This is a genomic window from Virgibacillus siamensis (genome assembly GCF_900162695.1).
Taxonomy (GTDB): Bacteria; Bacillota; Bacilli; order Bacillales; family Amphibacillaceae; genus Lentibacillus; species Lentibacillus siamensis_A.
On the sequence record NZ_FUIH01000007.1, the window covers coordinates 1 to 230686 of the forward strand.

Annotated in this window: 261 protein-coding genes, 14 tRNA genes, 2 rRNA genes, 9 pseudogenes and 2 riboswitches (1 of these 288 cut by a window edge); of the genes and pseudogenes, 226 read left to right on the forward strand and 60 right to left on the reverse strand. The window is 39.1% G+C overall.

Annotated features, from left to right (window positions below):
- The 20 genes from B1K71_RS03410 to B1K71_RS03510 form a co-directional block, all read left to right on the forward strand.
- Window positions 1–213: ribosomal RNA gene (locus tag B1K71_RS03410) — 23S ribosomal RNA — on the forward strand; the annotation flags it as partial.
- Window positions 214–353: 140 nt separating this feature from the next.
- Window positions 354–469, forward strand: a 5S ribosomal RNA gene (gene rrf / locus B1K71_RS03415).
- Between the two features lie 139 nt (window positions 470–608).
- A tRNA-Asn gene (locus B1K71_RS03420) sits at window positions 609–683 on the forward strand.
- Between the two features lies 1 nt (window position 684).
- Window positions 685–776: transfer RNA gene (locus B1K71_RS03425), tRNA-Ser, on the forward strand.
- Window positions 777–791: 15 nt separating this feature from the next.
- Window positions 792–866 (forward strand) — tRNA-Glu (locus B1K71_RS03430).
- Between the two features lie 9 nt (window positions 867–875).
- Window positions 876–951, forward strand: a tRNA-Val gene (locus B1K71_RS03435).
- Between the two features lie 14 nt (window positions 952–965).
- A tRNA-Met gene (locus B1K71_RS03440) sits at window positions 966–1042 on the forward strand.
- A gap of 22 nt (window positions 1043–1064) precedes the next feature.
- Window positions 1065–1141 (forward strand) — tRNA-Asp (locus B1K71_RS03445).
- Between the two features lie 98 nt (window positions 1142–1239).
- Window positions 1240–1315, forward strand: a tRNA-Phe gene (locus B1K71_RS03450).
- 7 nt (window positions 1316–1322) lie between these two features.
- Window positions 1323–1407: transfer RNA gene (locus B1K71_RS03455), tRNA-Tyr, on the forward strand.
- 9 nt (window positions 1408–1416) lie between these two features.
- A tRNA-Trp gene (locus tag B1K71_RS03460) sits at window positions 1417–1490 on the forward strand.
- Window positions 1491–1503: 13 nt separating this feature from the next.
- Window positions 1504–1579: transfer RNA gene (locus B1K71_RS03465), tRNA-His, on the forward strand.
- A gap of 16 nt (window positions 1580–1595) precedes the next feature.
- A tRNA-Gln gene (locus B1K71_RS03470) sits at window positions 1596–1667 on the forward strand.
- Window positions 1668–1675: 8 nt separating this feature from the next.
- Window positions 1676–1750: transfer RNA gene (locus tag B1K71_RS03475), tRNA-Gly, on the forward strand.
- A 20-nt stretch (window positions 1751–1770) separates the two neighbouring features.
- A tRNA-Cys gene (locus B1K71_RS03480) sits at window positions 1771–1844 on the forward strand.
- 7 nt (window positions 1845–1851) lie between these two features.
- Window positions 1852–1933, forward strand: a tRNA-Leu gene (locus tag B1K71_RS03485).
- Between the two features lie 174 nt (window positions 1934–2107).
- On the forward strand, window positions 2108–3097 hold the full coding sequence (locus B1K71_RS03490) for a tyrosine-type recombinase/integrase (protein WP_077324625.1): 990 nt from the start codon (window positions 2108–2110) through the stop codon (window positions 3095–3097).
- Window positions 3098–4347: 1250 nt separating this feature from the next.
- On the forward strand, window positions 4348–4893 hold the full coding sequence (locus B1K71_RS03500; protein WP_077324627.1) for a GNAT family N-acetyltransferase: 546 nt from the start codon (window positions 4348–4350) through the stop codon (window positions 4891–4893).
- Window positions 4894–5004: 111 nt separating this feature from the next.
- Window positions 5005–5400, forward strand: coding sequence for an NUDIX hydrolase (locus B1K71_RS03505; protein ID WP_077324628.1), 396 nt, complete (start codon window positions 5005–5007; stop codon window positions 5398–5400).
- A gap of 130 nt (window positions 5401–5530) precedes the next feature.
- Window positions 5531–5935: an HNH endonuclease gene (locus tag B1K71_RS03510; RefSeq protein ID WP_077324629.1), complete on the forward strand. Its 405-nt coding sequence runs from the start codon at window positions 5531–5533 to the stop codon at window positions 5933–5935.
- 1018 nt (window positions 5936–6953) lie between these two features.
- Here B1K71_RS03510 and B1K71_RS03515 read toward each other — a convergent pair.
- Window positions 6954–7844, reverse strand: a complete 891-nt coding sequence (locus B1K71_RS03515; RefSeq protein ID WP_077324630.1) for a tyrosine-type recombinase/integrase — start codon at window positions 7842–7844, stop codon at window positions 6954–6956.
- A gap of 415 nt (window positions 7845–8259) precedes the next feature.
- Here B1K71_RS03515 and B1K71_RS03520 point away from each other — a divergent pair, with 415 nt between their 5' ends.
- From B1K71_RS03520 to B1K71_RS03550, 9 genes are all read left to right on the forward strand, one after another.
- Window positions 8260–8541, forward strand: coding sequence for a helix-turn-helix domain-containing protein (locus B1K71_RS03520; protein ID WP_077324631.1), 282 nt, complete (start codon window positions 8260–8262; stop codon window positions 8539–8541).
- 3 nt (window positions 8542–8544) lie between these two features.
- Entirely contained in the window at window positions 8545–8958 is a 414-nt protein-coding gene (locus B1K71_RS03525; RefSeq protein WP_077324632.1) for a phBC6A51 family helix-turn-helix protein, read from the forward strand.
- Between the two features lie 35 nt (window positions 8959–8993).
- Window positions 8994–9617: a hypothetical protein gene (locus tag B1K71_RS03530; protein ID WP_077324633.1), complete on the forward strand. Its 624-nt coding sequence runs from the start codon at window positions 8994–8996 to the stop codon at window positions 9615–9617.
- 188 nt (window positions 9618–9805) lie between these two features.
- A complete protein-coding gene (locus tag B1K71_RS03535; protein WP_077324634.1) occupies window positions 9806–10138 on the forward strand; it encodes a hypothetical protein in 333 nt (110 codons plus the stop codon).
- A gap of 29 nt (window positions 10139–10167) precedes the next feature.
- Window positions 10168–10785, forward strand: coding sequence for a hypothetical protein (locus tag B1K71_RS03540; protein ID WP_077324635.1), 618 nt, complete (start codon window positions 10168–10170; stop codon window positions 10783–10785).
- Between the two features lie 3 nt (window positions 10786–10788).
- The gene (locus B1K71_RS19785; protein ID WP_175631819.1) at window positions 10789–10953 is read left to right on the forward strand and encodes a hypothetical protein; all 165 of its coding nucleotides are present in this window, start codon (window positions 10789–10791) and stop codon (window positions 10951–10953) included.
- On the forward strand, window positions 10953–11126 hold the full coding sequence (locus B1K71_RS19790) for a hypothetical protein (RefSeq protein ID WP_175631820.1): 174 nt from the start codon (window positions 10953–10955) through the stop codon (window positions 11124–11126). Before B1K71_RS19785 ends, B1K71_RS19790 begins: the two co-directional genes overlap by 1 nt.
- The gene (locus B1K71_RS03545; RefSeq protein ID WP_077324636.1) at window positions 11126–11359 is read left to right on the forward strand and encodes a hypothetical protein; all 234 of its coding nucleotides are present in this window, start codon (window positions 11126–11128) and stop codon (window positions 11357–11359) included. The genes B1K71_RS19790 and B1K71_RS03545 overlap by 1 nt, the downstream gene beginning before the upstream one ends.
- Before the next feature lie 168 nt (window positions 11360–11527).
- The gene (locus B1K71_RS03550) at window positions 11528–11734 is read left to right on the forward strand and encodes a hypothetical protein (RefSeq protein ID WP_077324637.1); all 207 of its coding nucleotides are present in this window, start codon (window positions 11528–11530) and stop codon (window positions 11732–11734) included.
- Window positions 11735–12065: 331 nt separating this feature from the next.
- Here B1K71_RS03550 and B1K71_RS03555 read toward each other — a convergent pair whose 3' ends face one another.
- Entirely contained in the window at window positions 12066–12245 is a 180-nt protein-coding gene (locus tag B1K71_RS03555; protein ID WP_077324638.1) for a hypothetical protein, read from the reverse strand.
- Between the two features lie 1062 nt (window positions 12246–13307).
- Between B1K71_RS03555 and B1K71_RS03560 the strand changes: the two genes are divergently transcribed.
- Entirely contained in the window at window positions 13308–13655 is a 348-nt protein-coding gene (locus B1K71_RS03560) for a hypothetical protein (RefSeq protein WP_077324639.1), read from the forward strand.
- A gap of 188 nt (window positions 13656–13843) precedes the next feature.
- Window positions 13844–14500: a hypothetical protein gene (locus B1K71_RS03565; protein ID WP_077324640.1), complete on the forward strand. Its 657-nt coding sequence runs from the start codon at window positions 13844–13846 to the stop codon at window positions 14498–14500.
- Window positions 14501–14514: 14 nt separating this feature from the next.
- Here the strand turns inward: B1K71_RS03565 and B1K71_RS03570 are convergent, their stop codons facing one another.
- The gene (locus B1K71_RS03570; protein ID WP_077324641.1) at window positions 14515–15714 is read right to left on the reverse strand and encodes a hypothetical protein; all 1200 of its coding nucleotides are present in this window, start codon (window positions 15712–15714) and stop codon (window positions 14515–14517) included.
- A gap of 19 nt (window positions 15715–15733) precedes the next feature.
- Window positions 15734–16207 (reverse strand): hypothetical protein, encoded by a 474-nt coding sequence (locus tag B1K71_RS03575; RefSeq protein WP_077324642.1) that lies wholly within the window; start codon window positions 16205–16207, stop codon window positions 15734–15736.
- A 672-nt stretch (window positions 16208–16879) separates the two neighbouring features.
- A riboswitch (SAM riboswitch) is annotated at window positions 16880–16980 on the forward strand.
- Between the two features lie 99 nt (window positions 16981–17079).
- Here B1K71_RS03575 and B1K71_RS03580 point away from each other — a divergent pair.
- The 7 genes from B1K71_RS03580 to B1K71_RS03610 all read left to right on the forward strand — a co-directional run bounded on the left by B1K71_RS03580 (window position 17080) and on the right by B1K71_RS03610 (window position 25260).
- Complete coding sequence (locus B1K71_RS03580; protein ID WP_077324643.1) at window positions 17080–18129, forward strand: homocysteine S-methyltransferase family protein; 1050 nt, start codon at window positions 17080–17082, stop codon at window positions 18127–18129.
- 155 nt (window positions 18130–18284) lie between these two features.
- On the forward strand, window positions 18285–19388 hold the full coding sequence (locus B1K71_RS03585) for a methionine biosynthesis PLP-dependent protein (RefSeq protein ID WP_077324644.1): 1104 nt from the start codon (window positions 18285–18287) through the stop codon (window positions 19386–19388).
- A gap of 15 nt (window positions 19389–19403) precedes the next feature.
- Window positions 19404–20603 carry an aminotransferase class I/II-fold pyridoxal phosphate-dependent enzyme gene (locus B1K71_RS03590; protein ID WP_077324645.1) on the forward strand — a complete coding sequence of 400 codons (1200 nt, stop codon included), beginning with the start codon at window positions 19404–19406 and terminating at the stop codon, window positions 20601–20603.
- A 277-nt stretch (window positions 20604–20880) separates the two neighbouring features.
- On the forward strand, window positions 20881–21591 hold the full coding sequence (locus tag B1K71_RS03595; RefSeq protein WP_077324646.1) for an ABC transporter ATP-binding protein: 711 nt from the start codon (window positions 20881–20883) through the stop codon (window positions 21589–21591).
- An 18-nt stretch (window positions 21592–21609) separates the two neighbouring features.
- Window positions 21610–22074: a DUF4242 domain-containing protein gene (locus tag B1K71_RS03600; RefSeq protein ID WP_077324647.1), complete on the forward strand. Its 465-nt coding sequence runs from the start codon at window positions 21610–21612 to the stop codon at window positions 22072–22074.
- A 186-nt stretch (window positions 22075–22260) separates the two neighbouring features.
- Window positions 22261–23325 carry an acyl-CoA dehydrogenase family protein gene (locus tag B1K71_RS03605; RefSeq protein WP_077324648.1) on the forward strand — a complete coding sequence of 355 codons (1065 nt, stop codon included), beginning with the start codon at window positions 22261–22263 and terminating at the stop codon, window positions 23323–23325.
- Between the two features lie 327 nt (window positions 23326–23652).
- The gene (locus tag B1K71_RS03610; protein ID WP_077324649.1) at window positions 23653–25260 is read left to right on the forward strand and encodes a glycine betaine uptake BCCT transporter; all 1608 of its coding nucleotides are present in this window, start codon (window positions 23653–23655) and stop codon (window positions 25258–25260) included.
- Window positions 25261–25339: 79 nt separating this feature from the next.
- On the opposite strand, the gene B1K71_RS03615 is transcribed toward B1K71_RS03610, so the two are convergent.
- Complete coding sequence (locus B1K71_RS03615) at window positions 25340–26020, reverse strand: phosphoribosylaminoimidazolesuccinocarboxamide synthase (protein WP_077324650.1); 681 nt, start codon at window positions 26018–26020, stop codon at window positions 25340–25342.
- Between the two features lie 164 nt (window positions 26021–26184).
- On the opposite strand from B1K71_RS03615, the gene B1K71_RS03620 reads away from it, so the two are divergent.
- Window positions 26185–26988, forward strand: coding sequence for an arginase family protein (locus tag B1K71_RS03620; RefSeq protein ID WP_077324651.1), 804 nt, complete (start codon window positions 26185–26187; stop codon window positions 26986–26988).
- 60 nt (window positions 26989–27048) lie between these two features.
- On the opposite strand, the gene B1K71_RS03625 is transcribed toward B1K71_RS03620, so the two are convergent.
- Window positions 27049–27390: a hypothetical protein gene (locus B1K71_RS03625; protein ID WP_077324652.1), complete on the reverse strand. Its 342-nt coding sequence runs from the start codon at window positions 27388–27390 to the stop codon at window positions 27049–27051.
- 143 nt (window positions 27391–27533) lie between these two features.
- Here B1K71_RS03625 and fabF point away from each other — a divergent pair, with 143 nt between their 5' ends.
- The 6 genes from fabF (at window position 27534) to B1K71_RS03655 (ending at window position 33648) form a co-directional block, all read left to right on the forward strand.
- A complete protein-coding gene (gene fabF, locus B1K71_RS03630) occupies window positions 27534–28763 on the forward strand; it encodes a beta-ketoacyl-ACP synthase II (RefSeq protein ID WP_077324653.1) in 1230 nt (409 codons plus the stop codon).
- A 32-nt stretch (window positions 28764–28795) separates the two neighbouring features.
- Complete coding sequence (locus B1K71_RS03635) at window positions 28796–30529, forward strand: class I adenylate-forming enzyme family protein (protein ID WP_077324654.1); 1734 nt, start codon at window positions 28796–28798, stop codon at window positions 30527–30529.
- Window positions 30530–30554: 25 nt separating this feature from the next.
- A complete protein-coding gene (locus B1K71_RS03640; protein WP_077324655.1) occupies window positions 30555–31025 on the forward strand; it encodes an acyl-CoA thioesterase in 471 nt (156 codons plus the stop codon).
- Between the two features lie 41 nt (window positions 31026–31066).
- Entirely contained in the window at window positions 31067–32188 is a 1122-nt protein-coding gene (locus tag B1K71_RS03645) for a 5-methyltetrahydropteroyltriglutamate--homocysteine S-methyltransferase (RefSeq protein WP_077324656.1), read from the forward strand.
- A 78-nt stretch (window positions 32189–32266) separates the two neighbouring features.
- Window positions 32267–33328, forward strand: coding sequence for a calcium/proton exchanger (gene cax, locus B1K71_RS03650; protein WP_077324657.1), 1062 nt, complete (start codon window positions 32267–32269; stop codon window positions 33326–33328).
- Between the two features lie 47 nt (window positions 33329–33375).
- Window positions 33376–33648 carry a DUF3219 family protein gene (locus B1K71_RS03655; RefSeq protein ID WP_077324658.1) on the forward strand — a complete coding sequence of 91 codons (273 nt, stop codon included), beginning with the start codon at window positions 33376–33378 and terminating at the stop codon, window positions 33646–33648.
- A gap of 161 nt (window positions 33649–33809) precedes the next feature.
- On the opposite strand, the pseudogene B1K71_RS03660 reads toward B1K71_RS03655, so the two are convergent.
- Window positions 33810–34325: pseudogene (locus tag B1K71_RS03660) on the reverse strand (SDR family NAD(P)-dependent oxidoreductase); the annotation flags it as partial.
- Window positions 34326–34472: 147 nt separating this feature from the next.
- Between B1K71_RS03660 and B1K71_RS03665 the strand changes: the two are divergent.
- From B1K71_RS03665 to B1K71_RS19795, 3 genes are all read left to right on the forward strand, one after another.
- Window positions 34473–35057 carry a TetR/AcrR family transcriptional regulator gene (locus tag B1K71_RS03665; RefSeq protein ID WP_077324659.1) on the forward strand — a complete coding sequence of 195 codons (585 nt, stop codon included), beginning with the start codon at window positions 34473–34475 and terminating at the stop codon, window positions 35055–35057.
- A 126-nt stretch (window positions 35058–35183) separates the two neighbouring features.
- The gene (locus B1K71_RS03670) at window positions 35184–35834 is read left to right on the forward strand and encodes an SDR family oxidoreductase (RefSeq protein WP_077324660.1); all 651 of its coding nucleotides are present in this window, start codon (window positions 35184–35186) and stop codon (window positions 35832–35834) included.
- Between the two features lie 271 nt (window positions 35835–36105).
- On the forward strand, window positions 36106–36270 hold the full coding sequence (locus B1K71_RS19795; RefSeq protein WP_175631821.1) for a hypothetical protein: 165 nt from the start codon (window positions 36106–36108) through the stop codon (window positions 36268–36270).
- 150 nt (window positions 36271–36420) lie between these two features.
- Here B1K71_RS19795 and B1K71_RS03675 read toward each other — a convergent pair whose 3' ends face one another.
- Both B1K71_RS03675 and B1K71_RS03680 read right to left on the reverse strand, forming a co-directional pair.
- Window positions 36421–37629 (reverse strand): MFS transporter, encoded by a 1209-nt coding sequence (locus B1K71_RS03675; RefSeq protein ID WP_077324661.1) that lies wholly within the window; start codon window positions 37627–37629, stop codon window positions 36421–36423.
- Window positions 37626–38021 (reverse strand): MarR family winged helix-turn-helix transcriptional regulator, encoded by a 396-nt coding sequence (locus tag B1K71_RS03680; protein WP_342742108.1) that lies wholly within the window; start codon window positions 38019–38021, stop codon window positions 37626–37628. The genes B1K71_RS03675 and B1K71_RS03680 overlap by 4 nt, the downstream gene beginning before the upstream one ends.
- 195 nt (window positions 38022–38216) lie before the next feature.
- On the opposite strand from B1K71_RS03680, the gene B1K71_RS03685 reads away from it, so the two are divergent.
- From B1K71_RS03685 to B1K71_RS03695, 3 genes are all read left to right on the forward strand, one after another.
- On the forward strand, window positions 38217–38759 hold the full coding sequence (locus B1K71_RS03685) for an NADPH-dependent FMN reductase (RefSeq protein WP_077324662.1): 543 nt from the start codon (window positions 38217–38219) through the stop codon (window positions 38757–38759).
- A gap of 84 nt (window positions 38760–38843) precedes the next feature.
- Complete coding sequence (locus tag B1K71_RS03690; protein WP_077324663.1) at window positions 38844–39407, forward strand: GNAT family N-acetyltransferase; 564 nt, start codon at window positions 38844–38846, stop codon at window positions 39405–39407.
- A gap of 143 nt (window positions 39408–39550) precedes the next feature.
- Window positions 39551–40174: a DUF3889 domain-containing protein gene (locus B1K71_RS03695; protein WP_245799142.1), complete on the forward strand. Its 624-nt coding sequence runs from the start codon at window positions 39551–39553 to the stop codon at window positions 40172–40174.
- An 85-nt stretch (window positions 40175–40259) separates the two neighbouring features.
- Here B1K71_RS03695 and B1K71_RS03700 read toward each other — a convergent pair whose 3' ends face one another.
- Window positions 40260–40631, reverse strand: a complete 372-nt coding sequence (locus B1K71_RS03700) for a DUF1360 domain-containing protein (RefSeq protein ID WP_077324664.1) — start codon at window positions 40629–40631, stop codon at window positions 40260–40262.
- 213 nt (window positions 40632–40844) lie between these two features.
- Between B1K71_RS03700 and B1K71_RS03705 the strand changes: the two genes are divergently transcribed.
- The 8 genes and pseudogenes from B1K71_RS03705 to B1K71_RS03740 all read left to right on the forward strand — a co-directional run bounded on the left by B1K71_RS03705 (window position 40845) and on the right by B1K71_RS03740 (window position 49409).
- Window positions 40845–41858, forward strand: coding sequence for a TRAP transporter substrate-binding protein (locus B1K71_RS03705; RefSeq protein WP_077324665.1), 1014 nt, complete (start codon window positions 40845–40847; stop codon window positions 41856–41858).
- A 135-nt stretch (window positions 41859–41993) separates the two neighbouring features.
- Window positions 41994–42491 carry a TRAP transporter small permease gene (locus B1K71_RS03710; RefSeq protein ID WP_077324666.1) on the forward strand — a complete coding sequence of 166 codons (498 nt, stop codon included), beginning with the start codon at window positions 41994–41996 and terminating at the stop codon, window positions 42489–42491.
- 4 nt (window positions 42492–42495) lie between these two features.
- Window positions 42496–43776: a TRAP transporter large permease gene (locus tag B1K71_RS03715; RefSeq protein ID WP_077324667.1), complete on the forward strand. Its 1281-nt coding sequence runs from the start codon at window positions 42496–42498 to the stop codon at window positions 43774–43776.
- A 97-nt stretch (window positions 43777–43873) separates the two neighbouring features.
- Window positions 43874–45112, forward strand: a complete 1239-nt coding sequence (locus tag B1K71_RS03720) for an MFS transporter (RefSeq protein WP_245799144.1) — start codon at window positions 43874–43876, stop codon at window positions 45110–45112.
- A gap of 26 nt (window positions 45113–45138) precedes the next feature.
- Window positions 45139–46355: pseudogene (locus B1K71_RS03725) on the forward strand (M20 family metallopeptidase).
- A gap of 304 nt (window positions 46356–46659) precedes the next feature.
- Window positions 46660–47808, forward strand: a complete 1149-nt coding sequence (locus tag B1K71_RS03730; RefSeq protein WP_077324668.1) for an NAD-dependent epimerase/dehydratase family protein — start codon at window positions 46660–46662, stop codon at window positions 47806–47808.
- An 18-nt stretch (window positions 47809–47826) separates the two neighbouring features.
- Window positions 47827–48954, forward strand: a complete 1128-nt coding sequence (locus B1K71_RS03735; protein WP_077324669.1) for a glycosyltransferase family 4 protein — start codon at window positions 47827–47829, stop codon at window positions 48952–48954.
- Between the two features lie 11 nt (window positions 48955–48965).
- On the forward strand, window positions 48966–49409 hold the full coding sequence (locus B1K71_RS03740; protein WP_077324670.1) for a GtrA family protein: 444 nt from the start codon (window positions 48966–48968) through the stop codon (window positions 49407–49409).
- Between the two features lie 34 nt (window positions 49410–49443).
- On the opposite strand, the gene B1K71_RS03745 is transcribed toward B1K71_RS03740, so the two are convergent.
- The gene (locus tag B1K71_RS03745; protein ID WP_245799146.1) at window positions 49444–49992 is read right to left on the reverse strand and encodes a DUF3231 family protein; all 549 of its coding nucleotides are present in this window, start codon (window positions 49990–49992) and stop codon (window positions 49444–49446) included.
- A 373-nt stretch (window positions 49993–50365) separates the two neighbouring features.
- Here B1K71_RS03745 and B1K71_RS03755 point away from each other — a divergent pair, with 373 nt between their 5' ends.
- On the forward strand, window positions 50366–51007 hold the full coding sequence (locus tag B1K71_RS03755) for a YczE/YyaS/YitT family protein (protein WP_077324672.1): 642 nt from the start codon (window positions 50366–50368) through the stop codon (window positions 51005–51007).
- 45 nt (window positions 51008–51052) lie between these two features.
- Here B1K71_RS03755 and B1K71_RS19800 read toward each other — a convergent pair whose 3' ends face one another.
- Complete coding sequence (locus B1K71_RS19800; protein WP_175631822.1) at window positions 51053–51220, reverse strand: hypothetical protein; 168 nt, start codon at window positions 51218–51220, stop codon at window positions 51053–51055.
- An 85-nt stretch (window positions 51221–51305) separates the two neighbouring features.
- Window positions 51306–52418: an NAD(P)/FAD-dependent oxidoreductase gene (locus tag B1K71_RS03760; RefSeq protein WP_077324673.1), complete on the reverse strand. Its 1113-nt coding sequence runs from the start codon at window positions 52416–52418 to the stop codon at window positions 51306–51308.
- 160 nt (window positions 52419–52578) lie between these two features.
- Between B1K71_RS03760 and B1K71_RS03765 the strand changes: the two genes are divergently transcribed.
- Window positions 52579–53133: a hypothetical protein gene (locus B1K71_RS03765; protein WP_077324674.1), complete on the forward strand. Its 555-nt coding sequence runs from the start codon at window positions 52579–52581 to the stop codon at window positions 53131–53133.
- Between the two features lie 69 nt (window positions 53134–53202).
- A complete protein-coding gene (locus tag B1K71_RS03770) occupies window positions 53203–54135 on the forward strand; it encodes a manganese-dependent inorganic pyrophosphatase (protein ID WP_077324675.1) in 933 nt (310 codons plus the stop codon).
- Between the two features lie 118 nt (window positions 54136–54253).
- Here the strand turns inward: B1K71_RS03770 and menC are convergent, their stop codons facing one another.
- From menC to B1K71_RS03795, 5 genes are all read right to left on the reverse strand, one after another.
- Window positions 54254–55369 carry an o-succinylbenzoate synthase gene (gene menC, locus B1K71_RS03775; protein ID WP_175631823.1) on the reverse strand — a complete coding sequence of 372 codons (1116 nt, stop codon included), beginning with the start codon at window positions 55367–55369 and terminating at the stop codon, window positions 54254–54256.
- Between the two features lies 1 nt (window position 55370).
- Entirely contained in the window at window positions 55371–56171 is an 801-nt protein-coding gene (locus B1K71_RS03780; RefSeq protein WP_077324676.1) for a GNAT family N-acetyltransferase, read from the reverse strand.
- An 89-nt stretch (window positions 56172–56260) separates the two neighbouring features.
- Window positions 56261–57133 carry a MurR/RpiR family transcriptional regulator gene (locus tag B1K71_RS03785; RefSeq protein ID WP_175631824.1) on the reverse strand — a complete coding sequence of 291 codons (873 nt, stop codon included), beginning with the start codon at window positions 57131–57133 and terminating at the stop codon, window positions 56261–56263.
- Window positions 57134–57302: 169 nt separating this feature from the next.
- A complete protein-coding gene (gene yidC, locus B1K71_RS03790; protein ID WP_077324678.1) occupies window positions 57303–58079 on the reverse strand; it encodes a membrane protein insertase YidC in 777 nt (258 codons plus the stop codon).
- The gene (locus B1K71_RS03795) at window positions 58034–58399 is read right to left on the reverse strand and encodes a hypothetical protein (RefSeq protein ID WP_077324679.1); all 366 of its coding nucleotides are present in this window, start codon (window positions 58397–58399) and stop codon (window positions 58034–58036) included. Before B1K71_RS03795 ends, yidC begins: the two co-directional genes overlap by 46 nt.
- Before the next feature lie 145 nt (window positions 58400–58544).
- On the opposite strand from B1K71_RS03795, the gene B1K71_RS03800 reads away from it, so the two are divergent.
- The 4 genes from B1K71_RS03800 to B1K71_RS03820 all read left to right on the forward strand — a co-directional run bounded on the left by B1K71_RS03800 (window position 58545) and on the right by B1K71_RS03820 (window position 61281).
- Window positions 58545–58853 carry a DUF4260 domain-containing protein gene (locus tag B1K71_RS03800; protein WP_245799148.1) on the forward strand — a complete coding sequence of 103 codons (309 nt, stop codon included), beginning with the start codon at window positions 58545–58547 and terminating at the stop codon, window positions 58851–58853.
- A gap of 16 nt (window positions 58854–58869) precedes the next feature.
- Window positions 58870–59472, forward strand: coding sequence for a Dph6-related ATP pyrophosphatase (locus B1K71_RS03805; protein ID WP_077324681.1), 603 nt, complete (start codon window positions 58870–58872; stop codon window positions 59470–59472).
- Window positions 59473–59495: 23 nt separating this feature from the next.
- Complete coding sequence (locus tag B1K71_RS03810) at window positions 59496–60050, forward strand: SLOG family protein (protein ID WP_077324682.1); 555 nt, start codon at window positions 59496–59498, stop codon at window positions 60048–60050.
- Window positions 60051–60345: 295 nt separating this feature from the next.
- Window positions 60346–61281: a nuclease-related domain-containing protein gene (locus B1K71_RS03820; protein ID WP_245799360.1), complete on the forward strand. Its 936-nt coding sequence runs from the start codon at window positions 60346–60348 to the stop codon at window positions 61279–61281.
- 236 nt (window positions 61282–61517) lie between these two features.
- On the opposite strand, the gene B1K71_RS19805 is transcribed toward B1K71_RS03820, so the two are convergent.
- Window positions 61518–61691: a hypothetical protein gene (locus B1K71_RS19805; protein ID WP_175631825.1), complete on the reverse strand. Its 174-nt coding sequence runs from the start codon at window positions 61689–61691 to the stop codon at window positions 61518–61520.
- Window positions 61692–61844: 153 nt separating this feature from the next.
- On the opposite strand from B1K71_RS19805, the gene B1K71_RS03825 reads away from it, so the two are divergent.
- The 8 genes from B1K71_RS03825 (at window position 61845) to B1K71_RS03860 (ending at window position 66475) form a co-directional block, all read left to right on the forward strand.
- Window positions 61845–62477 carry a YczE/YyaS/YitT family protein gene (locus B1K71_RS03825; protein WP_077324685.1) on the forward strand — a complete coding sequence of 211 codons (633 nt, stop codon included), beginning with the start codon at window positions 61845–61847 and terminating at the stop codon, window positions 62475–62477.
- Between the two features lie 87 nt (window positions 62478–62564).
- Complete coding sequence (locus B1K71_RS03830; protein ID WP_077324686.1) at window positions 62565–62723, forward strand: small acid-soluble spore protein P; 159 nt, start codon at window positions 62565–62567, stop codon at window positions 62721–62723.
- Between the two features lie 75 nt (window positions 62724–62798).
- Window positions 62799–63413 (forward strand): SIMPL domain-containing protein, encoded by a 615-nt coding sequence (locus tag B1K71_RS03835; protein ID WP_077324687.1) that lies wholly within the window; start codon window positions 62799–62801, stop codon window positions 63411–63413.
- 64 nt (window positions 63414–63477) lie between these two features.
- Window positions 63478–64041 (forward strand): GNAT family N-acetyltransferase, encoded by a 564-nt coding sequence (locus B1K71_RS03840; RefSeq protein ID WP_077324688.1) that lies wholly within the window; start codon window positions 63478–63480, stop codon window positions 64039–64041.
- Window positions 64042–64330: 289 nt separating this feature from the next.
- Window positions 64331–64513, forward strand: coding sequence for a hypothetical protein (locus B1K71_RS03845; RefSeq protein WP_077324689.1), 183 nt, complete (start codon window positions 64331–64333; stop codon window positions 64511–64513).
- Window positions 64514–64537: 24 nt separating this feature from the next.
- A complete protein-coding gene (locus tag B1K71_RS03850; protein ID WP_077324690.1) occupies window positions 64538–65044 on the forward strand; it encodes a GNAT family N-acetyltransferase in 507 nt (168 codons plus the stop codon).
- A 208-nt stretch (window positions 65045–65252) separates the two neighbouring features.
- A complete protein-coding gene (locus B1K71_RS03855; protein ID WP_077324691.1) occupies window positions 65253–65711 on the forward strand; it encodes a GNAT family N-acetyltransferase in 459 nt (152 codons plus the stop codon).
- A 371-nt stretch (window positions 65712–66082) separates the two neighbouring features.
- Window positions 66083–66475 carry a DUF4181 domain-containing protein gene (locus B1K71_RS03860; protein WP_077324692.1) on the forward strand — a complete coding sequence of 131 codons (393 nt, stop codon included), beginning with the start codon at window positions 66083–66085 and terminating at the stop codon, window positions 66473–66475.
- A 38-nt stretch (window positions 66476–66513) separates the two neighbouring features.
- Here B1K71_RS03860 and B1K71_RS03865 read toward each other — a convergent pair whose 3' ends face one another.
- Window positions 66514–66960 (reverse strand): DUF5392 family protein, encoded by a 447-nt coding sequence (locus B1K71_RS03865; protein WP_077324693.1) that lies wholly within the window; start codon window positions 66958–66960, stop codon window positions 66514–66516.
- A gap of 307 nt (window positions 66961–67267) precedes the next feature.
- On the opposite strand from B1K71_RS03865, the gene B1K71_RS03870 reads away from it, so the two are divergent.
- Genes B1K71_RS03870 through B1K71_RS03880 form a run of 3 tightly spaced genes read left to right on the forward strand, consistent with a single transcriptional unit; the run spans window position 67268 to window position 68569 of the window.
- Window positions 67268–67474: a hypothetical protein gene (locus tag B1K71_RS03870; RefSeq protein WP_077324694.1), complete on the forward strand. Its 207-nt coding sequence runs from the start codon at window positions 67268–67270 to the stop codon at window positions 67472–67474.
- The gene (gene csaA / locus B1K71_RS03875; protein ID WP_077324695.1) at window positions 67461–67790 is read left to right on the forward strand and encodes a chaperone CsaA; all 330 of its coding nucleotides are present in this window, start codon (window positions 67461–67463) and stop codon (window positions 67788–67790) included. The genes B1K71_RS03870 and csaA overlap by 14 nt, the downstream gene beginning before the upstream one ends.
- 38 nt (window positions 67791–67828) lie before the next feature.
- Window positions 67829–68569 (forward strand): hypothetical protein, encoded by a 741-nt coding sequence (locus tag B1K71_RS03880; protein WP_139343291.1) that lies wholly within the window; start codon window positions 67829–67831, stop codon window positions 68567–68569.
- A 7-nt stretch (window positions 68570–68576) separates the two neighbouring features.
- On the opposite strand, the gene B1K71_RS03885 is transcribed toward B1K71_RS03880, so the two are convergent.
- Window positions 68577–68837, reverse strand: a complete 261-nt coding sequence (locus tag B1K71_RS03885; RefSeq protein ID WP_077324697.1) for a hypothetical protein — start codon at window positions 68835–68837, stop codon at window positions 68577–68579.
- Between the two features lie 200 nt (window positions 68838–69037).
- Here B1K71_RS03885 and B1K71_RS03895 point away from each other — a divergent pair, with 200 nt between their 5' ends.
- Together B1K71_RS03895 and B1K71_RS03900 are read left to right on the forward strand one after the other, a co-directional pair.
- The gene (locus B1K71_RS03895; protein WP_077324699.1) at window positions 69038–69424 is read left to right on the forward strand and encodes a VOC family protein; all 387 of its coding nucleotides are present in this window, start codon (window positions 69038–69040) and stop codon (window positions 69422–69424) included.
- 18 nt (window positions 69425–69442) lie between these two features.
- Window positions 69443–70801 (forward strand): FAD-binding oxidoreductase, encoded by a 1359-nt coding sequence (locus B1K71_RS03900; RefSeq protein ID WP_077324700.1) that lies wholly within the window; start codon window positions 69443–69445, stop codon window positions 70799–70801.
- Between the two features lie 90 nt (window positions 70802–70891).
- Here the strand turns inward: B1K71_RS03900 and B1K71_RS03905 are convergent, their stop codons facing one another.
- Window positions 70892–71065, reverse strand: coding sequence for an aspartyl-phosphate phosphatase Spo0E family protein (locus B1K71_RS03905; protein ID WP_139343292.1), 174 nt, complete (start codon window positions 71063–71065; stop codon window positions 70892–70894).
- 183 nt (window positions 71066–71248) lie between these two features.
- Here B1K71_RS03905 and B1K71_RS03910 point away from each other — a divergent pair, with 183 nt between their 5' ends.
- Window positions 71249–71806, forward strand: coding sequence for a beta-class carbonic anhydrase (locus B1K71_RS03910; RefSeq protein ID WP_077324702.1), 558 nt, complete (start codon window positions 71249–71251; stop codon window positions 71804–71806).
- Window positions 71807–71871: 65 nt separating this feature from the next.
- Here the strand turns inward: B1K71_RS03910 and B1K71_RS19810 are convergent, their stop codons facing one another.
- The 3 genes from B1K71_RS19810 to B1K71_RS03920 all read right to left on the reverse strand — a co-directional run bounded on the left by B1K71_RS19810 (window position 71872) and on the right by B1K71_RS03920 (window position 74648).
- Complete coding sequence (locus B1K71_RS19810) at window positions 71872–72033, reverse strand: hypothetical protein (protein WP_175631827.1); 162 nt, start codon at window positions 72031–72033, stop codon at window positions 71872–71874.
- A 147-nt stretch (window positions 72034–72180) separates the two neighbouring features.
- Window positions 72181–73296, reverse strand: coding sequence for an alanine dehydrogenase (gene ald, locus B1K71_RS03915; RefSeq protein ID WP_077324703.1), 1116 nt, complete (start codon window positions 73294–73296; stop codon window positions 72181–72183).
- Window positions 73297–73403: 107 nt separating this feature from the next.
- Window positions 73404–74648 (reverse strand): PucR family transcriptional regulator, encoded by a 1245-nt coding sequence (locus B1K71_RS03920; RefSeq protein WP_077324704.1) that lies wholly within the window; start codon window positions 74646–74648, stop codon window positions 73404–73406.
- Between the two features lie 195 nt (window positions 74649–74843).
- Between B1K71_RS03920 and B1K71_RS03925 the strand changes: the two genes are divergently transcribed.
- Complete coding sequence (locus B1K71_RS03925; RefSeq protein WP_077324705.1) at window positions 74844–75926, forward strand: YkvI family membrane protein; 1083 nt, start codon at window positions 74844–74846, stop codon at window positions 75924–75926.
- Window positions 75927–75967: 41 nt separating this feature from the next.
- Here the strand turns inward: B1K71_RS03925 and B1K71_RS03930 are convergent, their stop codons facing one another.
- Window positions 75968–76828: a GNAT family N-acetyltransferase gene (locus B1K71_RS03930; RefSeq protein WP_077324706.1), complete on the reverse strand. Its 861-nt coding sequence runs from the start codon at window positions 76826–76828 to the stop codon at window positions 75968–75970.
- Window positions 76829–77046: 218 nt separating this feature from the next.
- Between B1K71_RS03930 and B1K71_RS03935 the strand changes: the two genes are divergently transcribed.
- Window positions 77047–77685, forward strand: coding sequence for a DUF1572 family protein (locus B1K71_RS03935; protein WP_245799150.1), 639 nt, complete (start codon window positions 77047–77049; stop codon window positions 77683–77685).
- 42 nt (window positions 77686–77727) lie between these two features.
- Here the strand turns inward: B1K71_RS03935 and B1K71_RS03940 are convergent, their stop codons facing one another.
- Both B1K71_RS03940 and B1K71_RS03945 read right to left on the reverse strand, forming a co-directional pair.
- Window positions 77728–78921: a chromate transporter gene (locus B1K71_RS03940; protein WP_077324707.1), complete on the reverse strand. Its 1194-nt coding sequence runs from the start codon at window positions 78919–78921 to the stop codon at window positions 77728–77730.
- 16 nt (window positions 78922–78937) lie between these two features.
- On the reverse strand, window positions 78938–79246 hold the full coding sequence (locus B1K71_RS03945; RefSeq protein WP_077324708.1) for a PadR family transcriptional regulator: 309 nt from the start codon (window positions 79244–79246) through the stop codon (window positions 78938–78940).
- A 228-nt stretch (window positions 79247–79474) separates the two neighbouring features.
- On the opposite strand from B1K71_RS03945, the gene B1K71_RS03950 reads away from it, so the two are divergent.
- The gene (locus tag B1K71_RS03950; RefSeq protein WP_077330013.1) at window positions 79475–80002 is read left to right on the forward strand and encodes a topology modulation protein; all 528 of its coding nucleotides are present in this window, start codon (window positions 79475–79477) and stop codon (window positions 80000–80002) included.
- Window positions 80003–80099: 97 nt separating this feature from the next.
- On the forward strand, window positions 80100–81272 hold the full coding sequence (locus B1K71_RS03955; RefSeq protein ID WP_077324709.1) for a hydroxymethylglutaryl-CoA synthase: 1173 nt from the start codon (window positions 80100–80102) through the stop codon (window positions 81270–81272).
- 168 nt (window positions 81273–81440) lie between these two features.
- Here B1K71_RS03955 and B1K71_RS03960 read toward each other — a convergent pair whose 3' ends face one another.
- Window positions 81441–82061: a DUF3298 and DUF4163 domain-containing protein gene (locus B1K71_RS03960; protein WP_077324710.1), complete on the reverse strand. Its 621-nt coding sequence runs from the start codon at window positions 82059–82061 to the stop codon at window positions 81441–81443.
- Between the two features lie 183 nt (window positions 82062–82244).
- On the opposite strand from B1K71_RS03960, the gene B1K71_RS03965 reads away from it, so the two are divergent.
- The 36 genes from B1K71_RS03965 (at window position 82245) to B1K71_RS04145 (ending at window position 114500) form a co-directional block, all read left to right on the forward strand.
- Window positions 82245–82595, forward strand: coding sequence for a DUF805 domain-containing protein (locus tag B1K71_RS03965; protein ID WP_077324711.1), 351 nt, complete (start codon window positions 82245–82247; stop codon window positions 82593–82595).
- Between the two features lie 271 nt (window positions 82596–82866).
- Entirely contained in the window at window positions 82867–83298 is a 432-nt protein-coding gene (locus B1K71_RS03970) for an ester cyclase (RefSeq protein ID WP_175631828.1), read from the forward strand.
- A gap of 33 nt (window positions 83299–83331) precedes the next feature.
- The gene (locus B1K71_RS03975) at window positions 83332–83862 is read left to right on the forward strand and encodes an RDD family protein (protein WP_077324713.1); all 531 of its coding nucleotides are present in this window, start codon (window positions 83332–83334) and stop codon (window positions 83860–83862) included.
- Window positions 83863–83959: 97 nt separating this feature from the next.
- A complete protein-coding gene (locus B1K71_RS03980) occupies window positions 83960–84475 on the forward strand; it encodes a GNAT family N-acetyltransferase (RefSeq protein WP_077324714.1) in 516 nt (171 codons plus the stop codon).
- Window positions 84476–84697: 222 nt separating this feature from the next.
- Window positions 84698–86326: a DUF4435 domain-containing protein gene (locus B1K71_RS03985; RefSeq protein WP_077324715.1), complete on the forward strand. Its 1629-nt coding sequence runs from the start codon at window positions 84698–84700 to the stop codon at window positions 86324–86326.
- Between the two features lie 140 nt (window positions 86327–86466).
- The gene (locus B1K71_RS03990) at window positions 86467–86733 is read left to right on the forward strand and encodes a hypothetical protein (protein WP_077324716.1); all 267 of its coding nucleotides are present in this window, start codon (window positions 86467–86469) and stop codon (window positions 86731–86733) included.
- 146 nt (window positions 86734–86879) lie between these two features.
- Window positions 86880–87290 (forward strand): nucleoside 2-deoxyribosyltransferase, encoded by a 411-nt coding sequence (locus B1K71_RS03995; protein ID WP_077324717.1) that lies wholly within the window; start codon window positions 86880–86882, stop codon window positions 87288–87290.
- A gap of 132 nt (window positions 87291–87422) precedes the next feature.
- On the forward strand, window positions 87423–88190 hold the full coding sequence (locus B1K71_RS04000; RefSeq protein ID WP_077324718.1) for a hypothetical protein: 768 nt from the start codon (window positions 87423–87425) through the stop codon (window positions 88188–88190).
- Window positions 88191–88379: 189 nt separating this feature from the next.
- Window positions 88380–88658, forward strand: a complete 279-nt coding sequence (locus B1K71_RS04005; RefSeq protein WP_077324719.1) for a hypothetical protein — start codon at window positions 88380–88382, stop codon at window positions 88656–88658.
- On the forward strand, window positions 88642–88935 hold the full coding sequence (locus tag B1K71_RS04010; RefSeq protein ID WP_077324720.1) for a type II toxin-antitoxin system RelE family toxin: 294 nt from the start codon (window positions 88642–88644) through the stop codon (window positions 88933–88935). Before B1K71_RS04005 ends, B1K71_RS04010 begins: the two co-directional genes overlap by 17 nt.
- 319 nt (window positions 88936–89254) lie before the next feature.
- On the forward strand, window positions 89255–90064 hold the full coding sequence (locus B1K71_RS04015; protein WP_077324721.1) for a DUF2268 domain-containing protein: 810 nt from the start codon (window positions 89255–89257) through the stop codon (window positions 90062–90064).
- 140 nt (window positions 90065–90204) lie between these two features.
- Window positions 90205–90660, forward strand: a complete 456-nt coding sequence (locus tag B1K71_RS04020) for a PH domain-containing protein (protein WP_139343293.1) — start codon at window positions 90205–90207, stop codon at window positions 90658–90660.
- 368 nt (window positions 90661–91028) lie between these two features.
- Window positions 91029–91931: a hypothetical protein gene (locus B1K71_RS04025; protein ID WP_077324723.1), complete on the forward strand. Its 903-nt coding sequence runs from the start codon at window positions 91029–91031 to the stop codon at window positions 91929–91931.
- 14 nt (window positions 91932–91945) lie between these two features.
- A complete protein-coding gene (locus B1K71_RS04030) occupies window positions 91946–92725 on the forward strand; it encodes a hypothetical protein (RefSeq protein WP_077324724.1) in 780 nt (259 codons plus the stop codon).
- Between the two features lie 9 nt (window positions 92726–92734).
- Complete coding sequence (locus B1K71_RS04035; RefSeq protein WP_077324725.1) at window positions 92735–93517, forward strand: hypothetical protein; 783 nt, start codon at window positions 92735–92737, stop codon at window positions 93515–93517.
- Window positions 93518–93701: 184 nt separating this feature from the next.
- Complete coding sequence (locus tag B1K71_RS04040) at window positions 93702–94307, forward strand: hypothetical protein (RefSeq protein WP_175631829.1); 606 nt, start codon at window positions 93702–93704, stop codon at window positions 94305–94307.
- On the forward strand, window positions 94304–95116 hold the full coding sequence (locus B1K71_RS04045) for a hypothetical protein (RefSeq protein WP_077324727.1): 813 nt from the start codon (window positions 94304–94306) through the stop codon (window positions 95114–95116). The genes B1K71_RS04040 and B1K71_RS04045 overlap by 4 nt, the downstream gene beginning before the upstream one ends.
- A gap of 11 nt (window positions 95117–95127) precedes the next feature.
- Window positions 95128–95799 carry an ATP-binding cassette domain-containing protein gene (locus B1K71_RS04050; RefSeq protein WP_077324728.1) on the forward strand — a complete coding sequence of 224 codons (672 nt, stop codon included), beginning with the start codon at window positions 95128–95130 and terminating at the stop codon, window positions 95797–95799.
- Complete coding sequence (locus B1K71_RS04055) at window positions 95792–96307, forward strand: hypothetical protein (RefSeq protein WP_077324729.1); 516 nt, start codon at window positions 95792–95794, stop codon at window positions 96305–96307. Before B1K71_RS04050 ends, B1K71_RS04055 begins: the two co-directional genes overlap by 8 nt.
- Before the next feature lie 340 nt (window positions 96308–96647).
- A complete protein-coding gene (locus B1K71_RS04060) occupies window positions 96648–97520 on the forward strand; it encodes an AraC family transcriptional regulator (RefSeq protein ID WP_077324730.1) in 873 nt (290 codons plus the stop codon).
- Window positions 97521–97654: 134 nt separating this feature from the next.
- A complete protein-coding gene (locus B1K71_RS04065) occupies window positions 97655–97906 on the forward strand; it encodes a hypothetical protein (protein ID WP_077324731.1) in 252 nt (83 codons plus the stop codon).
- 90 nt (window positions 97907–97996) lie between these two features.
- Entirely contained in the window at window positions 97997–98512 is a 516-nt protein-coding gene (locus tag B1K71_RS04070) for a GrpB family protein (protein WP_077324732.1), read from the forward strand.
- 465 nt (window positions 98513–98977) lie between these two features.
- Window positions 98978–99409 carry a hypothetical protein gene (locus tag B1K71_RS04075; RefSeq protein ID WP_077324733.1) on the forward strand — a complete coding sequence of 144 codons (432 nt, stop codon included), beginning with the start codon at window positions 98978–98980 and terminating at the stop codon, window positions 99407–99409.
- A 1128-nt stretch (window positions 99410–100537) separates the two neighbouring features.
- Entirely contained in the window at window positions 100538–103945 is a 3408-nt protein-coding gene (locus tag B1K71_RS04085; RefSeq protein WP_217697232.1) for a glycoside hydrolase family 97 catalytic domain-containing protein, read from the forward strand.
- A 349-nt stretch (window positions 103946–104294) separates the two neighbouring features.
- Window positions 104295–106931, forward strand: coding sequence for a sigma 54-interacting transcriptional regulator (locus tag B1K71_RS04090; RefSeq protein WP_077324734.1), 2637 nt, complete (start codon window positions 104295–104297; stop codon window positions 106929–106931).
- 237 nt (window positions 106932–107168) lie between these two features.
- Window positions 107169–107390, forward strand: a complete 222-nt coding sequence (locus B1K71_RS04095; protein ID WP_077324735.1) for a hypothetical protein — start codon at window positions 107169–107171, stop codon at window positions 107388–107390.
- Between the two features lie 24 nt (window positions 107391–107414).
- The gene (locus tag B1K71_RS04100) at window positions 107415–107729 is read left to right on the forward strand and encodes a PTS sugar transporter subunit IIB (RefSeq protein ID WP_077324736.1); all 315 of its coding nucleotides are present in this window, start codon (window positions 107415–107417) and stop codon (window positions 107727–107729) included.
- Window positions 107726–109033 (forward strand): PTS sugar transporter subunit IIC, encoded by a 1308-nt coding sequence (locus tag B1K71_RS04105; protein WP_077324737.1) that lies wholly within the window; start codon window positions 107726–107728, stop codon window positions 109031–109033. Before B1K71_RS04100 ends, B1K71_RS04105 begins: the two co-directional genes overlap by 4 nt.
- A gap of 15 nt (window positions 109034–109048) precedes the next feature.
- A complete protein-coding gene (locus tag B1K71_RS04110) occupies window positions 109049–109378 on the forward strand; it encodes a PTS lactose/cellobiose transporter subunit IIA (protein ID WP_077324738.1) in 330 nt (109 codons plus the stop codon).
- 67 nt (window positions 109379–109445) lie between these two features.
- Window positions 109446–110441, forward strand: a complete 996-nt coding sequence (locus tag B1K71_RS04115) for a Gfo/Idh/MocA family protein (RefSeq protein WP_077324739.1) — start codon at window positions 109446–109448, stop codon at window positions 110439–110441.
- A 480-nt stretch (window positions 110442–110921) separates the two neighbouring features.
- Window positions 110922–111293, forward strand: coding sequence for a PadR family transcriptional regulator (locus B1K71_RS04120; RefSeq protein WP_077324740.1), 372 nt, complete (start codon window positions 110922–110924; stop codon window positions 111291–111293).
- Window positions 111262–112020 (forward strand): HAAS domain-containing protein, encoded by a 759-nt coding sequence (locus tag B1K71_RS04125; RefSeq protein ID WP_083954083.1) that lies wholly within the window; start codon window positions 111262–111264, stop codon window positions 112018–112020. The genes B1K71_RS04120 and B1K71_RS04125 overlap by 32 nt, the downstream gene beginning before the upstream one ends.
- 190 nt (window positions 112021–112210) lie before the next feature.
- Entirely contained in the window at window positions 112211–112417 is a 207-nt protein-coding gene (locus B1K71_RS04130; protein ID WP_077324742.1) for a hypothetical protein, read from the forward strand.
- 103 nt (window positions 112418–112520) lie between these two features.
- Entirely contained in the window at window positions 112521–112817 is a 297-nt protein-coding gene (locus B1K71_RS04135) for a TIGR04104 family putative zinc finger protein (protein ID WP_175631830.1), read from the forward strand.
- Between the two features lie 272 nt (window positions 112818–113089).
- Window positions 113090–114004, forward strand: coding sequence for a class I SAM-dependent methyltransferase (locus B1K71_RS04140; RefSeq protein ID WP_077324744.1), 915 nt, complete (start codon window positions 113090–113092; stop codon window positions 114002–114004).
- 184 nt (window positions 114005–114188) lie between these two features.
- The gene (locus B1K71_RS04145; protein WP_077324745.1) at window positions 114189–114500 is read left to right on the forward strand and encodes a DUF3784 domain-containing protein; all 312 of its coding nucleotides are present in this window, start codon (window positions 114189–114191) and stop codon (window positions 114498–114500) included.
- A gap of 297 nt (window positions 114501–114797) precedes the next feature.
- On the opposite strand, the pseudogene B1K71_RS20360 reads toward B1K71_RS04145, so the two are convergent.
- Window positions 114798–114920 (reverse strand): annotated as a pseudogene (locus B1K71_RS20360) (helix-turn-helix domain-containing protein); the annotation flags it as partial.
- Between the two features lie 67 nt (window positions 114921–114987).
- Entirely contained in the window at window positions 114988–115146 is a 159-nt protein-coding gene (locus B1K71_RS19815) for a hypothetical protein (RefSeq protein ID WP_175631831.1), read from the reverse strand.
- A gap of 349 nt (window positions 115147–115495) precedes the next feature.
- Here B1K71_RS19815 and B1K71_RS04155 point away from each other — a divergent pair, with 349 nt between their 5' ends.
- Both B1K71_RS04155 and B1K71_RS19820 read left to right on the forward strand, forming a co-directional pair.
- On the forward strand, window positions 115496–115795 hold the full coding sequence (locus B1K71_RS04155; protein ID WP_077324747.1) for a DUF378 domain-containing protein: 300 nt from the start codon (window positions 115496–115498) through the stop codon (window positions 115793–115795).
- Window positions 115796–115878: 83 nt separating this feature from the next.
- Entirely contained in the window at window positions 115879–116022 is a 144-nt protein-coding gene (locus B1K71_RS19820) for a hypothetical protein (protein WP_175631832.1), read from the forward strand.
- A 314-nt stretch (window positions 116023–116336) separates the two neighbouring features.
- On the opposite strand, the gene B1K71_RS04160 is transcribed toward B1K71_RS19820, so the two are convergent.
- The 4 genes from B1K71_RS04160 to B1K71_RS04175 all read right to left on the reverse strand — a co-directional run bounded on the left by B1K71_RS04160 (window position 116337) and on the right by B1K71_RS04175 (window position 118791).
- Window positions 116337–117284 carry an AEC family transporter gene (locus B1K71_RS04160; protein ID WP_428848852.1) on the reverse strand — a complete coding sequence of 316 codons (948 nt, stop codon included), beginning with the start codon at window positions 117282–117284 and terminating at the stop codon, window positions 116337–116339.
- A gap of 102 nt (window positions 117285–117386) precedes the next feature.
- A complete protein-coding gene (locus tag B1K71_RS04165) occupies window positions 117387–117680 on the reverse strand; it encodes a transposase (RefSeq protein WP_139343295.1) in 294 nt (97 codons plus the stop codon).
- Between the two features lie 98 nt (window positions 117681–117778).
- Window positions 117779–118153, reverse strand: coding sequence for a TIGR02328 family protein (locus B1K71_RS04170; protein WP_077324749.1), 375 nt, complete (start codon window positions 118151–118153; stop codon window positions 117779–117781).
- The gene (locus B1K71_RS04175) at window positions 118153–118791 is read right to left on the reverse strand and encodes a TetR/AcrR family transcriptional regulator (RefSeq protein WP_077324750.1); all 639 of its coding nucleotides are present in this window, start codon (window positions 118789–118791) and stop codon (window positions 118153–118155) included. The genes B1K71_RS04170 and B1K71_RS04175 overlap by 1 nt, the downstream gene beginning before the upstream one ends.
- 250 nt (window positions 118792–119041) lie before the next feature.
- Here B1K71_RS04175 and B1K71_RS04180 point away from each other — a divergent pair, with 250 nt between their 5' ends.
- From B1K71_RS04180 to B1K71_RS04190, 3 genes are all read left to right on the forward strand, one after another.
- Window positions 119042–121246: an MMPL family transporter gene (locus B1K71_RS04180; RefSeq protein ID WP_428848853.1), complete on the forward strand. Its 2205-nt coding sequence runs from the start codon at window positions 119042–119044 to the stop codon at window positions 121244–121246.
- 70 nt (window positions 121247–121316) lie between these two features.
- Window positions 121317–121739 carry a pyridoxamine 5'-phosphate oxidase family protein gene (locus B1K71_RS04185; protein WP_077324752.1) on the forward strand — a complete coding sequence of 141 codons (423 nt, stop codon included), beginning with the start codon at window positions 121317–121319 and terminating at the stop codon, window positions 121737–121739.
- A gap of 156 nt (window positions 121740–121895) precedes the next feature.
- Window positions 121896–122312 carry a YugN family protein gene (locus tag B1K71_RS04190; RefSeq protein ID WP_077324753.1) on the forward strand — a complete coding sequence of 139 codons (417 nt, stop codon included), beginning with the start codon at window positions 121896–121898 and terminating at the stop codon, window positions 122310–122312.
- Window positions 122313–122408: 96 nt separating this feature from the next.
- On the opposite strand, the gene B1K71_RS04195 is transcribed toward B1K71_RS04190, so the two are convergent.
- On the reverse strand, window positions 122409–123413 hold the full coding sequence (locus tag B1K71_RS04195; protein WP_077324754.1) for a DUF3231 family protein: 1005 nt from the start codon (window positions 123411–123413) through the stop codon (window positions 122409–122411).
- Between the two features lie 789 nt (window positions 123414–124202).
- Here B1K71_RS04195 and ltrA (B1K71_RS04200) point away from each other — a divergent pair.
- The gene (ltrA, locus tag B1K71_RS04200; protein ID WP_175631833.1) at window positions 124203–126011 is read left to right on the forward strand and encodes a group II intron reverse transcriptase/maturase; all 1809 of its coding nucleotides are present in this window, start codon (window positions 124203–124205) and stop codon (window positions 126009–126011) included.
- An 841-nt stretch (window positions 126012–126852) separates the two neighbouring features.
- Here the strand turns inward: ltrA (B1K71_RS04200) and istB are convergent.
- From istB to B1K71_RS04225, 4 genes are all read right to left on the reverse strand, one after another.
- Window positions 126853–127602 (reverse strand): IS21-like element helper ATPase IstB, encoded by a 750-nt coding sequence (gene istB / locus B1K71_RS04210; RefSeq protein ID WP_077324756.1) that lies wholly within the window; start codon window positions 127600–127602, stop codon window positions 126853–126855.
- Window positions 127599–129185: an IS21 family transposase gene (gene istA / locus B1K71_RS04215; protein WP_077324757.1), complete on the reverse strand. Its 1587-nt coding sequence runs from the start codon at window positions 129183–129185 to the stop codon at window positions 127599–127601. The genes istB and istA overlap by 4 nt, the downstream gene beginning before the upstream one ends.
- Window positions 129186–129369: 184 nt before the next feature.
- Window positions 129370–129807: a hypothetical protein gene (locus tag B1K71_RS04220; RefSeq protein ID WP_077324758.1), complete on the reverse strand. Its 438-nt coding sequence runs from the start codon at window positions 129805–129807 to the stop codon at window positions 129370–129372.
- Window positions 129804–130451, reverse strand: a complete 648-nt coding sequence (locus B1K71_RS04225) for a hypothetical protein (protein WP_077324759.1) — start codon at window positions 130449–130451, stop codon at window positions 129804–129806. The genes B1K71_RS04220 and B1K71_RS04225 overlap by 4 nt, the downstream gene beginning before the upstream one ends.
- 146 nt (window positions 130452–130597) lie before the next feature.
- On the opposite strand from B1K71_RS04225, the gene B1K71_RS04230 reads away from it, so the two are divergent.
- The 22 genes from B1K71_RS04230 to B1K71_RS04345 all read left to right on the forward strand — a co-directional run bounded on the left by B1K71_RS04230 (window position 130598) and on the right by B1K71_RS04345 (window position 145607).
- Complete coding sequence (locus B1K71_RS04230) at window positions 130598–131053, forward strand: DUF2441 domain-containing protein (RefSeq protein ID WP_077324760.1); 456 nt, start codon at window positions 130598–130600, stop codon at window positions 131051–131053.
- A 299-nt stretch (window positions 131054–131352) separates the two neighbouring features.
- Window positions 131353–132363: a hypothetical protein gene (locus B1K71_RS04235; protein ID WP_175631834.1), complete on the forward strand. Its 1011-nt coding sequence runs from the start codon at window positions 131353–131355 to the stop codon at window positions 132361–132363.
- 115 nt (window positions 132364–132478) lie between these two features.
- The gene (locus B1K71_RS04240; RefSeq protein ID WP_077324762.1) at window positions 132479–133354 is read left to right on the forward strand and encodes a DUF6414 family protein; all 876 of its coding nucleotides are present in this window, start codon (window positions 132479–132481) and stop codon (window positions 133352–133354) included.
- 105 nt (window positions 133355–133459) lie between these two features.
- Window positions 133460–133852, forward strand: coding sequence for a GNAT family N-acetyltransferase (locus B1K71_RS04245; RefSeq protein ID WP_077324763.1), 393 nt, complete (start codon window positions 133460–133462; stop codon window positions 133850–133852).
- A gap of 840 nt (window positions 133853–134692) precedes the next feature.
- The gene (locus B1K71_RS04255; protein WP_077324765.1) at window positions 134693–134905 is read left to right on the forward strand and encodes a helix-turn-helix transcriptional regulator; all 213 of its coding nucleotides are present in this window, start codon (window positions 134693–134695) and stop codon (window positions 134903–134905) included.
- A gap of 1 nt (window position 134906) precedes the next feature.
- Entirely contained in the window at window positions 134907–135302 is a 396-nt protein-coding gene (locus tag B1K71_RS04260; RefSeq protein WP_077324766.1) for a hypothetical protein, read from the forward strand.
- Between the two features lie 122 nt (window positions 135303–135424).
- The gene (locus B1K71_RS04265; protein WP_077324767.1) at window positions 135425–136129 is read left to right on the forward strand and encodes an ABC transporter permease; all 705 of its coding nucleotides are present in this window, start codon (window positions 135425–135427) and stop codon (window positions 136127–136129) included.
- Entirely contained in the window at window positions 136130–137047 is a 918-nt protein-coding gene (locus tag B1K71_RS04270) for an ABC transporter ATP-binding protein (RefSeq protein WP_077324768.1), read from the forward strand. It abuts the gene before it with no gap.
- A 591-nt stretch (window positions 137048–137638) separates the two neighbouring features.
- A complete protein-coding gene (locus B1K71_RS04280; RefSeq protein ID WP_077324770.1) occupies window positions 137639–137818 on the forward strand; it encodes a hypothetical protein in 180 nt (59 codons plus the stop codon).
- A gap of 107 nt (window positions 137819–137925) precedes the next feature.
- Window positions 137926–138252 carry a hypothetical protein gene (locus B1K71_RS04285; protein ID WP_175631835.1) on the forward strand — a complete coding sequence of 109 codons (327 nt, stop codon included), beginning with the start codon at window positions 137926–137928 and terminating at the stop codon, window positions 138250–138252.
- 93 nt (window positions 138253–138345) lie between these two features.
- Window positions 138346–138753: a hypothetical protein gene (locus B1K71_RS04290; protein ID WP_077324771.1), complete on the forward strand. Its 408-nt coding sequence runs from the start codon at window positions 138346–138348 to the stop codon at window positions 138751–138753.
- Between the two features lie 96 nt (window positions 138754–138849).
- Entirely contained in the window at window positions 138850–139668 is an 819-nt protein-coding gene (locus B1K71_RS04295; RefSeq protein ID WP_077324772.1) for an alpha/beta fold hydrolase, read from the forward strand.
- A gap of 155 nt (window positions 139669–139823) precedes the next feature.
- On the forward strand, window positions 139824–140144 hold the full coding sequence (locus tag B1K71_RS04300) for a hypothetical protein (protein WP_077324773.1): 321 nt from the start codon (window positions 139824–139826) through the stop codon (window positions 140142–140144).
- 447 nt (window positions 140145–140591) lie between these two features.
- Window positions 140592–141185, forward strand: a complete 594-nt coding sequence (locus B1K71_RS04305; RefSeq protein ID WP_077324774.1) for a type 1 glutamine amidotransferase family protein — start codon at window positions 140592–140594, stop codon at window positions 141183–141185.
- Window positions 141186–141481: 296 nt separating this feature from the next.
- Window positions 141482–141661 (forward strand): hypothetical protein, encoded by a 180-nt coding sequence (locus B1K71_RS04310; protein WP_077324775.1) that lies wholly within the window; start codon window positions 141482–141484, stop codon window positions 141659–141661.
- 142 nt (window positions 141662–141803) lie between these two features.
- The gene (locus B1K71_RS04315; RefSeq protein WP_077324776.1) at window positions 141804–142415 is read left to right on the forward strand and encodes a hypothetical protein; all 612 of its coding nucleotides are present in this window, start codon (window positions 141804–141806) and stop codon (window positions 142413–142415) included.
- A 157-nt stretch (window positions 142416–142572) separates the two neighbouring features.
- The gene (locus B1K71_RS04320) at window positions 142573–143052 is read left to right on the forward strand and encodes a hypothetical protein (RefSeq protein ID WP_077324777.1); all 480 of its coding nucleotides are present in this window, start codon (window positions 142573–142575) and stop codon (window positions 143050–143052) included.
- A gap of 127 nt (window positions 143053–143179) precedes the next feature.
- A complete protein-coding gene (locus B1K71_RS04325; protein WP_077324778.1) occupies window positions 143180–143434 on the forward strand; it encodes a hypothetical protein in 255 nt (84 codons plus the stop codon).
- A 177-nt stretch (window positions 143435–143611) separates the two neighbouring features.
- Window positions 143612–143887 carry a hypothetical protein gene (locus tag B1K71_RS04330; protein ID WP_077324779.1) on the forward strand — a complete coding sequence of 92 codons (276 nt, stop codon included), beginning with the start codon at window positions 143612–143614 and terminating at the stop codon, window positions 143885–143887.
- Between the two features lie 165 nt (window positions 143888–144052).
- Window positions 144053–144604 (forward strand): hypothetical protein, encoded by a 552-nt coding sequence (locus tag B1K71_RS04335; RefSeq protein WP_077324780.1) that lies wholly within the window; start codon window positions 144053–144055, stop codon window positions 144602–144604.
- A gap of 157 nt (window positions 144605–144761) precedes the next feature.
- Window positions 144762–144974 (forward strand): hypothetical protein, encoded by a 213-nt coding sequence (locus B1K71_RS04340; RefSeq protein ID WP_077324781.1) that lies wholly within the window; start codon window positions 144762–144764, stop codon window positions 144972–144974.
- A gap of 78 nt (window positions 144975–145052) precedes the next feature.
- The gene (locus B1K71_RS04345; protein ID WP_077324782.1) at window positions 145053–145607 is read left to right on the forward strand and encodes a hypothetical protein; all 555 of its coding nucleotides are present in this window, start codon (window positions 145053–145055) and stop codon (window positions 145605–145607) included.
- 160 nt (window positions 145608–145767) lie between these two features.
- Here B1K71_RS04345 and B1K71_RS04350 read toward each other — a convergent pair whose 3' ends face one another.
- Window positions 145768–146955 carry an IS110 family transposase gene (locus B1K71_RS04350; protein ID WP_077324783.1) on the reverse strand — a complete coding sequence of 396 codons (1188 nt, stop codon included), beginning with the start codon at window positions 146953–146955 and terminating at the stop codon, window positions 145768–145770.
- 424 nt (window positions 146956–147379) lie between these two features.
- On the opposite strand from B1K71_RS04350, the gene B1K71_RS20105 reads away from it, so the two are divergent.
- The 15 genes and pseudogenes from B1K71_RS20105 to B1K71_RS04430 all read left to right on the forward strand — a co-directional run bounded on the left by B1K71_RS20105 (window position 147380) and on the right by B1K71_RS04430 (window position 158784).
- Window positions 147380–147622, forward strand: a complete 243-nt coding sequence (locus tag B1K71_RS20105) for a DUF3231 family protein (protein WP_245799152.1) — start codon at window positions 147380–147382, stop codon at window positions 147620–147622.
- Window positions 147623–147657: 35 nt separating this feature from the next.
- Window positions 147658–148362, forward strand: a complete 705-nt coding sequence (locus B1K71_RS04355; RefSeq protein ID WP_245799155.1) for a DUF3231 family protein — start codon at window positions 147658–147660, stop codon at window positions 148360–148362.
- Between the two features lie 26 nt (window positions 148363–148388).
- Entirely contained in the window at window positions 148389–148850 is a 462-nt protein-coding gene (locus B1K71_RS04360) for a hypothetical protein (protein ID WP_077324784.1), read from the forward strand.
- A gap of 272 nt (window positions 148851–149122) precedes the next feature.
- Window positions 149123–149368 (forward strand): CBO0543 family protein, encoded by a 246-nt coding sequence (locus B1K71_RS04365; RefSeq protein ID WP_077324785.1) that lies wholly within the window; start codon window positions 149123–149125, stop codon window positions 149366–149368.
- A 368-nt stretch (window positions 149369–149736) separates the two neighbouring features.
- Complete coding sequence (locus B1K71_RS04370) at window positions 149737–150249, forward strand: type 1 glutamine amidotransferase domain-containing protein (protein ID WP_010530576.1); 513 nt, start codon at window positions 149737–149739, stop codon at window positions 150247–150249.
- 241 nt (window positions 150250–150490) lie between these two features.
- On the forward strand, window positions 150491–151324 hold the full coding sequence (locus B1K71_RS04375) for a hypothetical protein (RefSeq protein ID WP_077324786.1): 834 nt from the start codon (window positions 150491–150493) through the stop codon (window positions 151322–151324).
- A gap of 117 nt (window positions 151325–151441) precedes the next feature.
- Window positions 151442–152305: a hypothetical protein gene (locus tag B1K71_RS04380; protein ID WP_139343296.1), complete on the forward strand. Its 864-nt coding sequence runs from the start codon at window positions 151442–151444 to the stop codon at window positions 152303–152305.
- A 197-nt stretch (window positions 152306–152502) separates the two neighbouring features.
- Complete coding sequence (locus tag B1K71_RS04385) at window positions 152503–153024, forward strand: DUF6431 domain-containing protein (RefSeq protein ID WP_281250313.1); 522 nt, start codon at window positions 152503–152505, stop codon at window positions 153022–153024.
- Between the two features lie 42 nt (window positions 153025–153066).
- On the forward strand, window positions 153067–154419 hold the full coding sequence (locus B1K71_RS04390) for a DDE-type integrase/transposase/recombinase (RefSeq protein ID WP_077324788.1): 1353 nt from the start codon (window positions 153067–153069) through the stop codon (window positions 154417–154419).
- Complete coding sequence (locus B1K71_RS04395; RefSeq protein ID WP_077324789.1) at window positions 154412–155212, forward strand: ExeA family protein; 801 nt, start codon at window positions 154412–154414, stop codon at window positions 155210–155212. The genes B1K71_RS04390 and B1K71_RS04395 overlap by 8 nt, the downstream gene beginning before the upstream one ends.
- Window positions 155209–155430 (forward strand): DUF5348 domain-containing protein, encoded by a 222-nt coding sequence (locus B1K71_RS04400; protein ID WP_077324790.1) that lies wholly within the window; start codon window positions 155209–155211, stop codon window positions 155428–155430. The genes B1K71_RS04395 and B1K71_RS04400 overlap by 4 nt, the downstream gene beginning before the upstream one ends.
- Window positions 155431–156202: 772 nt before the next feature.
- Complete coding sequence (locus tag B1K71_RS04410) at window positions 156203–156403, forward strand: hypothetical protein (protein WP_077324792.1); 201 nt, start codon at window positions 156203–156205, stop codon at window positions 156401–156403.
- Window positions 156404–156837: 434 nt separating this feature from the next.
- Window positions 156838–157059 (forward strand): hypothetical protein, encoded by a 222-nt coding sequence (locus B1K71_RS04420; RefSeq protein WP_077324794.1) that lies wholly within the window; start codon window positions 156838–156840, stop codon window positions 157057–157059.
- Window positions 157060–157152: 93 nt separating this feature from the next.
- Window positions 157153–157845, forward strand: a pseudogene (locus tag B1K71_RS04425) (Type 1 glutamine amidotransferase-like domain-containing protein).
- Window positions 157846–157932: 87 nt separating this feature from the next.
- Window positions 157933–158784 carry a hypothetical protein gene (locus tag B1K71_RS04430; protein ID WP_077324795.1) on the forward strand — a complete coding sequence of 284 codons (852 nt, stop codon included), beginning with the start codon at window positions 157933–157935 and terminating at the stop codon, window positions 158782–158784.
- A gap of 717 nt (window positions 158785–159501) precedes the next feature.
- Here B1K71_RS04430 and B1K71_RS04440 read toward each other — a convergent pair.
- Window positions 159502–160787, reverse strand: a pseudogene (locus B1K71_RS04440) (IS110 family transposase).
- A gap of 312 nt (window positions 160788–161099) precedes the next feature.
- Here B1K71_RS04440 and B1K71_RS19605 point away from each other — a divergent pair.
- Window positions 161100–161327: a hypothetical protein gene (locus tag B1K71_RS19605; protein WP_139343297.1), complete on the forward strand. Its 228-nt coding sequence runs from the start codon at window positions 161100–161102 to the stop codon at window positions 161325–161327.
- A gap of 206 nt (window positions 161328–161533) precedes the next feature.
- Here B1K71_RS19605 and B1K71_RS04450 read toward each other — a convergent pair whose 3' ends face one another.
- From B1K71_RS04450 to B1K71_RS04460, 3 genes are all read right to left on the reverse strand, one after another.
- Entirely contained in the window at window positions 161534–162724 is a 1191-nt protein-coding gene (locus B1K71_RS04450; protein WP_077330025.1) for an IS110 family transposase, read from the reverse strand.
- 333 nt (window positions 162725–163057) lie between these two features.
- Window positions 163058–163663, reverse strand: coding sequence for a zeta toxin family protein (locus tag B1K71_RS04455; RefSeq protein ID WP_077324798.1), 606 nt, complete (start codon window positions 163661–163663; stop codon window positions 163058–163060).
- Complete coding sequence (locus B1K71_RS04460) at window positions 163663–163857, reverse strand: hypothetical protein (protein WP_077324799.1); 195 nt, start codon at window positions 163855–163857, stop codon at window positions 163663–163665. Before B1K71_RS04460 ends, B1K71_RS04455 begins: the two co-directional genes overlap by 1 nt.
- 191 nt (window positions 163858–164048) lie before the next feature.
- On the opposite strand from B1K71_RS04460, the gene B1K71_RS04465 reads away from it, so the two are divergent.
- From B1K71_RS04465 to B1K71_RS04485, 5 genes are all read left to right on the forward strand, one after another.
- Window positions 164049–164891: a tyrosine-type recombinase/integrase gene (locus B1K71_RS04465; RefSeq protein ID WP_077324800.1), complete on the forward strand. Its 843-nt coding sequence runs from the start codon at window positions 164049–164051 to the stop codon at window positions 164889–164891.
- 547 nt (window positions 164892–165438) lie between these two features.
- Window positions 165439–166017: a hypothetical protein gene (locus tag B1K71_RS04470; protein WP_077324801.1), complete on the forward strand. Its 579-nt coding sequence runs from the start codon at window positions 165439–165441 to the stop codon at window positions 166015–166017.
- A 279-nt stretch (window positions 166018–166296) separates the two neighbouring features.
- Entirely contained in the window at window positions 166297–167343 is a 1047-nt protein-coding gene (locus tag B1K71_RS04475) for an ArsR/SmtB family transcription factor (protein WP_077324802.1), read from the forward strand.
- A gap of 18 nt (window positions 167344–167361) precedes the next feature.
- On the forward strand, window positions 167362–168594 hold the full coding sequence (locus B1K71_RS04480) for an MFS transporter (RefSeq protein WP_077324803.1): 1233 nt from the start codon (window positions 167362–167364) through the stop codon (window positions 168592–168594).
- Window positions 168595–168673: 79 nt separating this feature from the next.
- The gene (locus tag B1K71_RS04485) at window positions 168674–169147 is read left to right on the forward strand and encodes a GNAT family N-acetyltransferase (protein ID WP_077324804.1); all 474 of its coding nucleotides are present in this window, start codon (window positions 168674–168676) and stop codon (window positions 169145–169147) included.
- 169 nt (window positions 169148–169316) lie between these two features.
- On the opposite strand, the gene B1K71_RS04490 is transcribed toward B1K71_RS04485, so the two are convergent.
- The gene (locus tag B1K71_RS04490; protein WP_077324805.1) at window positions 169317–170519 is read right to left on the reverse strand and encodes an IS110 family transposase; all 1203 of its coding nucleotides are present in this window, start codon (window positions 170517–170519) and stop codon (window positions 169317–169319) included.
- Window positions 170520–170830: 311 nt separating this feature from the next.
- On the opposite strand from B1K71_RS04490, the gene B1K71_RS04495 reads away from it, so the two are divergent.
- From B1K71_RS04495 to B1K71_RS04530, 9 genes are all read left to right on the forward strand, one after another.
- Entirely contained in the window at window positions 170831–171514 is a 684-nt protein-coding gene (locus B1K71_RS04495) for a SagB/ThcOx family dehydrogenase (RefSeq protein ID WP_175631836.1), read from the forward strand.
- A 129-nt stretch (window positions 171515–171643) separates the two neighbouring features.
- Window positions 171644–172468 carry a HEAT repeat domain-containing protein gene (locus tag B1K71_RS04500; RefSeq protein ID WP_077324807.1) on the forward strand — a complete coding sequence of 275 codons (825 nt, stop codon included), beginning with the start codon at window positions 171644–171646 and terminating at the stop codon, window positions 172466–172468.
- A 133-nt stretch (window positions 172469–172601) separates the two neighbouring features.
- Window positions 172602–172727: a hypothetical protein gene (locus tag B1K71_RS20235; protein WP_281250315.1), complete on the forward strand. Its 126-nt coding sequence runs from the start codon at window positions 172602–172604 to the stop codon at window positions 172725–172727.
- Window positions 172728–172914: 187 nt separating this feature from the next.
- Window positions 172915–173118 carry a helix-turn-helix domain-containing protein gene (locus B1K71_RS19610; RefSeq protein ID WP_139343298.1) on the forward strand — a complete coding sequence of 68 codons (204 nt, stop codon included), beginning with the start codon at window positions 172915–172917 and terminating at the stop codon, window positions 173116–173118.
- A gap of 14 nt (window positions 173119–173132) precedes the next feature.
- Window positions 173133–173285 carry a helix-turn-helix domain-containing protein gene (locus B1K71_RS20365; protein WP_139343299.1) on the forward strand — a complete coding sequence of 51 codons (153 nt, stop codon included), beginning with the start codon at window positions 173133–173135 and terminating at the stop codon, window positions 173283–173285.
- A 238-nt stretch (window positions 173286–173523) separates the two neighbouring features.
- A complete protein-coding gene (locus B1K71_RS04515; RefSeq protein ID WP_077324808.1) occupies window positions 173524–173874 on the forward strand; it encodes a VOC family protein in 351 nt (116 codons plus the stop codon).
- A 234-nt stretch (window positions 173875–174108) separates the two neighbouring features.
- Entirely contained in the window at window positions 174109–174978 is an 870-nt protein-coding gene (locus tag B1K71_RS04520) for an aminoglycoside phosphotransferase family protein (RefSeq protein WP_077324809.1), read from the forward strand.
- Window positions 174979–175231: 253 nt separating this feature from the next.
- Window positions 175232–175564, forward strand: coding sequence for a DUF4260 domain-containing protein (locus tag B1K71_RS04525; RefSeq protein WP_428848854.1), 333 nt, complete (start codon window positions 175232–175234; stop codon window positions 175562–175564).
- A gap of 106 nt (window positions 175565–175670) precedes the next feature.
- Window positions 175671–176090, forward strand: a complete 420-nt coding sequence (locus B1K71_RS04530) for a VOC family protein (RefSeq protein WP_077324811.1) — start codon at window positions 175671–175673, stop codon at window positions 176088–176090.
- A 20-nt stretch (window positions 176091–176110) separates the two neighbouring features.
- Here the strand turns inward: B1K71_RS04530 and ltrA (B1K71_RS04535) are convergent, their stop codons facing one another.
- Window positions 176111–177919 carry a group II intron reverse transcriptase/maturase gene (gene ltrA / locus B1K71_RS04535; RefSeq protein ID WP_175631833.1) on the reverse strand — a complete coding sequence of 603 codons (1809 nt, stop codon included), beginning with the start codon at window positions 177917–177919 and terminating at the stop codon, window positions 176111–176113.
- 704 nt (window positions 177920–178623) lie between these two features.
- On the opposite strand from ltrA (B1K71_RS04535), the pseudogene B1K71_RS20370 reads away from it, so the two are divergent.
- From B1K71_RS20370 to B1K71_RS04575, 9 genes and pseudogenes are all read left to right on the forward strand, one after another.
- Window positions 178624–178707, forward strand: a pseudogene (locus B1K71_RS20370) (VOC family protein); the annotation flags it as partial.
- 659 nt (window positions 178708–179366) lie between these two features.
- Window positions 179367–179477: riboswitch (TPP riboswitch) on the forward strand.
- Window positions 179478–179600: 123 nt separating this feature from the next.
- Window positions 179601–180194, forward strand: coding sequence for a thiamine phosphate synthase (locus tag B1K71_RS04540; RefSeq protein WP_245799158.1), 594 nt, complete (start codon window positions 179601–179603; stop codon window positions 180192–180194).
- Between the two features lie 11 nt (window positions 180195–180205).
- Window positions 180206–181372: a glycine oxidase ThiO gene (thiO, locus tag B1K71_RS04545; protein ID WP_077324813.1), complete on the forward strand. Its 1167-nt coding sequence runs from the start codon at window positions 180206–180208 to the stop codon at window positions 181370–181372.
- Window positions 181369–181572: a sulfur carrier protein ThiS gene (gene thiS, locus B1K71_RS04550; protein ID WP_077324814.1), complete on the forward strand. Its 204-nt coding sequence runs from the start codon at window positions 181369–181371 to the stop codon at window positions 181570–181572. Before thiO ends, thiS begins: the two co-directional genes overlap by 4 nt.
- 1 nt (window position 181573) lies before the next feature.
- Entirely contained in the window at window positions 181574–182338 is a 765-nt protein-coding gene (locus B1K71_RS04555; protein WP_077324815.1) for a thiazole synthase, read from the forward strand.
- Window positions 182338–183354: a thiazole biosynthesis adenylyltransferase ThiF gene (locus tag B1K71_RS04560; protein WP_077324816.1), complete on the forward strand. Its 1017-nt coding sequence runs from the start codon at window positions 182338–182340 to the stop codon at window positions 183352–183354. The genes B1K71_RS04555 and B1K71_RS04560 overlap by 1 nt, the downstream gene beginning before the upstream one ends.
- Before the next feature lie 14 nt (window positions 183355–183368).
- Window positions 183369–183632: a PTS sugar transporter subunit IIA gene (locus tag B1K71_RS04565; protein ID WP_077324817.1), complete on the forward strand. Its 264-nt coding sequence runs from the start codon at window positions 183369–183371 to the stop codon at window positions 183630–183632.
- Window positions 183632–184966 carry a PTS galactitol transporter subunit IIC gene (locus B1K71_RS04570; RefSeq protein ID WP_077324818.1) on the forward strand — a complete coding sequence of 445 codons (1335 nt, stop codon included), beginning with the start codon at window positions 183632–183634 and terminating at the stop codon, window positions 184964–184966. Before B1K71_RS04565 ends, B1K71_RS04570 begins: the two co-directional genes overlap by 1 nt.
- Window positions 184963–185247 (forward strand): PTS galactitol transporter subunit IIB, encoded by a 285-nt coding sequence (locus B1K71_RS04575; RefSeq protein ID WP_077324819.1) that lies wholly within the window; start codon window positions 184963–184965, stop codon window positions 185245–185247. The genes B1K71_RS04570 and B1K71_RS04575 overlap by 4 nt, the downstream gene beginning before the upstream one ends.
- A 364-nt stretch (window positions 185248–185611) precedes the next feature.
- On the opposite strand, the gene B1K71_RS04580 is transcribed toward B1K71_RS04575, so the two are convergent.
- The 3 genes from B1K71_RS04580 to B1K71_RS04590 all read right to left on the reverse strand — a co-directional run bounded on the left by B1K71_RS04580 (window position 185612) and on the right by B1K71_RS04590 (window position 188804).
- Window positions 185612–186358: an anti-sigma factor gene (locus B1K71_RS04580; protein ID WP_077324820.1), complete on the reverse strand. Its 747-nt coding sequence runs from the start codon at window positions 186356–186358 to the stop codon at window positions 185612–185614.
- The gene (locus B1K71_RS04585; protein ID WP_077324821.1) at window positions 186342–186920 is read right to left on the reverse strand and encodes an RNA polymerase sigma factor; all 579 of its coding nucleotides are present in this window, start codon (window positions 186918–186920) and stop codon (window positions 186342–186344) included. Before B1K71_RS04585 ends, B1K71_RS04580 begins: the two co-directional genes overlap by 17 nt.
- A 159-nt stretch (window positions 186921–187079) precedes the next feature.
- The gene (locus B1K71_RS04590) at window positions 187080–188804 is read right to left on the reverse strand and encodes a YVTN family beta-propeller repeat protein (protein WP_077324822.1); all 1725 of its coding nucleotides are present in this window, start codon (window positions 188802–188804) and stop codon (window positions 187080–187082) included.
- A 297-nt stretch (window positions 188805–189101) separates the two neighbouring features.
- Between B1K71_RS04590 and B1K71_RS04595 the strand changes: the two genes are divergently transcribed.
- The 5 genes from B1K71_RS04595 to B1K71_RS04615 all read left to right on the forward strand — a co-directional run bounded on the left by B1K71_RS04595 (window position 189102) and on the right by B1K71_RS04615 (window position 192248).
- Entirely contained in the window at window positions 189102–189521 is a 420-nt protein-coding gene (locus B1K71_RS04595) for a DUF6220 domain-containing protein (RefSeq protein ID WP_077324823.1), read from the forward strand.
- 1 nt (window position 189522) lies between these two features.
- Complete coding sequence (locus tag B1K71_RS04600) at window positions 189523–189723, forward strand: DUF5957 family protein (RefSeq protein ID WP_077324824.1); 201 nt, start codon at window positions 189523–189525, stop codon at window positions 189721–189723.
- A 74-nt stretch (window positions 189724–189797) separates the two neighbouring features.
- Window positions 189798–190886: a sensor histidine kinase gene (locus B1K71_RS04605; RefSeq protein ID WP_077324825.1), complete on the forward strand. Its 1089-nt coding sequence runs from the start codon at window positions 189798–189800 to the stop codon at window positions 190884–190886.
- Window positions 190883–191569: a response regulator transcription factor gene (locus B1K71_RS04610; RefSeq protein WP_077324826.1), complete on the forward strand. Its 687-nt coding sequence runs from the start codon at window positions 190883–190885 to the stop codon at window positions 191567–191569. Before B1K71_RS04605 ends, B1K71_RS04610 begins: the two co-directional genes overlap by 4 nt.
- A gap of 172 nt (window positions 191570–191741) precedes the next feature.
- On the forward strand, window positions 191742–192248 hold the full coding sequence (locus tag B1K71_RS04615) for a hypothetical protein (RefSeq protein ID WP_077324827.1): 507 nt from the start codon (window positions 191742–191744) through the stop codon (window positions 192246–192248).
- A 110-nt stretch (window positions 192249–192358) separates the two neighbouring features.
- Here the strand turns inward: B1K71_RS04615 and B1K71_RS04620 are convergent.
- A pseudogene (locus B1K71_RS04620) lies at window positions 192359–192571 on the reverse strand (pyrroline-5-carboxylate reductase family protein); the annotation flags it as partial.
- An 18-nt stretch (window positions 192572–192589) separates the two neighbouring features.
- Here B1K71_RS04620 and B1K71_RS20375 point away from each other — a divergent pair.
- Window positions 192590–192742 (forward strand): annotated as a pseudogene (locus B1K71_RS20375) (DUF6141 family protein); the annotation flags it as partial.
- Between the two features lie 195 nt (window positions 192743–192937).
- On the opposite strand, the gene B1K71_RS04625 reads toward B1K71_RS20375, so the two are convergent.
- Window positions 192938–193399, reverse strand: a complete 462-nt coding sequence (locus tag B1K71_RS04625; protein ID WP_077324828.1) for a hypothetical protein — start codon at window positions 193397–193399, stop codon at window positions 192938–192940.
- A 300-nt stretch (window positions 193400–193699) separates the two neighbouring features.
- Here B1K71_RS04625 and B1K71_RS04630 point away from each other — a divergent pair, with 300 nt between their 5' ends.
- The 7 genes from B1K71_RS04630 to B1K71_RS04660 all read left to right on the forward strand — a co-directional run bounded on the left by B1K71_RS04630 (window position 193700) and on the right by B1K71_RS04660 (window position 201032).
- Entirely contained in the window at window positions 193700–194320 is a 621-nt protein-coding gene (locus B1K71_RS04630; RefSeq protein WP_077324829.1) for a CGNR zinc finger domain-containing protein, read from the forward strand.
- Between the two features lie 165 nt (window positions 194321–194485).
- A complete protein-coding gene (locus tag B1K71_RS04635) occupies window positions 194486–194788 on the forward strand; it encodes a metal-sensing transcriptional repressor (RefSeq protein WP_077324830.1) in 303 nt (100 codons plus the stop codon).
- Window positions 194789–194801: 13 nt separating this feature from the next.
- Entirely contained in the window at window positions 194802–197186 is a 2385-nt protein-coding gene (locus B1K71_RS04640) for a heavy metal translocating P-type ATPase (protein WP_077324831.1), read from the forward strand.
- Between the two features lie 48 nt (window positions 197187–197234).
- Entirely contained in the window at window positions 197235–197444 is a 210-nt protein-coding gene (gene copZ, locus B1K71_RS04645) for a copper chaperone CopZ (protein ID WP_077324832.1), read from the forward strand.
- A 249-nt stretch (window positions 197445–197693) separates the two neighbouring features.
- Window positions 197694–199829, forward strand: a complete 2136-nt coding sequence (locus B1K71_RS04650; RefSeq protein ID WP_077330027.1) for a heavy metal translocating P-type ATPase — start codon at window positions 197694–197696, stop codon at window positions 199827–199829.
- Window positions 199830–199853: 24 nt separating this feature from the next.
- Window positions 199854–200465 (forward strand): YdhK family protein, encoded by a 612-nt coding sequence (locus tag B1K71_RS04655; RefSeq protein WP_077324833.1) that lies wholly within the window; start codon window positions 199854–199856, stop codon window positions 200463–200465.
- Between the two features lie 132 nt (window positions 200466–200597).
- Window positions 200598–201032 carry a cell wall hydrolase gene (locus B1K71_RS04660; protein ID WP_077324834.1) on the forward strand — a complete coding sequence of 145 codons (435 nt, stop codon included), beginning with the start codon at window positions 200598–200600 and terminating at the stop codon, window positions 201030–201032.
- Between the two features lie 47 nt (window positions 201033–201079).
- Here the strand turns inward: B1K71_RS04660 and B1K71_RS04665 are convergent.
- The 4 genes and pseudogenes from B1K71_RS04665 to B1K71_RS04680 all read right to left on the reverse strand — a co-directional run.
- A pseudogene (locus tag B1K71_RS04665) lies at window positions 201080–201419 on the reverse strand (aldehyde dehydrogenase family protein); the annotation flags it as partial.
- Window positions 201420–201434: 15 nt separating this feature from the next.
- The gene (locus tag B1K71_RS04670; RefSeq protein WP_342742111.1) at window positions 201435–201896 is read right to left on the reverse strand and encodes an NAD(P)/FAD-dependent oxidoreductase; all 462 of its coding nucleotides are present in this window, start codon (window positions 201894–201896) and stop codon (window positions 201435–201437) included.
- Window positions 201897–201933: 37 nt separating this feature from the next.
- Complete coding sequence (locus B1K71_RS04675; protein WP_077324835.1) at window positions 201934–202296, reverse strand: Rieske (2Fe-2S) protein; 363 nt, start codon at window positions 202294–202296, stop codon at window positions 201934–201936.
- A gap of 1 nt (window position 202297) precedes the next feature.
- Window positions 202298–203368 (reverse strand): amidohydrolase family protein, encoded by a 1071-nt coding sequence (locus B1K71_RS04680; RefSeq protein WP_077324836.1) that lies wholly within the window; start codon window positions 203366–203368, stop codon window positions 202298–202300.
- Window positions 203369–203868: 500 nt separating this feature from the next.
- On the opposite strand from B1K71_RS04680, the gene B1K71_RS04685 reads away from it, so the two are divergent.
- The 14 genes from B1K71_RS04685 to B1K71_RS04750 all read left to right on the forward strand — a co-directional run bounded on the left by B1K71_RS04685 (window position 203869) and on the right by B1K71_RS04750 (window position 214026).
- Window positions 203869–204540 (forward strand): DUF421 domain-containing protein, encoded by a 672-nt coding sequence (locus B1K71_RS04685; protein ID WP_077324837.1) that lies wholly within the window; start codon window positions 203869–203871, stop codon window positions 204538–204540.
- 101 nt (window positions 204541–204641) lie between these two features.
- The gene (locus B1K71_RS04690; protein ID WP_428848865.1) at window positions 204642–205832 is read left to right on the forward strand and encodes a DUF763 domain-containing protein; all 1191 of its coding nucleotides are present in this window, start codon (window positions 204642–204644) and stop codon (window positions 205830–205832) included.
- Window positions 205833–206007: 175 nt separating this feature from the next.
- Window positions 206008–206487, forward strand: a complete 480-nt coding sequence (locus B1K71_RS04695) for a DsrE/DsrF/DrsH-like family protein (protein WP_077324839.1) — start codon at window positions 206008–206010, stop codon at window positions 206485–206487.
- A gap of 41 nt (window positions 206488–206528) precedes the next feature.
- Window positions 206529–206825, forward strand: a complete 297-nt coding sequence (locus tag B1K71_RS04700; RefSeq protein ID WP_077324840.1) for a rhodanese-like domain-containing protein — start codon at window positions 206529–206531, stop codon at window positions 206823–206825.
- A gap of 21 nt (window positions 206826–206846) precedes the next feature.
- Window positions 206847–207977, forward strand: coding sequence for an MBL fold metallo-hydrolase (locus B1K71_RS04705; protein ID WP_077324841.1), 1131 nt, complete (start codon window positions 206847–206849; stop codon window positions 207975–207977).
- Between the two features lie 66 nt (window positions 207978–208043).
- Complete coding sequence (locus tag B1K71_RS04710) at window positions 208044–208271, forward strand: sulfurtransferase TusA family protein (RefSeq protein ID WP_077324842.1); 228 nt, start codon at window positions 208044–208046, stop codon at window positions 208269–208271.
- 49 nt (window positions 208272–208320) lie between these two features.
- A complete protein-coding gene (locus tag B1K71_RS04715) occupies window positions 208321–209109 on the forward strand; it encodes a sulfite exporter TauE/SafE family protein (RefSeq protein WP_077324843.1) in 789 nt (262 codons plus the stop codon).
- Window positions 209110–209207: 98 nt separating this feature from the next.
- Window positions 209208–209468: a metal-sensitive transcriptional regulator gene (locus tag B1K71_RS04720; RefSeq protein ID WP_077324844.1), complete on the forward strand. Its 261-nt coding sequence runs from the start codon at window positions 209208–209210 to the stop codon at window positions 209466–209468.
- Window positions 209469–209504: 36 nt separating this feature from the next.
- On the forward strand, window positions 209505–210071 hold the full coding sequence (locus tag B1K71_RS04725) for a class I SAM-dependent methyltransferase (protein WP_077324845.1): 567 nt from the start codon (window positions 209505–209507) through the stop codon (window positions 210069–210071).
- A gap of 121 nt (window positions 210072–210192) precedes the next feature.
- The gene (locus tag B1K71_RS04730) at window positions 210193–210840 is read left to right on the forward strand and encodes a hypothetical protein (protein ID WP_139343300.1); all 648 of its coding nucleotides are present in this window, start codon (window positions 210193–210195) and stop codon (window positions 210838–210840) included.
- On the forward strand, window positions 210840–211598 hold the full coding sequence (locus tag B1K71_RS04735; protein WP_077324847.1) for a cytochrome c biogenesis CcdA family protein: 759 nt from the start codon (window positions 210840–210842) through the stop codon (window positions 211596–211598). The genes B1K71_RS04730 and B1K71_RS04735 overlap by 1 nt, the downstream gene beginning before the upstream one ends.
- An 18-nt stretch (window positions 211599–211616) precedes the next feature.
- Complete coding sequence (locus tag B1K71_RS04740) at window positions 211617–212231, forward strand: TlpA family protein disulfide reductase (RefSeq protein ID WP_077324848.1); 615 nt, start codon at window positions 211617–211619, stop codon at window positions 212229–212231.
- Window positions 212232–212267: 36 nt separating this feature from the next.
- Window positions 212268–212951 carry a response regulator transcription factor gene (locus tag B1K71_RS04745; protein ID WP_077324849.1) on the forward strand — a complete coding sequence of 228 codons (684 nt, stop codon included), beginning with the start codon at window positions 212268–212270 and terminating at the stop codon, window positions 212949–212951.
- The gene (locus tag B1K71_RS04750) at window positions 212944–214026 is read left to right on the forward strand and encodes a sensor histidine kinase (protein WP_245799163.1); all 1083 of its coding nucleotides are present in this window, start codon (window positions 212944–212946) and stop codon (window positions 214024–214026) included. The genes B1K71_RS04745 and B1K71_RS04750 overlap by 8 nt, the downstream gene beginning before the upstream one ends.
- A gap of 211 nt (window positions 214027–214237) precedes the next feature.
- Here the strand turns inward: B1K71_RS04750 and B1K71_RS04755 are convergent, their stop codons facing one another.
- Window positions 214238–215305, reverse strand: a complete 1068-nt coding sequence (locus B1K71_RS04755) for a sulfotransferase (RefSeq protein WP_077324851.1) — start codon at window positions 215303–215305, stop codon at window positions 214238–214240.
- Between the two features lie 250 nt (window positions 215306–215555).
- On the opposite strand from B1K71_RS04755, the gene B1K71_RS04760 reads away from it, so the two are divergent.
- Window positions 215556–216152, forward strand: coding sequence for a TetR/AcrR family transcriptional regulator (locus B1K71_RS04760; protein ID WP_077324852.1), 597 nt, complete (start codon window positions 215556–215558; stop codon window positions 216150–216152).
- A 254-nt stretch (window positions 216153–216406) separates the two neighbouring features.
- Here the strand turns inward: B1K71_RS04760 and B1K71_RS04765 are convergent, their stop codons facing one another.
- Both B1K71_RS04765 and B1K71_RS04770 read right to left on the reverse strand, forming a co-directional pair.
- Window positions 216407–217588 carry a DHHW family protein gene (locus B1K71_RS04765; protein WP_077324853.1) on the reverse strand — a complete coding sequence of 394 codons (1182 nt, stop codon included), beginning with the start codon at window positions 217586–217588 and terminating at the stop codon, window positions 216407–216409.
- A 30-nt stretch (window positions 217589–217618) separates the two neighbouring features.
- Window positions 217619–219043 (reverse strand): MBOAT family O-acyltransferase, encoded by a 1425-nt coding sequence (locus B1K71_RS04770; RefSeq protein ID WP_077324854.1) that lies wholly within the window; start codon window positions 219041–219043, stop codon window positions 217619–217621.
- A gap of 624 nt (window positions 219044–219667) precedes the next feature.
- Between B1K71_RS04770 and wrbA the strand changes: the two genes are divergently transcribed.
- The 10 genes from wrbA (at window position 219668) to B1K71_RS04820 (ending at window position 228818) form a co-directional block, all read left to right on the forward strand.
- Window positions 219668–220276, forward strand: coding sequence for an NAD(P)H:quinone oxidoreductase (gene wrbA, locus B1K71_RS04775; RefSeq protein ID WP_077330029.1), 609 nt, complete (start codon window positions 219668–219670; stop codon window positions 220274–220276).
- 167 nt (window positions 220277–220443) lie between these two features.
- Entirely contained in the window at window positions 220444–220839 is a 396-nt protein-coding gene (spxA, locus tag B1K71_RS04780; RefSeq protein WP_077324855.1) for a transcriptional regulator SpxA, read from the forward strand.
- A 15-nt stretch (window positions 220840–220854) separates the two neighbouring features.
- Window positions 220855–221790 (forward strand): ring-cleaving dioxygenase, encoded by a 936-nt coding sequence (locus tag B1K71_RS04785; protein WP_077324856.1) that lies wholly within the window; start codon window positions 220855–220857, stop codon window positions 221788–221790.
- Window positions 221791–221802: 12 nt separating this feature from the next.
- Window positions 221803–222411: a flavin reductase family protein gene (locus tag B1K71_RS04790; RefSeq protein WP_077324857.1), complete on the forward strand. Its 609-nt coding sequence runs from the start codon at window positions 221803–221805 to the stop codon at window positions 222409–222411.
- A 203-nt stretch (window positions 222412–222614) separates the two neighbouring features.
- Window positions 222615–223877, forward strand: coding sequence for an Nramp family divalent metal transporter (locus tag B1K71_RS04795; protein ID WP_245799164.1), 1263 nt, complete (start codon window positions 222615–222617; stop codon window positions 223875–223877).
- Window positions 223878–224246: 369 nt separating this feature from the next.
- Window positions 224247–224588, forward strand: a complete 342-nt coding sequence (locus B1K71_RS04800; protein WP_077324858.1) for a winged helix-turn-helix transcriptional regulator — start codon at window positions 224247–224249, stop codon at window positions 224586–224588.
- Window positions 224589–224606: 18 nt separating this feature from the next.
- Window positions 224607–225530, forward strand: coding sequence for a DsbA family protein (locus tag B1K71_RS04805; protein ID WP_077330033.1), 924 nt, complete (start codon window positions 224607–224609; stop codon window positions 225528–225530).
- 3 nt (window positions 225531–225533) lie between these two features.
- Entirely contained in the window at window positions 225534–225842 is a 309-nt protein-coding gene (locus B1K71_RS04810; protein ID WP_077324859.1) for a monooxygenase, read from the forward strand.
- A 322-nt stretch (window positions 225843–226164) separates the two neighbouring features.
- Window positions 226165–227325, forward strand: coding sequence for an MFS transporter (locus B1K71_RS04815; protein ID WP_077324860.1), 1161 nt, complete (start codon window positions 226165–226167; stop codon window positions 227323–227325).
- Window positions 227326–227579: 254 nt separating this feature from the next.
- On the forward strand, window positions 227580–228818 hold the full coding sequence (locus tag B1K71_RS04820) for an IS256 family transposase (protein WP_077324861.1): 1239 nt from the start codon (window positions 227580–227582) through the stop codon (window positions 228816–228818).
- Here the strand turns inward: B1K71_RS04820 and B1K71_RS04825 are convergent.
- Window positions 228787–230316 carry a flotillin family protein gene (locus B1K71_RS04825; protein WP_077330035.1) on the reverse strand — a complete coding sequence of 510 codons (1530 nt, stop codon included), beginning with the start codon at window positions 230314–230316 and terminating at the stop codon, window positions 228787–228789. The genes B1K71_RS04820 and B1K71_RS04825 overlap by 32 nt on opposite strands.
- A gap of 304 nt (window positions 230317–230620) precedes the next feature.
- On the opposite strand from B1K71_RS04825, the gene B1K71_RS04830 reads away from it, so the two are divergent.
- Window positions 230621–230686: the 5' end (the start) of a hypothetical protein gene (locus tag B1K71_RS04830; protein WP_077324862.1), read on the forward strand. It continues 723 nt past the right edge of the window; only the first 66 of its 789 coding nucleotides appear in the window; its start codon is at window positions 230621–230623; the stop codon falls past the right edge of the window.

Sequence of the window (230686 nt, forward strand, 5' to 3'; positions counted from 1 at the left end):
GTACCAGTTGTTCCGCCAGGAGCATGGCTGGGTAGCTACGTGTGGTCAGGATAAGTGCTGAAAGCATCTAAGCATGAAGCCCCCCTCAAGATGAGACTTCCCATCACTTCGAGTGAGTAAGATCCCTCAGAGACGATGAGGTTGATAGGTCCGAGGTGGAAGCGTGGTGACACGTGGAGCTGACGGATACTAATCGATCGAGGACTTAACTATATCTTTTGATGAACCGTTGCAAGTACGCTTATTCAGTTTTTGAGGTATAAAATTTTTAAAACCTCTTGCATTTCTTGTCGGAAATGCATATAATATATCTTGTCCTTCCAATTAGAAAGGACATGTTTCATGTCTGAAGGTCTGGTAGCAATAGCGGAGAGGTCACACCTGTTCCCATGCCGAACACAGTAGTTAAGCTCTCCAGCGCCGATGGTAGTTGGGGCTTTGCCCCTGCAAGAGTAGGACGCCGCCAGGCTTGATGATACATACATGGCTTAGCGCTGATTCATTTGAAAGACTTCAATAAAGGTCTCAAGGAAAATAGCCGCCAAGGTTGTCATGTAACAGATAATTATGTATAATTTATTGTTGCATCGGATTACTGTTTGCATTATTCCACAGTAGCTCAGCGGTAGAGCAATCGGCTGTTAACCGATCGGTCGCAGGTTCGATTCCTGCCTGTGGAGCCATGGAGAGCTGTCCGAGAGGCCGAAGGAGCACGATTGGAAATCGTGTAGACCGCTATCGCGGTCTCGAGGGTTCGAATCCCTCGCTCTCCGCCATTTTTATTCAGCATTGGCCCGTTGGTCAAGTGGTTAAGACACCGCCCTTTCACGGCGGTAACACGGGTTCGAATCCCGTACGGGTCACCACTATTATATGGAGGATTAGCTCAGCTGGGAGAGCACCTGCCTTACAAGCAGGGGGTCGCAGGTTCGAGCCCTGCATCCTCCACCATTTAACTTTCATATCGCGGGGTGGAGCAGTCTGGTAGCTCGTTGGGCTCATAACCCAAAGGTCGCAAGTTCAAATCTTGCCCCCGCAACCAATTTTACTTCAAATACATATCTGGTCCGGTAGTTCAGCTGGTTAGAATGCCTGCCTGTCACGCAGGAGGTCGCGGGTTCGAGTCCCGTCCGGACCGCCACTAATTATTTGACTCATTTACATATGAATAGCGTTGTTAAGGTATTTATTTAGTTCAGCAAGTACATGAATTATTATATGTTGCAAACATTCCATTAAGGCTCTGTAGCTCAGTCGGTAGAGCAAGGGACTGAAAATCCCTGTGTCGGCGGTTCGATTCCGTCCGGAGCCACCATTTATGTGGAGGGGTAGCGAAGTGGCTAAACGCGGCGGACTGTAAATCCGCTCCCTCTGGGTTCGGCAGTTCGAATCTGCCCCCCTCCACCATTTTTTTATAGGGGTATAGTTTAATGGTAAAACGAAGGTCTCCAAAACCTTTGATGTGGGTTCGATTCCTACTACCCCTGCCATAATTATATAATGGCGGTCGTGGCGAAGCGGTTAACGCACCGGATTGTGGCTCCGGCATACGTGGGTTCGATCCCCACCGGTCGCCCCATTTTTAATTTAATAATTGGGCCATAGCCAAGCGGTAAGGCATCGGGTTTTGATCCCGTGTATCCTAGGTTCGAATCCTAGTGGCCCAGCCTTTTCTGCGGAAGTAGTTCAGTGGTAGAACACCACCTTGCCAAGGTGGGGGTCGCGGGTTCGAATCCCGTCTTCCGCTCCATTTTAAGAGTAAGCGTTTTTGGCGGTATAGCCAAGTGGTAAGGCAGAGGTCTGCAAAACCTTTATCACCGGTTCAAATCCGGTTACCGCCTCCAAACACATGCCGGTGTGGCGGAATTGGCAGACGCGCACGACTCAAAATCGTGTTCCTTCGGGAGTGTCGGTTCGAACCCGACCACCGGTATCGATTTTCAAAGTTTAATAATCGGTAATTGAACGTGAATATACCGTCAAATCAACGTTTCTCCATTGTGGGGAAGCGTTTTTTTGTGTTTAAAATACGTTAGTTTTTAGTGTTTTCCTACCGTCTCTAATCGTGTGCGTTAATCGTGCGAATAGTTACGAAGGGGGGTAAGCTATGGCAAGACGTAAGAACAACTTAAATGACCGTGAATTATCTATCGTCAGAAAAAGTGATAAGTCGTATGCAGAAACGTTTAAAGAAGCGATTGATTTATTTGTGACTGATTGCGATTTACGTAATTTAAGACCGTTTACTATCCGTTATTATCAAAACGAACTACAAGCGTTTCTAAACCAATTAGAAGAACAAGGGATAGATATGAAAGAGTTAAAGCCCTATAACGTTACGGAAGAACATATCCAAGAAAATGTTATCCGTTACATGCGTATTTACAAAGGTACTAAGATTGTTTCAATCAATACCCGTTTACGTGGGCTACGTTCGTTCTTTAATTTCCTTCACAAGAAGAAGCACATTCCTAAAAATCCAATGGAGAATATAACGTTATTGAAAGATAGAAAACATGTAATTCCTACGTTCTCAAAAGAACAATTAAATATGTTGTTTAATCAACCCGATTTAACGACGTTTACGGGAGTTCGTGACTATACAATAATGATGGTTTTCCTTGAAACTGGAATACGTGTGAATGAACTTGTAGGGCTATCACTAGCTGATATTCAATGGGAAGATAGTCTATTGAGGATAAGGAACGCTAAGACGTATAGAGAACGTCTAGTACCCATTCAAAGCGAAATGAAGAAGCAATTAAAGAAGTATATCTCCATTAGGGGAGTAGTCGAAAGTGACGCTTTATTTGTAACCATTGACGGAACACCTTTGTTAAGAAGGTCAGTACAACAACGAATCGACATATACGGGGTGAAAGCCAAAATAAAAGATGTTCGTTGTAGTCCTCATACATTCCGCCATACGTTCGCAAAACTAAGCGTTCAACAAGGGGCTAATATCTTCGAATTGCAGACCATTCTAGGACATACAAGCATGGAAATAGTTAAGACCTATGTAAACCTATTCGGAAATGATGTAAGGGAAAGACATAAGGATTTTTCGCCGTTAAAGGTATTAAAGAAACGGAGGTAACGAAATTGAACAACCTTCCTAATATCGACAATATGACTACCGTAGAGGCTATCCATTGGTACACGGGGGAGGTTGCTAAAGTTACTAGCCGTAAAGCACGTATCAATGGAACTTATTCAGAGGAATATTTAAAGGCTTTGAATGAGTGGAAGCTACGCCTTAACAAAAGGTGTAAATTTGACCGTAAGCAAAGAATGTTTTAGTAAAAAAGAAAAAGCCACGCGGTGCAACGCGTGACCTCAAATCTTAGCTATAACTAAATACGGAAACCCGACTTAGCTACTTACATATATTAACGAAAAAAATTAGTATATGCAAGGCTTATTAAGTAATGCTTTTTTAGCAGCTATGCAGGTTTTCCCGTCGTGGAGTGCCGACTAATACGACGATAATATAACCTTGAAAGGTTCGCCCTGCCGACGCAATAACAAGGGCTAGGACACGCTTTAACGTTCCCTATTGCGTTTTGTGTCCGAAGGGTGAAAAGCTACCCCTAAGTGCTGAACGAAGGAAGGGTAGACCGTTTACGGACGGTGTAGGACAAGCCACAACTAACATAGAATCCATTTCTAGTCCCACAATAAAAGGGTGTCGAATTAGCTAACTGAAAAGCCAAAGCGTAAGGTTAGGGACTATGTGAACCTGCTAGGGCTACTTGTTGCAGTAGGCTTGTTAAGGAGAAATCTTTTCGTTAATAGGGATACACTGCGGACACCTCAATAATTCCCGACGGATGTTGTCCAAGTATAACGACTATTCTTATAGCAGATTATTTTTTAAAAATCTCGTTATAAGGTAGTCGTTACTATGCCTTACGTATTCCTAAACTAGCCCTCAAGATGTTGCCAAAGATAAATACCAAATGCAAGTCTAAGGACGAAAATAATCATTAAAAAAAGGATTAGATACAATATGGATAACCGCCAAGCGTTAGGATATATGTTACTAGCTTGTAAAAACATTCGATTTGATAAAGAAACTTAAAGGGCTATGTATTTCCAATTCGATATGAAAACGGAGGAAGAAGCCGAGGAAATAGGACATTATTGGTATAACGAATTACTAAAATAATAATAATTTCAGTTCGTAAATACTTCAAGTAAGACCTAGATAATTGGTTTTTTATGTTAAAATGATAATGAAATATTACAAAGTTTATAAATGGGTGCACCTACACTAAAGTGGCAGGAAAGTGCAACAAGAATAGTATAAGATGGTTACATATAGAAACAAAGAAGGGGTGAATGATTATGATGGTCAGTCCAAAAGAGTTTTTTCAAAAAGATTTGAGATATATTATTAGGTCTGCGGTAGAAGCGGATGGAGAAAATCTATCTGATGTAAGGGTACAAATAGATGGTGAAACAGAAAATATGGATAGAGAAAAAGGTGAAGCGTTTATTGATGAAGTAAGTTTTAAACAGCTTATCAAAGAAGATGCAGAAAGTCCTCATAATCTTTTTTTGGTTTGTGAAGTGAATGGAAGAATTGTTGGTTTTTCAAGGTGTGAAGGGAACCATTTGAAAAGGTTGTCGCATAAAGTTGAGTTTGGTGTTTGTGTACTAAAGGATTTCTGGGGATATGGCATTGGAACAAACTTGTTAAAAGAAACAACTAAATGGGCTGATACAAAAGGAATCAAAAAGATTATATTGAATGTACTTGAAACGAATGGAAATGCAATAAAGCTTTATAAAAAATATGGATTTGAAATAGAAGGAATACTAAAGAATGACAAACTATTGTCGGATGGGAACTATTATAACACCGTAGTAATGGGAAGGTTTAACGGATAAACTCCCTTATTTAACATAAGGGTGTGAATGCTGAACGAGGTTTTTGACTTTCTTTTTTTGAATTAAAGTAGCAGAATTCTTCAATAAGATTTAATGATAAGGGGTTAGGTAATGCGAGATAGAGGTTCGGTAGTAATAGTAGATAATAAAAAGGTTGGACTAATTCAAAGAATTAGAGATGGTTATACTTATTATGTTTTTCCTGGTGGAGGAATAGAGGGTGATGAAACACCAGAAGAAGGTGCAAAAAGAGAAGCCCTTGAAGAATTGGGAGTAGAAGTAAAGGTTAATGAGTGCATAGCAAAAGTTGAATTTAGTGGAACGCAATATTTTTACTTATCCGAAATTGTAGAAGGAACATTTGGAACTGGGCAAGGCGAAGAGTACACCAACGAAAAGAGAGATAGAGGAACATATTTGCCAATGTGGATAGATATAGATAAGTTATCGTCTATTGATGTTAAACCGAGAGAAGTCGCTTTAAAAATTCAATCATTATTCAATTAAGGCAGGACATAGTATTTTTTTGAACACTTTCATGGGGTGTTCTTTTTATTTGCTAAACAAATATCGTAAACTTGGCAAGTTGAATAATACAAATTGAAATATAGTTCCTATCAAGGGAGGATTACATAGTATGAAAGGTGAAGTTTATCGAAGTGGTGAATCTATTTATATAAATAAACCCAAAGCAAACAAACTAGCATACACTGAATACAATGAAGAATTATTCAATATTTTAAAGTCTTATACTTGGACGGTTAAAGGGGAATATCTCTATTCTAACAAGCTAAAGAAATACCTTCATAGATATGTGATGGAATTCTATTATGGCAAAGAAGCAATAGACGAAGCAAATAAAAAGAACTTTGTTGTTGACCATATAGACAATAACGGTTTCAATTGTCGAGTAAGTAATTTATGTTTTATCCCTAACAACTTGAATAAGGCTAAAGGATTAACTTTCGACAAAAGAAGAATCGAAATGAAAGAGGACATGACCTTAACTTTCTATAAAGACTTCAGTACGGGACAATTCTAGATAACAATCGCTTTCCATAAAGAGTATTTTTACATTGTTAACGATAAAGCTATTCAAGTTGATAAAGCTTATTTTGTTTATGAGGATGACTTTGAACTTGTATTAAATGATTCAGGGAAAATTCTACAACAAGTAAATAAAAACGGGGAGTTCGACGAAAATAAGTTAAGTTGTAAAAAAATGCTATATCACCCCTCAACCTATATTAAGCTAACACCCGAGGAAAAGGGAAGCCCTATAATCGAAAGGGATGGAAAGCAATATATAATTCTAAATGAACATACCCGTTTAGGAGAAATCCCACCTGATAAAAATTTATATGATGAGGACAAAATATAAAAATGATTGATAATTTTAAGGGGGACGTTTTAGAAAAACTGATATGAGATGTTTCTAATGTTATTAGTCACAAATACCACTTGTTTTGAAGAGGTATTTAAAGAAAGGAAGTAATTTCCTACAAGTGTTATGACCCTTTGTCACAAAGATTTAACAATCGCTATAACCGTTGGCGGACAAGGGGTTCAGCCGTTTTGAAGAAAGTGCATAGAAATTTTTTCAATTCAGCACTTGTATTTTAGCCCAATACAATGCCTATATAATAGAAACATACGATAACTTACAAAGTTAAAGTTAATCGTTGTTAAAACAAATCGCGTTAGCGATTCGGCGAAGCCGATAAGGGTTTAAGGCGAAGTATATTCTTTTGTAAAGAATCAAAAGAGATTACGCCTTCGGCGTGTTACTCACTTCGTTCGTAACTGAATATATACAAAAATAGATATTAAATAATTATTGTTTACAATATAAAAGAATAAGACGGGTTATCCCGTTTTATATAGTCAAGTGTTCAAAGCCTTCGCCACAAGCCCCATGCCCCACATGGAAACGGAGGGGGCTAACACTTTTAATTACTTCTTGTTTATGTCTTTATGTGAGTGTTTACATGGTATTATTTCTCCTTTCAAAGACGAAGAAACCCCCGTTTCCTTAATTGGATTCGGGGGCTTTTTTATGTCTAATAATCTAGTTTGTTAACGGAATCTAATAGGTTTTCTTGTGATGATTTTACATAACGGGCAGTCATTAAAGTATTAGGCGTTCCGTCGTTCCTCATGTGTCCAAGCAGGACGGCGACTTCTTCAATAGAAACCCCTTTATTAACTAGCGACTTAGCGAAAGTGTGTCTTAGCATGTGGGCGTGTAGCTTTTCTATTGTAACCTTTCCTTTTGAATCAGATACACTGTTGAACTTTGCTAATAGATGATTAACGGCACGGGTTGTCATTTTGTCGCTTCGGTTTGTATCAAATAAATAGCTTCCCTTCGGCGTGTATCCTTCTTTATATGCTTTTAAATCCTTGTATAGACTATCGTTAATAGGAACTTCGCGGAATAAACCGTCTTTACCGTTTCGAACTCTTATAAAGCGTTTATTTAAAACAACGTCTTTAGATTCTAGGTTCGTTAATTCCTCAACACGTAAGCCCGTATAAAGTAGCGTAGTTATTACCGTATATTCTCTTAACTTCGGGCGTTTACGGTCTAAGAACTCTTTATAAGCCGAACGTAAAAGTAAATCAGTTTGTTCACCAGATAACCACTTCACGGACGTATTAACTTCGCGTTTCATTTTAACTTGCTTCGTAATATCTTCCTTCATGTGTCCATTAGCTTCTAACCATTTAAAGAACACCTTTAGGCGTTTAACATGCGTGTTAATCGTTCCTACGGTTCTTCCTTCGTCTACTAATTTCTTTTGGTACTTTGCAATATCACGAGGGATTAAAGCCTTTATATCGCTTCCTACGGTTTCTAGGAAGTCGTTAATCGTTGCCTTATGTCCTCTAATTGTATTGTGACTTTTATTTTCCGATTCTAAGTATTTCAGGTATGTATTTACTAGCATTAAGACAATTCCTTTCAGTCATTTAATAATTTTATTATATGTGGGAATCAGACGAAAATCAACTAATAGAATTTTTGTCACAATATCTCTAATAAAACCACAACTATAACTAAGGACGTATAAACGTTCACATTTAAGACAAGTTTTATAAAAAAATTTTCTCCTCACACTTGTATTTTAGCCCGTTACAAAGCTAATAGAGTGAGGAAAAGAAATCACCTTTTCCTACGGATACTAATTTTTTCTGCGAAGTGTTTAGACCGATTAACATTGTCATTTTGTGTTTCTTTGGAACGGATATAAAACGGAGGTTGAGAGAGTGGGCGTTTTTAACACCTTCCTTCGTTTTTCGTCCATTCTCTTTTTTTACTCTAAGTTGCACAAAGTAACACATTTAATAAACGGGAGGTATTGTATGAAAACAAATCAAGTTGACGGTGCGTTAACTATGGATAGCAACATGGTTATTCGAGGAAAAACAATTAAGGTTCTAAGAACAATTAAAAACCAAACATTAACGGACATGAGGAAAGCTACGGATTTAAATATCTCAATGCTTTCAGCTATGGAGAATGAGAAGCGTTCCCTATCAGCTAGAAACCAAATAAAACTATCAAGGTATCTAGTCCGTGATTTACGATACACGGCGGACGAAATTATCGTAATTCAAGCATTCATAAACAATAAGGAGGTTTAAAACATGGCTAAAAATTATCGCGAGTTATCGCCTAAAGACATTGAAGAACTGACCGAGATTTACCAACGGAGATTCCAGGGCGAAACAATTGTCTCTATTTGTAAAGAACTAGGCGTTGACCGTCGGACATATTACCGAAAGAAGGAACACCCACAATGGAAGAAAATCGAAAAGGAACTAACCGACAAGCTAATTGATAACGCCTATGACGAAATCATGCAGACGGTAGTACAAAAGGCGATTGGCGGTTCTCATAACTTCGCAAAGCTATACATGGACGTTACCGGCAAGATTAAGTTAACCCGTGAAGTTCGCGAGGACTACGAGAATAGACGCAATGCAGGTTCAACGTCGCCTATGGACTTAGAACAACTTAGGGCATTAGTTGAACAAGATAAAATTCGTAGAATTAAGTAATTTAACATTCAAGTTTTGAAAGGGGAAATTTTATTATGAAAACAATCAAGAAAGTCGAGAAGTTAATCGACAAGGGAGAAGCAAGAAAGCAAAAACTAGTTAGTAAAATTGAGGATTTAAAACAAGAAGAAAAGGCATTGTATGAAGCCGTTCAAGATGATTTTAATTTAGCAATTATTGAGGATAAAGAACCTTCTAAGAAGTTAAGCAGCGACCTTGAAAAAGTTCGTCAAGAACTAAAAGAAAAGCAATTCCAGTTAAGCCAAATTGACGCGGTTGTTCAAAAGGAACTAGAGAAGGCGAAAGCCGAAGTCGAGGAAGAACGCCGAGAGTATGAAGCCGAGAAACGCGAGGAATTCCGTAAGCTATTCGACGAGATTAACGAAGCTAAATTAGAGTTCCTTAACAAGTTAATCGAGTATCGTAACAAACACCGCGAGTATTCAAGCGAACACGTTAGAACGTTTAAGGATATTCACGAACGCGTAGGCTTGCGTATGCCAGACCCTAGAGAACATAACAAGATTTTCTTACAACAACGACACCAAATTTCAGACCGTTATAGCCCTATGGTTTACATGGACGAGTTACGCGGGGCATTGGTTGACGGTAAACTACCGTTTGCAACTGAAAAGAACAAAGAAGCATTTAAAAAGTAATTCACTCACTTAAATTTGTATTAAAAAAGACACTTCAACGGCGGGGCGTTCGATTGTCCCGTCGTTAATATTTGAATACTTGACTATATAAAATGGGGGCATTTTCAAATGAGTAAGGTAGACATATCGTTATGGGTTCTATTCATTTTCACGGCATTTCAAAACATCATGTAGGGGGCTATTAAATTATGAGTGTAACAAAAAGGAAGAAAGAAAAAGCATATAACGAAATATCCGAGGAACTACGTTTTGCAATCCTAGTAGACTATGAACAAGGTACTAAGTGGAGAGACATAGCAGAATTTCACGAAGTAGATTATAGAATCGTCGAATCAGTATGCAGGAAAAGACAATTCGAGGAACGAGAAGCACAAGAACGTAAAGAAGGCGAACGAGGTACAAAGACTATTCGTTACTTCAAGGGCGAAAGGTTAAGTGATGGGAAGCCGTCACCTATAAAGAAATATAACCTTAAAGACTTGACCGAAGCAGAGAAAAAGGAACTAGGATTCTTGAATTAAGTTATCAAAAATAGGGGGCAATTTTAATCATGGCACTAATCGTTAAACACAATCAGAAAATAATCGCATATTCACACGAAGGAAAGGTACGCGGGAGACTTTGCAACAAATGTTATAGCATGAAAAGAATTGACGCGTTCCACGATAACCCTAGAGGGTTTGAGGGGAAACATTCTACTTGTAAAACTTGTCAAGGGGTATATTCGAAGGAGAACCAAAAGAAGAACGAATACATTCATTCTAAGCTATATAACTACCGACAAAAGGCGTTAGAAAATGGACTACCTTCCGTTAACTCTATCGAGATTATGGAGAAGGCAAAGGACGAACAACGCGGAGAATGTGTACTAACTGGAAGTAAAGACAACCTATCTACCGACCATTTCACACCGTTAAAATGGGGTACGGGAATGGGCGACACTTACGAGAATATTATCTATATGGATAGATGGTTAAACACTTCTAAGGGCAATAGAAACCCCTTTTCGTGGATTAAGAATCAACCTAAAGAGATTCAAGACCGATTCTATTATATTCTTGTTCCAATGCTTGCAGACCGTAACGGAATGACACCGAGAGAGTTTAAAGAGTATGTAAACGAATGTTATGCAGAATACGAAGCTAACAAGGACTATAAGGAGGTTTAAACCGTGGAAGATAATAAATTATACGTAGAAGCCTTATTAAAAGGTAAGGAAGTTAGGAACATGAAATCCGAGATTGTAGAAATTTTCAAAAACCATTTAGAAAACGTTAATGATATTGAACTATTAAAAGCCGTTAAACAATACATGCTAAAAGGAGAGGTTAAGTAATGGAAAAGGTTACATTTTACGTTCACAAGGATTCTAACAAGATTGTATCTAAAGTTTGTGGGGGTTGCGGGGCTATTAAACTAGTAGACGACTTTCCAACGTTTGAAGAAGGTAAAAAGAAAATGAACTTTTCATCTAATTGTATTGAATGTGAGAAAGGGGAACAAGAATAATGACACGTAAACTAACACCTTATGAACTAATGGCTATGGGATACGATAAGACCGAAAAAGAGACATTAGAGGACGGCGGACAAGAAGCCGAGGTAATCAAGAAGGATAACAAGGAAGAACGACCGTTATCAGCTATTGAAATGTTAATGGCGGGCTATAATCCCGATTCTACGCAAAAGGAAAAGGAAGTAACCGTTAATCCTAACGAAATTGAAAAGGAAGGCGATAAGTAGGGTTAAGGAATTCAAATAGAAGCCCCAGACGGAAAGCAAACACTAACAAGAAGTCTAACGGCTTATAAGCCTTCCACGGCTAAACAAATGGTAGACGCACATAATAAACGAACTAGAGGGACGGCAAAATAAAGCCGTTCTTCTCTTTTGTCAAAAGGAGGATTAAAAATGCCAAGTAAAGCATATTACGAATTACTACACATGCTAGACCCCGAAGAATTAGCAAAAGGGAATCGACTTCATATCGAAATTGCTAAACGAATGGCGGGCGAACTTAAAGGGGAAATATATTGGAAACACCCCGACGAAAAGCCCTTCCGTGAAATGACAAGAGAAGAACAAATAGAAGCATTAAGAAAAATAGTTCGGGATTAAACTTCCCGTTCTTTTTTACATACTAGGCTTACGAGTTAGCCGTTACGTTTTTGCGTTATACGGCGATAGGGGATATTTAGGGAAATTGATAATATTATTACAAGACGGAGGACATTACGTTCCTTCGTCTCTTTTTTTTATATACATGTAGCTTATGCTAGTAACATGTTTGAGAGAAGCCCTACAACGAAGTGAAACATTCTTTATCGACCAATTACCCATCTAACTTCGTCGGAGAACGCCTTATTTAATTTCCCTTATATTTAGTCTTTATATACTATGGTTATTTTCGTTTGTGCCGTTCCTTCTCGTTCTTCAGCTTCTTCTAGTTCTACATCAAAAGATACCATTGTTCCTTCCATGTAGCCTTTATAACTTCGTCTACTAAATTTGTATCACATACGATACTTCCACGTTTTGTTAAAATATTGGCGTAGTGTTGGGCTTTTGTTGGTGTGGAATTTGCAAATTTAAGGACTTCTTCTTCCGTCATATAACGTAACTTTGTCATTATTTAACCCCTCCAATTCTTTTATTTTATTATATCAAAAATTCGGCTGGTACGTTTATCAACCTTTTGTAAAGATAGATACTTTTAGATAAGGGTTAGATAAGGATAGATTACCGTTAATAATGCACCTTGTTAATGCAGGACGGTTGGTTTAGTAAAGAGTATGACGAATAGTAAAATACAAATAACGTCCCATACGTACACACCCCTAATTATCTTTATTTGTGTCTATACCCCTTTTCCTTCCAGTAACGGCGGGTGTTTAACGTATATTCCCCGTATGTATTGTATATGGGTAGTGGGACAAATAACGCCCCTCATAGCGTAGCATACACCGTCAATTATTCTACAAGATACTAAGCTAATCCCTTATACGATTTTCGTCTTATTCCGTGGGGAATCGGACGAATATAACGCGTTAGATAATAAGACTAAACGAAAGACCAAGGATTAAAGACTATTGATTCCCTTTTTCTTTCGTCTGATTCCTCTTAACCCTTCGTACTTCCGTAACGTGATTCCTTATCGTTCACAATCAATGTGGGTTTACGTATATATTAACGTTCTAAGCGTTTGATAACGTATAGACCTACACGCCTAACCAATCTTCTAACGGCTTGCTACGTGCTTTCTATGGCTTCTCATAACGTCCTATATAAAGTGTATATGTACGAAAAGAGAAGGGGCGGGGGAACGGGGGACGCACACCCTAGCAATCCCACACCCCGCATGATTTACGTATATATTCTAAAAACCCCTTCCCGTGTCCTAATTCGATAAATTACCGATTCTACAAAATATAAATTTTCATAAAAAATTAGGGTGTTTTGTGCCTTCGTTAATTCCTTCAATCATCATTTACGGTTATTCAAACATGGCTATCCGTTACTTCCGAAAAATATACTTCTCCAAAAAATTAAGGGCTTTTGTGTCACAAGATAGCCCCGACTTTTCCAAAAAGATATTAGAAACATGTCACAAATTAAGTTCATTTACCACAACTATAAGTAGTCATCTTGTAAAAGTAAATTTAGCAGCTATACATCAAAAGGAGGAATTACAATGACTAGAATTATCGAACAATATACGGCAAAGGAAATAATGAGTAGTGAGAGGTTGCAACACTTAGCAAAAGAAGAAATGCTTCAAAGGGTTAAGGTATTGTATAAGGTAAAAGAAATACTAAGTTTTCCGCGTGACGGGTATATCAATATTTCTAATGTTGCCGAATTTTACGAAGTTGAAGAATCGAAGGTATCCAGCTTGTTAGGGATTGCGGAAGAACTCGAAGGGGAACTTAACTTACTTGTTTCTAAAATGGATATGTTAAATGTAGGGTTCTTGCTAAATGAATCAGTAGTAGCCCAAGAGTTAAGAAATCAAGTAGTAAACATTCGGGACGCGGTTTAAAGCCGTTGTCCCCTTTTTTATAACCTATTCCATATTCTTATTGTTAATAGATGAAGTAATAAACGTATAACACGTATGTTATCCCCGTTTTGTTCTTCGTTTTATATATTCGAGATTATTGCACGGTTTCGCACACATAAATTAAAAAAATCTAAGAAAATATCATTTATTTGTAGGAGGTTAAAACAATGCAAACAATAACGGAAGTGAATCCCGACCAAGTACATTTAATTGCAAAGAGAGAACGTATAGAAAGGGTGTACGGTAGGGGGACGCGGTACTATATCATAGCCTTAGAAGAAGCCTGGGGCGAATACTTAGACCTTTACGAGAAGGAAGGGAAGGACGCTTTTCGTATAATGTACGATAATCCTAGTATGTATTATCTTGTAGGGAAGAAGATAGACAAGTTCACTAAGGCGTGGAGAAGGAAGGGTTTAACTCGTGAGGACTTCTATTCTATCTTTTGGGAAACGGCATGGAAAATAACCGAAGCACATACTTTTAGGGACGATTATTTCCTTTATGAAAAGATTCCCCAAGCACTAGATAGTGCGGGAATTGATTTTGTGCGTGCTTGTCTTAATACCGATAAAAGGAAGGCGAACTATGATACGGTTAGTTATAAAGATACTAGTTCGTTCAGATTCGAAGGAGAAGTAGAAACAATGTTAATGATAGACCAATGTTGTAATGGAATAGAACGTGCGGTATTGACGACTTACTTAGAGTGTCCTAATCTTTCGTACACCGAAATAGGGCGAATACACGGGATAAATCATCATCAAAAAGTTAAAAGGTTAATTGATAGTGCATTGAACAAAATAAAAAAAAGCCCATTATAAAATGGACTAGTAAGCTATTTAGAAGATGTATCAAAAACCCTAACTTCAATTCTATGGTTAGCGAAGCCGTACTTCTCAACGGGTTCTATAAACTTTTGGGTGTTTTGATTATAGTTCTCCTTCATTTTATTTCTAATGTAATCTTGTGGAATTTCATCTACCGCCTTAATTTCTTCAATTTCGGTAGCTGGTTGTAATTCTTGTATTGTTTTTTCTATTCTTGCTTCGGCTTCTTCCCGTTCTTGTGCCGAAGTAGTGGATTCCTCTAATAATTGCCGTGAGTTTACGGACACGGATAATATAGTTATTAAAGGTACTACTATTGTTAATCCGATATGGAAAATTGCTTCATAAGGGCTATTATGGGATATACTCTTTAAGTCTAGGAATTTACTAGGGTCATGTTTAGTCTTGTTAATGAAGCTATCACATAGTATTTGAACCTTTTTGTTTTCGGGTGAATAGATACCGATTATCGGACGCTTTAAGGATTCAAATTTAGTGAAAAAGTCGTTAAAGTAATCAATTTCTAACTTTTGATACGTGGTATTCTTAAAGTTAGTGAAATCATTTTCTTCAATACTTTCCATTAGAATATCAAGCGAAGGCTTGTCCTTCTCAAAACTAACAAAAGAAGCAATAGTTTTACTTGTAAGTTCCTTTGTAGCTTTTCTAAAGTTTTCTTTATTTCTTTCATCAATTGCCGTTTCCTTTACTATTTCAAAAGCAAGGCTTTCAATATCTTCAATTACTTCATTATATGGAAGCCCATTTTTTACATTAGTGTAGTATTTAATTAGGTTGTTTTTATCAAGCCTACTAAACTGGTAATGATACAATAATTCGTTAATCCCTCTAAAATAAGCAAACGTTAGCCTTATCTTTGTAATCTCTTCATCGGGGAACATTGAAATTGGGTCAAGTAAGTGATAGAAGGTCTTTACGTCTGCTGATTTCGTGAGGTCTAAAAGCCCAATGTTTTGATAGGAGTTATTTATTTCAAATGATTCATTAAATATAATTATGTTCTTTGGTGAAATACCATGTTTTAAAGCAAGGCTTATAGTATTCATTAACTCATTTTTATAGTAATGCTTAGTTAATTGTGAAATGAAATCGGATATTTGCCATGAAGTTAGTAAGTCATCTTCCGTCCTTTTAAATTTAACTTCTAACTTCTTTGTAGTGTTTTTGTATTCTTCTTCGTTAAACAAAAATAACCCTCCTAAGTAATCAATCCTCTTTTTTCTGGAATTTTTTCTTTAGCATTTCATCATACTTATTTAAAGCGTCGGTCACGGCTTTATTCTTTTCGTTCTCTATCTTAGTCTCGACTTGTTTTTTGTATAAATCACTTACAAATAAAGTGAAGAATGAAAAACCTATACTATATAGAAGAAACACGTTAGAATCTATGGAGTTAACTAACCTTTTGAGGAAGGTTATGTTTGTATTAAGCATAGGAGAGAGAACGATTAAAACAATACTAAGAATAAATAATACATTCTTTGCTATCTTTCGTAAGATATGTTGTTCACTATCTTTCTTCAAAGGGTTATCTAATAAACTTGAAATACTCATTAACAACGCACCCAATGAAAAACCGAATATGGAAAAGTCCCCAAGTGTTATGTATCCCAACGAATAAAGAGGTGCACCAAAAATAAATATTATCCCCAATACTAAGATGATTCTTTGTTCCTTCAAGTCCTTAACACCTTCTTTCGTACTAAGACATAAAAGAATAATATGCTACAAATTTCACACTTATTTATATATTCAGTTTACATTATTTAGAAGGAATATTGAACATAAAATTAAGGTTGCAAAACAATTAAAAATCTACTATAATGAAACTTGTTCGTTAATCGTATGAATAGTGACGAAAAGAAAGCCACAATTGACGTTTGAATATACGGTCAAATCACGGTTTCTTAACGATTATTAAATTTATAAAATTGAAAGCACGACTCAAAATCGTGTTCCTTCGGGAGTGTCGGTTCGACCCCGACCACCGGTATCCTATAGACGATGATATGGCGATGTTTATTCGGAAAATAATCCGATTGGACAATCGTCTTTTTTTTGCGTTAATAAGGATAAGCATTTTAAATCGATTAAAGTTTGTCTATTAATTTATTGGACTTTGGAGGATGTATGGAATGATATTCAAGTAAACAATAGATTCAGGTGATTTCCATCGTCCTGAGATGGAAAGGTTCCAAATAAAGTGGAGCACCGTCTTCATGCTACCGAGAAAGCGGCTTTGAACGGCAACTCAAATCATTGAACCGGCTGTTTTGTTGCATTAAAAAATTTTCTTGACTTTTAAAAATACTGCGTGTATTGTATATAGTAATCAATAATTGAATACTGAAACTCTTATCAAGAGAGGCAGAGGGACTGGCCCTGTGAAGCCTCAGCAACAGACTTTTTAGTACTGTGCTAATTCCAGAAAGCGTGAAGCTTGCAGATAAGAAGAGTATTGAACACACGGCAAAACCCTCTTCTTATTTCAGAAGGGGGTTTTTTCGTTATTTAATTCACTGCGACAACTAAATTCAAAAGGAGGAAATGTTATGAAGCGCAGTTTGGAAGATCGTTTAAAAGAAGGTACCGTAATTGCAGGGGAAGGCTATTTATTTGAATTGGAACGCAGAGGATATTTGCAGGCAGGTTCGTTTGTTCCTGAGGTGGCTCTTGATAATCCTGAGGCATTAAAACAGGCATATCGGGATTATATGAATGGCGGTTCTGATGTTGTATTGGCTTTTACATATAATGCTCATAGGGAAAAAATGCGTATTATTGGAAAAGAAGATTTGCTGGAACCCTTAAACAGAAATGCTATTCGCCTTGCAAAAGAGGTTGCCAAAGAGCATCCAAAAGAAGAAGCGTTGGTGGCAGGGAATATATCGAATACCAATATCTTTAATCCGGATGATCCGGAGTCAAAGGAAAAGGTTAGAAATATATTTGCAGAAATGGTTACATGGTGCAAAGAAGAAGGGGTCGACTTCATCAATGGTGAAACATTTTATTACCATGAAGAGGCGCTAATAGCACTGGAAGAAATTACTAAACAAAGTTTGCCGGCAGTCATTACATTCGGGTTAATGGGCGAGAACATTTTACGGGATGGATACACTGTGGAAGAGTCCTGTAAAATACTTTCCGAAAAAGGAGCATTGGTCGTTGGTATGAATTGTTTCCGTGGTCCTGATACCATGCAGCCGTATCTTGCCGCCATACGAAACAATGTTGACGGTTATGTCGGCGGTTTGCCTATCCCATATCGTACAAATGAAGAACACCCGACATTCTTTAATTTGCCTGATGGGGGCTGCAGCTGCCATTTACCTACAGAAACAACATTTCCGACTGCTCTTGATCCGCTGTACCATAACCGTTATGAGCTGGCGGAATGGGCAAAAGAAGCAAAAGACACAGGTATCAACTATATTGGCCTATGCTGTGGTGCTTCACCGGCGATGCTGCGGGCCGTGGCGGAAGCTGTGGGTGTTGAAACAGTAAATTCCAGATACTCCCCTGATATGGAGAAGCATTTTCTATTCGGGACAGATAAAACACTTCAAGCGCATAATTTAAATTATCGATTAAAAGCATAATTGATTAACAATAACATCTTATCAAGAGAGATGGAGGGATTTGTCCGGTGCTAAATCCAAAAGGTTAATGCTTCCTTGATGATAAGAAGAACGTTTTCATTTTTGGGCCTTCTTCTAATTGGAGGTCCTTTATTTTTTCCAAAAGGGTGAACAATATGTCTGCAAAAAGCATTGAAACCAAATTGGTGCAATTAGGAAATAACAGTGATGGAGCTACAGGTGCTGTAAATCCACCAGTGTATCTTTCAACAGCATTTCGCCATGAAGGGGTTGGCAAGTCCACTGGTTATGATTATAGCCGTACCAAAAATCCAACACGCGCCATTCTGGAAAATGGGATTGCTGAGTTGGAAGCGGGTGACAACGGCTATGCCTGCAGTTCGGGAATGGCTGCTATTCAGTTGGTTCTTTCCCTTTTCCGTTCCGGTGATGAACTGATTGTTCCGGAAGATATCTATGGAGGAACATATCGCCTGCTTCAACACTATTCGGATGTTTATGATATTCGTGCAATATATTCAGAGTTTTTGAATGTGGATGTAATAAGGAAGTTAATAACTCCCGCAACGAGAGCACTTTTTATCGAAACACCGACTAACCCGCTAATGCAGGAAATAGATATCAGCCAATATGCAGCACTCGCTCATGAGTACAATTTACTGCTTATCGTTGATAATACATTCTTAACACCCTACTTTCAGCGGCCAATTGAGCTGGGAGCTGACATCGTCATTCATAGTGCCACAAAATATATTGGCGGCCACAATGATGTGCTGGCTGGTTTGGTTATTGCTAAAGGTGAATCTATATGTGAAAAGTTATCCGAAATCCATAACGCTTCCGGCGCGGTTTTGTCCCCATTTGATTCATGGCTGACCATCAGAGGACTTAAAACACTTGCACTAAGGATGAGACAGCATGATGAAAATGCCCGGAAAATTGCTTCCTATTTATCAACTGAGCCGATGGTTGCTGATGTATTATACTCTGGCAAAGGCGGTATGCTTTCATTTCGTCTCCAGAAAGTGATTTGGATTGAGCCTTTCTTGGAAAACCTGGAGCTTATTTCATTTGCAGAAAGCCTTGGAGGTGTAGAAAGTTTTATTACCTATCCCGCAACTCAAACTCATGCAGAAATTCCAGAAGCGGAACGAACCCGCCGCGGAGTTGACAATCGGTTATTGCGCTTTTCCGTCGGCATTGAACAAACCGAAGACTTAATAGCAGACTTAAAACAAGTATTTTCCAAAATTAAATAGAGAGGAGAATTGGATATGAGTACGAATAAAAATCATCTGGAAACAAATCTGATCCATACGTCATCAGGATTGGACGTTGAACAAAAAACGGGTGCTGTTAACGTGCCAATCTATTTATCATCAACCTATCACCAGGAAACGTTTGATGATTTTGGGCCGTATGATTACAGTCGTTCCGGTAATCCGACAAGGCAGGCATTGGAAGAAAAAATAGCTGAACTCGAGGAGGGTGTGAGGGGATTGGCGTTTTCTTCCGGAATGGCAGCTATTTCAACAGCTTTCATGCTTTTATCTGCAGGTGATCATGTCCTGGTTTCCAAGGATGTATATGGAGGCACCTTCCGTTTTGTTACAAAAGTATTGTCCAAGTTAAAAATTGAACACACTTTTGTTGATATGACCGACCTTAGTAAAGTTGCAGAAGCAGTTGAAGAAAATACAAAAGTTATCTACATCGAAACACCCTCAAACCCCTGTATGAACATTACGGATATTAAAGGTGTCGTGGAAATTGCCAAGGCAAATAACTGCTTAACATTTCTTGATAATACTTTTATGACCTCTCTTTATCAAAAACCAATTAACATCGGGGTAGATATCGTGCTGCATAGTGCCACCAAATTTTTGTCTGGCCATAGTGATATTATTGCCGGATTAGCAGTAACAAAAAATGGAGAACTTGGTGAACGATTAGCCTTTCTGCAAAATTCATTCGGATCTATATTAGGTGCGCAGGATTCCTATCTGTTGCTGCAGGGAATTAAAACGCTTGGAGCGCGCCTGAATTCTTCATCCAAGACAGCTCTCGATATAGCCGGTTATTTAAATGAACATCCTTTAATCAATATGGTGTTTTACCCCGGCTTATCTTCACACCCGGGGCATGGCACTCACTCCAGGCAGTCCACAGGTTCGGGAGCGGTTCTATCATTTGAAATCGCCGATGTAGTTGAAGCCAAAACGTTTGTTGAACACATTCGCATTCCTATTTTCGCTGTGAGCCTTGGAGCGGTTGAGAGCATCCTTTCGTATCCAGCGAACATGTCACATGCCGCAATGCCAGAGCATGAACGTGAAAGCAGAGGTATAAGTAATGGATTATTCCGGTTCTCTGTGGGCTTGGAACATGTGGATGATTTGATCGCTGATTTGGATCAAGCTCTGCAGACAGCGTATGTACGGGAGGAAGAAACAGTTGGAGTGAGGGGCATTTAGTTTTCTTTGCACTGCTTCAAATCAAAATTGACAAACAATATGCTATTATTTCTGAAATAAGAGGTAGTATATGTGAAAACCTTTTTAAGTTACGGATTTAAAAAGGTTTTCAATTATTTAAATACTAAGTTGTTTTTTTTATATTAGATATTATAAAATAACACACATATAAAACCAACTAAATTGATAGGTATTTAAGGGATAGGGGGGATATATTGAATGAAATGCCGGTCATCAGAATAAAAGCTATGAAAATAAAGGGAAATCAGAACAAGTATTGAACAATATTAACCTCAAAATCAGTAAAGGAGAGACCATTGCCATTTTAGGAAAAAGTGGTTGTGGAAAAAGTACCCTCCTTAATTTAATTGGGGGATTTTTAACAACGGATGCTGGCCAAATTTATTTCAAGGGGGATAAAGTAACGAAAGCAAGCAGAAAAATTGTGATGTTGTTTCAGGATTACGGCCTTCTGCCATGGCGTACTGTATTAAAAAATGTGGAGTTAGGTTTGGAAAATACAAATCTGTCATCCAATCAGCGTTGGGAAAAAGCACTCTATTATTTAAATATGGTCGGCTTGGAAGATAGGCTTGATCGGTTTCCATCACAATTGTCGGGTGGAATGCAACAACGTGTAGCCATTGCACGCGCTCTCGCAATTGAACCGGACCTACTTTTAATGGATGAACCATTCGGTGCTTTGGATACATTTACACGTTATTTTCTGCAGGATGAATTATTGAAGATTCAAAGGCAAGCTGAAACTTCGGTTATTTTAGTTACCCATGATATTGATGAATCAATTTACCTGGCTGACCGTGTCATTATTATGGGGTCAAATCCTGGTCAAATCAAACGGGAGGTACCAATCCATACATATAAGCCAAGGGATAGGAGCGGAGATGACTTCCAATATTTCCGGAAACTTATCTTAAATGAGTTTGAATTGATTCATTCTAAACCTCCAATTGAATTCAATATTTAAACAACAAGGGGGAGAAAGATGAAAGGTAGAAAAATAGTACTGATGAGCAAAGAGAAGAATAACCTTATTGAGGTTCAGGTTTCTAAAGATTTTAGCAGAGTATTTTTTATTTTTGAGGCAGAGAATAGTGATAAGCTGCAAGACGCTTTAGCTCAAATAGAGGTTAATGTTGAATTAGTAAAAGAAGTGAGATTGGTTGGTAAAGAATTAGAAGAAGTAAAAAAACAAGCCGATAAAGTAAATTACCTGGTGGAATGGAATTTACCTGAAAGTCTAACAATGGATAAATATTTAGAACGTAAAAAGAAAAACTCTGTACACTATGCAGAAGTTCCAGAAGTTTCGTTCTCAAGAACTTATGTATGTGAAGATATGACAAAATGTCTATGTTTCTATGATGCACCGGATGAGCCTGCTGTAAGAAGGGCACGAGAAGCAGTACAAACTCCAGTTGATTCGATCACTGAAATTAACAATGACTAATATGATTAATTTCCTGAAGATCTCTTATTATCATGAGAGATCTTCAGTTTAGTTGGAAGATTGGAAAGTATAAAATTTTCTTACTGCATAAGTGCAACTAAGGCTTTTGCCACAAAGGCCTGGCGATAAGCTAGTTTTCTAATACATGAAGCATCACCATGTCTCATTAAAAGGGGAAACTAATATATGGTTGTAAAAGAAGAAACAGGAATTACAAGTACCTTAGACATTGTGATTCAAGAGAAATTAAAACCTTTTGTCAGAAGAATTGATACTGAAGCCTATTATGCCGAGGAATATTTAACGGGGTTGGGTGAAATAGGTTTGTTGTGTTCTGATGGTATTTCAACCAGTGAACTATTGGAGCAGGAATTATTTGTTACGGAAAAGACAGCACAATATTGTATGACTACTGCATTTAATTTATGGTGTCATCTTGCTTCATTAACCTATTTACGAAATAGTTCGAATGTGTATTTAAAGAAGGATATACTCCCATCTCTTGAAAAAGGTATTTTTTTAGGGGCTACAGGATTATCAAATCCTATGAAATACTATGCTGGGTTGGAAAAGCTGCATTTACAAGCGAAACGTACTGATGGCGGGTATGTGTTAACAGGAAATATTCCTTCTGTTTCGAATTTAAAAGTTAATCATTGGTTTGCAGTTGTTGCTGCTTTAAAAGAAGGTCAGCAGGTGATGGCCTTTGTACCTTGTAATGCAAAAGGATTAACTTTAAAAGAAAAAGTCGGTTACATGGGGGTAAATGGCAGTGCGACATTTGCTTGCAGATTTGCCGATGTATTTATTCCTGATAAATGGATAATCAGTGATAGCGCCGCAGAGTTTTGCGAAAACATCAGGTCAACTTTTGTATTGTATCAAGTTCCACTTGGTCTTGGGGTCACAAATGCGTCCATTCAATCAATGAAAAGAGCACCTCAAAAACAAGGCGGGGTTAATACATTTTTATCGATTCAACCCGAGGAGATAGAGCAGGAATATCTGCTTATTAAGGATAGGATAGCCAAACTACTGGAGCACAATAATCTGGATTGGAAAGAAGTCTTGCAAATCAGATTAGATATTGACAAACTGACAATTAAAGCAGTACACGGGGACATGTTACATTATGGTGGCGCGGCATACCTGCAAAAGAGTAATTCGGCAAGAAGATTAAGAGAAGCCTATTTCCTGATTAATTTAACACCGACCGAAAAACATTTGGAAAAATTGTTGGCAACGACTTGAATGAAAAGAAAACAAACAGAACGCCTTTTTAAATTTCAAAATGCGTATAGAAAAAAGCCTAAACCGTTGATAGACAAGTGGTTGGGCTTTTTTATGTGATATACAACTGCTTTATAGAAGTATATTTTGTATTATACACCAGGTCTTTTTTGGTAAATAATTCTTGGTAATATGAATATCTCTCCGCTGAAATCAACATGATTGATTTCAAGTGTCACGATGCTTTCAGCTATTGAACCAATACATTAAGCATTTTTAGGTACCTATTTAAACAATATTTATATTATCTTCGGTTTTGGAAAAGCTATGCCTGAAGAAGGTGATATATTGAAGCAGGTTACTTACGTTTATTGGATAGGTATGATTATCGCGGTTATTTTTGTGATCTGGGGTGTTGTTTTTCCTGAAAACATCACTAGCGTTATGGAAAGTTCAAAGGCTTTTCTATTGGAAAAATTCGGTTGGTTTTATCTGCTGTCAGCCTTGGCTTTTTTGATATTTGCGATTTATTTGGTTTTCAGCAAGTATGGAAAGTTAAGATTAGGCCGTGATGATGATCGACCAGAATACAGTCGCGCGTCATGGGTTGCAATGTTATTTAGTGCTGGAATGGGGATTGGTCTGCTCTTTTATGGGGTGTCAGAACCAATTGCACACATGACCAAACCGCCCTTTGGAGAGGGAGGTACAACGGAATCAGCAAAGATTGCTCTTCAGTATACGTATTTAAATTGGGGGGTTCATGCCTGGGCCATTTATGCCGTTGTAGCATTGGCACTGGCCTACTTTAAATTCAGGAAAGATGCCCCTGGGTTAATGAGTGCTACATTGTATCCCATTCTTGGTGAAAAAACAAAAGGGCCCATTGGTATTACCATTGACATCATTGCAGTATTTGCCACGGTGTTTGGGGTGGCTGCTTCGCTGGGACTCGGTGCAGCACAGATTAACGGGGGGCTAGCTTATTTAACAGGAATTCCGAACAGGTTCTGGATACAGATTATTATCATACTGGTAACAACTGGATTGTTTATACTTTCAGCAAGTACAGGTATTAATAAGGGGATCAAATATTTAAGCAATGCGAATATGGGGCTTGCAGTAGTATTGTTTATTCTCTTCTTATTTCTTGGCCCATTACAATTTGTCATTAATCTATTGATGACAACAACCGGTGGATATTTGCAGAATTTGCCGTTTATGTCTTTTCGGATGGCTCCGTTTAATCAGGAGAATGCAGCATGGCTTCAAAACTGGACAATCTTTTTCTTTGCCTGGTGGATAGCCTGGGCTCCGTTTGTCGGTACTTTCATTGCCCGTATTTCAAAAGGACGGACAATCCGGGAATTTATAGTTGTCGTCATGATTGTGCCGACAGCTGTCTGTATATTATGGTTCGGTGTTTTCGGAGGTACGAGCATTTATTTCGATTTGTTTCAGGGGACAAATATTGCAGGTCAAAGCTTGGAGACTGCCCTGTTCGCAACTTTCAATGAGATGCCATGGAGCGGTGTCTTATCCACCATTTCCTTATTTTTGATTGCCACATTTTTTATCACATCAGCTGATTCGGCCACCTTCGTCTTAGGCATGCAGACAACAAATGGCAGTTTAAACCCGCCCAATTTTGTTAAAGTGAGCTGGGGATTATTTCTTGCGGCATCTGCATTGATCTTGATGGGAAGAGGCGGTTTGAGCGGACTGCAAACAGCAATTATTGTCAGTGCTTTACCGTTAACAGTGGTCCTGATATTGATGAGTTTTTCCATGCTGAAGGTTTTGGGAGAAGAAGAAGTTGAAGAAAAGAGACTTGAAAAGAAACTGGAGAAAATCCGGCAGAAAAAGAAAAGAAAACAAACAGAGAGGAATCTGCAGACTGAATTTGGGGCAGATCAGGATATTAAGATAAAAAGTACCAGAAAGAAAAAAAAGTAACACGATGGCTAAATTACTCAAAAAGCTCATAAACCTTGAAACGACAGGGGTTATGAGCTTTTATCATCTTAAGGTATCTTTATAAAAACATCTTCTCCAAATCTAACGGCTCAATATACTCCCCGTCTTTATAAGCTCGCATATTACCACCGGAAATCTCATCAATCAGAACAATTTGTTTATCTGCATCGGTGCGTCCGAATTCGAATTTGATGTCATATAATTCGATGTCTTTTTTGGCAAGTTCTTCTTTAACCACATTCCCGATTTTCTGGGTAAGTTCTTTTAGCACTTGGTATTCGTCTTTGGATAAAATGCCAAGCATGTCAAGAGCATCTTCACTTATCGGAGGATCTTCGCGCGCATCGTCTTTCAAGGTAACTTCAACGAAAGCGTCCAGTTGCTGGCCTTCCTCAGCATAAAGACCATATCTGCGTAAAAAGCTTCCAACAGCCCGGTATCGGCATATGACTTCGAGGCCGTTGCCAAATACTTCTGCAGGTTTAACGGTCATCGTTCTCTGCTCGATATCAGCATCTATATAATGCGTTGGGATGCCTTTTGCTTTTAATGTTTCAAAAAAATATTTGGTAAGTTTCAGGCCTGCTCGTCCAGCACCTTCCATGGACAGGCCTACTGTATTTGCGCCGGGATCAAAAACACCGTCTGTACCTGTGACATCATCTTTAAATTGAAGCAGGTAGTTTCCGTCTTCCAGTTCATAGACATCTTTCGTTTTTCCAGTGTACTTAAGCTCCATGTCAAATCTCCTTTTACATGTTATATCGGTCTATAATTATCATAATGATAATATAATAGAAGTACAAGTACATATACAAGTGGTAACTCTAGCGATCATGATCATCAGAGTGATAGAATGGATATGTAAGAAAATTATATAAGTTTGTCTGGAGGAAAATAAAAATGGAAAGTAATGTAACCTTGTTGAACTTTGATGGGGCATACACTAAACAATCTTTCTACCGGAATGGCCCTTATAACTGGATTGAACTTGAATCGATGCCAAATACCAATCTGTTTTGTGAAAAAGATAATTTAAGGCATATTGACGATAAACTGCTGCAACGAAGACCAAATAACCTTCATTTTATCGGCAGTGGAAACTATCATTACATTTCGTATGTGCTGCAGTCAAGGATAGAGAAGCCGTATACATTAATTTTATTTGACCATCATACTGACACACTTCCAAGTCCCAGTGAGGACCTGATCTCCTGTGGTTCCTGGGTACTGAATTCCCTTCAACAGCTTCCCATGCTTCAGAAAGTATTTATTATCGGTGCTGGCGAGGATGCGCCGGAACATATCCCCTCATCTTTTAAAACAAAAGCAGTTACGTACGAGAAAAATTTATTTCCATTAAACTTATCTCCCATAATAAAATCTATTTTAAACAATATACCGACGGATTCCGTTTATGTCAGTATCGATAAGGATGTGTTGGACAAAAAAGATGCTGTAACAGGTTGGGATCACGGGACATTACGGTTGAAACAAATGATGAAAATGGTAAAGGCCATTTTTCGCAACACTACTGTTATTGGAACCGATATTTGCGGGGAATATCCGGTTAATCCGGCGAATGAGCACCAAAAACAAACGAGAGACGTGATCGAAACGAACAATCGCACAAATCGGTTTATCCTTGAATGTATCAAACGATGGGCAGGTTCTGACCGTAAAACTTCTGCATTATTGAATGCTTAACGTCATTGGCAGGGACAGGTTCATTGGCGTCAATAACGAAACTGTCCTTCCGTTTAATTTCTAAGCATCATATCCCTTTAAAAATTCGATGTCTTCATTTGATAAAGGGTGATTGTTAATCTTTAATCTTCCGCTGTTTGTTCTTTCCAGTACCACTTTTCCATCCAGGAATACTGATTCCGGCAATACATATGGGATATCATGCCCCACAAGTTTTCCTTCATGATTATAAAACAGATACCCTTCTTTTTTGTCGTATATGAAGGAGTTAATTTTCATATTTGGCGTAATCAAAAGCGTTATTCTTTCATGATCGTTCCACATTACTTTTATAAGGATTTTTTTCTTGAGCTTCTTTTCAGCTAAATCTTTCAAAGCGCTTAATGAAGTCGTTTTTACCATTGTTTTACCTCCAAGCTGTTTGTAATATTATCTTATTATTTTTCAATCGCTGGTACAAGAATCGGTTCTCCCTATTTTCTGAACATATTGTGTTAAGATGTAAACATGAAAGACACGTCATTCATTTGAAAAGGAGAGTAAGCTTGAAACGCAGAGTTGTTGTAACAGGATCAGGTGTTATTTCACCATTGGGAAATGATGTGGAGACCCTTTGGAACAATATTAAAAAGGGGAAATCCGGCATTAAGCCGCTGGAATCGGAAGAATATCAGGACATCAGCACCAAAATTGCCGGCTATATCGATGATTTCAATCCGGAAAAGTTTCTCGAAGCAAAGGAAATAAAAAAATATGATTTATTTACGCAATACGGGCATGCTGCGGCAATGCAGGCACTGGAACAGTCAGAACTTGATTTGGAATCAGTGGACAAGGATCGTGTCGGTGTTTACATCGGCTCCGGAACCGGGGGACTGCAAACACTGTTAAGTAATCATGAAACGATGCTGGAAAAAGGTACAAGACGGGTATCACCTTTCCTGATTCCAACGATGATTAATAATATGGCTGCCGGTCTGGTGGCGATTAAAACAGGCTTCCGCGGACCAAGTTTTGCGACTGTATCTGCTTGTGCAACGAGTAATCATGCTATTGGTGAAGCTTATTTAAATATTGCCCATGGATACACTGATGCAATTCTGGCCGGCGGTGCAGAGGCAACCATTACACCACTTTACTTTGCAGGCTTTTCCAAAATGCGTGCCATGTCAACTAAGAATGACATACCTGAAGCAGCATCACGTCCGTTTGACCGGCATCGGGATGGGTTTGTTATGTCAGAGGGTGCTGGTGTTTTATTTTTGGAAGAATATGATCATGCAAAAAAGCGTGATGCTCCTATTCTCGGGGAAATAATTGGCTATGGGAGTACAACGGATGCGTATCATATAACCGAACCGGACTACCGGGGTGCTGCAAAAGCAATGAAATTGGCCATTGAACGTGGAGACATTAAACCGGAAGACGTTGATTATATTAATGCCCATGGGACAAGTACGCCGGCTGGTGATGTTTCCGAGACAAAAGCGATTAAAGAAGTTTTCGGTGCACATGCATATCGCCTTAAAACAAGTTCAACCAAATCGATGCTCGGACATATGTTTGGTGCGGCGGGTGGTGCTGAAGCCGTTATTACGCTAAAAAGTATGGCGGAAAATATGTTTCCGCCGACAATGAATCTGGAGGAACCGGATTCGGAATGTGACTTGGATTATGTTGCGAATAAAGCAGTTGAAGGCAACATTAACATTGCCCTATCCAATGGATTTGGATTCGGCGGTCATAATGCAGTAATTGCTTTTAAAAAAATATAACATCATGAAACTTATACAGAGGAGGAACATGAATGTCTGCAAATCAAACTACACGCAGTCAAAGTGTATCAGAAAGACGACAGGCGCTGGAAGACCGCTTTCCGGCATGGCCGCGCGATACGGTTGCCGGACACTTCGAAAAAGCATGTTCGCAATACAAGGACAGGCCATACCTTTACATCAATGATAAACAATTAACATATGGGGAAGTTTGGGAAAGAGCAGTTCAATATGCAAAAGCATTTATAAAGCTTGGGGTGAAACGAAGGGACCATATTGCCGTTTTAATGGATAATGATTCTGCTTACCCGTCATTGATGATTGCTTCATCCATCGTCGGGGCTGTTTTTATCTCGATTAATGCGATGCTTGCGAAAGATGAACTTGCCTATATCATTTCGCAGTCAGATACTAAGTTTTTGCTTTTGCATCAAACGGTAAAAGATAAGCATCATGGACAAGCAGTTGCGGAATTACTGGATAAGGAAGATTTTCAGGAAAACAGTCAATTGGGGCAAATTATTTGTATTCCAAATGAAGCAAAAGCGTTGATAGATGATCGTTTTCTGAGGTGGGAAGCGTTTCTCAAAGGGGCGGAATCTGTTTCCGACAAGGAACTGGAGCAAAGGTGGGCAGAATCCCGCTATCCGGATGAAGCAGCCATTATTATGTATACATCCGGGTCAACGGGAAGCCCAAAAGGTGTGATGCTTACCGATGATATGCTCCTGCGCTGCGGCTACAGCACTTGCATGAGCAGGGCGATTGAGGATGGACGTGTGACGTTTGTACCGCTTCCGTTTTATCATTGCTTTGCAATCATTGAAGCGATTTTCGCGATGTCCTTTGTCGGGGGCTCATTCATATCGGCACTTGGGGCATCTCCGCTTCGGTCACTGCAATTAATGGAAAAATATAAAGCGAACGATTATCTTTGTGTTCCGTCTACACTCGTTTCATTATTGAATCATCCGCGCGTAGCTGAATTTGATTTATCCCATCTTTTTGCCATGTGGTGCGGGGCAGCGCCGGCTCCAATCCCGGTATGGGAACAAGCAATAGAAGTGCTGGGTCTGACAGAGACGATTACCGGTTATGGGCAAACAGAGGTGGCATCATCAGGCGTTACAACGGAAATTGGTGATTCGCTGGAACGTATTTCGACCAGGGTTGGGCGTCCGAAACTTGGCGGTGCAGCTGGACTGCCGGAATTTAGCGGCAGTCCAGTTCAATACAAAACAATCGATCGGGATACAAGGGCAAATTTACCGGAAGGGGCTGTTGGTGAGCTTGCTGTACGGGGAGCCACAGTGTCACACGGTTATTACAATAAACCGGATGAAACAGCTAAGGCCATCGATAAAGATGGCTGGCTGCGAACAGGAGATGTTGGTCGGATTGATGAGAATGGCTATATTCAGCTTCTTGGCAGAAGTAAAGAAATGTATAAGGTGTCCGGAGAATTGGTATCGCCCCGTGAGGTAGAAATTGTCATCTCCCAGCATCCGTCAGTGAATCAGGTGAATATCATCGGTGTACCGGATAGACTGACAACCGAAACAGGTGCTGCATTTATCGAGCTGAAGCAGGATGAAGCATGCACACGAAGAGATATTATTGACTGGTGTTCATCCCGGCTTGCCCGTTTTAAAGTTCCCCGTCATGTTTGGTTTATCGATCCATCTGAGTGGCCGATGACGAGCACCGGTAAAGTGCAGAAATTCCGTTTGAAAGAAAGCGCAGCGAAAAAGCTTTCAGGAAACTAATTGTTGAAGTAAGGAGGAATATCAGATGACATCCACTTGGCATCAGACAAATTTTCGTGTTCCGTATAAAGATACAGACCGGATGGGAGTTGTACACCATGGTAATTATATAACCTGGTTTGAAAATGCCCGTACGGAGTGTATGCGCCATTACGGTATCACATACAGTGAAATGGAACGGACAGGATTTTTACTTCCGGTACTGGATGTAAATGTTACGTATAAAAAATCAGCACAGTATGATGACTGTATCGCTGTTTTCACGAAAGCGGCGAGTTTTTCACCAGTTCGACTGGAGTTTGCGTATGAGGCAAGAAAAATAACGGATGAGGAATTTATGAACAACAACGGCGGGAGAGCAGAAGCGGCAGAACCTTTTGGAAAATTGCTGGCAAAAGGAACCACAATGCACATGTGGGTGAATTCGGAATGGAAACCAGCCCGAATCGATAAAGGCGCCCCTGAAGTGTATGCGATTCTGCAAAACTTAAAATAATAATTCAAAATTTATGACGCCAAACGAAAGAGGGATTGTAAATGACAATGACACAAACAGTTCCATTCCGAAATGATATCGTAGGGTCTTTTCTGCGGCCAAACAGGATTAAAGATGCACGTGAAGCCGTAAAAGAAAGTAAACTGACACCTGAAGAATTACGCACCATTGAAAATCAGGAAATTGAAAAACTGGTGGAAAAACAAGCTGCTGCAGGTCTTCAATCGGTTACAGATGGTGAATTTCGCCGCAGCTGGTGGCATCTGGACTTTATGTGGGGACTTGACGGAGTCGAAAAAAGAGCTACTGAAAGCGGTTTGAAATTCAATGGAATCGAGACCCGAAATGAAACAGCAAGCATAACCGGTAAAATTGATTTCTCGGCACACCCATTTTTAAAGGATTTTCAATTTTTGCAGTCGATTGTTCCTGAAGGCATCATGGCAAGACAAGCCTTTCCGTCGGCAGTTCAATTTTTATACGAAATTACTAAACCGCATAACATCGAAAATACTAAAAAACATTATCCCAATAAAGAAGAATTATACGATGATGTTGTGCAGGCGTATAAAAAAGCATTTCAGGCATTTTATGATGCAGGCTGCCGGAATATCCAAATGGACGAGGTTGTCTGGGCAGTTTTATGTGACAAGGATTACCGGGAAAACGCAGCTGATGAGGGCATTGATCTGGAGAAACGTGCCAAAGAATATGTGGCATTGAATAACCGTATACTTGCCGATAAGCCGGATGATTTAACTGTCACTACCCATGTGTGCCGCGGCAATTACCGGTCAACATGGCATTATTCGGGCGGGTATGACCCGGTTTCAGAAGAGTTGTTCGGAAATGAAAATGTGGATGCTTATTACCTGGAATTTGATTCCGACAGGGCAGGCGGATTTGAACCACTTCAATACGTTTCAGGTGACAAAAAGGTAGTCCTTGGTCTGGTAACATCGAAAAGACCTGAACTGGAAAAAGAGGAAAATGTGATTGCCCGGATTCATGAAGCATCGCAATATGTACCATTGAACCGTCTATGTTTGAGTCCGCAATGCGGATTTTCATCAACAGAAGAAGGAAATGAATTAACGGATGAAGATCAGTGGAAAAAACTCCACTTAATTAAATCAATCTCTGAAAAAGTGTGGGGCAAGTAAGATACGTTATCCCTCATAATATCTTCTTTAGCTGGTTAATCTAGTTTTAACCGGACAAGGAAGGCAGGGATTCGAGTCATGAATAAAGTGTTTACGGTGCTGTGTATAATTGGTGTACCAGTATCTGTTGCTGGAGCTATCCTTCATTGGTCAGCTGTACTTATGTTTATCGTGTATTGTTTAACAATCATAGCTTTAGCGAGCATTATCGGTCGGGCGACAGAGAGCCTTGCGATTGCAATGGGGCCCAGAATCGGAGGGCTGTTAAATGCGACGTTCGGAAATGCAGTGGAACTGATTATTTCTATTTTCGCTTTGAAAGCTGGTTTGATCAGTATCGTTCTGGCGTCGCTGACAGGTTCTGTCCTTGGGAATTTATTGTTGGTTGCCGGACTTTCTTTTTTTGTTGGCGGCCTGAAATATAAACGTCAGTCGTTTGATGATCAGGAGGCGCGGCATAATGCGGGACTCCTGATTTTTGCCGTCATTGTAGCGTTTGTTATTCCGGAAGTGTTCACACATGAGATGAATGACCGGGATACGATGATTATCAGTATCGGAATTTCTGTTATATTAATCCTGTTATATCTGGCAGCACTTCTGTTTAAATTTGTAACCCATCGTGGTGTGTATCAAGATAAGGCTAAACCGGATGAAAACAGTCAGGAAGAAGAGGAGCCGGAATGGGGCAACATAAAGGCGATTGTGATCCTGGCCGTCGCGACAATTGCTGTTGCGTACATTTCAGAGCATTTGGTGGACACATTTGATGTAGTCGGCAAGACATTTGGATGGTCTGAATTGTTTATTGGGGTAATTATTGTTGCTATCGTCGGTAATGCGGCAGAACATGCTTCGGCCGTTATGATGGCCTATAAAAATAAAATGGATGTTGCGGTGCAAATTGCTGTCGGATCAACACTCCAGGTGGCAATGTTTGTTTTGCCTATTCTCGTTCTTCTGTCCCTGATTTTTACGACATCAATGCCGCTCATTTTCACTTGGCCGGAATTAATCAGCATGGTAACGGCGGTATTGCTAATGATTATGCTGTCAAACGATGGCGATTCAAACTGGTTTGACGGTGCTGTATTGTTGGCCGCTTACTTTATAATGGGGATTGGCTTTTATTTTATTTGAAAACCCTTTGCTGCTTGTAGTGCTATTAAAACAAGGGAGGTGCTGGTTTGGTAAATGAAATCATCTTAAATGACACGCCCATTCAGGTGGACAGCTACGAAGAAAATCCCGATGGCTTTTGTGTAGAATTCAAAGTTACGAGTGAAGGCTACCATGATATTACCACGCTTTTATACAAAGGTATGTTTGATATAGAAGTTCCTGAAAAAGGCTTGGCATTTAGAGGAAACATCCGTGAGTATTCCACTTCGATTACAAACTTGTATGAAAGTGGACAGGTAGGGGAATTCCGATTGTGTTTACGGGAAGTGAAAGAATAGGCTGGGACATTTCAGAAAAGGGTAATTCAAAAGACGAACAATTAAAGGATTAGCGTAGGAAATATGCGGAGACTCCTGCGGGAGGAAAAGCCTAGGTGAGACCCCGCAGTGCGTAAGCACGAGGAGGCTCAGCAGCTTCCCGAGGAAAGCGAAGTATATTTCATATAACCGGTGTTTTTAGTCAGTCCGATTACTGCATGTTTAGATGCCCCGTATGCTGCGCCCGCATGGGCACCGTTAAATCCGCCGGTTGAGGCGGTATTAATGATGACGCCGTTTTCTTTTTCCAGGAAAATCGGCAATGCTTTGCGCATCGCCCGCATAACACCTTTCGTATTCACATCAAAAATGAGGTCCCAGCGTTCATCTAAAATATCCCCGACCGGTTCAAACCCGTCCATAATACCAGCATTATTGACAAGAACATCCAAGGTTCCATATTCAGCTACTGCTGTATCAATCATGTTATCGATATCTTCCTGTTGTGCAACGTTGACCTGAATGGCTTTGGCGGTTCCATTATGTTCGGTGAGTTCGTCAACCGTAGCTTTGGCACCTTCCAAATTCAAATCAGCTGCAACAACCTTCGCGCCTTCTTTAGCATATAATTTTGCAATTTCCTTTCCCATTCCGGAAGCTGCTCCAGTAACGATCGCCACTTTATCTTTTAATTTCAACTTAATTCCTCCTCAAGAACTTATTGAACATGTGTACAATAAAAATTATACTGGATAGTGAAAAGAACCACAAACAACGGAAAGTACGGTTTATGTTCAGTAATCAACACTTGTATTTAAAAGTGTTTAATTATGGGGTGAAAAAATTTGAAAACGGATCTTCGGATAATCAAAACACAGGAAAGTTTGCGGCGTGCGCTGCTGACATTATTGAAATCAAAGCCTCTGGAATCCATTACAATCGCAGAACTGTGCCGTTTGGCAAAAATTAACCGCGGAACCTTTTACATGCACTATAAGGATGTTCACGAAGTTTTTAAACATTATGTAGAGGTGATTATTTATGATTTGCAGAAGTCGTATGAGGAACCATATCATAAAACTAACTATGAGATTGAAAAGATCCAGGCAGATATGATCAAGATATTTCATCACGTGAAGGAATATCAGAGTTTTTATCAAATTGTTTTCGATGAACGGATTCCAATGATGTATTATTATTTGTTATTTGATACAATCCGTTCGTTCATGAAGGAGTCCATTAAAAAAGACAGGCTGGAAATGGAACAGGATATCAATTACGATTATTTAATCAGTTACCAGACAAACGCTATTCTTGGGATTCTGATTGAATGGCACCGGGAAGGTTATGATACATCCATACAAGAACTTAATAACCAGCTTATTACTATCGTTTCAATGAACAGTCCATTTCAGGGAAGTCCAAAATAATGCAAAACTTTTCGGAATAATAATAAAAAGTGTTAGAATAACGATTAAAGGTCTTGTGGGAAACAGGACTTTGAAAAGCGAACAGAAGCGATTTGAGTTTCTATCATTTATGAAAGGGTTGATCATATGAAGGTTCTTGTAGTAGGTGCGAATGGTCAAATCGGCAAACATCTGGTTTCATTTATTCAGGAAACAGATGGGATGGAAGCAAAAGCGATGATACGTAAGCAGGAGCAGGCATCCTATTTTGAAGATTTGGGTGCGGAAACGGAAATTGTCGATCTGGAAGGTGACATTGATCCTATTGCAAAGGCTGCTGAAGGCGCTGATGCGGTTGTATTTACAGCAGGTTCCGGCGGGCACACAGGTAAAGACAAAACGATTATGGTGGATCTTGACGGCGCCGTGAAAACCATTGAAGCGGCAAAAGCTGCTAATGTAAAACGGTTCGTAATGGTGAGTTCGTATGATACAAGCCGTGAAGCAATTCAGGAAGCGAACGCATCCTTTGCACCATATGTGATTGCAAAACATTATGCAGATGTTTGGCTCCGTAATACGGATTTGGATTATACGATTGTTCATCCGGGATTGCTGACAAATGATAAAGGAACTAGAAACGTTACTGCTGCATCTGAAGTGGAACGGGGAGAAGTTCCGAGAGAAGACATTGCCAGAGTTCTGCTTGCAAGTCTGCAGGATGAAACGACCGTTGGAAAAGAATTTCAGGTTGTAGGCGGTTCGACACCGGTTGCAGATGCTATAAAATTGGTTTAAGTGAAACCTGGAAAAGACCTCTTTCGAAGGCAACACCTTTGGAGAGGTCTTTTTATGATGCATTCGTTGTATGTTTTATCATCCCTTCCTGGTTTATCAGTCACTTGACGGGTTTTATCAGTCAGATACCGCGGTTTATCGGTCACTTTGAAATTTTATCAGTCACTTCATGGATTTTATCAGTTAGATACTGCACTTTATCAGTATTTCAAAGGCCCGCTCGCATAAATCCGGCCAGATTTTTAATACTAAGGCAAAAAGGAGGGCTATGATGGCAAAGCGAACAAAGAAACATGACGCAGACCAAAAGAACAAGCAGGGATTTGATTCCAGCAAACAGGATTCCGAGTTTTCCAAAGAAGTGGGAAGTGCAGAGGCGAATCGGCTTAAAAAAGAAAGGGCTAAACAAAGACGGGCGGATTACTGGGGTCTTTAATGGCGAGTTTATAAAAGGTTGATAAAACGTGGATACTTGTGTCAGTATCGTGGATATCACATACAAAATCGTGGATATATTTCGATTTCGGTATCCGCCTATATGTAATCAAAATGTTCCAAGTGGACTATTCCCACTTGGAACATGTACTTATTGTGCTTCAGTTGCGTTGACAGTTTTTAATACGGTACTTTCTCTTTTCCCATGCATGAAATAATATAACGCCGTTGTTATAAGCACGAGAGCACCCATTAAAATATACAGGTTGCTGTATCCGGTTATCGGAATGATGAATCCAAGCACATATGGCCCAAAACCGAGTCCTGCGTCAAGCGCAATATAATAGGTTGATGTGGCAAGTCCCACACGTGAAGGAGGCGTGACTTTTACCGCAATCGCCTGTGTGGTTGATTGCATATTACCGAAACCGAGTCCGATCAGAACACCGGCCAGTAATAATGGAATACTCGATTCCGCAGTACTTAGCAGTAATAACCCCGCTGTAAACAAAATAAACGCCGGATACATAACGGAATTGGCACCTTTTACATCCATCAGGCGTCCTGTGAATGGACGTGATACAAGGATTGCAACTGCATAAACTACAAAGAACACGCTTGCCATTTCGACCAGGTCAATTTCAATTGCATAAAAATTAATAAAGGAAAGCACACTGGAGTACCCAAGGGATACAATTAGAATTACAAGTGCAATTGGCAGTGCATTCGGCTCAATAAAATTCGAAAGTTTCCATTGTGCTTTCTTCTCAACATTCACCGGTTTTTCCACTTCCGGTACTTTCAAAAAGAGCGCAATGATCAAACTGATAATTCCCAGTGCGAGACAAAAGCCGAAGATGACTGAAAATCCCGCATGCTGGCTCATGAACAGCCCGATAAAAGGACCGATAGCTGTAGCAAGTGTAATACTCATGCTGTAAAAGCTGATCCCTTCTCCTTTTCGCACTTCCGGAATTACTTCGGCGACAATTGTTCCGGTTGCCGTACTTGCCATCCCTAAAGCGATACCGTGCAGCAGCCGGGTGATCAGCAGAAACGTGATGCCTGCTTGGATAAAATAAAGAAGCGATATGAAAACGAAAAAAATCAGTCCGAAATACAGCATGCGTTTGTTGCCGATTGTGGTAATCATGCGTCCGATAAACAGTCGTCCGATTAATGTACCGATAATGAAAATTCCCGTTACAAGACCCGCCTGACTTTCGGAAACACCGTATTGTTCAACTGCGTAAACAGCCATTGTAACCAATAATAAATAAAAGACCAGGTATAAGAAAAAGTTTGCGGATGATACGATGATAAAATCTTTTGTCCAAAGTTTTGCTCTTGATTGATTCACTTCACTGTCTCCTTTTTCATCATGTTGTTTCGTATTTCTTTCATCAGTTGGATTGTCTTTTGCTGGTCCGCATATGAAATTCCGGATAAAATTTCTTCTTCAAATTGATCGATTGTGATGCGAATCTTTTCATATACAATTGAGCCAGCTTCCGTAAGCTTCATTCGTTTTTCACGTTTGTCTTTACTCTTCGCCTGTCCCACATAACCCATTTCCTCCAGGCGATTTATAGTTCTGGTGATGGTTGGTTTCTCCACGCCATGATAATGGGAAATCTCCACATTTGTTGAAGGGCCATAATTGTATAAATAATACAAAATAGTCCACTGTGCACGGTGCATGTTGTGTTTGTTCAGCTGCTCGTTCAGCCGATTTTCAAATGGACGGTACAATAGGATAAGCTCGTGAAAAAACGTGTGTGTGTTCTTTATGGGAAAAACCCCCTTAATTAGTTAGCTTGGGTAATAGTTAGCGTGAGTAACCTTATAATAATATCAATTTTTTGGCGGGTTGTCCAGATATAAAGTCAAGTTGTTGTATTTTTATGATTAAAGGGATAAATTGGATAGAAGGAGGTGGGTGTATCGATGAACATTACAGCACTCGTAGGAAGTATTCGAAAAGATTCGTACAATATGCAGCTTGCTAAAACTATGCAGGAACGGTACAGTGATAAGTTAAACATTAACATTGCCGATATCGGTTCACTGCCGTTTTTTGCGCAGGATGAGGAACATAATCCTCCGCAGATTGTGCAGTATTTTAAAGATTCCATCAAAAATGCGGATGGTGTTTTGATTGTAACACCTGAATATAACTGGTCTGTCCCCGGCGTATTGAAAAATGCACTGGATTGGACATCAAGGGTTGATAAGGTATTGATTGGCAAGCCGGTAATGGTCGTTGGTGTGACTCCCGGTACAGCAGGGACATTGCGTGCCCAATTGCATCTCCGTCAAATATTGTCAGCACCTGGGATCCAGGCAAATGTCCTTGCACCGGGTGGAAATGAGGTATTGATTAATTTTGCCGGACAGAAATTTGACGGTGGAAAACTGGCAGACAAAGACACCCTGGAATTCCTTGACAATAAAGTAAAGGCATTTGTCGATTTTGTGGAATCTTTCTAAATGGAAACAGGCATCTGAATGATTTTATTTGGATGCCTGTTTTTTTAAATCAATTGTAAAAAAAGATTGGGGAAGGGAGATTGTATGGACAAGTCAATTATTTTAGGTGTACCGAAATTGGAAACGGAGCGGCTGTTACTTAGGAAAATCAGTCTCGATGATATTGCGGAAATGAATGAATATGGATCAAGTGACAATGTTTCCAGATATGTATCATGGCCAGCACACCAATCCACTGATGACACGAAAAAGTTTGCGGATATTGTTCTGGCGGGGTATGAATCCGGTGAGCCTCCATTTTGGGGAATCGTTTTAAAAGAAAACAACAAGCTTATTGGAACAATCAATTTTGTTTCTTGGATGCCGAAGCATAAAACAGGTGAGTTGGGATATGTACTTTCAGAGCGTTACTGGGGAAGGGAGCTAATGTCAGAGGCGGTTGACAGGGTGCTTGATTTTGGATTCCGGGAAATGGCACTTGTTCGGATTCAGGCCAGATGTTTTACCGAAAATCTTGGTTCTGAAAAAGTTATGAAAAAGGTTGGCATGACTTATGAGGGAACACTTCGGAAGGCGATGTTTGCTAAAGGAAGACACTGGAATTTAATGATGTATTCGATTCTGGATGAAGAATATTTTTCGGGTTAAATCGAAATAATGGACTGGTGCATATGGAATTGGCGCTATCTATCTAATTCTCAAATCAACATACGAAACCATTATCACAGTCCAACCTCCTGTATGCATAGTTTATAAGCAGGGTAAATAACCAGACAGGAGGGAAGCGAACGATGAATTGGTATGCAAATGGTCCCCAATATCGAATGCCTTTCCACGGGTACCCGCAGCCTTATCCGATTAATCCGTATCGGCAGCAGACAATACGCGGGCAGGCAACCTGGACAGAAGGCGGTCCGGTTTCGAAATGCGGTATTCCATGGTCAGCAAATGAATATATGACAGTCGCAGTCAGTCCGGAATCACCTTATCAATGCGGTCAGACATTAAAAATAACGAATCCCGCCATCCCGCAGCGTGAGGTGATCGTAACGGTTGTTGATGTAGTCCCTGGTGCCCCGCCAAATCGGATTAACTTGCAAAAACGGGCTTTTACCGCATTAGGTGCGAATCCGGCGCAAGGGGTTATCAGTGTGGAAATTACTCCGTCTCCTGAGCTTGAAGGCCAGGAATGGGGGAAATATCTGCTTGAAGTTGTACAGATTGGGTATCCGAACTACGATATATTGGAATACGATAAAACCGGAGAAACACATTTGGCCGGCAATAAGGTGAAAGAAACATATGAGTATGTCCTGGAGTCGCCTCAGGAACGCTTGAAAGTCCGCGGAACTGTTATCTATAATGCAGTCACCGAGCGAATCATTTCCTTTGATGTTCAGGAAATTAATGAATAAACTGCACTGTACCGCCCGGCAGGCTGACAACATGATCAGTTCCGGGCGTTTCTGTGTGTAGTAACAGCAACCACTGTTAGACTATCTATTTCATTTCTTCTGTTTCCTCAGCATACAATGCCGTTCGTTTTATATTTACACCGACAAATGACTCGAGGATTGCCTGTCCGCCTGCAATGGCAAGGATAAAGATAATATATTTAGCGATATCGGGAATCCAAAGGCAGGTCAGTCCCAGAAAAATCGCGCTCCAAACACCGGTACACCAATAGCAAGTCAGAAGGTAACCGAACGTTGATTTTGGAACTTTTTTCGTTTCTGTTGGTGAGATTTTTTTGGTTGTTAAAAAGGGTTTGCGGATGAATTCGGTTATTTTATCGAACACAATTAAATGTGTCAGCCGATAGCTGGCAAGTATCAACATCGTAAAATCAATCCACGTGATATCAAGTCCCATAATACATACCTTTCCGATTTTTTCCTTAGTTTTACCTTAGTGTTGAATTTTACCCATACAAATAGTGCGTTCGGAATCTGTAAAGATATGGATTTGTTTTTAAGTTTTCAACAATTCCAAAAAAGCACTTGATTTATTAAGCGCTTACAATTATAATACGTTTAGGAATAATTAGTTTGTTTAGTAAACAAATAATTGAAAGGGGAAATTAGAATGCGTAAAAATTTGGCAGCACTTTTTTCAGTTTTAATTTTTGCGGCAGTTGTTTTGGCAGCTTGTGGAGGCGGTTCCAGTGAAGGAGCTTCAGGTGAATCAGGCGATTCTGAGGACACAACTGTATTGCGATTGGCAGAAAACCAGCCGGAAGATTATCCCACCACAATTGGAGCAAAGAAATTTGCTGAATTAGTGGAGAAGAAGACAGATGGACGTTATAAGGTAAAAGTGTATGCAGGCGGTCAACTGGGTGAAGAAAAGAGTGTAATCGAGCAGGTGCAGCTAGGGTCGATTGATTTAGCACGTGTTAATGCAGTTCCATTGGCGGAGTTCTCCGAAGAAATCGGCGTGCTATCCATGCCGTTTCTGTTTGAAAATGAGAAACAAAAATGGAAAAAGCTGAATGGTGAAGCGGGTCAGGAACTTTTAGGCACATTGGATGGCTCTAATTTGGTTGGACTGGCATTCTATGATTCTGGTGAACGAAAATTTTATAATTCTGTTCGTCCGATTAAGACGGTGGAGGACATGAAAGGACTTAAACTTCGTGTTCAAAACTCTGAAATCGCGATTGATGTTGTAGAGGCATTAGGTGCTTCCGCAACTCCGATGGAATATGGTGAAGTGTACTCAGCCATGCAAACCGGTGTCATTGATGGAGGAGAAAATAATTTTCCAAGCTACTACACCGCCAATCATTATGAAGTGGCAAAGTATTTTACGAACTTGGGTTATCAAGGTGTACCGGAAGTGTTAATGGCTTCCCAATCATTATGGGATAAATTAAGTAAAGAAGATAAGAAAGCATTCAGGGAAGCAGCGCTGGAATCGGTAAAAGTTCAGCGTGAAGCATGGAAGGATCTTGTGGAAGAATCCAAAGCTAAAGTTAAAAAAGCCGGCAGCAAAATTATTGAGGTTAAGGATCCTTCCAAATGGAGAGAGGCTGTACAGCCAGTCTACGATAAATACGGAGATAAATATGGTAAATGGATTGATAAATTAACAAAATAGAGAAATGATTCAGGGAGGAAGTGGGGGGAACCTCACTTCCACATTATTTTTGGCTGCAGTTAAGAAAGTCATTCTTACTGTATTCGCAAATCTGACTTGGTAAATTTGTCCAAGTTTTTCAAGGAGGCTGCTTCTATGAAACTATTACAAATCGTAAAGAAAGGTCTTGACCGGCTGCTGTTGATAGCTGCTTTGGCCATGCTCGCAGCAATGGTTGTTTTAATTATTATACAAGTGTTTTCAAGGGAATTTTTCAGCTATACACCTTCCTGGTCATCCGAGATATCGCGGGTACTCTTTGTTTGGGTCAGTTTTCTCGGGATTGCATACGGGTTTAAGGAAAAACTGCATATTGCATTAGGTCTCATCGTTAATATGATGCCGGAAATCATTCAGGATATCTTTGATGTTCTGGCAAAAATAATCGTAATCGGGTTAGGAATCCTCATGATTTATTATGGCTGGCAATTTACGATGCTGACGGGAAAATCAACTATGCCAGGCTCTGGCCTCCCTTCCAGTGTTTTATATGCAGCAATACCTGTATCAGGATTTTTCGTCGTAATTAATGGAATCGAGCTTTTATTTAAAAAAGGAATGCATCAGGATTTAACAGATGTAACAGAGGGGTGAGAAAGTGGATGTATTTGTTTTAATCGGCAGTTTTATACTGCTTCTCGTCTTTAGAATTCCAATTGCCTTATGTCTTATTGTATCTGCTTTAGTTACGGGACTGTACATGGGTTTCGAACCGCAGGCAATCTTGCAGCGCATGGTTGGGGGACTGAATTCGTTCTCTTTACTGGCAATACCTTTCTTCATACTTGCTGGTGAAATTATGAATGAAGGAGGAATTTCGCGCAGGTTAATAAATCTTGCGAATGTTATAATTGGAAAAATCAGAGGCGGCATTGCGATGGTAAACGTGCTGGCAAGTACCTTTTTTGGTGGTATTTCGGGATCTTCACTCGCAGATACCTCATCGCTTGGGTCTGTCTTAATTCCAATGATGAAAAAACAAGGGTATGATTCGGATTATTCTGTTTCGGTTACTATCTCAAGTTCAACTCAAGGTGTCATGATTCCGCCGAGCCATAATATGATTATCTATTCAACGGCTGCTGGGGGTGTATCGGTCGGGGCGCTCTTCATGGGGGGACTTGGCCCAGGAATTTTACTCGGTATAGGAATCATGATTTTAACATACATGATGGCCGTTAAACGTAATTATCCGAAAGGTGAACCAGTGAAAAAAGCGGATATACCTAAAATCGTTCTTGACGGTTTGTTGGGTCTATTAACCATTGTCATTATTATGGGCGGTATTCTCAGTGGTATATTCACTGCCACAGAGTCTGCTGCGATTGGGACACTATATGCCTTTTTAATTACGTTTTTCGTTTACAGGGAAATCCCCATTACGAGAATGGGAGTTATTTTACAACGCACTTTCAAAACACTGGCAATGGTACTGTTTTTAATCGGTGCCTCGTCAGCTTTTGGCTGGCTGCTTGCAATATTACAAGTTCCTGCCATGGTATCAGAAACATTATTAAGCATTTCTCCAAATGCTGCTGTAACCGTTCTTTTGATACTGATTATTCTGTTGCTGCTTGGCATGGTTATGGATATGGCACCATTAATTCTAATCGCAACTCCAATATTATTGCCTGTGGCGCAAACTGCAGGAATGGACCCGGTTCATTTTGGTGTGGTACTGATTTTAGCTCTTGGAATTGGACTGGTTACACCGCCAGTTGGTTCGGTGCTTTTTGTAGGTTCGGCAATCGGAAGAATACCAATCGAAAAGGCATCGAAAGGAATGCTGCCATTCTACGCAGTCATGATTGTTGTATTGCTGATGGTAGCCTATATTCCAAGTCTATCATTATATCTGCCGGGACTTTTTGATCAATAGATTAATATTACTCGTGTGGTACGCCATAAACCTTTATTTGGATTTATGGCGTATCATCTATCAAAAAATGATGCTCTGAAGAAAAAACTTGGAGGGAGTGGGGAATATCGTTTCCAAATTAAAATCAAGTAAAAACTTTATATTATCATTATTGTTTGCCGGGTGGCTTCTGGACTACCTTGATCGTATGGTAATGAGTGTCGCAGTAGTCGCAATTGCCGGCGATTTCAACTTGGAACCCACTGCCATCGGTGCTGTGATCAGCAGCTTTTTTGCAGGGTATGCGCTGATGCAAATTCCCGGCGGCTGGTTAAGTGATAAATTCGGGTCAAGGAAAATTTTGATAGGTTCCATTGTTGCCTGGTCTTTTTTTACTGTGTTAAGCGGTTTAGCCTGGTCATTGATTTCATTATTGATTATAAGATTTCTGTTTGGCATTGGGGAAGGTGGTTACCCTGCCTCAAGTCAGAAGGCCATTGCAGACTTTTTCCCGAAAAAGGAACGGGCAAAAGCTTCATCTACCATGATGTCTTCCAATAGTTTCGGACTCGCGCTCGGGCCGCTCGTTGCAGCACCGATGATGGTGTTAATGGGCTGGCGGACAATGTTTATCGTGATTGGTTTGGTCGGGATTGTTATGGCGATTTTATTTTGGATTTACATTCGCCCGCCAAAAGAATCAGAAGAGGAACAGGACAATTTGAACAAAGCAGTTAAAGTTCCGATGAAAACATTATTAAAAAATGCCACTTTATGGAAAATAGTTTTGATGTGGTTTGGAGCAGATGTTGTTCTTTGGGGACTTGCCGGCTGGATGCCTACATACCTGGTTGATGTACGCGGGATGGAGATTCTTTCAATAACAATTGTCGCCGCATTGCCAGCATTTGCATCAGGGATCGCTGTTATAGCGGGAGGTTGGTTGTTAACGAAATATTTCTACGGCCAGGAAAAATATTTCACCGGTATCGGGATGATTTTAACTTCCATTTGTTTATATTTCATGTTTACATCATCTTCTGTCACCAGTGTTATCATGTTTTATATATTAAGTATGACATTTGTATCGACAGCTATCGTAACGACCTTTTCATTGCCGCACAAATTACTTCCCAAGAAGGTTATTGGTTCAGCAATGGGTTTTGTGAATATGGGCGGTCAAATTGCCGGGTTTTTGGCGCCGCTTGCAATGGGCGTATTAATTGATGGCTTTGGAACGTACAATGCTGCTTTCTGGTTTTTAATAGGCGGGGGTGTATTATCGATGATTGCCGCTTTTACCATTAGTAAAGAAAAAAGGTTTTCGGGAACTGAGGAAGCAAATCCCGCACAGTAAAACAAGAGAAGAGGAGAGAGGTATACATGAAAAATAAATTAATGAAAATGTTGGAATCCCGTAAAGATGAAATGATTCAAATTCGCCGTTATCTTCACGAAAATCCGGAGTTGTCATTTAAAGAGGAAAAAACAGCGCAGTATATTGCAGACTTTTATAAAGGAAAAGATGTTGGGGTCCAAACACAAATGTTGGAAATGGCTATGGAATTATCGTGACCATTAAAGGGGACAAGCCTGGAAAAACAATTGGTCTGCGGGCGGATTTCGATGCATTGCCAATTAACGAGGAAACGGAGGTCCCATTTAAATCAAAAAATGAAGGAGTCATGCATGCATGCGGGCATGATGGGCATACGGCGTATTTATTAATTCTTGCCGATTGCCTGATCCAATTAAAGGCTGAAATTGCCGGAACGATAAAAATAGTTCACCAACATGCGGAAGAGACACCGCCAGGCGGGGCAAAAAGTATTGTTGAAACCGGAGTGTTAGATGATTTGGATGCTATTTACGGCATTCATCTGTTTCCGACAGATCCAGTGGGTGTTGTCGGGTATCGCAGTGGTTATGCAATGGCGGGAAGAACTTATTTTAAACTAACCGTAAAGGGTGCAGGCGGACATGGATCTTCTCCCCATATGGCCAATGATCCGATTGTTGCTGCTTCCCACTTCGTTACCGCAGCTCAAACGGTTATCAGCCGCCGATTAAATCCGTTTGAAATGGGTGTTGTTACAATTGGCTCATTTGATGGAAAAGGCTCTTTCAATGTAATAAAAGACAGTGTTGAACTTGAGGGAGACGTACGTTATATGAATGCGAAAACCCAACAAGTAATTGATCGGGAAATCCACCGCATTGTAAAAGGAATCGAAGCAGAGTTCGGCGTTGTTTGTGAACTCACATACACAAGTGATTATCCGCCGCTTTACAATGACCCGAAAATCACAGCAGACGTAAGGGCAAGTCTGGAAGAACTCCATGACCAGAAAAATGTTATAGAATTTCCAACGTTCTCCGGATCAGAAGACTTTTCCTATTATGGTGAAAAAATACCGGGCTGTTTCTTCTTTATCGGCTGTAAACCAAAAGGAATTGAGAATGCCTATTTCAATCATCATCCAAAATTTGATATTGATGAAGATGCACTGCTGATTGCCGCTAAATCAGTTGCACAAGTTGTTTGCAGTTATTGTGACCGTTCGGAGCGACTGATTCGAAAGGTGAAAAATGGTGGATGACATAGAAAGAGTGGAGCATGTCTGCATTGCGGGCATGTTTTTTTAGTGTGGGGGCCTGTCAAGGGTCTCTTTTTTTAGCAGTAATTACGTGATAGGAGCGGATGACTAAGTTACCCCCAGAACAAAAATGGTGTAAACGAATTTATGAGTAACAACTAAATTTTGCGGGTGGAATACAAGTGGTGCAGTACATCATTTGTAAAATGATACATATAATGATAAATTTTAGGTTGAATAGATATGCAATTGTGGTATTTAGGCATGATTGCCAAGTATAGCTGATGTAATAATTGGAGGTAATGACGTGAAAATAATTGTAGCCGGCGGAGATGGCTTTTGTGGGTGGCCGACCGCCCTTTATTTATCAAAAAAAGGTCATGATATAGCTATTATTGACAATATGGCAAGGAGAGAGTGGGATAATGAACTGCATTCCAATTCACTTACTCCCATTGCCACACTTGAAGAACGGACAGCAAAATGGAAAGAGCTGACCGGAAAAGAAATCCGTGTTTACAATGGCGATTTGAACCATTACGATTTTTTGCGGGAAATTTTAAAGAAAGAGCAGCCTGATGCATTCGCGCATTTTGCAGAACAGCGCTCAGCGCCTTATTCCATGATTGATCGTGAACATGCAGTATTTACCCAAACCAATAATGTAGCCGGTACGCTGAATGTGCTGTACGGTATTAAGGAAATTGTTCCGGAGTGTCATCTCATCAAACTGGGGACGATGGGGGAATATGGCACACCGAATATTCCGATTGAAGAAGGGTATATTGAAATTGAGCATAAAGGACGGAAGGATGTATTACCGTTCCCGAAACAGCCTGGTTCATTCTATCATTTGTCCAAAGTGCATGACAGCCATAATATTACGTTTGCCTGTAAAATCTGGGGCATAAAGGCAACCGACTTAAATCAGGGGGTTGTATATGGACTCGAAACGGACGAGACAAAGATGGATCCTGTTTTAACAAATCGGCTTGACTATGACGGTGTATTTGGCACAGCTTTGAATCGTTTTATCATCCAATCAACAATTGGTCATGATCTGACAGTTTATGGAAAAGGCGGACAGACCCGCGGATTTCTTAATATTAAAGATACAGTTCGCTGTATTGAAATTGCAGCAGAGAACCCGCCAAAGAATGGCGAATTCCAGGTATTCAATCAGTTTACTGAGGAATTTTCCGTAAAGGATTTGGCAAACATGGTTGTAAATGCTGCACAAAAAGAAGGGCTTGAGACGGAGATTGCCCACCTGGAAAATCCACGGGTTGAGTCGGAAGAGCACTTTTTCCATGCAGAAAATACGAAACTGCAGGACCTTGGACTTGAACCGAACCTGCTGACGGAAGAAGTGATTCGGGATATTATCAAAACAGTCAAGAATCACAAAGAACGTGTGATTAAGAAGAATGTATTGCCGCAAGTAACCTGGAAGTAAAATAAGGACGTGTCATCATTGAAAATTGCTATCATAACCGAGACATTTCTGCCTTCAACAGATGGTGTTGTTACACGGCTGAAGGCTTGCATCCGATACTTTTTACGGGAAGGGCACGAGGTCCGTGTTATTGCGCCGGACCTTGGCGTGTATGAGTTTGAGGGGGCACAAATTGATGGGCTTCCTGCAACGACACTGCCTTTTTACCGGTCTAAAAAGTTTTCACTGCCGAACCGGAATGTAAAAGATCTGCTGCTGAACTTTAACCCGGATGTTGTACATGTCGTTAATCCGGCAATTCTTGGAGCATCCGGTGTTTACTATGCTGATAAACTGGGGTATCCGATGATTGCTTCCTATCATACAAATGTGGCAAAGTATTTGGACTACTACAAGCTTTCCCCATTTAAGCCTTTGATCTGGTGGTATTTCCGGAAGCTGCACAATAAGGCAGATTTGAATCTCTGTACGTCCAATACGGTAAAAAATGAACTTGAACAGCATGGCATTGAACGTGTTCATGTTTGGAAACGCGGCGTGGATACCGAATTATTTCATCCGAATAAATATCATAAAGAAATGCGGGACAAACTAACAAATAACCAGCCTGAGAAACGATTATTATTGTATGTCGGCAGACTTGCAGCCGAGAAGGAAATTGAAAAAATCCAATCTGTTTTGAAGCGCTCCGATGATTTTGTGCTGGCAATTGTTGGTGATGGTCCGCATCGCAAAACACTGGAAAGTCATTTTAAAGGAACGAATACGGTGTTCACAGGATTACTGCACGGTGAGGAACTTGCCAAAGCATACGCGTCTTCTGATGTGTTCGTTTTTCCTTCCACAACAGAAACGCTTGGTCTGGTCATAACGGAAGCTATGGCGTCGGGACTGCCGCTTGTTGCGGCCGAAAGCGGTCCTACCTGTGAGCAGATTCGTGATAATCATACAGGTCTGTTGTATGATTCAGCTAAAGCCGGTGATTTTACTGAAACAGTTCTGAAATTTGAGGATGAAACGTTGCGGAAACGTCTGGCCAAGGCAGCACATGAAGATATTGCCGAATTAGGCTGGGACAATCAGTCACGACAGGTGCTTGATTATTACAAGGAACTGGCGAAAACCCAAAAAAGAAAGGTAATGTAATCGAGATTCCTATGACCAAACAGAAACGGAAAAGCGGCCCATTTCAATTTATGCAATTCAGTGTGATCGGAGTTTCCAATGCATTGATTGATATTGGAATTCTAAACCTGCTGCTCATCCTATTCTATACGGATGAAAAAGCCATGCTGATTTTGTATAATACCATTGCATATACATTGGCCATCGCCAACAGTTATTTCTGGAATGCCAGATTCACCTTCCAGCATGCAGCTAAGGGGAGCAACCGGCAGCGGGTTTTGTTTATTATCCAGGCAATTATTAGCCTCGGTGTGAACAATCTGGTGTTTATCGGAGCAAATAACCTAATGGAAATTATTGATGTTCCAAATTGGCTTCGGTACAACATCGCTAAAGGATTGGCAATGTTTTTGTCTTTTTTGGCAAGCTTTTTTATGATCAAGTATATGGTATTTCGAAAAAAACGGAAAAACTGAGCCTGATGAGGGCTCAGTTTCTTTCGTTCAGCATTTATTTTTGCGGCATTCCGGGTGGATAATAATACGGTGGTACTTTGATCCATCCGCGTTTCCGCATTAATACTTTCATTTCCGCACCGAACAATGACTTCTCAGCAAGAAATTCGGAAAAGATAATAGACACATCCGTTCTGATTGCCTGGGCCGCAGCAGTTGCGGATAAACTAACAGCATAGGCAGTTTTTACGGAAATTCCATTGGCAATTTCTCCGTCGGTTAATTTCACACCTAACGGCACATCTTTCGGGTTTGAGTTGGGCTTGCTCTCCGCCACTGTGGGTATAGGTGCACCCTCCTTTTTCAAAAAATCCTCCATCTGTTTGGCCTGTGATTTACATTGTTCCGAACTCTTTTTTAAAACTTTAAGTAATTCATCATCAGTTGTTGTATTTAAAGCTGTAAGCATATAATTTTGGGCCTCATTCATTGTCGCGGTGTAAAGCCAGCAGTAATATGTTTCACCTACATGCAGCGGCGGTTTTGGTTCATCGTCAACCATTGTTTTCAACAGCTTGATTGCAGCCTCAAAAGGATTAGGCAATGACTACACCTCCTGTTTATCATTATTTGCCGTAGTTGCTGGATGTATTCTTGGAGATTTAAAGCTTTGGATTCACATGCTGGGGGAGGGGATAAGAGAAAAATCAACCTCCAGAATGAGAAATCGACCCTCATGAATGGAAAATCAACCCTCATGAATGGAAAATCGACCTTCATGAACGGAGAATCAACCCTCATGAATGAGAAATCGACCCTCACGAACGGGAAATCAACCTTCTACCAAGGTTATCGACCTTCACCAAAAATTTATCCTCCTGCCAATAACAACAGCCTGCCAAAACAGAAATCTTGCACATTCCTAATGCCTGTTGCACTATATGTATAGAAAAAGAAATGAAGGCAGGGTGAGGAAATTGGTTGCTGCGGTTCGAGTGGCTTTTTTTGTTGTGGGACTAATATCGTTCAGTTTTGGAATTTCGGTTGCGATTCATGTGCAGCATCTGGGGATCCACCCTTGGGATGTATTAAATGTTGGGCTTTATGAAAAATTCGGGTTGTCTATTGGTACATGGAATATAATTTGCGGGCTTACGCTTATTGTTATCTCGTGGATTCTTGATAAAAGTTATATTAAACTTGGAACGTTTTTGAATGCGTTTATGGTCGGGATGTTTGTGGACCTTTTTTTGTGGCTGGATTTGCTCCCTAAAGCCACCCCTACTTGGATAGATGTCATGTTTATGCTGACCGGAATTATTATTATGGGAATAGGCGGCGGCATGTATAATGCTGCGAGACTTGGCTCCGGACCGCGCGATGGCTTTATGCTTTCAATGGCGGATCGGTTTCATGCACCAATTGGCAGAGTGCGGATTATTACAGAAAGTCTTGTGCTGTTGTTGGGACTCGTTCTTGGCGGCCCGGTTTTCATCTTTACCTTTATTTTTACATTCGTGCAGAGTCCAATTTTTCAATTTACGTTTTTAAAAATCGACCGCTACATCAAACACCTTGATACAAGACATACACAAAATCTGCAATCGCGTGCCAAGTGATGAAGATGCCCGGGGACAATGAATTGCACCCCGGGCATTATATAGTTACAGTTGTGCTGTTTGCATCTCAGTTTTGTGCGCCGGCTGTGATGTATCGCGATCCACATCGTAGTTCACCATCACACTTTTTAAGGTGAACCAGACCACAGCAATGAGTATAATCATCACAGCGACAAGCAATAAGACAAATTTTCTGCCGCCCACATCCGTCATCCCCTTCAGTTTCCTTACTTTTAGGTTAGCAAACCCGTTACATCCTGTAAATACAGTCATCGGGATGGACAAAGTTTGTTCAAAATTAGCGGATGAGTCTGGACATATCGTAGTTTTCCAAATCAATATCCAGTTCATTTCCAAGCGCAAGATTTGCCAGTTGTTTTCCGACATATGGTCCCATTGTCAGGCCGGATGAACCTAATCCATTTGCATGAAGCAACCCGTTTAAACCGGGAACAGCGCCAATAACGGGAACAGATTCAGGTGTCATGGGCCGGAATCCGACGCGGGTTTCCAAAACGGTAGCTTTTGCCAGTTCCGGTGCCATTTCAATCGCATGATTCAAAATCCATTGCAAACCTCCCGCTGTAACACGTCTGTCGAAACCGACATGATTTTCCTGGGTTGCGCCAACGACGATCCGGTCGGAAAATGTGAGCATGTATTGATTAAATGGCGGCTTGACGACGGGCCAATTTTCCGGGGAAGTATCCGGCATTTGCAAGTGAACGATTTGTGCACGCTGTGGACGAATATCGAATTGGATACCGAGCGGCTGCAGCAATTGGGGCGTCCATGCGCCTGTTGCTGCAATAACCGTATCCGCAAAAATAGTCTCATTATTGATGTTAATGCCATTGATATCCGAATTCTCATACAAGAGTGAAGCATCGCCATGAATGACCCGTGCCCCATGCTTCTCAGCGCCGCGCAGCAGGGCATTTCGCAGTGCACGTCCGTCCACACGCGCTGCACCACTCACATGTAACGCACTGTAGCCATCAGACAACAGGGGAAACATATTTTTTGTCTCGTTTTGATCCAGTAACGTCAGTTCACCAATTTCGGGTGCATCTTCCCGACGATTTATGGCATGTTGTTTTAAGGCCGATAGCTTGTCCATATTAGTGTGAAGATTCAGTGCACCTACTCTGGAATAACCTGTTTCGGTTTCACCATCAGCAGCAAGGCCTTCAACCAAATCCTGATAAATCCGGGCACCGCCCTTTGCCAGCTTGTACCATGATTTATTCCTCCGTTTCGACAGCCACGGGGCAACTATTCCTGCCGCGGCATCCGTTGCTTGACCAGCATCCATTCGATCGGCAATAATTACCTCCGCACCAGCCTTTGCCAGCTGATATGCAGTGGAGGCTCCAAGTATGCCTGCACCGATTACAATAACTTTTTTCATACAAAAACCCTTTCTATTCTGAAATAACTATAAGTGTAATGTATTGATTTGTAAATAAATAAAGGAATTGTCAGCCTGCTTATCGAAAATAATAGAAAGGCACATTACATAATTCTTCCTGCTATCTTTAATTCAACATACTTGATAAGGGGTTGGCACTTTGACTAAAAAGAAACAAAAATTTGGGATGGGACGGTATGGCTGGTCGATTATCAGTGTTATCTTGCTGTCGCTCGCAGCCTCCACGCTATTCTTTTTAAATTTGTTCGGATGGAGTACACCATGGTTGGATGGTCTGGCATCAGGATCGGAGGAACCAATTTCCAAGGAAACAAAGGAAAAAGTGCATCAAGTGAATGAAACAGTTGGCAAATCCCACCAGGATGTCGGGGAATTTGTATCGAATACGCATGATTTTTATAATAATACAACCGGTTATGGTGACATTGAATCACTTGATTGGGATCAGCAGCAGGAGCGGGCGAAGCAAATATTGACTTCCTTGGAAAAATTGCTGCCAAGCGTTAAAAATGAACCATTAAAGCAGGATTTGCAGCGAATACAAAACTTGGCCAATGCGGTGAAAGATGAGAAGGACAAGGAAAAAGTCCGTTATCTGCACCGGATGTTTCATGATCTGGATATCGCTTTGAACAATTACAAGGCCTATGATAGAATCTGGAATGTGACTCAAACATTGAAAACTGCAAATTAGTACACAGCACCCGTGTATATATGATAATCTTATACATGGAAATGACTAGACAAAAGGGAGTAATGACACATGGACAAGACGTTAATTTTCGGACATAAAAGTCCCGACACAGATACGATTTGTTCTGCACTTGCATATGCAGACTTGAAAAAGAAGCTGGATGTAAATGCTGAACCGGCACGACTCGGTGAAGTTAATGCCGAAACACAATACGCACTGGATTACTTCGGAGTAAAAGCACCACAGATGATTGAAAAAGTTGAATCAGATATTAACGATGTAATTCTTGTTGACCATAACGAATTCCAGCAAAGCGTTGATAATATTAATGAGGTGAAAATCTCAGAAGTTATAGATCATCACCGTGTTTCCAATTTCGAAACGAAGGAACCACTTTATTTCCGCGCTGAACCGGTTGGCTGTACGGCAACAATCCTTAACAAAATGTACAAGGAAAATGGTGTGGATGTTTCCAAGGAAATCGCCGGACTGCTTGTATCTGCTATTATCTCAGATTCTTTATTACTGAAATCACCAACTTGCACAAAGCAGGATGTTGACGCAGCATATGAACTTGCTGACATTGCCGGTGTCAACCTGGAAACATATGGCTTGGAAATGTTGAAGGCCGGAGCGGATATCAGTGATAAAACTGCCAACGACCTGATCACAATGGATGCCAAAGAATTTTCCATGGGCAATGCGAAAGTGGAAATTGCTCAGGTAAATGCAGTTGATATTAACGAGATTTATGCGCTTCAGGGCGAATTGGAAACTGAAATCGCAAAAACGATTGAAGAAAAAGGACTTGACTTGTTCCTGTTTGTAGCAACGGACATTTTGAACAATGATTCAGAAGTGCTTGCGGCAGGGGAGTCAAAGGCAATCGTTGGAAATGCTTTTGATGTTACACTTGATGAAAACAGCAGAGCATTGCTAAAAGGTGTTGTTTCACGTAAAAAACAAATCGTAACTGTTCTCACTGAGGAATTCACAAAATAAAAAAAGGCCAAATAGAAGCGTCCCAGCCATCCATATGGTTTGGGGCGCTTTTTTAGCTTGGGGAGCAGGAGGAGTAGAATTCGCAAGTCGTCCGCCCCGCAATCAAACCAAAACTGCTCTACAGATTAAACGTTTCCTCTTCGACGGTAAACTGATTTAGTGCATCCCAGTCAATGTCATACCCGATGCCGGGTCCTTTTGGAACAGTGATTCTGCCATTTTCAACGATCACTTCCGGTGTGATAATATCTTTTTCCCAGTAACGTGAAGACCCTGCTGTATCACCCGGGAGTGCAAATTGTGACAGGGAAGTTAAGGCAATATTGTGTGCCCGACCAATCCCCGCTTCCAGCATACCGCCGCACCATACTGGAATTCCGTGGTCCCTGCAATAGTCGTGAATACGTTTTGCCTCAGACAATCCGCCTACACGTCCGATTTTTATGTTGATGATCCTGCACGCTTGCAGTTGAATAGCCTTTTTCGTATCTTCGAGCGAATGAATGCTTTCGTCGAGACAGATCGGGGTACGCATGACCGCCTGTAATTTCGAATGATCTACAATGTCGTCATGAGCAAGCGGTTGTTCGATCATCATCAAATCAAGCCCATCCAGTCGCTGCAACTGGTTTATATCGTCAAGTGTATAAGCGGAATTGGCATCTGCCATGATTGGAGTGTCCGGAAATTGTTTTTTCACTGCCGCCAGCACATCATAATCCCAGCCTGGTTTGATTTTGATCTTGATACGTTTGTATCCTTCCTGAACATGTTGCTCAATTGTTTTCAGGAGATCTTCAATCGTCGGCTGGATACCAATACTGATGCCAACATCTATCTCAGCTTTTTTGCCTCCCAGTGCCTCAGCAAGCGGAATGTTTTTTTGTTTAGCATAAAGATCCCAAACAGCGCCTTCCAATGCGGATTTGGCCATATTGTTCCTTCTGATTGGGCGTAAAACTTCCAGGACATCATCCGGATGGTCCAACTTATTCTCCCGCAGCAGCGGGATTAAAAAATCTTTCATCACGTGATGATTGGTCTGAACAGTCTCTTCATTGTACCAGGGACTTGTGAACGCAACAGACTCGCCAAAACCGTGATTCCCTGCATCATCAAGCACTTCTGTTACAAAAAATTCCTTGTCCTGCAATGTGCCGAAGCTTGTTGTGAATGGGTGTTTCATCCGCATTTTCAATTTACGCACCTTGATCTGTTTCATTGCAATTGTCATGTTAGTAACCCCCTGAGGATTTTTTAGTAAAAACATAATAGCTGATATTTCTGGAAGGATCCCGTAAAACATCGCGTGCCGCGTATCCGTTTTGGAATAGCTGCAGAAATGCTTTTCGCGTCACTTTCCGCCATTCATGTGCAAGCGTGATATTTTTCGATTTAAGTGCTTGAAAATTTCCCGGTATAGCGACAAACCAGCTGCCGGCATCTTCTGTAAAGCGAGACATTTGCGCAATAGGGATATGGTTGTCCTTCACATCTGTAAGCATCCGCTCTGATTTAAGCTGTGTGGCCGGTAAGGGTTTCTGCTCACTTGTTATCCATTCAATCTGAATCCGGTCAGTCGGCAGTCCTTTATTTAATCTGTCACCCATTTCACCGTAATGGTTAACATGGTATGCTGCACCTGCAGCACCAAGTTTATGGATGTTCAGGTAGGCGTTCAGGCTTTCCAGTGGATCAAATGTCCAGGTGATTATCGGATAGCCCAGTTCCTTTGCGAATTCAAATTGTTTTAATTTCATTCGCATTCCGAGCCCCCCGCTCTGGTAACCAGGTAAAATCCCCAGCATATGTGAGCATAGATAGGCGGTTTGCCCATCAAACCCGGCAAAACTATACAGAAATCCGATCATTTTTTCCCCGTCAAATGCTCCAAGAATGATTCCACCATTATGCATTGCGGTGAATGTTTGGTGAACCGGGTTGGGGGACATTTGCCAGACCGACTCCTCAACTTGTTGCATCTCAAGCAGTTCGTCCATTGTTTGTAAGCGGCGGATGGTCACGTCATACGTCAATTCCGGCACCCCTTTCGGCAGTTTTTAATAAAGCAGCAGTTATGATTTCAATCGTTTTTGGAATAGGCGTTAACGTTGAGTCCGGGAACTTAATCGTTTCCAACATCATTCGTCTCCTCTCTTCCAACCATGAAAAAATCATTTGCTGCTGCGGAATCAAATGCTTCGATACTTCGTTGAAAACATGCAGGATTTCTTAATGCAATGGTAGAAACAATACTGTTCATCAGGGAAAACACTGCTGGCACAATATCCAAGGTTGACAGTTCTTTCATATGTAAGGCAAGAATAATATCTGAGTACTCTGTTACAGGTGAATATGCATTGTCAGTAAAGCTGATAACTGTTGCACCGTGCTGTTTAGCGGCTTTTGCCAGCCGGATAACTTCATTTCCATATCTGTGATAGGAAAATGCAACAAAGACACTTTGTTCATTCAGTTCTCCAATACGTTTCAGACTGTCCATACCGGGTATATATTGCCGGGCGTTCCCAGTAGCTATATCCATCGCTAACGCGAACCAGTTTGCCAGTGCAAAGGATGACTTAACCCCGGATATGATAATGGATTCGGCATTAATTAAATTTGCAACTGCACGTTCCAGATCATCGTCTGAAATCTGCTCTGTCGCAGTTTGAATGGCTGTTATGTCATGGAGCATCATATCTTTAATGGAGGTCTGATTCGTTCGGGTCATCATTTGATTGCGGTAATTTCCCAAGCTGCTCTTTTGGAAAATACGAGTCCGGTATTCCTTCTGCAGTGCGCTGTACCCCTTGTATCCCAGTTCATGTGCAAAGCGGATTATGGTGGTTTCACTGACACCGATAAGTTTTCCGGCAGTTTTAGCCGAATTCATCGCAAATACAGATGGGTCCCGGTATAGAAAGGCAGCAATTTTTTTAAAGCTTCTGGAAAATCCGGATTGATGTTCTCTGATTTTTTGATATAACTTTTCCATGTTGATCCCCATTCGAAGTATTCACTTCATTTTTATATTAAAAAAAGTATATGCTTTTTATTATATGAACCATACCACGTTTTAACTGTTTCCGCAACATAGTTTTGAGAATTGTTGAAAAATAAAAGATCATACAAAAAATCCCGGCCGTAACCGGGATGGAAAATGCTTATTGGGCAAGGACTGTCTTTTTTGAAATAATGGTTTGGAAGATGAGGAACAGACCGCCGACAGCCCAGTATAACGGTAGGGCAGCGGGAGCATTCAGCGAGACGAATCCAATCATAATTGGTGAAATAAAACTGAAAATCGCCATCTGTTTGCGTTGCTTTTCATCCATTCCAATCAGCGAAACACGCGCCTGGACAAAATAAATCAGCACCGCCAGCGCGGTCAGAATGAGATCGGTATGTCCCAGGTTAAACCATAGAAAATTATGCGCCGCAATTTCCGGAGTGCGGCGGATGGCATAATAGAAGCCGATTAAAATCGGAAATTGAATCAGCATTGGCAGGCAGCCCATCGATGAAAGCGGGTTTAATTGGTGCTTCTGATAGAGTTTCTGCATTTCCTGCTGCTTTTCAATTTTTGATTCCGTATCGTTTTTCCCTTTATATTTTTCCGTAATGGCATCCATTTCCGGCTTCATGAGCTTCATTTTTTCCTGCATTTCTCTGCTTGTCTTCATTTGTTTCAGCATGAATGGCATAATCGCCAGGCGGATCAGCAATGTGATAACAATGATGGACAATCCAAAGTTACCGCTGAAAAGAGTGGCCACGTATTTGATGAAAATGGAAAACGGCAATATAAAATAGCTTTCGAAAAAGTTGGCTGAATCCGGGTCAATCGGTTCGTTTGTAGCACACCCTGTCAGCAATAATAATAGAAACGCTCCTATTAGACTATATTTTTTAATAAAAGTGAATACAGATTTTTTCTCCATTGTTGTCCTCCTCGTAATATTTGGTTCTGTTGCAACGAGAAGGAATGGTCATCCGTATCATCATCAGGTGCATCGATACGTTTGGTGGTGTGCGTGATCCAGTTATGAATTTCTGTTATTTGGCTGATTGGTTCATTTTTTGGCAGCAGTTTTATATAAACCGCATGGCATTCCTTTGTGTAATCATAATTGCTCAGGATGGAATGATGCACATTCATATTCATAATTTGATAGCTGCAGATCAAGGAAAAAATAATGCTCAAATAAAAATACATTGGTGAAAGTTCCCCGACCACGTCATAAATCAATTCGAAAACCATCTGTATTCACCTCCTTTAATATTCATGTCATCTATAATACGGTATAATGATATCATTAGTTTCACGGAATTAAAAGTGAGGATATTTTGGCAAAGGGGTGTTTTGTTGAGCAGGGGATTGTTGCATTTGGGAGGGGGTTGCCGTATTGCTGGCAAGCGTTTATTTCTATTTTTCTTCCGGGCTTGATTGGCTGCTGTTTGCAGTGTTATTATTCGCACCAGATATATCGATGTTTGGATATGTACACGGGAAAAAAGCAGGAGCGATAGTTTACAATCTTTTTCATACATACGTGATACCGATTATGCTTCTGTTGGCGGGGATGCTGTTGCTGCATACCACGTTTGTTGCAGTCGGTCTGATTTGGACAGCACATATTGGCATGGATCGGATGCTGGGATTTGGCTTAAAATATCCTGATGATTTTAAAGACACACATTTGACGCGAGTATAGAAAGGGGCGGTTTAACATGACCGAGAAAGCGGCACTGTCATTCAGTGGAGGCAAGGACAGCTGTTTTGCCTTGTATAAGCTGCAGAAGAAGGACGTTAAGATAGCTAGTCTCGTAACAACAATCTGGAAAAAGAGCGGTGACACCGTTGCACATGATGAAAAGCGGGAACAGATTGTTCAGCAGGCTGATCGTCTTGGGCTGCCGGTTTACTTTATCGAAACTGATTTTGATACATATACGGAAGATTTCGTGACAGCCATCAAGCAGTTGAAAGCAGAATATGAAATTGATGCGATTGCATTCGGCGATATTTACTTGGAGGGACACCGGGAATGGGGAGAACAGGTTGCACTTTCGGCCGGTGTTAAGGCGATGTATCCTATCTGGACCAAGCAGGAAAAGATGATGGCACTGCTCCATGAAGTAATTGATGCAGGTTTTAAAGCTAAGGTCATCAAGGTCGATGGGGAGCGGCTCCCGACCGAGTGGGAAGGACGGTTAGTGAATAGGGAATTTGCGGAAAATATTTCTGCGTACGATGTATGTCCGATGGGAGAGTCCGGCGAATATCACACGACAGTCTTGGACGGGCCAATTTTTGAAGGAAATAGGCCGTGATGGAAAGTTTGGAGGTGGATCGTATGAAAGTATTGACCGTAACTGGATACAAACCAATGGAACTGAATATTTTTAAACCGGACGATTCGCGAATTTCCTTTGTCAAAGCCGCCATCGAAAAGCGCCTCATTGATTTCGTTGAGGAAGGTCTGGAATGGGTAGTCATCTCCGGACAAATGGGCGTAGAATTGTGGGCCGGTGAAGTCGTGCTGGAGATGAAGGAATCCTACCAGGTTAAGCTTGCGGTAATTCCGCCTTTCGAAAATCAGGAAGCCCGTTGGCCGGAAGCTGTTCAGCTGGTGTATCAGGAATTACTCGCTGGAGCGGACTTTTACAAGCCATTATACAAAGGAGATTATCAGGGGCCTTATCAATTTCAGGCAAAAAATATGTGGCTGGTCGACAAAAGCGACGGCTGCCTGATGCTGCTGGATGAGGAATTCCCGGGCAGTAACCGGTTTTTCCACAAGGCAGCGGTGGATGCTCGCGACGATTATCCAATATATTTAATTACCCCGGCCGACCTGGAGGACATCGTTGAGGAAGTGCGCATGATGGATGAGGATTATTGGGAGTGAGAGTGGGGTGATTAAATTGCTTTTGCCGCTGAAATCGGTAAATGCTAAAGTTCACAGGTGTTTTGCTAAAGTTCAGAGTGAAAGTGCTAAAGTTCACAGGCAAAATGCTAAAGTTCACAATTTAAATGATAATGTTCACGTCTGGAATCCAGGCAATAGAGATTGATGACCATCAAGCAGGATTTTTTCCGAACTATGTCGAATATATAATATTGCAGCAAAAAAATTGAATAGAAAAGGTCGTGTTCTATTGTTCATTAAACCGCTTAAAATTCCCCTCCATATTTTAAAAACGATGGCCCTTGATAGACGAACCCCAAAAACACATCCGCACAAACAATTTATCAGCCAGCAAGCGACTAACTTGTACTCCGGATATAAAGGTGAAAAGGCCCTCGAATACTACCTGCAATTTCTTCCCGAGAACCAATTTTTTATTTTTCATTACCTGCGTTTTCTTGATAAATATGGTCATTTCCAACTTGATTTCCTTCTACTATCTGCCTATTTCCATTTGATCATAGAGGTGAAGAATGTTTATGATAATATGAACTTTGATGAATTAGGACAGGCATTTCGTGTAATGGGTGACGATGTGGAAGTGTTCAGAAGTCCTATTGAACAGGTAAATATGCAACATAACAGGCTTAAGAGCTTGTACCGCAATCATGATTTTCCAACAGTTCCGATCAAAAAAATAGTTGTGTACAGCCGTGACGATATGTACCTTCGTAATTTAGCCAACAATAAAGTCATTAACGACACCGTTATGCACCGCGATCATGTACTCCCCAAAATTGAAAACTTTACCGAAATGTACCAAACTCCATACTTTTCTGAGGAGCAATTGATGGAATTATCTTCCACGTTGATGGGAGCTCATCGCCCCGAGGATTTTTTATTAATGGAAAGACTGAGGGTATCTCAGGAGGAACTGATTAAAGGCGTTTTTTGTCCAAATTGCGGATGTGTCCCAATGTTGTGGAAACATGGGAAGTGGCATTGTAAAAGTTGCGGGTGTGTTTCGAAAAATGCGCATCGGACTACTCTTGCCGATTATGCTTTGTTATCGGATGAATATATTAATAATAGACAGGCACGTCAATTTTTACTGATGGATTCAATACACACGGCCAAGAGAGTGTTGCAGAAAGAGGCGTCGGAGGAAATTGGCAATCGGGGCGGAAGAAAATATAAATTAGATATCGATAAATTGCTGGCTAAATGCTAAAGATTACGGTTATTTCGCTATAGTTTAAGATAAAAGTGCTAAAGTTCATATGTAAAGTGCTAAAGTTCACAACTTAAATGCTAAAGTTCACAATTGACGCCCGCCGAACTGACGCAAGGCCAAAAAGCACGGCGAATTGTAAACAAACACCGAAGAGCCATTTAACGGTGCACGAAAATGGGTGAAAGAGAATCGCGGCCCCACTAAAAAAGGAAGCCTGCCATCGGGCTTCCTTTTTACATACAGACATCTTCAATATGCGTGACGGCATCAGCACTGCAGATCATGTCCCTGGTATCCGGATTTCCGTTTGATTGTCCGGTTGAGCTGAAAAGATATAGTGCAATCAATACCGGGGATGCAAGTAACGCCAGGAAGGCAATCCAGTAAAAAATCCGGAATTTAATCATAAAAAATCTCCTCTCTGCTATTAGTTTATTATGAAAGTCAGTTACCGGTGCACGTCGAAAATCGGAAATCTATTTTTAGTTCATTTTGTTTTGTTTGACCGCGGGGTTTGTTAAACTATAGGGAGTTAATTTTTCGGAAAGGAAGTGGTGATGATGCGATTCATTCGGGACGGGATCCATTTTTATTTTATTGGTATCGTCATATTGACACTGGGAATTGCACTCACCATTCAATCAGCATTGGGTGCATCCCCTTTTGATGCACTTCTGGTCGGACTGCATCGGACTTTTGGTTTAACGGTTGGCAGCTGGGAAATCGTTGTTGGCTTCTCCATGATTGTCGGTAATGCACTCGCCATGAAAAAAAGACCGGAATATCTGGCGCTAATCACATCGCTCGTAACCGGAATTGGTATTGATTCGTGGCTGATCCTTCTTCGTGACTGGATTGATCCGGCTGCATGGCCCGGACAGTCGATTGCGCTTACTGTTGGCATTATTTTAATCGGACTCGGCGTTGCATTTTACTTGCAGTCTAATTTCGCACCAAATCCGATGGATCGAACGATGCTAGTCATTTCGGATTTGACCGGCTGGAATGTGACATATTCCCGGGCTGCAATCAGTGGAGTGCTGGTCATTGTTGCCTATCTTTTTGGCGGAGCAATTGGAATTGGGACGTTGATTAACGCGCTAATTTCCGGCGTGATTATCAGCCTTTTCCTGCCATATGTGAAAGCACTCCGCCGTGGACCGCGGAAACGCCGGAATAAAATGGCGCAATGAAGCGACACAAATGCAGTGATTGAACACAACTGATGCATAGTTTCCTTTCCTCTTCAAAAACTAGGAGAGGGAAGGAGGCGTTATTTCATGGGTAAAGGTAAAAATCGCAAAGGACCAAAACAGCAGGAAAGCCCCAACCTGCCAACAGGTCCTAAGCAGCCGTATGGTGAACCGCTCGACGGATCACATAAAGTGAAACAGCGTAATCATTCACGGCAAAAACAAAAATCCGATCATGATATGTAAAAGACAGTGAACAGCTGTCTTTTTTCATGCACTGAAAATCGCCGGCATATCATTTATAGATAGGAGTGATATGTCATGCATGAACAACGTGTGATGTCAGTATCCGGCACGGCATCTCTGTCAGCTGAACCGGATATTGTTACAGTCGAACTGCAAGTGGTAACGGAAAATATGGAACTTGCAGCAGCTCAGCAGGAAAACAGCCAGTCGATGAATCAGGTAATCCAAGCATTATTAAACATGGGGATCGAACAGGAAAATATTCGGACGACGGCATTTAACATTTATCCGCAGTATGACTTTGTGGATGGTGTGCAGCAATTCAGGGGATTTGAAGTGACACATGCAATTCAAATTACGATAGGAGACATCAGTCGGGCAGGGATGGTGATTGATACCGCCGTTCAGAATGGTGTGAACCGGGTGTCGGATGCGGAGTTTGCGCTAGCCGATCAGGATGCCATCTATCAGCAGGCATTAAGCATGGCGCTTCGTGACGCTTATGCGAAAGCACAGAAACTTGCAGCAACGATGAAATTAAACGTTATGCCGATTCCGGTTGAAATTGATGAAAAATCGGATACCGCACCGGTCGTATATCAAACCTATACAACTGCGAAAGCTTCCACCAATTTGCAGCCGGGACAGCTGAAAGTTACTGCACAGGTTGATGTGAAATTCCTGTTTTAGGAAGGAAATCCGGCCCCGATAGTCGAATACAGACTAGTACATTAAATGGAAAGGGGTCTTTCATATGCGGGAATTTCCAGTTCTTGAAACAAACCGCCTTAATTTAATTCATATTGATCATCAATTTGACCAGAATTTTTATGATATTATGTCCAACGACGATGTAACCGAATTTTATGGGATGGAAAGCCTTGAGTCAGTTGAGCAGGCAAAAGCGATTATTGACAGCTTTCAGCAGCTGTTTGAAGCGGAGCGCTGTATCCGCTGGGGGATGGTTTTGCATCCGAGCGACGAATTCATTGGTACTATAGGTTTAAACAATTTAAATGTGAAAGGTAAAAAAGCGGAAATCGGCTTCGAACTGGACCCAGACCAGTGGCGAAAAGGCATTACTACGGAGGCAATCAATGAAGTGCTCCGCTACTCGTTTGAGGTGCTGGACTTGTACCGAATTGGCGCAGTAGCGTTTCCAGCCAACACAGCATCCAATTCCCTTCTGAAAAAAATCGGGTTTGCACAGGAAGGAAAGTTGCGCGGATACTTATTTCAAAACGGCCATTCTCATGACGCTTTCGTTTACTCTATCTTGCGGGACGAATGGATTGAACGCAAAGGCGGACTGGCGTAAAAGCAATTATTTTATTTTAGGCAGGGCGGCGAATGCCGCCTGTGTCGATAAGACAAACTGAATCCTCAGCAGGCGACTGCACCCCCAATCATGAAGTGGATGCAAATGACCGAATATTACGGGCCGGCTGTAACGGAGAAAAGCCACTCGAATTCCTCCTGAAATTCTCACGGACCAAACCTACATTCTTCAAAATCCCCCTGAATTTCGGACATCACCTATATCCGATACACGCTGGAATTCCAATCTATTTACCGTTAAGATGGAAATAAACAAGGAGGGGGTTTCGATGGAGGCAATTATGTCAATTTTTATATATGCTGTGGGACTTTTCATTCTGTACTTGGTCATTACGGCTGCAGTCCGGCATGGGATTGATAACTCAGCTGCGGGGAAAGCATTATTAGAGCATTACCGCCGGACATCCAAGGCGGATAATTTATATAGAGGTGACGATTTGGATAACTATTAATAACGGTGTGGGGTGAGCGAATTTATGAACATTCGAATGGCGACACCTGATGATGCGGCCCAAATCGCCAGGGTGCATGTTGACAGCTGGCGTTCTACATATAAAGGAATTGTTCCCGATTCGTTTTTGGATCGAATGTCGTATGAGAAACGAACGGAGCGGTGGAAGCAAAACAGTGTCGAACAAAATGTATTCGTTGCTGAAAATAACAATACTGAAATTGTCGGCTTTGCCAATGGCGGGAAAGAACGTCAGGGGAAATTTGCAGGGTATGATGGAGAATTGTACGCAATCTATCTTTTTAAGGAATATCAGGGCAAAGGAATCGGCAAACGTCTGACACAGGCAGTGGTTGATTCTCTTTTAAAAGAAGGGTATCAAGCCATGGTAATCTGGGTGTTGGAAAAAAATCCGGCCGTACATTTTTACGAAGCAATTGGCGGGCAGCCATTGGGCGAGGATGAATTGGAAATCGATGGTGCAAAACTGAAAGAGATTGCTTACGGTTGGCAGGATTTACAACAATTTTAATGGAAGTCAAAACGTTTGCAGGATTGGAAAAGGGGAATATGACATGCGAACACAATACATTAGCAGGATAAAGCATGCCTATCCGCTGAATTGGCGTTTAGGGCAGGCAAGCGGAAGTATATGTAAACTATACTTTCCTTCATGATGGTTTTTGGTATGATAGAATAATAGCAAACTTTGATTCAAACAAGAGAAAGAGGAGAACAACATGAGAATACAGCGATTAAAAACGACGGAAAATCCTCCAATGGAGTTGCTGCTGACAGCGGATCCATCTGAGAATAATGTACGTGAATATCTGTCCAAGGGTCAATGCTACGTTGTCAGGAAAGACAATGTGGTTATTGGGGTGTATGTCCTGACCCAGGAAAGGCAAAATAAAATGGAGCTTGTTAATGTGGCTGTTCTGGAACATTATCAGGGGCAGGGGATCGGTACAAAAATGATTCAGCACGCAATTGCGAATGCACAGTTGCAGGGTTATCAGTTTATTGATGTCGGAACAGGAAATTCCAGCATTGATCAGCTGCGACTGTATCAGCAGTGCGGGTTCCGGATGGTCAAAATCCGCCGCGATTATTTTGTGGAAAACTATAATGAGCCAATTTATGAAAATGGAATCCAATGCCGTGATATGGTTCGACTGTCAATCCCATTGCGGGCATAAGCGCAATTTGTTTTTTTGCAAAAAGACGTCACTGCCCTGTGTTGGACAAGCCGGGCTGTTCCAAAATTACACGTGTATACGATGATAGGCATATTGCCGATGTTATGGAGAACGGATGAAAAACGAATCACTGAAGCATCCACGACATACACCAATGGAGGAGATATCATGAAGAAACTGCTGCGGCTTGCCATTAAATATGGTCCCATTGTCTATCCGATGGTCAAAAAGTTTATCAATAAGCGCAAGCGTAAAAACGGTCAGGTTTAACCACTGAAAAAGCCTATCAGGATACCGCCCATCCAATCAGAGGACTGGTGATTTTTGCTTTCAATCTGCATATGACATTTTTTGATTAGAAGGGAGAAAGTTTGTCTTTGGATTTATGGGAACTGATAATGTTAATTGCTGTATTGTTTGTTGGCGGTTATTTTTTGGAGAAGGGACTAAGAAAGTGGCTTAACATTGGAAAATCAAATAAACGGTTTGCGAATAAAAAACATGAATGGGCTGTGTTGATCACGGGTGCGGCAGCTCTTGTCGTCTTTTTATTTATGAACGGGATTTTCAGAACCAACAACGTCAATATAAATCCAGGGAACCTTATTTTGTTGATTCCAGTGGTGATGATGTCAGTCGAAGCATTCATGCAATGGAAATATCACGAAAATCCGCGGGAATATCTTATTACGCTAATTTTTCTTGGGATTTTTATAGTATTTGCAGTAACGTTTATGGCAATCTTTGGCATCCGTTATAACTAAAAAAAAGAACCTCCATCAAAGAAGGTTCTTTTCTGTGCTTAGTTCTCTGTCATTCGTTCTTTACGGCTATTTTCCTCGGTCAGGAAATCAAAGAATGTCTGCATGCCGAACTTTGGCTGTGCTTTAATATTACGAATATATTTTTCCTTGGAATAGTCGTTGACATGTTCGCTCTCGTTAATGCGTTCAATCATGTGTTCCATGCCGATTTTGTACATTTCTTTTTTGACGTGTTTAGATTCTTTAAACAGTGCGATCCCGACCGCCGCCATCAGCGCATAAATTCCCAAAATCACCATGTTATCCAGTGTCCATCCGCCTGAAATCAGCGAAAAGAACAGATTGGTAATGGAGATTGCCAGCAGAGGCAGGGCAATCAATGAATACCGTGAACTTTTTTTCAACTGCGGTTTAATCATTTCTGTCATAGCCTGCATCTCTTTTTCAATGAATGCAGGAACATTTGTCATCATAAAATTATTCATAACGAACAATCTCTCCTTAATGTATTCAATCTATCGCCATAGTAAGTTTTTTGACGTTATAAAAATAGACCTGACCAAATAAATTGGTAAGGTCTTGCTAACAACAGTTGGTTGCCAACAAAGCCGAGAGCGTTTGCCCTGTAATGACGACTTTGCTGTAAAAGCTACTCCCCTTAATAGGAATATTCTTATTAACTATATTATATCGCTTGTAAGGCAATATGTCATATGTAAAGCTTGGAAACAAGGAAAATGTTGTAAGTTGTTTCACAATACAGTACAGTTAAGGTAAAAGGGGCGAGGCACGTTGAACAACTGGTTATACATCCTTTATGCATGTGTATTGGGTGTTCTCTCAATTTTTACTGGTGAGATGGTAACGTTTGTAATGCTGGGATTCATTTTGATTACATTACAAAATGTTAATATGAATCTAAAAAGAATCTATCGTAAGCTGCCGGAAAAATCAAATACAGCAGCAGATGAAGGGGGCAATGCTTATGGCAACAATTGATGATTTTATGAAATTGGATCTGCGGATTGGTACGGTTCTTACAGCGGAACCATTTCCGGAAGCACGAAAGCCTGCCATTAAATTAGAGGTGGACTTTGGGGAGCTTGGTGTCAGGAGGTCATCTGCTCAAATTACGGAGCGATATGATCCGGAGCAGCTTGTCGGACGTCAGGTTGTTGGTGTGGTCAATTTTCCACCGATGCGGGTTGCCGGGTATAAATCGGAAGTGCTCGTTATCGGTGGAGTACCTGAGGACGGCGATGTCGTGCTGTTAGGGCCGGATGAAAATGTGCCCAACGGAACGAAAATTTCATAAAACAAATTTTAAATCTATATTGGGGGAGTCGGCACAGGATGTTTTATCGTAAAATAGTAACTACTTTTTTTGTTGTGATGTTCGTCTCCCTGATTCTCGCATGCCTTAATATACTGGGTGGTACTCCAAAATACAGCCTTGGCAATTATCTGATCGGCTGGAGTCTTTTTTACATGGTGTATGTCGGACCGATTGTTTTAATTTATGGCAACCTGGTTTCTGTTTTTCTGGAATATTGGCAGAGGAGCTGGACTAGACCCCGGGATTTGTTATATATATTATTGCACGGGGTACTTGGACTGGCGAACGGGTTGCTATTCGCCAGTCTGGCAGCTGCATTGTATGGTGCTGTGGCGGCTTTGTTTTATGCTGTCATTGACCGCTGGCTGTTCAGCCGGAAGCGGAAAGGGAAACGGAACAGGCTGTATTTAATGTTGATTCCGTTCATTGTTTACGGTGTTTTGTGGGGTATTCTGCAATGGGCATCATCATCACCGCCGCCATTTACCGCAGCGGATGCGGTGGAATATGCCACATCCGGTAAAGGAACAGCGATTGAACAATTCCCGGATACAGTTGGAAAATGGGAAGACAGCATCAGCGGATACCATGTCGTCCGGGAAACGAGCGTGGAGAAGATTGATGATGAGGAGTACATAGTGAAGTTCAAGGAGACATGGGAAAAAGGCGGCGAGACAGGATCACGTCTTTATACATATGAAGTAGACAGGCAATCCATAACAGCACGCGAAATTAAAGAAGAAAAGCCACCCTATTAGCATGAAGTTATTCGACATTTTCTGACATAATTCGGGTGGTGCCTGTCACCTGTCGAATAATATTGGCCATCAAGGTGACGCCGGTTAGGCCGATGATAAGGAACAGGCTACTCATGATTGTTGCGGGAAACAGGCCGCCGAGGGTGATGGCTCCTCCCGTGATGATCATAGTTCCTTGTCCCATGAAGCTGTTCAGGGCAAGATATGAGCTGCGTTGGGAATCAATTGCCAATTCCGCGAGCAGGCTTTGCCTGACCGGGATGTACATTAGTTCCCCTCTGGAGATGAAGACCATCAAGCCCAGCAATACCCATGGTGCTGTAACATACAGACGAATTCAAGCGCAAAAGAGGAATTTTTTGAACAATCGTCGAAATAAGATTAAGGTGGAAATGAAGGACAAAACTATAACTATTATTCGACAAAATGCGGGTAGTGCCTGTCGCCTGTCGAGTAGGGGGATTATTTTTGAAGATTAATATTACGAGTGTTTTTGTGGAGGATCAGGAGAAGGCGTTGAGATTTTATACAGATGTGCTTGGGTTTGAGAAGAAGACGGATATGCCTGCGGGGGATTTTAAGTGGCTGACTGTAGTGTCACCGGAGGATCCGGATGGTGTGGAACTGCTGCTTGAGCCGAACGATAATCCTGCAGCCAAAACCTACCAAGAGGCAATCTATGATCAGGGAATTCCGACGACTTCATTTGCAGTGGATGACCTTCATAAAGAATATGAACGTTTGACGGAATTGGGAGTAGCTTTCACTGCGGAACCAACGGAAATGGGTCCGGTCACGTTTGCTATTTTTGATGATACGTGCGGAAACTTGATTCAAATTTCACAAGGAAAATAGGGCAAGGAGATGTATTCTATGAAACTAGTTGAAGAATTGCAGGCTGCGCTGTCAAAGGAGCGTGTTTCTGAAAATGAAACATTGTTAGAACAGCACAGCTCGGATGAATCATACCACAAACCCAACCGGCCGGAAATTGTTGTTTTTCCGGAAAACAGCGAAGAGGTCAGTGAAGTTGTCAAACTGGCAAATCAATATAAAACTACAGTTGTTCCATATGGGTTCGGCTCCAGTCTGGAAGGAAACGTTATTCCGTATGAGGGCGGCATCGTCATCGATTTTTCCATGATGAACAAGGTGCTGGAAATTCGTGAAAATGACTTTCTCGTAAAAGTTCAGCCCGGTGTCACACGTTCACAGCTTGATAAAGAATTAAAAAAATATGGCTTATTTTTTTCCGTTGACCCGGGTGCAGATGCGACACTGGGCGGTATGGCCGCAACAAATGCGAGCGGAACAACTGCCGTTCGTTACGGGATTATGCGTGATCAGGTACGCGATATGGAAGTCGTGACGGCAGACGGCTCTATCATACATACCGGGAATATGGCCGCAAAGTCATCTTCCGGCTATAATTTAAATGGTGTTTTGGTAGGATCTGAAGGAACACTCGGCTGTTTTACCGAATTGACACTGCGGGTGTACGGCATTCCGGAAAATGTTATGGCAGCTAGAGCAGAATTTCCAACCGTGGATGATGCGGTCGAAGCCGTTATTTCTATTTTACAGGCTGGCATTCCGATTGCCCGTGTAGAACTTGTGGATGAGCAGTCTATCAAACAGATGAATGATTTCAGTGATACAAATTATAATGCTGTCCCAACACTTTTTCTTGAATTTCACGGTAATGAAGCAGGGCTTCAGCAGGATGTGGAATTTATGAAAGAAATTGTGATGGATATGAATTGCCAAGAAATCGAATTTGAATCCGACACAGCTGCACGCAACCGGCTGTGGGAGGCACGTCATAATGTCGCATATGCTTACATTCATGGACATCCGGGTAAAAAACAGATGGTAACCGATGTATGTGTGCCGATTTCGGAACTCGCCGGTGCAGTAAAGGATGCCAGGGCAGCGGTCAATGAATCAGGTCTTGCCGGTGGAATTGTCGGTCATGTCGGTGATGGAAACTATCATATCCTGCTAATGATTGATGTCAACGATCCAAACGATATCGAAAAGGCGAACAAAGTTAATGAACGTATTGTTGAATATGCATTGGAACGGGGAGGCACCTGCACAGGTGAGCACGGTGTCGGTGTCGGCAAGCGAAAATACCAGGAAAAAGAGCACGGGGATGCGCTTGAAGTCATGCGAAAAATAAAAGCAGCACTTGATCCGGATGGTGTGTTGAATCCTGGGAAAGTTGTGTAAAGGTAGTAAGGTTTGGTCTGCTGGATTTTAGCGAATTATACATGCCGGATTCAAAAACGCTTCGGAGCAATATCCGAAGCGTTTTTCATCTCATCCTGTCAGGCAAAAACGTTCACCGTCCACATGTATATTTAAAAGCGTGTCGAGCTGCTGGCTGCACTTAATTGTCCGTTCATCTGTCAGGCCGTATTTCAAGCCGAGCTCTATCATTTCCTGTTTTTTTGCCGAAACCGCTGCTGACAAGTCAAAATTCGATCGAGCCATCAATCTTCTACCTCTCATTCCCAAAATTTTTATCCTGAAGTTTTGACAAACACCGTTTATTAGTATGCCGATTAACCTATAAAATTTCAATAGATTCAACAAAGGTTGTCATAACATTACAAATTACGACACACCTTTTCATTTTTCCGGATTATTAGTAATATAAATAGAGAGGTGAAAAAAATGAAGCTATTAGACGAAATTCTGGAGTACAATGAAAAGTTTGTTGAAGGTAAGGAGTATGAAAAATTCGAAGCAGGCAAACTGCCGAAAAAGAAACTTTTGATTCTGTCATGTATGGATACGCGGCTGGTTGAATTGCTTCCGAAATCGATGAATCTGGAAAATGGTGATGCCAAGGTTTTAAAAAACCCAGGTGCCGTTGTTTCAAATCCGTATGACAGTATCATGCGCGGGATTCTGGTTGGTGTATATGCGCTGCAGTGTGACGAGATGATTATTGTCGGTCACAAAGACTGCGGAATGTCCAGCGTCAATACAACAGATTTGGTAGAAACCATGAAGAGTCGCGGAATCAACCCGGAAAACTTTGACACTGTGAAAGATGCCGGTGTGGATGTCCATCAGTTTTTAGCAGGATTTGATAATGTGGAAGAAAGTGTAACACACAGTGTCAAAACCGTTAAAGACCACCCACTGATGCCGGGCGATGTACCAGTACACGGATTGGTAATTGATCCGAAAACCGGTAAACTCGACACAGTTGTAAACGGATATTAAAACAAAAAGAAAGTAACTGCATGATTTCCGCAGTTACTTTTTTGTTGTCACCCAATACGTTAAATTCAGGAGTGTTCGTGTTTCCAGGTGGTTTCGTTGCCGCTGACAGGGCATGCTGGGAACTTTTCATCCTTATTCAGTTTGGCTTTCTCACCGGATTGACACATATAATATCCCTTTACTGGTACACCCTGACCTGTTCTGTATTCACGATATTCTTGCTTCATGCTGTAACCTCCATTCAAGCTTATTGTTGCCCATATTTACTCCCACTATAATATGAACGTAAAAAAGCACCTTCGCCGTACAAGCGAAAGGTGCTTTTAACTGTCCTATATTCTATATGACAAAATCTGGGTCGTGCCAGGCACTACTTATTTCAAGGCGTCTTCCACGGATACATAATCATACCCGAGGTCCTGTGCTACGGCTTCGTAGGTTACTTTTCCGTTTAGGACGTTCACGCCGCTTTTGATTGCTGCATTGTTCTTAATTGCTTCTTCAGCACCTTTGGCAGCAATTTTTTCAGCGTATGGAACGGTCACATTTGTCAGGCCGATTGTTGCCGTGCGTGGTACAGCACCTGGAATGTTCGCAACCGCATAGTGCAGTACATCATGTTTTACATAAATTGGCTTATCGTGAGTTGTCACATGGTCGACTGTTTCAAAGTTACCGCCTTGGTCAATTGCAACATCAACGATTACAGATCCCGGCTGCATGGATTTAACCATTTCTTCCGTAACCAGTTTTGGCGCTCTTGCACCAGGAATCAGCACAGCACCAATTACCATATCAGAGTCTTTAACAGATTCCGCAATGTTAACTGGGTTGGACATGAGCGTTTGCGCGCTTGAACCGAACATTTCCTCCAATTGGCGTAAACGGTTCGGGTCAAGGTCAAGGATGGTTACATCTGCACCAAGACCCGCTGCAATACGCGCTGCATTGGTACCAACCATGCCGCCGCCAATAACTGTAACTTTGCCGCGGTTAACACCAGGCAGTCCGCTTAGCAGAATTCCTTTGCCGCCTTTAGCTTTTTCCAGATATTGTGCACCGATTTGTGCAGCCATCCGACCGGCAACTTCACTCATTGGAGTTAAGAGCGGCAATGTATTGTTAACAGTGATAGTTTCATATGCAATCGCTGTAACGCCTTTTTCTACCAAAGCTTCTGCCAGTTTCGGCTCGTTTGCCAGGTGAAGGTATGTGAACAGGATAAGCCCTTCACGGAAGTAATCGAATTCGGATTCAAGAGGCTCTTTAACCTTCATGATCATTTCTGCTTTTTTCCATACGTCTGAAGCGCTTTCAACTACCTCAGCACCAGCTTCTTTATATTCATCGTTTGTAAAACTGCTGCCAAGACCAGCATCTGCTTCAACCATCACGTTGTGGCCTGCTTTAACCAGGTGCACAATACCAGCTGGAGTAATCGCAACACGGTTTTCATTATTTTTGATTTCTTTAGGAATACCGATAAACATTTATAACATCCCTTTCAATTAAATAAGTATAGTATTAATTATACACATTGTTGCATAACTTTTCTTCATTTGGAAAGCTAAATGGCTGCCGTCCGATTTGTTAAAAATCACAAATTCCTCTGATTCATTTCGTTCACAAGAAGATCCAGGTACAATGTCATCTTTTGGTTGTAATTCCGCAAATCAATATTGGCAATTTCTGCAATCCGCTTCAGCCGGTAATTCAATGTATTTATATGAATATGCAGCAACCGGGAAGCCTTATGAACATTGCCATCACATTCCAAAAACATTTTTAGTGAAGCAAGCAAATCAGAGCGATGTTCCTGATCGTATGCCTTCAATTTCTTAAGTGAAGGGTTGTGATAGTAATTTCGGGAACGGAATTTGTAAAACTCATGAATAAACTGAAACACGCCAAGATCATGGTAATTGTAAACATCCTGCAGCCTTTCCGGAAACTGTTCTTTCAATTCCAGCACTTTTAATGCCTGTTTATAGCTGTCGGTAATGTGTTCAGGCGAATCGTATATTAATCCGTACGCACCTATAATCGCCTTAACGTGTAATCTTTCTTTCATCTTATCAATAAAATCCGCTGTAAAATCGTTAATTGAATCCTTCTCCGTACCAAGCTGGGCAAGAATAATCAGTTGGTTTTGGTCAAATAACCGAAAAATAACCCGTGCCTGTTTCAACGTTTCTGTTAAATAATAGGCATGGCGTTCCATTGTCTTCGTTACTTCACCGTCAAACTCAATCAGGACAACACTCAAGTCCCCTTGTAATTCCATCCCGAATCGTTTTGCCTGCCGTTCAATGTCTGTTTTATTGCGTACGTTACCGGACAACAGTTGCCAGAAAAATTCTTTGTAACTTTCTTCGGAATTACGCTGTTTCTGCTGGTGCCGCAGCAGATAATTTTGGGCCAGCTGTGCGGCTTCCTTTAGTATCTGAATCGTATTTTCATCAACGGTTTTTTCATTTGTCTGTGCCCAGATAAACCCAAGGATAACCTGATTTTTGCGAACCGATACTGCAATACGATTTCCAAGTCCGACAGATTCGATGGGCGGGATAATAACTGGTTCATCACTGTCAAAAAGCTTTGCCATCACACCGCTTTGCCAAAGACCGTTAATAACGTCTTCAGGGACCTTTCTTCTAATAATGGTTGCAACCCTTGCTTCATCCACATTTGATTCATGTTTGCTGTAGGAAATCAACCTATGATTGGAATCCTCTATCGTAACCGGGCATTCCAGAATCTCACTGATCCGATCAGCCAATCCGTCAGGCGATTTAAAATCATCATGCGGAAATCCGCGGTTATCTGATGAACGAAAATGCATACTATTGCTCCTTATTTCACTCTCTGTTTTCTTACCTCAAGAATACCACAAAAAGAGGTCAAAAGTATCCATTTGTTTGTTTCAACAAATTTTCTGATTTATGTTGTTAAATATCACTAAACATTTGTTTGATTTTTGTGATATACTAGACTATGTTTTCAGTTTAGACAACTTAGATAGACTAGGGAGGATAATATGAAACGGATTTTACAAATTGGAAGCGCTTTTATGGGAGTTATCATTGGAGCCGGACTAGCCTCCGGGCAGGAGATTCTGCAGTATTTTACCAGTTTTGGTTATATGGGGATATTTGCCACCATTATATCAACTGCTTTATTCGCGTATTTGGGCTTTATACTGGCAAGGCTCGGCAGCCGCATGCAGGCTACCTCACATAAAGAGGCGATTTATAAAGTGAGTGGATGGAAATGGCTCGGCGTGATTGTGGACTATATCATTATTTTTACTCTATTTGGGGTAGGGGTAGTGATGATCGCCGGAGCAGGCTCCATTTTCAGTCAGCAATTTGGACTTCCTTCCAGTTTCGGTATAATTGTTATGAGTATATTGGTAGCAGTTACCATTATGATGAATATTAGTGCTGTTGAGAAAGTAATCGGAAGTATCACACCGTTTTTGATACTGTCTGTAATAGGTGTATCGATATACAGTATTGCAACAATGGATTCATCTTTTACAGAACTTGAACCGATTGCAGCCGGATTGCCATCTTCATTGCCGAATTGGTTTATTTCCGGGATTAATTATGCTTCATTTAATATTGCAGTTGGAGCTTCTATGGCTCTATTAATGGGCGGTAATGAAAAAGATGAAAAAACGGCATCCATTGGCGGACTAGTCGGCGGACTGGGAATTGGTGTTATAATTGTCTTAAGCGATTTGGCCATTTTCTCAAAAATTGAAACAGTTGCCGATGCAGAAATGCCGATGCTTGAGCTGGTGAACAATATTTCACCGGTATTGGGAATTGTTTATGCGGTAATTCTGTTCGGTATGGTCTTCAACACTGCAGTTGGAATGTTCTTTGCTTTTGCGGCTCGCTTTACCGATGTTGGCACAAGTAACCACAAAATTTTTGTAATTATCACCGGAATTGCTGCATTCGTGCTCAGCTTTGTCGGATTCACCGATTTGGTCGCCTTATTCTATCCGACAATTGGTTATATGGGGCTATTCCTGATACTGGCACTAATTATTGCGCCATTCAGAAGTTCCTTAATAAAAAATGATGAACAATCTTCAAGGGAAAGTGCGTGATTAAAAAAAGTGGCTTGCCGACGCCGGCGAGCCACTTTTACTTATTTTGATTTGTTTTTTCCATATAAAATCCATGGTGATTTCAATATAAAAGCATGGTCAGCCGGTAACGTTTGTGCCTCTTCTTTGGTCAAATCCATCCAGATATACGTCTCCTCACCAGTTTGATTTGCCAGTTGTCTGTAATCGCGGCTGATTGTCTCCCAGAGGCCTTCCTGATCGGATAGGTCAGACCATGGATAAATGACATGCAAATATTGGTGCTTTTTCTGATCCGGTTTGGTTATTAAAAATCTGGACGCATCGGCATTCTCATAAAACGTCCACTTACGTAATTCATGGTCAGGAAATAAATTCGCCGTTGCCGGAAACGGATAATAACATTCATACGGAAAAACGTTTCCCGGTTCTATGAACGTTTGATGGATCCATTTTTTCCTCCGTTCCAGTTCTGTAACCGGCCTCCATGGCATCGCACCGGATTCCAGCATGGATGTATTTTTTGTCAGTGCGCCGTGCAGCATTGTGTATTCCGAAAGTCCGATTTTTTCCATTACCCGGCGTGCAGGCAAATTTTCTTCCTGTGTATTCGCACCAACCCACTGAATTTTTTCATCCCGAAACGCCACATCCTTTATATACGACATGATCTCGGATGCATAACCTTTCTTTTTAAAACGGCGATCAGTTCGTATTCTGCCAAGCATGGCATATGTATTAGCATATATGGAAATCCCGCCAATGCTGACGAGTTGCCCGTCCTGAAAGAGCCCGTAAATACGATTTGGTTCCCGGCTTAATCTGTCAAAAACCCTTAACACATAATCATTTTCAATCCCTGTATCCATCGCTTCAACAAGTGGTTTATCATCATCCTGCAACAGGCGAATCGTACTGCTCATCGTTCACTCCACTCCCATTTTGGTTATGCATAATTGAATATTCATAACTGCTGTCTATTCCAGTAAGCATCATCCATTCCGAAATTGTCGAACGACACCCCTGCAAAAAACACTGTACCATAAGGGGGAATTGTTTGAAAATAACTGGATTTCTGGCAGGAATTCACATAGAAAAAGCGAAATAGTAAGGTAATTAATTGATAAAGAGGTGAGGCTTGATGTCTGTTTATGACACTCTATTTTTGATGCTATCATTTGGGACACTCTTGGTTTATATACTGACGAAAAACAAGAAAACACATGGTACTAAAAGACCTATGAAACTGGAGAAGACGTATCTGCATGTTATCATAAAAAAATTTAAAGATATGAAAAAACAAGGTGACAAAACGATAAACCGGCTGTCGGAAGAGGAGATTCACTGGGCGTACAATGATGCGTCGAACAGTGTTGCGGTAATTGTAAAGCATTTAAACGGCAATATGGTATCCAGATGGACAGATTTTCTGAATTCCGATGGCGAAAAGCCATACAGAAACCGTGATAATGAATTTGAAGATGATCAGACCTCCAAGCAGGAGCTGATCTTTGCCTGGGAAAAAGGTTGGGAAACGCTTTTTTCCGCATTGGACAGTTTAAAGGAAGAAGATATAATGAAGCGCATCTACATTCGCGGAGAAGAACATACTGTACTAGAGGCAATTGAAAGGCAGCTGGCTCATTACGCCTCACATGTCGGTCAAATTATATATATTGGCAAACAGGTGAAAGGGGAGAGTTGGGAAAGTCTCAGTATTCCTAAAGGGAAATCACAGAAGTATTTGGAAGACATGCTAAAAAAACATGAACGGGAATAACAAAGCTGATCCTTCTGTTGAAGGGATCAGCTTCGCATTTTTTTATCCAACGTTTGAAATCAGCATTCCACCAAAAGCCCCGGTAATAACAATCACCCAAGGAGGCAATTTCCAGTAATACAGCATGCTGAACAGGACAGCTCCAAGCGCAAAGTCCATCGCTGTTGATATGGAACTGATCCAGATAGGGGAGTACAAGGCAGAAATAAGAATCCCGACAACAGCAGCATTTACGCCAATCAACACACCTTTTATTTTTGGATTGCTTCGTAATGCATCCCAAAACGGAAGCGTCCCTAATATAAGCAGAAAGGCGGGAAGGAAGATTGCAATCATTCCGAGCAATCCGCCCTGCCAGCCATGAATTACTGCACCAATATAAGCGGCAAATGTAAACAGCGGACCCGGTACCGCCTGTGCTGCACCATATCCGGCAAGAAATTCTTGTTCGCTCAACCATCCGGCAGGGACAAATTCCTGCTCCAGTAATGGCAGGACCACATGTCCGCCACCAAACACAAGTGATCCGGAGCGGTAAAAACTGTCAAACAAGGTAAGCCACTCAAGCTTCGTAATATTGCTTAAAACCGGTAGGACAAATAATAATCCGAAAAATAACGAGAGACAAACAGTACCCAATTTTTTTGAAACAGGAAAATGTGAGACTTTCGATCCTTTTTCTAGCGCGGTCTGTTTCCTGAAAAGAATAAATCCAATGGCCCCGCCGATTAAGATTACAGCTACTTGCGTAAAAGCTGTTTGCCATAGTAAGGTAACGATTAAGGCAATGAGCGCAATCGTTTTTCGCTGAATATCCGGAGTCAGTTTTTTCGCCATCCCTAACACAGCCTGCGCCACCACAACTACCGCGACAATTTTTAGCCCATCAATCCAGCCGGCATCCTGCAGATTGAACGTATGAAGCAAGGATGCGAAAATAATTAGTGCTACGACAGATGGCAAGGTAAAGCCTATAAATGATGTGATTCCACCAAGAACTCCACCGCGCTTTACCCCAATACCAATTCCAACCTGACTGCTTGCAGGGCCGGGTAAGAACTGGCATAACGCAATCAGATCCGCATAACTTTCCTCATCCATCCATCTTCTCTTTCGAATATATTCATCGTGAAAATACCCAAGATGTGCGATTGGCCCACCAAAAGAAGTGAAACCAAGTTTAATTGAAACCATTAATATTTCAAGCAGTGATTTCAGCTTATTTTTTTCATTCATGCGGGGGTTATCTCCTTTAGTCCTTAATTTCTTTAAACAGTTCAAACGCCTTATCACGTGCCTGTTCCAAAATAATCTCGCCTTTATCTGTAGCCGAATAATATTTCCGTACTTTACCATCCACGTTTCTTTCTTCCTTCAGCAAAAGTCCATCCGATTCCATATTGTGAAGGATGGGGTACAGTGTTCCCGCACTCATTTCATAACCATGTTCCTTCAGTTCATCAAGCATCCAGACCCCATATATTGGGTGTTCCATAGCATGATGCAAAATATGGATTTGAATGAAACCAAGAAAAAGCTTCCGCAATATACGATCTTCCAACCTGAACACCTCCCTTTGATTTCGAAACACAATATCGAAAGTCTATATTGCAAAAATAGCATATTGAAAAGAGGCGCGCAATGGGGAGAGATGATATTTTACAATAATTTAAAAATCATAAAGGGGAGAAGTAGAAAGTTATCGGCAGAGCGAAGAATTTTAACAGGACCTAACCGGTATATGGTATGATGTACTATGCTTATCATCGGAAAGGGAGCTGGTGTTACGGTGGAACGAATCATGGTCATGGGGGTATCAGCCGGGGCTGGAAAGTCAACGTTTGCCAGGAAACTCGGCAAAAAATTGGACATTGATGTGTATCATCTTGATGCTTATTTCTGGAAGCCGGATTGGGTGCAGGCATCCAAAGAGGAATTTCGTGACAGCAATCAGAAAATAGTGGACCAGGATCAATGGATTATCGAGGGGAATTACAGTACCACATATGATATACGAGCTCCGCGTGCAGACACAATCATCTACCTGGAGCTGCCGCTTACAATCTGCATGTACAGGGTGGTAAAGCGGTGGCTGACCAATATTGGAAAAACCCGCCCGGACATGGGAGCGGGATGTAAAGAAAAATTGGATTATCCATTCATAAAATTTATCATAACGACCTACCATAAGCGTAAGCAAAAGATGCGCATCAGATTCCGGGAATTCCAGGAAGCTGACCCAAGTAAAAAGGTTATCATCTTAAAGGGAAGAAAAGAGATTCAGGCATATTTTGACAATGAAATTTGTTCGAATTGATTTCAATGTAAGATTGTATTATTATGTAATTTATTGATTTTATGCTTGAATTAAAAGCTAACGTATACAATTCACCGCCAAGAAGAGGGGAAAAACGTTGAAGATAGGAATTGACAAAATAGGATTTTACACACCACATCTATACCTTGATATGAACAAACTTGCAGTGAGCAGAGATATTGATCCGGGTAAATTCACCATCGGAATCGGCCAGGAAAAAATGGCAGTTCCTCCTGTTACGCAGGATCCGGTTACACTTGCCGCAAATGCCGCGTATGAAATTTTGGATGAAGCCGACAAAGAGCAAATTGATTTTGTGATTTTTGGAACAGAGTCAGGTATTGACAGCTCCAAGTCGGCAGCTGTCTATGTCCATGAATTGCTCGGAATTAATCCAAATGCACGTGCAATTGAAGTGAAGCAGGCATGCTACGGCGCAACTGCCGCCATTCAGATGGCAAAAGGGCATATCGCGCTGAACCCGGAAAGCAAGGTGCTTGTGTTGGGTTCAGACATTGCCAGATATGGATTGAATACATCAGGAGAAGCTACTCAGGGTGCAGGTGCAGTTGCACTTGTCATCTGCGCGGATCCGGGAATCATGGCACTTGAAGATAAATCTGCTTACATGACCGCCGATGTAATGGATTTTTGGCGTCCCGTCTATTCCGATAAGGCGTTCGTCAATGGAAAATTATCAAACGAACAATACATTGCATTTTTCGCGGATGTATGGGAGCAATTTAAACAAAAATCAGGCCTTGACCTGAAAGATTTTGAAGCAATTACATTCCACCTCCCATACACAAAAATGGGCAAAAAAGCATTGAAACCTGTTTTGGAGGATGCGCCGGAAGATGTTCAAGAGCGGCTGAAAGCAAATTATCAGATCAGTACCGGCTACAACCGGAATGTTGGAAACATCTACACCGGATCACTGTATTTGAGCTTGCTTTCCTTACTGGAACAAAAAGAGGATCTGAAACCAGGCACGCGAATTGGACTATTCAGCTATGGATCGGGGGCTGTCGGTGAATTTTTCACAGGTATCCTGCAGTCAAACTACCGGGATTATCTGAAAACAGAAAATCACAACAAGATGTTCGCATCACGAAAAGAAGTGACTGTCCCTGAATATGAAGCGATTTTTGAAGAAACGCTTCCAACAAATGGATCAACGGTGAAGCTGGATACCGATGCTGATCCGGCAGTCATTTGCCTGGCCGGTATATCGGAGAATATGCGTCAGTATGTGAATAAGCTGAAATAAAGAAAAGAGGCAATCTTCCACAATTGGGGATTGCTTCTTTTAGTGTGGTGTACGATTTTATCCCTATGTTTTAATGTGCAGCCGCCAAAATGGCTGAAAAATTAATCGGATCGCCAAAGTTCATAATTCAGTTCCCGTCCAACTATATGTTTGCCCTTCTACTAAAACTTAATTATTTATCACCATCGGAGCAAGTGGACCGTCTTCATTAATGATGTCCTGAATGGCATAGACGGAAATCGGGAACATCGGAAAACCGAACACATATGGAGTAATCTCATAAAGCTGAAAATAGATAACGAGAGTTTTATCAGCAATGTAAAAATCCTGATTCGGCTGGATTGTTACTGGATTTTCAAATGTATCAATATCCCGCTCGGCGATTTGTTCATTAATTAATTCAGACAATCGCTCTACATAATTGCTTCCCGGCTTAAATAAATCACTTAAACTGTATTGTCTCCGCTGATCCAAATCAAATGTTAGTGACTTGATGTATGTCATGCCATGGGCTGCATGGTAATGATAAGCATAGTTGGATAATGTTAAACTCAACACATTCCGCTGGTTATTTTTAATTTCAAAGGAACCGTCCATTTCCACAAGCGTCGTCGGCATTTCTTCAATCTGCATGTTAATGAGTTCCTGGGTTTCATGCGCAATGGACTGGTTTATAAATCGTTCCATTGACCGATCCCGCATGCCAAACACCTTTGGATAGATGACTTGGATTTGCGGTCCGTTACTGATGCGAACCGGCTCAATATTGACTGGTAATGCTACAGGCATATTTCCCACCCTTTACTGGTTTTGTGCCTAGTTTATTCAGGGAAAAAGGAATTGTGCTTTTCCACAATGGAATGAAATATAAGGGACAATTTATTCTTTTGTAAAAAAACAATTAATTATAGTAAAATATAATTGATTTGCATACTTATCATTAGTCTGTTTCGAGAAGGGAGGGAACCATTAATGCAATGGTATACAAAGGTTATAAAGAATTATGTCACGTTCGATGGCCGTGCTAGACGGATGGAGTACTGGATGTTTGTCCTGATTAACGCAATTATTGCAACCATACTATCCATATTGGAGTTTCTACTTGGGATTCCTACAGTATTGACAACATTGTATTCATTATTTATCTTTCTGCCATCGTTGGCAGTAAATGTCCGAAGACTTCATGACACGGGAAAATCCGGCTGGTGGATATTAATTTCATTGGTTCCGGTTGTCGGTTGGATCATCTTATTTGTCTTTATGGTCCTCGATAGTGAGTTCGGCCGAAACAAATGGGGACCGAATCCGAAAACAAGCTTTTAGGAAAATATACAGGAAAATGGTGTATCAAATCAGATGCACCATTTTTATATGCAACGTTAGCGGGTGATTTATGGAAATATACTACAGCTTGACATACTTAGGCAGATTTCCATCTTTCATTGCACTTATTTCTTATAATTGGGCTGTAACCATACTTGGGGCGTTTATCGTGATTTGTGGAGTTATCTAACTACATGGAAAAAATGACAATGTTGTTGGAAAATTGTGATATAGTAAAATGGAAAGGAATTGTGGAGCGGGAGTGACTTTTATGGCTAGTGCAGAAAAGGAAGCAATCGTTAGAACATGGTTTGACGAGGTGTTTACGAAAGGTAATTTGGATGCAGTCGATACTGTTGCAGCCAAAGATATGGTGATCTATTCACAGGGGCGTAATGAAAGCGCTGTCGGAACGGATGGCTTTAAAAAATGGCTGGAATGGTACTGTGACTCATTTGCAAATCGAACATGGTTTACAAACGATATCATTGAAGAGGAGGACAAAATTGTTGCCCGTTATACCGGTTACAGTACATATAAAGGCGGGTTATTGGATATACCATCGGAAGATCAAAAAGTGACAGAAACAGGCATTATTATCTTCCGTATTGAAAATGGAAAAATTGCTGAACAATGGTGTGAAATGAGTGATCTACAGGTGGTACAGCAGCTTTTGGGAAGTGAATTTTTAATGGCAAAGTAACGGCTTAAAAATCAGACGACAGGGGTGCAGGTGATGGGGAACTCCGCAAGCATTGCTAAGAGACTCGCGGCGTTGGTGATTGATTATTTTTTGGTCGTTGTTTATGCATGTATATTATTTGGATTGGCAGCACTGTTTTATCAGTTCATACTTGATGGAATTCCTGACACAGGACGTTTGACACGCGAACTCACAGCGTTTTTAACATTGGCTTTTCCAGTTTTTCTATATTTTGTAATCATGGAATCCGCTGCAGAACACGCAACATATGGCAAGCGAAAAATGAAAATTTGCATAGCATCAACAGACGGGGATTCCCCAACTTTATTCCAAGTTATGCTGCGAAATGTTATTAAATTGTTGCCATGGCAAGCGGCTCACACGTTTATCTTTACCGGAATGCATCAGGAATGGACTCTGTCGGGATTAACTTGGATGATGGTTGTTGTGTTCTGTTATGGCTTGCCAATCCTATCAATCTTATTCCTCTGTTTTCGTAAAGACCACCGTGTTGTGCATGACCTTTTTGCAAAGACGGTTGTGATGAAATCCGATCATTCCTGACTTGTGTCGGATAAGGTTGATGTGAGAAGAACAATTGTATTAGATCTGAAAAGGTTAATTCCGACATTGGAAATCACGTTTAAGGGAATGAAATAGGATGAATCTGACAACAGAAAATTTAAAGCTACGCCCCTATGAAGACAATGATGAATGCTTCCTGGCATCTATGTTAGCTGATCCGGAAATCATGCGCTTTATCGGGGACGGTAGAACAAAAGATGAAAATGGAATAAAAAATTTCCTGGATTGGATCTATCATACTTACGAAAGAGGATCTGAATTCGGTTTGCATGTGATGGTTCGTAAAGATGGAATTCCTGTAGGTCATGCTGGTTTAGTTCCACAAGTGGTAAGTGGAATAAACGAATTGGAGATTGGCTATTGGATTAATCGGCCATATTGGAGACTCGGTTATGCCACTGAGGTTGCAACTGCCCTGAAAAGGTATGGCTTACAAAAGTTAGGTGCACCGAAATTGATTGCTTTAATACAACCGGGAAACTCCGGATCCAAAAAAGTGGCAGAGAAAATCGGAATGCATGTTGAAAAAGAAATTGTGCTGTCCGGAAGACAGGTTCTCGTATACGCTGTATACAAAAATGAGAACCGATGACTGTGAAAGATAAAAAAAATGGATGGTGCTGGATCAGGGATAATAAAATGGAATTTTAAATTTGAAATCATACAATCGGTCATTTTAAGTGTAATAGGAAATGAAATTTTAACTATACATTAAGGAACATAACGGTTTTCGTTATAATAATAGTTTTCCGTAATCGGGCCATATTGTTGAATAACTTAGGGTGAAAATAGTTGACATTTTAGGGGGATAATTATGAGCATTGGTATTAAATTTCCAAATGATGAAATAAGACAATTTGAACAAGGTAAACCGATTGTTTTACTTGGAGCCAACGGTGCAGGAAAAACAAGGCTAAGTGTAAAAATTGAAGAATTAAATGATCCGAATTTTAATAATAGAGAGGTTTCGGAGACTTTATTAGTACAGAGAATTACCGCCCAGAAATCACTTTCTTTAAGTGAAAGCATAGTGATTAAAGGGTTAGATTCCGCAGAAAAAGAAGCAACTGTAGGTTCGGATAGTCCTAACTCAAGTAAATTTGGATTTAGATACGGTAGAAATCCGGCCACATCCTTGTTAAACGATTATGATAAAGTTCTTTCGTTATTTTTTGCTAGAAATAATAAGTTAGTTGAGCAATATCATGAACAGTGTAGAATTGCTCAGTCTAAAAATGAAGCATTTCCTCCACCAATTAAATCCCTAAAAGAAAAAGCACAAGAGATATGGGATTATTTACTTCCAAATAGACAACTAGACCTTTCTGGAAATGAAGTTCATGTAATATTTAATAGCGAACGATACCATGGGAAGGAAATGAGTGATGGAGAACGCGTTATTCTATATATGATAGTACAAGCTTTATCTGTAAAACCAAATTCCATGTTAATTATAGATGAACCTGAACTCCATATTCATAAAGCTATTATAAAAAAATTATGGGATAAGCTTGAGGAAGAACGTCAAGATTGTGTTTTCATGTATATTACTCATGATTTAGATTTTGCTGTTTCAAGAAGCGTAAACGAAGTTCTTTGGGTCAAATCTTATAATGGTAATGAGGATTGGGATTATGAATTTCTCCCTTTGACAGATTACTCAGAGTTACCAGAAGGGCTATTGTTTGAAATGTTAGGTACACAAAAGAAGGTAATATTTGTTGAAGGCACTAAAGAAAGTCTTGACTATCTTTTATTTCAGGAATTGTATAAAGACCTCAATTATCACATAATTCCATGCGGTGGTTGTTCACAAGTAATTAACTATGTTAAAGCAAAAAAAGGCTATTCAAAACTTGACTATCTTGAAGTGTATGGGATTATTGATAGGGATTTTAGACCTGATAGTCAACTTGAGTCTTTAAGGCTGGATGGTATTTTTGCACTTGATGTTGCAGAGGTGGAGAATTTATTTATCGTGCCTGAAATGCTTGAATATATTAAAGAAAGGTTAGGGAAAGACGAAGGTGTGGTTGAAGAAATAAAGGATTTTGTAATTAGAATATATAATGGAATCAAACAAAAACAATTGCTAGCAGCTTTCTCGAGTGAAATGAACCATCAATTAAAAACATTAAATTTAGATGAGAATATTGATAGTGATGGTGTGAAACGTAAGATTGAAAATAAGTTTTCAAAAGAGAATATAGATTCAATTTTCAAAGAGAAAGAGGATTTATTCTTATATATTAATGAATATGAAGATATCCTAAAGATATTTAATTTCAAGGAGTTATCTGACAAAATATCTCCAAAGTTTGGATTGCAGAAAGGGGAGTATAGAAAGTTAATTATAAATTTATTAAAGAGATCACCGAATTATCAAGATAAGAAAAAAATCATTGAAGCAATAAGACCTTATACACCCTATATATCTGCATAAATATATAGGTAGTTATGCATTAATACGATCGGGCGCGCGGAATAAAAATGCGTCCACTATTGCTTTCTCGGGCCAATTAGCGAAAAGCCTCTGGAGCTTTAAATGTTATAGTAAAAGAAATAGAAAAAAGGAGAATAAAAATGAAAACAAAAGTTATTTTTGAGCACAACGGTGAATTAGATGTAACTAACTTTGAAGATAAGATGCGAAAGCTATCCGAAGAAAAGAATAGAGAATGGTTTTATGACGAATTCACTTTTAATGACTATGGAGACGATCAAGGGGAGATCATTATTTCCTATAAAAACCCTGAATTAGCATTCCCACATGCAAACCTTATGCAAACAGAAATTAGTTTACTTAACGATTCATCCCTTCAAATAAAAGAAATAAAAGATATAAGATAAATTACTCCAGAATCGAGCGCCATTCCGGAAATAAGGATCAGCGCCCGAAATGTACATAAGAGCCATTTTGTTAAATAATTTGTTACGATATTTGTGTCTAACTGGGCATTAGAAACTTAAAAGTGAAAAGGGGAGTGATCATCAATATGGAGAGTTTTTATGTGGCATCAAGTTTCAGAAATTTAAAAGCCGTTCAGTATGTTGCGAAACACTTAAAGAGTAAAGGTTATATTCATACTTATGATTGGACAAAAAATGCAAATGGAAAAGAAGAACAAACATTTACATTTGAAGACTTGGGGAATATAGGACAAAAAGAGAAAAATGGGGTAATGGAAGCTGACTTTATTGTAGTTTTATTACCAGGGGGAAAGGGTACTCATACTGAATTTGGTATTGCACTGGGTCAGGGAAAGAGGATTTTTCTTTACTCACCAAATGAAGAGGTAAATAATTTTGAAACAACGAGTACATTTTATCATCTAGTAGAAGTTGAAAAATGTTTTGGAACACTTGATGGGTTATTGGAACAAGTTACTGCAGCAAAGGTTTCTTAAATTATCGGGCGCTATTCCGTAGTAAGGATTAGCGCCTACGTTGGAGTGCATTATAGCATAAAATAAAGGATTATGGACTGGTATATAGAAGTCTAAAAATAGAAGGTGTATAAACGAAGGGGGAGAGAGTAAATGAAAACAGCATATTCTGTTACAAATCCTGAATACATAGAAACTGTTGTCAGTGACGGAAACAAAATATTTCCATTCCTTTTGGATTATAAGGACAATCTTAGAAAATATGGTGAAGTTAATGAACCAAAAGGTATTGTGTTTCATGATTTTGAATCCGCAACATCGGTTTTTTCAGAAACTCCTTTACCAGCATATACCTCACGTGATCTAATACATTTATGTCCTTCAACTAAAATATGGAAACAGATTTATTTAGGCGCTATTAATGAATCAAATAATGAAATGGTTAAATCATATTTTAACGAACTTCAGTTAAAAGATGTAGCGATAATTGCAGCCCATGAATGGACTCATCATCTCAATATATTAAACAACTTTGAAGGACTTGATTCAGAAAACATGTGGTTTGAAGAAGGGCTATGTTTTTATTTACCAAGAAAAGTGTTAATGTCAAATGACCAATTGAGGGGAATAACAAAAGTTGAAGAAAAATTAATTGAAGAGTTTCAAAAATCTTTTGGAACATATACCTTAAACTTTTTTGGACAGTCTGATGAAGGTGGATTTACTGGTGCATTGTATGACTATTGGCGCGCAACTTGGCTAATCACTTATTTAGCTGAAAATTATTTAGAAGGAAATATAGATGGTCTATTAGATTTATTCGAAAAATGGAAAGGATCGGGAGAACGTCTAATTCAAGATTTTATTGTTTCTGAGTTAAGAATAACCCATGAACAAGCTGAATCTTTTTGGTTAAGTTAGGGCCGGTTGAGTCTTCCGTTATCGGGCGCAGTTGTTAAATAGGCACCATAACTGATTCGGACCATCATGTCGAGGTCATAAGTAAATCAGTTAAACAGAGGAAAGCAGGATTTTGACATAAGGATCCAGTTATGTAAATGATGCATTCAATGATATAATGATGTTAGTAAATACAAGGCGGTGTTTAAAATGAATGTAAACCGTGAAGAGCTAAAACAGTTAATTGACTTTATTCACGAAGAAGATGCAGCTGAAGTATATGATTTTATTGGTTATCTAAACATGAAACGGGAAAGGGAAGCTATTGATCAATTTGATTTAGACCTATTTACGGAGGATAAGGAACTCATCCGTCAAGTACAGAAAAGTAAGGAAGATCGTACAAATGGACGTATTTACAATCAAGAGCAGGGTCTAAAATATCTTCAGAACAAAATTAGGGAGTTTGAAAGTGAACAAAACTTATAACGTTTACTGGTCACAAACTGCCCTTGATGAATTGAGTAATATACTTGCATATCCCCCAGAAGTTAAAGAACGCATTTATATGGATACTTTTGAACGTTTATCATATATGCCCATTTTGACTGCAAAACAAATACCCAATGGGACTTTAAAAGGATACTGGGTAAGACTTGGTTTATATCAAGTTATGTTAGTATTTGAAGTTAATGAGGAAGAAGCCGTTGTTTGGATTGATGGTATTAAACATAAGAGAGAAAATGTTTATTGGAAGAAAAGGTAATTAGTTTGCAGAATTGCCCATGGAAAGAGGCTTCTTATTGAAGGTAATCATCAAAATAAAGAATGATTTTAGGGTTATTTTCAATCTTACGCATAAAGGAAAATTTAGAGGAATGATCATGGTAATTACAGCTGTATCTATTAGCTTGTGAGCCATGGTTTATTTTTTTGGATTTTGTCCATTCAATGGTTTGTAATCTTCTCCAATCGGGCGCTTTCCTTGAAGAAAAAAAGTATCCAGAATTGAGGAAGTTAGTGGAAAGATCATTCTTATATATTGAATGTGACAGGAGTGGGTTGTTATTAGTAAAACCAAATCAATGGTTGAAATAGTTCCTAGACTTGACCATACAAAGCAGTTTATTGAGGCAGTGAAATTAAATCCTGAAAAAAGTAGAGAAGAGCTATTCATTGATATTTTTGAAATCTCTAAAGAGGAATTAGAAGCAATGTTGTTCTTCGGAATGTTTAGCTTAGATAATGATATTGACTCACTTGAATTACAATTAAATAAGATGCGTAAGCTTGCCAATGAACATTTTATTAAAGAGGAACTAGAGCTTTTACAAAAACAATTCCCTTCTAATAGATCCATCCAATTAGAGTTGTTCATACTTGATGAAAATGATGATTTTGTTAAGGAAAAACTTGATGGGGTTTCTGCCTTTACAGAATGGGATGGTAGGATGTGTTTTGCGGTTCTCCCTGAAGATAATATCCGCACAGCACTGAAATCTGTTATTACTCACGAATATCATCATCACTGGCGTATAAGTGCTTTGGACATGAATGAAGAGAGCCAGACTTTACTTGACCGATTGATTTTGGAAGGTTTAGCAGAACACTTTGTAAGAATAAAATTAGGGGAAGTTTATCTTGGACCATACAAAGATGCTCTAACAGAAGACGATGCTAAAACATTATGGAAAAACACATATAAAGAGCATTTATTTGATAAAGGGCAAATAACAGATTTATATATGTTTGGAAATAAAGAAAAGGGCTTACCTTTTTGGGGCGGCTATTCTTTAGGATATTACTTGGTAAAGTGGTATCTTGAAAGGAATGAAGGTATTTCTATTGAAGAATTAACCTTGCTGCCTTCTGATAAATTTATTGCTTACTTATAGTACTAACGTGGATATCCCACAATAATAGCGCATCTCCGTTTTCATTAACTACCGGCTAATATAAGCTTAAGACAATGCTGCAATCGGGCGCTTTCACGGAATAAAGAACAGCGGCTAAAATAATATTGTTGGGCCATTTTGTGGAAAAAAAAATAACGAAAGAGGTGACCGAAATATTTTTCACATCAAAAAAAGACGCTACCTATTCCTTGATTTTTTGGGGGACTGTTGTCTTTGTCTTTTTTAGTATCCTTCTTAGTTTTTCGCTAACTGTACCCGGTATTATCATTGGAATTATTGGTTTAATGGCTATCGGGTTTATGCTATGGATATGGTTCGGCACTGGTTATCGAATAGAAAACCATGTTATAAAGATTAAAAATGGACCGTTTAGATCAGAAATCGCCATACAGGATATAAATAGTATCGGTAAAACAAAAAGCCTTATGGCAACACCTGCTTTATCGGTCGAAAGGTTGACGTTGAGGTATGGCAAATATAGTGAAATGCTGTTATCCCCCAAGAATGAAAAGGAATTCGTTGAGTTGCTGTTAGCCAAAAATCCTCAAATAAAACTGATTGAAAAAACATCATAAGTTAAACAATAGGGCGCGATTCACTAATAAAAACCGCGCCTTAATTGTATATCAGCCAAACCAGGGGTGTTTTGTGTAAAAAATAAAACACATAGTTTGGAGCATTTACTCATTTTAACAATCGCCAATTATAATATTTACACTTTTGACAAATATTACAGTTCGATTATAATAAAATTGTGAACGTTTACAAAATTTGATTTAATCTTACCGTATCAGTCATTTAATTGATATGTAATCAAATCAGATGAAACCCTTTTCTTACATAGAATCACAATATTGCAGTCGTTTAAGCCAGACACTTGTAAAATTATGATTTGGGTTTAATGACTCTTTATTAAAATTTTGTATCGGATGGAGTTTTTAGAATGAAGAAAGTTCTTCCTGTTGTTGTGATTACACTACTAGCCTTAGCATTGGTAGGCATTAAATATTATCCGCATATAACGCATTTTTTTGCGGATGATTTGGAAAAGGATTCAATTTCAGTTGGTAAAGAGGATGTATCGATAGAGAATACAAAACACAAAGATCCTTTTCTGAGCGAAACATATCCATTTGGTAGTGAAGATGCTGAAAAGTTTGCCAAAAAACACCCAAAGAAGTTTAGCATTGTGAAGAAAGTGCATTATGCGTGGGATCATTTAAAGAATGTGCAGGGTGAATTTGAATGGGGACACACTGGGGGAGAAACTTTTCATGTAACTTTTTATCTGGATTTAATGAAGGAGAGAAACCGGGTAACTTTAACAAGAAAACGTGAAGGTAAGATTATTGAAATAACTAATCTTCTGTTCAAAGATGGAATCGCTATTCGTCAAAGACCGCAAAAAAATATTTATACAAAGCAAAATACAAATGGTGATAAGGGAGATTATTATCACTACTTGGGATGGTCCAATACCACGGTAACAAGTAGTCAGTGGTCCAAGCTTATTTATGATAATTATCCCGATTGGAGTTATCATGTTGTTGAGGAAAACGGCATGCAAGTATATAAAATAAAAGGGAACATATCAAAAAGTGTGTCAGAAGTTGCGGCTGGGCCTTTCCAAATGACAGTTGCCAAGAATACTGGTATTCTTCTAGATTTGAAAACTTTTGGAAATGATGATCAGGTTGACCTTTTTGTAAGAACAAAGAACCTAAAAATCAATGAAGGTATTAATAACGAAAACGAAGTATTTCAACTGGACATATCAGGTGATAAAAAGGTCTCCAATAAAACATTTAACCTAAGTTCGGTTGGTGCTGAAGCTGAGAAGAAATAGTGGGGAATAATAATATGCTAGTACATAAATATTGCTCCAAAAAAATGGTGTTTTTCAGTATAGGTTATATCCTGGTCATTGCGATACTTTGTACTGTCTATGCCGCTAATGGGTTCAGCAATTCGTTGTTTGACTACATTGTCAATCTAAGGTCAGGTGGCAGTATGAGCGTGTTAACATTCTATGTTGGAGTGTTGCCGACACTCGCCATTCTCATACCAGTTTTAATTGACCAACTGGAAAATGATATTGTTATTACAAGAATAAAAGAAAAAAGAAAATTGCTGAATCAACATATGGTTTTTGCTGTAATAATGAGTGCTTTGATAACGTTTTTATTAGCGATAACAGGTGTGGTCAGCTCTTTTGTGGCAGTTGGACATATCGATAATTTATGGCCGACGCAGCAAGGGATGGTCTATCTTATTCTAGAAAATAAAATGCATTTCCCCCTTTATGTAGATCATGTGACAAGCATGAAAGTTTGGGGCTATTTGCTACTTTCAAGATTTTTAATGACCATTATGATAGCATTTATTATTATTTTGCTAAAAGCTGTTTTACAAAAAAATGTCTTTGTATTTTTTGTCACGCAGATTGTTTTTTGGGCTGATAGTTTTCTTCCACAAGAATTCAGCCTTTTTACGGGCAAGCTAAGAGTTGGTTTAGACACCTGGTTGTCACCTCAAGAACAGGTGTTCAATATTATTTATACCACTTTAGTCATTGTCATACTTTATCTGATTTGTAGTCGCTTGTACAGAAAAAAGGAATTTTATCAAAAAATAAATTAGGTGAACTATATGTTAGGAATGGAAATAAAACGAATCGTAACTCGCCCGGTCTTATATGTATTACTTTTTACAGGCTTTATTCTGGCACTAATGCCGGTAATTGTGTCATGGCCGGGAAATGTATCAGATGACTATTATATCTTATATCCAAGAAATCCGTTTATAAGCTGGATGTTTTTTGGAGCCGCCACGTACAACATTTACGTTTTAATATTTCCGTTGTTGGCGGCACTTCCGTATTCAGATGCTTATGCCCAAGATTACAATTCAGGACTTGTTAAATCCATTTTAACTAAGGTGAATAAACGCAAATATCTCAATATTCGTTTTATAGTTAATTTTATTGTGGGTGGAGTGGTAGCCATTTTCCCACCTGTTGTTAACTTTTTACTGCAGATGACCGCTTTCCCGGTGATAGAAAACAGTATGTATTATGGAATGAATTCGGTCGGGACGCAATCTTTTATGCCGGAACTTTTTTATCATCAACCCTTTCTATACATATTGGTCAGAGTAATCATGTTATTTTTATTGGGAGGTTTGCTCGCATCACTAGGATTGGCACTATCAACGGCTGTTAAAAACAGATATATTATTCTTGTTTTTCCTTTTCTAGTATTTATGGGACTGGACGTATTGTTTGTCAGTACAGGCTTCGTTAATTACTCTATTTCGATGATGTATCTATTCGATGTTCCTTTTCATTGGGGTTTTCCATTATATTTATTAATTGGAACAATCGGAAGTTATGTTTGGTATAAAATTGCTGGTGAAAAAAATGAAACGATGTAGCATTATACGAATTTCGTATCTGGGGTTAATGTCCATCAAAAGGATTTGGCTTATTGGCTTGCTGTACTGTTTTGCAGTTCTTTGTTGTCTGTTGCTCATTTCCCAACAAGGTTCCTGGTCTGATTGGGGTATTTTCGATTTAATCGCTGATGTGGGTGGACTTTTGGGGAGTACGAATTTAAATATGTTTCTTATTGTTGCAATCCCTTTTATTGTAATCGTATTAACTAGGTTTGTTGATGAAAGTGAACGAAGTGGATTTATATTGGCATTAACGTCACGCTTTCATATTTGGCATGTACAAGTTGTTTCAGCAATTATGACTTCTTTGATGCTTACATTGTTTGTATTGGTTGTTTCCTTTACCGGTGGCGGAATGCTAATTGGATTTGAGAATACCTGGCTTCAGGAAAGTGGTTCAATTGGGCAAGTTGTAAATGACTCTGAACATTTTCTAATGATTGTAGATAATGTGGAAACAAACAGAGTCGTAGCAGTGTTATTTATTACGAAATTCCTCGGTTTCCTTATGATTTCTTTTTTGGTGTTATTTCTTAAGCAATTCGTGAAAAATGGTGCCTTAATCATGATTATCCTAGTTATTCTTGCGGGCATAGATTATGCCGCCTTGTTGCCAATGCGAATTTTTGTGGGAACTGCCATTTTAACGCTGAGAGATTGGGTGGAACCGTCTACTACCTTATTTCATTGCAGCTATTTGCTGATATTGTCACTGGTATTGTATGGAGTCACCGGATTAATCTATCAAAGAAAGGACTTCCTTTCATGAACGCCAAGGGTTTTTATAAGCTGTTTATTCGTGATTTAATTAATAGTTGGCAATATGGAAAAATCAAATACCTTGTTTTTTTTACCATAATTATATTTTTGTCGACTATGAAAAGCCTTCAAATTAAACAATTTGATGCAAACAGCGTTGGAACATTTTTTCTGTTGCTTCAGGATAATGGGAAAATCAAACATATTACCGATTATCAAATCCCATTTTATTGGAATTTTATTCAGTTTTTTATTCTGTTTTTGATTGGAGATTATTTATTTAATGACTTTCAACGAAACAAAACGTATGCCTTAATACGGAGTGGTTCAAGGACTGCCTATATTTCAGCAAAAATTTGTTGGATATTCATACAAAACATAATCACAGTGGCATTGTTATTTTTGGCTATTTATGTTTCATCAGGAGTTGTTTTAAACGACTTTTCCATAGGTATTTCTGATTATTTTCTAACTGCAATTGAACCAGCAATGAATATGGAAACGTCGCCTGAACAGCTTTTGTTTCAAATGTTGGTTGGTTTTGTATTAACAAGCGTTGTGTTGTCAGGCATTATATTATTGGGTATGCAGTTTTTTGAGAAAATCACGGTGTTTTTCAGTGTGATCTTACTATGTAGCATATCTACTTTTTATGGAAGCAAGTGGTTACCGGCTGTGCATTCCATGATTTTAAAACATCACATTTTCAGTCAGAATCTCAGTCTGACGTTTAGTTTTTCTATTATTTACTGCATATTTTTATACGCAATTTTAAGCATTGCTATTGTAATGGTGTTTAGGAAAAAGGATCATTATTAGGAGGAAAAAAGATGACAGATACAGCCTTCTTGCAAGTGAGTCAGTTGTCAAAAGAAATTAAAAACGAATCTATTTTAAAAGAGATCAATCTAACCTTAAGCAAAGGGAGGATTTATGGCTTCAGGGGCAAAAACGGCTCTGGTAAAACAATGTTGTTCAGGGCGTTAAGCGGATTAATTCTTCCATCTAAAGGCTCTGTAAAAGTCGATGGTCAGGTACTCGGTAAAGAAATATCCTTTCCATCAAGTGTTGGCGTACTGATAGAAAATCCGGGTTTTATCAATGGTTATACCGGGTTTAAGAACTTGAAGTTGCTCGCTGATTTAACAGGAAGAATCAGTGATGAACGCATTAAAGAATCGATACGACTAGTTGGACTCGACCCGGAAGACAAACGAAAATATCGCAAATACTCACTGGGCATGAAACAAAGATTGGGAATTGCCCAGGCGATTATGGAAGAACCGGATCTTATTATCCTGGATGAACCAACTAATGCACTTGATTCAGATGGAGTAGGAGAATTTAAAGAGTTATTGCTGAATTTAAAATCCAAGAATAAATGTATATTATTGGCAAGCCATGACAAGGATGAGCTTAATTTTCTTTCCGATATAATTTATTTAATGGAGAATGGAAAAATTATTGATACGTATGACCCGCAAGGTGAAGAAGATGAATAAAAAGAAGTGGATGCTGGTCATTTTATCGGTAGTGTTAGTTGTTGTCTGGGGATTTAGGGTTTATCAAGTAAATGCAGGTGTAGCGAAAGAATATAAAATTAACACGTATGAGCTTGGAGAAGAAATAAGACTAGACAACGCTATTTTACAAATCAAACGTGCGTCTTATGGCAAAATGAAAACGGAAAATAATTATAAATCAATACCATTCACCATTGAAATGGAAGTCCATAATGTATCAAATAAAAATATTGATGTCATGCATTTATTAACAGCTAAATTGGGATATGGACTGGATTATTTTCAGACCAGAGACGGGGAGTTTAGTGTTGAAAAATTGCGCAGCTTAGAACCTGACATGACTGCCAAAATTATTTTGATTTATCATGTTTCACCTAAATATAAGGGAGACCGGCCAAAAGTTTACCTTGATCAGCGTTTGTATAAGGATAGAGTTATGCGAAATTATGAAGAAGGGTACAGACTCGGGATAGCAATTCAATTATAGAATTTTGCTTGTTTTTATCTTACTGTATATTTTAGGACATTCTGACAGTTGTTTGGTTTTTTCATCAAAAGATACAATGGTGGTATTTATGTACTGAACCTTTGGGGACTTTTTAGGTCAAACTACTTTTTATTTACAATACACCTTTCAACAATACGATACGAGCCAATAGCAGAAAGGACTATTACGTTAACGGGCGCGATTATCTAATAAAATCGCGCCAATATCGCACATAAGGCCCAGATTGTTGCAAAGTAAGTAATCCTGCATAAGTGTGCACGATAAGTCGGATAATGTACTATACTTCCTGCTATTCTATTGATGAAGGGAGGTCATTGAAGTGGATTCACTTAAGAATATGAACGACGCCCTAAGATATGTTGAAGAAAATCTTATAAATGATATTGACGCTCGTGAAGTAGCAAAGCGTGCATTGTGTTCAGAGTATCATTTTAAACGAATGTTTTCTTTTCTGGCAGGTGTAACATTGTCGGAATACATTCGGCGAAGACGTCTCACGCTTGCGGCCTTTGAGCTGAACAATAGCGATTTGAAAGTTATTGATGTGGCCATGAAGTATGGATATAATTCTCCGGACTCTTTTACGAGGGCGTTTCATATCCTTCACGGAGTAACACCATCGGAGGCCAGAAATAATGGTCACACCATAAAAGCTTATCCACGAATGACCTTTCAATTATCAATTAAAGGTGGGAAAGAAATGAATTATCGAATTGAAGAAAAACGAGGATTTAACATCGTTGGGATTAAGAAAAGGGTTCCTATTATTTTTAACGGGGTTAACCCAGAAATTGAATCTATGTGGGAAAGTTTAGATGATGGGACTATAAATAAGCTCAAAAAACTTTCCAATATCGAACCTATTGGTTTGATTAGTGCATCTACCAACTTTTCTGAAACTCGGATGGAGGAAAAAGGGGGATTGGATCACTATATTGGTGTGGCTACAACAAACGAGTGTCCTGCTAGCCTGACTAAACATGAAGTTCCGTCTCTAACGTGGGCCGTGTTTGACTCTGTTGGACCATTTCCTGAAACGTTACAAGATATCTGGGGACGTATTTATTCCGAGTGGTTTCCTTCTTCAAACTTTGAGCAAATAGAAGGCCCCGAAATACTTTGGAATGAAAATAAAGATACAAGCTCGCCGAAATTTAAGAGTGAAATTTGGATACCAGTTAAGAAAAAATAATAATGGGATTTCAACTAACGGGCGCTTTCTTTGAAAAGAGCGCCCATTTTCATTGACTAAATAAGAAACAGTTTTTCGAATTAAAGAATTACGATAGAATAGGAAATAAGGACAATGAGAAAGGGGAGGCATACATGGTACCCATATCGATAGAAGCTTTTGTGAATAAGCATTGCAAAAATAATCCTGAAGAAAATCCTAATCAGTTAAGAAAGGATCTGAAACAGGCAGTTAAAGATAAGAAAAATGGAGAAACTTATTTCAACTGTGGTCAGGAAATCTGGGCGGTAGGCAGTGCGGTTGCTTACCAAAGCTGTTTTTCGTGTTTAACAGGGGAAGCAGATTCCTCAGAAGACTATGAAATCAACGGGGTGTGTTGGTCATAGATAAGATTTATTTTAGCGGATATTCATTATTTGTGAAACAAATAGGAATTTGAATGGATCAATAAAATGCTGTAGTAAGGGGGAATTCGGTTGAAAGTTCGGCTGTCGGAGTATGATAAAAATTGGGTTCGAATGTTCGATAATGAAGCCCAGTTTTTAAAAGAAATCTTCGGGGATGAAATAATCAAATTTGAGCATTTTGGAAGTACCTCTGTTCCAGGCATGAATGCAAAGCCTGTTATTGATATGATGTGTCTTGTAAAAGACATCAAGAAAATCGATTCATTCAATGAACGGATGCGCATACTTGGATATGATGTTGCTGGCGAATGGGGAATTCAGGGCAGACGATTATTTCGAAAAGGTGGGGAAAATAGAACCCATCATATTCATGTTTATCAGTATGATAACCCACAAATAAGGCGACATCTGGTGTTACGAGATTATTTAAGGACTCATCCCGACGAAATTGAAAAATATAGATCTTTTAAAGAAGAATTGGCTGAACAATATGACGATACTGCTTTCTACAGCAAGGCAAAAAAACCTTTTGTAAAGGAATTGGAACAGCGGGCGTTAAATTGGTTTGAAAACCAAGAACCATAGAAATTAAATTAGTGATTGTTCAATCATCGGGCGCAGTAATCGAATAAGAGCTGTGCTCGTCTTGCTCATAAGGGCCAGATTGGGAAAGTAAACCTTTGTGGAAATTACAGATATTTGAGATAATTGTTATCAAGATAGCACATAGGATCATTGAAGAAATATGAATTTTTGTAAGGGTATAGAAGTATAAATGATACTAATATAACTAATGATGCAGCCAATTTGAATGCAACCAATTTAAAAATTATGAGGGGGTGAATAAGTGGACACTTTTGTGCAAATATCACCTTTTTTTGTGCAAGGAATAATTTTAGCAGCTGTAGTTTATATAGTGATAAGAATCCTTGAAAAATCACAGAAAAACAAAAAGTAATGGAAGTGCCTTTATTCTCGGGTAAGTAAACCTTACTAGCTAATAGCAGAAATGAGACTATTCCAGAAAAGGGCGGCAAGGAGATCTATTCAATGAAATATTTTATAAAATTAAATTTGGTTAGTATGTTATATGCCCTTATCATATTTATTCCGATTCGATTTATGGGCGAATTATACAGGGTCAGTAGACTAACCGGTTGGGAATTTAATACTGTACAGACAATAGGTTATATTGTTATCGTTATTGAATTTATAATTGGTACACTCCTTATCATATTCTTAACAAGAAATTTACTGAGAGGTCGTAAGGCTAACTTTTGGACAGTAATCCTATGGGTTCCATATTTTGTTCTTTTTGTATATATAATTGCATCTTTGTTTCCGATAACATATGAAGGTGATATGCTTAGCCCCGGAGCCGGTTTCATTATGATAGGTATATTAATGGTCTATCCCCTTTATGTTTTAATTATCAATTTCATAGGTTTCACAAGTGATGATAAAGGAATAAATACAGTCTAAATTAAGTCCGTGCAGAATTTTATTTCAATAAAGGGTCGTTGCGTAAAACATTGTACTATGCCGATAACGGGCGCTTATCAGAAATAAGATAACGCCCGTTATTAGCTTATTGAGCCATTTTGCAGAAAGGTTCTGATGGTTAATAATCGGGGTGTGGCTGGTCTCTTCCTGGCGGAGGCAGTTGAAAGGGGGGGGCGTTTGAACAGGCAGTTATTCGCAAGGTTAAAGAAGAGGCAGGGTTAACAATAGAAGTTGAACATATTGTTTCGGTTAACGAAGCCTTTTTTAAGGAAAGGGATCACTACGCTTTGTTTACAACATTCAAAGCAAAAATAATTAACGGTAGCCCTGCGGCACTGCTTTTGGTGAACTTTAATCAGATCAGAAAGCAAAAATTTACGATGCGGTCACTATACCCTGTGGATGGGAAGAATGCTTACAAGTATACAAAAGGTTTTAATATTCTGGCCATCATTGCATTTGCGTTAGGGATTTACAGGATATGTCCCCATTTATGACCCAAATAATGCGGTCCCAAGATCTCCAATTTTTCTTTTTACAACAGCGACTGAGTTTTCCGTCAGTATTAGTGGGACGTTTTTACTACTTGTTAAGCCGGTAAACCAATTAATCGGTACTTATGAAAAGACGTTAAGGAAGAAAAGAATAAAAAGAATGAGGTTTACTAAGGTAATGAGATAAACCATGAGTGGATCTAATATACTTAGTAGAAGTAGGAAAAGGACTAGGAGCAATAGGTCATCTAAGAGGTATCTGTAAATAATTCAGGAAGAAATAGATATACTGAAAAAGGAAGCGGAAAATAGATATGAAAAAAATTATAAATATATTCCATTAAAATGTGTGCAGAAAACTCTGCACACATTTTTTCTTGTTCTCTTGATTGTTGATGTAGCAGGATTATTTCCAATTGGCATTAAATTTGCACTAATATTTTTAACGTTATTAAACAAAGGAGGGAAAAATCTACATTCTAATAAAGTAGAAGGGTAGAAGAAAACAGTTAGGGGTGGTAATTTGGAAACTCTATACATTAGTCGATGGTGACAAAACTACTGATGAGAGGATAGGTCATATTGGTATTTAAATATTAGAAGGAGAGAGAATATGTTCAATAAAAAGGGTTATACACTGATACTATTTTTAGGATTAAGTTTGATGGTTTCTCTTTCAGTATCGACTGCATTTGCAAGTTCTTCGGAGAGTCCAAATAAAAATGATCATGAAAAGAAGGCGTCAATAAGTTCACCTAATGGAAAAGTTCATTTGGATTTTGAACTGTCCGAGAATGGTAAACCACATTATGAGCTTTCCTATAAAGGGGAAGAACTTATTGAACCTTCCTCCCTGGGATTTGAGTTTAAAAATCAGAAGGCGTTAAAAGGCAGCTTTAAGATTGTGAAAACATCTATGAAAACGTTTAATAATACTTGGGAACCCGTATGGGGAGAAAAATCAAAAATAAGAAATCACTACAAGCAATTAACGATTTATTTACAAGAAAAAGAAGCTCCCAATAGAAAAATGAATTTAGTATTTAAGGTTTATAATAATGGGGTAGGGTTTCGGTATGTCCTGCCCGAACAGGAAAATTTGGATAAAAACATCCGGATTACAGCTGAAAATACGGAATTCAAATTTTCCAGTGACAATACCTCCTGGTGGATTCCTAATGACTGGAATAGCTATGAATATAACTATAAGAATACACCGTTAAGTGAAGTAGAAGAAGTTAGTACACCTTTTACAATGAAAACACCTGAAGGTACTTTCCTTACTGTTCATGAAGCGGCACTTATTGATTATGCTGGCATGGCTTTAAAAAAGGTAGATGGGGAATCAACGACACTGAAAAGTTATTTAGCCCCATGGCCAAATAGTAATGTCAAGGTTAAGAAGGATGCTTTGCCGGTGAAAACACCGTGGAGAACCATTCAAATAGGAGACGATGCCGGTGACTTGGTAGAATCTGATATGATTTTAAATCTGAATGAGCCCAGTGCTTTAGAGGATACGTCATGGATTGAACCAATGAAATATATCGGGATTTGGTGGGAAATGATAAGTGGCGATTCTACTTGGGAATCAGGGCCAAAGCACGGTGCGACAACGGAAAATGCAAAAAAATACATCGATTTCGCTTATAAATATCTTGATTCTGAAAATCAAAATATTGGTCTGTTAGTTGAAGGATGGAATATAGGATGGGATGGAAATTGGATGGAAAATGGCGATGAATTTAGTTTCACTCAACCTTATCCTGACTATAACTTAAAAGAAGTTGTCGAGTATGCGCAAGATCATGGTGTGTCCTATATTATGCACAATGAGACTTCTGGAAACATCATAAATTACGAAAAACAAATGGATGAAGCATATGATTTATATCAAGAATTAGGAATTCATGCTATTAAGAGCGGTTACGTAGCCGATAACGGAATGCATAATCCAGAAGACCAAAGTCACCATGGTCAATATATGGTTAATCATTATTTAGAAGCCGTGAAAAAGGCAGCTAAGCATCAAATAATGATTGATACCCATGAACCAATTAAGGGAACCGGCCTCCGTCGTACTTATCCTAATTGGATGAGTCGTGAAGGAGTTAGTGGAATGGAATATGCTGCTTTTGGCGACGATAACAATTTACCTAAGCATTCGACAATCCTTCCATTTACAAGAATGATGGCTGGACCTATAGATTTTACACCGGGCATATTTGATGTGAAAACGTCAAACAATCCCAATACTAGAGTCCTTACAACCCGTGCAAAACAATTGGCTTTGTATGTAACAATCAGCAGCGGGGTCCAGATGGTCGCGGATGAACCCAAAAACTATAAAGACGAAGACGGAAATATTTTACCAGCCTTTGAATTCATCAAAGATGTTCCAGTTACGTGGGATGACATCATTGTACCGAAAGCTAAAATTGGTGATTATGTCAGCATCATCCGCCAAAAAGGAGAAGAATGGTATATCGGAAGTATCACGGATAAGCAAGCGAGAGACTTAGAAATAGATCTCGATTTCTTAGACAAGGGTAAAAAATATGTCGCAGAGATTTACTCGGATGGACCTAACGCGGACTGGAAAACGAACCCGAATCCGGTTTCAATAAAGAAAGCCATTGTGAAGTCCAATGACACATTCGTTGCGTCTCTTGCAGCTGGGGGCGGGCAGGCCGTCAGAATTTATCCAGCAAGTAAAAAAGAAATAGCAAAACTTCCAAATTATAAAGCAAAGAAAATGAAGTTGTCTTATACACACGTTCCTGAGTCTATCCAATCAAATGATTCATTTGAAATAAAGGTAAATATTAGAAATAAAGGCAATGTCATCGTTGGAAAAAATTTAAAACTGCAAATTGATGGCAAAACAGTCGCAAAAAAGCATGTAAGAGTTGCTCCTGGAGGTACTGAGGAAATCAGATTCACCTATAATAAACTATTTAAAACCGGTGATCACAGAATCAGTGTAAACGGATTACCTGCTAAAAAGATAACGGTAGAAAAGAAAAAAACAATATTTGAATACAGTAACTTTAGTGTATCAGCTCAAGATCAGACAATTACGGCAACAGCTGAAGTCACTAACTTTGGCAGCTATAAAGATGTGGCAGAAGTGCCGCTTTTTATTAATGAAGAATTAGTCAAGAGGAAGAGGATTGAGGTACCTGCCCAAGCAGGGGGAGGAAGTAAAGATGTGACATTTACTTATTCAACTTCTGACAATATAGGTGTATATAAAGTGGCCATCGGTAATCTTGAGTCAAAGTTGGCAGCGTTACCTAAAATTGAACTTGCGGGTGGTTGGTTGTTCCACAAAGGGGACAATCTCGACTGGAAAGCACCAGGATACGACGATAGCGGGTGGCAAAAAGTAAACCTGCCGGCAAGTTGGGAAGAACACTCTAACTATACGGAAAATAATGTCTATGGCTGGTACCGGAAGGAGATTTTTATTCCTGAAGAGTGGAAAGGTCATTCATTGAAGGTAACTTTAGGAAAAATTGATGATATGGACGCGACCTATTTTAATGGCCAAAAGATTGGCCAATCTGGAAAGTTTCCAACTGGGGATGGTTGGGACGGAGCGAAAACGGCTTGGAATCAAATGAGGGAATATACTATTCCAGCTGATACTATAAAATACGGCCAGAATAATGTTATTAGTATTAGGGTATTTGATGGTACAGGTGGAGGCGGAATATATAGTGGACCGATTAAATCTATTAAGTTAGTTTCGGAAACAACTGCAACTAACTTGAAAATGCTTGTTCAGCGTTACAAGGAAACCGGTGAATTCGCAAATGACCGTGTTGCCCGTTCTTTACGCATTCACCTGGTTACAGTGAGCCGTTACGAAGAAAATGGTTCAGCTGAAAAAGTTGTTAAACACATGAAAGGTTTTAAACGTTTGCTGGACCATCAAAAAGGAAATGATTTGATTTCTGAGAAAGCCTATAAGGTTCTCAAGGCTGATGCTGACTACCTGATTAAGAAGTGGCAATAGATTTCTTAAGGGTGATACAAGGTAATAACTCCCTGTGGCAGGCGATGTCTTGTCACAGGGAATCCAAACAAATACGGGACGATGAAGCAGCGAAGATATGCCTTCCTTTTAATATGCCAGCTTCGCTTTTAAAATGTGTGTAAAACTTCTGCGCACATTTTCTTTTAAAAAAGCGTAATTTGCGGTCCCGATTATTGTTAGCTAACCAGGGGTCGCTGAATAAATAAAATTCCCTGTTATCACAAGGATTTTAAAGGTTTTTATCGAATATGTTTGTATGCATTTTCGGACTTTTCTGCTAAAATGAAACGTGGACTATAACTAACAAACGAACGGGGATCAGCATACTATGAGTCGCATGATGGATATTTATAAACAGCTCGGTAAAGCAGGCGAAAACGGACTTAGTGCCGGTGACATCGGAGAACAACTGGATATCGACCGTTCAACCGCCAGCCGTTATTTAAATGACCTGGTAAAAGCAAATAAAGCCGTGAAAATTTCAGGCAAGCCGGTAAAGTACGCATTTAAAGTATCCGTCCCTAATCAATCTGCAGGTACAGATGTGATTGGAGCCGGCGATAGTCTGCAGCCTATTTTGCAAACAGGTATGGCAGCCTTTTTGTATCCGTCAAGACCACTGCCAATTTTGCTGACAGGTGAAACAGGCACAGGTAAATCCTACTTAGCAGAAACGTTGTCGGAAATGGCAATCGAAAAGTCGAAAGATAAAAAAGAAGCACCATTTATTGCTTTTAATTGTGCTGATTATGCACAGAATGTTGAATTGCTTGTTGGACAGATTTTCGGGATTAAAGAAGGTGCATTTACCGGTGCTGCCAGGGATAAAAAAGGGTTGGTCGAACAGGCAAATGGCGGGGTTCTTTTTCTTGACGAAATCCATCGTCTCCCGCCATCTGGACAGGAAATGTTATTTTATCTTATGGATAAGGGTGTTTATCGCCGGCTGGGTGAGGCGACACAGGAACGCACTGCTAACATAGCTTTAATCGGTGCCACTACGGAGGATTCCCAAGATTACTTGCTATCAACACTATGGAGACGTTTTTCCGTTAAGTTAAATATTCCGCCACTCCGGGAACGAACCATCGCTGAGCGAGAGGCGCTGGTTGAATATTTTCTAGCTGAAGAAGCCGCGAAAATGAACACATCCTTGGCCATTGAGGATAATTGTCATGATGCATTTTTGACGTATAATTGCCCGGGGAATATTGGTCAATTGAAAAGTGATATACAGATTGTCTGTGCCCGTGCTTACTTACGGTATATCAATGGGGAAGATGAGAAAGTTGTTATAAAAATGGAAGATTTCCCAGGTGAAGGTACTCCATCAGCTAAAGGGGAGCTGCAGGCTGTTCAGATGATTGAAGCGAAGAAATCGGGGGGAAAAGCCGCCTTCTCATTTCCGAATATATATCAGCGATTGGACAGGTCAGATGAAAATGAAAATGAAGATTCACAAACTGTTGTACTGAATTATATTCGGGATCTGACCGATAAGTATCAGCAGCCGGGTGGCCCGCAACAGGGGTGGCAAAAACTAATTGGCGATGACTTGTTATCCGCTTTAAAAAAGGCGGCGAACCAGTTAAAAGACAATCCGTCTGTAACTATTCATGAAAATCAGCTGTATGTCATTGGGCTGCATTTGCAAAATTACCGCAACCATTTGAAGGGGGATGTGGCCAAAGCCCCGATACCGGTAATGGTTCATCCAAATACAGCCTATCGTCAAGCGGCAAATCAGCTTGCTGAATACTTACAGAAATCTATTGGAATGAAGTTACCGACAGAAGAAGTCGAATTGATTGCACATTTTTTGACACCTGACCAGCAGTATCAGCGGGAAGCGTCCCGTGAACAATCCATAGCAGTCATTCTGGTGACTCATGGGAAAACAACGGCATCATCCATGGCAGAGGTAACAAACTATTTGCTTGGAAGTAATGTTATCCATGCGGTTGATATGCCGCTGAACATCTCTGCCACTGACACGTACGAACGGGTCAAACATAAGATAAATGGGCTGAAACATACTAAAGGGGCACTAATACTCGTTGATATTGGTTCATTAATTACGATGGGTGATGCAATCAAGCATGAACTGGATGTACCAATCAAAACGCTATCAAGTGTGAATTTGCCTATGATTTTGGAGGCTGGCAGGAAATCATTAACTTCCGATCAGACATTGGATGATGTGTATGATGCAGCAAAAAAAGCCATGTTTGCATTTATGGAAAAAGAACAGGAATCGGCAAATATTAAAAAGAAACGGCTGATTGCTACGGTATGCTTTACAGGTGAGGGTGCGGCGCAATTACTTGAGTCCTGGATTGAAAACCAGCTTTCCACATTTGATCAGGATGTGTTAATCCGCACGGTGCGAATCGATCCCAGTACGAAAGATACATCAGTTCTTGATGATTTAAAAAGCTACTATGAAGTAATTGCAATTATTGGGACTGTACCGGTTTCCATTGATGGTATTCCATATATTCCGGCTTGGGAACTGCTGCAGCAGGAGGGAATTTCCCGGATGCTGAAACTGCTGGAGATCACCCGGCAGTCAAAAATTCCTTCGGTGGAAGAAGATGTTTCAACGGAGGAACTTTATGATCTGATTGTTCAGGGGCTTGGCGAAATTGTTACTTATGTTAACCCGAAAACCATTGCAGGAATTTTAAATAACCACATTCCTCCAATCCGTGACTATTATAACTGGGACACAAACAGGGAACTGGGCATGTGGATGCATCTCAGTGTGTTAGTTGATCGGATTATTTCGGTTCGTGTAAAGGGGACCTTGGAGCAGTATATTTCTTCATTTCCAATTGATAACACGACGGCACTTATAGCTAAGGAACATAAGCTTTGGAATCCGCTTTTCCATAAAATCGAAGAAGCGTTTCAGGTCAAATTTACAAATGAAATAAAAAAAGAATTAGTTAAGCTTTCTCGATAATGTGTGCAAATAGTATTGCACACATTATTTTTTTGTGTTTTTTTACAAACTTATAAAAACATTTTGTTCACCGAAATACTGAACTTATGGCACTTTTCTGCTTGTAAGTGCAGCCATCATTTATGTTGGCATGTTTTTTGCATAAATATATATGGTTGCGCGATGGTTATCCTTTCCTGTTATGTGTAACCGGAAGTATAGAAGGTAAAAACGTTGGATTAAAAAGGGGGGATTAAAATGAAAAGGTTTTTATTTATATATGGACTTGTATTTTCAATGATTTGGATTGGTTATGGACTGTATTCTGTATTCACCAATCAGCCATCCGCTAATCTGATTCTGGGATTCGGTATAGCCTTTTCGGTCGTTATTTGTGCCGCAACTTGGTTTTCCTATTGGTTGATGGGGCACTATCAGAAAATTGATGCCATGGCAAAAAGAATTCTTGCCAAAAACTAATACAATTAAAAGGAGAGATTCCATATGAAATTAATTATTTTATGTAGCTGGGGTGCTACGTCAAGTCAGTTGGCTAAAAAAGTACAGGAAGCAGCAGAAAAAAAAGGGATAGACCTTGAGGCATTCGCAGGGGGTACAGGTGAATTCAAACAAAAAGCGAGCGAATATGACGTCGCTTTATTGGAGCCACAAGTACGCCATCTGAAAAAGGAGGTAACCAAGGTAGCAGAACAGCATAGCATTCCGGTTGAACTGGTTGACCAGCGTGCATTTGCATTAATGGACGGCGATAAGGTGCTTGATCAAGCACTGAACATGATAAAGGGGGATCAACAATGAATTTAGCACAATGGCTTGAAGATCACCTGATGGAACCATTGGGTAAGATAGCGCAAAACAAATATTTGCAGGCAATTCGTGATGCATTCGTTATTTTTGCGTTACCGGTTATTATTACCGGGGCGGTTTTCCTGATTATCGCGAACCCGCCAACCTCACTGGACTGGGGGATTATAAACGCTTGGGAAGATGCGGTTAAGCCGATTCAGGCACAGCTGTTATTTCCATTCAATCTGACTTTTGGGTTAATGGCAATGACTGTTGCGTTTGGTGTCGGGTACAGTCTGGCAATCCGGGAAGATATGGATGCCGTTATGGCAGGTATCCTCTCCATGTTGGCATTTTTCATGACTGCATTTCCGGTAACAGATATTACGCAAGTGCCATTTGGAGAAATTTTAAATTATCTTGGTGGACAGGGATTATTTGTAGCAATTATTTTAGGTATAGTCACTACCGAACTCATGCGTTTTCTTATCAATAAAGGTGTGGCTTTTGAAATGCCCGCGGGTGTACCGCCGTATGTGATGCGAACCTTCAGAGCGCTTGTTCCATTCATGATTATTTTGCCGTTGGTTTGGATATTGGCCTGGATTGTTTGGGAAAACTTTGGAAAAACAATTCCACAATTGGTATTGGACCTGTTCAGTCCGCTAGTAGCAGCATCCAACTCTTACTGGGCAGCACTTGGTATGATTTTAGTAATGCTTGTACTTTGGTCCATTGGTATTCATGGAATGAACGTTGTGTCTTCAGTGGCATACCCGTTTTGGATGACACAGCTTGCTGCAAATGCTGACGCTGTGGAAGCTGGGGAAAAAGCAACTGGTATCGTAACAGAGCCCTTCTTCCACATGTTTACACATATTGGTGGTTCCGGTGCAACACTTGGTCTGGTGATTTTCATGCTGTTCTCGGCATCTGTTCAGCTAAAACAGGTTGGCCGAACAGCAATTATTCCGTCATTGTTCAATATAAACGAACCGGTTATCTTTGGGGTACCAATTGTGTTGAACCCGATATTGATTATTCCGTTTGTATTAGGTCCGGTCATTATCGTAACCATCAACTATATTCTGTTTGCCACCGGTGTAATGCCTCCAGTGGTTGTTCAGCCACCATTTACAGTGCCTATTTTCTTTGGCGGATTTATCGCAACTGGCGGATCTGTGATAGCGGGACTTGTTCAAATCATGAACGCGATTATCGCTGCCGTTATTTACTATCCATTTTTTAAGCGGTATGAAAAACAACTTGTTGATGAAGAAAGTTCATATAACGATGCAGAACCGGCAAACAGCTAGAGAGGGGTCAGCAAAATGAATTATGAAGAAATAATGATGCAGCTTATTTTACATGGCGGAAACGCCCGTGGTGCGGCATATGAAGCATTAAACGAGGCTGAAGAATACAATTTTGAAGAAGCTGAAAAACTGCTTGAAGAAGCGAATGAGGAATTTTTAAAAGGACATCAATATCAGACAGAGCTGATTCAAAGTGATGACGAAGAAGCACCAAACTTCTTTATGATTCATGCACAGGATCACGTCATGACAGCACAAGCTGAATTGCAATTGGTTAAGCGGATGATTACCCAATTGAAAATGACACAGAAACTTGAACAGCGGATTGAAAAACTGGAACAATAAAAGTATTTCAATGATACTGCCTCACATCACGGATGTTAGGCAGTATTTGTATGGGAGGGCTAGAAAAATGAAATTCGGAACAATTGGAACAAGCTGGATAACAGATGCATTTATTGGCGCGGCAAAGGAGATAGATGGATTTATGCTGACAGCGGTTTACTCCCGGACGGAAGAGAAGGCCGCCGATTTTGCAAAGAAACATGGCGCACAGCACTATTTTACAGATTTGGAAGAAATGGCAAGCAGCTGCCGAATTGATTGTGTATATGTTGCATCCCCAAATTCAGTCCATTATGAACATGTCCTTACCCTTTTAAAACATAAAAAGCACGTAATCTGTGAGAAACCAATTTTTTCAAATACTAAAGAATGGAAGGAAGCCTACCGGGCTGCAGAAGAAAATAAGGTTTATTTATTTGAAGCAATGCGTAACATTCATTCGCCCAATTTTACAAGGTTGAAGGAAAATACAGGTCGTATTGGCCGGGTTCGTAACATGTCACTACAGCTTGTGCAGTACTCATCACGATATGATAACTACCTGCAGGGAGAAAGGCCAAACATTTTCACAGCGGAATTTTCGGGTGGCGCCCTTGTTGACCTGGGTGTGTACCCACTTTCCGTTGCGGTAGGATTGTTTGGCGAACCGAACAACGTTTCGTATTACCCAGTAATGTTTGAGAACGGTGTGGATGGCAGCGGAACATTGGTTTTGACTTATGATGGTTTCACAAGCACAATTTTTTGTTCGAAAATAGCCAACTCTTTCAATTCCTGTGAGATTCACGGTGAAGAAGGGACATTGGTGTTTGAAGGTGCCGGCGAGATAAATAATCTGCGGTTAATCAAGACTCCATCGAAAGAGGAATCGGCATTGAAGTCGGTTGCGGTTGATAACAATATGGTGTACGAGATTGAGCATTTTACACAAATCATTAAGAATGAAGATAATCAGACCTATGAGTATCTCAAAAATCAGAGTTCCATTGTTCTTTCTGTTACAGAAAAAGCGCGCAAACAAAGCGGTATTGTTTTTGGTACAGAAAAAACTGAAATGCAATAAGCACATTGATGGTAAAACGGTATGCATGAATGTCTGAAAAATTTTTGTATGGATAATTTCTATAGCTACGATGCACTAATGAATTATTGCTGTAATGTGTTTGGTGCTATGTTGACCTTTGCCCGGATTGTAATGTAACCTTTTCCAGTCTCATAGGCTTTGCGTATTCCACTTTTTCTTAAAATTTCACCGGCTGGTGCGACAGAGGGAGTTTTCACGGAGGAAAGTGGGGAAAATCAATCAATCTTAGGCAAACGGGCGCCTATGCGGAAGAATAGGAGGATCCAAAAATATTATCTTAGTTACTGTTGAAGGACGTAAATCTAAAATAAAGGTTACGTCCTTTTTAATGGGAGAAGCAATTAAGCAGAGTTAACAGTCAATGAATAATTAATTAAAAATACCTTGCATTACAAGTTACTTGAACTTATACTTAATATATACCTTGCAAAACAAGATAATAAGAATGGTGGACTTACAATGTCGCAAACTCAAATGTTAAAAGGAATCTTGAATGGTTGCCTCCTTGCAATTATAAAGGGGGAAGAATGCTATGGATATGAGATGGCTGAACGTTTAGGTGATTATGGTTTTCATGATATAAGTGAAGGGACAATCTACCCATTATTAATGAGAATGCAGCGGGAAGGACTTGTAACGTCTGTTCGTAAAAAATCAACAGCAGGTCCCAAAAGGAAATATTATTCTCTTACGGAAGAAGGTGTTCAGGCTTTACATACTTTTTTAAACAGGTGGAGCCACCTTGAAAAAAGTGTTAATACAATTATTAATCAAGAAACCAATGAGCGAGGTGGGAAGAATGGAAGAACATCAACTAACAGATCAGAGTAAAAAATTTATTGATGATTTAAGACTGTACTTATTTTCAAGTGGGAAAAATAATCAGGAGATTAACGAAATTGCTGAAGAACTTGAGGATCATCTTGTTGATGCTGAATTGAATGGGAAGTCAATTCAGCACATTGTTGGATCATCACCCCAGGAATATATGACAAGTATTTCAAACGAGATGACGAATGACTACAAAGCTTGGGCGAAATATGTTCCACTTATTGTGATGGGTGCAATATCTTCTCCAGTTTTAGGAGATGTAATGGAAGGTACATTAAGCTATAGCTTATTACAAATCATTGGAACGACATTGTATAGTATCATATTCATGGTGGGAGTTTTTACAACTTTTCGCTATGTGGCCAAAAAGCAATTGTCTAAGGCAGCAGAATTTCTTTTATTGTTGATTCCAACATTTATAAGTATTCTTTTCTTTATAGGGTTGATCACAGCCGATATGTTTTATCAAACACCTACCATTGAATTTGGTATGTTAGGAAGCGTCATAACAGGAATCATTCTTATAGTATTTGTTATTCTATTTTCAATTTGGGCTAAGACTGCTATTTTACCTGTAGTATTGATAGCACTTCAACTTCCGACATTTCTACTATCTTTCACTTCATTCAGTGAAGAAATGCGGTTAGTTACTGGAATGTTGTTAACCTATTTACTGATAGGCGCCTATTTGTTTTTTGAATTTAAAAGATTAAAAAGAAAAGAATGATGTGAATTCAATAATTAAATCTTCAAAACGGTTTTAAGCAATACGAACGGGAGCTAATCCAGAATATGAAGTGACCCCATAAAGTTAGACAGGTTATTTTGTTAAGCAACTGGTTGGGCGTGAGTTCGGAATTGTATGGGACTCATGCCATTTAATGGAATAACTTTTTGATGAAAAGGGGGGGACATAGATGTTTTTAAAGAGGTTTAATCGAACAGGAAAAGTGATTGCATTTATAGGATTGTGGGTTTTTGCCTTTGGAATTGCATTTAATGAGACGACATCAGGGATTTCAGGTACCCCAGAATCATCTGCAGCATCATCAATCCCCTTAATTGTCATAGGTATAATAATGTTGATTACGTCAAATTTCTTCAAAAGAAAACGTGAAAGATAATATTATTCGGTCATCGGGAGCAAAAATTGAATAACTATTAATTGTTATCAGTTTCTAATTAATGAAAGAGCTGCAAAATGGGGGATTATGGGAGGGGTTTTTAATGTCATTACCTGAATGCTGGTCTTGTAAATATATTTTTAAATGGGGAGAATTATTATTTTTTATCGATGGTCATAAGAAATGCCCAAAGTGTGGTGAAAAGCAATACATTACAACACACAGTCATTGGAAATCAGGTTTTTATTCGCTGGCATTATTACTTATTCTTTTCATACTGAATATATTCGATCTGACTGTTACTTTGACAGCTATTTTCACTTTTCTTTCGTTGGTAGTAGTCTTATCACTTATCCCATTTAAATTAGAATTTACAAATGACAGAGAGCCATTCTTTTAAAGTAACTAACAGGTGAGTTAGCCCAATTTCAGATATAAACATTAAAGCCTTGTTCCGCAAAAGGGCGCTATTCCATAAGGAATAGCGCCAATATTGTATATAAGGGCAAGAGTTGAAACACTTATTGAGAAATTAGAGGTACGTATGCCAAATCATCATTTGTTACGATTATTTGTACATTATCTTTGCTCCACATTATCATAAAATGTCTGAAAATTCAAGTCTTGTTATACATCTGTAGAAGGTGTATTAAGTAATAGAGGTGATAAAAAATGGAACAAAAAAGTATGACTGCACTTGTAAGCGCCTTTGCTCGAGCGTATCATTCTACGCAAAAAGAAATAAAAATATTTGATGATTATTTAGCTAAGGAGGTTTTAACGAGGGAAGAATACGAACAAATCGCTAGCCATATGTCCAAAGGCATTGATTTCTTTAATCCGTCTTTTGATGGAACAGAAGGTAAAGCTTTACAGTGGGTGGTAGATAATCAATTATCTCCTTCTCCACTCGGGAGAGCTGCATTTTCTGAAAAAATGCTTAACAATGCCGTGAAAATTGGTGCGGAGCAATATTTAATTTTTGCTGCGGGATACGATACGTTTGCTTACCGTCAACCTGACTGGGCGGCAAATATCGAGATTTTTGAATTAGACCATCCGGATATGATTGCGGACAAACAAAAACGCATTCATGATATGGTAGAGCAAAGGCCTAAAAACTTACACTATGTTGCTGTGGATTTTACGGAAAATAATTGGCAGAGCCGTTTGTTTGATTGCAAGGCACTTGATCAAAACAAAATTAGTTTTTGCAGTTTATTGGGAATCAGTTACTATTTGTCGGAAGAAAACTTTAAAGGGGTCTTTCAAGTGTTATCAGAACATCTACCAAAGGGTAGCAGTGTAGTTTTTGACTATCCTGATGAAAACACCCATACAAAGAAGGCAGGCGAGCGTGCTCAAAAACAAACAGCTATGGCCGGGGCAGCGGGCGAAAAAATGCTTTCTGGTTATTCATATTTTGAGATGGAAAAGCTGTTGAGCGAAAGCTCTTTTCTGGTTTATGAACATATGACGCCGGATAAGATCACCAATCAGTTTTTTCAGAGATATAACGAAGCTAATCCACAACATCAAATGACGGCATTTGATAATGTTAATTATTGTCTGGCTGTGAAAAGATAACTTGCGAGTCCTTTATACCAGAAACGGGCGCGTTTATCGAATAACGCGTCCTTTTTACTTTTAGGGCCACATCCTAGAAGAAGGCGATTGCTAAAACCTGGGGATTTTTAAATAATTGTTATTAAGTCAAATGGCAGTTTAGTTTAGTTAAAACTAATTTTAATTCAAGAGGAGAAGAAGATAAATGGTTGCGGGAATTATTGTTATACTAGCCGTATTTCTTATACTGGGTATTATATTTTCAAGTGGAAAGGCATCTTTCTTAATTGCAGGCTTTAATACGATGTCAGAGGAAGAAAAAGAAAAATATGATCAAATCGCGTTGAGTAAGTTTATGGGGAAAATGATGTTTGCTTTATCATTTAGTTTGATGATCTTGGTACTTAGTGAGACGCTTGAAAACAGATGGTTATTAATTGTTGGACCTGTTTTATTCATAGTGATATTTGTATTTATGCTTATCTATACGAATTCGTGGGAAAGATTTAAGAAATAGTAATGAGACTATTCAAGAAAAGGGCGCGATTGTATGAAAATCATAAGCCTGATTCCTCGTTAAAAGAAGGAGGAATCAGGCTTTATATATTTATTCTATAATGCAAAATAACGATGAAAGTGACGAGTAGCCCTTTTACCACCATGATAGTCAAGAAAAACCAAAAAAATGACCACCATTACAAGGTGATCAAAATAAAAGGGGCTCAATAGGGAACCTACATTCCCTTAAGTGGTTGTTTTTATTATAACCAACTTATTAAAGTTAAGTCAATGGAAAAGGGAACAGTCGTTTGTTTTACGATAAATTTTCAGATTTCTTTTTAAGTTCACGTTTTATTCGATAGATTGTATTTCTGGAAACGTCTGTATATCGGTGAATGTCCATGACAATTTGTTTTTGCTGCAAGATCTTAATAACTTTTTCATATACAGCTTTATCCTTTCCAGTAGCGTTAGCGTGATAATTAACTTTTCTACCTTTATATTTAGCCTGTTGATTTTCCTAATTCAATACCTGGTTTCGTTTCTCGAATAGTTTTACGTTCTTCTTCTACCATCCATGAAAGTAATTGAAATACAATATCTGTAACTAATTGACTGACCCCTTCAAGTTCTACATATATTCGGATATCAAGAACTAGCATATCAGGGGTCACCTTCTTTCCTTGTATTATTTATTAGTTCTCCCTAATGAGAAAAAAATTATGTTTATTTCTCAAGATGCTTCAAATCAGTATGAAAAATAAGTTGCTGCAGAAAATAAGGAGTACTTCCGTCAAATTCCATGGAGTTATCATCAACGTACGAGAAGAATTAATTCTACGTACTTGGAATTGCGGTAACATCTACTGGGGTTGTGTTGTGAAGAAATAAAACCATGTAAACCAACCAATGAGTCACGGGTTAGATTATTGGCCTTTTGACACAATGTTGGTTGAACCCCGTCAGAAGATGATTTTGGCAGGAATGCTAAAACAAAAGGAGGTGTAATCCATGAGTATATTGACACGAATTGCGCTGGTTTTAGTTATAATCGGTGCTATTAATTGGGGGCTTATTGGGGCATTCCAGTTTGATCTGGTTGCTGCAATTTTTGGTGGACAGGATGCCGGCTTGGCAAGAGTTGTGTACGCCTTGGTAGGAATTAGTGGATTGGTGTGCATTGGCCTTTTATTTAAAGATTCACTAGAGCAGGACCATGAAGGTGAAGGTATTTCAAGATCAGGGAATATGGCATACAGTACGGAGTTTGCGGAAGAAACAGATATATCGGATGAGGAAAGAAAAAAATAGAAATCAAGTAAAAAAATCAATCTTGAACAGGGACTGTGTTCGGCACAGTCCCTGTTCAGAAAAATTAAAAAGGATGTTTTGTTATGCATAATTTGGAAAATCATCTTGTTGATTATAAAGAAGGATTAAAGAAATATGAAAAATATATGCTGGAATTGGTGCAAACATTCCATGAATATACAGAGCACTGTTTCAGGGGTGGAGAAAACTCCTTGAAAAATAAATAATTCAAATTTTTTGCATGAGTAATTTTTGTAACCCAGTTAACGGGAATCCCAAGTAATGATTTATACGATACATGGTAATCATACCTGGATACATTTTCTGGGGTAAGCGTCCAGTAACTTCAAAACGCATCCATGGTGGGGTGAAAATCCCAGGCTGTTTCGAGCGATATAGGGAGAAGTTGGGATGTTTCAAATATATATAATTTCATTAATTATCTCCTCACTGGTTTTTTATGAATTCACTGTATACATGAAGTTTCTGTCTGCTGCAATACCCAAATCCGTTTTGTCCAAAACATGGATGACGGTTCAGTTTAATTATGCAGAAAGCCTACCATAAAATAAAGAAATGGAATGGTTAGTATACACAATATTGTTGTTAGCAGTACGCCGATTGATGCAAATAATGTGTCACCCCCATATCTTTGGGAATACAGCGTGATAGTTGGAGCGGAGGGCATACCGGAAACGATGACAGCGATTAGAAGGACTGGTAAAGGAACAGAAAAAAAGGCAAAAATGAACAGAGTTGCAGGGAGCAGTACAAGTTTTGATGCAGCCGCCTTCCACAGGTAGCTGTTTTTTATCAGAATAAAAAACTCTTTACAGGGTATATTCGCTATTAAACTTCCAATTAAAATCATGGAAAGGGGGATGGTCATTTTGCCGACGCTTTCCAATCCAGTGGATACGATATCCGGAAAACTTATCGGAAATAAAAAAATGGTAATCCCTGCCAAGGTGGATAGAATACCCGGATTTAACAATATATTTTTCCAGTTAATCGTCTTTGCATTATTCTGGTGAAATAAATATACTCCGTACGTCCATATTAGAATTAAATAGCATAAGTTGAATATGGTCAAGTAAACAATTCCTTTTTCACCCAGGAGAATAAAACTGACGGCATAACCGATAAAACCCTGGTTCCCAAAAATAATCAGGCCTTCATAGACACTTTTTTGTTTCGCTGGAAGTCGCGCGTTTTGTCGCATCCAAAATGCCAAAACGCATGAGACCATAAGTATATACACTGACATGGCAATCAGCCACGTAAATTCTTTTGCTAAGGAAACAGAAAAACGAATGTCAAGGGAAAATAAAATGAGCGCGGGTAACGTGATGTACAGGATAAGCTGTGTCAGAACATCATTTGCATGTTTGTCCAGAATACCTGATTTCCTTGTGATAAATCCAAGTGCGGTAATACCGTACAGCATCAACATTTCTTGCAAAAATACTACTGCCGATTCCAAAGTCATCACCCTGGATTACTGTATGTGACAGCAGCTCAAAGGTTAATAGTAGATGAAAATTGTAATGTCAGTACTAATTTATGGATGGCTATACGACCAACACACACGTCATTGCCCCCGTTCTTCCGTGGTAATTAATAGTAGCCGGTAAAGGATGTACAACCCAATATAAGCTCCAGTGACTAGAAAAAATGGATTCAAAAAAACAGCATGAATTTCTGTCATAAAGACGGTATTATCTTTAATAATTTGATAAATAGATAAGGAGGAAATGGTCCCAAATATCAATGTGGAGATGATTGCAGCTATATTAAAAATTAAACGATAATTCGAAGAAACCTTTTGCAATAAAAACATTATAAATGGCACTACGATAGTGCCAGCAACCAGAAAAACACTCACAATATCACCTTCTGAAAATAATTTATATCACTAGTATGACCTCCAGGCGAATATTAAGTCGTTCTGTCTGGCATATTTCTTGTCTGCGGCAGTCCTGCTTACAAACATATTCCTTTTTCCCGAAGATTTTCGATGCATTCCAGTAGGTAATCCTGATTATGCTCGGGATAAATTGGGTGGTCAGGATGGTAATTTGTTTTATTAAAATCCTGTTTAAGAAAGGGTGGACAAGCTTTTCCTCGGTAGTATGGGTCTTCCCATTGCGTGGCATTCCGGTATCCTCTTCGTTTCATTTCGCTCATCACTTTCATATGGTATAGGTAGAGTATATATGGTGAATGATGGAAGACATAATTAACCGTCGCATGCTTTTTGCCCCAGCCATTCCCTCGCAGTGCACAGCATTCGCGGTGCTGCCCCAATAACTGCTGACGTGGTAACTTGGGAAGAAGTTGTTCATGCCATAAACGCATTATTTATCCTCCATTTCATCATTTGGACTGATTCCATTCCATAACAGGTCCACAATCTGTTCAGCCATTTTGTCTGTATCAGAAAAAAACTTTTCCTCTTGATTATCTAAATTGCCTATTTTCAACAATGACAAATAGGCATGAACAGTAAAAATTGGTTGGACACTACGGATTTCCACCCGTTCCATGGCGTCGATAAACGCGTGTTCCAATGCCTGATACATATCCGTTTCTGCCTGGTGTATTTTTTGTTGTTGCTCGGGTGACAGGGCATTGTTCAATCCTTTTGTTAATCCGTTGGTATCAACATTGGTGGTTGCTTTTAAATGTGTTTTTGTAATGTTTAAAAGCCGCTTTTTTAAAGGAAGGTTTTCCTGCAACATGCTGTTCATTTTCTTACGAATGCGAATCATCATTTTTACCATTGCTTCGGTAAATAATTCCGCTTTGCTGGCATAGTAATAGTAAATAGTGGCTTTTGTTACATTGCATGCTTTCGCAACATCGTCAACTGAAATAGTTGGATACCCATTTTCCAGGAAAAGACGGGAAGCTGTCTGAATAATAATTTCTTCTGTTGGCATTGTTTGGTCACTTGTCCGGGGTCTGCCCAGCGGACGTTCATTTCTCTTTTTCAAATTGCTCGCTCCTTGTCGTTACTTATACGAGATTATATCATATTATACATGACAGTTGATAATTAACCAACCAGTATATATAATTACAGTAACATGTTGGTGTATTTAGGAGTACTGCGACTTTTTAGCATACCCGTTATTGTTCAAAGGGGACCCTGAATATAGCAGACAATCGATTTATTGTTTTATATTGTGGTAATCCTACATACAGCACCATTACAAAAAGATTCTTAAGCCTAAGGGAGGGAGATTGATGAATAATTTATTGGAAAAATGGGGGAAAACCGTTGCAAATAGGAAGAGTCGTTTTGCAACATTAGTAATCTGGGTTTTGATTATTGGTATTCTGACAGTTCTGTGGCCCCAGGTAAACAGCCAAACGACAACTTCGCAAGATCTGTTGCCGGAAGATGCCATGTCCAATCAGGCAGCAACCATAATGGAGAAGCAGTTTCCGGATAATAATGGGATTCCGTTATTGTTGGTCTGGTACCATGATGGCGGATTAACGAAAGAAGATTATAAGTCTGTCAAAAATTTATATCAGAAACTAACGGATAATCCATTAGCACACCAATCACTTGTACCACCACTTGGAAAAGCGCCAGTTCCTGCACTAAAACAGATGGCTTCCGAAGATGGCGAAGCACTTATTACCCCAGTGTTTTTTAAAAAAGCCGCGTCAACAGATGAATTGCAACAAGCTATGAATGTGCTGAAGGACAGCGTGACAGATTTAACGGGACATGATCCGTTTAGTGGAGCAACAACATCTGATGATTTACAAACGAGGTTTACAGGTCCAGTCGGTATCCAAACAGATGCCACTGAATTGTTCAGTCAGGCCGATATTACCTTATTAATTGCAACCGTCGTACTGGTATTAGTGTTGCTGGTCGTGTTGTACCGCTCACCGATATTAGCTGTTGTTCCGCTTATAAGTGTTGGAATTGCCTATGGAGTAATCAGTCCTTTACTCGGTTTTATGGCACGGGAAGGCTGGATTGTGGTTGATTCACAGGCTATATCGATCATGACGGTATTGCTGTTTGGCGCTGGGACGGATTATTGTCTGTTCCTGATTTCAAGGTATCGTGACGAATTACAGCTGGAGGTTAATAAATATACCGCACTGCAAAAGGCAATCGCCCATTCCGGTGGAGCGATTATGATGAGTGCGCTGACGACCACTATCGGACTTCTTAGTTTGTCGCTTGCACAATACGCTTCTTATGACCGTTTTGCCGTACCGTTCAGTCTGGCTATATTTATTGTGGGGATTGCTGTACTTGCATTTCTGCCAGCCATTTTAGCATTACTTGGCAGAACCGCTTTTTTCCCGTTCATTCCACGTACAGAGGAAATGGCCAGAAAGTTGGAGGTGAAGAAGGGCAAACCTGTTCGTCATCCCAAAACCAGGAGCTGGTTCAGTAAATCAGTCGGCCGTTGGGTGACAGAAAAACCATGGCTTATTATTGCTGTATGTACCATTTTCCTTGGAGCAGCGGCTCTCATTGCACCGAAAATCTCGTATACGTATGGACTACTTGATTCTTTTCCGGAAGATATGCCTTCAAGGGAAGGGTTTACCATCATTGCGGAACACTATCCTTCGGGTAAAATTGCTCCCGTACAGGTGATTGTTGATTCAGAAGGAAAAGAAATATCCATACTACATACACTTGTTTCCATGGATATCACGGAAACTGTCGGTAGTCCAAAAACAGGGGAAGATGCGGACTATCAGGCGTACGAGTTAACATTGGCAATTGATCCCTATTCGGAAAAAGCGATTAATAAGATACCTGACATAAAAGATGCAGTTGCTGAAGATCTTAAAGAGGCAGGAATCGAGAATGCCGATACCAATGTCTGGATTGGTGGTGAAACAGCAACGCTATATGATACAAGACAGGTTACAAATCAGGATCAGAGCATCATCATTCCGGTAGTGCTTATCATTATTGCAGCGCTTTTGCTTGCTTATCTCCGTTCCATTGTGGCGATGATTTATCTTTTACTGACCATCTTGTTGTCCTACTTTTCTGCGTTAGGATTAGGCTGGTTATTTATTCACTATGGATTAGACGCATCCGCCATGCAGGGATTGATTCCGTTGTATGCATTTGTGTTCCTTGTGGCGCTCGGTGAGGACTACAACATTTTTATGATGTCGAGCATTTGGAAAAATCGCGAAAAAATGCCGTTGAAACAGGCTATTTCAGAAGGTGTTGGACAAACGAGTGGTGTAATTAGTTCAGCTGGACTAATTTTGGCAGGAACATTTTCGGTATTGGCAGTCATGCCACTGCAAGTACTAGTACAATTCGGCGTAGTAACGGCAATTGGTATTTTGTTGGATACATTCATTGTCAGACCGTTACTGGTTCCGTCCATCACAACTGTACTTGGAAGGTATGCTTTTTGGCCAGGTAAATTGTGGAAGAAAAAATAAATGTGATATTCGGTTAAAATTTATTCATAAAGGTACAATGGGAATATAACCATGAAAGGGGTGTATTCACTTGAATCAACAGGAAATAAGAGAAAACATTGAAAACATCCTGGACAACAGCGCCGTTGGTGTGATGGCGACTGTCCAGCAAAACAAACCACATTCACGATACATGACGTTTCATCGTGATGGTTTAACACTTTACACAGCTACAAATAATAATACGCATAAGACCGAGGAAATAAAGGAAAATCCCCATACGCATATTTTATTAGGATATGAAGGGGAAGGGTTTGGTGATGAGTACGTGGAATACGAGGGAAAAGTCAGCATCAGCCAATCCGATGCGATGAAAAAAAAGTTGTGGAATGAATATATGGAAAGCTGGTTTAGCGGGCCAGATGATCCTGATTATATCGTACTTGAAATAACACCACAGAAAATTCACTTAATGAATAAGAAAAATGCTGAGCCAAGAATATTAAATTTATAAGATTTAACCGGGTATTTATAGTGCCCGGTTTTTATGTGTATTTCATCGATAAGAAATACTTTTTCAGATACTTCTATTATGTGTGCAGTAAGCTTGGTATGTTTTTTTTATGAGGAGTAAATAATACCATTAACACCTTTAAAAGGAGTGGTTGTGTTGATTGAATTGCAAACAGAACTGGAAGGAAAGCAGACATACTTTCGTAATATGGTGAAATACAGAAAAAGACTGAATTATTGCCTGGGCGACTGCTGGGATTATCATAAGGGATGCTTGGACTCAGCATTATGGCGTGAAGGTGGTGAAACAATATATTTGAGGCTTCCTTTCAAAGTGTTAGAGGGAGAATTGGATCGACCGAATGCCTTGATTGAATTTGAAACACCCTATGTGATAAAGCATGTCGTCAATACGGGATTGGATAGAAGTGCTGGCGCTCTCGGAGCTGTCTCAGGGTTCAGCCAGTTTCAGGATCCACTGGATCGGGATGGTTTAATCAGGGATAAAAATGAATGGGAAGAAAACGGTGAACAAGCTGTTGAACGAATTGTGGAGCATGTCAGTTTTCTGTAAGAAAGTCGGAAAAGTTGGATTGGACATAAAAGTAAATAGTTGTTAAAGAAGGATTTAAGGTGAAAAATGCCCTCTGTTGAAAGGGCACTATAATTTTCATTTGTCTTTTGCAATTTTTTTCCTGTCAGGAGCAAGAGGGGGCTGCTCCAACCATCTATTTTTCGTCATAATATTAAACCATTCTTTCGTGACCGTCAGACTTTTTAAGATGCTTTGTTCATAATTCATAACAAGATCCGTTCGCATTGCAGTTGCAAGACCTGTCCCATGGAATGCTTGTGCGGTTTGCAATAGGAATCCTATATGATACAACATCAGCTTATCTGAAAAAGGGGACTCCTGAGAAGTTGTTACTTCTGATTCCCATGACATTGGTACAGGCAAATTATCTTTGTGTAATATTTTTCCGAATGATTGAATTTGCTTATCCGAAGCTTTTTCTGCTGACTTTAAAAACTTTCTAACTTCCTTTGATTGCGTTACCTGACTGAATCCAATTGAAAGGGACTTTTCCATTATCTTTTTCTTCATGTTTAGTGAGAGACTGATAATTTCCGTCGCTGTCAATGGACGGTGATCACCAAAGTAGCCGTCGATAAACTGTTGCCCTGATATAAACTCAGGATTATTTTCTGGATAAAAGTATGGATCTCTTTGGAAATGCCCTTTTTCTAAAAGTAATTCAATCGTTTGGTGGTACATCTTCTTCCCACTATCATCACACCCGTCATAAAAATCCCTCAGATCCTTTCTTACCGAGGAACTGAGTGATCCCGTATGCCCTAATAATCCATGTAATGTCATAATGTGCAAATAGTGTAGGCAGAAAATGTCAGAAAACAATCTTTTTGCACCTTTATTAAGATCCGATTCTGTAAATCCAATCGGAACTGGAAATCCTTCATTTTCAATGAACATCGATATCTGTTTTTTTTGTTTGCTAAATATATGTATTGCTTCTTCAAAAAGCGTTTTTATTTTTTCATCTTCTATGATGGACAACATATATTTGTTTATAATATCAACAGCTGTTCCGTTTACATATTCTCCCCATAATGTCCCTATTTCAGCGGATGTGAGTTTTAAATTTTCTTTACTCATATAATCACCTCGTCTTTATGTTTCCCAAAGTGTTTTCATTTTATTTAAGAATAATTGTTAAAAGAAGCAATTAAGCAAACGGGCGCGCGCGACAAGTTCCGCTATAAACCCTCTCAAGGGTGAACATGCGGGGAATTCTATTAATTTTAACGTTACAACGGAGGATGGGAATGATGGAACCATGTTTCCTGAAACCATCCCATCAATATTCCTGCGTGCGTCATGAATGACAGTTCATGGGGTACGAAGCACAGGTAGAGTCGGCAGAAGGAAGGCTAAATCCATTCCAATTGGAAAAGGTATGCTAACTGATATGCCGGATGGCTGAAAAAGTAGACACGGTGAGAATGTTCCACTAGAAGCGAACTGACAAACTTCCGAATGTAAGGGTCTAAAGTTTGAACATAGTGTAAAGCTATGTCCCAGCTAACGTTGGGGCGAGTGGTGTAGAGTAAAACTGCGCCCTCTGAAATACGCTATACCGAACAATGGCGGTATCGTGCTCGCAGGCTTAAAGGAAGCACCTACGTCTAAAATGGATAGCTACGTTGTAAGGTACTTGGGAAGTAAGGAACGTTGAAAGAAGGACTGTCATCCGAAACGTTTGTAATAAGGCGAAAGTCGAAATACATTTATCCTTGCGAAGGTAGGGGTACGACTGATGAATCTCTGTAATGGGAGTGGAGGAACAGCCCCAAGTCTAGCGAATTAGAATGATTATTTTCTTCACGTGAATGACACCGATCGGGTAGGAATGTGGGAACATCACTCTTTGGGAGGGATGCCACAGTGTCAACTTTGAGATATTGGGATTACTACAATATGACGGAAACTTTTACGGATTTACACAAGAGGGCTAGTAACAACCATTCATTTAACCATTTATATGAAATGATTACATCACGAGAGAACATTATACTAGCTTATAGGATGGTCAAATCTAATAAAGGGTCGAAAACATCTGGCACAGATGGAAAAACCATCAAAGATATCAAAAGGCTTACGGAAAATGAATTAGTGAACGTAATTCAAACAAAACTAAAAAACTATCATCCTAAGAAGGTCAGAAGAAAATGGATTGAAAAGGAAAACGGTAAATTAAGACCACTTGGCATTCCATGCATTCTTGACCGTATCATTCAACAGTGTTTTAAACAAGTTCTTGAGCCAATTGCTGAAGCCCATTTTTATAAACATAGCTATGGATTCAGACCGTTACGGTCTACTCATAATGCTATGGCAAGAGTACAATTCCTAATTAATCAATCGCAGCTTCATTATGTTGTGGACATTGATATCAAGGGGTTTTTCGATAATGTTAATCATACACTTCTCATCAAACAGTTATGGAATTTAGGCATCCATGATAGAAAAGTATTAGCTTGTATATCTAAGATGCTAAAAGCTGAAATTGATAAAGAAGGAGTGCCATCTAAAGGTATACCCCAGGGCGGTATCTTATCAACGATATTATCGAACGTTGTATTAAATGATTTAGACCAGTGGGTTGCAGATCAGTGGGAGTTTTTCCCCCTCTCGAAAAACTATAAATCTCAAGTTGGAGAAAGATATGCGAAGAAACGTTCAAACCTCAAAGAAGGTTACCTCGTCCGCTACGCGGACGATTTTAAAATTCTCTGCCGAGATGGAAAAACAGCCCAAAAGTGGTACCATGCAGTTAGATTATATATTAAAGAACGTTTAAAACTGGATATCTCACCAGAAAAGTCGCAGATTGTGAATTTGCGAAAAAGAGAATCCGAATTCTTAGGGTTTACCATTAAAGCCAATATAAAGAAGGATAAAAGGGTTGCCCATACAGGCATCAAACGTAAGAAACGGGAGAAACTTAAAGAACAAGCTAAAATGCACATCCGAAGGATGAAAGACTCCCCTACAGTCCAAAATGCTTTACGCTTTAACAGTTTTGTTTTAGGTATTCACAATTATTTTAACAGAGCTACACATGTCAATCCAGAATTCTCACGTCTTGCCTATGATCTAAAGGCCTTTCTGTACAATCGCCTTCGTACTGTTGGGAAATATGGACATCCAATCAATCCTACTTCAACCTATAAGAAGTTTTATAGTAAAGGATTTAAAACGTTCAAAATTGCCACTGTACACCTGTTTCCTATAGGAAACGTCAAAACAGTAAATGCCATGAACTTTAGTCCATCATTATCTCTTTTTACAGAAGAAGGCAGAAAGAAAATTTACGATAAATTAAAGCCAAATATTGAATTTGAAATCAGCGTACTAATGAAGGCAAATCTCCCAGATAGAACAGTTGAGTACATGGATAATCGCATTAGTCGTTTTAGTATGAAAATAGGCAAATGCGAAATCACAGGTTGGAATTTAACTGCTTATGAAGTTCACTGTCATCATTATACACCCAAACATCTTGGAGGAACGGATAGGTTTAACAATCTTCGTATTCTTCATAAAGACATACATCGGCTTATACATCGTAAAGATAACGAAATAATTGCATCCGAGACACAGAAATTCGGATTGAACTACTCAATAATAAAGAAACTAAATCAATACCGAATGGAATGCGGGCTGGAAGAGGTAGAATTATCTCACGTCTAAAAGTAACGAAGAACTTATAATCAATTATAAATCGGTAGATGGAGCGCCGGATGCTGGGAAACTGGCACGTCCTTGGTGTGGAGCAGGGGAAAAGCTGGAGATAATTTCAAAGGCTTACCTATTGCTAACAAGAGTTGAACAATGATGGGTTGTTTCTAGCAATCCATTTTCTTAGTATTTAATGATTATTGCAGATGAATTGAGCAAACTTATGCGTAGTTTTGAGCCACCAATTGCAGGATATAGAGCCGCCCATCTGCGGAGCTAAGAGCCACTAGTATACAACCGCTCTTTAATGAATAGACTCAGAGCCACAGCGGAGCTGTTTGCCATTGACTGTAACGCCCGATTCTTTGCATATGCTAGAAGGGGCGGGACCCCGCCAGCAAATGCTTTAGAATCGGATTGTCCGTGTTATTATACTTGAGCAGGTGTGCCTCCTTGGCATTATTTATGACAGACTTGCGATTGTTCCTCAACACGGACAAAACAATAGTGGCGGGCAATATTATTTGCGCTAATTTTAGCAAAACATTGGTGGTGGATCTCCTTCGCAATACTCATTTAATTCATTACAAGGCAGCACTTTACCGGCAAGCTCGTGTGATTACTTAAATGCACCAGGAGACCACCAACTTAAAGTTCAGGTATATGATAAAGCATAACTGCTAACTTTACTTCTCTATTTTTATCTCCATTAATATGAAACTTGTAATTTAACCAGGATTCATCCTTCTCATTAACAAAACCAAAATAATTTGGATGACTAATTATTTCTTCTTTAGTGGTTGTGTAACCGTCAAGTAAAATGTTACAGTTTTCGCTAATTAATTTGTTACACTTATTCCTCAAATATGGATGATCTATGTTTCATCCGATAACTATCCCCATTTAAATGAATGATCTCTGCTCGATGAATAATGCGATCCAGTATAGCCGTTGTTATGGCTGGGTCGCCTAACAGCTCACCCCACTCCTTCGGTGCCTTATTGGAAGTAAGTACAATACTGGCGTTATTATATAAATCGTTAATTAAATGGAAGAATAAATTTGCTTCATGTTGGTCCATTGCCATAAACATTAGATCATCAATAATGACGAGATCTGCGTTTCGTATACGCTTCAACCTGGTTTGTGATTTGCGCGTGATTTCCTCGGTTTTCAAGGCATGTATCAACTCATCCATGGATGTGAATATTACCTTATAACCTCGATTAATTGCCTGCATTCCTAGCCCTATCGCCAGGTGTGTTTTACCAACACCCGGCGGTCCAAGTAGGATAATGTTGAATAGTTGTTCAATCCACAATAACTCCTTCAATTTATTAAATTGTTTTTTACTCATGGACTGTTGCTCACTTACATCAAACGAATCTAGCGTTTTCCGATAAGGAAATGTTGCCCATTTCATCCGTTTCTCGATCTGTTTTTCATCACGTCTTTGTTGTTCGTAATTAACCATTCTTATAAGCATGCTTGCATATGTTTCATCATTTGATTCAGCCTCCTGTAGGAGTACTGGTAAATGATTTGCTGTTTCCGTAAGGCGAAGGGACTTCAGTTTACTTTGTAGTGTCGTCAACTGTTTCATCGTTCATCCCCCTCCAAAACGGATACATATTCATTGATATCTCTTGTTTGTGTATTGGTTTGAACTATGGAATCACCCAAAGGGTGAATTGAACTGGGTACAATTTGGGAATGTTGTATCGTTTCCTCTGTAACTGTTACCCCTCGTTGTCGTTCAAGGTAATGAATGACATCGCTAAAATCTGTTGCACTGAATAATTGTTTCACCATACATTCTGCTAAAGCTAGATCTAATAATTGCTGTTCATATTTTTTAATTTGTTTGGCCATTATTTGTAGTTGATCACGAATGTAGCGTGGTTTTCGCTTATAGATTTCGTTCAAATACAACCTTGCTTTTTCTTCTTCTGTGAATCCCGATACAACTGTTTCAATGAATGTATCAATACCTTTGGTACGATCACGCTTATGTTTGTTATTCTGAATCAACTTCCCTTTTCCAGGGTCTATTTTATGTTTTGCGATGATGGATCCACCTTTCGATTCTCTTATACAAAGGTACGCATCATCCGTTGTTTCAATATAAACCTCTTTTGTCTTATGGAACGTCCCGAGAGGAACGCTGTATCGATTAGAGTCATACCAAATAACATTGTCTTTACGAACGGTTCTTGTTATACTTGATTCATAGTGGTTATCGGCAAATTCGTCGATACGTTGAGAGATTGGTCGCAAGTGTTGCTTTTCGAGGGTGAACACTTCTACCGGTCTCTTTTTTGTTGTGTGATGAATTTTGTAATTACCAGTGCGCTCTAACCAGTCCCATCCCGCCTCATTCCATGCATCAAGCCCGTAATATAATCGGTTTTTCGCAAAATTATGTTTGATATACTTGATAACATTTTCTATTTTTCCCTTGCTTTGCGGATCAGCTTTCCTGCACATTCTTATTGTCAAATCTCTGTCTTCTTTATAAGTCTGAAATTCACGTGTTAGGATTAAATCCCCACTATTTTCACTTACGAGAATCAGTGCATCCTGATCATAAACAATCTCGTCCGGAATTCCTCCTCCAAAATAATGAAAGGCATTCTCGTGGGTTCGAACCACATCTCTAGTGGTAAAGGGCCTATCCAACCACTCTTTATATTTATATCGTGAATTAGAAAGAACAAACGCTATTCCATAAAGTTTTACCTTTTTGCCATCGGGAGTTAATTGCTCCGTTTGCCCAAAGTCTACCTGCACCTGCTTGCCAAATGGTAGTTCTGGCACAGCCTCATGAGACCGAGGGTTTGATTCCTTTTTAATATCATGTTCTCTGCGTAGTTCTCTTACATAGAGCCGAACCGTGCTTTCAGCTACTTGCAGTCCCTGGTACTTCTCCATAAGCCAATCAAATACTTGGGCAGCTGTCATGTCAGGATGTTCACGTAACCAGGAGAGAATCAATTCTTGATAGTCATCCAATTTCTTCTTTCTAGTTTTTGTTTGCGTAACCCATTCCGCCATATCCTGTGGATTACGTTTTAGGTAACGGTATACAGTGACCCTGGATATACCAAGTTTTTCAGCCACCTTTACTTTACTAAAACCTTGTTTTAATAATTGCTTAATGTCCATATACATGTTCCACTTATCCACCTTTTTTCCTCCATCACTGTTGTCATCTATCAAACTATTATTATAACAGTGTTGGATTATGTTTTGTGCCGCATTCGCGCCGGACAGTTTTTATATGGCTGCCCGAGGGCAGCCATATAAAAACTGCACTCACATCTGTAAAAGTGTAAACTTTTATTTAGCGGGAACTGTATACTTTAGTTTATCAGTCACAGGTTGCTAATACTGTGCTAAATTCCTTGTTTTTTACAAACATAATAACAGCTGCTTTAGAATCTCGCCAAGTTAAATAACTTAGAAGTTGACTGATAGTGTCATGAAGGGACTTCTTACCTCTCCAAAACTTGCATTCGCCTATAAAAACATTTTGACTATTATGCTTTAACAAAATATCTGTTTTCCCAGTTTTATTAAAGGTTTCACCAGTTGCCGATCCTTCAAAATTTGGTTCCAACATCATAAGAAAATGATCTCTAAGATGCTCTTCTTCTTTTCCGGTATACACTGATGGCTTTCTTTCAAATTCTTTACCCATATCATGAATGATGTTTAAAATATCTAAATAAGTACTATCAGGTAAGGTTGGTTCGGGTTGGAAGCCTTTTTCATCAACAGTGGGTAATGTTCTAATTTTTTTCTTCATTTCGGGAGCTGGAATTGAGAAATTCTTTGGAACATCTGAAGATATTTTATTGGAACGCTTAAAGCTGCCATTTGCTTTCTTCTTTCTAGAAGTTCTTTTTTTCTTTTAGAAAATTGAGTATTTATGATTTCTTTTAAAGAATGATTATATGCTTGCACATTCTTAAAGCTATTATCGACGTTTCTCTTCATGGAATCTATGGTACTTTGATAGTCTCTATTTACATTCTCCACACTTGAAGAAGAATCAACGATTTCAAATAAAATTTTATTGTTATTGCTCCATTGAACCTTTATACTCCACATATTAAATGGATTAGGTTTAAGCTTTAATAATTCAGCGTTACCAGTGAAGGGTATATGGTAAACATAAACAACACATCTCTGTATATAACCTCCATAAAATCTGTCATTAACTTCTACATCTTTTTCTGAAGCTTCAGCATAAACATTATTAAAATCAAATGATATTGGTTCAATTGTATATTTTTTATGTAAATAGTCTTTGTATTCAGTTTCATTTACATTCAAAATATAATCTTCTTTTGCATTATATATAGATTCTTTAATCAGTGCATTTTGTTGTTTTAAGTAACTGGATAAGTCCCCTTCATAAAAAATATTAAAACTATTACCGTAATACAATGTTTACCCCTCCAAAACATGCTTTTATTTATTTTATCATTTTGAATTTAATGTACAAGAGATAAGAGTGTGAGCAAATAGGATGTTGTTTTGAAAGAAGGATAATCACCTTTTTTGTCGAATAAAGTAGATGAGAGGGGGATGTTATGGTTGATTATTTCCATGTGTCAAATGATGTTTTAGAGAAGGGGGAAATGCTTGAATGCAAATACGGAAAGGTAATATTAGACGAGAGATATTATTCCTATAGCAATTATAACCACGATCAATATTTAAGGGAGATTATTTTTGAAGAGGTTAGAACAACTAATTTTGCTAATAAACCTTCCAGGTTAAAATCTATCTATTTATTTGACGATATTCGATTGGCTTTGAAATATAAAGGCGATTTAAAGAAAAAATACATTTATACAATAAGGGTTGACGATGGATCTAGATTATTAAGGACAGATATGAATCTTATAAATCTTAGCGTAAAAAAGTCGATAGCTGAAATCAGGAGTCTTGCATCATGCTATTTTTCTGAAGGAAATGAAACGGAGAACCCTGAAGTTATTTGCGAAGGTCGTGTTTGCATTCAACATAGAATACATATTGGTTAAGTCTATGTTGAATGCTTTTCCTTTTATACTCACTTGGTTAAGTAAGTAGAGGTAGCGAATCCAACTTCAACTACCGGGTACGCGAGACAAGTTCAAAGGTTCTATCCATATCAAATACGAGCAATGATATATATCGTGATGCACCGGAAAAAGTTACTGATAAGATAAAAGAATCGATTTTCAACGGCGCACTTCCGGAAATGAAAGTCAGCGCCCAAATTGCCATTGTAGGAGCAGATTGTTTAATAGTATGCTAAAATTTTTATGTGGAGTAACTTGATAAAAACGGAGGGATGATAATGGAACTATTAGAAAAAGAAAAGTTCCTAAAAAAATATAATATTGATAAAGAAGAATTTGAAAAACTGAGCATTACTTGGGAGCAACTACTCGACATTTTTAAAGATTATCTTGAATTTAACAAGGTACTTACACCTACTGCAAACACAATTGCTGAGATATTAAGAGCACATCCTGATGTTCACACGGTAAGGTCTAGAATTAAAGATCCGGAACATTTAATAGAAAAAATCATTAGAAAAATAATAGTGAAAAAAGAGGATAAGGATTTTAAAATTACAATAGAAAATTATAAGGAATTAATTACCGATTTAATTGGAATAAGAGTTTTACACCTTTATAAAGATCAGGCATCTAGCATTGATGAATTCATACAAGGTACCTGGCCGTTACAGGAAACAGCGACAATATACTACAGGAAGGGTGATAACGTAACTTTAGATGATCACAAAGACGAAAGTAAATATAATTTAAAGGAACATCCAGCTGGTTATAGGTCTTGGCATTATTTAATCAAGACAAACTTAACTAAGGTAGAAAATATTGCAGAAATCCAGGTAAGAACAATATTTGAGGAAGGGTGGAGTGAGGTTGATCACCAATTAAGATATCCCTATGACCTGGATAATGCATTATTAAAAGATCAATTGCTTGTTTTGAACCGAGTAGCCGGAAGTGCAGATGAAATGGCAAATGCTATTCGGGAAACAAAACTTGGGCTAGGGAAGTTAGTGGATGAAAATGAAGAATATAAAAGAAAGATTGGAGAATTAAGTCAAAAGCTAGAGAAGGCATTGAAAGATAAAACATTCAGTGAAGAGTTAGTTAAAGATTTACAAGAAAAAGTTGATGATTTAAATCCAAAAATACATTTTTCTAATAATTTTTTGACTGGAAGCAATTCTTCTAATTATTTAACTAACCCTCGCAGTCTTACTCCAAGGGATATGTATATTTCCGACTCGTATAAAATACCTCGTGACTCTACGATTAAGGTTAGTGAAGAATAGTCATAAATGGACGCCAGAATAAGACTTAGGGCCTGATCCTACGGAAAAGGGCCATTTAACGGAATAAGAATATGATATAATTTTATAATAATCAGTATGCTTGGGGGTGTTTTTTTTGGGTGAACTTCGAGAATTCTATTATTTAGACAGTAAGTTATCAGGAGATTATTTAACTCAAATTGAAGACGGTTTAACACAATATAAATATGAAAACAGGGTGGATGGTAAACCAAATCATACATTTGAGATTTCCTCAGGACAACTTGGTGAAATTTTATCCAGTACAATAGGAATACCTCTTCCGGATTTTTCATATCGCCGAGGTGGTAAAAATGAAATGGTTAAAGTTGAAGAATTTAAAACTTTAAATGAGATTTCCCAATTTTCTCGTTTAGTTAGATATTTGGAACCTGCAATGATTGATTTAAATGCTACAAGAGACAGGGAATTTTGGAGCCAATTATCTGAAAACCAATTTATTAAATTTGATTGTGAATTAAAAGTATCAAATCTATATTTATTCACCAATTTCACCAAGGGGATTGGAAAGCAGTCTATATTTAATTCAGGGGATGATGAAGAATTTAATGAATACGTAAAACATTCGGAAGCTATTGAGGATAAAAAATCACAAAAAATCATTATTAAACCTGACTTTTCGCCAGATAAGAATAAATACTACTTTGTGTCTGAAATAAAAAAGAGGTTCTTGGAAGAAGATACAGAGTTAAAAGATTTAGACACTGAGAGGGTTACTGTGATAGGGAAAATTGATAAAAAAATTGATGTCTCGGAAAAAGAAATCGTATTTGATTTGACAGAAACAGGTATTCTGGAAGTAATGAGAAGTAAAGAAATAAAACAGTTTATAAAACAATTTAATAAAGATGCTGATAATCCAATAACGGCCAAATTTTATGCTACTGAACAGGATATTTACGCGACAAAGCCTGCTATGAAATTTAAACCATTGGCATTGTATAAAACTTAATAAAAATATAGTCATCCAATATATATTCTGGGGGGGAGTACTATCACTTACACAATTAAAAAGTTATCACCTGAAGAATATCATAAATGCAGCAATATATGGGATATGACAAAGAATCCGGGTATGGTGGAAATGTTTTATGATGAACTGGTAAGCGGGAACAGAATTACTTTTATCTATATAAGAAATGATGATTTCTTAGGGGAAGGGTCTTTAGTTTTTTATAAAAATGATCCAGATTATACTATTCCAAAGAAACGGATTTACCTTTCACATATGATTGTTAAAGATGAATATCGTAAGAATGGAATTGGTGGCATTATTGTTGATTACTTGATTGATTACGCTAAACATCTTGGTTATAAAGAGATCTCCTTGGGAGTTGACATAGATAATTTTAATGCAAGACGGTTATATGAGAAAAAAGGATTTACAGAAGTTATATACAAGGGCGAAGATAAGTATGGGGAATACATAAAACTTCTTAAAAATTTATAATACATATAAACGTCTTATTCCTTTAAACGGCGCTTATCACTAATAAGAATTAACGCCAATATTATATAACATAGGGGTCATATTACACTGGGGATTTTTTGAAAAGGCATAAAGTTCTTTTTCAAGGCAATTGGGATAATCAAGTTGAAAAATTGAATGAGATTGTGAAGAAATGTACTTATAATGAGGGCAGGCAATGTTTGCACAATTAATTTTAGGGAGTTTCTTCGTAATTAAAGGCATTGTAGAACACTTCTCGCGAAAGCCTAATTTCTTTATTTCAGAGATTACGTTACGTAGTATTTTCAGTAAATTTCTACCGAACTATCTGAAAAAAGTTGGGAAAACTCATATTGTTTTTGGATTTATTATTATTTCAATGGGACAAATTGAATATAGATTTAATCCTGAGCTATGGATTTTCATCAATTCATATATTGTTTTGGGTTTAAGTTGTATTGCAGTCTTACTATATCTGAATAAGAGATACTCAGGCAATTATATATTACGATAATATGAGGACCTATCAATAATATTAGCTAATAGCCAAAAAAGACTATTCCAAAAAAGGGCGCTGTTCTGGAATGAAGTCAGCGCCCCAATTGCCATTGTAGGGCCAGATTTGGAAGAAGAAAAAATATTTCATTTGGGAATTTTAATAAAGATAATCAAAAGTTATTTTTTAATATAGTAGTTGTTCTACCTGGATAGACATAGCATAGGAGCACCTAATAAGGTGTTTTTTATTCATTAACAATGTAAGGTTGACATTACATTACGGTTAGTTTATTATAAAATAAATGTAACGTTTACATTACATTCTTAGAGGAGCAAAATCTTATGAAACAAGGTGTCAAAAATTGTGTAAAGGAATTTCGAAAAAGTAAAGGGATTACTCAAGATCAACTAGCCGAATCGATACAGGTAACACGACAAACAATTATCGCCATAGAAAAACAACGATATGAGCCTAATATTGGTACGGCAATTAAATTAGCTAAAACACTGAATTGTGAAATGAAAGAATTATTTTGGATAGAAGGGGATGTTTAGTATGGGGAATGTTAAATACCGGACAGATTTTATTTTCAAATGTTTAATTAATATTGGAGCTTTCATCTACTATATGATGATTTCACGTGATCCAATATTACTAATCCTAATTATTCTGAATACAATTTACGTAATTTCTGTAGGGGTAAAAATTCACAAAGAAAAAGGTTGGAATAGGGTGTACAGAAAGCATGACCAACGGACAAAATCGAATACCCATTTTGCTGGATATCTTTCTATGTGGTTTATGTTGATTGCTTTAATTGCAGGTGGCCTCTCCATGAAATATGATTTATTGCCGATAGACATTTTTGAACTGATTTCTGGAGTTTTCCTGGGTGGACTACTCATCTGGTGGTTTATCCGCGATTATTTAAATATTGCTGATGTTGAATGACAATAAATTCATTTATTTTAATGGAAACGTTGATATATCGAGGGTTTATAATGCAGTAGCAAAGTATCATTCGTAACTATAAATTTTAATAGTTCAATAAGATTCAAAAATGGGGGATGAAAATGATTTATATATTGAGACGTGAATTTGTTGATTCTTTTAAAAGTGTTCGTTCGGTGTTAATTATATTATTTTTAACATTCATTGCTTATTTTTCTGCCAACTTTTTAAAAGATCATCAAGATTTGATTAATAAGATAGTCATGAGCGGTGAAAGTATAAGTGTTGATGCAGTTTATACTGGTGCTGTATCAGCTGTCATATTAGTATTTGGATATTTATTTGTCTTTGCAATCTCCCATGACATCATTAACAGTGAAATTGAAATGAGGACAATAAGACTGCTTGTAACAAAAGCATCGAGATTTCAAATTATGCTTGGTAAATTATTGGGTACTTTTTTATTCTGGATTGCGACAATATCAGTTACATATGGTGTGATTTTCATTATTTCAGGATCCTGGTCTATAAAAGATTACATACAAACCATATGTCTATTGTTCTATTTAGTTACCTTCGTGCTTCTCATTTCGACAGTTATTCAAAAGACTAAATTGTCCATGTTTCTCGGTATTTTGCTTGCAATTGTATTGCCAATCCTTAACGGGATTTCACTTTTGGTAGATAGGTGGTATTTTATTCCGTTTAAGTTCACTTTGCCATTTTACTATCTGAGTCATTCCATTATGTTTATGATCTTTCCAATTATAATCGGAGTTTCTTTCTTTGTTATTTCAATTTTAATTATGAAAAGAAGGGATTTATAAATGACAAAAAAGGTAATTGTAGCGAAAAATTTGATGAAAAGTTATGGCGAATCAACAGTGCTAAAAGGAATTAGTTTATCTGTGTACAAAGGGGAGGTTTTCGGATTTGTAGGACACAATGGAGCAGGGAAATCAACGTTGATTCATACACTTACTGGTATTATTAATAAAACTTCGGGAACTTTTCATATATTTGATATTCCAGGAGTTCAATTGGATAAGGTGAAAGAAAGAATTGGTGTAATGCCGGATATTTCTAATCTGTATCGCGATATGAGAGGGATCAACTTTTTGAAATATATGGGAAGTATCGTTGGAGATAAGCGTCCTAGAGAAGAATATGAGAACCTTTTACATAGAGTGGGGCTAGAAGGAGCAGGTATGAAAAAAATTAAGACCTATTCTTTTGGCATGAAAAAGAAAATCAGTATTGCACAGGCATTGTTGGGTGATCCGGAAATTTTATTTCTTGATGAACCCACTTCAGGACTCGACCCTGAATCGGCAATTGATATCCGTAAAATGATAACAGAGCTGCAAAAAAGGGGGAAAACTATTTTTCTTACGTCTCACAACCTGGATGAAATCGAGAAAATCAGTGACAGGGTAGGAATTATTAGTGATGGAGTGATTAAGAAATTAGGAACACCACGTGAGTTAAAAACAGAAGCAGCAAAAGGAATTGGAGTATCAGTCCGGACAAAACCTAATCTTACAGCTTCCAAAACTTTGGAGCTTTCGATTGATCTTGGTATAAATTTAACTTTTGTTGGTCAAAAAAAAGAGTATTCATTATTGAATGTTGCTTCCGATGAAGAAATCCCTAAACTTTCCGAAGGGTTAATTGAGTCAGGAGTTCAATTGTATGAATTAAAAGTAGAGGAATCGACCTTGGAAGAAGTGTTCATGAATGCATGATAATTAAAAATTTGAAAACTTACCATTTATTCCATAAAAGGGCACATTTCTGTAGTAAGAAATGTGCCCATTTTTAGCATGATAATTGAATGATTCAAAATAATTTATTGGATATTTATGTTAATATAAAATGAGAATTGTGAAAAGATGAAATTATCTTTATCAATCCATTAAGAAAGGAAGAATTAACTAAATGTTATCTTGGTTATCTTGGATTATTATTTCCTGTTGTGTTATATATTTCTCTATTTATTGTTTCCACATATATAGTCTATCTAAGAAAAATTCTATATTAATGGAAATGGTGATTGAAACTAAATTAGAATATGAGGATAATAATGAATCCGATATTCGGCAGATAGATACTCTTATAGAAAGGTTGAATGAGAATGGAATTAAAGCTAAAAAAAGAAATTTAAACAAACTGAAATGATGGATTCATTTGGTAATGGCGATAAGGTAATCAGGGTATATGTGCCTCATTCTACATATGAAGAAGCCAATAGAGTCTACAATCAAGTATATAATTCCAATTCTTAGCATTAAGCAAGTTACGTGAGGGTTAGGCATATTCATTCAGGAGGTGTAGTGGTGAACTGGCCAGTATTAAAAGATTCAAAGTGGTTGGCATTTCAATTAACATCAATCTTGTCAGCAGTCACAGGAGTAATTTTAGCAGTTGGTAGCAACAGTTACTGGGTACTGTTTATCCTTTTATCGATGATATTGACGGGTTTCGGCGTAAACAGAGCAACGAAATTGACCAGATAAAATAATGAGGAATGGAAAAAGTTTCTTCATTAAACGGGTGCAAGAATTGAATATATGCCTGAACCGAGTCGGATTATGGGATAAGAAATTTGAATTGGAGGTGTTCTATGCCATTAGAGCAAGAAGTGATGGGATTGTTGATTGGTGGATTTTCAATTGTTATGGGAATTACAATTCTAATTACAGTTTTTCTCTGGGTGAAAAATAAAAACCACAGTCTAGGATATATCTGGACATTATTGCATTTACTATTGTTCTCTGTTGCAACATATTTTGCATTAAAGGCTATTGCTTTTGACTATACTCATCCGATGGCATCGGAAGAAATTTCACTCCGGATAGGTATTTCTGGGTTTGTTTGGGCATTGAGTATGATTTGTTTAGTAATGGCATTATTTAGCTTTTCCAGAATGAGAAAGGAAAGTGCTTCCTAAATTAACGGGCTATTCCCTAATAAGGATTAGCAACCGGTATTACATCTAAGGTCCATAAAAAAGGGGGCGGGATTATAGAATGGGAGAGTTTAAATGGTTACGAAAATATTAAAAGGTTTCATTTTTTTGTTTGGCTTTGCTTTGAACGCAATAGCGTTCTTTTTCTATATGGCCATTGTTGGAGATTCGGTGGTGCCAGACACGATTGGCGATATGATGTTAGTTCACAGTATTTTATTTTTAGGAACGTTCTCATTGATTATCGGTGTCTTTTTAGTAAAGAATCTTATCATAAGAATCGTAGTAGCTATCATTTTTATTATAATGGATTTGATCCATATCGATATTTTTATGGATGTTGATTATGGAAATAGCAGCAAGGACCTTGCCAATGTTCAATTGCAATATGCGTTTATTCTACATTGCAGTTTTGTTTTGGTTTGGGTAGTATTCCTTATTATTCAAAGTCAATGGAGTCGAAAAAGAAAATTAAGAACCTAATTTGACTATGCCGCAAGCGGGCGCGCTTCTTGAACAAGGGTCTGCGCTCGAATTGATGATAAAAGCCATTTTATTAAATAAAGGATAAAGGGGTTTATGGCAGTGTTCTGTGCTGAATCAAAAACTTTCCCAATAAGTAACACTGAAATGAATTATGTTGTTTTTGGTAAAGGTGAAAAGCAACTTATCATTATTCCGGGATTAGGTGATGGCGTTCAAAATGTAGAAAAATCCTCAAATGCATTAGCTTACTTTTATCGAAAGTACGCAAAAGTGTATCGGGTTTTTGTTTGTAGTCGAAAAAACCAACTACCAAAAGGTTATACGACCCGTGATATGGCTAAAGATATTAAACTTTTTATGGATGCCCAAAATATTACATACGCCTATGTGATGGGGGTTTCGATGGGCGGAATGATTGTTCAACATTTAGCAGCGGACTATCCCGAATACGTTGAAAAACTTATCATTGCTGTATCATCATCGAAACCAAACCAAAAGTCCAATAGGGTTATAGGAGACTGGAAAAGGATGGTTGAAGACGGTAAGTATGGAGATTTTACCATTGATACAATGGAGAAAACCTATACGGATCGGTACCTTTGGAAATATCGACCATTTTATTTTCTATTAAGGAGAAAAGGGAAACCACAAAGCATTCAAAATTTCCTAGCCCAAGCCAATGCCTGTCTCAATCATAATGCATATGAACGGATGCAAATGATAAAATGTCCTACTCTTGTAGTAGGTGGTGAAAAGGATCAAGTTTTGGGAGGAGGAGCCTCCAGAAAAATTGCAGAGCAAATCACAGGGAGTCATCTTGTTATGTATCCTAATTTGGGACACGGTGCTTTCCAAGAAAGTAAGCAATTTGAAAAAGATTCGATTGGCTTTTTAATGGGAGTGCGACAATAAGTAAGTGTTTCCCGTTTACCACAAAAGGCGGTTTTCCCTAATAAGGATTAGTGCCATACCGCATATAAGAGCCATATTGTATAATGAATTTGAAACCAATAATGAATCCAATTCGTTTAACATTACAAAAGGTTTTGAATCGGGGGATATAACCAATGAAAAGAATATTTCTTTTTGTAATGGTTTTGTTTGTAAGTGCTTTATTAGCGGGATGTGGAAATAGATCAGACTTTCAAGGTATCGTTCATGAGGTGAAAGAATCTAGCATTGCCGTTGTGACAGATGACGTTGAACCTGAGGCTTCATATCCAGTTTATGAAGTTTTTGTTGATGACAAAACTGAGATCAAGGGAACCGTTAATGAATTCTCAAAATTAAAGGCTGATCAAAAGGTGGAAATTTGGGTAAAAGGTGAATGGAATAATGACCCTGAAAACAAAATGGTCGCAAATAAAATCATAGTTAGTAAGAAGTGAAGAGTATTCACCAATCGGGCGCAGTTATGGAAGAAGCACTGTGTCCGAATCGGGCCATTATGCAGAACAAGTAAGGGGGTAAATTATTATGTTATTTAATAATAAAGAACATCCGTGGCGTTTTGCTATCGGAGGTTGGGGAAGCATTTGTTGTGGCAGCTATTTTGTTCTTAATATTCGATTATGATATATATCTAATGCTTGGTCTTTTAACCGCAGCAATAATTGTAACGATTGGGAACGCTATTTATGTACTTTACACAAAGCGAAAATCAAAGGGGGAATAGAGCCTTTGAGTTCAGACATCAACAATGCAGTATCTAAGCAATCGGGCGCGGTAATCGAATAAATAACCCACGTCCTTATTGGTTCATCGGGCTATTTTATTGAACAGTTACACTCATAAAATGATTCTATAGGATAGTTATTAAGAGGGGAGATGTCATTATGAAAAAGGCGTTATTTCTTATATTAGAAGAGTATGCAGATTGGGAAGGTGCTTACTTATCATCGACATTAAATCAAAGAGAAGATTGGTCCGTTGATACTATTTCTTTGGATGGTATTGTAAGTTCAATAGGTGGTTTTCAAACTTCTGTTGATTATATCATTGGGTCTGAACCTGAAGATTTTAATTTACTAGTAATGGTTGGTGGAAATTCATGGAGTGATGATAATAAGGAGCTTTTACGGTTAATCAGAACTACATTTCAAAATAACATTCCTATAGGAGCTATATGCGGTGCAGTGGATTTTTTAGCAAAAAACGGCTTTCTAAATGATCATAATCATACTGGTAATTCAGTTTATGTTTGGAATGATTATAAAAATTATAATCCTGAGGGAAATTTTCTGGAGAAACAAGCAGTAAAAGATAAAAACTTGGTCACTGCAAATGGAACGGCACCTATTGAATTTACTAAAGAAGTTTTGGAATTAATTGAATTTGATACTCCCGAAAATATCGGAAAGATGATGTATATGAATAAGTACGGGTTTTATAATTATTGTGAAAAGTACGGGAACCCATACCTTGATTAATTTATAGCAATCACTATTCAATAAAAGGGCGCTCTAATCGAATAAGAGGGCATTTTTCTGAATCGGGCCATTGTGATGAACGAGGCTTATTGAACCAGTAGACAACAAAGGGGTGTTATAAATAGGTGTATTTTTCCAGAAACAACAAGAGCAAGAAAAAAGCACAAAACCAATGATAATAATTAGATGGATAATTGCAATATTAACGGTCACATTATTTGTATTTGGCATTATCAATGGTTTAGATTTCAGCTTTATTAAATGGATCTTCATATTAGTAGGAGTTGGTTCTATATTTGATGGTATTGAAAAATATCTTCAAAAGAAATCCAGAAAGACATATCTTGCTCATTTTGGATTTGCCTTTGTTTGGTTTGCATTATTCATTAGCTATTCAACTTAGCAATTTAATGTGTAATGAATTAATTGAAAGCCTTGAACCAGCTCTTCAGCAAAAGGGCGCAAGAATTGAATAAGATTTGCGCCTACTTTTGCTTTGAAGGGTCATATTGCGGAAAAAATATTGTTTAAGGGGAGAAGTTTCTTTAAAAGGTCTAAACCGTAATTTGTAAATACTGTTAAGCAAATGGGCACAGAAACGGCATAGGGGGTGAGAACGTGAATATAAAGAAGTTCTTAGCTATTATTATATCTATTTCAATTTTAATTGTCGGTGTTCTGTTAGTATCTAACGAAGATGATAAAGATAAAAATAAACTAAATAACAGAGATACTGCTGACTCAGTTCACGATGGAATGAAGATCGAAAAGCCAACGTTTGGGTCGTATGAAGGGCAATCATTGAAAATAGCAGTAGTTGGGGAGTTGCCTGAAGTTAAGGAAAAAGGGTTGATTCATTTCAGCACGATAGATGAACTGAAAAAGCTCCATAGTTTAAATCAGCAGCAATTTGACGCAATTTTTATAATGAAAGAATATCTACATCAGGCAGCCAAAAAAGAATATGCAAATATATATAAGACTTCAAAGATTCCGTTCTTTTTTATTCAATCTGAAAAAATATATCTTGCCTTTACAAAAGAAGATTTATCATATGAAGAAGCATCGGATTTAAGCAATAAGGATATATATGCAGTGGGATATACAACAACAAATGGTGAAGGTCGTTACTGGGGATATGGTCTATACAATGGCAAAGAAAACGATAAGAATATAAAAAATGTATACACCAGAATCTTTAAAAGAATCAAGAATGAAGCTATTCAATAGCTTTATTTAATTGAGCCTATTTAGTAAATTTTGGGTCTTCTATTATCGGGGGCTTTTCCCTAATAAGGAATAGCGCCAATTCCGCTTAGGGCAAGATAATTGAATAATACGTATGAAACATTTTATAAGCATTAACGTCTAATTTAGGGTGGGAGAAATGAAGAAGTTTACTGTCGTAGCTATCTTATTGTTGGTTTTTATATTATGTGGTTGCAATGGCATATTTTCGAAAAATACAGATGAAAATGGGGACTTAACAGGGGATAGTCCTCCCAATGCTTATATAAAGATTGATAACAAAAAGTATGATACTAAACTGGGTTCATACTGCTGGACAACTAAGTGTGTTGATAAAGTTGGACCAGCTGAACTATTAAAAGATAAGGATCCTATACAAGTTCAAGCTGGTGAAAGTATAACTTTTGGAATGGACTATACTCCAAAGCCTAACGAAGTTCATCTTTCGCGGATTAGTAATGGCAATGAAACTGAAGTAGAAGTGGAAGATAATCACTTTAAAGCTCCCGTTGAAAAAGGAATTTACTTTTATGCTTACGGAGTATGGTGGATGGACGCAGAGGAAGAAAATTTATCTCACGGTGATGCCTCTTATGCATTCGTTTTAGAAGTTAAATAAACGGGCGCTTATCAGGAATAAAAGCGCCTTCAGTATTGTTTTATAGAACCATTTAATGGAAAACAGGAATTGAGAAGAGGTTAAATTATCTGATTAGCGGTTTTGAAGAGAGATGAGGTGATTAATATTGAGTTACACTGAAAACCAACAAAAAAGGTCAATGAAAAAAGAATTATTCCCAACGATTATTGCAATGATATTATTTCTTGGGATGACCATCGAATTATTTTATGTTGACCTTTTATCAGGTGCAGCTGAAATTGCCTTTTGGATGTTTATGGCCTTGGCATTGACCATATATTACTTTTTAAAGAAAAAATATGCATTTTCCAGTATCGCTTTTGTAATTTTTGTTGCAGGTTCATTGTATTTATATATATAGTTATTGTGCCGCAATCGGGCGCGTTTCCGAAGTTAATTAAGCCTTATTCATTAGATAAGGGTATAAGGCTTTTTATCCGAATGTATACTATTAAATCTGTTTTATCGAATAGTTTACAACATTTAATTAGTTTCAAAGTTGTTTAACTAGGCAACTTTTTAGAAAGAAGGCGGTACTATGTCAGAGGAGACTTGGAAGAAGTTAAGTATAGCAGGATTGATATTAGCAGCTTTAGATGTCATTACCTTAATTATCTTTTTTGATAAACCTTATTATGCGCTCAGAACACCAATGGGAAAAATCTTATTTAGCATTTTAGGAATTTGTTTCGTTTTCGGTGTATTTGATAGGGTAAGAGATCAAATCACTAAAGGTGTTAATGGGAAAACATTTTTATATACTGCAGTTATTATTGGGGCTATGTATCTTTTTGCTACTTATGTCGTCGTTTAAAAGATATAACCTTAAAAGGAATTTATTTAGGCATCCATGGATTTATGTTAACTCTTTAGATATTATTATACTCTTCAATTATAGGGCGCTATTCAGGAACAAATATTAGTGCCTATACCCAATATAAGGGTCATTGAATGGAAATAACTAAAGGAGGGGGACCAGGTGTTTCAACCGAAAACCTTTTTTCAAGCTGGCTTGAAAATTATTGGCGTGCTTACAATCGTTTGGAGCTTTGCTCAGGTCGCTCCAGTAATTTTTCAATTTTTTTCAGTTTATAATCAACCAGATATGATGTCAGGTAACGATTTAAAATATTATCGTTTTTCACTAATCTTTCAAGTAGTGTATCCTATATTACTTTTGGTGATTGGGATTTACCTGTTAAAAGGTGGTGCAGCCATAACTGAGATGGCTTTCCGTTATTCGAATGAAAAAAACGAAGACAGGATTGGTTTGTTGTTTGTTCTGTTTATGAAACTGGCAGGGCTGGCTTTAATCATCTATTCCCTTCCAAAAACGTTTCAGATAATATCCAATATAATGTTTGTTTCATCTGTTTACGGACTAGACACAAGCGAGCAAACAAAATTTATTCTTCAGAACCTTGTTGCAACAGTTATTAATTTGTTATTTGGTTTCTATTTACTGATGAGCGGAAAGATTTTTTATAAACTTGGTTTCATAAAACAGAATATAAATGACAAAACAGAATGAATGGTATTCTTCTGTAATCGGGCGCTTTTCTTGAATAAGGATTTGCGTCATTTCTTGTGAAAAGGACCGGAGTGTGAGCGGATTACTTATTAAGAAGGCTCACTATTTATGGTATGATTTGAAAGTGAGAATACATATATAATTTGGAGGAATTACGATGAAAAAAATTATAACAATTCTAATGGCGGTTTCATTACTTATGATTGCAGGCTGTAGTGATGACTCAAACAAAGCTGAGGATGGCAAAGATTCGAACGAATCAGCTACAGAATCTGAAACAAATAACAACGATGAAAGTGATGAATCTAAGAAAGGCGTAAAAATTTATGACAAGGATGGTAATGTCATTAAATCATTATCAGATTCTTAATAGAAATTAAAAATTATGATGGGAAAAACTACGGGCGTATATCCTGAGTTTGGATGTGGGCCTTGAGGAGTGAAAGAAATGGATTTTGAAAAATACATTCAAATGTTTTTTAATAAAGTCGAAAATAATGCAGTTGCAATCTATAATGAATTTTCTCTACAACACGAACTAGGAATATTTTTACGAAATGTAATTCCGAAGCCAATGAAAGTTGAATTTGAACGTAATATTGGTTTTTTTAATAACGATGCCAAATGCGTAAAAAGCGAAATGGATATTGTTATTTACTCTTCGGATAAGAATGAAAAGTATGCTATTGAACTAAAATTCCCGAAAAATGGTCAGTATCCTGAATCAATGTTTAGCTTTGTTAAAGATATCAAGTTTATGGAGCAGGTAAAACAAATTGGTTTTACGAACACCTATGCAGTTACGTATGTACAAGATAAATTATTTCATAATGGCTCAAAAATTGACGGTATCTATGCTTATTTTCGGGATCACAAAATTTTACACGGAGAAATCAAAAAGCCAACAGGACAAAAAGATGAAATCCTCAATATTCAAGGAAACTATCAAATTGATTGGTGTAATCTTGGAAATCAGGGAAATTATTATATGATTTCCATCTGATTTTATTCCAGAATAGACCAGCTATAAAAAGTCAAGCATTATTTGAAAATTACTTTTCTGTAATTCTTTTATACTTCACCAGAAAATTTTGCATGACAAATAAACCACCTACTTGGTGATTAAAAAATTGAAGTTATAAAGATGTTTGTTTGATATTTGATTAAGCTCGAGGTTGATAGGGTTGCCCATCTCTTAAGATCGCAAAAATGATGTTTGTTAATTTCCGTGCGACTGCGCCTACCGCAGTTCCATGGGCCTTGCCTCGATTTCTTAATTTTTGATAATAAAGGGATAATGCAGGGTCATGAAAACTAGCCACAAATGCTGCTTGCCAAATAGCACGTCTCAGGTAAGGGGAGCCACGTTTCGAAATCTTTGTATGGGAACTGTTAAACTCCCCCGATTGGCTAACGGATGCATCTAAACCAGCAAACGCCACTAACTGCCCAGGGCGCTCAAAACGATTAATGGATCCAATTTCACCCAACACAACGGCAGCCGTTATATGACTCACCCCGGTAATGGTCGTTAAAAAATGCTCCTGTCGATTCGAGAGTTCCATCATGGTTTCCTCGATTTGTACCAATTGTTTTTCAAGTAACTCGATCTGTTCTAGTAAGAGTTGGATCTGCATTTTAAAAACGTCTGTACCGATGGATACTCCAAACGTATTTTGTGCACTATCCTTTAATTGTTCGGCTTTATTTTGGGCTCTGGTTTTCCCATAACGCCCTTTACTAACAGTGTTGAGTAAGTCAGCTAGTTTGTTCGTGTCAATGTTTAATAGGTCCTCTGGTAGTGTATAGTTTAAAAGAATTTCAGTGGAAGAAACGCCGAAAACATCAGAAAAGATCTGTTCATACTCCGGGAATACCTGGTCTAATAAGGCAATAATCTTTCGTTTAATATCTGAGCTTTGGTCTACTAAGGCATAACGTAAACGCTCAAGATGCCGAAGTTGGAGTAAATCTTCTTCTATAAAAGGAGTTTCTTTTGGGGAGTCAATGCGAATCACCTGAGCAATGAGAAAGGCATCCTTTACATCTGTTTTTGTCTTACGAATATAAAAATTACGTAATGCGTCAGATTGCATCGGGTTAAAAACAGTAACCTTAAACTCAAGTTTATGAAGAAAAGAAAAAACGGATAACCAATAATGACCAGTGGCTTCCATACCACAAACACAATTTTCGGGTGTGGCTTGGTGTTGATTCATAAATTTAAGAAGTCTGTCACTACCAGTTTTAGAATTAGCGAAACGTACTGTTTTTCCAATGGAATCGCCTTTTTCGTTAATGAATCCAGCTTCGTGATGACGTTTTCCAATATCAATGCCGAGATAAATCATCATAACACCCCAATGTAGAAATTAATCAGAGTAGGAGGTAACCCTCTATACTTTACAGATACCCAACCTCGTTCGATATACGACAACTAAGTGTCATCCAGCTCATTCGAATAGGTCTATAAAGAAAGAGGTGCCAGTCTATTGCACGAAGACAATGCTTCAAGGGCGCAGAACGACATCCTCTCTCTGATTTAAATCCATTATACCTTGAATGATAGGTATATAGGATTAACACCAGAAAAAATCTGGTTAATAATAATATACGAGGGCGCGAAAATCGAATAAGATCAGCGCTCAATATGCCATTGTTGGGCCAGTTAATGGAACAAGGAAGGGGACTTTGGTGTCCTTTTTCATAAGTATGCATATGTTTTTGGAGGGAGGCAAAAATACGTTAAAACACGTATATTTTGGAGGGATGCATATGACTAACAAGCCTAAAATGAGTGGCTCTGAACTCGGTGCACTATGGATGACTTATCATAAAAAAGGTGTAATTTTACGGATGTTGGAATATTTTATCGAGAAAGCTGATGATCCAAAGGCCAAAGATCTAATGTCAAGTTTATGGAAACAACTCCACCAAAAGGTCGTCGAAATGAAAACCATGTTCGAAAATGAGGGGGCTACACCACCAGAAGGTTCACCGAAAAGGATGTCAATTTAGAATCACCAAATTTATGGGAAAATGGCTTTGATATCATGTTCGGCAGGATCCTTAAAGAAATTAGCATGGGGATGTACTCACTTCATTTAACAATGTCCTATCGTAAGGACATTATCAAGCTTTATCAGGAACTTTCGAAACTTAGCGAAACCTATTATGGTTACTTTACAGAATATCTCTTAGAAAAGAAACTTTTATCCTGTCCAAACTATGTCACGATGCCGGAATCTACCGACTATATTGCGGATAAAGATTATGCCAAGGGTACCAATATTTTTGGTCATAAACGACCACTTAACACAGTGGAGTTTGGAATTCTATACCATGCTGTTGAGACCAATATTACGGGTATGCATTTGATGGAAGGGTTTATCCAAACGGCCAAAGATGAAGAAGTGAAAGAGTACTTTACGATAGGTAAGGGACTATCCAAAGATCAAATCAGCGAAATTTCAAAAACTCTTCTTGAAAATGATATTCAACCACCAGCTACACCTGGAGGTACTGTGACGAGTTCCACAACAGCTCCTTTTTCCGAGAGGCTCATGATGTTTTGTAATTATCTTTTAAATGGGCTTGCTCTTGGAGGAGGAGGGTTTGGAGCTGGTTTTAGTTTACGTAATGATTTGCAGGCCCAAAACGCAATATTCGGTAAGGACATATTTCAATATCAACGGAACGGGGTTAAGCTCATGATGTCTAAAGGCTGGCTTGAAGAACCACCAAAAATGGATATATAAAATTTCATAATGGGGGTTTTTACCCTATGGAAAAATTGCTATGGAGTATCGCCCTTCCTGGATTTGGACAACTCCTCAACAGAAAATATATCAAAGGGGTTGTATTGGTCTTTTTAGAGTTTTTGGTCAATGTGCGGGGGGATTTTAACAAAATTATTATTTATAGTTTCCAGGGGAATATTGAAATGGCCATTGAACAGGCTAACTACCAATGGCTTATGTTTTATCCGTGTCTTTACTTTTTTGCAATGTGGGATGCATACAAAGATGCAGGTGGAGGAGAAAAACCGTATTCGTTTTTGCCATTCGTATTTGCATCCTATCTCGTGACCGTGGGGACCATCTATTCATCGAAAATAACGCTATTTGGGGTATTAATGGGTCCTGTTTGGTTACCTATGTTGTCTGTAGTACCGGGAGTAGGAATAGGTCTGATTCTCCAAATGTTGTTAAATAAACGTGAGGTGGGACATAATGAAAAGGTCTAAAGATTCAAAGGCCAGCATTGTCTACGGCGTACTGGAAAAGCTGGTACATTTCAAATGTGTGCTAAAAGTAAAAAATTACATAATGCCGTGTTATTAAATATGTAATAACTATTCCGATCAGTCGCAAATCCAGAATAAAAGTTGCCAGCGCCCGTATAGCGTATATGGGCCATTGTGTTGAATAGGAAGATATTAAGTTTAGGCAATCCGTTGTATGGTTTGTGGATAACAAAAAACAAGGGAAACTGCGAGTTATTTTAGGAAGGTTCATTATGAAATCAGCATACACTATCGAAATATCAGCAATAATAATTGTTATTATTCTCCTTGGTATTTTTGTTCCCAAGAACAAAATTCGAGAAGCCCTTGTCATTTTAATGTTCAAACAAGCTATGACATGGATTTTGGGACTTGCCGCTGTCCAGTTAGATTGGCTCGAATACCCTGATCGGATTCTTTTTCCAGATGCGACACAAACAAGTTTATATTTCATGGAAGTTTTATTTGTGGTTTTTTAAGAAAAAAGTAAAAGGTAACGCTTGTGGATAGAAAATTTAAAGGGTCACTTGTAGCGTAAAATAGTATAGTTTTTTAAGGATTAGAAGTGCAACAATAGAGTATTGTATGGTCTTCTTCAGGATGAGTGGTTTAAACAGAAAAAATAAATGTTCTGCAATCGGGCGCAGTTGGGGAATAAAGACCAGCGCCCAAATGCCATTGTAGTGCACGTTTATGTAACACGATAAGGTAGAAGGGAACAAGTGCCTGTCAGTTAGAGCATCGTTATTTGGTTCGTGTATAATACGGTTCATGAGCATACTGCTTAATAAAGTTATGGGCAGTCTGCTAGAATATATTCGAGAATGATAAAGGGAGGAAGTGCTATATGAGTCGACACATTGCAGTCCTTGTAACAGACATGGTAGAAGAAATTGAATTAACTGATCCTGTGAAAGCTTACAAAGAAGCTGGGCATACGGTAGATATTATCAGTAATGAAGCAAAAAAAACCATCAATGGCAAAAATGGGGACGAAATACAAGCAGATAGAGGTATAGATGAAGTAAATGCAAACGATTATGATGCATTACTCGTACCTGGCGGGTTTTCTCCTGACTTACTACGTATTAATCCGAAGAATAGTGAGTTTGCGAAAACATTTTTCCAAGATAATAAACCCATATTTTCAATTTGCCATGGTCCACAGTTTCTCGTTAATACAGACCAACTAAAAGGTAGAGAGCTAACAAGCTTTGTTTCCGTAAGAAAAGACTTGGAAAATGCAGGAGCAACTGTAAAAGATGAAGAAGTAATCGTAGATGGAAACCTTGTAACAAGCAGAACACCTGATGATCTTCCTGCATTCAATCGCGAATCTCTAAAGCTTTTAGAAAAATAATTCGTCGATCGTATAGGGGGGGCTGTTAATCATGCAGCCTCTCTTTATTTTTTATTTGATAATAGATAAAGCGCTCATGCCCATCTGCCATGATCTTCCTCAAACGGGCGCCTTTCTGGAATAAAGAAAGGGGTCCTTACTTGCAAGAATTGGTTAATTTTTTGAGTGAAAGCAGGGATTTTATCCTTTTTAGCGAATCCAATGTCGAAAGATTCTAATTAAAGGAGTTGGTGTGTTGTGAGTGGGATTTGAAACAAAACACAGAAAAAGAGATTTAGAAATTCCAAAACATCGTCAAATTTTATTAAATACAATTGAACAGGATTTGCTAAGTGATGAAAATATTATAGCTGTTTTTTATGGTGGTTCAATAGGAAATCATAATACAGATTTATATTCTGATATTGATCTTCGTATAGTTGTCAAAGACGAAGTGTTTGAAGAATATAGATTGAACAAAAAGCAACGGGCTAAAAAATGGGGGAAGGTTTTATTCTTTGAAGACTTTCCTTGGGCAACATACAGTATTGCTCACTTTGATACCTTCATTAAAGTAGACACCTTTTACTTTAAAATGAAAGACATTCAGCCTTCAGTTTGGCTTCAAAATATTAAAATTGTCCATGATACTAATGGATTGGTGAACGATGTACTAGAAAGGTCGATGAGATTATCCTATAAGCCAAATGTTGAAGAAATAGAGTTTTGGAGATCAAAATTTTTTGCTTATGTTCATGAAGCATACAGAAGAACAATGAGGAAAGAAGTGTATTATGCCCTACATTGTTTAGATAACTTGCGAATTTCGATGGTAACTGCTTGGTATATGGAAGCAGGAATCCAACCTAATACATTTGGAGATTGGGCAAAAATAGAAGGGCAAAGAAGTAAACTGCAAGGTTGGCAATTATCACTTCTCGCAGATTGGCATAGTAGTCGAGAACCATATGAGATCCTGAACGTAATAAACAGTATAGTACCCGAATTTATAAAAGTCCATAACAGTTTATGTGAAAAATACGAAATTGAAGAAAACCCTGAGAAGGTAAATGAAATTTTAGATATGGTTTTGTGATGTAAACTAAGCCGTTTTACAATTTTTTACTGTTAAACAATAGAGGGCGCAAATCAGGAATAAGTAACAGTGTTAAATTATTTTGATATTACGAGAAATATGAAAGGACATTGTGCTATGTCAGCAATTCAGACGGCCTACATGGATTTACAAGCAATTAAAAGATTTTCACAGTTAAATATTAATAATTCCACTTTTCTTTCAACCCATATTTATTCCTTCTATCGGGATATTTGCCTAATTATTTATGAAGTAATTGAGACATTTTTTAAAGAAAAAGTTGAAATGGATGATCGGATAAAAGAGATTCGAAACCAAGTGCATCTATATACTAAAAAGAGAGGTGCAAACCAGAAGATATTTCAAAAAATATTAAAATATCATATAGATACTTTTGGTAGTGACATAAACAATCTCGGGTTTTATTTAACGGATGGTAAGGTTGTTGGAAGTACCCTTTATTCTACCTATATATTTTTGAATACTGGGAATCTGCCTGATACCAACAGAATGAAAGAAACGGAATCTAAAGCGTTTAATCTCGCAACACATGTGGGAGAAAGAGTTAGTATTCTTATATCTGAAATTGAAGATATCACTGGTGGTATGTTATATGCAGATGAATTACCTTCAAGAGAAATATTAAGCGAAGAAAAATATTTGTGCAAAGATATTAATCATAATGAAATTTTTACAGATAATAACATAAGGAATACGTTAATTCTTCGTTTAATTTTTTCTTTGCAAGAGATATGTGATGTTCTTTGGCTCAATTTAACATACATGAAAAAATTTCAACACCAAATTGATTTGGACTATTATTTTCAAATTCGACTAACTACCCTTAAAACAGATGAAATTATGGATAACCTTTTAAACTTAAAAAAACATATGAAACAAGAATTTCAGCATTGGGATAATTATTTTGGGGGTAAGGTAGAAAGTATTTTGGACGATTATGAAAATAATATGTTGTTTTAGCTAGGCGAAAAAGACCGGAAGTTGACGGTTATGTCCGACCAGAAGTAGACTAATAGAGTGACCGAGGAAAAAACCTGAAGAAAGGAAAAGGACGTCCCCCATTAACGTGAAACTGCGGGAACAATTTCACTGGAGACGCCCACCAAAAAAACAATATATGGTAAGTATATCAGATTATACGTTGGTTGAGAAGAAGAATGAGCCTGGCGTTTTTTGTTAGGAGTGCGGAAATCAATCACTGTCCTTGTTGTGAAGGTCCTCTAATAGTGGCAGGTAGTCGGCGAAGAGTATGGTATAGACATTCCGGAGATAAAGCGAAACTTATTATACGTCGTCTTTTTTGTGAACGCTGTCATAAAATTCATCACGAACTACCAGATCTTCTAGTCCCCTACAAGCGTTATGGGACAGAAAGCATCGAACAGGTTCTGGATGATCAATTGATAGATGTACCGGCTGATGAATCGACATTGGGGCGCTGGCGTGAATGGTTTCGGAATTGGGGGCCTTATGCTGTGGGTTGTTTCAATTCTATTATCAGGCGCTTTCAATTGGATTTACCTGTGGGGAGCACGTCCGATCCTCCACGGACCGTGCTCCAAAGAATCGGACGCAATGGAGAATCATTCGTTGGATGGCTGGCGAAAGTTGTCCGTCCCATTGTAAATGTTCATTTATGGGTACAGACCCGTTCTGCATTCCTGTCCAAACAGCCTTAAGATAAACTCATGTTAAATAGCTTAAAAAGGAGGCTTTTTGGCATGAGAGATCAAAAGAAAGCACAGGAAATTGCTGCTGAACGGGTACAATTATTGTCCCCATTATTGGCGGATGGGTTGGATGCTGCCAAAGCTAGACAAATCAGACGGCAAATTTGTGAGGTAAGTGGATTGTCTGAACGAACCATTCGAAGATACTTGGCTCAATATCGACAAGCAGGGTTTGAAGGATTAAAACCAAAAGGAAAAGGCACGCAAACCAAGGAGACCATTCCCCATCATTTATTGGAACAGGCCATCTTACTGCGTCGAGAAGTCCCGACACGCAGTATTGCCCAGATTATTCAAATTTTAGAATGGGAAAAACTTGCTGAACCTGGTCAATTGAAGCGAAGTACATTACAGGAAAAGCTCGCTGAAAAAGGATATAGTGCTCGGCATATGCGGATGTACAATGATCCTGGTGTAGCTGCGCGGCGTTTCCAACGGAAAGCGCGTAATCAATTATGGCATTCTGACATTAAGTACGGGCCGTACCTTCCTATTGGCCCAGGTGGCGAGAAAAAACAAGTTTATTTGGTGGCGTTCTTGGATGACGCTACGCGTTTTGTATTGCACGCCGGGTTTTATCCCACGATGGATCAACGTATTGTGGAACAGGGTTTCCGTGAATCTGTTCAGTTATACGGTGTTCCCGAATCTGTTTATTTTGATAACGGGAAACAATATCGCACGAAATGGATGAAGCGAACCTGTTCAAAGTTAGGCATCCGGTTATTATATGCTAAGCCCTACTCACCGGAGTCGACCGGTAAGGTGGAAAGGTTCAACCGAGTAGTCGGTCATTTTTTAGATGAAGTTGGACTGGAGAAACCGACAACGCTGGATCAATTAAATGAGCGCCTTCGCGTATGGTTGAGTGAATGCTATCAGCATAAACCACACAGTGCTTTAGGTAAAGATCAAAGTCCAGAGGCAGCTTTTCGTAGCGATGACAATGTCTTACGGTTTGTTGGTACAGAAGAATTGGCACAAGCATTCTTACACTGTGAAGCACGTAAAGTGGATAAATCAGGGTGTATTAGTTTTATGGGAAAAAAATACGAAGTTGGATTATCGTTTATCGGCTGTAAGGTCGATGTGGTTTACGATCCTTCGGATATTACGGAAGTAACAATTGAATACGAAGGACACGCACCTTGGACAGCCCGTGAATTGGTGATTGGCGAACGCGCTGGGAAACGACCAACGATGCCGGACCATCTTGGAAAACAGTTTGCGGAGCACTCTAGACTGTTAGACGCAGCTTCGGAACAATATGCTTCCCGTACGGACGTTCAGAAGACAGCGGTCTCCTATCGCAGGGTTAAGAAAGAGGGTGCGTCACATGTTTAATCAGTTTTATGGCTTTACGCGTACCCCTTTTACGCGGGATATTCTGACATCCGCATTATACTATCCGGATATGCTGGACGAAACAATCGGGAGATTGGAATATGCAGCCCAATCCCAATTATTTGTGGTTGTGACAGGTGATGCTGGGACTGGGAAAACGACGACACTGAGAAGATTTACGAGTGAACTGGATTCCGGTCATTTTAAGGTTTTATATCTAGCCGATTCAAAATTAACACCGCGACATTTTTATAAGGGATTGTTGGAACAGTTGGGATGCGAGTCCAAGTTTTACCGTGGTGACGCTAAACGTCAGTTGCACAATCAAATTGAAATGATGCGTGGTATTCATGGATTATTACCAGTGGTTATTGTAGATGAAGCACATCTTTTGGATCGGGAAATGTTGGAGGAAGTTCGCTTCCTGCTTAATTTTAAAATGGATGCTGAAAGTCCGATGGCGTTGATCCTTGTTGGACAGAGTGAACTTTGGGATCGGCTTAGGCTCCAATCATTTGCGGCTATTCGGCAGCGAATTGACCTGCAATGTAAGCTTCCGCACTATGATCGTGCTCAGGTGGGTGAATATATACGGAAACATTTAATGGAAGTTAGCGCTCAAAGTGACATTTTCACAGATGCCGCCATACGTGAAATTTTCCAGTTTTCGAATGGGACGCCAAGACTGGTCAACAAAATTTGTACGCATTGTCTCATTTACGGTGCCCAAAATAAACAAAAGCTTATCGATGACCATATGGTAAAGCTGGTCATAGAAGGTGAACTATCATGACAGAAGGGATAATGACGTATGAATATGATCGAGACGCCTGGGTGGTTGAAATAAATGGTTATCAATATACACTCCTCTGCGGGGAGTCATTTGAACTCATTGTTGGACAACGTAACATCCCTTCAAGGCTAGAATTGGGAGAAGACTGGTATATTATAATGGAGGAGAATGTTCCATTCGATCTTCGAATATGTAACGTATACCATATTTACATCTAAGTTTGTAAAACCACGGGAAAAAGGAAAACATCATCCTTCTTCCCTTTATTTTTACAACCATGGGTCACTAATTCCATCAAAAATTGGACAGTGTACGCAATCAATAGAAAGGCATTATATACTAGCAGTAACAATATGTCAGTGAAAGTAAGTATAATGAGAAATATGATTCATTATAAAGATTCGGACGATCCCAATTTAAATTTTTATGATTATTTTGAAAATGAAGATAAATCTCAATTAATAAGGACAATGGACCAAATAATTTTCGCATATTTGCACCCACTAGAAAACTATATTAGAGAGTATATTGATATAGAGAATATGCGATCAATGACAGACTGGGAAATGATAAAAAAGCGGACTATTCAAATGTTTAAGAGAAAATGATATTGTAATTGGTTCCTAAAGACTAAAGACAACTAATTAATTGATCAATAACAATGATTTAGAAAGCGGTGTGTAGTCGTGAATGGGCCAGTATTAAAGGACAAAAAGTGGCTGGCATTACAATCAACATCAATTTTGTCAGCAGTTACTGGGTACTGTTTATTCTTTTATCGATGATATTGATGGGTTTTGCGTAAGCAGAGCAACAAAATTGACCAGATAAAATAATGAGGAATGGAAAAAGTTTATTCATTAAACGGGCGCTAATCAGGAATAAGTAATAGCGTCAGTATCATATTCTGGAATAGAATTTTCAATAACTAACAACACAGGTTATGCCTTAATAACGGCTTATTTATTTTATACGAGGGGTTGTTACATAATGGCCAGAAATGAAAAAAAGAGAAGTGAAGGATTAACTTTAGTAAGTGTCATTGCAGGTGGCGCAGCAGGTTGGGTAGTTAATACTGGTTTAGATATTATGACTGATACTGAGATGACTTACCTTTATGGAATATCAATATTTTTAGGAATTATTGTTGGTTTATTGTGGGATATAGCAGATAGGTTAAATAAACAATAATATTTAACCGTAAAGAGTTCAATAAAAGGGCGCTATTCCCTAAAAGGACTAGCGCCGATATCGCATATAAGAGTCATATTGTAGAATAAGATTTTTGGAGGTATTCAAAATGGAAAACCTAATTTGTCCAAAGTGTAAGGAAGAGGAAATCAAAAAGGGAATACTTGCGTCTTCTTTTGTTCCAGTCCAAATGTTTCCTGAACATAAGAGAGGAACAGCATCGCCTATTTTTGCGGAATACTGCAATGACTGCGGATATATTTTATCTTTTTATGTGGATAATCCCAAGAATGTAAAATAGCACCTGTTATTCCTTTAACGGGCGCAAAAATTGAACAACAATCGACTGCCTTGGCAGCCTATTTATGTCATGAATATTATTATCGTTATGTCAATCCCGAAGAATATTAAACGTTCAGTTGAGGTGAAGTAATATGGACAAACGAACGTCAGGTTTAGTCTTAATCGGATTTTCCCTTCTTACTTTTGTAATAGCAATTGGATTTGACCAGCTTTCTAATTCAATTCAGCGTTCAGCAGCTTATGTGAAAGGAGGAGCCAGTGTAAGCTACGGAGGGATGTCTGTTCCTATAATTTCAATTATTTTGGTGGTAATAACAATTTTTATAGGTTTATATATAATGAAAAGAAACTGACATCTTACTGGAATTGCTCCATAATCGGGCGCAATTGCGATAGAAACAGAGTATGAATTCAGTTATTTTAGTAAATGTAAGGGGGGAAATGACATGAGACAAATCATCGCACTCGGTGGTGGAGGATTTTCAATGGAACCAGACAATCCTTTACTTGATCTTTATATACTAAAACAGGCAAACAAAAATAAGCCCAAAGTTTGCTTCGTACCTACCGCAAGTGGGGATGCTGATAGTTATGTTTCAAAGTACTATACTTTTTTTAATAACAAACCTGTGAGCCATCCCACCTTTCATTATTTAAGCCACCCACAAGAGATATAAGAGACTATGTACTGGAAAAGGATATCATTTAAGTAGGGGGAGGAAGCACCAAAAATCTATTAGCTTTGTGGAGAGAATGGGGATTAGACAAAATCTTGAGGGAAGCCTGGAATCAAGGAACTGTTCTAGCAGGTATTAGTGCTGGTTCAGTCTGTTGGTTCGATGAAGGAGTTACAGACTCATATGGTTTCGATCTAGAACCGATTAATTGTTTAGGGTTTCTTAAAGGTAGTAACTGTCCTCATTATGATGGGGAAACAGAGACCGTCATATCAACAATTTATAAAAAGTGGACAATTAAAAGCTGGGATAGCAGCTGATGATGGTGTAGCCATCCATTTTATTGAACAAGACATACATAAAATTGTAAGTTCAAGGGTTAACGCCAAGGCCTATAAAGTGGGTTTAGATAATGAAAAAATTGAGAGGGAACTCCAAATAGATTTTTTAGGTACATGTTAAACAAACGGGAGGGCATCGAATAGAAGAGTGCCATTTATACTCGAGGTGGTATGAAAACATAGATCCTATAAAGGGGGAGATTGCCCAGTGAAGGTTAATAACACTTTAGTGGATTTTTTTCACTTCCAAAAATCTGGAACATCATTTGATCTTAATGAATACCATCGAATGAATCCGGATACCTTTAAAACGTATTTTAGTGGTTATTGCAAAAAAACAGATGAAAAATTGTATACTGCTAAGGAACGTTATTTCAATGATTATAGCAGAATAGAAAAAATTAATGAGATATTGCCTGAAGTAATTGAGAAGGTTGCAACCAAAAGTGAATCATATTTTGGTTTTCCCTTAGATGTGTCCATACATATCTTTGTAGGTTTATATGCTTCTAATGCGTTTGTAGATCATCGGGCTGAAATTTACCTCGCAGTTGAAAAGTTGCCGCTAGATTCGGAGCTGCTGGAGATCATCATCGCCCATGAGATGGTTCATAGTTATCATTATCATATACTTGATCGTGCAGGGATTGATTGGAAGGCAATAGATTGGTTGGATGCTCATAATTCAGTATATTTAGAAGGTGTCGCAACCTATTTCTCACAAAAATTAGTACAGGGCCACCCTCAAAGTGTTTATTATTCCTATGATAGAAGTGGGGAGGAATGGCTCACCTTTTGTAATAATAATTATTTAAAGATTGCCAGTGCATTTTTAGCTGATGCAGAAGGTCATTCAAATAATATGGAACGTGAATGGCTTAGGTTATCTGGGGGAGAACATTTCGGTTACAATCGACTTGGTTATTTTCTTGGAACCTCATTTGTCTCTGACCTATGTAAAGAGCTCCCTGAATCTAAAGTATTAAAGTTGTTAGCTGAAGACTGGGTGTCAATGGAAATGAATCATTGGTTAAAAAAGTTAGTGGAAAAAGATGACTAAAGAGGTATTTTATTTTTTAAACAGTGTTCAATTATCGGGCGCTTTTCACTAATTAGGATTAGCTCGAATATTATATATAGACCATTTATGGAACAAGTGTGTGTTATAATGGGGTTTATACTACTCGGGGTTGCATTTTTATCAAAGTGGGAATTCATTTTTGAAGAACCTGTTGCAGATCGACTGCTTCATTTTATTGGCGTACCTGCATGGTCTAATGGAAATATGGGTTTTCATTATACCGCTATCGCTTCAATTATACTGTTGATTATAGGCTTGGTATTCCTAGCTAAACGTTATAGTGGAAAAATGATTTTCATTTTCCTCCCTCAATAAATTAATATTTTCTTAGAAATGCTTCGTTTTTCTCCGAATTTCTTTTGATTAATTGAAGTCCATAGCGGCCTTTAATCCTTTTAATTACATTTAAGGATAAATGTGGAACTAGCAGGTTAAACCGAATAGGCTTTAATGGGTATTTTCCATTAAATGGATAATTAATCTTATGATCGCACCTTGGATCTCCACGTTTTCATGGCGGTGGACCCTCCCATGTCTCTCGGCGTCTATGCGCGCAAATTCCTTCGTTCGACCTGACCATGGTGGATGCCGGAAATGCTCCTTAGGTGGGTCTATGCCCTAACGGATGAAATACTGACCGGCTAATCCGTGCTTCAATTGTCAAAAGGTGGTTCAAAACGATAGCTGTACGTCTTGTTAAGCTACTTCCTGTAATGTCGAAATCATGGGAATATCACGTATCATGCGCTCTTCACTGAATGTACACTTCCGTGTACCTAATACATAAAAGATCTTGATGAGTTTACGGCTTAATGCGATAAACGACTGTTTTCCTGTCAGCGGATTATCGGATCGACGACGATAATAATGATGCAACTGCTTAAAACCTTCATTATGCAGGGATAATGGGCGTGCGACTTGATACAGTAAGCTTCGCAGCCTTTTTCGTCCTCGCTTAGTGATGGTTGTTTGGCCTTTGAACAGGCCTGACTGATTCATCTTAAGATTGAGTCCCTTTAATTTAATGATTTGGCGTGGATCCTGATAATTCGATAAATCACCAACTTCAGCGAAAAAACCGGCCACTGTTATGGCACTTACGCCTTTAATCGCTATCATCTGATCAGCTCCAGGGATATGAAGAACAAATTCTTCCAATTGTGCTTCAAGAGCGATAAGACGTTCTTCAAAAGCCTTATACTGATCAATCAAATAACGAATTTCTTGACGTGCCATACGTAATCCCACTGTGAGGCCAATACTATCTTTGGCCGCCTGTTTCAAATCCCGAATGCGTTTGATACCCACACCACGTTTGGCAGCCTTTTTGACTTCAAGAAGTAAATCTTCTTCCGACGTTTTACGGATATCTTCCGGCAAATAGCCCTTTTCCAATAGATAAAAAGCAGCCTTTCCGGTCCAATCTTTAAAGACATTAAGAAACTCCGGGAAATATCGATCCAGCGCATTGTGCATTTGGGCTTTGATCGAGGACATATCCTCCTGGATAATGTCATAGAGTTTCATGCCTTCACGTAATTCGGCGTACACATCCTCTGGTAATGTAGGTTCATGAAAACGGCCATCTCGCACGATCTGAGCGATGACTTTCGCATCTTTTGTATCATTTTTCGTAGGTGAATCATCATCCATTTCCTTGAACCGTTTCACCTTCATCGGATTGACGACAACTGCGCGGATGCTTTTAGCCTTCATGTGATAAGCTAAGTTGAGCCAGTAATGGCCGGTTGGTTCCATCCCAATAATGATATTGGGACGGCTGTACTTTTCAGACAGGCTGCCAGCCCAATCCACAAGATCTGAGAATCCCTGCAGCGAATTGGTGAATACCAGCCGTTTGGCAAGGTCCCGGCCCCGATCATCTATCGCTCGAGCTACATGTTACGTTTGGCTACATCAACCCCGATAATTAATGTTTGTTCATTGATTTGCGCTAATCGATTATTTTGTGTAAAATCCATTGTAGAAGTCCTCCTTCGGTACTAAATTCGAGGTCACCGCGATGACACTCTCTATCGTACCAAGGGGACTTTTTTTATGCATTTGTCATTTTCTCCGATTTCCCCTCAAATTTTTTCATTACAGGAATGCTTCTTATTTTTATATTATTTCCTTCTGACTTGTTTGCAAATGTGTATCAATCAAACTTTGCAAGAGGTATTTATTCGTTAGAATTCAATGAGGGTGGTAGCAAATGTCAATATGATACAAATGATGCAGGTGTTCTAGTTGGAAAATGTACGCTTTCTTTTATGAATCATGGTAAACAACCATTGGCGTTTCAAGTTTCACTGGATCAAAAATTTGACAATGAGGATTTTAATGTTACGGAGATGATTGATTTGAATGGACGACAATTTGAAATTGATCCACGTGAACAGAAAACATTTGAGGTTATGTTCCGGCAATCTCTTGAATCAAAAGGATATCAGGCTGCAAATGGAACAGTTGATTTGTTTGATGTAAAAATCATTGGAGAAGAACGTACAAGGGAACTGTGATTTGTTTTCAAAAATATAGAAGGTAGCAAACCGGAATATATGCTAATATAATGTTTGCTTGTTCTGTTAAAGACCAGCTATAAAAAGTCAAGCATTATTTGAAAATAATTTTTCTGTAATTCTTTTATGCTTCACCAGAAAAATTTGCATGACAAATAAACCACCTACTTGGTGATTAAAAATTTAAGATATGACATTGTTTTTTGTCATTGAGCTCGAGGTTGATAGGGTTTCCCATCTCTCAAAATCGCAAAAATAATGTGTGTTAATTTCCTTGCGACAGCACCTACCGCAGTTCCATGGGCTTTACCTCGACTTCTTAACTTTTGATAATAAAGGGATAATGCAGGATCATTAAAACTAGCCACAAATGCTGCTTGCCAAATAGCGCGTCTCAGATAAGGGGAGCCGCGTTTTGAGATCTTGGTATGGGAACTGTTAAACTCGCCCGATTGGTTAACGGACGCATCTAAACCGGCAAACGCGACTAACTGTCCAGGGCGCTCAAAGCGATTAATGGATCCAATTTCACCTAATATGACAGCAGCTGTTACGTGACTCACTCCAGTAATGGTCGTTAAAAAATGCTCTTGTCGATTCGAGAGCTCCATCATGGTTTCCTCGATTTGTATTAATTGTTTTTCAAGTAACATGATTTGTTCCAATAAAAGTTGGATCTGCATCCTAAAAACATCTGAACCGATGGAAACTCCAAAGGTATGTTGTGCATTATCCTTTAATTGTTCTGCTTTACTGCGTGCCCTTGTTTTTCCATAACGTCCTTTACTAACAGTGTTGAGTAAGTCAGCAAGTTTATCGGTGTCAATGTTTAGTAGGTCCTCTGGTAATGTATAGTTTAAAAGAACTTCAGTGGAAGAAACACCGAAAACATCAGAAAAGATCTGTTCATATTCCGGGAATACCTGGTCTAATAAAGCGATGACTTTCCGTTTAACATCGGAGCTTTGGTCAACTAAAGTATAACGTAATCGCTCAAGATGCCGAAGTTGAAGTAAATCTTCTTCTATAAAAGGCGTTTCTTTCGGAGAGTCAATTCGAATTACCTGGGCAATGAGAAAGGCATCCTTCACATCTGTTTTTGTCTTACGAATATAAAATTTTCGTAAAGCATCGGACTGCATCGGGTTAAAAACGGTAACCTTAAACTCAAGTTTATGAAGAAAAGAAAAAACAGATAACCAATAATGACCAGTGGCTTCCATACCACAAATGCAATTTTCGGGTGTGGCTTGGTGCTGATTCAGGAATTTAAGGAGTTTATCACTGCCTGTTTTAGAGTTAGCGAAACGTACTGTTTTTCCAATAGAATTGCCCTTTTCGTTAATGAATCCAGCTTCGTGATGCCGTTTTCCAATATCAATGCCAAGATAAATCATTATAACACCCCAATACCCCAATGTAGAATTAATCAGAGTGGGAGGAAACCCTCTGTACTTTACAGATACCCAACCTCGTTCGATATACGACAACTAAGTGTCATCCAGCTTATTCGAATAGGTCTATAAAGAAAGAGGTGTCAGTCTTTTGCACGAAGACAATGCTTCAAGGGCGCAGAACGACATCCTCTCTCTGATTTAAATCCATTATACCGTGAATGATAGGTATATAGGATTAACACCAGAAAAAATCTGGTTAATAATAATATACGAGGGCGCGAAAACGGAATAAGTAAAAATAAAAAAACCGATTTTCTAAAGGCAGAGAATCGGTTATAGTTCTGTTGGTGAATCCTTTTGAAACTGATTCCAAAGAGGCAGGGACCAGTTGGGGAGATCATTTGATTTGAAAGTAATTTTACCATTATTTATTTCTAATACAATTTCTCCATCATCTTTACTGTTGTCGATTGCAATTAAATTATCGATAATAGGTGCATATTCATAAAGGTGTTTAAATGAAGTTTTATCTCTTCTGAGAATATCCTCTGTTGGAATATAATGACCGCCATTTTTTACTCTCATAGCAACTCGTTCGATGTTTTGATTTACGTTGCTGAGTGCAATGTAAAACATCGTCACTTCATAACCTTTTTCTTTGGCCTGGCTTATTTGTCTAAGTGCATTTTTTCCAGCAAGTGTTGTTTCAATTGAAAAATCCTTACCTTCTTGGATATATTCGTTAACTGATCTAATGACTTCTTTACCCGCAGTTACTCTTTTTGACTCAGGGTTTTCCGGATCTATTCTTCTTGCAATAGTATCAGGGTCAATGTTGATATCGACACCAAGTTTGTCAATAATCAAATTGCGGAAAGTGCTTTTGCCACTGCCATTGTTACCTGCAAACACAAAAAATATTGGTTGGTGAGAATGCATTAAGATTCACCATCTTTATGAAACGGAATAATATTACCATTTGGAAATTCCTTTACAAGCTTCCCGTTTTTTTCATATATAATATACGTTTTATTTACTTTGGCATCAATTCTTGCTCGCTCACCGGTCATCTTAGCCCATTTGTCGATCCAGCCATATTTTCGTTTCGATTCATTGTTTTGCTGTTCTAACATAAAAACCACCACCTTTCTTAAATTATACCAGATTACTCATTTAATTATAATATTTGCTTTTAACGTAGGGTAACAGAATCCTTACCTTTATGGCATTACTTTATTATATATTTCGATTGTTGAATAAAGGTTGTCAAAATAGACCATACTGGAATTAAATTAATTGATTCATAGTATGGGAGTGTGAAAACATGTTGTTGTCGGAAGCATGGGAAAAGTATCAGTCAGATAAAAGAATTGAAGGGTATTCTCCTCTTACATTGAAGATGTATGGTTTTCAATGTGGTCTGTTAAAACGTTATTTCGATGATGCCAGAATGAGTGAGTTGACTACAGAAAATCTGAAACAATACCTTGGCGAAGCTGGAGGACATTTAAAATCATCCAGTTTGGGTCATCGTGTGCGTTTCATAAAGTCATTGTTTAAATGGACACATGAGGAAGGGTATATTTTAAAGAATCCGGCTGCCAAATTAAAGGAGCCGAAGTTAGGACAGCGAATTCCAAAATTTCTTTCCGAACGTGAAATTGAACACCTTCGAGAAGGATGCCATACACCGATGGAAAATGCCTTGTTTGAATTTTTTTATTCTACTGGTTGTCGTATTGGGGAGGTTGCGAAATTAAATCGAGATGATATTAATTTTGCAGGAAACTCTGTAATTGTGCAAGGGAAAGGGGATAAAGAAAGAGAAGTTTACTTTAATATACGCTGTGGGATATGGTTGAACAGGTATTTAGAGGAGCGTGACGATGACGAATCCTGTTTGTTTGTCACAGAGCGCAGGCCTAAGAGGCGTATGAGTATAGATACCTTAAGATACATTGTGAGACGTATTTCGAATCGTGCTGGAATCACAAAAACGATTCACCCACATCAATTGCGTCACAGTTACGCTACTCATATGGTAGACAACGGTGCACCTCTTGAAGTAATCCAGAGCCTTCTTGGTCACGAAAAGAGTGAGACAACAAAAATTTATGCTCATCTCAGTGGTAAATTAAGACATGATTTTTACAGCAAGTATTTTTGAATTGGTCTTAAGATCCCAAAAGGGCCTTAATTGAAAAAAGGTTATATTTTTCGAAAAGATTTAACGGAATTTTGTGTTAAAATTAATATAGTTAGCATTCAAACCCACGAGCATTATTTGTGTAAGAAGAAAGGATGCTTAATAAATGGCAACTTAATCCTTTATGTTAGACAGTTAAAAAAACGAAGTGAGAGAGAAAATTTTCATTCTTTGAATTCGCAATGTATTTAAAAACCCAAACTACAATTTTACTATGGATTGGTAGCTTTCTCCTCCTTAGATATGGAATATAAACGAATGTTCTTTAACCCAAGAACCTCGATTTGACTATGCGGCAAACGGGCGCGGTAATGGAGCAAAAAACTAGATCTTGGGGCAGTTTTCGTTGGACAAGAAAGCACGTTCTTTCTTTGAGAAAAACATTCTTTCTTTTGTTATGATGGGTGTATCTAGCGCACTTATAATTGGGCTGGAAAAAGACTTCTAACTACTTTTAATAGTTTGTTTGTCTTATATATAATGTTTAAACTTCTAAGGGGAAACCGTTATGACAAAGAAGAGTAAGCACAGTAAACGCGAAAATCAAAAAAATAAGAATAACTTTCACAAGCAGATTAAGAATGTATTTGTAGCGGAAGGATTTTATAGCACTTATACGTTCTTTACATTAGGAAAAAAACTTTTCATTTATTCATCGCTTAACAATGAACACGTTTTTGAGATAACAGAGTTGCAACATAACCAACAACAATTACGTGAAGACCTATCTATACCTGAGGTTTTGGAAGTAATTCATCGGAAAACTCAAAATCAATTGAGGGATTTTCAACAATATTTTCTTCCAAGCATGAAAGTGTTACATGAAGAATTCTGGGATGAAATATGTCATGATCAAGAAGAGTCGCTTTCTGAAGAGGAGAAGAAGATATTTGATGTTGCCCTGAGGTCAGAAAACGATTTGTTGGATGGAAACGGAGAATTAATAGTAGAACAGCCTCTAACCTATAACTATTTCGGGGACCCTGTAGCTTATAGTGAAGATGATCGTCAATGGATTGATTACCATATGTCACAAGGAAATTTTGAAGCAGCATTAAATATTCATAGGGCTTACTTAAAAGAATAAAAATGACAAATTAAACCAGCTTCTTTTGATTATCACAGGCTTAAACAATACGATTGGGCGCTTTCACGGAATAAAAATGCGTCCACTATTGCCATTTTAGGGCCATTTAATTGAATACCCCTTGTGCAGTTCTGAAATGATTTTACTTAATAAGTGGACACTATTTAAATAGAAGTACCGTAGACATTCCCAAAAAAGAGTGTCTTTTTAACATACTTTAATTCAAAAAATATTGAATAATCTATTCTAATAATATAGAATAAAGTGGGAGGCGATTACATGGATTTATTAACGACAGGGATAAATCGAAAGAGGGAAAAATATACCGTTGAGATAAAAAGCTCTCTTTTGTGGGAATCGGCATTAGGGATAGCAGCCATTACGAATAAAGAATTAATCAGCACCTTAGATCTTTCTGAAAAGGATCAAGGATTGATAGACCAATCTTTAACTAAAGATATGAAAGAGCACCTTGAGTATGTCCAAACAAACAATACATGGAAGACCCTTCTACAAATTTTACATCAAAAGGATTTTGAGGATTTAGTTTCGTTTAATAAATATGTAAAGGGTTTATCTTCCAAAGAATTAAAGGGAGTTGCAATTCCCTTTCTAGGCAAAGACGCAGAAGTGTTCAGAAATAAGCTATTAAATGGATCAGCAGAAGCACTTAAAGAACTACAATACATAACAAAAGATCACACTTTTCTTTCGACATACCTAGAATTTATTTATAAAGTACCTATTGAAACATTGAAGACTCACTTGATTGCAGTGATGTCTGGTTGGTTTAAAGCAATTATAGAGCCTCATAAGGAAAAATTGGAATCTATACTTTTGAGGGATAAAACTTTGAAAGAAAAGATGCTCGATAATTTTGAACCAGATCAGTTTGTAGAATGGGCAACAGACGGTGTGCAATATGCCCCAGAACCAAGTGTCCACAAGGTTTTACTTATCCCCCATTATATTTATCGTCCTTGGAATGTTGAAGCTGACTTGGAAGGCGTAAAAGTTTTTTATTATGCCGTAGCAAATGAGAGCATCACGGAAGAAGGGAAATTTGTACCCAATAAACTTTTGGTACAAAGGTTTAAAGCGTTGGCAGATGAGACTCGTTTAAAAATCTTAAAAATGACCAAAGAAAATAATGTAACTCTCCAAGAATTAACAATTGAGTTGGAGTTGGGAAAAACAACCGTTCATCATCATTTAAAAATCTTAAAGTCCGCAAGGTTAGTTTCGCAGAGTTCGAATGGATACGGCATAGTTGATAAAGCGATAGAGAGTCTGCCAACAGAACTAAAACTTTACCTAGAAAGTTAATAAAAAGGGGGAGGCTTTATGGGAGTCCCAGCTGCACATGGTGAATCAAAGAAGAAAGTGCCTGAGTTTAAAAAGAATTATGCTGTATTTAGATTTATTGGTGGAAACTTAATTTCTTTTTTCGGAGATCAAATATACTTAATTGCTTTACCTCTTATTGTGTTGGCTCTAACTGGTTCACCATTAAGTATGGGGATTGTAGCAGCATTAGAGAGGCTTCCAATTTTAATTCAACCGTTTACAGGTGTATTGGCAGATAATTTTAACCGCAAAAAAATTTTATTGGTTTGTGACTTGGCTAGGTTTTTGATAATCGGTACTTTAGGAATATTATACATAATGGATAACTTACATATATGGGGAATTTATGTAGCTGCTTTCATCGTCGGTATCTTAACCCAAGTGTATAATACATCCCAATTTGCATCTGTACCTAGACTGGTGCAGAAAAAGGATTTACAATTGGTAAACTCGATTAATACAGGGATATTTCAAACAGCTGTATTTATTGCCCCCGGGTTAGGTGGAATTCTGATTAGCGTTTTTAATCCTGGAATAGGATTAATTATAAACAGTCTTTCTTTCTTGATCGGGTATTTGGTTATATTGAGTCTTAACATAGATAGTGACTTACAAAAGGAAAAAATTAGTGTTTCAAAAGTATTTACTGATATCAAAGAAAGTTTTATCTTTGTCATTCACCAGAAACCTATATTATACACAAATCTGGCTATGCTTTTTTCAATATTTGGAACCACGCTTTTTTTAACAATGCTGGTCATTCATTTAAAATCTACAGTAGGCTTAGATGCTGTTCGTATAGGATATTTACTTTCTATTGGTGGTGTAGCTGCAATTGTTGGTGCACTACTGACAAACGTACTTAAAAGATATTATTCGTACAGAAGAATTTTATTTTTTGCTGGTGTTGTAGGGGGCGGATCAATTATAGCTTTTGGATTACACGATGACTTTATTTGGTTAGTAATAATGAATGCATTAGGAACAATAAGTGCAGCCATTATGAGTCCTTGTGTTGTAACCATAAGACAAAAGCTTAGCCCTGATCGTTTATTAGGGCGTGTACAAGCAACGAGTCGCTTTATGACATGGATTTTAATGCCTATTTCTGCGTTAGTTGCTGGGATCATAGGTGAATACTTCGGTACTACCTTAACTTTAATAATAGGGGGAACAATTGCTTTATTTGCTTCTTTTATTTATTTACATCCTTCTCTAAATGAAGCATAAAAAGCGCGCAAATCTGGAATAAGAAATGGATATTCGCCTATGTTAGAATAGGTCTAACTTATTTATTGGAGGATGAACCATGGAAATTCGAACAGTAAATAGTTCAGATTACTATGTATTATCACCATTAATAAATAATTGGTGGGGTGGGCGACGAATGTCAGACATGTTGCCGAAATTATTTTTTGATCATTTTAGCGACTCAAGTTTTATTGCTGAAGAAAATGGTGAGATTATAGGTTTTTTAATTGGATTTTTATCTCAATCTCATTTAGATGAAGCGTACATACATTTTGTTGGTGTTCACCCGGAGTATCGTAAACGAAGTATAGGAAAGGAGCTTTATCACCAATTTTTCTCTAAAGTGCAGAGTGAAAATCGAAACAAAGTACGTTGTGTTACTTCCCCAGTCAATAAAATATCTATTGCTTATCATACAAGAATGGGCTTTGATATTGAACAGGGTGATAAAATAGTAGGTGGTACATCTGTGAAAGCAGATTATGACGGACGAGATCAAGATAGAGTATTGTTTATGAAAGAACTAATTTAAGCAATACCAGCTAATAGTAGAAGTGGATAATTCCATTATACCAGCTAATAGCTGTCAATAATTAAAGGTAAAAAAAGTTCAAAAAACATGTTAGACTAAAACTAAGCATGCCAAATAACCTTACCGTAAAATCGATAAGGTTTTGAATATTATGAATGTTAATTGTTGTTTATAATTGATCTACAAAGGCTTCTTTGCGTTTTAACATGGCATGGATCCAATGAATTAGTTTATTGGCACAGGCAATAACAGCTACTTTATGCGGTTTACCTTCTTCGCGTTTTCTATCATAAAAAGCTCGTAGTTTTGTGTTACGATTTTTCGCTATTCCGCATTGCACTGCTGAATAGAGAGCTTGACGTAATCTTGACGAGCCTCTTTTCGTGATACAATTGATAGTGGCTTTAAATTTACCGGATTCAAAAACTTCTGGATCTATGCCTGCGTAGGCAGCTACTTTTTTCGGATGAGGAAACTGATCGATTTCTCCAATTTCAGAGATGATTGTGGCGGCAATCTTACCCCCAACTCCGGGAATCGACTGAATCAGTTTATAATCCTCAAAGGTTTCAGCAAGGGCATCTATCTCTTCTCTCATTTTGGATAGATGCTCCTGGTATTGAAGAATCATCTGAATGTACATACGCAAACTAATGAGATGACCATGGTAGATACGGTCTTGAAATGGATTGCGCTCTGCTGCATCTTTTAACTGACGTGCTTTATCCAAAAACCATGCATAAGAACGTTTCGCCCCAATCTGGTACATATCAGTGGCTAATTGCTCTTGTGTGGTGTTTTTGACATCGAAAGATGTTGAATACTGGAACAACGTTTTCAATGAAATGTTGCCATATAAATTACTGAAAACATGATGATATTCTGGGAATACCTGATCCAAGATCGTTTGACATTGAAGTTTGATTTCAACATAGCTTTCGGTTAAAGCACTATGTTGTCTCGTTAATTGGCGCAGATTCAGCGTTTTTACCGTTTTCTTTTGGAACGCTTCCAAATCTTCTTTGTAGTATAGCTCCCCCAGATGGAAAGCATCCATTTTATCTGTCTTCACTTTGCGAAGGCTTGTCTGTTTTGCCTTGTGTGCAACCATTGGATTGATTAAATAATAAGTGATTCCATGTTCTTCAAGATATTGCAGAACAGGCTCATGATAGTGCCCAGTCGATTCAAATATAACAGCTGGAGATTGTCCGGAAACTTGCTTCACCTCCCGGAAAAATTCATAAAACACACCTAGCCCTTGTAAATCATGTGCAAATTTAAAGCTTTTCTTATACGTTTTTTTCCTTTGTAAAAAGGCTTGGACCTGGCTTTCACCTTTTGCAACATCCAGGCCAATGACAGGGTCCATATATGATCACAACTCCTTTTGGTAGATTCACCGGTCTGCCCCTAACTAATTTTGTAGTGTCATAGCTTCGCTTGTTATGCGGGATCCAAGTCCCAACCAGCCTCAAACATGTTTCTACAAGTAGGGGGTGAACAGTATAACGGACGGGATCATTGTCCCACGGGCGCGCACGTTCTACCCCGGCTACTTCAAGCATAAAACCTATTTAAAATAGGTCAACCAGAAGTGACTGGCTTATTCACATAATACGATCGGGCGCAAATCAGGAATAAGCATTTGTATTTACACTAATCACATTAGGAGGATATATGGTGAAACTATTCGAAAGTTATCATAAGGAATCAAGTTGGCCACCAGTATTCCATCCGAATCCATCCAAGAAAGATGAAGAATTGAACCCCGGTGACAAAATTGATTTGGATTCACATCATCTGGAACAAATGTTATCCAATTGCATCATGTCACGAAAGACTTCAAAATCCATAGGTGTAGATTCAATGTTAAATAAAGACGACCTTGGGACTTTTCTTAAATGGTCGGTTGGCAATTTGAAGGCTGATAGTGAACAAAGGGCTTACCCCTCGGCAGGGCCAATTTATCCAAATCATATTTTTGTTACTGTAAAACAAATAGCTAATTTAGAAAAGGGATTATACACATATATCCCTAAAGATCATGCTTTACTCTGGGTGGGCGGGAACATTGAAATTGAAAACGCACTTGTCCAGCCAGACATCGACTTTAATTTTTGTCTAATTGTATCAGCTGATTTAGATTATGCTGCGTATCAATATGGTGAAAGGGGATATCGTTTTTGTTTACTTGAAGCTGGACATATGGTTCAGAATATGATGTTAGTCGCCAGTGCTCTTGAAAAAGCGATTGCTCCAATTGGTGGTTTTAAAGATGAATATATCAATCAACATGTTTTAAAAAACGGTCATTCAGCTCTGTATTTAGTTCCAGTTGGCAGGGCATCCGATCTTCAATTATAGGGCGCATATCAGGAATAAGTATGTGTACATTTTTGGCACATCGGGCCATTTTGAGGAATAAGAAGGGCTGTACTAAAAAGCAGATCCATTTGTAAAAATGTCATAAGCCTCTAAAGGAGGAAAACTAGTGTGCAGATCATAAAGGATTGGGAAAAGGCTTTTTATAACTCAATAAAAACAAACAACCTGGCTAGAGGTTTAGATGTATTAAATTCACAAATTTCATCACATAGAAAGACGCCAAAGACATCCATTAAATCAAAATCCATTAATATAATCAAGGATTATTATGGGTATGATAAAGAGTTAATTTTTGAATTTGCTACTCACTATATTAATTATAATGATTATACAGCTGATGAAATTTCTACAAAACTGTTGGCGTTTTCTTATCCCGTTAATACTACTAAAGTCAACCATGCACTTCACAGACTTGCTGACAGTAAAGACTGGGAAGTGAGGGAATGGGCGGCAGGAGCCTGCGGAGAAATACTGTCTGGGTATTTCAATGATTTTTATCCAACAATGATATCTTGGACAAACGACGAATCACCAAATGTAAGAAGAGCTGTTATAATTGCAGCCAAATACACGGCCAAGACAAAAGATGAAAAATATGCAGAACCATTACTTGATCTCATTGAAAATTTACTCACCGATAGTGATTCGTATGTTAAAAATAATTTAGGTCCATTTGCTATTGGTGACGGATTATTGAGGTGTTACCCGCAACAGGTTTTAAGTAGATTGGACGAATGGGTAAAGATTGAAAACGATCATGTGAAGTGGAATATCGCAAAGATTTTTTCCACAGCTGAAGGGGCCAAATATTATAAGACAGCTAGAAAATTGCTTAATGACTTAGAAAAGGATGATAGCCACATTGTAAGGAGAGGCGTGAAATCTGCCAAACACCAGTTAAGAAAGCGCCTACCAGAAACGATTGATATTTAAGATCGAAAGATGCTTATTGTAACCGACTGCCCATCTTCATCAATGGGGCGCGCTTGCGGAACTAACGAATACTTTTAAAAAGGTAGTGCTTATTTAAAAAATATCAATTATATAATAACATAGGGGTGATGAAGTGGATAAGCAAATTTTTGATCTACTTACCGAAATGAATAAAGAAATGAAAAGTATGAAATCAGATATTCATACTTTAAAATCGGAAATGCATAATCGATTTGATGCTGTTGAAGCCAAACTATAAGGTGTTGGTGGGTAGTTTGAATTAACTAATGAATCAAGAATAAATGAAATGGATTTTATTGTTGACAAGGTAAATAAGATGGAGAAAGAACTTTATATTTTAAAAAACAGGAATAGTAACTAAAGAGCTAAAATGGTACCGACCTCCAAAAGTTAGAGTAGAAAACTAACTTTTGGAGGTGTTTTTTATGGCCAAATATAGTGAGGCATTTAAAATAAAGGTTATTACCGAGTATTTGTATGGAAATCTTGGATATAAATTATTAGCGAAGAAATATAATATGCCCTCTCAAACACCATTACAAGATTGGGTAAGGGTTTATAAAACACAGGGGTTGAAGGGATTAGAACGAAGAAAAGTGAAGGAAGTGTACTTGTTCAATTTAAATTAGATGCGATACAATTTATGTTAAAGACAGGTGCTTCTTATCAGGAAACTGCTGAACAATTTCGATTAAATAATCCTTCATTAATTCAGCGTTGGGTGAAAACATTTAGACAAGGGATACAGGGCCTGAATTCAAAGCCAAAGGGGCGACCTTCTATGTCTAAAAAATGAAACAAAGAGAAAAAACTGACGCGTGAAGAAGAATTAGAACGGGAGAATGAATTACTAAGATTAGAAAACGCATACTTAAAAAAGTTGAGAGCTTTTCGGGCGCCTATCTGGAATAAGGGGTGCCCTTCTTTCTGTATTTGTAGACACATTTAATTGAATTCGATTTTCAAGAGAAATTGAATTTTGACAAGGATTATTTGAGTGATTGTAGAAATTAATAGCATTGGAGGTGATAAGAATGAAGGTTAAACGAATTGTTGCCAATGTGGAAACACAGGACATTACAAAAGCTAAGCACTTTTATGGGGAAATTCTTGGACTTGATCAATTAATGAATATGGATTTTATAGCGACATATGGATCGCATGAAAAAATGGAAACGCAGATTAGTTTTCTTTCAGAAGGTGGTTCCGGCACTTCGGTACCTGATTTGTCAATTGAAGTTGATGAACTTGATGATGCATTAGCCCGCATAAGAGAAGCAGGAATTCCAGTTGAGTATGGACCAGCTAGCGAGCCATGGGGTGTACGCCGTTTTTTCGTTAGGGATCCTTTCGGTAAGCTTGTCAATATTTTAATCCATCTATAAATGAATGCATTGATGCAGCATAAGACTTTCAAGCAAAGTTTGATAATCATGTTGTTAAAATGGATATAAGGTTGTGAACGAATGTATTTAATCTAATGGGGATGCTCCATGAAACTTGATCTAATCTGAGGGGGGACAATATGATGAATTTTACGGGATGGAAACATCAGAACGTTTGTGAAGTACACGACGGTTGCGGGTTCTACATCAGAGCTACGGAGGGGGGAGCGTGCGATGTGTGAGAAGATGCACGTTGACGAATTGGAAATTGACGAGCGTCTTGTACGTAGTTTGCTTGTCGATCAGTTCCCACAATGGGCAAAACTGCCCCTACGTCGGGTCGAGCCAATTGGCACGGTAAACGCTATTTTTCGACTTGGCGACGAATATTCTGTTCGGCTCGCACGGAGGACAGGACCGACGACACCAGGAAGTCGCGAATTCACATGGCTGCCAAAACTTGCACCATTAGTTTCGCTTGATATCCCTATGCCTATCGCTCAGGGGCGTCCCAATAACGAATACCCATGGTTTTGGGAGGTACATACCTGGGTTGATGGCGATACAGTGCCTATAGAGGAGATTGATGAGATTCAGGCAGCGCGTGATCTTGCAGAGTTCATCGCAGCACTACAACAAGTTGATTCATCGGCAGGGCCGTTAGGACGTGGCATTCCTTTGGCACAACTGGACAAGGACTTTCGATACTGGCTGACACGATTTGATGGCGACCCTGCAGTTTCTGCTGTTTGGGAGTCGGCTATTGCTGCGCCTCCGTGGAACGGTCCTCCTGTTTGGCATCACGGCGATCTAGATGTACGTAACTGGCTTGTACGAAATAAGCGCATTAGCGGTGTGATTGATTGGGGTGAAATGGGCATCGGCGATCCTGCGTGCGATGTAATGGTCGCATGGAAGTTACATTCGCCAGTGGCGCGTGATGCGTTCCGTGAGGCTTTTCCGATGGATGACGCTACGTGGACGAGGGCGCGTGGATGGGTAGTATTACAGGCAGTCGCAATCCTTGCTTACTACACACCGCAAAACAATCCGGTTCTTTATAATGAAGCGAAAGCCTGGCTTGATCTAGCGCTGGGAGACTAATTGTTTTGAATGGCGAAGTGGGGGAGGCTCCTTAATTATTCATCTCTGAAATGGAACATAGGGAGGAATTTGTCTAAGACAATTCAGTGATTTTAGGATTAAGACATAACTTATTTATGCCATAATACGAACGGGCGCCAGAAACGGATAAGACCTGGGCTCTTTCTTGGTTTGTTGGGCAATTTTGTAAGTAAATGATTTTACTATTGGGATTAATCTCTGAAAGGGGTGAGGTTCCCTGAATAAATTTTTATTGCATATTGAGGGGTTAGTGGTTCTGGCATTAAGCATTTATTTTTACTTCCATCTGCAATTTAGTTGGATTGTGTTTGTGATTTTATTGTTAGCACCAGATTTGTCAGCACTCGGGTACTTAAAAAATATAAAGGTTGGTTCGGTGCTGTATAATTTTTTCCATACATACAGCATTCCAGCAGTAATAATGATATGCGGTTTATTGATACATAACAGTATTGCTTTAATGATTAGCTTAATTTGGATAGCGCATCTCGGGATGGATAGAATGCTTGGCTATGGATTGAAATATCCAACAAAGTTTCAAGATACTCATCTTAATCGTGTCTGAGTGGTCTTCAATTAAAGGGCGCTTTTCCCTAATAATAGCGCCAATATGACGTAATACGAAGGGCCATTCTGCGGAATAAATCTTGAATAAAAAAGGAGATTGTTTCATGACTAAGGGATTATTTCACCATATTGAGATATACGTTTCAGATTTAAAAAGGTCAACTGAGTTTTGGGGATGGTTTCTCGAAGAGCTCGGATATACTACTTTTCAGGAATGGAATGGCGGACAAAGCTGGAAATTAGAAGATACTTATATCGTCTTTGTACAAACAGAAGAAAGGTTTTTGGATGTCCCATATCATAGGTGTCGGGTTGGTCTTAACCATTTAGCATTTCACGCAGATTCACGGCAACATGTCGATGAAATGCTTGAAAAGCTAAATACTAAAGGAATCAATATTCTTTATGAGGATAAGTTAGCAATAGGTAAGCCTTTGAAATTATCTCCAGCTTTTCCCCTGCTCCACACCAAGGACGTGCCAGTTTCCCAGCATCCGGCGCTCCATCTACCGATTTATAATTGATTATAAGTTCTTCGTTACTTTTAGACGTGAGATAATTCTACCTCTTCCAGCCCGCATTCCATTCGGTATTGATTTAGTTTCTTTATTATTGAGTAGTTCAATCCGAATTTCTGTGTCTCGGATGCAATTATTTCGTTATCTTTACGATGTATAAGCCGATGTATGTCTTTATGAAGAATACGAAGATTGTTAAACCTATCCGTTCCTCCAAGATGTTTGGGTGTATAATGATGACAGTGAACTTCATAAGCAGTTAAATTCCAACCTGTGATTTCGCATTTGCCTATTTTCATACTAAAACGACTAATGCGATTATCCATGTACTCAACTGTTCTATCTGGGAGATTTGCCTTCATTAGTACGCTGATTTCAAATTCAATATTTGGCTTTAATTTATCGTAAATTTTCTTTCTGCCTTCTTCTGTAAAAAGAGATAATGATGGACTAAAGTTCATGGCATTTACTGTTTTGACGTTTCCTATAGGAAACAGGTGTACAGTGGCAATTTTGAACGTTTTAAATCCTTTACTATAAAACTTCTTATAGGTTGAAGTAGGATTGATTGGATGTCCATATTTCCCAACAGTACGAAGGCGATTGTACAGAAAGGCCTTTAGATCATAGGCAAGACGTGAGAATTCTGGATTGACATGTGTAGCTCTGTTAAAATAATTGTGAATACCTAAAACAAAACTGTTAAAGCGTAAAGCATTTTGGACTGTAGGGGAGTCTTTCATCCTTCGGATGTGCATTTTAGCTTGTTCTTTAAGTTTCTCCCGTTTCTTACGTTTGATGCCTGTATGGGCAACCCTTTTATCCTTCTTTATATTGGCTTTAATGGTAAACCCTAAGAATTCGGATTCTCTTTTTCGCAAATTCACAATCTGCGACTTTTCTGGTGAGATATCCAGTTTTAAACGTTCTTTAATATATAATCTAACTGCATGGTACCACTTTTGGGCTGTTTTTCCATCTCGGCAGAGAATTTTAAAATCGTCCGCGTAGCGGACGAGGTAACCTTCTTTGAGGTTTGAACGTTTCTTCGCATATCTTTCTCCAACTTGAGATTTATAGTTTTTCGAGAGGGGGAAAAACTCCCACTGATCTGCAACCCACTGGTCTAAATCATTTAATACAACGTTCGATAATATCGTTGATAAGATACCGCCCTGGGGTATACCTTTAGATGGCACTCCTTCTTTATCAATTTCAGCTTTTAGCATCTTAGATATACAAGCTAATACTTTTCTATCATGGATGCCTAAATTCCATAACTGTTTGATGAGAAGTGTATGATTAACATTATCGAAAAACCCCTTGATATCAATGTCCACAACATAATGAAGCTGCGATTGATTAATTAGGAATTGTACTCTTGCCATAGCATTATGAGTAGACCGTAACGGTCTGAATCCATAGCTATGTTTATAAAAATGGGCTTCAGCAATTGGCTCAAGAACTTGTTTAAAACACTGTTGAATGATACGGTCAAGAATGCATGGAATGCCAAGTGGTCTTAATTTACCGTTTTCCTTTTCAATCCATTTTCTTCTGACCTTCTTAGGATGATAGTTTTTTAGTTTTGTTTGAATTACGTTCACTAATTCATTTTCCGTAAGCCTTTTGATATCTTTGATGGTTTTTCCATCTGTGCCAGATGTTTTCGACCCTTTATTAGATTTGACCATCCTATAAGCTAGTATAATGTTCTCTCGTGATGTAATCATTTCATATAAATGGTTAAATGAATGGTTGTTACTAGCCCTCTTGTGTAAATCCGTAAAAGTTTCCGTCATATTGTAGTAATCCCAATATCTCAAAGTTGACACTGTGGCATCCCTCCCAAAGAGTGATGTTCCCACATTCCTACCCGATCGGTGTCATTCACGTGAAGAAAATAATCATTCTAATTCGCTAGACTTGGGGCTGTTCCTCCACTCCCATTACAGAGATTCATCAGTCGTACCCCTACCTTCGCAAGGATAAATGTATTTCGACTTTCGCCTTATTACAAACGTTTCGGATGACAGTCCTTCTTTCAACGTTCCTTACTTCCCAAGTACCTTACAACGTAGCTATCCATTTTAGACGTAGGTGCTTCCTTTAAGCCTGCGAGCACGATACCGCCATTGTTCGGTATAGCGTATTTCAGAGGGCGCAGTTTTACTCTACACCACTCGCCCCAACGTTAGCTGGGACATAGCTTTACACTATGTTCAAACTTTAGACCCTTACATTCGGAAGTTTGTCAGTTCGCTTCTAGTGGAACATTCTCACCGTGTCTACTTTTTCAGCCATCCGGCATATCAGTTAGCATACCTTTTCCAATTGGAATGGATTTAGCCTTCCTTCTGCCGACTCTACCTGTGCTTCGTACCCCATGAACTGTCATTCATGACGCACGCAGGAATATTGATGGGATGGTTTCAGGAAACATGGTTCCATCATTCCCATCCTCCGTTGTAACGTTAAAATTAATAGAATTCCCCGCATGTTCACCCTTGAGAGGGTTTATAGCGGAACTTGTCGCGCGCACCCATTTGTCGGGGATGAAAACTATTATGCCCTTTATTTTGAAGACCCTGATAGAATAAAAGTAGAGCTTGTTGCACCTTAAGCTATCTTCCTTTATACGATCGGGCGCATTTCTGGATTTGAAGGAACTGCGCCTTTTTTCATGATAAGGGCAATTATGGAATAAGGATTGTTAGTCGTTTCACATATGATGCTATTCCTAAGGAGCACACTTTATCAGAAATTACACAGACAAAGAAAGTAGAATCATATACAATAATATTGTTTATGATTTTAGAATTAGAAAGGTGAATTTTATGATAAAAGGTGAAAACATACATATACGGACATTTAATAACGATGACGCTCAATCTATGCTGAATTTACAAAAAGGAAACCGTAATTTTTTCGAGGTACAATCAAAGGGCAACTAGAAAGGATGAAAAAGGCTAACGAAAATATTAAACAAGATGAGGACTATTATTTTGGGATTTTTGAAAATGATGAGAACAAGCTAGTAGGTACTATCAATCTTTTTCATATCTTTTTCATATTCTCCGTGGATCATCCCAAAGTGCTGTTATCGGCTACTTCTTAGATGAAAAATATTATAATGCCGTAAACTGGGTAATTTAGAAGCAATTTCTTTATTCACCAAACGAACGCGCTCATTGAATAACTCCGATCTTCCAACTGATAAATTAATATGTTGACTTTTTTCGTAATCTATATTAGCTTAGAATTCAATAATTGAATATTTTTGCAGACCACTAGGGGTGCCTTTATAAAAGGCTGAGATCAGAGTGATTGACTTTGGGACCCTTTGAACTTGATACGGTTGATACCGGCGAAGGGAAGTGGTGGGACGGATGCTGTTTATTTGTTTTTCAAAATATTTACGGTCGTTCAAACCACTTCCTTATGTTTGGGGAAGTGGTTTTTTATTTTATCTCTATTTCTTATAAAAAGGGGTGAATTGATATAGCAGAACTTCATGTGATTTCCACGGGAAAACAGTCGCCGGGGACACTGGCTGGGATTCTTGAAAAAATACATCCGTATGTTGACTTTTTTCATCTAAGGGAAAAGCGCTGGACAAATCAGGAGATGGTTACAACAATACATCTGTTTATTTCCAAAGGGATTCCGCTTGAAAAAATTATAATTAACAGTCGTATAGAGGTTGCACAGAGTATGCATACACATGGTGTCCAACTGACACACACTGCGGATGTGGAAATGGTGCGAAAAGCGCATGGTTCACTGTATATTGGCTGTTCAGTGCATTCTTTGGGAAGAGCTGTTTACGCGGATGAACATGGTGCTGACTTTTTGCTTTATGGCCATATTTTCGAAACGCAGTCAAAGCCGGGGCTGAAACCCAGGGGCTTGAGCAGTTTGAAAAATATTGCTCAGAATACAAAGACACCAGTGATTGCGATTGGCGGGATAACGCCTGAAAATACTCCGGTTGTGGTTGAAAACGGTGCAACAGGAGTAGCGGTATTGTCAGGTATTTTACTGTCAGATGATCCAGTTAAGGCTGCCCAAAAATATCGAAAAGCTTTAGATGAAAAGCGCTTGAATTAGGGAGGGAAACGATGAAACAGCATTATGATGTCATTATTGTCGGCGGGGGAGTTATCGGCTGTTCTGTTGCATTTCAATTGTGTAAACGAGATTACCGTGTACTGGTAGTTGAAAAAGACAGTCTGGCGGGAAAAGCCTCAGGAGCTGCGGCAGGAATGTTGGGAGCGCAGGCGGAGTCGGAGAAGAATAATCCGTTGTTTCCAATTGCAAAAGAAAGCAGGGCGATGTTTCTCGGCTTGGCTGAGGAGCTCCGATCATTGACCGGTATCGATATCGAACTTATCCAAAGTGGTATTTTGAAAATTGCCCGGACGAACGAGGAAGCTGCTGAATTTAAGGATATTGCTGCATTTCAGCAAAAGCTGCACAAGGCAGATGACCATCAAGTTAAAGTCTCCAAATCTACTAACAGGGTTGCGCAATGGCTTACTCCGGAAAAAATTCTGCAGCAGGAGCAGGTACTTTCCGAAAACCTGTCTGGCGGCTTATGGTTGCCGGAAGACGGTCAGGTAAACCCGCCGCTTCTGACCAAGGCATATGCACAGGCCGCCGCGGTTCTGGGGGCAAAAGTAATGGAATATACAGCTGTACAGGGTCTTGTAATCGAATACAATTGCGTTGTCGGTGTGAAAACCGGTACAGAGACCATTTTTGCGGATGAAGTTATTGTGGCGGCAGGTGCATGGTCCGAACAACTTCTTAATAACACAGGATTGAAGCTGGATTCTTATCCTGTTAAAGGGGAATGTTTTTCCGTCCGTCATCATGGCCAACTTATCACGTCCAGTATTTTTTCAACAAGCTGCTATATTGTCCCAAAAGTCGGTGGGCGAATAATCATTGGGGCTACCCAAAAGCCGCATACATTTGATGAAACGGTCAGTCTTAATAGTCTGTTACGTCTAATGGAAGATGCCGTATCTATTATCCCGGCATTAAAGGAAACCAAATGGGAAAAAGCGTGGGCTGGAGTCCGGCCGCAAACAGGTGACGGTTTGCCATATTTGGGAAGGCATCCGCGATTGGGAGGGCTAAGCCTCGCTGCCGGCCATTACCGAAATGGGATTTTGCTGGCTCCAATCACAGGCCTGCTAATGGCTGACTTAATGGATGGTAGCGAGATTGATAGTGTTTTCCGTACTGACCGGATGTTGACGCAAAAGGAGGGGTCTACATGAAACTTGTCATCAATGGCAATGATATTCAGTTGGATGAAAGTGTGTTTACCATAACAGATGTCATGGACCATTATCATATCGACAATAAGGTTGTGATTGTTGAGCATAACGGGGAAATAATCGACCAGTCGATTTATTCGAAACGCACTTTAGCAGACGGCGATAAAATTGAATTCGTACAATTTGTAGGAGGCGGTTGAAATGTTGACAATTGGAGAAAAAAATCTAAAGTCACGATTACTGTTAGGTACAGGAAAATATCCGGATTTTGACATGCAAAAGAAAGCTGTGGATGTGTCAGAAACGGATGTATTAACATTTTCAGTTAGAAGAATGAATATTTTCGAGCCATCACATCCAAATTTTCTGGAAAAATTGGATGCTAAAAAGTACCATTTATTACCGAATACTGCAGGTGCGAAAACAGCGGAAGAAGCGATACGAACAGCAAGATTAGCCAAAGCATCCGGCCTTTGCGACATGATTAAAGTCGAGGTGATCGGTTGTGACAAAACACTACTGCCCGATCCGGTGGAAACGTTAAAGGCAACAGAAGAATTGCTGAAGGAAGGCTTTACGGTATTGCCATATACGTCCGATGATCTTGTCCTGGCGCGAAAGCTTGAAGAACTCGGAGCACATGCTATTATGCCTGGTGCATCGCCAATTGGATCCGGCCAGGGGATTCTCAACCAGTTTCAATTAAGTTTGATCATTGAACAGGCGAATGTACCTGTCATTGTTGATGCAGGTATTGGGTCCCCTAAAGATGCGGCAATAGCCATGGAACTTGGTGCTAGCGGAGTACTATTGAATACAGCTGTTTCTGCCGCCGACGATCCAGTCAAGATGGCGGAAGCGATGAAATATGCCATAAAAGCAGGCCGCCTCGGTTATGAAGCGGGACGGATTGCCAAAAAGCACTATGCAACAGCAAGCAGTCCGATGGAAGGAATCAGTGTTTAATGGACGAACGGTATTCCAGACAAATCCTATTTCCGGGCATTGGTGAATCGGGGCAGCAGCTGTTAAAAGAAAAACATGTACTGATTGTCGGTGCAGGCGCACTCGGAACCGGTAATGCCGAAATGTTAACACGTGCAGGAATTGGAAAGCTAACTATAGTGGATCGTGATTATGTGGAATGGAGCAATCTGCATCGCCAGCAGCTGTATACCGAAAACGATGCACGCGAACGAATTCCAAAAGCAGTCGCAGCAAAAAGAAGGCTGAAGCAGGTGAACAGTGACGTTTCCATTGATGCACAAATAATGGACGTAACACCGCAAGAGTTGGAGCGTATTTGCGATGGGATCGACTTAATTATCGATGCAACAGACAATTTCGATATCCGGATGATGATGAATGATATTGCGCATAAGTATAAGGTTCCATGGATTTATGGCTCCTGTGTCAGCAGTTATGGAATTAGTTACACAATTATCCCTGGAGTTACACCATGTCTGCACTGCTTGATGCGGCAGGTTCCGATTGGCGGGATGACATGTGATACGAACGGAATAATCAGCCCCGTGGTACAGATGGTCACAGCCTATCAGTCAGTGGAGGCATTGAAACTGTTGACAAAGAATGAGAATGCACTACGCAACAGGCTCGTTTCGTTTGATTTATGGACCAATCAGCATACTTCCATAAATGTGGAAAAACTGAAAAATAAGGATTGCCGGACTTGTGGCGAAAGGCCGACATATCCGTTTCTGGCATATGAAAACCAGACAAAAGCCGCAGTCCTGTGTGGCAGAGATACGGTCCAAATTCGGCCGAAAAAACAAGGGGACCGTGATTGGGAAAACCTCGCATTTAACTTATCCAAAATTGGAAACGTCGAGCAAAACCCGTTCCTTTTGTCGTTTACAACCGACGGCAATCGGCTGGTTCTCTTTCGGGATGGACGTGTACTCGTGCATGGAACGAATGATGTTGTTCACGCAAAAACGTTGTATAATCGTTATTTTGGCTAAAAGGTGGGCAAATAATGAACAGCTCGGAAATTGAAGTAATGAATCTTAACGCATCGACGGATAAAGAAGCACCGAAGTACATGGGAGACTACTTGGTAAATCTACAGCTGGTAACCACCAATTTTCCGGAAAAAGTCATCGAAAGGGAAGGGGAACTGCCTACCAGATTACCAGTTAAACCTTTTGGAGTTGCTATTCCACATACAGGCCCGGAATATGTTTTCCAAAGTAAACTTCTGATTGGGGCTTTGAAACATCCGGTTGTTTGGGGGAGCTGATGGTGAAAATTTTACAATGGTTTGTTGATTTGGGAGCGGCCGTCATGCTCCCAATCATTATTTTTCTTTTTGCACTACTTCTTGGTACAAAGATGAAAAAGGCAATCCGATCAGGGCTCCTTGTCGGAATCGGTTTTGTTGGTATAAATTTGGTTCTAAATCTATTGACCACCACAATGGGACCAGCAGCAAAATCGATGGTTGACCACTTCGGCTTAGATTTACATACCATTGATGTCGGGTGGCCGGCCGCCGCTGCAATTTCTTATGGAACTGCACTCGGCAGTCTTGCCATTCCAGTTGGTATCGGAGTCAATTTTATTTTACTGATTTTCGGTCTGACCAAAACATTGAACGTGGATATTTGGAATTATTGGCATTGTGCTTTTACAGGTTCACTCGTATTTGCATTAACAGATGATTTTGCTTTAGGGCTTTTTACGATAGCGGTTCATGTGTTGATCATTTTTTGGCTGGGTGACATGGTAGCCCCTGATATCGAATCCTATTTTGGCTATAAACGGATGACATTTCCACATGCTACATCTGCACCATCCTACTTTTTAGCCAAACCATTAAATGCAGTATTTGATCGGGTTCCTGGATTGAATAAGGTGGAAGCAGATCCCGAAACCATACAAAAACGATTTGGTATATTGGGTGATACAACCGTCGTTGGTGTCATACTTGGACTTATCATTGGGGTACTGGCAAACTATTCCTTCCAGGAAACATTGCAGCTGGCTATACAAACAGGGGCGGTGATGGTTTTACTCCCGAAAATGGTTTCCCTTTTAATGGAGGGATTGAATCCAATTTCCGAGGCAGCAGGAGAAATGATTAGGAAAAAATTTCCTGGACGTGACCTGTATATCGGAATGGACAGTGCAATAGTGGTGGGGCATCCGGCTGTGTTGTCAGCGTCACTGTTAATGGTACCCATCACATTGGTGCTGGCAGTTGTTTTGCCGGGGAATCGTGTCCTCCCATTCGGTGATCTTGCAACCATTCCATTTTTAGTATGCCTGATGATTCCCGTGTTCAAAGGGAATATTATCCGTACAGTGATTGCAGCAACAATTTACCTGAGTGTCGGGCTGTACATAGCCACATGGATTTCCCCGCTGTTTACCGAAATGGCTATGAACGCAGATTTCGATATGGGAAGCAACTCAAGTATTTCCTCACTCGTTGATGGCGCTGTATGGACAACAGGGGTATTCGTTGCACTTGGAAAAATGCTGAACTGGTTTGGAATCGGATTGCTCGGCATCGTCGCACTGAGCGGATTGCTGTATGTGAATAAATTGAAGAAAAGAGGGAACAAGACATGAAAAAAGTGTTGGTCATTTGCGGTACAGGTGTTGCTACATCAACTGTTGTTATGGAAAAAATACACGATATACTGGAAAAAGAAGGATTTTCCGGGGAGGTGGAACTTCATCAAGGCAAAATAAACGACGCCATCCATAATCAGGAAGACTATGAATTTATTATATCGACAACTATCGTTCCAAATGACGTGAATGTTGATGTTGTTGATGCCGTACCATTGTTAACCGGGATCGAAGCAGAGGAAGTTTATGATAAAGTTTTGAGGAAGATAGGTGATTAGCTTAACCTCTGTATGATTATTGGTAAAACCCATTAGATTTTGGAAAAAAATGATGTACTTGTGTAAAAATTGATTGATTTTCAGTCTTCCACAATACGAAGGGTGCAGTATTGAACAATTCTATGCAGAAACAGGGCATCCAACAGAATAAGTATTACCTCAATTTTTCAATAATAAACAAACTTTTTCACTCTTTTTTAACCCTGGGTAGAAAACTGAAGCTTCCTTCTACAATAAGTTTAAAAGGCTGGATGCTTTCCTATAGAGAATTTATGAAATTCCGACGGGAATACATAAGTCTTGAAAAACCCGTCAGTAATGCTGTTCCTAACGGGTTTTCAAACATTTAATTCATAAGCAATCCTTATGAGGCTCCAATCACTTTTTTCCCGCGGGGTTTAGCCCCATTGGCATCCGGTTCCAGCGTAATACCGATGTTCCCAAAGGTATAGTCCATATCGGGCATCGGAAACGTAATCATCCCTTTGCCATTTGGAGCGGGACGAAACGTTCCGGCGTTTTTACGTTTGCCATCGTTCAGCAGCCAAACCTGATAGGCCTGTTCCCCCTCTGTCATTGGTAACTGATTCAGATGGATGACAAGTGTACGTCCATTTTCACTCTCTATAACGGCAGCATAACCCTGGGCGTCGCTTGAAGCAATGACAGATTGCAGTTCTAAAGTCCGGATGACCTTAACGGATGAATCGGCATATTTTTCATATTCCGAAAGTGCCTGATTTAATTGGATATTTTGATAGATTAAAACAGCTACTACAATAAATAACATGGCTGTAATTGACAAGGCTAAAGGTTTGAAATGTTGTTTCACATTGTGCTTCCATTTTAAATAAATCGTTCTAGAGCCGTCTTCTTGAGGGGGCTCTGTTTTTCCATTTGTAAAAACAAAATCCATCACTTCCGATTTTAACTCAGGCGGGACACTGGCTTCTTCAACCTCGGAGGGAAGTGCAGACCATGCTTCCTGGAGTTCCTTTAATTCGGCTGAGCATACTTGACATTGTGATAAGTGATCTTCAAAATTCTCACGTTCTTCTTTTGTCAATTCACCGTTAAGATAGGGTACTATCTGATCACATTTCTTTGTCATTCATCACCCCTCCTTCTGTCCCGAGATAATACCGCAGCCGCTTTAACGATTGGTGCAAACGACTTTTAATTGTTCCCACTGGTTGGTTTTCAAGTTCCGCAATTTCTGTTAAAGAATAACCATCCCAATATAACATTGTAATCAAGCGTCTCTGCTCTTCGGATAGCTTACTTTTCGCTTCTTCAACTTGCATTTTTATCAGCTTGTTTTCAATATCTATTGGGGTGTACTCTGACAACTTGAGAGATTCGTGAAGAACGGCCTGTTGCGTTTTTTTCTCCAAATTTTTTTCCTTACGAATATAATCTATTGAAATGTTTCTTGTTATGGTGATTAACCAATTGACAAGTTTTCCTTTGTCAGATTCATATTTATTGCTAGTAACCCATATTCTCAAAAACACTTGCTGCACAACCTCTTTTGTTTTCTCTTTGTCGCCTCTCATAGCTTTCAAAGCATAACTGTAAATAAGCTTTATGTAACGATCATACAGTTCTTCAAAAGCTGGACGGTGTTTTTGAGCAATTAATTCCATCAATTCCAGGCCTGATTTGTCTTCCATTGCACCGTCCCCCTCCATTATTTTTGTTTAAATTTATCATACAGCCTGCTATGAGTAAACGGATTCATTTTGGATTCGTAATTTGAAGGGAAGATGTTGCAATACAAATAAGGAACTGTCTTGATTGGACAGTTCCAGCACTTGTTGATCAGTTTTAACTCAACCGCCTTCAATGGTACTCACAAAAAATGGAAATTCCTTTGTTGTTATATTGTTCACGACTTCATTTTTTGTCGTATCGATAACAGCCACTTCATTTTCCACGCTGACTGCCACATAAACCTTGTCACCGTTTGCTGTTACGGTAATTCCATGGGGCCCTGTTCCAACTGTAATTTCCTTGATTTTCTCTCTTTTTGAAAGGTCAATAACGGAGACAAAATCTGTTCCAATGTTCGCCATGTAGGCATATTTTCCATCCGGAGTAATATCTATCACGTGATGACCAATGCCAGTTGGAATCGTTTTTACTATTTTATTTTTGCCAAGATCGATTACCCCTGCCGCGTTCTTGCCCGTTAAGGAAACAAGCAATGTTTTGCCATCCGGAGTAATATTGATGTTATGTGGAGACCCATTGACCCCTTTAATCGTATTAACTACCTTTTGGGTGGAAGTATCAATTACGGATACAGAATTTGAACCTGTATTTGTAACATAAAATTTGCTGCTGTCCGGACTGGAAACACCATTATGGGGGGATTTCCCAACTTCAATTTTCCCGACTGGCTTCTTCGATTGGGTGTCAATAGCAGTAACCGTACCTTCCCCTTCGTTAATCACGTACGCCCATTTACCATTGGGTGTAAAATTGACTCCTTTTGGCGTTTTGCCAACTGGTATGGTTTTAACTACTTGATTGGTATGGGTGTTTATAATTGAAACATTTTCTGATCCACTGTTGACCACATAATCGTATTTTCCGTTTGGAGAAACTTCATTGTAAGTCGGTTTCTTTCCAACTTTAATCGTGTCAATGACCTTATTATTATTTGAATTAATCACTTGAACCACGTTTGCATCACGTTCATTTACATACACCAAAGGTATGTTACCAGACCCCTTTGATTGGGTAACTTGTTGGGCGGAAGTTATTTTTTTCTTGAACTGTTTGAGCTTGTCTGCGGTTTCATCAACCAGCTGTTTCACTTTATTAACATCTGGCTGATTCTTTTTTGATTCTGCGATAAGCGGATATAAACTTTTTTCGATATTTTCATATGCTTTAGCGTTATGTTTTTCAATATCCTTCTCAATCGGTTCCCAGATTTCCGACAGGGTCTTTCCTTTTTCGTTTATTTTTTTGGCATTATCGGGTGATGATGCCGCTGTATTTTTTAAATCTTGAAGGGTGGATAATACCTTGCCTATCCCTGCTGATAATAACGCGGACTGTCCTTTGTTGATGTGTTTTTGAAATGTTTGGTCATTGACCACATACCAGACATCTTTAACTCCTTGGCCATTTACATCACCTTTTTCTTTATCTTTAACAAAGTAATAGAGTGGATACCCTCTGTACGTTGTTTGTTTTTCACCGGTATCTTGTCTGGTGATGGTTCCGAAGTTACTTTTGTCATAGCCTTCAGGCGCATTGACATCTTTGGTATAAAACGCTGGCCAGTTTTTGAGACACTTACCTTTGCAATTGCTGACACCTTTTTTGTCCTTTGTAAAAATATAGAGAGACATGCCTTTCGAATCCGCCAAATGCTTGCCGACCTTTTCATTTTCAATCACCTGCAGGCTGGTTTTTGCATCCCTTGTTTTTTCTTTACTTTGGTCTCCATTGTCAGCAGCATCCTCGCTGTCACCGGAACACGCGGTAAGAACCAATGCTACTACCAAAACAGTTGCCAAGAACCATAATTTTTGTTTTTCCATATAAACACCTCCAAAGAGTTTTCTTTCACTTAAGTTAACGAAAGAAAACAATGGGTGGTTTGATATGAATCTTCAATTTTTCATTAAATTAATGAGAAATTGTTTTAGAAAGGTTATAACCGATATTTTGAATTTAAAAAGGAACAACATTCTCTATAAAGCAATCGGGTGCTATTCACTTTAGGAGCTACCGTTTTTTTTCTTATTTTATTTAAGAATTATTTAAGAATTAACTAAGGGTGATTTTAGAATTGGGTTGTAGGATAGATACAGAGTTCAAACCTGGGAGGGAATAAATTGGAGACGATAAATCAGAGAGTTCGTATAGGTAGAATTATTTACCTTGTGCTAGCCATTATTTTTGCAATAAGTGTTACTGCTCAGATCTTTTTGGCAGGCATGGCTATCTTTATAAGTCCGGTGAATTGGATGAAGCATATGACATTCGCCCACTTATTTGGATTTAATCTACCGATTTTCATGTTTGTCTTTGCATTCATCGGTGCATTACCACGCTGGGCGTATTGGCAATTGTTTGGGGTTCTAATTTCGATATTCCTCATGTATTTTACTGCGAATATTACCGCTGTTTTGCCATGGTTTGGTGCGATGCATCCTGTCTTCGGCGTTTTATTGTTTGTGTTGTCCTGCACCATAGTATTAAAGGTATGGAAAATCATATTCCATAACAAAAATAATCAGAAAGGAGAAGCATAGTATGAGAGTCTTTTTAGGAATACTTGTCGGTTTAATCGGAGGATTTGTTCTTGGAATTGCGTTATCCAGTTTTATTGGAGTGTTGGGAATGATATTATTTAACGAACCGGTTGGAATTAAGTATCTTTCTTATTTTACTGCCATTATCTGCGCAGTTGTTGTACCGATGATGGACCAAAAGAATCTGAAATCAGGCAAGTGATATGCTAAACTTCTCTTAACGACTGGTTGAAGTTCACAGCTGCTGGTGACAACTGATGTGAGTGGGTGATGGTTATGTCCATTAAGAAACGATTAATACTATCTAATATAGGAATGATTGTGCTCCCAATTGTTGGATTTTTGTTAGTCGAAATAATATTAGGATACGTTATGTTTGTTATTTTTGACGGCAGTATGGAAAGTCCGGATTTACAACTATTTTTAAGTTTCAGATTGATTGCGATTGTACTCATTTTGGCTATTACAAATGGTTTACTGACGTATTACGTATCTAGGAGTATCATTACACCGATAAAGCAACTAACCCTTTCGGCAAGGAATATCAGTGAAGGCGATTTGGAATATAGCGTGGCGACTAATAAGAAAGACGAGATTGGTGAGCTTTCCAATACGTTTGAAGCTATGAGGTTAAGTCTGCAACAGGCAAAAGAGGATCAATCGAGGTATGAGCGCGACCGCCAGGAGTTGATTGCGAGTATTTCACACGATTTATCAACACCTTTAACCTCGATAAAAGGCTATGTCAAAGGAATTCAGGATGGGGTTGCGAATACACCAGAGAAACTGGAACGGTATATGGCTATCATTTATAGAACGGCCGATGATATGGATGGTCTTATTAATGATTTATTTCAGTATTCCAAATTGGATATTGAACAAATTCCGTTTGAGTTTGAAGATGTCGATTTATACTCTTTTTTCACTGACTTTATTGATGAATTGGCTTTTGACCTGGAACAAGAAGAGGGAATGGCTACTCTAATGGCCTGTAAAAATGATGATTATATGGTGAGAGCGGATCGTGAGCATTTAAGACGCATCGTGACCAATATCGTTCAAAACAGTCTGAAATATATGGATAAGAAGCGTAAGAATATGGAGGTTTATTTAAAATCTGAGTCCCAACAGGTTACAGTTGAAATTAGTGATAATGGAAGTGGGATTGCTCAACAAGATATTCCCCGCTTGTTCGAAAGCTTTTATCGAACGGACGCTTCAAGGAATTCTTCTACGGGAGGCAGTGGACTCGGGCTGGCCATTGTAAAAAAAATAATTGAGGAACATGATGGCAAGGTTTGGGCAGAAAGCGTTCAAGGAGAAGGGACAAGTATTTATTTTACACTAAAGAAGGTGTCGTCTTGAAAAAGGTTTTAATCATTGAGGACGAAATGCGTATTGCTGAATTGGAAAGAGATTATTTAGAAGTTAATGGGTATTCTTCTGACATTGCAACAACTGGTGAAGAAGGGTTGAAACTGGCTAAAGAGAACAATTATGACCTTATAATTCTTGACTTAATGCTGCCGGGTGTTGATGGATTTGATATTTGCAGACAACTTCGCAACAGGTTGGATATTCCTATTTTAATGGTGACAGCAAGAAAAGAAGACATTGATACAATACGCGGGTTTGATCGTGGTGCTGATGATTTTATCCGGAAGCCCTTTAATCCAAGTGAACTGGTTGCGAGAGTGAAAGCTCATTTGACCAGATATGAACGGCTCGTTGGAAAGAATCGTCAACCAAATGAAATTCGTATAAAAGGTCTGCACATCGACCTGGATTCACGCAGGCTATATGTCAATGAAGAGGAAAAAGAATTACGTGCAAAAGAGTTTGATTTATTAGTTTTGTTTGCTTCAAATCCAGACCGCGTGTTTACCAAAGAAGAACTATTTGAGCGGATTTGGGGAATAGACTCATTCGGTGATATTACAACCGTAACCGTCCATATTAGAAAGATAAGGGAAAAAATAGAGGAAGTCCCCTCCAATCCTAAGTATATTCAAACAATATGGGGAGTAGGCTACCGGTTTAAAAAATAAATTAGAAATTATGAAAGCGAAGTTCATGGAGAACTTCGTTTTTTTTACGCCTAAATATAATTAAGGATTAGTTAAGAATTGTATAAGAGGCAGTTAAGCTTTCTTGATTATGATGGGTTTAGATAAATAAACAAGGGGCATATCCCTGAATCTCTAATAAGGAGTTTTGATTATGTTAAAAAAATTTACGTTTGGAACAGTTATCGCCCATCTCTGGGTTCAATGGATTTTGATGGGGAGTATTTTGGTGGATACGTTCATGTTATATCCGAATATTTTTCATAACATTCCTGGATCGTTAGAGCTTGGAATGGAATTTATGGCAGTGGCAAGCCCACATACCTATTTTCCCCCTTTAGGAGCAGCAAGTATTTTAACAGGAATTTTAGCGTTGATACTAGCTTGGAATACGAAGCCAGCCCGATATTGGGTTTTATTTAGTATCACCATGATTGTTTTAGAAGGAGTGACTTCCATCGTGTTTGAATGGCCGCGTAATGAGATTTTGTTTATCGAAGGCGCCGATATTCATTCTGTTAGAATCCTGAAACAAACAGCACAAGAATTCCTTATCGCTCATGGATTTCGCGTCGCCTTTAACATCATCGGTTCCATTTTAATGTTTGTTGGGTTTATCAAGTACTACCAAGAAAGTTTTACTCTTAAACGGACGAACTAATAAACTTATTGTTGTCTTATTAATTTTCGCACAATATAGTTCTCTGATTGGGCGGGAAATGGAATATCCTTCCACTACTTGGATGGAAGAATATTTATATTTGTTTATTCTTATCCCATTGTTTTTTGACGGCATGCTTCAATGGCTTCAATTATTAAGTGGCTCAAATGGTTTGTGTCTAGTACCTCTAAACCAGCAGCTGTTGAACCGCCGGGAGTGGCAACCTCATCTGCAAGATCAGCGGGGGGCGCATTTGTTTTCAGCATTTTCGCAGAACCAGCAATCATGTTGGTTACAAGCTTTCTTGCTTGTGCCTCACTGACACCTAATTCTAATGAAGGGGAATTCGTTTTAACCTAAGGGGTGAAACAGCTTATAACTTAAATGGCGGGAAAGGTATTAAATTAAAATTGAAATATGACAAAATAGTAATTGGCAGGCAAAGACCGAATGAATTAAAAAAAGCAATCGATTTAGCTCAAAACGGACAATAGATTGGATGGTTTTTCAAATAGCCCTGTTTTAAAAAAACATTCATCTGATATTGAATTGTGGTATAGGCTATTTAAGAAATACGGGCAAATCGTTTTTCCGATGAATGGCGCTTTTCTCAATAATAATTAGGATCCCGCCTACTATCATGTAGGCGGGATTATTTATTTCTGAAGTGTGTATGAGTTTTAAATGTTTTATTGAGAACTCTTAACGGCCTTTACCATCTGGCGTATGGCTCCGAGGTGGTATGCAGAATGGGCAAGAGATCCAAGAGCCTCATTGATTGTTTCGGTGTTCCAATCAATGGAATCAATGTTTTTCATAAGCGTGAAGTATTCGTTTATTAATCCATCTTTGATTTGGTTCCATTGGGTTTCATTCACTGAGGTAATCCTCCAGCTCTCTCCCCAATCCATTTCCGGTTGTGTTCCATTCCTTAAGACTTCATTGGTTCCCCATAAATAATAGCGAGTATGATCGGCGTGTGCTGCAACTGTCGTCCCGTGAACTGACATTGAAGCTTCTTCTGAAGATAATTGCTTGAGTGTCTCAAGTATGGCAGTGTTTGGATCTGTAAACATACTTCCAACACCTTTTGGTCCTTCGAAAGCCTCCTTTAATCGCTCGTTAACTGCAACTTCCAATAAATGATTCATTTTATTCCTCCTTTTATTGTGAATGTAATCACAGAAGAAATTTTATGATTACATTTAAGATAGCCCAAATATTTTGTAACCCTTTCCATAATATCTCAGAATAGGTCGCTTGGGATAGCCACGACGAACGCCGCATCATGCCGCCGCCCCTAGATGTATAACCTTCTATATTAGTATTGATGGTTATATTGTATAGCGATTGATTCTAACTGTCAATACATTTTATAATGGTTATATGAAAAAATTCAAAATTCTATTGATGACTGACAAAATAATCACAGTAAGACAAGGAGAAATTACATGTCTGATATAAATAAAGATGTACACAAGCATGATTTACTCGGTGGACGTTTGTGTTTGGATTTTGCCAATACAGTAAGTTGGCACGATAGCAGTGAGAAATCAGAGGAGTTGCTGACAAGTTACGAGAAGCTGGTTAACTGGAGTGTGCATGCCAATATTCTTAAAAAGCAGCAATCGCTTTCCCTGCTAAAAAAAGCAGAAAGACAACCTTCTGAGGCAAAAGAGGTTCTTCAACAAGCTATTGAGCTGCGGGAATCGATTTATCGAATATTTAGTTTGGTAGTAAACAATGAAACACCAGCGTCTGAGGATCTTTCTATTTTGAATGAGGCCTTAAGCAATGCTTACGGGATGATACGGGTAGTCCCTGGCGAAAATAATTTTTCATTGGAATTTTTGAATTGTGAAGAACAATTAGACGGAATGCTTCCACCAATTGTTCAATCCGCTATAGACATTCTTATTTCCGAAAAAGAATTAAGTAGAGTGAAAAAATGTGAAGGGGATCCGTGTGGATGGCTGTTTTTGGATACAAGCCGCAATCGCAGCAGACGCTGGTGTTCAATGGCAGATTGCGGGAATCGTGCTAAAGCAAAGCGATTTTATCATAAAAAATAATATTTCTAATACGGAGTTATTTTACCTCTAAAAATCTATCTTTGCCCCAAAAGGGCATGTCATATATAAATTTTTGCCTATTTTTACAAAATAAAAAGCAATCAATTGACACACAATACCATATGGAGGTATAGTATAAATATAAACCAAAAGGATGTGATTTATTTGGATAAATTCTTGCATGATCAACCAAGTAAACCAAGAACACGAGATGAAAAGGAAAAAGTCATTAATCGTTTAAAGCGTATAGAAGGTCAAGTTCGCGGAATACAAAAAATGGTGGAAGAGGATCGATATTGTATGGATATTTTAGTGCAAATAAGTGCTATTCAATCTGCATTAAAAAATGTTGGTTTCTCTGTAACGGAGCGGCATATTAACCATTGTGTCAGTGATGCTATCAAACAAGGAGAAGGAAAAGAAACCATCGAAGAATTAATGAGTGTCATGAAGCAATTTTCCAAGTAGGGAGGGAGCCGCGATGAACGAACCAAAACATGCAACACTCGGCATAACAGGAATGACCTGCGCTGCTTGTTCCAGTCGTGTTGAAAAAGTTTTAAATAAAATGGATGGGGTAGAAGCCCAAGTCAATTTGACAACTGAAAAGGCAACCGTCGATTACGACTCAGGAAAGGCTTCTATTGAGGATATTACGAAGAAAATAGAAAATACAGGTTATGGTGTTCAGACGGAAAAGGCTGAATTTGATGTTACGGGGATGACTTGTGCAGCTTGTTCCAGCCGTATTGAAAAAGTTTTGAATAAACAAGATGGCGTTAAGCACGCAACAGTAAATTTAACAACGGAAAGTGCGGCAATCGAGTATAACGCCGGATTAGTTGATCAAAAGGCTTTGATTGAGAAGATCCGAAAAATTGGTTATGATGCGAAACCAAAAGCGGAGGCGGTGGAAAAACAATCCTTTAAAGAAAAAGAACTGCAGCGTAAGAGGACAAAGCTTATCATTTCAGCTGTACTGTCTGCGCCATTATTAATAACAATGCTCGTTCACTTATTTGGCATGAATCTGCCGGGCATATTCATGAATCCATGGTTCCAATTTGCTCTGGCAACGCCTGTTCAATTTATTATCGGCTGGCAATTTTATGTTGGGGCGTATAAGAACCTTCGCAATGGCGGGGCGAACATGGATGTGCTTGTTGCATTAGGTACGAGTGCCGCTTATTTCTACAGTTTATATGAAGCACTGAAGACAATCGGCAGTCCAGAGTATATGCCGCATTTATATTTTGAAACGAGTGCTGTATTAATCACATTGATTTTATTTGGCAAGTATTTGGAAGCAAAAGCAAAAAGCCAGACAACGAATGCACTGTCCTCTTTGCTTAATTTACAGGCAAAGGAAGCCCGTGTTTTAAGAAATGGCGAAGAAATAATGATTCCGGTTGAGGAAGTTATTGTTGGTGACCGATTAATTGTAAAGCCAGGTGAGAAAATACCTGTAGACGGTATGGTTGCAAAGGGAAAAACATCAGTTGATGAATCGATGATTACAGGTGAATCAATTCCTGTTGAAAAAAAAGCAAACGCTGCTGTTATCGGATCGACGATAAACAAAAATGGTTCGATTGAAATGGAAGCGACAAAGGTAGGTAAAGATACTGCTCTTGCATCGATTGTCAAGGTTGTGGAAGAAGCTCAAGGATCGAAGGCGCCAATTCAACGTTTAGCAGATGTTATATCCGGCTATTTCGTGCCGATTGTTGTAGGAATTGCCGTTCTGACATTTATCATATGGATCGCGTTTGTCCAGCCTGGTGAATTGGAATCTGCCTTAGTAGCAGCAATTGCCGTACTTGTCATTGCTTGTCCATGTGCTTTAGGATTGGCGACTCCAACATCGATAATGGTAGGGACAGGAAAAGCTGCCGAAAGCGGAATCTTGTTTAAAGGTGGAGAACACCTGGAAAAAACGCATCAATTAGAGGCAATAATCCTTGATAAAACAGGGACAATTACAAAAGGAAAACCTGAAGTAACAAACTTTACAGGTGATGAGGAAACATTACAATTACTCGCGAGTGCGGAAAAAGGTTCCGAGCATCCGCTTGCAGAGGCCATTGTTGCGTATGCAACAGAGAAAGACATTGATTTTGTGGAAGTGGATGAATTTAATGCAATACCCGGTCACGGTATTAAAGTTAAAATTTCCGGAAAACATGTGCTTGTTGGAAATCGAAAATTAATGCAAGATCATCATGTCGATGTTGTTGGTATGGAACAAGATTTGATTGATTACGAAGTTGAAGGTAAAACAGCAATGCTGATTGCCATTGATGGAAACTATCGTGGTATTGTCGCAGTTGCAGACACAATCAAAGAAACTGCGCCGCAAGCAATTAAAGGGTTGCATGAACAAGGCCTGGAAGTGATCATGCTAACGGGTGACAATGACCGGACAGCACAAGCGATTGCAAAACAAGTAGGAATTGACCATGTGATTGCGCAAGTATTACCTGAAGAAAAGGCGGATAAAGTTAAGGAAATTCAGGCACAAGGTAAAAAGGTGGCAATGGTTGGTGACGGCGTGAACGATGCACCTGCATTGGTTACTGCGGATATTGGAATTGCCATCGGAACCGGTACAGAAGTGGCGATTGAAGCGGCTGACGTTACAATTCTTGGCGGAGAACTTTTGCTTATACTGAAAGCCATTCAAATCAGTCATGCAACCATTCGGAATATCCGTCAAAACCTTTTCTGGGCTTTCGGCTACAATACGGCGGGAATTCCTGTTGCAGCAGTCGGCTTGCTTGCACCGTGGATTGCCGGTGCTGCAATGGCGTTAAGCTCTGTCAGTGTTGTTTCCAATTCCCTTCGATTGAAGCGGGCCAAAATATAATGAAAAGCTGATAATGCGTTTGGATTTTTGAAAGGGGGTGAAGACAGTATGAAAAAGGTGACCTTGGATGTACAAGGAATGTCATGCGGCCATTGTAAATCATCTGTTGAAGGTGCTCTTAACGGGTTAGATGGAGTCAGCAGTGCTGAAGTTGATTTGGCCAGTGGAAAAGTAGATGTTACGTATGATGATGGGCGGGTCACACTGGCAGAAATGCGTGAAGCAGTGGAAGAGCAAGGTTATGATGTTGTGGCATAACTTAATATATGGGCTGATTCCTTGGATGGGATCAGCTTGTTTATTTGGGTATAGTACTTTGTATTGAAAGCAGCAGAACGCATAAAGTGAAATCCTGATAAAAAGCTGAAAGTGCCTGATAACAGTATCAAAGTGACTGATAAAAAGCTGAAAGTGGCTGATAAATGTCCCAAAGTAACTGATAAGAGTAGAAAAGTGACTGATAAAATGAATTTTTTCCTGCAGACAACAGTGGAAAGGGTTGATATTATGGCAAATCACGATGAAAAACATCAAACAGAACATGACCACCAACACAACCAGGAACATAATCATCACAGCCATGGTGGTCATGCAGAACACAACACCAAAACCCATGATCATGATCAGCACAACCACCAGGAACACAATCATCAAGGACATAACCATGGTGATCATGGCGGCCACAATCACCATGATCACGGGGATATGGTTAATGACTTCAAAAAACGATTTTATATTTCGTTGATTGTTACGATTCCGGTTCTAATTTTGTCACCAATGATACAGCAGTTTATTGGTGTTGATTGGCGGTTTACGAATGATCAATATATCTTATTTGCTCTATCAACATTTATCTTTTTCTATGGCGGATGGCCATTTATTACCGGTGGGATTAGTGAATTAAAAGATAAAAACCCCGGAATGATGACACTAATAGGACTTGCTATCGTGGTAGCTTATGTATATAGCTCCCTGACTGTATTCGGATTGGAAGGGAAAGACTTTTTCTGGGAACTTGCCACCTTGATTGACATTATGCTGTTGGGGCACTGGATAGAAATGCGTTCTGTAATGGGGGCATCCAATGCGCTCGAAGAACTTGTTAAGCTTATGCCCAGTGAAGCACATAAATTGAATGAACATGATGAAGTACAGGATGTCCCGGTTTCAGATTTGACACATAGAGATCGAGTCCTGGTAAAGCCCGGTGAAAAAATCCCCGTCGATGGAGTAATTCTGGACGGTAAATCTGCGATAGACGAATCGATGCTTACCGGGGAATCTGTGCCAGTGGAAAAAAATATAGGTGATGAAGTAATCGGTGGTTCCGTTAATAATGAAGGATCGCTTACAATACAAGTTGAAAAAACCGGCAATGATTCATACCTGACCCAAGTTATTACATTGGTAAAAGAGGCACAGGAATCAAAGTCCAGAACTCAGGATATTACAAACCGAGCGGCGAAATGGCTGTTTTATGTTGCCTTGGCGTCCGGTCTTATTACATTGATCATCTGGTTACTTATCGGGTATTCGTTTGATGTTTCCCTGGAGCGAATGGTTACTGTTATGGTTATTACATGTCCGCATGCACTGGGATTGGCGGCACCTCTTGTTATTGCAGTTTCTACATCTATAACTGCTAAAAATGGATTACTGATTAGAAATCGCGCTAATTTTGAAGGTGCAAGAAATCTGAATGCAGTTGTTTTTGATAAAACAGGTACACTGACAAAAGGTGAATTCGGAGTGACAAATATTGTTCCGAATAAACAGTATAAGGAAGAAGAAATCTTAAACTGGGCTGCGAGCCTGGAGCAGAACTCAGAGCATCCGATTGCTGCAGGGATTGTAAATTCCGCAAAAGAAAAAAAGCTGAAGCTCAATAAGATAACCGATTTTGAATCCATTATCGGAAAGGGAATCCAGGGAATAATAGACGGCAAAAAGGTCAATGTTGTCAGTCCCGGATATGTTGATAACAATGGTATGGAATATGACCGGCAACTATTTAATGAAATGTCTGAAGAGGGAAAAACGGTCGTATTTGTATTAATTGATGATGAATTAGTTGGCATGATTGCCTTGGCTGATATGGTCCGGGAAACAGCCAAAGAGGCAATTGACTCCTTGAAAGAAAAAGGTATTCACTCAATCATGTTGACAGGTGATAATGAAAAAGTTGCGCACTGGGTTGCTGAACAATTGGATATTGACGAAGTATATGCAGAAGTGCTGCCGGATAAAAAAGCAGACAAGGTGAAGGAAATTAAGGCAAAAGGCTGGAAAGTTGCCATGACTGGTGACGGGGTAAATGATGCTCCCGCACTGGCAACAGCCGATTTAGGAGTAGCCATTGGCGCCGGAACTGATGTGGCTATGGAAACAGCGGATGTTGTCCTTGTTAAAAGCAATCCGAATGATGTTGTTTCTTTAATCGATTTATCGAAAAAAACCTACCAGAAAATGATTCAGAATCTATGGTGGGCAACCGGATATAATATATTTGCAATCCCGCTTGCGGCAGGGATTTTAGCTCCGATTGGGGTTGTGTTAAGTCCTGCAGTTGGAGCGGTATTAATGAGCTTGAGTACGGTGGTCGTGGCGATTAACGCACGATTGTTTAACTATGAAAAACAATAACAAATAAATTGGAGGAGAATTAATATGAAAAACAAAAAATTATGGTTGGGCATCGTTCTAATATGGTCCGCTTTTTTTCTAGCTGCATGTGGCGGCGGAAATAATGAAACTGGTGCGGAAGGAAATGATGCAAATCAGCAAAATACAAGTGAGGAATCATCCTCTCATTCACAAGGTAATATGTCTGAGCATATGTCCAGTTCAGGGAAAGTCCCGGCTGGTTTGAAGAAAGCAGAAAACCCTAAATATGAAGTTGGAAGTAATGCGATTATTAAAGCCAAGCATATGCATATGAAGGGGATGAGTGGTGCGAAGGCAACCATTGCAGGAGCATATGACACAACAGCCTATACGGTTTCATTCACTCCGACAAATGGCGGTGAGCCGGTAAAGAACCATAAATGGGTTATTCATGAGGAACTGCTTGTTAAAGACCCGGGAGATGCCACATTGGAACCAGGCACTGAAGTTACCTTGAATGCAGGTCATATGAAGGGAATGGCAGGAGCAGCAGCCGTCATTGATTCAGCGAAGGAAACTACTGTATATATGGTTAACTTCACTCCAACAACCGGTGGGGATAAAGTTGTTAATCATAAATGGGTTGTCGAAAGTGAACTTGAACCGGCTGAATAAAGACGATATTGTTGGTCCTGTAGTTGAAAAAACTTTTTAAAACAGGTAAAGGCTAAAAGGACTTAAAAAAGGAGCACTATTAAGTGACATTAAGGCAAGCTTTTCTCCATACAATATTTTGGGGTGAGAAAAATGCCAAGGGTAAAATACACAAATTCTGACGTAGCCTTAGTGGCAAGGATGTTGAGAGCAGAAGCTGTAGGTGAAGGGAAACAAGGAATGTTGTATGTGGGAAATGTAATAGTTAATCGGGCTGTAGCGGATTGTTTAGATTTTACGGACGTACGAACAATTCGAGATGTCATTTTTCAAGTGCAAGGAGGAAATTATTCGTTTGAAGCTGTTCAAAAAGGCAGTTTGTTTTATAAAAGGGCAAGAGCTGTTGAGAAAAAATTAGCAAGAAAGAATTTGAATTACTGGAGACAATACCCGGCGCAATACGCTCTTTGGTATTTCAATCCATATGCACCATGTCCTCCAACATGGTACGGTGAGCCTTTAACCGGTCGTTTTAAAAATCATTGTTATTATGAACCGGCTGCCGGGACATGTCCCAGTGTTTATTGAATCTTTAGATTAGATCCCGACTTATTGTATAGGATTGATTTGTATGGTTAGAACCAGTTGAGCGGTGATGGTTTTGTGTTTTCGAAAACATGTTCGACTTCCGTATACATGTCAAGCCCCTGTTTACCCAATTCACGGCCGATGCTGGATGATTTATAGCCGCCCCATGGAGCTTGGGCGAAATAGGGGTGGAAGTCATTGATCCAGACGGTCCCCATCCGCAATTGACTGGCTACTTGTTCGGCTTTCTTTAAATCTGTTGTCGATACAGTCCCGGCCAATCCGTATTTGGAGTTGGACAGCTTGCTGTTCCGTGCAAAAGCGTTCAATTGTTAATAGGGGGCCAAATGTTTCTTCCTGGACGATGCGCCTTTTTCTGTTTCTATTGTAACATCAAATCAATCATGCGCTGCCTAATACACGTGTGCTGTGTGGCAGCTGAACCTTTGACCTGGGGTTAATGTAATGTTTAGCCTGACTTATCGCGACTGGCGCCCCGCCAAAGCCGGTGGCAATCAGTTTAACTTTACCTTCGTAGGTTGTAATATCTCCGGCGGCGTAAATTCCCGGAATATCGGTTTCCATTTTCTGATTAACAACAATAGAATTTTTCTCCAGTTCCAATCCCCACTCTTTAATAGCTCCAATGTTTGAAAGAAACCCGTGATTAACCAGCAGGGCATCGACTTCTAGTTGTTCGGCGGCATCTCCTTTAGGTTCTTTTAAGGCAACGGATTCGATACGATCGTCATTACCAATCAATTGATCAATGGCCATAGGAGTTTTGATTTGGACATTTGTTTCTTGTAATTGCTTGACACTTTGTTCATGAGCCCTGAATTGATTCCGGCGGTGGACGAGCATGGTTTCTTCAGCGATGTCCTAGAGCATCAGAGCCCAATCAACCTTTATAAACGATGACATTTTCGTCTTCTATACGCACATTAAAACTTGGGATTTTTTTATCGGGGTTGGCAAGCATTCGTCCTTCATTTTTAATATCAAATTCCCTGCCATGCCAAGGACAACGGATGATTTCACCGTGATGACAATAATCATATTGCCCCGGCCTGCTGTTAACAGTCGTCGCCCCGCACATCATTCCTTTATCAAGCGGAGCGCCCTGATGAATACACTGGTTCAAAAATGCATAGAATTCCCCATCTGGTGTGCGACATACCAATATCGTCTGCTTACCAAATGTTGCTTTCATCATGTCCCCCGGATTTATATCAGCAGTTTGGCATACAATTTGTTCCTTCATGCTATTCATCCTCCGCTTTCGCCAGTTTCGGGTAAAAGTTTCTGGCGTTCTCGGCGAAAATCTTTTGCTTAAGCTCTGAATCCATACGTGGTAATGCTCTATGCGGAGAGTCGTAGTCCCAATGTGGATAATCAGTTGAGAAACAAAGCATTTCATCTGTACCCATCTGTTCAATAAGGGAATAGAATTCCTGTTTTGTCAGTTCTTCTGCAGGCTGAGTTGTAAAACGAACCTGATCTTTCATAATGTCACTTGGCTTTCGTTTCAGCCATGGGACTTCATGACGCAAATCCCGAAATTGCTGGTCCATTTTCCACATCAGATGCGGAATAAAAGTAAAGCCGCCTTCAATCATCATAAGACCAAGATTCGGGAATTTCTCAAATACACCATTGAACATCATGCTGGTAATTTGCTTCATGTGCGCTGTAGGAATCAACGTATGCCACTCAATAAAGTAGCGTGGCCATTTGCCGTAATAGACAGGTGGCTCATTATGGTGCATACCAATCATTAAGTTATGTTTCTCAGCTGCTTCAAAAATTGGGTGATAATATGGTTCACCCCACATAATGTCATCTATCGGCAGTAATACCTGCACCATTTTGGGATGAGAGCCTACACGTTCAATTTCTTTAATCGCTTCATCACGGTCCTGGGCAGCAATATGAACAGAACCGTATAACCGTTTATCCTGATCGAGCCAGGTTTCAATTTGCCAATCATTATAGGCTGTTGCTAAGGCCGTCGCCATTTCATGCCAACCATGCATCGAGGAAGGGGATGGATCCAGGGCTCCGGTCAAAATTCCAGCCTCATGACCGATTTCATCGAGCAATTGTCCCTGCATGAAATTTAAGTCCGTGCCTGCAGGTCTGCCATCCGGAAGTGCTGCATCAGCCCGATCGACTCCTGCAACTGTCGGCTGTGTATATGGCATATGCTTTTCCTGTATCCAGTGGCAGTTTTCAATGTAATGTCTGAACGGTTCATCCAGCTTATCAACAATATCACTATATTGAGCACGTTCATGAATGTCAGTATCGATAATTGCCATTTTGTTATGACCCATAATTGATGGCCTCCTTGAAACATTTTTCGAACAATTGAAATAGTATCAGACCTTTTGAATTACTCCAAATCCACTCATAGCGAATGAGAGGCATTTAGGTCATTCAGTGAAGCTCAGTCAAGCTCAGTGACGTTCAGTGGCATTTTTTTGTTTTAAGGTTATCCATAACAGGATATATAAAAAAGAAAAAATCTCAGAAGAAGGATTATGAGCATGGTAAGGGGCTGTTTTTAACGAATAATCAGTTCTGTTCAGTTGTTGTCCTGCTGATGGGATATTCCTTTTATAAAACTGCTAATAAAGAAGTTAAGTTGAGACGCGAAAAACAAAAGCTTGATAGAAGGACTTAATCTTCTTTCAAAAATAGTAATTTAAGGCTGGATACTGTCCTCGTAAACGTTGTCATATCCCCGTTTACGGGGGTATTTGGTATCAATTTACGATGCTTTGGCTATTATAGTAGAATAAATACTATTTTTGTCAGGATAGGATGAAAGAATATGGATATAGCCGGTGTCATGGTTAAACTTACAGTAGGATTTATTGCTCTTTTTACAATTACAAGGTTAATAGGTAAAACACAGATAAACCAATTAACTCCTTTTGATTTTATATCATCACTGGTGTTGGGTGAATTCGTGGGAGCAGCAATATATGAAGAAAAAATCCATGTCTGGATGGTGTTGTTTACCATTATCCTTTGGGGTTTATTGGTATTTGGGGTTGAAAAAATTACACAAAAATTTCGTTCCACAAGAGGGGTTCTGGAAGGGAACCCCTCTATTGTAATCAGGAACGGTAAAATAGATCAAAAGGTTCTTCGCAAGAATCATATGGATATTAATCAGATTCTAAGTCTGCTGCGACAAGAAGGAACTTTTTCAATACGGGAAGTTTCTTATGCGATTTTGGAACCAAACGGTACCATTAGCGTGCTTAAATACCCTGAATATGATGCCCCAACCAACAACGATTTGGATTTATCTCCAGCGGTTCCAGGGTTGACATTTACGTTAATTAGTGAAGGGAAGATTGATAAGCCGAATGTGGAAGCTGCTGGATTTGACAGAGAATGGCTGGAAAAGGAACTGGATGAATACGACGGATGGCAGCCTGAAGAAGTGTTTTATGCCGAGTGGAATAAACAGGATGGTTTTTACGCCATAAAATAAGGCGTGTTGGTAAAAGTCCCCAGGTAAAAGTTGGTCCTCCATATAAGGTACAGGCAATGATAGAATAAAAGGGGAAAGAAGGTGATCGCATGAGAACAGGTATAGCAAACTCTCCCCTTCACGGAGGCCATTGCCCGCCTTGGTTATTCACAAAAATGAAGGAGTTAGGTGCGTCTATTGTTCAGACAATGGTAATGGAGTATGGAACGGAGGAAGTGTTGCGAAGACTTTCGGACCCGGTCTGGTTTCAATCCTTTGGAAGCGTGTTGGGATTTGACTGGCATTCATCCGGTTTAACAACGGTTGTATGCGGAGCACTCAAAGAAGGATTACGGCAGGCACAGGGTGAGATGGGACTGTTTCTCGTTGGTGGAAAGGGGAAGGCTTCACGAAAAACCCCAATAGAAATTATGGAAGCTGGTGAAAGGTATGGTTTATCAAATGATATCGTTCAATTGCAACAGACCAGCCGTACAGTCGCCAAGGTGGACTCTGCCGCGGTGCAAGACGGTTACCAGCTATATCACCATTTTTTAGTTTTTGATCGTTCCGGAAATTGGGCTGTCATTCAGCAGGGAATGAATGATAAAAATCGCTATGCACGCCGATATCACTGGTTAAGCGAAGAAGTGAAAGATTTTACGAATTCCCCTCAAAAGGCTGTGTGCGGCGTTCGGAAGAAAAATGTACTTAATTTAGTATCCGGGCAGAATCAGACAACAAGATTGGCCTCGGTTGAGGTCTGTCAGGAAAGGCCGGATGACATTAAAGAAGTCTACAATGAAATTATTACGCTCAATGTTGAGAAGAAAAATCAGGGCCCACAGCAACTTAGCCTGTTTGATGAAGGGATGTGGGGTGAAAATGAAACCACGCCCGACAAGGAAAAACGTTCGACTCCTTTAAGTTCCGTCTTAACTATGCCTGAAAGTCATCCCATTCCATCGCCGCGCTATCTGGACAAGATTTTATATAAAATTTATGATAAACCGCCTGAGACTTATCAACAGTTGCTGGAGACGGAAGGAGTGGGGCCTGGTACATTACGGGCATTGGCTATGGTGGCAGAGGTCACACATGGTTCGCGGCCATCCTTTGAAGATCCTGTTCGATATGCATTTGCGCATGGCGGAAAGGATGGATATCCTTTTCCTGTTCAACGCGGAGATATCACGCAATCCCTTAACGTTTTAAGGGAGGCAATTGAAAAGGGAAAAATAGGGGAAATGGATAAATTAAAATCACTAAGAAGATTAGCTAAGCAGGAAAATTTAATTGGTGGTAAATCTTAAAGTGATATGGTTTCAATTAAAAATAAACGTTTGACAAAATACCTACAGGGGTATATAGTATGATGTATCATGTTTTCAATAAGGGTTCGGTGCAAATGCGAACCCTGTTTTTAAACATTTTACAATACCTATACGGGTATGTGTAATATAATGAAAAGGAAGGATGGTCGTATTAATGGAAGGAAAGAAGAAGACAACAATCGTCTTGTTCAGTGGTGACTATGATAAAGCAATGGCTGCATATATCATTGCAAATGGCGCTGCCGCTTATGATCATGAGGTGACGATTTTCCATACCTTTTGGGGATTAAATGCGCTTCGAAAAGAGAATCAGGTTTCAGTAAAAAAGAAGTTTCTGGAAAAAGCGTTTGGAAAATTAATGCCAAGGGGCACCAATAAAATGGGTTTATCCAAAATGAATTATTTGGGTATGGGGCCAAAAATGATTAAAAATGTGATGAAGAAACACAATGCGATGCCATTGCCGCAGCTAGTAGATATGGCACAGGAGCAAGGTGTAAAACTGATTGCATGTACGATGACGATGGATTTGCTTGGTCTACAAAAAGAAGAATTGCTGGATGAAATTGAGTATGCAGGAGTTGCTGCATATATCGGCGATGCCGAAGAAGGCAATATTAGTTTATTTATATAGAAAGCAATGTTAATCAGAACGTAAATTTGGAGGGAAAAGAATTGAAGGAAATTAGTGCAAAAGAATTGGCGGAAAAAGTGAACGCAGGTGAAAAATTACAATTGATCGATGTTCGGGAAGACTTTGAAGTGGCAGAAGGAATAATTCCCGGTGCACATCATATTCCGCTGGGCGAACTTCCGGACCGACTTGATGAACTGGATATAAACAAGCATTATTTTATGATTTGCCGTTCAGGGGGTCGCAGTGGCAAGGCATGTACCTTTTTAAACGGTAAGGGGTATGATGTGACCAACATGACGGGCGGCATGCTCGATTGGGAAGATAAGGTTGAGTAAATATACAAGGGAGGTAAGAAGATGTCTAAATCAATGACGGTTCAAGAACTTGCAAAAAGGATTGTGAATCAGGAAAGAACTTTTATTCTGGATGTAAGAAATAAAGATGAATTTGAAAAATGGAAGATTGAAGGCAAGACGATTGAGGTTGTCAACATGCCTTACTATAACCTATTGGATAGTGTTGAACCTGTGTCCGACTATACGGACAAGGACCGGGAAATAATTGTTGCCTGTGCAAAGGGCGGTTCCTCTCAGATGGTGGCTGATTTACTCGAAGATGCAGGTTTTACAAATGTATATAGTCTGGAAGGGGGGATGAAAGCTTGGAGTGAACACTTGGAACCTGTGAAAATAGGGGATTTGCAAGATGGAGGAACACTTTATCAATTTGTGCGTCTGGGTAAAGGCTGCCTTTCGTATTTTATCGAATCCAACGGGGAAGCAGTAGTTGTTGATGCAGCCAGAATGACTGGAGTTTATGAACAATTTGCTAAGAAGCTTGGAGTGAAAATTAAATACGTTATCGACACACATTTGCATGCAGATCACATTTCCGGTGGAAGACATCTGGCAAAACAGGCGGGAGCAGCGTATTACTTACCGCCCAAAGATGCGACAGAAGTGACGTTCGATTTCACCCCGGTGGAAGAAGGTTCTGATATTACAGTGGGAGATACGACGGTTGACGTGCAACCCATCTATTCTCCGGGACACACAATAGGCAGTACCTCATTTATTGTGGATGAAACGTATTTGCTGAGCGGCGATACATTATTTGTGGAATCAATAGGCCGCCCGGATTTGGCCGGATTAGCGGAAGACTGGGTGGATGATCTTCGTGAAACGCTCTATCACAGGTACAGAAACCTCTCGAAGGATTTGATTGTACTGCCCGCACATTATTCATTTGCAAAGGAAATGGGGGACGGCGGTAAGATTTTTGCCCGTTTAGGTGCTTTATACAGTGAAAATTCAGGACTTCGAATAGGAGATGAGAAGGAATTTAGAAAAATGGTGACTGAAAACCTTCCACCTCAACCGAACGAGCATGAAACCATTCGAAAAACAAATATGGGCAAAATAAATCCCGATCAGGAAAAGCAAAAAGAAATGGAAATCGGCCCAAACCGTTGTGCAGTAGCTAGGTAAAGTGAACCATTGATCGGAAGGGCTAATTGCCGGATAACAGGAAATTATTTATGGGAGGAATTGAAAATGGAAGCAACAAAATTATTAGATGCAAAAGGATTGGCTTGTCCAATGCCAATCGTAAAAGCGAAGAAGGCTATCGGAGAAATTAATTCTGGTGACGTATTGGAAATCCACGCTACAGATAAAGGATCCAAAAGCGACCTGACTGCATGGGCAAAATCGGGCGGTCATGAACTGCTGCAAGATACAGAAGAAAATGGTGTTTTCAAATTCTGGATCAAAAAGGCATAAAGATGACCAATCCAGCTTTGGGTCCCCTCGTATCGGGGGGATATTAATTATGGAATACAGTATTATTGTTATTTTAACCATTTTTCTTATAGGATTCATTGGTTCCTTTATTTCTGGAATGGTTGGTATTGGCGGCGCCATCGTTAATTTCCCGATGTTATTGTATCTTCCCGCTGCTTTAGGGGTGGCTGATTTTAGTTCATATGAAGTGTCGGGGATTACAGCTGTCCAGGTGTTATTTGCAACAATTGGCGGTGTCTGGGTTTATCGAAAAGGCGGTTATTTAAATAAAATTGTCATTGGTTACATGGGAATTAGTATACTGATTGGAAGTTTTGCCGGTGGATTTATATCTTCTTATATGACGGAAGCTGGAGTTAATCTTGTTTATGGGGTTCTGGCATTACTTGCTGCAATCATGATGTTTGTCCCCAAAAAGGAATTGGATGACACTGCACTGAACACGAATGATTTCAACCGCTGGCTTGCTGCTTCACTAGCGCTGGTTGTCGGAATCGGTTCTGGCATTGTTGGTGCAGGCGGGGCATTTATTCTGATGCCTATCATGCTGCTTGTGTTGAAAGTTCCAACTAGAATTGCAATCGCCTCATCCTTGGCAATTACATTTATTTCGTCAATTGGCTCAACTACCGGTAAAGTGTTAACGGATCAAGTACTACTTGTTCCGGCAGTTATCATGGTTGTAGCGAGTTTAATCGCCTCACCATTGGGTGCAAAATTCGGGAAAAACGTAAACACAACGATTTTACAATCGATTCTGGTTATCTTGATAGTTGCGACTGGAGTTAAAGTCTGGGTGGATATTTTCAGTGGTTAAGTATAAATCTCACTATGAATACTATTATTTTGCAATCATACGCAGAGGGGTATATAGTGAAAGTGACTATGATTGGTTAAAAAGAAAGGGTGCCTCCAATGAACTATGATGATCAGGTAAAGAATAGAATTAAACGTGTTGAAGGTCAGGTCAGGGGATTGTTGAAAGCGATGGACGAAGGAAAAGAATGCCGTGATGTGGTGAATCAGATGACAGCTGCCAGAAATGCACTTGACCGAACTGCGGCTTTAATTGTCAGCAGAAATTTGGAGGAGTGTATTCGTGAGGAGAAGGAATCCGGAAAAAGTTCTGAGGATTTGATTAAGGAAGCGGTAAACTTGCTTGTGAAAAGCAGGTAACCAACCGATAAGCTGCTTGTATGGAAGGTGATAATTATGACTGACAAACGTTTTAACCCGGAAAAAGCACATAAGCTGATGAGTGCAGATCGCAGGAAGAAATTACCGCCAGATGAAGTAATAAAGTATATGGACTTGGAGCAAAATCATAATGTTGCTGACCTTGGTGCAGGTACCGGATACTTCACTATTCCGATTTCTAAACAAACAAAAGAAGTGTATGCCGTAGATATAGAACCGAAAATGTTGGAGATGCTGAAGGAAAATGCGGCAGAAGAGGGGCTTAAAAACATTCACTATGTTGAAAGTGATTTGGATCATATCCAACTGGAAGACAATTCTGCAGATTGGATTATGTGTTCATTTGTAATTCATGAGGTGCCTGATGTCAACCAAACACTTCAGGAAATAAAACGGATTTTGAAGCCGGATGGACAGTTGTTCATGATTGAGTGGGAAGCTGTGGAAACCGATTCAGGACCGCCATTGAATCATCGGATTCCGTCCGAAAATCTGATGAAGTCATTGGAACTGAACGGTTTTCACGCTGAATTGATTCAATTGAACCCAGAAAATTACGCATGTAAAGCCGTGCCTAAATAAATGTCTGATAAGCAATGGAGGGAATAGTAAAGCCTTCATTGCTTTTTTAATAAAAGATATTCATCAAATTTTCACATTGGTCAAGTAGTATATGGTGTGTACTGAAAGGAGGTATCACTTGGTGGCAGCGGCAGGTAAATTAATGTCTGTCGGGATAATCGTTTTAAGTATCGCAATCGGGATTATTAGTTTGATTATTTTTGGCAGGCTTTCAAAGAAGCATCGAAAAAACTATTTGGAAGAAATTACTTCACACTTCATTAATCTTATAATCTTTATCTGGGCAGGAAAAATCATCTTGAATTTTCGTGTTTTCATGGTAGATCCACTGTCCATACTAGCTTATCCAAGTGATTCGAAGTCATTTTATCTGGCTGTATTTTTCAGTACGGTGTTGTTTTTTTATAAGTCTTCAAAGTGGCAGTTAGATACTCTGCTATTCCTGGAATCTTTCCTGCTTGTACTGCTGACGGCGTCATTTGTATATGAATTTATCCAATACATATGGAACGACAACCAATTAGCATTTGGATATCTGATGTTGCTGGCAGTGCTTTTGTTCATCTTTATTTTTACCCTGAACCGCTTTTCGTCGAGTACATTAATACTCGTGATTTTGACGGTCTGGTTTATAGGGGTATCGTTATTGCTTTTTATTCAACCGTTTGTGACTGTGTTCAGCTACATGATTGCACCATGGTTTCTGGGTCTTATATTCATTACCGGTTATTTATATATTCTATATTGTAAAAGAAAGAGGAGATTGTAATGGGTGGAATCGAAGCAGACACTATGTTAGTTGTTGGAATGTTTTTGGCAATGGGCGCTGGTGCATTATCCTTTCTGTCACCGTGTGTGCTGCCAATTTTCCCGGCATATATGTCGTATATTACCGGTATTAGTGTGAAAGAATTGCAGGGAGACAAAAATGCGAAAATACGCCGTCAGCTTTTAAGTCATTCGCTCATTTTTTTGTTTGCAGTTTCCCTGGTATTTATTAGTTTGGGTGCGAGTGCTTCCATTTTAGGTCAGTGGGCGAAAGATTTGCTTATTGGTAAATCCGGATTGCTGATTCAACGGATGGCCGGAATTTTAATTATTGTGATGGGATTTTTTGTTGCCGGTTGGTTTACCATCCCAACACTGATGAAGGAAAAAAGGTACCAATTTTCCAAAAGACCAGCAGGGTATATCGGAACATTTTTTATTGGATTGGGTTTTGCAGCGGGGTGGACACCATGTATAGGACCGATTTTTGGGTCGATTTTGCTTTTAGCTGCAAGTAACCCTGGTCAGGGTGTGTTTTATACGGTCATGTATGTAATTGGTTTTTCGTTACCATTTCTTTTGTTGACGTTTTTTCTTGGCTCAACAAAATGGATTGTCAGACACAGCCAGATGATTATGAAAGCCGGGGCAGTGATTATGATCATTATGGGACTTGTGTTGTTTTTTGGGATGATGCCGCGTATTACAGGTTTTCTGCTTAATCTTGTGCAGGATACATGGTTGTCTGAATTAGGATAATTAGGAGGAGAAGTAATCGTGAAAAAGTCAATATTTGTTGTGATAATTGTTGGAATGTTTGCCTGGGCTGTGTATGTTTTTGCCGTCCCTGCGGATAAAAATACGAAGACATCAACAGACAAAACAACAACCGATTATGAATCTGAAACGGAAACCGCTTCGTCAAATGAACAGGGTGAATCTGCTGGAAAAGTTGCCGAAACTGGTGTGATTGGTATTGATGTGGGTGATACTGCACCCGATTTCCAACTAGAAACACTAAGTGGGAAAAAAGTAAAACTGTCCGATTACAGGGGAGGTCCTGTTATGCTTAATTTCTGGGCTTCATGGTGTCCTCCATGCCGTGCGGAAATGCCGGATATGGAAAAACTCCACCAAAATAAAGATGTAACGATTTTAGCTGTTAACCTCACGGAATCGGAATCCGGCAAGGGAAATGTAAAGGAATTTGTAAATAAATATAATTTGACCTTCCCAATACTTCTGGATGAGGAAGTCAGGGTTGCAGCAATGTACCAGATACGCCCAATCCCAACTACATTTTTCATTGACTCTGAGGGAGTAATCCAGTATACAGCGTTTGGTGCCATGAATTATGAGTTAATGGTTCAGGAGCTTGAGAAGATAAATTAAAATACAATATAGTACAATCGACTTGAGGTGGTCATTGTGAAACAAACCATTCTAGTGGTTGAAGATGACAAAATGATACGAGAACTAATAACTATTTATTTGAATAAGGCGGGATATGATATCATCGAGGCTGCAGATGGGGAAGAAGCGAAGCAGGCTTTTCTGACGTATCACCCTTGCCTGATTGTTCTTGATTTAATGCTTCCCAAGACGAGTGGGGAGGCATTCTGCACCTGGGTCAAGGAGCAGGAACGAAATGAAGTATCTATTATCATGGTTTCGGCAAAAGCACGCACAAATGATAAAATCAATGGCTTGAAAATGGGGGCAGATGATTACATAACGAAGCCGTTTGATCCAGAAGAGCTTGTTGCCCATGTAGAGGCTGTTTTACGAAGGACAGGACAGTTCTGTCAAAAAATAGCCTACGGAGGACTTTGCATTAAACCGCGCAAAGGGGAAGTAGTTCTATTTGACAAACAACTATATTTGACGAAACACGAATTCAATTTGCTTTATTATTTCATGGAAAACCCGAACGTTGTTCTATCAAGGGAAGATTTGATTAATCAGTTGTACCCGTATGCTGATAAATTTATAATGGACCGCACAATTGACGCCCATATTAAAAAGCTTCGTGAAAAAATAGAGGACAAACCATCTCACCCTGAACGAATTTTGACTGTACGGGGAATGGGGTATAAATTTGCTGATGAATAAACTGAGAAAAAACTGGATGCCAAAGCAGTTCCTATGGCGCCTATCCATCACGAATATGATTGTTATTACTGCATTTATCCTGCTAAGCGGGTGGTCCATTTATAATGCAGCTTGCTCCCTGGCTGATGGATTGGGTTCGATGAACGAACAGAAACAGGAAAAGTTTAATGCTGTTCTTTTTCAATATTTGTGGTTTTTCAGCATTGGCGCAATTGTAATCGGAAGTTTGATCCATTTTTATATTACCAGGAAATTGATTGAGCCTATAAAAAAGCTAATTGAGTCGACGAAACGTATGAAGACAGGTCACTATCCAGGCCCAATAGATGTGAAAACCAAGGATGAGACGGGGCAATTGATTGGTCATTTTAACGATTTGGTTCAACAGTTAAAAGTGAATGAACAACATCGCCAAAAAGTTATCTCAGACCTTTCACATGAATTCCGGACTCCTCTGTCAAATTTAAACGGTTATTTGAAAGCATTATGCAATGGTGTGGTTGATGGCGATGTAAAACTGTACCAATCACTCTATGACGAATCACAGCGAATTACCAGTATGGTTAAACAATTAGAGCAATTGAAGGAATGGGACTATATTTCGAATCAAACGTTTTTGGAGAAAAAGCCGGTCGATATGCAACTTATTCTCACAAAATCAGTTGAAATGTTTCATTGGACACTGGAGAATGCGGGTATGTCAGTCGAGTTTAATACTGAACACGGAGTTATCAATGCGGATTCTATCGGCATATCGCAGGTTATCGATAATCTGCTTGATAACGCCATTCAATATTATGGTGGAGAAGGTCCGATTTTTATTAAAGGGGAAAGACTGGTTGATAGATACAGGGTGTCAGTAGCTGGAACGGGTCAAGCAATTCCAACCGAAAATCCGGACAGGTTATTTGAACGTTTTTATCGGACGGACACATCCAGAAGTTATCATTCAGGTGGAACAGGATTGGGGCTTGCCATCTCCAAGGAAATCATTGCACATCATGGTGGGGAAATTGGTGTGTGGTCAGACAGGGATTTCCATACATTTTGGTTTACATTGCCACTATGGAAGTGAAACCCTATTTCCATTTCGAGCGTTCGTGCGATCTGCCCAAGCAAGCTTTCGCCGTTTCTTCTTTACCGCGGCCGGCTGGTGAGCCCCTTGTGCTTGGTGCTCGTCGCACTTCGGTGTCTCACCTATGCCTTTCCCCCGCTAATTTCCTGATTGTTCATCTTTTGAATTACAAACTTTTGGTATGTCCCAACCCTTTAGACATTATCGTTAATCAAATATACTCCAGTAATTTCAACGCTGGTTCACTTGCTTCTTCAAGCTTTTTCCGTTTTTCCGCTGGTAAATCCGGCCAAGTATCCGGTTTTGCCCGAATCGTAGAGGCACTTAGCTTGACCCACTTTTCATCTTCCTCCCGAGTAGATGATGCTGGTTGTATAAACTGAATGATGCGCCGGAGTTGATCATGCGGCATTTCTATAAGCGATTCATATCGAAGGTGAAGCACCTGCTCTGATGGCAGTTTGCCAATACTTTTAGCGGCTGAAATCAAGGATGAAGATAAACTTTCTCCCAAGACATCATATGGCATTTCATATTGATTGAACTGCTCCAGGTTAAAGTAATCCGGGTGTAACCATTTGAATTCCCCCAAACGGGATGCGTCGCTGTTTGGGTCTGTTGGGTCCTCTCCAGTGGCTTCCTTGGCCTTTTTTAATGCTGTCCCTAATTTAAAAGCCTGAAAGCGATTGAACGCCATGGCAGTTTCCCGGACATCACGGTATAAAAATATAAACTTAGCATCTGGAAACATATCAATTAAACGATCCACGAAATAGACTGAGACTCCGGACCGTTCAACGCAGACATCCCTATTGTATCTTTGCAGCAGCCAATCAAATAGGCGCCGGTATTGGCGGTCAAGCCGATCTTCCGGAAATTGTGTAACGGCTGATTCCAATTCTTCATATAACTCATCGGGTTTTTCCGATATGTGGGGAAGCGTCATAGCAAGAATAGCTGGCACTCCGGTTTTTAAATTAAACCGTGATGTATCCGAAATCTTATATAAAAATTCTTTAAGCCGAACTCCTTTTTTGATGTAAGGTTCAATATTAAGAGGCTCCTTTTTTGAAAGAAGGTCCCAAAATTGTTTCCCATCCCATCTTTCCAGTGACAATCCGGGCCAGTTGTTTGCTTCCGGATCAGGACCGGAATCATTCATATTGATAGATAATAAGAATTCTGAAAGACTAAGGATATTGGGATGCAGATTAATACAATTTGAAATAGCTGTTGAACCGCTTCTTCCTGTAGAAATAATAAAAACCGGCTTTGTCATATTACCATCTCCTCAAATTGGATTTTCATAATAATTGATTGCAGGACTTTTATAATCCTTTTCCTATACAAATTTTGAACATAAGACTTTGGAATTGATTATTATGAACTAGGTGTTTGTTTATCAACACTCTGTATATTATCATTATAATAACGACTATTAATTGGTTCAATAATCAGTTTTCCAGCTTTTGTTGATTATTGAACAAAATAAACAAAGTGTCGATAAAATATAAAAAAGGGGTCTTTGCATGGCTAAAAAAGAGGATCGACGTATTAAAAAATCAAAGCAATCGATTAAAAAGGCATTTATTAATCTTATTCATGAGAAAGGATTTGGGGCTATCAGTGTTCATGATATCGCTGAAAGGGCTGATATTAATCGTGGAACATTTTATTTACATTATAAGGATAAATTTGATCTGTTCGAAAAATACGTAGATGAATTACTAAATGAACTTATCGTGACGATTGAGTTATCGAATCAGGAAAAAGAGCTGATTAGCCAAAGGGAAATAAAGGAAAGAGACTACATCGAATTTTTCAATCACTTTCAGAAACATGCATGCTTTTATAAAGCTATGTTTAATTATAAGGGAGATACGTATTTTTATAACCGTTTTTTTGATGTTTTTAAAAGCCATTTTTGTAAGGAATTTAAAGAACTTAAAATCAATGACGAACAATTAAAGGTAGATAAGGCCTTTTTGATTCATTTTATGGTTTATGCCCATTTTGGCAGCATCAATTATTGGCTGGAAAGTGATATGACAGATTCACCTGAAACAATGGGGGAACAATTTAATACGTTACTTAATGCGCTTATTGCCGGAATGAGTCAGGATTAACTGTGGATGAAAATTAATCAAGGGACTGATCCGGTTTGGACAGGAACGCGCCGAAGAAAGCGGCGGCCCCGCCGAAGGAACCACGGAATGCGCCGAAGAAATTGGCGCCCCCGCCGAACAAAGTGGAACCCCCGCCGAAGAACCCCCGACTTGCGCTGAAGAAAGCTGCCTATTCAGATATTATTTTACCCCGCTCAATCCGTAAAAGATGATCGCCAAGTTTTTCAGCAGCCTCTTTGGACAGTCTCCGGGGTCTATTTGCTGCCTTTAAAATCCCTGACACTGGATTTATTAACCAGCGTATTGGCATTATGAATAAATAAAACATCGTCAATGTTATGCTTATTTGCATATTTGTAAACATTTATGTCGTTATGACGCTGATCAAGCATATGAATTTCCTTAAAATTACGGGCCAGGAATGGAATCATTGGATGTGCATAGGAATCTTTTAATACTAATAACTTGCGACCATCCGGATTATTCGGATTTTCAATCGTTACTTTCGGCAGACTTCCCCCTAAGTATGCTTTATACCGTGGTGCAAATACTTTATCGGATTTCAGATATTTTTTCACGTAGAATTCCCGGTCACAAGATCCTTTGAAACAAATCTTAAAGGGTTTCTCCTTAAACTTCGGCTGTACAATAGGGATTCTGTCCGCTTTTTTGACGTACGCTTTTCCGGTTTTACGTGCATAGGTTCCGTAAGATGGTTTTTTGCTGTCTTTCCATGTATACTGATTTTTTGGGATCGGCTTTCCAACATCGGGATGTTTTTTGGCCATGTTGTTGATAATCGATCTGTAGGCATAATACGCCGCTTTCGGTTTCCAGTGATGATCCGTATAAAAGTACATGTTTTTTTCGTCCATATGTCCTTTAATTGCTGACCGAAGATCCATGGCATGAACCTGATCCGAAAAACGTTGCATCAACTTGTCTGTCATCTTTTTTCCGTGGCTTTCCAGGTAATCCGGCAACTTATCCCGCATCATGATTGTTTTATGGGGAACAAGCCCAAAATAAACATCAATGTTTTGTTTGTTTATCTCTTGCGTGAATGAATTGATTTCACCTGCTGCTTTTTTTGGCGGGATCTTTTGCTTGTTAATCGGCTCAATCAGATAACCGTCTTTTGATACGTAGATACCATTGACAACTTTCTTCTTTAATACATGTTTATCGATTCTTGAATTTGCCCGGATCCACTTATTTCGTAAAATGAATTGATCGTTGAAATATTGATTGAACTTTTGAAAATAATCTCCGAACATCATTCGGCTAAGGGACAGATCGGGGCGCTGTTCCAGTTTTCGGTTTTCCATCATGGATGTATCTTTATCGGCGGTTGTTAAAGTTCCTGCTCCAAACGTAAAGATAAATAATAGAAAAAAAGCAATCATGACCAAGTCACTAAGTTTATGCTTTTTCATCAATGAACCCTCCAGCTGCTGAGCTTGTTATTAAAAGCGGAAATAAATAAACGGATTAAATGTATTTGAAATCATGAAAACGACGGATAAAAGCAATACAACCAGGTAACTGCCGGTTGCTGCAAACCGATATCCCGCTGAACGGATCTCACCGGATTGTTTTGCTGTGTTTTCCAGCCATGCACAAACCTTTTTTAATAAAGGAGTTGAAGCGATTAGTGCAATGATGAGGATAACGCCGTTTTCAGCTAACTGATAGGAGGCGTCAATTCCCCAGCCATTGCCTTGAAGACCGAACATTGATCCTAAGTAGGAAAAAGCATAAGAAAATGAATCGGAACGGAAGAAAACAAAACCTGTGACAACGATAAACATTGCATAGATGTGCGCAAACACACGCTTGGACTGCTTTAAAATCTTCCCGAGAAATGCTTTTTCCAGCATAATAAATAATCCATTATAAGTACCCCATAACACAAACGTCCAGTCCGCACCGTGCCATACCCCGGTCAGTGTCCAGACAATCAACAGATTGAGGTAAGTATGCACTTCCCTTTTTCGGTTGCCGCCCAATGGGATATATACATAATCACGAAACCATGTACCAAGAGATATGTTCCAGCGGCGCCAAAATTCACCGATGGATTTTGATATATACGGATAATTGAAGTTCTCCAACAGGTCAAATCCAAACATCTTTGCAAGGCCAATTGCCATATCGGAATAACCCGAAAAATCAAAGTAGATTTGAAATGTATATGCAATAATACCGATCCAGGCCAGTCCTGTGGAAAAATCAGCCGGGTTTTGGGCGAATATCTGATCTGCAATGCGGCCGCAACTGTCCGCAATGATTATCTTTTTTCCAAGTCCAATAATGAACCTTCGTATTCCGTATGCAAACCCTTCAATTGTTTCGTGCCGTTCTTTGATTTGGGCTGCAATTGTTTGATAACGAACGATTGGTCCCGCAATCAGTTGAGGAAACAGAGCAATATAAAGCCCTACGTTAAAAGGGTTTTTTTGCGCCTTCCCATCTTTTCGGTACACGTCAATTACATAACTGATGGACTGAAATGTAAAAAATGAAACACCTATTGGCAGTGGAATATCCGGAATTTCAATTGATATGGACAATAGCGAATTCAGGTTATCAACCAGAAATTGAGCATATTTGAAAACAACCAGAATGCTAAGGTTGGCAACAATCATTACAGCCATTATCCATTTTAATTTTACGGAAGAATCCCGATATGCATCGACAGCCAGTGCAAAAATATAGTTCATGCCGATTGACAACAGCATGATCACAACTAATACTGGTTCACCCCATGCATAGAAGAACAGACTGCCGGCAAGCAGGAAGTAGTTCTTCAAGAAGCGCGGAGCAATAAAATATGTAAACAGCATGAAAGGGAGAAAAAGAAATAAAAAAACCGGCGAGCTAAATACCATAACATGACACTCTCCAGACGAAATGATTCAACTATAAAGAACAGTCGGAATCCTGACTCTTCTAAAGGGCTTCGGAGTACTTTTGTAAAAGGTGTATGCTGAACAAAAAAACGTGATTTTTTTACTATCTTTTAATAATGGGCTTAGCAAAGGGGGATATTTGACCTGGTATGGAGTAAGCATTTTCTTTGATAAGTTTTTATTGCAAGGTTATAATTATCTTGAATTAAAAATAATTTAATTAAAAATACTGCCTGAGATCAATCGGAGCTTGAAAGAGGCGTTTTATTTCATGTCAGGTATTGACAAATCTCCAAATAACATTTATTATTTAATTTGAATTAAGAATTTATGAATTAAGGATTTATTATGTTCAAAAGGTGATTTTTTTAACGTGTTATTCTTAATTCAAAATAGATGCAGTAACATTGATAAGGAGGAAGGAATAAGGATAAGGATTGAAATACAACCTTTTAAAAGGTTTGTAACATACTTAAGAGAACTGTGAGCGGTCAATCGACTGCCGGAAAGCTTATGTAAAAGCAAATTAATTTTCGAATGGTGGTGTACCACATGGGTATATTGGATTTGTTTAGAAAAAATACAAAAGGGAGCGATTCAACAATGGAAAATGTTAAATTAGCGGTAATTTTTTATAGTATGGGTGGAACAAACTATCAATTAGCAAAATGGGCTGAAGAAGGAGCAAAGGAAGCTGGCGCTGACGTTAGAGTGTTAAAAGTAGAAGAACTTGCTCCACAATCCGTCATTGATGGAAATGAGGCATGGAAAGCAACTGTAGAAGCAACAAAAGACGTACCAGTAGCAACATCGGATGATATTGAGTGGGCAGATGCTATTATATTTAGTGTTCCAACACGTTTCGGCAACATGCCATCACAAATGAAGCAATTTCTTGATATTCAAGGCGGACTATGGGCAAATGGCAAGACAGTTAATAAAGTAGTAAGTGGTATGTCATCTGCGCAAAACCCACATGGCGGTCAAGAAGCTACATTGTTATCTTTATATACTTCTATGATGCATTGGGGTGCCATTATAGCAACTCCAGGTTACACTGATGCGGTATTATTTGGGGCAGGCGGTAACCCATATGGCACAAGTGTAACGGTTGGTCAAGATGGTAAAATGGTCGAGGACGTTGAAGGCGCTGCGAAACATCAGGCTAAACGGACGGTCAACATTGCCTCCAGTGTGAAGCAGGGACAGTAAAAATATCGAATATCTTGATTTACTGGTTGATGGTTATGGCTGACGCTTATAAAAAGGCGTCAGCATACCAATGAACATGAAACATGGCAAAGAAGATAAATTTTTTTAATCATTTATTCTGAATTAAGAATATCTAATTTGCACGTATATGACTAAGGGGTGATTTTATGGTAACACTTTATACGACACCAAGCTGTACATCCTGCAGAAAGGCGAAGGCATGGTTACAGGAGCAGGAAGTATCTTTTACAGAACGTAATTTATTTCATGAGCCATTAACCGAGGATGAAATCAAAAGTATTTTACGGTTAACGGAAGACGGAACAGATGAGATTATTTCAAAGCGTTCCAAAGTATTTCAGAATATGGATGTTAATTTGGAACAATTACCAATAAAGTCCCTATACAATTTGATTGAGAAAAATCCGGGTATTTTAAAAAGACCAATCATTAAGGACAAAAAGCGTATGCAAGTTGGATTTAATGAAGATGAAATACGCATGTTTCTGCCAAGAAAAGTTCGCAGGCTGCAATTACAGGAAGCACAAAAAATTGTTAATTAGAAGGAGTTGATATTAATGAAAAAAACAGCAGGTATTCACCATATTACGGCAATTGCAGGTCACCCACAGGAAAATGTTGATTTTTACGCTAGTGTATTAGGACTGCGGATGGTTAAGAAAACGATTAACTTTGATGATCCCGGAACATATCATTTGTATTTTGGGAATGAAGGAGGAAAACCGGGAACAATCATTACTTTCTTTCCTTGGGCAGATGCATTTCAGGGAAAAATAGGCGATGGCCAGGTTGGAGTTACATCCTATGTTATCCCGCCAGGAGCAATGCCTTTCTGGGAAGAACGGCTTGGTAAATTTAATATTGATTTCAGGAAGAACGAGCGTTTTGGTGAAACGTATTTAGCTTTCAACGATCCGCACGGTTTACAACTTGAGCTCGTGGAAAGAGAAGAAGGGGATCATAATGCCTGGTCTGTTGGCAGCATTACACCTGATGCAGCAATTAAAGGATTTGGTGGAGCTACATTATTGTCTTCCCAGCCGGATAAAACGGCGCAATTGCTGGAAGAAGTAATGGGACTTGAAAAAGTAGCTGCGGAAGGGGATTTAATTCGATTTAAATCGTATGGCGACATTGGAAACGTCATCGATTTAAAGACGATTTCCAGCGGACGCGGCCAAATGGGAGTGGGAACTGTTCACCATATTGCTTGGCGAGCAGAGGATGATCAGGATCAATTGGACTGGCAGCGATATGTGAGAGACCATGGTTATGGCGTAACACCTGTCAAAGACAGGAATTATTTTAATGCCATTTACTTTAGGGAGCATGGGGAAATATTGTTCGAAATTGCAACAGACCCCCCAGGATTTGTGCATGATGAATCTTTTGAAACGATGGGAAAAGGGTTGAAACTGCCCTCACAGTATGAACAATATCGTGAGCAGCTGAAAAAAGTATTGATCCCAATCGAAGTACGGAATTTGGATTAAGGAGGTGTTCGCATGCTATCCTTTGACCCTAAAAATAATACAGAACGGGAAAATTATAAACTCCTGATTGGCAGTATTGTTCCAAGGCCGATTGCATTTGTGACTAGTGTTGCGGGAGATGGAACAATAAATGGGGCACCGTTCAGCTATTTCAACATCGTTTCATCCAATCCGCCAATGATATCTGTCTCAACTCAGCGCAAAAATGGAGAACAAAAAGATACAGCACGCAACATTACAGGGAATAAGGAATTTGTTGTGCATATCGTGGATGAAGAAAATGTTGAAAAAATTAACCTTACAGCTGCTTCTTTAGCTCCGAATGTAAGTGAAGTCGAAAAAGCAGACTTATCACCAATCGATAGTGAAATCGTTACAGTTCCAGGCATTAAAGAAGCCAAAGTCCGGTTTGAATGCAAGTTGGAGCATTCTCTTGAATTGGGCGAAAATCAGTCGATTGGAACCGATCTTCTGATTGGAAAGGTAGTTCGATTTCACATTGCCGAGGAAATATATGAGCGTGGGAGAATCAACCATCAATTCCTTGGCGCAGTGAGTCGGCTGGCTGGATCGAATTATGCAAAGATCGGTGATGTATTTTCCATTGAGCGGCCAAAATAGATTGAATTCTGCCGGGATGGATTGACGAGCATACTTATATAAATAAAAAGGGGACTTCCTTTAGCAGTATCGTTAGCATTTAATGCTAGCGGTATTTTTTTTGGTAGTTTGGCACATATATTTTTCCAAAAATTAAGTATTATGATAATATGTGGAATAATAAATTTAACTTTATGGAGGCTGAGAGAGGAGGAAATATGGATATGAAGGATCGGAATGACCTTGAAAGTTCATCATCATTAGACAAAAATAAGCTATTATTAGTCGGTCCTGGATTAGTGGTTGCGGCTGCTGGTGTTGGAGCAGGAGATTTGGTTGCTTCACTTGTTGTGGGTGCTGATTTTGGCTTGGTTCTAATATGGGCCGTGATTTTGGGAGCTCTTATAAAATACGTTTTGAACGAAGGGGTAGGACGCTGGTATTTAGCCACAGGTCAAACCATTTTGCAAGGTTGGCGCTTTTTGGGGCGTTGGGTATCTGGTTATTATGTACTTTACGTTGTCTTATTCGGGCTGATTTATGGTTCAGCTGTAACATCAGCCTGTGCATTGTTTATGTCAGCCATGTTTCCGGTTCTTCCAATATGGGGATGGGCAATCGTTCATGCTATTGTCGGGTTGACCGTGGGCTGGTTTGGCCGTTATGGGAAATTTGAACGCATCATGCAAGTTTTAGTTGTGGTTATGTTTATTACGGTAGTAGGATCAGCCATGCTTGTCTTTCCAAGTATAGGGGATTTAGCCGGTGGACTTATCCCCCGAATGCCTGAGGGATCTTTTTTACAGACACTGGGTCTTATTAGTGGTGTAGGCGGTGCTGCCTCCATCCCTTATTATTGCTATTGGATTCGTGAAAAGGGTTGGCACGGCGGTTTGTGGGTCTCCGTAATGCGTTTGGATTCTGCAGTCGCCTATATTATTACAGCTATTTTTTGTTTTTCACTTATCATTGTTGCCAATGAATTTTTGCATGGCAGCGGCCTGACATTAAGCGGTACTGAAGGACTTGTCACAATGGCCGATGTATATGGCGAAAGGTTTGGAACGGTGGCTACCTGGCTGCTTCTTATCGGTTTCTGGTCCGCTTCGTTTACATCATTATTATCTGCATGGAATGGCCTTCCATATATATTTGCAGACTTTGTCCAGCTGCTGAAAAACAAAGATAAAAATTCGAATAGGGTGATCACAGAAAAGGATCCTGCGTTTCGGGCTTATCTTTTATGGATTACTTTTCCTTCCATGTTGTTTTTGTTTGTTGATGATCCAATTCTTCTGGTTTTTATCGGCCTGGCATTTAGTGCAACCATTTTGCCTTTTCTCGCGTTGACATTAATGCTGCTGTTAAATTCAAAGAAAGTGGCGATGAAATATCGAAACGGAGTCGTGAATAACTTGATTTTAGGAGCTATCGTTGTTCTATTTATAACCTTGTCAGCGATTGAATTGTATCAGTCTTTTTTATGATTTAACGATTCTCCTGGATGATCAGCTGTAGAAGGACTTGGGAATTCGGCGAAATGCTAAAGTTCACAGTGAAAGTGCTGAAGTTTACAAGCAAAACGCTAAAGTTTACACGAAAAGTGCTAAAGTTCACAACTTAAACGCTAAAGTTCACAACTGCAGTATGAAGTTATCAGGGGGAGGAAGCAGATTTATTTTGGGGTGACATTTTAAGTAAGGGAGACTGATTACGCGGAGTGAGAAATAAATCCTGCCTAATTCAAAGAAGTAATCGCCATCATTTAGTATGGCGGTTATTTTTTATCATAGTATAATTTTTATACTTGATATTATTTTTATATTTGATATAATTTTTATTAAGAGGTGATGCACATGCAAACTTGTCCATATATTGAGGCTTCCTTCAAAATCCTGGGGAAAAAGTGGAATGGCCAAATCATCCATTATTTATCCTTATGTGAGAATCGCACAGCTCATTTTTCCGATATGAAGCGGGATTTAAAAGGAATTACCCCCAGAGCATTGTCACTGAAACTTTCAGAGTTGGCAGGTGAAGGGCTGGTGGAGAAACTGGTTGAAAGTGGCTCGCCTGTTACCATTTTGTATGAGTTAACAGAGAAAGGCAGCGCTTTGGCCGATAGTCTTAAACCACTTCAGGAGTGGGCACAGCAATATATGAATGTCAAAATACCAATCGAAAGCGAGGAAAAATGAGTGGCTAATAACAATAATATGGTTTGTGATATGGAAACAGGCGTATGTGGAGTAGTTGGGGAGGATGAAATGGAGGTAGTTGATTTTAATAAACCACAGAACACAATCGATCTTTACTATGTGACAGATCCTATATGCTCACATTGCTGGGCATTGGAACCAGTTCTTCGGCGTTTCACAGAACAGTATGGGGCACATTTTAAAGTCCATACAGTTTTGGGAGGATTATTGGAAAAATGGGGCGGGGGTCCGGTTGATCCGGCAAATGGTATTAACGGCCCGGCAGATGTTGCCGGACACTGGCGTGAAGTTGGTGAGCAGACACGTATGCCAATTGATGGAACGCTTTGGTATGACAATCCAGTTCATTCATCATATCCTCCTTCTCGCGTATTTAAAGTAATCCAAAAACAGGACGAAGCGCTGGCAACTATATTTTTACGTCGTGCGAGAGAGGCTGTATTTGCATTTAATCAAAATATTGCTGAGAAATCAGTTCTCGTGGGAATCATGAATAAGCTGGGACTTGATGGCGAAGAAATTTTTAATGAAGCTGAATCAACAAGCGGACAGAAATTACTTGATGAAGACTTTGCGCTTGCTGCAAGACTTGGTGCCAGAGGATTTCCAACTATTATCATGGTAAATGAAGAGAATAAAGGTGTTAAAATTGTCGGTGGTCGTCCTTTCGAATACTATGTTGCCGGACTTAAGCAGGTTTTGGAAGTCGAGGAAACCCAGCCAAAACAGCAGCCTTCACTGTCCAATCTGCTTGAAAAAGAAGAACTTTTATTTTCGAAAGAAGTTGAAGTAATGTATGATGTTGAAAAAGGCGACATCGATAAATTTGTTCAAAAAGAGCTTTCATCAAGTGATTATCAAGAGAAGGAAATTCTAGGTGAAACCTACTTTGTGACAAACGAATCATATAAGGGGAAATAAGGAATGGCATACGTATTACAAGTTGACTTCAAGATGGAAGGACCATTCGGTGATGAAATGGCTGAAGCATTCTCTGATTTAGCAGAGAGTATCAACAGTGAAAAGGGCTTTATGTGGAAAATTTGGACAGAAAGCCCGGAGACAAACGAAGCTGGCGGAATTTATGTTTTTGAAACAAAAGAAGCAGCCGAAAACTATTTGGATATGCACACCAAAAGATTGGCCGGATTTGGCATAACAGATGTGAACGGGAAGATATTTTCCATAAATGATAAGCTTACTAAGATTACTAATGGTCCGGTAGGTAATTGATTGTGGTATATGTTTCATAAGAGCACATAAACCATTGATAACCGTCCCATGCACGAACATGGGACGGATGCAATAGGTCAAACCAATTAAGAGAGGTTGGCAAAGTGAGAGAAATCCCTTAGATAGTCAAGGGGTTATTTTTTGTCTTTGTTTTCGGACATGATGAATGTAATAGGATTGTTAAAAGAAACCACCAGCACTAATACATCTTTCATATTCGTTGGCCGCAAAACTTTCCATGGGTAATTCACCCACTTGTTTTTTGCAACAAATAGGGTTACGATTGAATCTTGAACATCCAGAGAATGAAAGGCGTCATATAATGAATAAACGTGTATATTTTTTGATGATAGTTGCATTTGTAGTTGGGATGGTTGAATTAATCATTGGCGGATTATTGGATCTGATGGCAGCAGATCTCAATGTCAGTCTTGGTCAAGTCGGCTTCCTGATTACAATTTTTTCACTTATTTTTGCGGTTGGTGCACCGATTTTATTAATTATTACGTCGAATATTGAACGAAAACGGCTGACACTGATTTCGCTTGTTATCTTTTTGCTTGGTAATATCGTAACAGTGTTCAGCCCGACATATGCAGTTGTCTTCATCGGCAGGGTTATTTCAGCATTGAGCGGATCATTGCTGATTATTTTGTGTTTGACGATTGCACCTTCCATCGTCCACCCGAAGTATCGCGGCAGGGCAATTGGAATTGTGTCTATGGGTGTCAGTGCGTCAATTGTGCTTGGTTTGCCGGTTGGGCTGCTGTTGGGCAATGCATTTGGATGGCGTTCCCCATTTGTGTTGATCTCTGTCTTAACAGTCCTATCCATGATTGGTGTGTTCTTTTTGATGGAGCGAATTGAACCGAAACCATCGAGCCCTATTAGGGAGCAGCTGGCAACTTTGAAAGACAGAAGAATATTTTTTGGACAAGCTGTAACATTTCTGTTTATCGCAGGACACACAATACTCTACGCTTATTTAACCCCATTTGTAAAAACGACCTTAGGAGTAGAAGGGACTTGGGTCAGCGTTATTTATTTGATTTTCGGAATTGCTGCGGTGAGCGGTGGCGGTGTTGGTGGAACCCTTTCAGATACTATCGGGGCAAAGCGGACCATAATGCTGACAACGATTGCCTTTGTTCTGGTTATCTTCGCCATACCTTATACAACATTTGCATTGCCGGCGTTTTTGATCATTTTGATTATCTGGGGTATGCTCAGTTGGGCGTTAGCTCCGGCAACACAATCTTATCTAATCGGCTTGTCGCCGGAATCATCTGACATCCAGCAGAGCTTGAATAACTCAGCACTGCACCTTGGAATTGCATTCGGATCGTTGATTGGCGGCCTCGTTATTGAGCGTGCTTCAGTTGAGCTGAATGCAACGGTCGGCGGATTTTTTGTAGTCCTGTCAATTGGTGCGGCACTGATTTCGATGTATCGGTCAAAGGTTATGCAGGAACAGGAAGGATGAGGCGTGGCCTGCCAGTTTATTAAATGGTTGTTGTTGTCAAATTTGAAAAACGTGCATATCCGATTCAAGAATACGCCCACTTAATCCGCAGTTTAAATCAAAAGCAGACCGGCTCACTGGTCTGCTTTTGTAGTAATTATTCATTTGTTCCGGGAGTGTAATATTAACTGTGTAAGTAAGAATGCGTACGGTTCTTACTCACACAGTTTTTTTATTTGGTAGAATAGAATTACTAGATAAGAGGAGTGATTTTTATGGCAAAGCCGAAAAGAAATCCTTACTCCGAAGAATTAGCGAACAAGATTATTGAAGAATACCAGCCAAAGTCCGTTGAAGATATGCAAGACGCCCTGAAAGATATATTTGGACCTATGTTTGAGTCCATGTTAAAAGGAGAGATGAATCATCACCTGGGGTATGAATCGAATGATAAAGCTGAAAAGGACACGGAAAACAGGCGGAATGGATACGGAAAGAAAAACATCCATACCAGTTCAGGCGAACTGGATATTCAAGTTCCACGGGATCGTGATGGATCTTTTGATCCAAAACTTATCCCTAAACGGAAAAAGGATGTTTCTGCCATTGAGGACAAGGTGATAGCCATGTATGCCCGTGGAATGTCCCAACGTGATATCTCCTCCACGATTGAAGATATCTATGGATTTTCGGTTTCTCATGACATGGTTTCGGATATTACAGACAATGTATTGCCTGATTTAGAAGAATGGCAGGCCAGACCTTTAAGTAACTGTTATGCCTTCGTATTTGTGGACTGCATGTATACGACCATTCGAAACCAGTATGAAACGAAGAAATATGCCGTTTATACGATTCTTGGTTACACCATGGAAGGGACAAAAGAAATACTTGGATTATGGTTGAATGAAACAGAAAGCAAGCATAAGTGGATGCAGATTTTTGATGAAATCAAAGCCAGAGGAGTGGAAGACATTTTCTTTATTTCCATGGATGGTGTTAGTGGATTGGAGGAAGGGGCGCAAGCCATTTTTCCGAACGTTGTCGTTCAACGCTGCATGGTCCATCTGATTCGCAATTCCGTGAAATACGTTCCAAGCAAGGATTATAAGCCATTTACTCAAGCATTAAGAAAGGTATATGGTGCACCAAGTTTAAAAGCTTGTCACAGTGCCTTTGAATCCTTTAAGCAACAATGGGCTGCCTATCCGGGAGCGATTGATGTTTGGAAACGAAACTTTAATCATGTCGAACAGCTTTATGATTACGGCAGTGCCATACGTAAAGTCATGTATACGACAAACGCCGTAGAAAGCATCCACTCCAGTTTTCGCAAAGTAACCAAAAAAGGAGCATTCCCCAACGAGAATGCCCTGTTAAAGCTATTGTTTTTGCGAATCCAGGAATTAGAGAAAAAATGGGATGGTGGACACATCCAAAACTGGGCTATGGTGATGAATCAGCTTCTTGTGCATGATCATTTCAAAGACAGGGTCTCCAAATATCTTGAGTAATAATTAACTTACACACTTTATTTGACAAACCCTTTGTTCCGGGTTCATCTGCGTTTTCCTGTAAACTTTCATCCTTAACTGTTTCGGATTCGCTTTCTACAGGATGAGCAGTTTCTTCTGCGCTTTCCGAAACTTGTGTCCGCTCTTCCTTAGCGGCGTTGGCGATTACGCCCAATTCACCTTTAATATTGTTTTTGCCTGATAAATTATTGATAACTTCGCTCAAATCCAATCCAGTCATTTGACTTAAACTCTCCTGGAGATTCGTCATCATACCAGTAATACTGCCAGGTAAATTGTTTACACCATCACCTTTTCCACCGTCAAGGATACGGATGGATTCCACATTTCCCAATGGTTCTGAAACAGCTTTGGCAAATTCAGGCATCATATTAATCAACATTTCGGTCATCATGACTTCTTTATGCTTATTCAGTGCCTCAGCCCGTTTTTCAATTGCCTCTACTTCGGCAAGGTTCTTCGTTTTAATAACCTCCGCTTCAGCGTATCCTTCTTTCTCTCTGGATTCAGCTTCAGCTTCGGCAATCCGAACCCGCTCATAGTAATCGGCATCGGATTTTGCTTTTCGTACTTTTACTTCTTCTTGTTCCAATGCAACATTACGCTCACGCTCCAGTTGTTTTAAGCGTAATTCTTCTTCTTTTTGCTGTCTATCAATCTTCAAGCGTTCTTTTTCAACTTCAAGATCACGTTCAGCTTTTTCCAGGGAATATGCTGCTTCTGTTTTTGCTTTTTCTCTTTCGGTTTCTGCCTTTATTTGGGCATCCTTAATTTCTTTCGTTTTTCTGGATTCAGCAATCTGGATTTCCCGTTCGTACTCCTCACGTTTGATTTCCTCATTCATTTGGGCAACGTGTACTTTTGTTTCTCTATTATTGGTAGCCTCGGCAATCTCAGCAGCTTTTTGAATCTCTGCCGTACGGGGTCTCCCGAGGTTTGTCAGATAATCACTGCCCTCAACATCTTTTAAATCGGTTAATCCGAGACTGGTAATCCGGAACCCCATGGCATCCAGCTGTTTCTGGGCAATTTCACGAACCTGCTCATTGAAACTTTCTCTATCATTATTAATTTGTTCGACCGTCATTTTTGATAGAATCGCACGCAAGTTTGATCCCAGTACCTCTGAGATATCATTTTCCAATTCATTCTGTTCTCTTCCTAAAAATTGTTCCGCGTACTTGGCGATTCCTTCCAATGAATCAGCAACTTTAAGCATTGCAACAGCTTCACCTACAATTGGAACGCCTTGTTTTGTATAAACAGTAGGTGTTGTTATTTTCAGCTGAAAAGCTGTCAGTGATACCGGTGTATGTGTCTGGAACATTTTCAGACGATGTCCGCCGCCGCGGATAACCTTCATATATCTTCCTTCATCATCCTGGAATATATTTGTATCTTTTTCCGGGTCACCCAGCTTCGGACCGGTGATGATTAGGGCAACGTTTGATGGGACGGTTTTATATTTGATTTTCATATAAATAAACCAGAATATCCCACCTACAATTGCTAATCCTGCCAGTAAAGCCACAATAAATATTACTTCCACACAATCTCTCCCCTTCTCCCATATTTTCGTTTACATCATTCCATTACTATGACTTGTTATGTATGTTCATACCATCTATATTGTATAGGTTTTTAGTCCCGTTTTAAATAGGTAAATGCAAAAGTTCGGGAAGTTTTGTCGAAAAGCGCTGGTTTTACATCATTGGCTGACGTATAACTCTTTCTCAGATTGGAAAACTTAAAAAGGCAAAAATCTGTGGGGGTTTTTATGAATGGACAATTACACAAACAATAACACTGCCAGAAGGTATGTTGCACATGTCAGTGTCTTTGGAACT

Bases quoted from the DNA above. Each gene is read 5' to 3' on its own strand.
- B1K71_RS03490 (WP_077324625.1), top strand. From the start codon at position 2,108: ATGGCAAGACGTAAGAACAACTTAAATGACCGTGAATTATCTATCGTC.
- B1K71_RS03500 (WP_077324627.1), top strand. From the start codon at position 4,348: ATGATGGTCAGTCCAAAAGAGTTTTTTCAAAAAGATTTGAGATATATT.
- B1K71_RS03505 (WP_077324628.1), top strand. From the start codon at position 5,005: ATGCGAGATAGAGGTTCGGTAGTAATAGTAGATAATAAAAAGGTTGGA.
- B1K71_RS03510 (WP_077324629.1), top strand. From the start codon at position 5,531: ATGAAAGGTGAAGTTTATCGAAGTGGTGAATCTATTTATATAAATAAA.
- B1K71_RS03515 (WP_077324630.1), bottom strand. From the start codon at position 7,844: ATGCTAGTAAATACATACCTGAAATACTTAGAATCGGAAAATAAAAGT.
- B1K71_RS03520 (WP_077324631.1), top strand. From the start codon at position 8,260: ATGAAAACAAATCAAGTTGACGGTGCGTTAACTATGGATAGCAACATG.
- B1K71_RS03525 (WP_077324632.1), top strand. From the start codon at position 8,545: ATGGCTAAAAATTATCGCGAGTTATCGCCTAAAGACATTGAAGAACTG.
- B1K71_RS03530 (WP_077324633.1), top strand. From the start codon at position 8,994: ATGAAAACAATCAAGAAAGTCGAGAAGTTAATCGACAAGGGAGAAGCA.
- B1K71_RS03535 (WP_077324634.1), top strand. From the start codon at position 9,806: ATGAGTGTAACAAAAAGGAAGAAAGAAAAAGCATATAACGAAATATCC.
- B1K71_RS03540 (WP_077324635.1), top strand. From the start codon at position 10,168: ATGGCACTAATCGTTAAACACAATCAGAAAATAATCGCATATTCACAC.
- B1K71_RS19790 (WP_175631820.1), top strand. From the start codon at position 10,953: ATGGAAAAGGTTACATTTTACGTTCACAAGGATTCTAACAAGATTGTA.
- B1K71_RS03545 (WP_077324636.1), top strand. From the start codon at position 11,126: ATGACACGTAAACTAACACCTTATGAACTAATGGCTATGGGATACGAT.
- B1K71_RS03550 (WP_077324637.1), top strand. From the start codon at position 11,528: ATGCCAAGTAAAGCATATTACGAATTACTACACATGCTAGACCCCGAA.
- B1K71_RS03555 (WP_077324638.1), bottom strand. From the start codon at position 12,245: ATGACAAAGTTACGTTATATGACGGAAGAAGAAGTCCTTAAATTTGCA.
- B1K71_RS03560 (WP_077324639.1), top strand. From the start codon at position 13,308: ATGACTAGAATTATCGAACAATATACGGCAAAGGAAATAATGAGTAGT.
- B1K71_RS03565 (WP_077324640.1), top strand. From the start codon at position 13,844: ATGCAAACAATAACGGAAGTGAATCCCGACCAAGTACATTTAATTGCA.
- B1K71_RS03580 (WP_077324643.1), top strand. From the start codon at position 17,080: ATGAAGCGCAGTTTGGAAGATCGTTTAAAAGAAGGTACCGTAATTGCA.
- B1K71_RS03585 (WP_077324644.1), top strand. From the start codon at position 18,285: ATGTCTGCAAAAAGCATTGAAACCAAATTGGTGCAATTAGGAAATAAC.
- B1K71_RS03590 (WP_077324645.1), top strand. From the start codon at position 19,404: ATGAGTACGAATAAAAATCATCTGGAAACAAATCTGATCCATACGTCA.
- B1K71_RS03600 (WP_077324647.1), top strand. From the start codon at position 21,610: ATGAAAGGTAGAAAAATAGTACTGATGAGCAAAGAGAAGAATAACCTT.
- B1K71_RS03605 (WP_077324648.1), top strand. From the start codon at position 22,261: ATGGTTGTAAAAGAAGAAACAGGAATTACAAGTACCTTAGACATTGTG.
- B1K71_RS03615 (WP_077324650.1), bottom strand. From the start codon at position 26,020: ATGGAGCTTAAGTACACTGGAAAAACGAAAGATGTCTATGAACTGGAA.
- B1K71_RS03620 (WP_077324651.1), top strand. From the start codon at position 26,185: ATGGAAAGTAATGTAACCTTGTTGAACTTTGATGGGGCATACACTAAA.
- B1K71_RS03625 (WP_077324652.1), bottom strand. From the start codon at position 27,390: ATGGTAAAAACGACTTCATTAAGCGCTTTGAAAGATTTAGCTGAAAAG.
- B1K71_RS03635 (WP_077324654.1), top strand. From the start codon at position 28,796: ATGTCTGCAAATCAAACTACACGCAGTCAAAGTGTATCAGAAAGACGA.
- B1K71_RS03640 (WP_077324655.1), top strand. From the start codon at position 30,555: ATGACATCCACTTGGCATCAGACAAATTTTCGTGTTCCGTATAAAGAT.
- B1K71_RS03645 (WP_077324656.1), top strand. From the start codon at position 31,067: ATGACAATGACACAAACAGTTCCATTCCGAAATGATATCGTAGGGTCT.
- cax (WP_077324657.1), top strand. From the start codon at position 32,267: ATGAATAAAGTGTTTACGGTGCTGTGTATAATTGGTGTACCAGTATCT.
- B1K71_RS03670 (WP_077324660.1), top strand. From the start codon at position 35,184: ATGAAGGTTCTTGTAGTAGGTGCGAATGGTCAAATCGGCAAACATCTG.
- B1K71_RS19795 (WP_175631821.1), top strand. From the start codon at position 36,106: ATGGCAAAGCGAACAAAGAAACATGACGCAGACCAAAAGAACAAGCAG.
- B1K71_RS03685 (WP_077324662.1), top strand. From the start codon at position 38,217: ATGAACATTACAGCACTCGTAGGAAGTATTCGAAAAGATTCGTACAAT.
- B1K71_RS03690 (WP_077324663.1), top strand. From the start codon at position 38,844: ATGGACAAGTCAATTATTTTAGGTGTACCGAAATTGGAAACGGAGCGG.
- B1K71_RS03695 (WP_245799142.1), top strand. From the start codon at position 39,551: ATGAATTGGTATGCAAATGGTCCCCAATATCGAATGCCTTTCCACGGG.
- B1K71_RS03700 (WP_077324664.1), bottom strand. From the start codon at position 40,631: ATGGGACTTGATATCACGTGGATTGATTTTACGATGTTGATACTTGCC.
- B1K71_RS03705 (WP_077324665.1), top strand. From the start codon at position 40,845: ATGCGTAAAAATTTGGCAGCACTTTTTTCAGTTTTAATTTTTGCGGCA.
- B1K71_RS03710 (WP_077324666.1), top strand. From the start codon at position 41,994: ATGAAACTATTACAAATCGTAAAGAAAGGTCTTGACCGGCTGCTGTTG.
- B1K71_RS03740 (WP_077324670.1), top strand. From the start codon at position 48,966: ATGACCAAACAGAAACGGAAAAGCGGCCCATTTCAATTTATGCAATTC.
- B1K71_RS19800 (WP_175631822.1), bottom strand. From the start codon at position 51,220: ATGACGGATGTGGGCGGCAGAAAATTTGTCTTATTGCTTGTCGCTGTG.
- B1K71_RS03760 (WP_077324673.1), bottom strand. From the start codon at position 52,418: ATGAAAAAAGTTATTGTAATCGGTGCAGGCATACTTGGAGCCTCCACT.
- B1K71_RS03770 (WP_077324675.1), top strand. From the start codon at position 53,203: ATGGACAAGACGTTAATTTTCGGACATAAAAGTCCCGACACAGATACG.
- menC (WP_175631823.1), bottom strand. From the start codon at position 55,369: ATGACAATTGCAATGAAACAGATCAAGGTGCGTAAATTGAAAATGCGG.
- B1K71_RS03785 (WP_175631824.1), bottom strand. From the start codon at position 57,133: ATGGAAAAGTTATATCAAAAAATCAGAGAACATCAATCCGGATTTTCC.
- yidC (WP_077324678.1), bottom strand. From the start codon at position 58,079: ATGGAGAAAAAATCTGTATTCACTTTTATTAAAAAATATAGTCTAATA.
- B1K71_RS03795 (WP_077324679.1), bottom strand. From the start codon at position 58,399: ATGGTTTTCGAATTGATTTATGACGTGGTCGGGGAACTTTCACCAATG.
- B1K71_RS03805 (WP_077324681.1), top strand. From the start codon at position 58,870: ATGACCGAGAAAGCGGCACTGTCATTCAGTGGAGGCAAGGACAGCTGT.
- B1K71_RS03810 (WP_077324682.1), top strand. From the start codon at position 59,496: ATGAAAGTATTGACCGTAACTGGATACAAACCAATGGAACTGAATATT.
- B1K71_RS03820 (WP_245799360.1), top strand. From the start codon at position 60,346: ATGGCCCTTGATAGACGAACCCCAAAAACACATCCGCACAAACAATTT.
- B1K71_RS19805 (WP_175631825.1), bottom strand. From the start codon at position 61,691: ATGATTAAATTCCGGATTTTTTACTGGATTGCCTTCCTGGCGTTACTT.
- B1K71_RS03825 (WP_077324685.1), top strand. From the start codon at position 61,845: ATGCGATTCATTCGGGACGGGATCCATTTTTATTTTATTGGTATCGTC.
- B1K71_RS03830 (WP_077324686.1), top strand. From the start codon at position 62,565: ATGGGTAAAGGTAAAAATCGCAAAGGACCAAAACAGCAGGAAAGCCCC.
- B1K71_RS03835 (WP_077324687.1), top strand. From the start codon at position 62,799: ATGCATGAACAACGTGTGATGTCAGTATCCGGCACGGCATCTCTGTCA.
- B1K71_RS03840 (WP_077324688.1), top strand. From the start codon at position 63,478: ATGCGGGAATTTCCAGTTCTTGAAACAAACCGCCTTAATTTAATTCAT.
- B1K71_RS03845 (WP_077324689.1), top strand. From the start codon at position 64,331: ATGGAGGCAATTATGTCAATTTTTATATATGCTGTGGGACTTTTCATT.
- B1K71_RS03850 (WP_077324690.1), top strand. From the start codon at position 64,538: ATGAACATTCGAATGGCGACACCTGATGATGCGGCCCAAATCGCCAGG.
- B1K71_RS03855 (WP_077324691.1), top strand. From the start codon at position 65,253: ATGAGAATACAGCGATTAAAAACGACGGAAAATCCTCCAATGGAGTTG.
- B1K71_RS03865 (WP_077324693.1), bottom strand. From the start codon at position 66,960: ATGAATAATTTTATGATGACAAATGTTCCTGCATTCATTGAAAAAGAG.
- csaA (WP_077324695.1), top strand. From the start codon at position 67,461: ATGGCAACAATTGATGATTTTATGAAATTGGATCTGCGGATTGGTACG.
- B1K71_RS03880 (WP_139343291.1), top strand. From the start codon at position 67,829: ATGTTTTATCGTAAAATAGTAACTACTTTTTTTGTTGTGATGTTCGTC.
- B1K71_RS03885 (WP_077324697.1), bottom strand. From the start codon at position 68,837: ATGTACATCCCGGTCAGGCAAAGCCTGCTCGCGGAATTGGCAATTGAT.
- B1K71_RS03900 (WP_077324700.1), top strand. From the start codon at position 69,443: ATGAAACTAGTTGAAGAATTGCAGGCTGCGCTGTCAAAGGAGCGTGTT.
- B1K71_RS03905 (WP_139343292.1), bottom strand. From the start codon at position 71,065: ATGGCTCGATCGAATTTTGACTTGTCAGCAGCGGTTTCGGCAAAAAAA.
- B1K71_RS03910 (WP_077324702.1), top strand. From the start codon at position 71,249: ATGAAGCTATTAGACGAAATTCTGGAGTACAATGAAAAGTTTGTTGAA.
- B1K71_RS19810 (WP_175631827.1), bottom strand. From the start codon at position 72,033: ATGAAGCAAGAATATCGTGAATACAGAACAGGTCAGGGTGTACCAGTA.
- ald (WP_077324703.1), bottom strand. From the start codon at position 73,296: ATGTTTATCGGTATTCCTAAAGAAATCAAAAATAATGAAAACCGTGTT.
- B1K71_RS03920 (WP_077324704.1), bottom strand. From the start codon at position 74,648: ATGCATTTTCGTTCATCAGATAACCGCGGATTTCCGCATGATGATTTT.
- B1K71_RS03925 (WP_077324705.1), top strand. From the start codon at position 74,844: ATGAAACGGATTTTACAAATTGGAAGCGCTTTTATGGGAGTTATCATT.
- B1K71_RS03930 (WP_077324706.1), bottom strand. From the start codon at position 76,828: ATGAGCAGTACGATTCGCCTGTTGCAGGATGATGATAAACCACTTGTT.
- B1K71_RS03935 (WP_245799150.1), top strand. From the start codon at position 77,047: ATGTCTGTTTATGACACTCTATTTTTGATGCTATCATTTGGGACACTC.
- B1K71_RS03940 (WP_077324707.1), bottom strand. From the start codon at position 78,921: ATGAATGAAAAAAATAAGCTGAAATCACTGCTTGAAATATTAATGGTT.
- B1K71_RS03960 (WP_077324710.1), bottom strand. From the start codon at position 82,061: ATGCCTGTAGCATTACCAGTCAATATTGAGCCGGTTCGCATCAGTAAC.
- B1K71_RS03965 (WP_077324711.1), top strand. From the start codon at position 82,245: ATGCAATGGTATACAAAGGTTATAAAGAATTATGTCACGTTCGATGGC.
- B1K71_RS03970 (WP_175631828.1), top strand. From the start codon at position 82,867: ATGGCTAGTGCAGAAAAGGAAGCAATCGTTAGAACATGGTTTGACGAG.
- B1K71_RS03975 (WP_077324713.1), top strand. From the start codon at position 83,332: ATGGGGAACTCCGCAAGCATTGCTAAGAGACTCGCGGCGTTGGTGATT.
- B1K71_RS03980 (WP_077324714.1), top strand. From the start codon at position 83,960: ATGAATCTGACAACAGAAAATTTAAAGCTACGCCCCTATGAAGACAAT.
- B1K71_RS03985 (WP_077324715.1), top strand. From the start codon at position 84,698: ATGAGCATTGGTATTAAATTTCCAAATGATGAAATAAGACAATTTGAA.
- B1K71_RS03990 (WP_077324716.1), top strand. From the start codon at position 86,467: ATGAAAACAAAAGTTATTTTTGAGCACAACGGTGAATTAGATGTAACT.
- B1K71_RS03995 (WP_077324717.1), top strand. From the start codon at position 86,880: ATGGAGAGTTTTTATGTGGCATCAAGTTTCAGAAATTTAAAAGCCGTT.
- B1K71_RS04000 (WP_077324718.1), top strand. From the start codon at position 87,423: ATGAAAACAGCATATTCTGTTACAAATCCTGAATACATAGAAACTGTT.
- B1K71_RS04005 (WP_077324719.1), top strand. From the start codon at position 88,380: ATGAATGTAAACCGTGAAGAGCTAAAACAGTTAATTGACTTTATTCAC.
- B1K71_RS04015 (WP_077324721.1), top strand. From the start codon at position 89,255: ATGGTTGAAATAGTTCCTAGACTTGACCATACAAAGCAGTTTATTGAG.
- B1K71_RS04025 (WP_077324723.1), top strand. From the start codon at position 91,029: ATGAAGAAAGTTCTTCCTGTTGTTGTGATTACACTACTAGCCTTAGCA.
- B1K71_RS04030 (WP_077324724.1), top strand. From the start codon at position 91,946: ATGCTAGTACATAAATATTGCTCCAAAAAAATGGTGTTTTTCAGTATA.
- B1K71_RS04035 (WP_077324725.1), top strand. From the start codon at position 92,735: ATGTTAGGAATGGAAATAAAACGAATCGTAACTCGCCCGGTCTTATAT.
- B1K71_RS04040 (WP_175631829.1), top strand. From the start codon at position 93,702: ATGTTTCTTATTGTTGCAATCCCTTTTATTGTAATCGTATTAACTAGG.
- B1K71_RS04045 (WP_077324727.1), top strand. From the start codon at position 94,304: ATGAACGCCAAGGGTTTTTATAAGCTGTTTATTCGTGATTTAATTAAT.
- B1K71_RS04050 (WP_077324728.1), top strand. From the start codon at position 95,128: ATGACAGATACAGCCTTCTTGCAAGTGAGTCAGTTGTCAAAAGAAATT.
- B1K71_RS04055 (WP_077324729.1), top strand. From the start codon at position 95,792: ATGAATAAAAAGAAGTGGATGCTGGTCATTTTATCGGTAGTGTTAGTT.
- B1K71_RS04065 (WP_077324731.1), top strand. From the start codon at position 97,655: ATGGTACCCATATCGATAGAAGCTTTTGTGAATAAGCATTGCAAAAAT.
- B1K71_RS04075 (WP_077324733.1), top strand. From the start codon at position 98,978: ATGAAATATTTTATAAAATTAAATTTGGTTAGTATGTTATATGCCCTT.
- B1K71_RS04085 (WP_217697232.1), top strand. From the start codon at position 100,538: ATGTTCAATAAAAAGGGTTATACACTGATACTATTTTTAGGATTAAGT.
- B1K71_RS04090 (WP_077324734.1), top strand. From the start codon at position 104,295: ATGAGTCGCATGATGGATATTTATAAACAGCTCGGTAAAGCAGGCGAA.
- B1K71_RS04095 (WP_077324735.1), top strand. From the start codon at position 107,169: ATGAAAAGGTTTTTATTTATATATGGACTTGTATTTTCAATGATTTGG.
- B1K71_RS04100 (WP_077324736.1), top strand. From the start codon at position 107,415: ATGAAATTAATTATTTTATGTAGCTGGGGTGCTACGTCAAGTCAGTTG.
- B1K71_RS04105 (WP_077324737.1), top strand. From the start codon at position 107,726: ATGAATTTAGCACAATGGCTTGAAGATCACCTGATGGAACCATTGGGT.
- B1K71_RS04110 (WP_077324738.1), top strand. From the start codon at position 109,049: ATGAATTATGAAGAAATAATGATGCAGCTTATTTTACATGGCGGAAAC.
- B1K71_RS04115 (WP_077324739.1), top strand. From the start codon at position 109,446: ATGAAATTCGGAACAATTGGAACAAGCTGGATAACAGATGCATTTATT.
- B1K71_RS04120 (WP_077324740.1), top strand. From the start codon at position 110,922: ATGTCGCAAACTCAAATGTTAAAAGGAATCTTGAATGGTTGCCTCCTT.
- B1K71_RS04125 (WP_083954083.1), top strand. From the start codon at position 111,262: ATGGAAGAACATCAACTAACAGATCAGAGTAAAAAATTTATTGATGAT.
- B1K71_RS04130 (WP_077324742.1), top strand. From the start codon at position 112,211: ATGTTTTTAAAGAGGTTTAATCGAACAGGAAAAGTGATTGCATTTATA.
- B1K71_RS04135 (WP_175631830.1), top strand. From the start codon at position 112,521: ATGTCATTACCTGAATGCTGGTCTTGTAAATATATTTTTAAATGGGGA.
- B1K71_RS04140 (WP_077324744.1), top strand. From the start codon at position 113,090: ATGGAACAAAAAAGTATGACTGCACTTGTAAGCGCCTTTGCTCGAGCG.
- B1K71_RS04145 (WP_077324745.1), top strand. From the start codon at position 114,189: ATGGTTGCGGGAATTATTGTTATACTAGCCGTATTTCTTATACTGGGT.
- B1K71_RS19815 (WP_175631831.1), bottom strand. From the start codon at position 115,146: ATGCTAGTTCTTGATATCCGAATATATGTAGAACTTGAAGGGGTCAGT.
- B1K71_RS04155 (WP_077324747.1), top strand. From the start codon at position 115,496: ATGAGTATATTGACACGAATTGCGCTGGTTTTAGTTATAATCGGTGCT.
- B1K71_RS19820 (WP_175631832.1), top strand. From the start codon at position 115,879: ATGCATAATTTGGAAAATCATCTTGTTGATTATAAAGAAGGATTAAAG.
- B1K71_RS04160 (WP_428848852.1), bottom strand. From the start codon at position 117,284: ATGACTTTGGAATCGGCAGTAGTATTTTTGCAAGAAATGTTGATGCTG.
- B1K71_RS04170 (WP_077324749.1), bottom strand. From the start codon at position 118,153: ATGCGTTTATGGCATGAACAACTTCTTCCCAAGTTACCACGTCAGCAG.
- B1K71_RS04195 (WP_077324754.1), bottom strand. From the start codon at position 123,413: ATGAGTAAAGAAAATTTAAAACTCACATCCGCTGAAATAGGGACATTA.
- istB (WP_077324756.1), bottom strand. From the start codon at position 127,602: ATGAAACAGTTGACGACACTACAAAGTAAACTGAAGTCCCTTCGCCTT.
- B1K71_RS04220 (WP_077324758.1), bottom strand. From the start codon at position 129,807: ATGAAGAAAAAAATTAGAACATTACCCACTGTTGATGAAAAAGGCTTC.
- B1K71_RS04230 (WP_077324760.1), top strand. From the start codon at position 130,598: ATGGTTGATTATTTCCATGTGTCAAATGATGTTTTAGAGAAGGGGGAA.
- B1K71_RS04235 (WP_175631834.1), top strand. From the start codon at position 131,353: ATGGAACTATTAGAAAAAGAAAAGTTCCTAAAAAAATATAATATTGAT.
- B1K71_RS04245 (WP_077324763.1), top strand. From the start codon at position 133,460: ATGACAAAGAATCCGGGTATGGTGGAAATGTTTTATGATGAACTGGTA.
- B1K71_RS04255 (WP_077324765.1), top strand. From the start codon at position 134,693: ATGAAACAAGGTGTCAAAAATTGTGTAAAGGAATTTCGAAAAAGTAAA.
- B1K71_RS04260 (WP_077324766.1), top strand. From the start codon at position 134,907: ATGGGGAATGTTAAATACCGGACAGATTTTATTTTCAAATGTTTAATT.
- B1K71_RS04265 (WP_077324767.1), top strand. From the start codon at position 135,425: ATGATTTATATATTGAGACGTGAATTTGTTGATTCTTTTAAAAGTGTT.
- B1K71_RS04270 (WP_077324768.1), top strand. From the start codon at position 136,130: ATGACAAAAAAGGTAATTGTAGCGAAAAATTTGATGAAAAGTTATGGC.
- B1K71_RS04285 (WP_175631835.1), top strand. From the start codon at position 137,926: ATGCCATTAGAGCAAGAAGTGATGGGATTGTTGATTGGTGGATTTTCA.
- B1K71_RS04290 (WP_077324771.1), top strand. From the start codon at position 138,346: ATGGTTACGAAAATATTAAAAGGTTTCATTTTTTTGTTTGGCTTTGCT.
- B1K71_RS04295 (WP_077324772.1), top strand. From the start codon at position 138,850: ATGGCAGTGTTCTGTGCTGAATCAAAAACTTTCCCAATAAGTAACACT.
- B1K71_RS04300 (WP_077324773.1), top strand. From the start codon at position 139,824: ATGAAAAGAATATTTCTTTTTGTAATGGTTTTGTTTGTAAGTGCTTTA.
- B1K71_RS04305 (WP_077324774.1), top strand. From the start codon at position 140,592: ATGAAAAAGGCGTTATTTCTTATATTAGAAGAGTATGCAGATTGGGAA.
- B1K71_RS04320 (WP_077324777.1), top strand. From the start codon at position 142,573: ATGAAGAAGTTTACTGTCGTAGCTATCTTATTGTTGGTTTTTATATTA.
- B1K71_RS04330 (WP_077324779.1), top strand. From the start codon at position 143,612: ATGTCAGAGGAGACTTGGAAGAAGTTAAGTATAGCAGGATTGATATTA.
- B1K71_RS04340 (WP_077324781.1), top strand. From the start codon at position 144,762: ATGAAAAAAATTATAACAATTCTAATGGCGGTTTCATTACTTATGATT.
- B1K71_RS04345 (WP_077324782.1), top strand. From the start codon at position 145,053: ATGGATTTTGAAAAATACATTCAAATGTTTTTTAATAAAGTCGAAAAT.
- B1K71_RS04350 (WP_077324783.1), bottom strand. From the start codon at position 146,955: ATGATTTATCTCGGCATTGATATTGGAAAACGTCATCACGAAGCTGGA.
- B1K71_RS20105 (WP_245799152.1), top strand. From the start codon at position 147,380: ATGACTAACAAGCCTAAAATGAGTGGCTCTGAACTCGGTGCACTATGG.
- B1K71_RS04355 (WP_245799155.1), top strand. From the start codon at position 147,658: ATGTTCGGCAGGATCCTTAAAGAAATTAGCATGGGGATGTACTCACTT.
- B1K71_RS04360 (WP_077324784.1), top strand. From the start codon at position 148,389: ATGGAAAAATTGCTATGGAGTATCGCCCTTCCTGGATTTGGACAACTC.
- B1K71_RS04365 (WP_077324785.1), top strand. From the start codon at position 149,123: ATGAAATCAGCATACACTATCGAAATATCAGCAATAATAATTGTTATT.
- B1K71_RS04370 (WP_010530576.1), top strand. From the start codon at position 149,737: ATGAGTCGACACATTGCAGTCCTTGTAACAGACATGGTAGAAGAAATT.
- B1K71_RS04380 (WP_139343296.1), top strand. From the start codon at position 151,442: ATGTCAGCAATTCAGACGGCCTACATGGATTTACAAGCAATTAAAAGA.
- B1K71_RS04385 (WP_281250313.1), top strand. From the start codon at position 152,503: ATGAGCCTGGCGTTTTTTGTTAGGAGTGCGGAAATCAATCACTGTCCT.
- B1K71_RS04390 (WP_077324788.1), top strand. From the start codon at position 153,067: ATGAGAGATCAAAAGAAAGCACAGGAAATTGCTGCTGAACGGGTACAA.
- B1K71_RS04395 (WP_077324789.1), top strand. From the start codon at position 154,412: ATGTTTAATCAGTTTTATGGCTTTACGCGTACCCCTTTTACGCGGGAT.
- B1K71_RS04400 (WP_077324790.1), top strand. From the start codon at position 155,209: ATGACAGAAGGGATAATGACGTATGAATATGATCGAGACGCCTGGGTG.
- B1K71_RS04410 (WP_077324792.1), top strand. From the start codon at position 156,203: ATGGCCAGAAATGAAAAAAAGAGAAGTGAAGGATTAACTTTAGTAAGT.
- B1K71_RS04420 (WP_077324794.1), top strand. From the start codon at position 156,838: ATGGACAAACGAACGTCAGGTTTAGTCTTAATCGGATTTTCCCTTCTT.
- B1K71_RS04450 (WP_077330025.1), bottom strand. From the start codon at position 162,724: ATGATTTATCTTGGCATTGATATTGGAAAACGGCATCACGAAGCTGGA.
- B1K71_RS04455 (WP_077324798.1), bottom strand. From the start codon at position 163,663: ATGCATTCTCACCAACCAATATTTTTTGTGTTTGCAGGTAACAATGGC.
- B1K71_RS04460 (WP_077324799.1), bottom strand. From the start codon at position 163,857: ATGTTAGAACAGCAAAACAATGAATCGAAACGAAAATATGGCTGGATC.
- B1K71_RS04465 (WP_077324800.1), top strand. From the start codon at position 164,049: ATGTTGTTGTCGGAAGCATGGGAAAAGTATCAGTCAGATAAAAGAATT.
- B1K71_RS04470 (WP_077324801.1), top strand. From the start codon at position 165,439: ATGACAAAGAAGAGTAAGCACAGTAAACGCGAAAATCAAAAAAATAAG.
- B1K71_RS04475 (WP_077324802.1), top strand. From the start codon at position 166,297: ATGGATTTATTAACGACAGGGATAAATCGAAAGAGGGAAAAATATACC.
- B1K71_RS04480 (WP_077324803.1), top strand. From the start codon at position 167,362: ATGGGAGTCCCAGCTGCACATGGTGAATCAAAGAAGAAAGTGCCTGAG.
- B1K71_RS04485 (WP_077324804.1), top strand. From the start codon at position 168,674: ATGGAAATTCGAACAGTAAATAGTTCAGATTACTATGTATTATCACCA.
- B1K71_RS04490 (WP_077324805.1), bottom strand. From the start codon at position 170,519: ATGGACCCTGTCATTGGCCTGGATGTTGCAAAAGGTGAAAGCCAGGTC.
- B1K71_RS19610 (WP_139343298.1), top strand. From the start codon at position 172,915: ATGGCCAAATATAGTGAGGCATTTAAAATAAAGGTTATTACCGAGTAT.
- B1K71_RS20365 (WP_139343299.1), top strand. From the start codon at position 173,133: ATGTTAAAGACAGGTGCTTCTTATCAGGAAACTGCTGAACAATTTCGA.
- B1K71_RS04515 (WP_077324808.1), top strand. From the start codon at position 173,524: ATGAAGGTTAAACGAATTGTTGCCAATGTGGAAACACAGGACATTACA.
- B1K71_RS04520 (WP_077324809.1), top strand. From the start codon at position 174,109: ATGTGTGAGAAGATGCACGTTGACGAATTGGAAATTGACGAGCGTCTT.
- B1K71_RS04530 (WP_077324811.1), top strand. From the start codon at position 175,671: ATGACTAAGGGATTATTTCACCATATTGAGATATACGTTTCAGATTTA.
- thiO (WP_077324813.1), top strand. From the start codon at position 180,206: ATGAAACAGCATTATGATGTCATTATTGTCGGCGGGGGAGTTATCGGC.
- thiS (WP_077324814.1), top strand. From the start codon at position 181,369: ATGAAACTTGTCATCAATGGCAATGATATTCAGTTGGATGAAAGTGTG.
- B1K71_RS04555 (WP_077324815.1), top strand. From the start codon at position 181,574: ATGTTGACAATTGGAGAAAAAAATCTAAAGTCACGATTACTGTTAGGT.
- B1K71_RS04560 (WP_077324816.1), top strand. From the start codon at position 182,338: ATGGACGAACGGTATTCCAGACAAATCCTATTTCCGGGCATTGGTGAA.
- B1K71_RS04565 (WP_077324817.1), top strand. From the start codon at position 183,369: ATGAACAGCTCGGAAATTGAAGTAATGAATCTTAACGCATCGACGGAT.
- B1K71_RS04570 (WP_077324818.1), top strand. From the start codon at position 183,632: ATGGTGAAAATTTTACAATGGTTTGTTGATTTGGGAGCGGCCGTCATG.
- B1K71_RS04575 (WP_077324819.1), top strand. From the start codon at position 184,963: ATGAAAAAAGTGTTGGTCATTTGCGGTACAGGTGTTGCTACATCAACT.
- B1K71_RS04580 (WP_077324820.1), bottom strand. From the start codon at position 186,358: ATGACAAAGAAATGTGATCAGATAGTACCCTATCTTAACGGTGAATTG.
- B1K71_RS04585 (WP_077324821.1), bottom strand. From the start codon at position 186,920: ATGGAAGACAAATCAGGCCTGGAATTGATGGAATTAATTGCTCAAAAA.
- B1K71_RS04590 (WP_077324822.1), bottom strand. From the start codon at position 188,804: ATGGAAAAACAAAAATTATGGTTCTTGGCAACTGTTTTGGTAGTAGCA.
- B1K71_RS04600 (WP_077324824.1), top strand. From the start codon at position 189,523: ATGAGAGTCTTTTTAGGAATACTTGTCGGTTTAATCGGAGGATTTGTT.
- B1K71_RS04605 (WP_077324825.1), top strand. From the start codon at position 189,798: ATGTCCATTAAGAAACGATTAATACTATCTAATATAGGAATGATTGTG.
- B1K71_RS04615 (WP_077324827.1), top strand. From the start codon at position 191,742: ATGTTAAAAAAATTTACGTTTGGAACAGTTATCGCCCATCTCTGGGTT.
- B1K71_RS04625 (WP_077324828.1), bottom strand. From the start codon at position 193,399: ATGAATCATTTATTGGAAGTTGCAGTTAACGAGCGATTAAAGGAGGCT.
- B1K71_RS04630 (WP_077324829.1), top strand. From the start codon at position 193,700: ATGTCTGATATAAATAAAGATGTACACAAGCATGATTTACTCGGTGGA.
- B1K71_RS04640 (WP_077324831.1), top strand. From the start codon at position 194,802: ATGAACGAACCAAAACATGCAACACTCGGCATAACAGGAATGACCTGC.
- copZ (WP_077324832.1), top strand. From the start codon at position 197,235: ATGAAAAAGGTGACCTTGGATGTACAAGGAATGTCATGCGGCCATTGT.
- B1K71_RS04650 (WP_077330027.1), top strand. From the start codon at position 197,694: ATGGCAAATCACGATGAAAAACATCAAACAGAACATGACCACCAACAC.
- B1K71_RS04655 (WP_077324833.1), top strand. From the start codon at position 199,854: ATGAAAAACAAAAAATTATGGTTGGGCATCGTTCTAATATGGTCCGCT.
- B1K71_RS04660 (WP_077324834.1), top strand. From the start codon at position 200,598: ATGCCAAGGGTAAAATACACAAATTCTGACGTAGCCTTAGTGGCAAGG.
- B1K71_RS04670 (WP_342742111.1), bottom strand. From the start codon at position 201,896: ATGCTCGTCCACCGCCGGAATCAATTCAGGGCTCATGAACAAAGTGTC.
- B1K71_RS04675 (WP_077324835.1), bottom strand. From the start codon at position 202,296: ATGAAGGAACAAATTGTATGCCAAACTGCTGATATAAATCCGGGGGAC.
- B1K71_RS04680 (WP_077324836.1), bottom strand. From the start codon at position 203,368: ATGGGTCATAACAAAATGGCAATTATCGATACTGACATTCATGAACGT.
- B1K71_RS04685 (WP_077324837.1), top strand. From the start codon at position 203,869: ATGGATATAGCCGGTGTCATGGTTAAACTTACAGTAGGATTTATTGCT.
- B1K71_RS04695 (WP_077324839.1), top strand. From the start codon at position 206,008: ATGGAAGGAAAGAAGAAGACAACAATCGTCTTGTTCAGTGGTGACTAT.
- B1K71_RS04705 (WP_077324841.1), top strand. From the start codon at position 206,847: ATGTCTAAATCAATGACGGTTCAAGAACTTGCAAAAAGGATTGTGAAT.
- B1K71_RS04710 (WP_077324842.1), top strand. From the start codon at position 208,044: ATGGAAGCAACAAAATTATTAGATGCAAAAGGATTGGCTTGTCCAATG.
- B1K71_RS04715 (WP_077324843.1), top strand. From the start codon at position 208,321: ATGGAATACAGTATTATTGTTATTTTAACCATTTTTCTTATAGGATTC.
- B1K71_RS04720 (WP_077324844.1), top strand. From the start codon at position 209,208: ATGAACTATGATGATCAGGTAAAGAATAGAATTAAACGTGTTGAAGGT.
- B1K71_RS04725 (WP_077324845.1), top strand. From the start codon at position 209,505: ATGACTGACAAACGTTTTAACCCGGAAAAAGCACATAAGCTGATGAGT.
- B1K71_RS04735 (WP_077324847.1), top strand. From the start codon at position 210,840: ATGGGTGGAATCGAAGCAGACACTATGTTAGTTGTTGGAATGTTTTTG.
- B1K71_RS04750 (WP_245799163.1), top strand. From the start codon at position 212,944: ATGAATAAACTGAGAAAAAACTGGATGCCAAAGCAGTTCCTATGGCGC.
- B1K71_RS04755 (WP_077324851.1), bottom strand. From the start codon at position 215,305: ATGACAAAGCCGGTTTTTATTATTTCTACAGGAAGAAGCGGTTCAACA.
- B1K71_RS04760 (WP_077324852.1), top strand. From the start codon at position 215,556: ATGGCTAAAAAAGAGGATCGACGTATTAAAAAATCAAAGCAATCGATT.
- B1K71_RS04765 (WP_077324853.1), bottom strand. From the start codon at position 217,588: ATGAAAAAGCATAAACTTAGTGACTTGGTCATGATTGCTTTTTTTCTA.
- B1K71_RS04770 (WP_077324854.1), bottom strand. From the start codon at position 219,043: ATGGTATTTAGCTCGCCGGTTTTTTTATTTCTTTTTCTCCCTTTCATG.
- wrbA (WP_077330029.1), top strand. From the start codon at position 219,668: ATGGAAAATGTTAAATTAGCGGTAATTTTTTATAGTATGGGTGGAACA.
- spxA (WP_077324855.1), top strand. From the start codon at position 220,444: ATGGTAACACTTTATACGACACCAAGCTGTACATCCTGCAGAAAGGCG.
- B1K71_RS04785 (WP_077324856.1), top strand. From the start codon at position 220,855: ATGAAAAAAACAGCAGGTATTCACCATATTACGGCAATTGCAGGTCAC.
- B1K71_RS04790 (WP_077324857.1), top strand. From the start codon at position 221,803: ATGCTATCCTTTGACCCTAAAAATAATACAGAACGGGAAAATTATAAA.
- B1K71_RS04795 (WP_245799164.1), top strand. From the start codon at position 222,615: ATGAAGGATCGGAATGACCTTGAAAGTTCATCATCATTAGACAAAAAT.
- B1K71_RS04800 (WP_077324858.1), top strand. From the start codon at position 224,247: ATGCAAACTTGTCCATATATTGAGGCTTCCTTCAAAATCCTGGGGAAA.
- B1K71_RS04805 (WP_077330033.1), top strand. From the start codon at position 224,607: ATGGTTTGTGATATGGAAACAGGCGTATGTGGAGTAGTTGGGGAGGAT.
- B1K71_RS04810 (WP_077324859.1), top strand. From the start codon at position 225,534: ATGGCATACGTATTACAAGTTGACTTCAAGATGGAAGGACCATTCGGT.
- B1K71_RS04815 (WP_077324860.1), top strand. From the start codon at position 226,165: ATGAATAAACGTGTATATTTTTTGATGATAGTTGCATTTGTAGTTGGG.
- B1K71_RS04820 (WP_077324861.1), top strand. From the start codon at position 227,580: ATGGCAAAGCCGAAAAGAAATCCTTACTCCGAAGAATTAGCGAACAAG.
- B1K71_RS04825 (WP_077330035.1), bottom strand. From the start codon at position 230,316: ATGAAAATCAAATATAAAACCGTCCCATCAAACGTTGCCCTAATCATC.